Raw genomic sequence first — 230,002 nt, forward strand, 5'->3', positions numbered from 1 at the left:
CTTCTGGCAGCAGCACTTTCAACGCCAGGGGAACGACTTCCGCGCTAAATCGCTCGTAGCGCTTGGCTTCACCATCCAGCGTCAGCGGCCAGGGTTCATCATCGGGCTGAGTCGTGACGGTCAGTTGGCTAGCGGTAAAGTAGCGCACATAGCGCCCTTCTGCCGGAAACTGCTGAAGCTCGCCGAGCAGCGCTGGTAGTTCCGTCACCGAGTGAAAATCCTTCACCAGCAGCACGTCCAACCGACCATCATCGAGCTTGGCACGGGGAGCCAGGACCTGCCCACCCCCAGACTGCCGCCCGTTGCCCAGCGCCAGCAGCAACAGCGACGCTGCCTGCTCATGGTCGCTCCAGTGCAGCGTGCCGCGATAACTGCGATGTCGCCACGCCTTGAGCGCGCCCATCAACGAGTAGGCTCCGCCTCCCAACATGCGCTTCAACGTCTTGGGCGTGGACGACGTGATTTCCGCGCCGAAACCGCCGGTGGTCATGTTGACGTAATAGCACACCGACTGTTCACCACCAGCCTCTGCCGTCATGCGGATGACATCGATTGGCGCCGGTGATAACTCCAGGGCAGCCGTTAGCGCTTGATCCGGCTCCAAAGGCAGGCCCACCGATGTGGCAAAGTCATTAGCGCTGCCCAGCGGCACGACACCCAGGGCAGGACGATGGTCGTGGGGCAGGCGCATGAGGCCGTTGACCACTTCGTTGACTGTACCATCGCCACCGCAGGCGATGACGCGCGTTGCCCCCAAATCCGGGGCTTGCGCCGCAAACTCGGCGGCATCACCGCCCTCCCACGTCGCCCGCACGATAATGGGCGTCCCTGCCTTGCGCTGCGCCTCGACGGCGTCGCGTAGCGCCGGATTTCCGGCAGACTTACCGTTGATAATCAGTAAATAACACTGCTGTGAATCTGTCACCGGCGACGTCCCTCTCCATGGTTAATTCACTGGCTACACCTTATGCCAGCGCTTTTTCGACGACCTCGAACACATTGGACGATAGCGGCTCTCGTTTGATCCGTTCGAGTTCGGCCCGCATGAGCTGCTGGCGTGTTTCATCGAACCGCTGCCAACGGGTCAAGGGGGTAATCAACCGCGCCGCAATTTCAGGGTTGAGTCGGTTGAGTTCGATCACCGCATTCGCCAGTAGCGCATACCCTTTGCCATCCAGACGGTGGAAGTTGACCCGGTTTTGCGCAAAGGCGCCAATCAAAGCACGCACCTTGTTGGGGTTCTTCATAGAGAACGCGGGGTGTTGCATCAAGTACTCCACGCGCTCCAATACGTCGGGCTGCGGGCGCGATACCTGAATCGTGAACCACTGATCCATCACCAGCGGATCGTGGGCCCAGGTTTCCCCGAAGGCTTTCAAAGCTGGCGTCGACACGTCGTCACGATCACTGTGAACGAGCAGCGTCAGCGCGTGGCGCACATCGGTCATGTTGTGGTCAGCGGCAAACTGCGCTTCACACAGCGCTACGCTCTCTTCGTCTTCGATGGACATCAGATACGAGAGCGCCACGTTTTTGAGACTGCGCTGCGCGATTTGTTCAGGCGTCGGGGCGTAGGGGGCTTCACTACCGTTCGCTTTATAGACGGCAAGAAACTCATCGCGCAGCGCCAGCGCCAGGGATTGGCGCACGAACTCGCGGGCAGCGTGAATGGCATCTACGTCTACGATTGGCTGCTGTTCGGCGATATAGGCTTCCGAAGGCAGTGTCAGCATTTCGGCCAGTACCGCTTTATCGTCCATGCAAGAGGTCAAAAGCGTACGGAACGCGTCGACTACCCGGCCATCCATCACTTTTTCGACGCCGTTACGATGGGCCGCAATCAGATCATCCAATGCCAGCATCGCTAATCGTTGACCCGCATCCCAACGGTTAAAACCATCGCTATCGTGGGTCAACAGAAATGCCAAGTCTTCACGGGAGTACGGGTAGTGCAGCTTCACCGGTGCGGAAAAATCGCGCAGTAGCGACGGCACGGGCGCCTCGGCCACTTCCGTGAAGATGAAGGTCTGCTCATCGTCGGTCAGGTGAATGACCGCGTCTTTCCCGATCTTATTGCCGTCGAGCGTGAGCGTTAAGTCCTGACCGGATTTGGTGCCCACCAAGCCCATGCGTACCGGAATGTGCAGCGGCTGTTTGTCCGGCTGTCCGGGCGTGGCTGGCGTGCGCTGACGTAGCGTCAAATGGTACTCGGCATTGGCATAGTCGTACTCACCGTGGGCATCGATTTCCGGCGTGCCTCCCTGGGAGTACCAGCGCATGAACTGGCTTAAATCGATGTCCGATACCTCGGCCATGCAGCCCACGAAGTCTTCGATCGTCACGGCCTGCCCGTCAAAGCGCTCGAAATAGAGATCCGAGCCACGGCGGAAGGCCTCCCACCCCAGCAGGTTGCGGAGCATGCGCACCACTTCTGCCCCTTTTTCATAGATGGTCAGGGTGTAGAAGTTGGTGATTTCGATGTAGTGATCCGGACGAATCGGATGTGCCGTAGGCCCTGCGTCTTCGGCAAACTGGGCGGTGCGGAAAAACGACACGTCTTGGATACGTTTGACGGGCGCTGAATTGGTATCTGCAGAGAAACACTGATCGCGGAACACCGTGAAGCCCTCTTTTAGCGAGAGCTGGAACCAGTCGCGGCAGGTAACGCGATTCCCCGACCAGTTGTGGAAATACTCGTGGGCAACGATCCCCTCGACGTTTTGAAACGCCGCATCGGTGGCAGTCTTGGGATGCGTTAGCACAGCGGCAGAGTTGAAGATATTTAACCCTTTGTTCTCCATCGCGCCCATGTTGAAATCATTTACCGCCACGATCATGAACAGGTCCAGATCGTACTCACGGCCATACGTCTCTTCATCCCAGCGCATGGCTCGCTTGAGTGAGGCCATGGCATGGTCGGTTTTGTCGAGATTCTCTTCTTCTACCCAGAGCTGCAGCGTCACGTCGCGGCCACTCATGGTCGTGAAGTGGTCTTCGACTTTCTTCAAGTCGCCTGCCACCAGCGCAAACAGGTAGCAGGGCTTGGGATGCGGATCTTCCCAGGTCACGAAGTGCCGACCGCCCTCTAGCTGGCCCTGCGCGATGGGGTTGCCGTTGGCAAGCAGTACCGGCTCTTTGTGTGCATCACCGATGACCGTGACCTTGAACGTGGCCATGACATCGGGGCGATCCGGGTAATAGGTGATGCGGCGAAAACCCTCCGCTTCACACTGGGTGCAGTACATGCCGTTCGACTGGTAAAGCCCTTCCAGGGCCGTATTGCTGCTGGGCGATATCGCAACGTCGCTTTCTAGCGTAAAGGTCGCCGGTACGCGGGCAATCGTTAGCGACTCATCGGTGAGCTGGTAATTGGTGTCGCTCAATGCCTGCCCATCGATGGCAAGCGCGCGCAGCGATAGGTGCTCGCCATTGAGCACCAGCGGTGCAGAGGCGTCGGCGCTTGGGTGGCGCTGCATGGTCAGGCGTGCTTTCACACGGGTCTCGGTGGGGTCAAGATCAAACGTCAGCTCGGTATGGGTCACGTGGTAGGCGGGCGGCTGGTAGTCGCTTAAATAAACCGGCTGCGGATCAGACATAGTGCGAAACTCCTGTAAGCTTTTCAGTAATCGAGTAGCGCAAACGCTGCGCTACTCAGTGAACATTTCTTATGATCGTCAATCGCGGAAGTTGTCGAACTGCAGCGGCAAGTCGGGCCCCTCTTCACCGCGCAGCAGCGCCATAACGCTCTGCAGGTCATCGCGCTTTTTGCCCGTTACGCGCACTTTTTCACCCTGAATCTGAGCCTGCACCTTCAACTTGCTGGCTTTGATGCGCTTGACCACGTCTTTGGCTTCAGCTTGGTCGAGCCCCTGCTTCAACACCACCTCTTGACGCGCCTTGACGCCCGACAGCACAGCCTCTTTGACATCCATGCAACGCGCATCGATACCGCGAGCAATCAGGCGGTTACGCAATACGTCCAGCATTTGCTTGAGCTGAAAATCCACCTCGGCCTCGAGCTGTACTTTATCGCCTTCCAACGTGAAGCTGGCATCGACGCCTTTGAAGTCGAAGCGTGACTGCACTTCACGATTGGCTTGGTCCACCGCATTGGCGGCTTCGTGCTGGTCGAACTCTGACACAATATCAAATGAGGGCATGACAATGTTCCTGACAAGACATGACCCACCATTCTAGAGCAGCAAGCACCCAACCGGCCAATTCTCTTGGCAAAAGCTGCACATAAACTCTGCAAGGCCGCTGCAGAGCGCCTAAAAAGTTATACAAATACGTTTTAGGGCGATGTTAAATTGTGCATCTCTGGCGTAACCTGCTGACTTACCCCTGACGCCTTTCAACGAGGAGAGACAATGAGTGATCGCGATGCCCGCCATAAAGCGTCCATGGAAAAGCTCAAAGCAAGAGTGGACGAAAAAGTCGCCAACGCCACCGAACAGCGCGGTCTGCTGCTGATCAACACGGGGAACGGCAAAGGCAAAACCACCGCCGCGTGGGGCACTGTCACCCGCGCGCTGGGCTATGGATACAAAGTGGGCGTGGTGCAGTTCATCAAAGGGCTGTGGGAGTGTGGTGAGCGCAATCGGCTAGAAGACGATCCCCATTTGAGCGTCGCCATCATGGCAACCGGCTTTACCTGGGATACCCAAAACCGCGAAGCCGATACCGCAGCCTGCCAGGAGGTTTGGCAAGAGGCGCAACGAATGTTGGCAGATCCAGAGACCTATTTGGTGGTACTAGACGAGATTACCTACATGCTGAAATTTGGCTATCTCGACATCGCCACCGTCAAACAGGCGTTGCTGGATCGACCTCGGGAACAAACGGTCATCATCACTGGACGCAATGCCCACCGCGAACTGGTCGCCATGGCAGACACGGTGACCGACATGCAGGAGGTCCGCCACGCCTTCAACAACGGGCTTCAAGCTCGACGCGGCATCGATTTCTAGCCACGAAAAAGGGCGGCCAAGCCGCCCTTTGGATATCGCATGAAGGGATGACTTACCCTTCGAACGGGTTGCGCAGTACGATCGTTTCGACGCGGTCTGGGCCGGTCGAAATGATGTCGATGCTGGTACCCACCTGCTCTTCGAGGAAGCTGATATACGCACGGGCATTGGCGGGCAGGTCTTCCACCTTCTTCGCCCCCAGCGTGGACTCTTTCCAGCCCGGCAGGTCGTGATAGAGAGGCTCTACGGCTTCGTAGCCTTCTGAGTCCACCGGATTATCCAGCACGTCGCCATCTTTGCTGCGGTAGCCAACGCAGACACGGATGTTTTCCAAACCGTCTAGCACGTCCAGTTTGGTCAGGCAGATACCGGAGACAGAGTTGATTTGTACCGCATGACGTAGTGCAACTGCATCGAACCAGCCACAGCGACGCGGACGCCCCGTGGTCGCGCCAAACTCGTGCCCACGTTCGGCCAGATGACGTCCGTGGTCGTCAAACAGCTCGGTGGGGAACGGGCCAGAGCCAACACGGGTGGTATAGGCTTTGGTAATACCCAGCACGTAGTCCAGGTAGAGCGGACCGACACCAGAACCAGTCGCCGTACCACCCGCGGTGGTGTTCGAACTGGTCACATAGGGGTAGGTACCGTGATCGATATCCAGCAGCGAGCCTTGGGCACCTTCGAATAGAATGTTCTCGCCCGCTTTACGCAGATCGTGCACCATGCTCACCGTATCGCTGACCATGGGGCGCAGCTCTTCGGCCATCTGCATGGCGCTGTCCAGCACTTCCTGGAAATCGACCGCCTGCTCGCCGTGGTAATTCACCAGCACGAAGTTGTGGTAATCGAGCACTTCGCCCAGTTTGGACGCGAAACGCTCACGGTGGAGCATATCCCCCAACCGCAGACCACGACGTGCGACCTTGTCCTCGTACGCCGGGCCAATGCCGCGACCAGTGGTGCCGATCTTGGCCACGCCACGCGCCTTCTCACGGGCTTGGTCGAGACGCACGTGATAAGGCAAGATCAGCGGACACGCTGGCGAGAGACGCAGACGCTCACGTACGGGAACGCCCTTCGCTTCCAGCTCGCGAATCTCTTTGATCAGCGCTTCCGGTGACAGCACCACACCGTTACCAATCACGCAGGTTTTTCCCGGGCGCAATACACCCGAGGGGATCAGGTGAAGAACGGTTTTCTCACCGTCGATGACCAGCGTGTGACCCGCATTGTGACCGCCTTGGAAGCGCACGACGGCAGACGCGGATTCGGTGAGCAGGTCAACGATCTTGCCTTTGCCTTCATCGCCCCATTGGGTACCCAGGACTACGACATTCTTACCCATTATGCACTCGTCTCTTGTGTCAGGGCCGTTGTCTGCCAACGACCATCGATAAACTCAAGACGGCGGTCACAGCTGTGCTCCGCCGGCCCAGTACGCTGCCCAGGCAGCGCTTGAATTACGCGTTCACCCTGCTCACGCAGCGCCACAATGGCAGCGTTAAGCGACTCTTCTTCTTGGGCAGGCGCCCAAATTGCACCCCGGCTGGGTGACGCCAGCGCCAGCGATGCTAGTTGTTTCAGATCCATCGAGAAGCCGGTGGCTGGCCGCGCACGGCCAAACGCACGACCGGTATCATCATAGCGCCCGCCCTTGGCCAGCGCATGGCCGTAACCCGGCACGTAGGCCGCGAACATCATGCCCGTGTGATACTGATAACCACGCAGCTCCGCTAGATCAAAATAGAGCGAGACGTCGAAGCGTGCCAGGACGCCCTTATAAAGCGATTCGAGCTGATCTAGCGCAGCCGTGACAGGTGCAGGCGCCCCGGCAAAACGTTCGCGCGCTTCACTCAGCACGCTAGCATCACCGTGCAACTCGCCCAGTGCCATCAGCATATCCGCCAGCACGGGATCGCTGACACTGGCATTTACCTGCTCGGCCAGCTGCCCCGGTGATTTGAGCGCCAGCGCTTCGAACAGCGCGCGCTCTTGCTCGGCGTTGAGAGCCGCCGCTTCCACGAGACTGCGGTAAATACCGATATGACCCAGCGCCAAGTGGATCTCGTTGGCACCTGCTGCGTGGAGACTGGCCAGCGCCAAATGGATGATTTCACTGTCAGCTTCGAGCCCAGCATGACCAAACAGCTCTACCCCAACCTGCACGGGGCTTCGGCCACCCTGATGCTGATCGGCTTTTGCACGCAGCACGTTGGTGCAGTAACACAGACGCACGGGGCCTTGGCGTTTGAGGGAGTGAGCGTCCATACGTGCGACTTGGGGCGTCACATCGGCAGATGCGCCCATCATGCGGCCCGTCAGTTGGTCGGTCAGCTTGAACGTTTGAAGGTCGAGGTCCGTGCCGGTACCTGTCAGCAAGGAGTCCAGAAACTCCACCGGCGGCGGCATTACCTGGTCGTAGCCCCAGCAATGGTAAAGATCGAGCAGCGCACGGCGCAGCTCTTCCATGCGGCTTGCCTGAGGCGGCAGCACCTCATCCATGCCGTCGGGCAATAGCCAGCGGTCAGCGATGGTCATGTGAACAATCCTGCGAGACGATGAAGGCCCTTTCTAACGACACCACCCACCGCCTTACCGGGCGCTGTGTGGAACGTTCACGAAACGAGGGCCACAAAAAAACCGGGCGACGCCCGGTAGATAAAGTCTATCACGTTTATGCGCGAGGTGAACCCCGCCAAGCGCAGTGCTTGACGGGGTTGGCGCATTACTCGGCGCTGTCGGGAACGGCGCTGCGTAGATAGCGGAAGAAGTCGCTATCCGGCTCGAGCACCAGCAGGTTACCGTCGCCAGCGAAGCTTTCGCGGTAGGCGTTCAAGCTGCGCCAGAAGGCGAAGAACTCCTGATCCTGGCTATAAGCTTCCGAGAAGATCGCAGCCGCTTCGGCATCGCCTTCACCGCGCAGGGTTTCGGCACGCTCGTTCGCTTGGGCCAGCAGTACCTGACGGCGGCGATCGGCATTCGCCCGAATCCGCTCGGCCTCTTCCTGACCCTGAGCACGCCACTCACGGGCTTCACGCTCACGCTCTGAGCGCATACGCTCGAAGACTGCTGCCGATACGTCTTCGGGCAGGTCGATACGCTTGATACGAATATCGCGAATCGCCACGCCCAGCTCTTCACGCATCAGCTGGTCCAGCTCTTCGGTGGGTCCGGTCATCAAGTCATCACGGCGCTCGGCGATGATTTCCTGAAGGTTCAGACGACCGAATTCGTTACGCAGACTCTCATCCACTCGCGGCTGAATCAGGCGAATCGCCATCATTTCATCGCCAGCGGTGGCCTCGTAGTAGCGAGTCGGGTTGACGACCTGCCACTTGACGTAAGAGTCGACGATGACCGCCTTTTGCTCAAGGGTCAAATAACGGCTGGTATCCGTATCCAGCGTCAGAAGGCGAACGTCGAATTTGCGAATGGTCTGCGCAATCGGAATTTTCGCATGCAGGCCGGGCTGAATATTCTCTTCGATGACCTCACCAAAGCGCAGTTTCACCGCGCGCTCGGTTTCATCCACGACATACAGACTGTTACTCGCCAGCCACGCCACGGCGGCCAAACCACCTACGATAAGCAGGGATCGATTATTAATCATTTAGCGGCCCTCCCTGCGAATGGGGTTATTGCTCGATGACGACGATGAGGAAGCGTTGCTTTGGCTACCGCGCAGCGACTCCAGCACGCGCGGGTCGATCGCATCGCTGTTGCTGTCGCTACCGTCATCGCTCGTTGAGCGGCTGTCATTACCGCTGTTACCGCGCATCTGATCGAGCGGCAAATACATTAACGGCGCATTTTCACTCACGTCCAAAAGGACTTTTGGCGTTCCACCGAAGACTTCTTCGATGGCATCCAGGTACATACGCTCACGCATGATCTCAGGCGCGTTGCGATACTCGGTCAGCAGCGCGTTGAAGCGGTTGGCTTGACCCTGCGCTTCTGCCACGACCGACTCACGATACCCCTGCCCCTGCTCGACGATACGCTGCGCCTGACCCTGTGCGGCGGGGATGATCGCGTTGGCATACGCCATACCTTCGTTGATCGTCCGCTGACGATCTTCGCGGGCACGAATAACGTCATCGAAAGCATCGATGACGGGCGCAGGCGCCGACGTGGATTCGATGTTAATGGTTTGTAGACGAATACCGGCGCCGTAGGCATCCAGATACGTTTGCAGACGGCTCGCGACGGAGCTACCGAGTATCTCACGACCAGAGGTCAAGATATCGATCATGTCCGTACCACCAACCACGTGACGCAGCGCCGAGTCCAGGGCATTCTCGATGGAGAGCGCTGGATCACGAACGTTCAGCACGAAATCACGCGGATTGGCGACCTGGTACTGGGCAGAAATTTCCACTTCGACGATGTTTTCGTCACGCGTCAGCATGGACTGAGTCTGAGAAACAGAGCGTACGCGCGTCACGTTGACCATGCGCACGTCATCGATGAGCGGCGGATTCCACTGAAGGCCCGGCTCGACGATGCCCTGGTACTCGCCAAAACGCAGCACGACGCCACGCTCCGACTGGTCCACGAGGTAGAAGCCCGAGGCTCCCCAGATGGCTAGCGCCACGATGAGCAGAAGACCGGGCAGTGCAAAAGAGTTACGCGGCTTGCCGCCGCCACTCTTGCCGCTGCCACCGCCGCCGCTCTTCTTGCCGCTGCCACCCAGCATGCCGTTGAGCTTGTCTTGGAACTTTTTCAGCGCCTCATCCAAGTCAGGTGGCCCCTGGTTGTTGCCACCATTATTGCCGCCGTTGTTTCCACCATCATTGTTCCCACCGCGATCACCGCCGTTACCACGTCGGCCGCCACCGCTCCAGGGGTCGTGCTGGTTGCCACCACCGGGCTCATTCCAGGCCATACTTCGTCTCCACTAAGGTGTTCACCTGCACTTTGCCTTGATACTGAATGCAAGGCCGGGTGCTTTTGATATTGTTGCTATATCAATCTTGTACCATACCTTTACAGCCAATGACTACGGGTAGGTACTCGATGGGCTACCATTCGTCAGATTCGCGTAATGCTTCTGGTAAATAGGTATTGGCACGCTCACCCAGCTGAGCCATCAGCTGATTGAAGTCGCGCCTTGGCAAGCGCACATCCAATACGGAGCGCCCCTGCTCGTCGAAGCTCTCTTCGCGCACGGCATTGAGCTCGTGCAGACCGGCACGCAGCTTTCCCTGCTCTGGGGAAAGAGTAAGCGAAAAACCAATCACGTCGTTGGCGAGTCGCTCGGTGAGGGCTTCATGGAGCAGTTCTAGCCCCTGGCCCTGCTGAGCAGACAGCCAAACCACGTCGGGAACACCGTGGCCGTCGCGCTCGATACGCGGTGCGCTGTCCAGCTTGTCGATCTTGTTCATTACTTTGAGCACCGGCACGTTATCCGCCCCGATCTCTTTCAGCACGTTATCGACCTGCTCGACGTTGAGTTCGCGATCAGGGTCGGCAGCGTCGATCACATGCACGAGCAGCGTGGCTTCTGCCGCCTCTTGCAGCGTTGCCTGGAAAGCCTCGACCAGCTTGTGCGGCAAGTGACGAATGAAGCCGACGGTATCGGCCATGACGACCGGCCCTACGTCTTCGATTTCCAAACGTCGCAGCGTCGGGTCCAGGGTAGCAAAGAGCTGGTCCGCTGCATAAACTTCGGCACTGGTCAGCGCATTGAACAGGGTCGACTTGCCCGCGTTGGTATAGCCCACCAGCGATACGCTGTGGATTTCTGCACGGGCGCGGGCGCGCCGGTTCTGCTCCCGCTGGCTGCGCACTTTATCTAAGCGCTTATGAATCGACTTAATACGACCGCGTAGTAAACGACGGTCGGTTTCTAGCTGTGTTTCACCGGGACCGCGTAAGCCGATCCCGCCTTTTTGTCGCTCAAGGTGTGTCCAACCGCGAATGAGGCGCGTAGACATATACTCAAGCTGGGCAAGCTCTACTTGCAGCTTACCTTCGTGCGTTCGTGCCCGCTGCGCAAAAATATCGAGTATCAGACCCGTACGGTCCAATACGCGGCACTTGAGTTCTTGCTCAAGGTTGCGCTGCTGGGAGGGACTCAAACTGTGGTTGAAGATGACCAGTTCAGCGTGATGAGCTGCGAGCATTGCCCGCAGCTCCTCCAGCTTTCCTGACCCGATGAAGGTGCGGGAATCAGGGCGCTGTCGGCTGGCTGTGAGCAATGTCGCGGGCTCTGCGCCAGCAGAGCGCACGAGCTCCAAGAACTCACCCGGGTCTTCACGTGCCTGCTCATCATAGAAATCTACGTGAACAAGTACTGCCGTTTCACCGGCGTCTGGGCGTTCAAAAAACAATCAATACCTCATGGACTCTCTTGCTATCCAGCGGTGTTAGATTTCAGCATCGGGTGCTGAAGGGTCTTGTGCCGGCAAACGCACGTTGCGCGAAGGCACCACCGTGGAAATAGCGTGTTTATAAACCATCTGACTGACGGTATTGCGCAACAAGATGACAAACTGGTCAAACGATTCAATCTGGCCCTGCAGCTTAATGCCGTTTACCAGGAAAATAGAGACCGGAATGCGCTCCTTGCGCAAAATGTTCAGGTACGGGTCTTGAAGGGACTGCCCTTTGGACATGTTGCTCTCCCTAAAACTGTCGTTGGGGTTGGTTATCAAATGGCGTGCCCTACTGGTGCTACGCCGCAATCTTGTTGCCCGAAAGGCCTAGTGTGTCAAACGCGCTAGCCGGCCACTCGAAAACACTTGCTTACGAAATCACTATCTTACGCTAAGCACCGCTTTCACGCACGAATTTCAGAAGCTTATCCAGTGCGTCAGGCTGCTGCGAGTCGATCCATGTCAACGACGGCCAACTTCTCAGCCAGGTCAGCTGACGCTTGGCAAGCTGACGGGTGGCAATGACACCTCGCGACACGAGTTCGTCTCGATCATAAGCGCCGTTCAGATACTCCCATACTTGACGGTAGCCAACGCTCTTCATGGATGGCAAGTCAATATGTAGATCATCACGCTTTTTGAGGGCGGCGACCTCATCTATCAAGCCCTCTGCCAGCATGGATTCAAAACGCAGGGCAATGCGCTGGTGCAGCACCTTACGATCCTGCGGTGCTAGCGCTACTGACAGCACCCGCCATGGAAAGGTTTCCGGTCGCTGCTCCGCCCACAGCTCACTCATGGGGCGACCGCTGGCGTAAAACACTTCCAGCGCACGCATCAGCCGCTGAGGGTCATTCGGATGGATGCGCGCCGCAGAGGGCGGGTCGACCTCTGCAAGGGTGCGATGCAGCCCAATCAAGCCCTCCTGCTGCCGCTGGTTCTCCAGACGCTCACGGATGGCGGCGTCCGCTGCAGGCAAATTGGCCACTCCTTCCACCAAGCGCTTGTAGTAAAGCATCGTGCCGCCCACCAGCAGCGGCACTTGCCCCGCCGCGCTGATTTGACGCATCTCCCGCAGGGCATCTTCGCGAAAGTCGGCCGCTGAGTAGGGGTCGGCGGGATCGCGAATATCGATCAAACGGTGGGGTGCCCGCGCCAGCTCGGCCGCACTGGGCTTGGCGCTGCCCACGTCCATGCCTTGATACACCATCGCGGAATCCACGCTGATCAGCTCATGGCCTAGCCGTTCGTGAAGCGCTATCGCGGCATCGGTTTTCCCAGCGGCCGTAGGCCCCATCAAAAATATCGCCCAGGGGCGTGTATCAGCCATCTGCTAGCCGCACTCCGTTGGTTGTCTTCATCGTCACTGGCCGCGCAGAAATAGACGGTCGAGCGCTTTCATGCTCATTTGCGTCCAAGTGGGACGGCCATGATTACACTGGTCGCTACGCTCGGTGCGCTCCATATCTCGCAGCAGTGCATTCATCTCATCCAGCGTTAAGCGTCGATTGGCCCGCACACTACCATGGCATGCCATGGTAGACAGCAGCTCATGAATGCGCGCCTCGACTTGATGCGTACGGCCGTAGCGGGACAACTCTTCGAGCATTTCACGCACCAGCGCTTCGGGGTCGGCTTGGGCCAGCAGCGCAGGCAGCTGGCGAACCAGCAGCGTCTCGGGGCCCGCCACATCCAATTCGACCCCCAGCTGGGCAATGGCGTCACGCTCGCTCTCTGCCGTGGCGACTTCGCTACGACTGGCTGCCAGCGAGACGGGCACTAGCAAGGGTTGCGTATCGATTCCTTTTGCTGCCGCCAGCTGGTTTTTCATACGCTCGTAAACGATTCGCTCATGGGCGGCGTGCATATCCACCAGCACGAGCCCCTGGGCGTTCTGCGCCAAAATGTATACGCCATGGAGCTGGCCTAGCGCAAACCCCAGCGGCGGTGCTGACGTGGCGTCATGATCCGGCATGGTCAGGGGGGCTTCGCGTACTTCCGAGGCGACGGGACGTGAGCTTGGCGGGCTTGGTTGCGGCGTTAGCAGCGTCTCTTCGTGATCGGGATGCAGCGCCTGATACCCCTGCATGAAGCGGCGCACCCGCTCAGCGCCGGGGTGCCGCTCGGGCGCTTCCGACAAGGCCATACCCTGCTGCTGCCAGCGGGAAGCCTCTGGCGCAGTTGCCACGCTGGAAACGGATTCGCCCTCGCCCGTCGGAGCAGCCTCCTCGTTGGGCTCGTCCTCCTCGGTAGGCTTGGAGGCCGCCAAACAGTGGTGCAAACTGGAGTACAGGAAGTCATGCACCATGCGCCCATCACGGAAGCGCACTTCATGTTTAGTGGGGTGAACGTTGACATCCACCACGTCTGGATCGAGCTCCAGATAAAGCACGAACACCGGATGGCGCCCGTTGTAGAGCACGTCGCGATACGCCTGACGTACCGCATGCGCAACGAGGCGATCACGCACCACGCGGCCATTGACGAAGAAATACTGCTGGTCTGCTTGAGAGCGGGAGTGGGTCGGCAGCCCTACCCAGCCGCTCAGACGCAAGCCGCCTGCCTCACGTTCGATATAGCGGGCGTGTTCGATAAAATTCTTGCCCAACAGCGACGCAATCCGTCGCTCACGGGAGGCGGGCGAATTGCCCTGAGGCAGCTGATGCACCACCTTCTGGTTGTGCTTCAATACCCAGGCAATGTCATAACGCGACAGCGCCTGACGACGAAAAGCCTCTTCTACATGAGCAAATTCGGTCTTTTCGGTGCGTAAGAACTTACGCCGCGCGGGCGTATTGAAGAACAAGTCGCGCACCGAGACACTAGTGCCACGTGGGTGCGGCGCGGGCGTTACCCGCGCTTCCATACCTCGCCCCTCGGCCACGACGCGCCACCCCTGACGGGGGTCTTCCTCCGCGTTGGACACCAGCTCCAAACGCGATACGGAGCTGATCGAGGCCAACGCTTCGCCGCGAAAGCCCAGCGAACTGACCCCCTCCAGGTCCTCGAGACTGCTGATCTTACTGGTGGCATGACGTGCCAGCGCTAACGGGAGATCCTCCTCGCCGATGCCAATACCATCATCACGTACTTTGATCAGCCGAGCACCGCCCTGCTCGATCTCCACTTCGATACGCTGACTGCCCGCATCGATGGCGTTCTCGATCAGCTCTTTCGTGACTGACGAGGGGCGCTCGACCACCTCACCCGCCGCAATCTGGTTAGCTAGGCGGGGGTCGAGCACATGGATACGGCCAGACAGCGAGTTCAATTCAGTCAACCAACACCTCAGAAGCTCATCATCTAAGCGGTCTATTAAAAAACGCGCGTCAAAAACTAGGAACTAGGAATACGCAGCACTTGGCCCACCCGGATCACGTCACCATTCAAATCGTTGGCCTGCTTCAACTGATTCACTGGAACACCGTGGCGAACGGCAATCGACGAGAGCGTATCCCCCGATTGGATGCGATATTCGTCGCCAGTGGGGCTACGCTGGTGATCACGCTGCCACGCCAATAGGCTCGCGGGCGGGGGGTTACGCTGAAAATGATCGCGCAACCCGCTGAAAATGGCCGTCGATAGGCCCTGCTGATGCACCGGGTCACGCAGGCGGCGCTCTTCGTCCGGGTTGGAGATAAACCCCACCTCAATCAGCAGCGACGGAATATCAGGCGATTTCAGTACCATGAAGCCCGCCTGCTCGACCCGCGACTTATGCAGCCGATTCACTCGACCAAGCTGCTCGAGCACCTGCCCGCCGATCGACAGCGAGTCGTTGAGCGTGGCGGTCATGGTGAGGTCCAACAGCACGCCGCGCAGCACTTGGTCTTTATCACGCAGCGATAGACTGCCATCGACCCCACCGATCAAATCCGAGCGATTCTCGCTATCTGCGAGCCACTGCGCCGTTTCTGACGTCGCCCCACGCTGGGAAAGGGCATACACGGAGCTGCCCTGCGGGCGTGGGCTGGTGAAGGCATCGGCGTGAATCGAGACAAAGAAGTCGGCCTTCTGCTCTCGGGCCAGCTGTGTGCGCTGACGCAGACCCAAGTAGTAGTCGCCATCGCGGATCAGCACGGCTTTAAACCCCCGGGTACGATTGACATCGGAGGCAAGCCGTCTGGCGATCTCCAACACGACGTCCTTTTCGCGGGTGCCTGCAGGCCCAATGGCGCCTGGGTCTTCGCCACCGTGACCGGCATCGATGGCGATGATGATATCCCGCTGCGGATGCGGCTGGGCAGGCTGCACTTCGGTGGGCGGCTGGTCTGGCGCGGCGGGGGGCACCGCAGCGTCGGCTCCAGGCAGCTGAGCCTGAGCCGAGCGCTGCGCCAGCATTTCCTGATCACGAATCATCGCTTCGATGGGGTCGATGGGATTTTCCACCGCGCTTTCGCCGGGGTACTCCAGATCGACCACCAGACGATGGCCATACTGATCGTTGGGCGGCAACGTAAAGTGGCGCGGCTCGATCTCGCGGTTCAGCTCCAGCACCACGCGCAGTCCGTTGCCGTCACGCACGCCCGTGCGCACGGCAGCAATCGCACTTCCCTCCAGCGGTAGGGTCGAGACGTCGGTATTGAGCTGGCTGTCGTCCAGATCGATCACCAGGCGCGACGGATTCTCCAACGAGAACACATTGGCCTGAGTAGCCGCTGTCAGGTCGAAGACCAAACGCGCGTGATCCGGAGCAGCCCAGAGCCGCATACTGTCGACGTTGGCGGCCTGCAGGCCAGAGACACCGGTCAACAGCATGGCGCAACCAAACGCGCACTGGCCAAGGAGACGACGGAGGGGTTGTTTCATTTCCATTGAATGACACCACCCTCCTGCGGGTGACCGTTGGTTTGCGCGTTCAGTTGCCCCAAAACATGCTGACCGAGCGCACTCTCGGCCGTCAACAGCGCCATTCGCCCTGGATCCGCAACGCGGAGCTGGATACGCACATCCGGCGCAGGCAGCCAGCCGTCGCCTCTACTGGGCCACTCGATGAGGCAAAGAGCATCGTCGGCTAGTACATCGCGCCCGCCCATGAATTCCAGCTCTTCCGGGTCTGCCAAACGGTATAAATCCAGATGATAGAGGCGCTGATCACCCAGTTCATAAGGCTCCACCAGGGTATAGGTCGGACTTTTCACGGCGCCTTGATAACCGTACGCCCTCAAAATGCCGCGCGTCAGGGTGGTCTTGCCCGCCCCCAAATCGCCCTCTAAATATACGCGCCCGCGACCGGTTAGCGCTTTGCCCAGCGCCTCGCCGAAGGCAACGTGGGCCTCTTCATCATTCAATTGCACCTGCATGTTGGCCGCCTTCACGGGTTAATGAGCACTCGTGCATAGGATGCCAGATCACTTGCTAACAGGCCACGTTCTCCACCGGCTTTAGCCGCCTCATCACCTGCCAGCGCATGTAGCATGACGCCCAACCAAGCGCTCTGCTCGAGACTGCCAGCTTGAGCCACCAAAGCGCCCAGCATACCGCTTAGTACGTCGCCCATGCCGCCACTGGCCATGCCCGGATTACCATAGGGACACACGACCAGCCCACTGGGTCCCGCCACCAAGCTGCCTGCACCTTTTAATATCACGACGCCTCCCCGGGCACGCTGTAGTGCGCGGGCGGCCGACGGACGATCCGACTGAACATCGGCCACGGAACAGCCTAGCAATCTGGCTGCCTCGCCAGGATGGGGGGTCAATATCCAGTCGTCGCGACGCAGCGTCGGCCAGCGGCTGGCCAGCAGATTGAGCGCATCGGCGTCCACCACTAGCGGCGTGTCTGCCTGTAGTGCACTTTGTAGCACCGCCTGCCCCCACGCTTCTTGCCCAAGTCCTGGCCCCACCACGAGCACGTCTGCGGTAGAAGGCAGTTCGGCCGCGTCGGCTCCGCTACGCACCGCGCGCGCCATGACTTCCGGGCAACGCACGAGGCTTGCGGTAACGTGTTCTTGAGCAGTGGCGAGGGTGACCTTGCCCGCTCCTAGTCGCGCAGCCGCTTGCGAGGCCAACAGCGCCGCCCCACCAAAGCCAGGCGCGCCTCCCATCACCAAGACGTGCCCCAAGCTTCCCTTGTGGCTAGTACGCGAACGGGGCGGAAAGGCCTCTCCCAGCAGCGTCTCATCCAGGCGCCATGCAGTGGGTGGAATATCGAAGAACGCCTGCGCCTTGACGCCCAACGGGCGAAAATCGATCTCACCGGTGTAGGCCGGTGCTTCCCCAGTGTGCAGGCCAATTTTGTCACCAATGAACGTGACCGTGCAGGCGGCTTCGACCGCCGTGCCTAGCCTCGCCCCGGTATCTGCCGAAATCCCCGACGGAATATCCAGCGCCAGCACGGGCTGAGACGCCGCATTCATGGCGTGGATGGCCTGCTTAGCGCGGCCCTCGACGTCGCCTGACAGCCCGGTGCCTAGCAGGGCATCGACGATGACCTCACCGGCGAGCGTCGTACTGGGCTGCCACTCCTCAAACCCGACCCCCGCTGCCGTTGCCAGTTCGGCAGCCCGGGCAACGTCGCCGGTCAGCGCGTCCAGTGGTGTCAGGGAAAGTCGCTGCACTTTGAGCCCCGACTGCATGGCCAGCGCCGCCAGCACATGACCGTCGCCGCCATTGTTGCCGCTGCCGCACACGACGGCCACGCTGCGCGCTTGAGGCCAGCGCGAGCGAAAGCTGTGCCAGGCGCTGGAGGCCGCCCGCTGCATCAAGGCAAAGCTTTCGATACCACCGGCAATGGTGCGCCGATCCAGCTCGCGCACTTGCGATGCCTTATAGAGAGGACGTAGCGAAGAGGTACTCAACGTAGACACGGTGTCTCCTTGATAGGGTGCTAAATCAACGCTCAGGTGCCGCCCGATCACGCAACGGCGTGCTCGACATGTCGTGCCAGCGGCTAATGCGTTAGCATAGCGCGCTTAACGCCTCACCGTTGACTGACCATGCCAAGTTCCACCACTTTTTCACCGTCTCACGAACCCATCTCCCGCGAGTCTCTGCATCAGCTTGCCGAGCAGATCAAGCAGTGGGGTCGCGAGCTGGGCTTTCAGCAGGTCGGCATCACCGATACGGATTTAGCGGCTCATGAGGCCCATCTGAACCGCTGGCTGGATAAAGGCTACCACGGCGAGATGGGCTTTATGGCGAAGCACGGCACCAAACGCACGCGACCTGACGAACTAGAACCCGGCACTCGCCGGGTCATCAGCGTGCGCATGGATTATCTGCCCGCCGAAGTAGAGAGTGCCAAGGTGCTGGGCCAACCCAGCCGTGCCTACGTCTCCCGCTACGCGCTGGGCCGGGACTATCATAAGCTGATGCGCAAACGCTTGGCACAGTTGGCAAAGCACATCGAGCAAGCAGTAGGAAAATTTGGTTTCCGCGCCTTCGTCGACTCCGCCCCGGTAATGGAGCGTGCGCTTGCCCAAAAGGCAGGCTTAGGATGGTTCGGTAAAAACGCTATGCTGTTAAACCCCAAAGCGGGCTCGCTGTTCTTTCTGGGAGAGCTGTATACCGACCTCCCGCTGCCCGTCGATGCACCTTTCGAACAGGAGCATTGCGGTAGCTGTAGCGCCTGTCGCACCGCTTGTCCCACCGGGGCCATCGTCGACGACAAGGTCGTCGATTCGCGCAAGTGCATCTCCTATCTCACCATCGAGCTGCACGGCGCGATTCCCGTAGAGTACCGTCGCGCCATGGGCAATCGCGTGTATGGCTGCGACGATTGTCAGCTCGTTTGCCCGTTCACACGCTTCACAAAAATCACCCAAGAAGAGGACTTCTCCCCGCGCCACGACCTTGACCGCGCATCGCTCATTGCGCTGTTTAGCTGGGGCGAAGAGGAGTTTTTGAACAAAACCGCAGGCAGCCCCATTCGCCGCATTGGCTATGAGCGCTGGCTGCGTAACCTTGCCGTTGGGCTGGGCAATGCCCCGTGGAGCGATGACGTCGAGGCAGCGTTGTGGGCACGCCGAGCTTACCCTAGCGCCCTGGTGCGAGAGCACGTCACCTGGGCGCTCGACGAGCAGCGCCACAAGCGCGATGCGCGCATCGCAACGCGGGCGTGAGGGCTACTCTTCTTCGTCGCTCCCTTCTTCGATACGCAAAAACGTGCGGCGGTAGTGGGCAAGCTCCGCGATCGACTCTTTGATGTCATCCATCGCCAAGTGGGCGTTTTGTTTCTTAAAGCCCACCAGTGCACCGGGATTCCAGCGTTTTGCCAGCTCTTTCACCGTGGACACATCCAAATTGCGGTAGTGGAAAAACGCCCACAAGTCGGGCATTTCCCGTTCCAAGAAGCGGCGGTCTTGATGAATACTGTTGCCGCACATGGGCGAAGAGCCCGCCACCACGTACTGGCGTAAAAAGTCGAGGGTTTGGCGCTCGGCTTCTTGCGTCTCGATGGTGCTTGCCTTCACCCGCGCCACTAGACCAGATTCACCGTGGGTTTTCTGGTTCCAATCGTCCATTCCGGCCAAGAGGCTATCGGGCTGTTTGACGGCAATCACGGGGCCCTCTGCCACGATATTCAACTGCGCGTCGGTGATGAGTGTCGCCACCTCGATAATGCGCTCTTTGTCCGGTTCAAGACCGGTCATTTCCAAATCAATCCACACCAATAGGTCGCTACGCGGTGCGCCGTTTTGCTCGCTCATTGCATTCATTCCTTGGTCAGGGTCGCCCTTGTATCGGCGCATCAAACAAAAGTGTCGCTTATATTGCGCTAACCCGCACCCCACACAGGACAGTGGACCGTCCAGGTGGGTACAATGCCCTCTATTGTAACGATCATCAGGTGGTCATGAGCAAACGTAAATTAAGCCGTCAGCAGCAGTGGCGAGTCGAGAAGATACAAGCCGAACGCGCCCAGCGTGCCGAAAAACGTGATGCCAAAGATGCCGAAAAGCTCTCTGCTGGCGAATACGGCCCCGAACAGCCAGGGCGAGTGATGGCCCACTTCGGTCGCACCCTAGAGGTGCGCGACGCCGACGGCACGCCCGTGCGCTGCCATCTACGCGCCAATCTGGAGGGCTTGGTGACCGGCGACCGCGTGATTTGGCGGGCGGGCCAGGATGGCTCGGGCGTGGTCGTGGCCCGTGAAGAGCGCGACAGCATTTTAAAGCGCCCCGACCCGCGCGGCCAGCTCAAGCCGGTAGCCGCCAATATCGACCAGCTGCTGATTGTATTCGCCGTCGAGCCTGCGCCTCATCCCAACCTGATCGACCGCTACCTCGTCGCCGCTGAAGCCACCGGCATCACGCCGGTACTGGTGCTCAACAAGACGGATCTGCTACCTGACGATGGAGGCGAGCTAGGGCAGTTACTAGAGCGCTATCGCGCGTTGGGCTACCCGGTGGTGCGCACCACCACCGCCAACCCCGAGGGGTTGAACGCCCTGCGCCTGCAGCTCGAGGGGCGCACGTCTGTCTTCGTCGGCCAGAGTGGCGTGGGAAAATCATCGCTCATAGATCTGCTGCTGCCCGACGAAACCCTGCGTATTGGCGCGCTATCGGAAGATTCGCGTAAAGGCACGCACACGACGACTACGGCACGTCTCTATGCCATGCGCAGCGACGAAGTCAGCAATGGCGAACTGATCGACTCGCCCGGCATACGTGAGTTTGGCCTGATCCATCTGGACGAGCAGGAAGTGACCGACGGCTTTATCGAGTTCCACCCCTATTTGGGCCTTTGCCGCTTCCGGGACTGCCGCCACCGCAATGAGCCGGGCTGCGCTTTACTGGACGCCGTCGAGGCAGGCAAGATTCATCCAGAGCGTTTTGCCAGCTATCGACGTATTCTCGATAGCTTGAATCCCCAGTGACAAACCCGCAATGATCGGAGTGACATCGCCGTTACCTCGTTGCGGTTGTCTTATTATCAAGGATAGGGAGCCGGATATGAGCACCGCCAGCCACTCATCAGAACACAATCTATTGCCACTCATCGTCGAGCCGGAACAGCTGCAAGAGCACTTGCAGGCACCTGAACTGCTGATTATCGATGTGCCCGCCAATGGTGACAGCTACCGTCAGGGCCACGTTCCTGGCGCCATTTATCTGGATTTTCGCTACTTGATGCGCGGCGAAGGCCCGGTGCCTAATGACGTACCGTCGGTAGAGTTTCTGTCTCGATTATTCAGCGCGCTGGGCTTGACCCGTGACACACACGTGGTGGCCTACGACGACGAAGGCGGCGGCTGGGCAGCTCGCCTGCTCTGGACGCTGGAGCTGATCGGCCACACCCGCTACTCCTATCTGAATGGCGGCATTCACGCTTGGCGCGACGCCGGTCTGGAAGAGAGCACCGAACTCACCGCGCCAACCCCCAGCGAATACCACGCCGAGATTCTTAACCCCAGTGCCGCCATCACGTGTGATGAGATCAAAGAGAAGCTCGGCAACAAACAGTTTGCCATCTGGGACGCTCGCTCCAAAGCGGAGTACGACGGCGAACGCGGCAACAATAAACACCTGGGGCACATCCCCGGTGCGGTGAACATGGATTGGCTAGACGCCATGGATCGCAGCCGGGCGCTGAGAATCCGCGACTACGCCGAGCTCATGACCGAACTCAATGCCCTAGGGCTCACTCCCGACATGGAAATTGCCACCCACTGCCAAAGCCACCACCGCAGCAGCTTTACCTGGTTGGTAGGCAAAGCGCTAGGCTTCACTATGCGCGGCTATGCGGGTTCCTGGGGTGAGTGGGGCAACCGCGACGATACACCCATCGAGAAATGAAGATATTACCGTGACCCTTTCCCAAAAAGCCTTTTCGCTGCTCCAATACCCACTGCCTCAGCACGCGCTGTCGCGCCTAACAGGTAAGTTCGCCCAGTGCGATAATCCCTGGGTGAAAAACACCCTCATCAAGGCATTCATCAAGCGCTTCAACGTGGACATGAGCCAGGCGCTAGAGCCAGACCCGACGGCCTATCCCACGTTCAACGACTTCTTTACTCGGGCGCTAAAAGCCGATGCGCGCCCACTGGGCGAAGGAGTGTTGAGCCCTGCCGATGGCACGCTCTCACAGTTTGGCCGCCTCACTACGGCGGGCACACTGGTACAGGCCAAGGGACATACGTTTTCCGCTCAAACGCTGTTAGGCGGCGACAAAGCGTTAGCCGACGAGTTTTTGAACGGCAGCTTCGCGACGGTTTATCTCTCGCCAAGGGATTACCACCGTGTGCATATGCCGGTGACCGGTACGCTGAGAGAGATGATCTACGTGCCAGGGCGGCTCTTTTCGGTCAACCAAGCCACCGCCAACTATGTGCCCGGTTTGTTCGCGCGCAACGAGCGCTTGGTCTGTATCTTCGACACCGAACACGGCCCCATGGCGATGGTACTGGTCGGCGCCATGATTGTGGCCGCCATCGAAACCGTCTGGTCTGGGCAGGTAACACCGCTATCGGGCCACCCTCAGCGTATGCGCTTCGGGCAGCCGATCGTGCTGGAGAAAGGTGCAGAGATGGGCCGTTTCAAACTCGGCTCCACCGTCGTGATGTGCTTCGCTAACCCCGTGGCGTTTGGCCATCATGCGCTCGGGGCGACAGTGCAAATGGGGCAGAGCCTCGCTACCCCAACGCCCTAAGGCAGGCTGGCCGCGTTCGTTAGCAGTTAGCCGTCGAAAACGCCAAGACCTCTTCCAGGCGCGCTTTACCCAGCGCTAATTGGATCAAACGATCCAGCCCCAGCGCCACGCCGGAAGAGGCTGGCAGCCCCTGCTCGAGCGCTGCCAGTAGATGAACATCGACATCCACCTCAGGGAGCCCCAACCGGCGACGCTCGGCATTATCGGCGTCGAAACGCTGGCGCTGCTCCTCGGCATCGGTCAGCTCGTCGTAGCCGTTGGCGAGCTCGATGCCGTTCAGATATAGCTCAAAGCGTGACGCCACCCATTCGCCGTCGGCATCCTGATGGCGTCGCGCCAGCGCCGCTTGGCTCGCTGGGTAGTCGACGACCACGCTAAGCTCCTGCTGCCCCAGCGTGGGCTCGATGACCATGCCCATCAGCAGATCCAAACAGGTATCTCGCCCCTCCTCGGCCAGCGCGTGGGCCGACATATTGCCTCGCTGTGCTGCTAGCGTTCGCAACGTGTCCAGCGACGTGGTGAACGGGTCCACTTCCAAGTGGCGATGAAAGAGCTCCCGATAGCGGTAGTGCACTACCGGGCCCGGTGGCTGCGGCAACACGTGCGCCACCAGCGCCGTTGTCTCCTCTATCAACTGCGCCAGCGTGAAACCAGGGCGGTACCACTCCAGCATGGTGAACTCGATATTGTGCCGCGCGCCCACTTCGCCATCACGAAAGCTTTTTGCCAGCTGAAAAATGGGACCGCTGTCCGCCGCCAGCAGTCGCTTCATATGAAACTCAGGCGAGGTTTGCAGCCATAGTTTGCGCTGACCTTTATCGGTGCGGGCAAGCGTCGCTAACGACACCAAATGCACATCGGTACTGCCTCCTTGGCCGAGCACTGGCGTCTCCACTTCCCATATGTCCCGCGCGGCAAAAAAAGCGCGCACCGTGGCGATCAAGCGGGCGCGCTCGCGCAGGGTGCCCACCGTTGCCGTTGGCTGCCAGTTCAGTGTCATTCCCTTCTCCCTAACGACATAAAGCCACGCAACAGTATCGCGTGGCTTTATGAATGAAATGCTTAAGCGACTGGATCGGTCGCTTTTATCATCGCGCGATTAAGCGCGTGATACGTACTCACCAGAACGGGTGTCGATTTTCAGCACTTCACCCTGGTTGATGAACAGCGGTACGCGAACCACGGCACCCGAAGAGAGCGTGGCAGGCTTGGAGCCGCCCTGCGCCGTGTCGCCCTTCAAACCGGGGTCGGTTTCGACCACTTCCAACTCGATGAAGTTGGGCGGCGTGACCGAGATCGCCTTGTCGTTCCAAAGCGTCAGCGTATACGGCACCTGCTCTTTGAGCCATTTTTCGGTGTCACCGAGAGCCTTTTTCTCTACCGCATACTGCTCGAAAGAGCCGTCGGTCTTCATGAAGTGCCACATATCACCGTCGGTGTAGAGGTACTCCATCTCGAGGTCCATGACGTCAGCGCCTTCCAAGGAGTCACCCGACTTGAACGTGCGCTCACCCACACGACCAGTCATCAGGTTACGCAGCTTGACGCGGTTGAACGCCTGGCCCTTGCCCGGCTTCACCAGCTCGTTCTCGACGATCGAACAAGGATCGCCGTCGAGCATTACTTTTAAACCTGCTTTGAATTCGTTGGTAGAATAGTTCGCCATAATGCCTCTCAATGGTCTGTTTCAATCGTCTATTTCAGTATGGGCCGTGAGACACCCTACTCGCCCATCACGCTGCCAATCGCAGCGTCGTCGCTAAGTGCGCGCATGATAACCCGAAGGAGGGCTTTTTGCAGGAGAACATCATTATCGCTGCTCAGCAGGCCGCTGCCCAGACTCAGAGCGCCTGGCAGCGCCAGCTTTCCCAAGCCGTTCGCGACCCCGCCGTACTCTGCCAACGCCTGGGGTTGAGCCAAGCGTGGGTGGCGGGCGCGCAGGCTGGGCATGGGCTCTTCGAGATTTGCGTCCCTGACGCTTATCTGGCGCGCATTGTACCAAACGACCCCAATGATCCACTGCTACGCCAAATCTTACCAACGGGTGACGAAGCCGCCGCGCCGCCTGGCTACGTGACCGACCCGCTAGAAGAGGCCGACCATCGCCCTGTCAAAGGACTGATCCATAAGTATGCGAATCGTGTACTCCTGATTGCCAGCCCAGCCTGCGCGATCAACTGCCGCTACTGTTTTCGCCGCCACTTTCCTTATCACGAGAACTCCCCTTCACGCGCTCAGTGGCAGGAAGCGCTGGACTACCTGCGTGCCGACACCACGATTCACGAGGCGATCCTATCCGGAGGCGACCCCCTTGCCGCCAGCGACCGGCAGTTGGCGTGGCTGGTCAAACAGTTAGAAAGCATTCCTCACCTGAAACGGCTGCGTATTCATACTCGCTTGCCCGTGGTCATTCCCGACCGCGTGGATGAAAGTTTGCTTGGCTGGCTGGGTAGCACCCGCTTACAAAAAGTCGTCGTGCTGCATATCAACCACGCCAACGAGATCGACCAAGCCGTGTTGGATGCCTGCACGCGCTTGAAACAGGCAGGCGTCACGCTGCTAAACCAGAGCGTTCTATTACGGGGCATCAACGACAGCGTCACCACCCTCGCGGCCCTCTCGGAACGGCTGTTTGAAGCAGGCGTACTGCCCTACTACCTGCACGTGCTCGACCCGGTCCAGGGCGCCGCGCACTTTGACGTGCCGGACAGTGAGGCGCAAGCGCTCATACAAGCGCTGCTGGAACACCTGCCCGGCTTTCTCATGCCGAGGCTGGTACGCGAAGTGCCAGGCAAGATGAGCAAAACACCTTTGTAGCCCGCTCAATGGTCTTGCAAGGCGTCGCGGCTAGACATGCAACATCGCCAAGTACTGTTATTGGCAGCGCTGGGCGATTTGCGTAAATTTTTATAAGCCAATCCAAGCTTAGAAGGCTCGGGTAGACGCTTTAACGCTCAGCCGCATAGCAGGCAAAAGCACCCAAAGCAGCGGCCTCAGTAGCCAGCGGTAAACGAACCGGGCAATAAACAAGACTGGCAACAGTACAATCAACCAGACCAGAAACTGCCCGAGCCACGTTGGCCAGCCTAGCCAGTGAGATAGATGGGTGCCCAGTGCGCTGACCAAGCTGGGGTGGCGAATGACCACATAAGCCGTGCCAGCGACCGCTGCAACTTTGGCCATGCGCGGCAGCGTTGCGAAGCGCCCGCTTGTGGCAACGATCCCTTGACGCACACCCGTGCGAGCAGCCTGCGCCTCGACGCCACCCACACGAGCCGTACGAGCGGCTCTTCCAGCGCGGAGTACCTTCACAGTACTGGCCATTACCAGCAGATCAACACCCGCCCAGCCCAGATCGCTTGCGCCTATTGCCTCGCCACGCCGCCACTGGCTTTCTAAGTCACGTAGGCCGCTGGTGAAAAAGTCGCCTACGCCGGAAACCAGACGCTCCCCTTGCAGCCACGCCACGTTGCCTTCGTCATCCACGACAAACTGGTTGAGCAGCCCATGGCCGTTGCTGTCGAGTAACGCAATTCCCATCTGACCACGCCGCAAAGGGGTTAGCTCGGCCATGGCCACCTCTACGTCTGCGTCACCCAGCTCATCGGAATCCGATGGCTCATCGCCCCACCAGCGGCTGACTTGCTGATAGCGCTCGCCTATCCAGTGCTGGGCACGCAGCGTCGTCACGTCGTGATCGCGGAAGTAGCTGATAGGCAGCACCGCATCCGCTCCGAAGCGCACCAACACCTGTTGGAATTGGGGCGATAACCCATAATCGAGAAGCGTGCTTCGAGCGATATCACCGTGGCGTAATATCGCCAACGCGGCGCTCATCCATAGCGCTTGATCCGACGCATAGTGAAGAAACAGTGCGTTGATCTCAGCAGAATCTTCTTGAAACGTGGGCTCAAGAGCGGGCAGTGCCCGCTCTACTTCCAAGCGTACCAACGTCTCTTCAAACGGATCATCGGAGGCCGTCAGCGAGAGCAGTCCCGCCAGGGCCATGGCGACTAATACGATGAACAGCCAAGGCCGTTTGAGCATTTACCCTAACGACTCCGCCGTCACATTGGCCGCCGCAGGCTGCGTCGAGTAGTGGCGATTGATTGCACTCAGCACGCCTTTCATGGAGGCGCTAGTGATGCTTTCATCGGTACCTACGCCAAATACGGCTTTGCCATCAATGCGTACTTCCACGTACGCGATCGCTTCGGCATCCGCCCCTTGGCCGCGGGAGTGTTCATGATAGTCAATGATTTCGACCTCTTGGCCGCTCGCCACCAGCGCTTTGATGAACGCTGCCAGCGGGCCGTTGCCTTCACCGGTCAGGGTTTGCCGCTGGCCGCCGTTTTCGACAATGGCCTCTAGCGCGACTTTGGGGCTATCTGGCTCGGAGGAAAGACGGTGATTCACCAGTGCCAGCGGTGACCGCTGCTCTAAATACTCATCGGCAAAGGCTTGGTAGATCATTTGTGAGGTGATCTCTTTACCGGTGCGGTCCGCCACTTCCTGCACCACTTGGCTGAACTCGATGGAGAGCCTGCGGGGCAGCTCGATACCGTGCTCCTGTTCTAACAGGTAAGAGATGCCGCCTTTGCCTGACTGGCTGTTCACGCGGATAACCGCTTCGTAGCTGCGGCCTACGTCCAGCGGGTCGATGGGGAGGTAGGGAACGTCCCACGGCGCTTCTGGATGGGCGCGACGGTCAGCCATGCCTTTTTTGATGGCATCCTGATGAGAGCCTGAGAACGCAGTAAAGACCAAATCGCCCACATACGGATGGCGCGGGTGAACGGGCAGCTGATTGCAGTACTCGGCTTCGCGCATGATCGGGGTGATATTGGAGAAATCGAGCTGAGGATTCACCCCTTGGGTATACATGTTCATCGCCAGCGTGACGATATCCACGTTGCCAGTACGCTCGCCGTTGCCAAATAGCGTGCCCTCGACGCGATCCGCCCCCGCCATTAGCGTCAGTTCGGCCGCCGCAACGCCGGTGCCGCGATCGTTGTGCGGATGAACGCTGACGATCAAGGTATCGCGCTTTTTGACATGGCGACAGAACCACTCGATCTGGTCGGCGTAGTTGTTGGGCGTGGCGACTTCGACCGTGGCGGGCAGATTGACGATCATTTTGTTGTCGACGCTGGGGCCAAAAGTGTCCATCACCGCTTCGACGATCTCGACCGCGAACTCCATCTCCGTGGTGGTGAATAGCTCAGGAGAGTACTGGAAGGTCCAGTTCGTTTCCGGGTTGGCCGCCATCAAATAGCGAATCTGCGCGGTAGCATCCACGGCAATTTGGATACACTCGGTTTTATCCACGTTGAACACCACCCGGCGGAACATCGGGTCGGTGGCGTTATAAACGTGCACGATGGCGTTCTTGACGCCTTTCAGCGCTTCGAAGGTGCGCTCAATCAGGTGCGGACGCGCTTGGGTCAGCACTTGAATGGTCACGTCTTCGGGAATCTTGTTTTGCTCGATCAGCGAGCGAACGAAATCAAAATCGGTCTGCGATGCAGAGGGAAAGCCCACCTCGATCTCTTTGAATCCGATCTTCAACAGCATGTCGAACAGGCGCTGTTTGCGCTCTTGATCCATCGGGTCAATCAGCGACTGGTTGCCGTCGCGCAGATCCACGCTGCACCAGATGGGCGGCGTGTCGATACGTTGGCTTGGCCACTGTCGATCAGGCAGATCCACGGCCACGAAGGGGCGATACTTCTTGGAGGGGTCGGACAGCATCATAGCGGCGCTCCTATCGTTAATCGGTTGTAGAAGAATCGGAAGGGCGATGAGAGGAAACAGAAGGCCTTTGTCGCTCCGCCAGGGCGGCTTCCATGCGATCGAGCTGTGCTTTCAACGCGTGGACATCGCCACGCAGCGCCTGCAGCTGCGCCGGTTCGCCCTCCTCGTCATCGGTATCGAGCTGTGCGCTCTCTTTTTGCATTACGTCCAACACGATGCCAATCATCATGTTAAGAAAAATGAATGCCGTGAGAAAAATGAACGTCAGGTAGTACACCCAGCTCCAGGCATACTCCTCTTGCGTGGCGTACATCACGTCCGTCCAGTCCTCGAACGTCGCGATACGAAACAGCGTCAACATGGCAATGGAGATGTTGCCCCACAAAAACTCATCCACGTTGTGGAAGAGAAAGCTGCCCAACGCCGCGTAGATATAAAAGATGATAAACATGAGCAGCACCACGTAGCCCATGCGGGGAATCGATTTGACCAACGCGCCCAGCAGCATCTGTAGTTCGGGAATCATCGACACCAAGCGCAGCACACGGAAAATTCGCAGCAGCCGCGCTAACAGCACCATCTCCGAGTCATCCATGGGAATCAGGCTGGCGGTGACGATCAAGAAGTCAAAAACGTTCCAGCCCTTCTTAAAAAAGCTGACTAAGTTGCGCTCTGCTGCCATTCTGATCAAAATCTCGACCAGGAAGAACACCGTGACGGCCACATCGAGGTAGAGCAACCACTGCTCGATACGAGTGGTTTCTTCGTAGGTTTTCGCGCCAATGACCAGCGCCGAGATCACGATGATGGAAATGACCAGCCCTTCGAACAGCTTGTTGCTACGCAGCTTTTCAAAACGGGCTTGCCAGGTATTGAAGGGTTCACTCATGGAACAAGGAGTCTCTCAACGGTTAACGTCAACACTTTATACTAAAATCACACACCTTCCATACAAGTGATATCCTGTTGTTTCACTTGATGTATCTTCGCCTCCAGGGCAACCTTCGTTGCTCTGGCGATTTTTTTGATTTTTTGCGCTGGATGACCTCATGACACTGCTGTGGATCGCCTTACTGCCATTACTGGGCGTACTGGTGCCGGCACTGACTGCCCAACGCGGCCGCACTTGGTGCTCGCTCGCCACGGGCATATTGCCAGCAACGGCACTGCTACTCACGCTACTGCAAATTCCTGCTTTGCTGGAGGGCGAGGCGCTGCGTTTTGCGGCCGACTGGATGCCCACCCTCGGCCTGGAGCTTGCGTTTCGTCTCGATGGCCTGTCACTGCTCTTCAACCTGCTCATTCTGGGCATTGGGCTATTGATCCTATTGTATGCCCATTTTTACTTGGCAAGCGATGAGCCTTTCGGACGTTTTTACGCTTTCCTGATGCTGTTCATGGCATCGATGGTGGGCATTTCCATGTCCGACAACCTCATCCTGCTCTGGCTGTTTTGGGAGCTGACCAGTCTCTCCTCCTTCCTGCTGATTGGCTTTTGGTCCTATCGCAGCGATGCCCGCAAAGGCGCGCGCATGGCGCTGACCGTAACCGGCGCGGGGGGGCTAGCGCTTCTTGCAGGCTTGCTGCTGCTGGGCGACATGGCCGGTAGCTATCGCATGGATGACGTGCTGGCCAGCGGCGCGACCATCGTGACGGATCCACGCTACCCACTGATGCTGGGGCTTGTGCTGCTGGGCGCGTTCACCAAATCCGCGCAGTTCCCCTTCCAGTTCTGGCTCCCCCACGCCATGGCAGCCCCTACGCCCGTTTCTGCCTACCTGCACTCGGCCACTATGGTGAAAGCGGGTATTTTCTTAATGGCGCGGTTGCACCCCGCCATTGCGGATAGCGCATTGTGGAGCGTGGTCGTGCCGCTGGTAGGTACCATCACGCTGCTTTACGGCGCGTGGTTTGCGCTGTTCAAAACCGACTTGAAAGGCATTCTGGCGTTTTCGACCGTCAGCCATTTGGGGTTGATCACCGTCCTGCTGGGCATTGGCAGCCCCATGGCCGTGTTGGCCGCGCTGTTCCATATCCTGAACCACGCCACCTTCAAAGCGGCGCTGTTCATGAGCGCGGGCATCATCGACCATGAAACCGGCACCCGAGAGCTGAAGCAGCTTGGCGGGCTCAGAAAAGCGATGCCGGTCACCGCGCTGCTCACCACCTTGGCCGCCGCCGCCATGGCGGGGGTGCCGCTGTTTAACGGCTTCCTCTCGAAAGAGATGTTCTTTACCGAAACGCTCGCCACTCCGGTACTCGGCGGTCTGAGCTGGGTGCTGCCCGCACTGGCAACGCTGGGCGGTATTCTCTCCGTCGCTTACTCGCTGCGGCTGGTTCATGCGGTGTTCTATAAGCCAGCCCGCGAGCAAACGCCTAAATCCCCCCACGAGCCGCCCCACCTGATGCGCTTGCCCGTGGAACTGCTGGTGACGCTCTGCGTGCTGGTGGGGCTATTCCCTGCCTTTTTCGCGACAGGCATTCTAGAGCTAGCCACCCAAGCCGTTTTGGGCGAACCGTTGTCGTTCCACCTCGCCATCTGGCACGGCGTAAATTTGCCGCTGATGATGAGCTTGCTGGCCTTTGCCGCAGGCATTGCCATGTACTGGCGTCATGCCGATCTGCGCCGTTTCGTGCAGCCCTTCGCCAGTGTGGATGCGCGCCGCGTGTTCGAACGGCTAATCATCACCGTGGGTTACCGCGCCGAGCAGATCATTACTAAGCTGGAAGGTAACTCCTTACAGCGCTATATGGGATGGTTACTGGGCGCCGCCCTGCTGATGGGACTGATCGGCCTTGCCGGTATTCAAGAATTGACCGGTAGCAAAGGCAATCAGCCCATCGACGGCGTGGTGCTGCTAGGCGCAGGCATGCTCATTTTTGGTGGGGTTGCCACCGCAGCGACTCACCGCTACCGCTTGATTTCACTGTTGATGCTGTCGGTGGTCGGTCTGTTCGTAGCGCTCACTTTTGCGCGTTTTTCGGCCCCGGATCTCGCCTTGACCCAGCTTTCGGTGGAAGTCGTCACGATGATTCTGCTGATGCTGGCATTGTTCTTCTTGCCGCAAAAAACCCCTACCGAATCGAGCCCGATGCGTAACGTGCGCGATATTCTGCTGGCCGGTGCGCTGGGGCTGGTGGTCGCTAGCTTGAACTACGCGGTGATGACCCGCGAAACGCTCTCGATCTCCAACTTCTTCGTCGAGAACAGCAAACCCGGTGGCGGCGGCTACAACGTGGTCAACGTGATTCTGGTCGACTTCCGTGGCTTCGATACCCTGGGCGAAATTACCGTCCTGGCCATTGCGGGTCTCGCGATCTTCAAGCTGCTCAACCGCTTGCGTCTGTTCATGCCCCACAGCGACGGCGAAGGCCGTGTTTGGTCACCGGATCGCTACCCGGCCATTCTGACCTCCATCTCGATGACGCTGCTGCCACTGGCGCTGCTGGTGTCCGCCTTCATCTTCCTACGCGGTCATAACCAGCCCGGCGGTGGCTTCATTGCCGGTTTGATTACCGCTGTTGCTTTGATTCTGCTGTACATGGCGCGGGGCGTTGAGTGGGCGCAAGAGCGCCTGAATTTCCCCTTCCAGCCGGTCGCCGTGGTGGGTGTGGCCATTGCCACGCTCACCGGCCTAGGCAGCTGGCTGTTGGGTTACCCCTTCCTGACCTCGTCGTTTGGGTATTTCAGCCTGCCGCTGATTGGCACCTTCGAGCTTGCCACGGCCCTGCTGTTTGACTTGGGTGTGTACCTCGCGGTGGTGGGAGCCACGCTGATGATTCTGGCCAACCTGGGTAAGGTGACGACACCGCACCGCCCGGTGACCGACCCGAAGACGTCAGACACCCACGACACGCCGAATGAAAAGGAATCCCACTAATGGAAATGCTCTATGCCATTACCACGGGTATCTTAACCTCTTGCGGCCTTTACCTGACGCTACGGGGACGAACGTTCCCGGTCGTCGTGGGCCTGACACTGCTCTCGTATGCGGTCAACCTGTTCCTGTTCTCCATGGGCGGGCTGACGACGGACGGTGCCGCGCTGGTGAACGAAGACTCACAGTTCGCCGACCCGCTGCCCCAGGCGCTGGTTCTCACCGCTATCGTCATCGGCTTTGCCATGACGGCGTTCGTCGTCATTCTTGCCATGCGGGCGCGCAGCGAAGTGGGTAACGACCACGTGGATGGTAAAAAGGAAGACCGCGAATGATTCAACATCTAATTGTGTTGCCCGTGGTACTACCGCTGGTCGCGGGTATTTTATTGCTCTACCAGCGCCAGGGGCTGGTGCACTACAAGCGAGCTGTGAGCGTTATTGCCACCCTGCTTCTGTTGCTGGTGTCGATTGCCCTGGTGCGCCAAGCCGCCAGCGGTGAGGTCACCTATTACGCCCTAGGCGACTGGCAGCCACCGTTTGGCGTCGTGCTGGTGCTCGACCGCCTCTCCGCGCTGATGGTGCTGCTCACGTCCCTTCTAGCCGTGGGCGCCGTGGTGTTTGCCTGCGGTGGAGACGACGAAAAAGGCAGCAACTTCCACGGCCTGTTTCAGTGGCAGTTGCTCGGTATCAACGGTGCGTTTTTGACCGGCGACTTGTTCAACCTGTTCGTCTTTTTCGAAGTGCTGTTGCTGGCCTCCTACGCGCTGCTGTTGCACGGTGGCGGCAAGGCGCGCATTCAGGCAAGCGTTCACTATGTGGTGCTTAACCTGGCAGGTTCGTCGCTATTTTTGATTGCAGTGGGCATTCTGTATGGGGCCACCGGCACGCTCAATATGGCGGATATGGGCGATAAGCTCGCTAGCCTGCCCGCCGAGCGTGAGGGCTTAGTGACCGCAGGTGCGCTGATGCTGCTGGTCGTCTTTGGCCTCAAAGCTGCCATTTTACCGCTCTATTTCTGGCTCCCCCGCGCTTATGCCGCGGCCCCTGCCCCGGTGGCGGCGCTGTTTGCGATCATGACCAAGGTGGGCATCTACGCTATTCTGCGGGTCTATTCGCTGATTTTTGGCGAGCAGGCTGGCGGACTTGTGGCGCTGGAGCAGCCTTGGGTGTGGTGGCTAGCGCTAGCCACCTTGGCCGCCGCTGGCGTGGGCGTGATGGCCGCTCGCGACCTGCGCCTGCTGGTGGCCTACTTGGTGCTGATTTCGGTGGGCACACTACTGGCGGGCGTCGGCATGCGCTCCGTAGAGGCCACCTCCGCTCTGCTTTACTATCTCATCCATACCACGCTAGTCACCGGTGGCCTGTTCCTGCTGGCTGAGATGATTGGTCTGCAGCGCGGCAAGCCAGGTACACGCATCGTCAAAGGGCGCCCGCTGGTTCAGGGTAATGCCCTGGCTATCACCTTTTTTATCGGTGCGATTGCCGTGGTGGGTATGCCGCCACTGTCAGGAGCGCTGGGTAAAGCGATGGTATTGGTGGCGGCAGAAGGCACTCAGCGCGTGTGGTTATGGCCACTGCTGCTGCTCGCCAGCCTAGCGTCACTGATCGCGCTCTCTCGCGCGGGCTCTACGCTGTTTTGGCGCAGCCACCGGGGTAGCCCAAGCGGTAGTCCGCTATCTCGTTACCAGTGGTTCGGCATGCTCTGGCTACTCAGCGCTGCGCCTTTACTGGTGGCGTTCGCCGGGCCGGTGAGCAGCTATACCCAAGCCACCGGCGAGCAGCTCGCTAACCCGCAACAACTGATCGAAACGCTGCTGCCCGATGCAGGAGAGACGCCATGATTACCCCTCGCAAATGGCTGCCCACCCCGGTGCTGTCGATACTGCTGCTATTGGTATGGCTGCTGCTGGTACGCAGCTACGCCTTTGGCCAGTTCGTGCTGGGCGGCGCGCTGGCTATCCTGATTCCTTTGCTGACCCACCGCTTTTGGGATGCTCGGCCACGCATCAGTAAGCCCATGATGCTGCTGCGTTTTGGCCTGCGGGTGTTGGGCGATATCGTCACCGCCAACTTCGAGGTGGCGTATCTGATCGCCAACCCATGGCGCAAGCTTAAGCCACACTTCATCGAGTATCCGCTGATGCTGGAGGAGCGGTTTACCATCACGCTGCTGGCCAGCACGATCAGCCTGACCCCCGGCACCGTTTCGGCCAACCTGCGGATGGATGGCAAATCCCTGCTGATTCATGCGTTGAACGTGGACGATGAAGAAGCGCTCATTGAGCAAATACGCGAACGCTACGAACGGCCGCTCAAGGAGATCTACGAATGCTGAGTATTGCGCTCTACATCACCTTAGCGCTGGTGGTGATGGCCCTGCTGATGAACCTCTACCGCCTGACGATTGGCCCTGATCTTCCTGATCGGGTTCTGGCGCTGGACACCATGTACGTCAACTCCATCGCGCTGATCGTACTGCTCGGCTTGTGGCTCAACAGCAAGACCTATTTCGAGTCGGCCCTGTTGATCGCCATGCTTGGCTTCATCAGTACGGTGGCCGTATGCAAATACATCCTGCGCGGAGATATTATCGAATGAACATGATCGATGAGGTGGCGTCATGCCCTTTCTAGTTGAAGCGCTAATCTCTTTATTGCTACTGGCAGGCGGAGTCTTCGTATTCATCGGCTCGCTTGGCATGGCGCACCTGCGTGACTTCTACATGCGCCTGCACGGCCCTACAAAAGCCACCACGCTGGGCATTGGCTGCATGTTGATTGCCTCCATGGGCTACTTCTGGAGCGTCGATGGCAAGCCGGATATCCAGGAGCTGCTGATTACGCTGTTCCTGTTTATCACCGCGCCCGTCAGCGCCCACCTGCTGGCCAAAACCGGCCTGCACCTGCAGTTGAAGCACACCCAAAAGACCCAGGGCAAACCAATCGAGTTACGCTCTGAAGAGGTCGGTGACAAACCGGTGCCTCACCCTGACAAAGGGCACGGTTAAACACCGTCAATCACGCCTCAAGCGCTGGCAACCGCCAGCGCTTTTTTTATGAGCGATCCATCTAAACCGCTGACCATACAGCGAACGCGCGGGCGAACGGTATGAAGCGCGCTCAACAGAAAGTAGTGGCAAATGCCACTTTCCGGTAAGCTCTTGCCGATTGATTTTACGAGGTGAGGTACATCATGTGGCGCCTACTCAGGCTATCTGCACTGTCATTATCTGCTCTGGTGCTGGCAGGCTGCTCCGATCCAACCGTCGACACCAGCTCCATGCCCGCTGCGGTGGTCTCGATCGAAGAAGTGCGTGAGTCGCTGCCCACCTATAAGCGCGACGAGTTCGATACCGCGCTCAAGATCATTGCCATGTCATCGTTTAGCGGTATCGATCTTTTCAACCCACAGCGCATGAACGCGGCGGAAATTGCCGAGTCGGCCAATGCCTACATGCATGGGTTGACGGGGGATGAAATCATCGAGCGTGCCGATAACATGCTTCGCGAACGGCGCGCACGTGAGCGCGAGCAGGCACTGCGCACACTTAACCGGCTAGAAGCCAAACAGGCCAGCGCCGAGCGTGACCAGGAGCGTTTAGCGCAAATTCGTATCGATAGCGCTCGCTACTATCTCAGTACCAGCCCCTACGGCGCACTAGAGCCGGTGATCGAGCTGACGGTCACGAACGGCGGGGACCAGCCCATTTCAGAACTCATGCTGCGCGGGCTACTGGAAAGCCCCGATAGGGAAGTCGCCTGGGTGGATGAAACCTTCTACTACGTGATTGCCGGTGGCCTTGCTCCTGGTGAGAGCGACACCTGGAGCCTGGCGCCCAATCGCTTTGGGCCTTGGGGCAACGATCAGATTCCCCGCAATGCCGAACTGTCGCTCACGCTGTTAGGCGTCAACGATGCCGACGGTGAGCCGTTGTGGAATGCGCCCCCGCTAACCGAGAGTGAGACCGCGCGGCTTGAGTCGCTGCGAACCGAGTACGGCGGCATACGCACCCAAGCCACGGACGACCAAGCCGCTGACAGCTAAGCGACGCGCAGGTGATCCACAAAAACGGCGGTGCTAACCAGCACCGCCGTTTTACGTTGACCCGCGTCGTCTGGCTTAGGTTAGCTCTGCGTCGCTATAGCCAAGCAGGTACAGCACGCCATCCAACCCCGCGACGGAGATCGCTTGGCGTGCTTCAGCACGCACCAACGGTTTAGCACGGAACGCCACGCCCAACCCCGCCGTTGCGAGCATTTTCAGATCGTTCGCACCATCGCCGACGGCAACGGTTTGCGCCAGCGGCACGCCTTCGCGCTCGGCAATCTGCGTCAATAGCGCCGCTTTACGCTCGGCATCGACGATGGGTTCCTGAACTGCGCCGGTCACTTTGCCTTGCTCGATGACCAGCTCGTTGGCATGAATTTCGTCAAACCCAAGCCGCTCTTGAAGGTAGCGGGCAAAGTAGGTGAAACCGCCGGACAGAATCACCGTCCGGTAACCCAAGCGTTTCAAATTCGCCATCAAGCGTTCGACACCTTCCATCAGCGGCAGCTCTGCAGCAATACTGGCCAGCACCGACTCCTCCAGGCCCTCCAGCTTGCTCATACGCTCTCGAAAGCTAGCCTTGAAGTCCAGCTCGCCGCGCATGGCCCGCTCGGTCACGTCTGCCACTTCTTGACCTACGCCATGGCGACGGGCCAACTCGTCGATCACTTCCGCTTGGATCAACGTTGAGTCCATGTCGAAGCAAACCAGGCGCGGCGCATCCGTTGGTCGGGGTGGTTGCACGACGAGATCCACACCGTGGGTGTCACCCAGCGCCAGCGCCGCTTGGCGCAGTGCCGTCAGCGATTCGGGCGCGCCACTCGCGTGAAGCTCTAGGCAATCCATCGCGCTACCCTGTGCCGTGTCCGCCAGCGTCTGGCGACGCTCCTCCTGTAAACCGAACTGCTCCATGAGCGACGCCACGGCAAGCTCTACCGTCGCCGTCAGGCGCGGCGCCAACAGCGTGACCACCACATTTCCGCGTGCCATCCATTACTCCCCTGCTTCTAAACGATCTACTTTTTGGAAACCACGCGGCAGCTTGCTGCCCCTTCTGCCACGCTCCCCGCGATAATACGCTAGGTCATCCGCTTTGAGGGTCAGTTTGCGCTTGCCCGCATGAATGATCAGCTCGCTGCCTTCGGCCACCACGGCAATATCCCGCACGAACTCTTCCCGCCGTGCGGCGCGGGGGCCGGGGATATCAAGCATTTTGTTGCCTTTACCTTTGGCCATCTCGGGCAACTGATCCAGAGGAAACAGCAGCAAACGACCTTCATTGGACACCGAGGCTACCCAGAGCCCTTCGCCTTCAGGCACCTCGATGGGGGGCATGACGCGACAGCCTTTGGGCACGCTGAGCACGGCTTTACCCGCTTTGTTCTTGCCGGTAAGGGCTTCGAGCTGAGCCACGAACCCGTAGCCCCCGTCGCTGGCAAGCAGGAAGCGTTTGGTGGGCGGCGCGAGCATCAAACCCGCCATCTGCGCCCCCGCTGCCACGTTCACACGACCGGTCACCGGCTCGCCCTGGCCACGGGCACTGGGCAAGTTGTGTGCTGCCAAGGTGTAGGCGCGGCCGGTATCGTCCAGCAGCACCAGCGGCTGATTGGTTTTACCTCGGGCTGCTAAGCGGAAACTATCCCCCGCTTTGTAGGAGAGCCCTTCGGGGTCGATATCGTGGCCTTTGGCAGCACGAATCCAGCCTTTATCGGACAGCACTACGGTAATCGGGTCGGCCCCCAGCAGTTCCACTTCGGAGAGCGCTTTGGCTTCGCTGCGCTCCACCAACGGCGAACGGCGTTCGTCGCCGTGCTCTTTACCCGCTGCGCGGATCTCTTTCTCGATCAGCGTGGTGAGCTTGGCTTCGCTACCCAGCAGCCCCTGCAGGGTTTTACGCTCTTTTTCCAGCTCATCCTGCTCGCCGCGAATCTTCATCTCTTCCAGCTTGGCAAGATGGCGCAGACGCAGTTCAAGGATCGCTTCGGCCTGGCGCTCGGTCAGGCCAAAGGCGCTCATCAGGGCAGGCTTGGGCTCATCCTCTTCGCGGATGATGCGGATCACCTCATCGATATTCAGGTAAGCGGTCAGTAGGCCTTCTAAAATATGCAGGCGATCTTCCACTTTGCCTAAACGGTGCTCCAGGCGGCGGCGCACCGTTGCACGGCGAAACCGCAGCCACTCACCCAGCATATCGGTCAGCGGCATCACCCGTGGGCGGCCATCTAGGCCAATCACGTTCATGTTCACCCGCACGTTCTTTTCCAGATCCGTGGTGGCAAACAGGTGCGCCATCAGCGCTTCGACATCCACACGGCTCGAACGTGGCTCAATCACCAAGCGGGTCGGCTCTTCATGAGTCGATTCATCGCGCAGGTCGGCCACCATAGGCAGCTTTTTCGCCTGCATTTGCGCGGCGATCTGCTCCAATACTTTGGCACCGCTTACCTGATAGGGCACGGCGGTAATGACGATGTTGGCGTCTTCACGTACGTAGCGGGCGCGTAATTTGACCGAGCCTCGGCCAGTCTCATAGAGCTTACGCAGATCCGCTTTCGGCGTGATGATTTCTGCATCCGTCGGGAAATCCGGTGCAGGCACAAACGCCATCAAATCCGCCGTAGTGGCCTCGGGATGACGCAGCAGGTGGCAAGTGGCTTCCACCACTTCTGAGACGTTATGGGGCGGAATATCGGTCGCCATGCCCACCGCAATACCGGTGCCGCCGTTGAGCAGCACGTGGGGCAACCGCGCAGGCAGTACTACAGGCTCTTGCATGGTGCCATCAAAGTTCGGCGCCCACTCCACGGTGCCTTGGCCCAGCTCGCTGAGCAGCACTTCGGCAAATTTGGAGAGCTTGGCCTCGGTGTAGCGCATGGCCGCGAAAGATTTCGGGTCGTCGGGGCTTCCCCAGTTACCCTGGCCATCCACCAGCGGGTAGCGGTAGCTGAACGACTGCGCCATCAGCACCATGGCTTCGTAACAGGCGCTGTCTCCGTGGGGGTGAAACTTACCCAGTACGTCACCGACGGTACGCGCCGACTTTTTGTACTTGGCATTGGCATGCAGCGCCAGCTCGCGCATGGCGTAGATGATCCGCCGCTGAACGGGCTTCATGCCATCGCCAATGTTGGGTAAGGCGCGGTCTAGAATGACGTACATCGAGTAGTCGAGGTACGCTTTTTCGGTGTAATCGCGTAGGGACAGACGCTCGACGTCGCCCTCCGCTACTTGAATATCCATGGTCATCGGGGGTTATATCTCTATGTCTGCGAGGTTGCCGTAATCTTCCAGCCACTTTTTGCGATCACTTGCGCGCTTCTTGGCCAGCAGCATGTCCATCATTTCCAGAGTGCCATCGCCTTCGTCCAGCGTGAGCTGAACGAGACGGCGGGTTTCTACGGCCATGGTGGTTTCGCGCAGCTGTAGCGGGCTCATTTCACCCAGGCCCTTGAAGCGCTGGACGTTGGGCGTGCCCCGCTTTTTCGCTAACTGTTTCAAAATGGCGGCTTTCTCGCTCTCATCCAGGGCGTAATGCACCTCTTTCCCCAGATCAATCCGGTACAGCGGCGGCATGGCAACGAAGACATGCCCTGCATCGACAAGGGCGGGGAAGTGTTTGACGAACAGCGCGCAGAGCAGCGTGGCGATATGCAGACCGTCGGAGTCGGCATCCGCGAGGATGCAGATCTTGTGATAGCGCAGCTTTTCGAGGTCGGCGCTGCCCGGGTCGGCACCAATCGCCACGGCAATATCGTGGACTTCCTGGGAGCCGTAAATATCGTGGGAGTCCACTTCCCAGGTATTGAGAATCTTACCCCGCAGCGGCAGGATGGCCTGGGTGTCGCGGTTACGCGCCTGCTTGGCGCTGCCGCCGGCCGAGTCGCCCTCCACCAGAAACAGCTCGCTCAGCGCCGGATCTTGCCCCGAACAGTCCGCCAGCTTGCCGGGGAGTGCGGGGCCCGACGTCACCTTTTTCCGCGCGACCTTCTTCGACTTCTTTTGGCGCTGCTGGGCCGCGCTGATCACCAGTTCGGCAAGCTGTTCGGCCTGCTCGACGTGATGGTTCAGCCACAGCGAAAAGGCGTCTTTGACCACGCCTGAGACAAACCCAGCAATGGTGCGCGACGAGAGGCGCTCCTTGGTCTGTCCCGCAAACTGTGGATCGAGCATTTTCACCGAGAGCACGAAAGAGGCGCGCTCCCACAAATCGTCGGCAGTGAGCTTGATGCCGCGGGGCAGCAGGCTGCGGTATTCACAGAACTCCCGCAGAGCGTCTAGCAGGCCGGACCGAAAACCATTGACGTGGGTGCCACCCTGGGGCGTGGGAATGAGGTTGACGTAACTTTCGAGGAGCGCCTCGCCACCTTCCGGCAGCCACTGAATGGCCCAGTCCACGCCGTGCTCGTCGTCACTGAAGTGGCCTACAAACGGCTCCTTGGGCAGCACCTCATAGCCATCGGTGGCTTCAGCCAGATAGTCGCGCAGGCCATCGGCGTAGGCCCACTCGGTTTTGGTGCCATCCGGCTCGACCAGGGTGACCGAGAGTCCTGGGCAAAGCACCGCTTTGGCGCGCAGCAGGTGCTTCAGTTTGGATAGCGCGAGCTTCGGGCTGTCGAAGTAGCTTTCGTCGGGCCAGAAGCGTACCAGGGTGCCGGTGGCACGTTTGGCGGCTTTGCCGATTTCATGCAGCTCTTCGACCTTTTCGCCGTGCTCGAAGGCAATGGCGTGGCGGGCACCGTCGCGGGTCACTTCGACTTCCAACCGTCGAGACAGCGCATTGACCACCGAGACGCCCACGCCGTGAAGGCCACCCGAGAACCGGTAGCTCGACGAGGAGAACTTACCGCCCGCGTGAAGCTTGGTCAGGATGAGTTCGACCCCGGAGACGCCGTGTTCCGGGTGCAGGTCGATCGGCATGCCGCGGCCGTTATCCTGGACTTCGATGGCTCCGTCGTTGTGAAGCACCACGCTGATGCTCGAAGCATGACCCGCCAGCGCCTCGTCGACACTGTTGTCGATGACCTCTTGGGCGAGGTGATTGGGACGTGAGGTATCGGTATACATACCGGGACGCTTTCGCACCGGCTCGAGGCCTGAGAGAACCTCGATCGAACTCGCGCCGTACTGGGAGGCATCAAACTGGGTCATGTAACGTCGGTTCCTGAAAAAACGTACTGAACAAAAGCGTACAGGCGGCCTGGTTGGGTGCCGTACAAAGGCAGTCACTAGCCCTCTTAACGCGAAAGGCACACCGGAAGAGACCGCGCATAAAGGTACACAGGATAGCGGAAAAGCAAAAAGCTGTATATCCAGCCATATAGATCGAGCTGCCTACGCCTGCTCTGCGGCCCAAAACGCCTCGATGAGACCGCGGCTAGAGGCGTCCATTCGGCCAATGTCGCCCTCTCCATCAATGATGGCCTGGGTATCGGTGGCAATCTGCTTGCCCAGCTCGACGCCCCACTGATCAAAGGGGTTGATGTCCCATATCACTGCCTGTACAAACACCTTGTGCTCGTAGAGCGCAATCAGCGCACCGAGGGTTGCAGGCGTGAGCTTGTCCAGCAGCACGGTGGTCGAGGGCTGGTTGCCACGATAGCGCTTGTGTTCGGGACGCGGGCCATCCTCCTCCAAAGCATCGTCCCCCAGCATCAGCACGCGGGATTGGGCAAAGCAGTTGGCCAGCGCCAGACGATGCTGAGCCTTCAAGTGGCGGCGGGTGTCTGGTTCTTCCACCTCATCGTAGCGCTTCAAAGGCGCGATAAAGTCGCAGACTACCGGCTGGGTGCCTTGGTGCAACAGCTGGTAAAAGGCGTGCTGGGCGTTGGGGCCCAACTGGCCCCACAGCACCGGACAGGTGGAGTAGTTCACCGCCTGGCCCTGGCGGGTCACGGACTTGCCGTTGGACTCCATCTCGAGCTGTTCGAGGTAAGCAGCAAAGTACTCAAGCCGCCCGTCATAAGGCAGAATCGAGTGGGCACGAATATCCAAGAAGTTGACGTTCCAAATACCTGCCAACCCTAACAACACCGGCAGATTGTCCTCTAGCGGCGCCTCGCGAAAATGGCGATCCATGGCATGGGCGCCCGCCAGCAGCTCGCGGAAGTTCTCCATGCCGATCACCAGCGCAATCGGCAGGCCAATGGTGCCCCACAGCGAGTAGCGTCCGCCAACCCACTCCCAGAACATCAACTGGTGGTCCGGAGTAATTCCCCAATCGCTCATCTTGTCGGGGCTGGCCGATACACCGATGAAGTGCTGGCGCAGGATGAGCGCCTCGCTAATCGGTTTGGCATGGGGGCTGGCGTCCGGTAGGTCGGCGTGCTGGGTGAGCCGACCAATCAGCCAGTCGCGAGCGGTGTTGGCGTTGGAGAGCGTATCGATGGTGGTGAACGACTTCGACGACAACACGAATAGCGTGGTTTCGGGGTTGAACCGGCTGAGATAATCCGCCAGTTGGGAACCATCCATCGTGGAGGCAAAATGCACCTCCACCGGGTGAATATCGCTGGGGCGATAGTCCGCGAGGGCATGAGTCACCATCAGCGGCCCTAAATCCGAGCCGCCCACGCCTAAATTCACCACGTGACGAATAGGCTTGCCGGTGGCCCCCCTCCACTGGCCCGCATGTAGCCGCTGCACCAGGCGCTCCATTTGCGCCAAGCTGTCATGCACGGCCCCGACGATATCTTCGCCTTCCACGTCCAGGCTCGCATCCGCAGGTAGGCGCAAGGCGGTATGCAGCGCTGGGCGGTTCTCACTGACGTTCACCCGTTTACCGCTCAGCAGCGCCTCGATGGCCGCTGGCACGCCCGCCTCTTGGGCCAGCGCCAGCAGGTGCTCCAGCGTATCGTCGTCCCACCGCTGCTTGGAAAGATCGAGAGTGAGCCCCGCCACCTGACGCGTAAAGTTCTGCCAACGGCTGGGGTCTTCCCCAAACAGGTTCTTCAAGTGGACATGTTTAAGCGCTTGCGCATGCTGCTGTAACGTTTGCCAAGCGGGAAGCGTATCGGGAGTTGCTGTTGCTGAAGCCATGTGCCCTCTCCTGTGGCGTCGTTCCGTGAGGCAGGAATCTGAATGGATCAGGCCTGTTCTGCGCTAACAAGGGCGCGTAAACTACGCAACCTCATTAACCATCCTGGCTTGCCCATGAGTGATGCATCTTACCGCGACGCTATCTTTTCAACACCCCTAGACAAGGTGGCTAGGTTCTCCTTCGATGAACAGGTCGTCGCGTGCTTCCCCGATATGATCCGCCGCTCGGTGCCCGGCTACGGCCAAATCCTGGGTATGCTGAGCCTGATTGCCAAACGCCATCTGCGCCACGGTGCCCATGTTTATGATCTGGGCTGCTCGCTAGGCGCATCCGGACTCGCCCTGGCAGGCGCTCTACCCGCCGATGCGTTCCGCTATACCGGTATCGACCTTTCCCCGGCCATGGCGGCCCGGGCGAAGCAGACCTTTCTCGATGAGTGCCCCGAGCACGCCATGCAGGTGGAAGAAGCCGATATTCGTACCTACGAGTATGCGCCTTCGGGGATGATCATTCTCAACTTTACGCTGCAGTTTTTGCCACCGGCCGATCGTGATGCGCTGCTCAAGCGGCTTTACGACACGCTCGAGCCCGGCGGCGTGCTGATCTTGTCGGAAAAGACCGTCGATGCCGACGAGCGTGATAACGCTTGGCGGGTCGAGCGCTACCACGATTTCAAGCGTGCTAACGGCTACAGCGATATGGAGATCAGCCAAAAGCGCACTGCCCTTGAGAACGTGCTGATTCCCGATACGCTGGATGCGCTGCACGAGCGCTTGTCGCTGGCAGGCTTTCCCCGCGCCATGACCTGGTTCCAGTACCTGAACTTCACTTCGCTGATCGCCTTTAAGGAGGGTTAACGTGGCGCTACTCCCCGACGATCATCGCGTGCTGTATCAAGCGTTTTTAAACCAGGCCACTCAAGATGCCTCGCTCACGCCCTGGCTTGCCAAACTCCCCGAGCAGCTCGCCAGCGGGTTGGACCGCCAGCGCCACGGCGATCTCTCCGCCTGGGAAAAAGCCGTAGCCAAACTGCCACCGCTGCCGGAAGAGCGCCGTGTGGATTTGAACAGCGACACGTTGACGGTGGAAATAGACCTCACCGACAGCCAGCAGCGCCAGTGCTTCAACCTGCTGCGCAAGCTGGCCCCGTGGCGTAAAGGGCCGTTCAACCTGGGTGGTATCGAGATCGATACCGAGTGGCGCTCCGACTGGAAATGGCAGCGTGTCGCGCCGCATCTCGCGCCGTTGAATTACCGCAAGGTGCTGGATGTAGGCGGCGGCAGCGGTTACCACGCCTGGCGGATGGCGGGTGCAGGCGCCGCTTTCGTGTTGGTGATTGACCCTTCCCCACGCTTTTACTGGCAGTTCCAGGCGGTGCGCCACTTCGTCGGCAATGCCGATGACGGCCGCACGCAGTTTCTGCCGGTAGGTATCGAGGACGTACCGGAGAACCTAGGTTTCTTCGACACGGTGTTCTCCATGGGCGTGCTGTACCACCGCCCCTCGCCCCTTGAGCATCTGCAACAGCTAAAAGGTGCACTGGCCCCTGGCGGTGAGCTAGTGCTGGAGACGCTAGTGGTAGAAGGCGATGAGCAGACCGTATTCGTACCCGGAGAGCGCTACGCCGCCATGCCTAACGTCTACTTTTTGCCCTCCTCCAAAGCGCTGTGCCACTGGCTAGAGCGCTGCGGATTTACCAACGTGCGAGTGGTGGATGAAGCGGTGACGACACTCAATGAGCAGCGCTCCACCGAGTGGATGACCTACCAGTCGCTGGCGGACTTCCTCGACCCGGATGACCGCAGCCGCACCATAGAAGGCTACCCCGCCCCACGCCGTGCGGTGATTCTGGCGAACAAGCCGGAGTAGTGAGTGATGGCCGCCCAGCACTTTTCAATCAGCGTCTTAAAATCACCAGCCAGCGGCCCAGGTTCATCACGCTGGCCAGTGACGCCGCCACATAGGTAAAGGCACAGGCGGTGAGTACGTGGCGGGCACCGGCCATATCGGCAGGCGGCACGTACTCTTTCAACAGCGGCAACGCGCGATTAAAGCTGGCATCGAACTCCACCGGCAGCGTGACGAGATGCACCAGCGCCGCCGTGCCGAAGCTAATCACCGCCATCACGATAATCATCGCAAGCCCGCCGGGTAGACGCGTCAGCAGGAACAGAAATGGCGCGGCCATCATCAAAATCGCCCCTAGCTTTTCAGCCTTTTGGGCCACCCGTACCAAACGGCTGCGGGCCAGCAGTGGCGCATAACCTTCGTGGTGCTGAATGGCATGACCCACTTCATGGGCGGCAACGGTCACCGCCGTCAGCGAACGGCCATCGTAGTGATCGGGCATTAAGCGTACACAGCGTGCCTCGGGGTCGTAATGGTCGCCCTGCTCAGTGCGCTCTACCCGTACGCCCTCCACACCCATACGGCGCAGCAGATGTTCGGCCAATTCCGCACCGGTACCTGGGTAATCATCACGCCCTCGGGTATGGCGCTTTAATACCCATTTTGCCCATAGGTTGGGCAGCACGAAAATGGCCAGCGCCAGCACGATTAAGAGGATGAGCATCACGACACCGGAACCCGCCAAGTAAGAGAGACATCAACGCTTAGTTTTACCACGAATGGCAGGGGAACACAGCTTAGGCGGGCTCGTGACGATGGGCTTCAACGTCGCGCTGTACAGACTGCAAGCCGCGCGCTGAAATATCCCCTTGGGCGTGAGCATGCTCGGCAATCAAAATGCTGTCTGCCGCCAAGACCAGCTCACACTCGGTGTGAGCCAATTCATCGCGCAAGCGCTGGATGGCGGCTTCACGCTGTGGGTCGCTATCCACACGGCGAATGTAGATCGCTTTGATCCGATCCGGGTAGGCTTTGACGACCTCCGTGTAGACCTCGGGATCATGCTGACCGCTATCGCCAATCAAAATACACGGCATGTCGTCATACAGCGCCAGCATGCGGTCGATGAGCTCACGCTTGTGCGCTTCTGCCCGGCGCGGCCAAGGCTTACGCCATGAGATGCCCCACTCCCGCAAAAACAGAATCGGCCCAACCGGGATCCGGTTCATTTGGAAAAAGGCTTCCAACATTTCATAAATGGCCCAGGGGCCACGGGAAACGTAAAGGATCGGTCGTTCGCCCTTTTCGGTCTGTCCACGGTAAAGCGCTTGATAGAGCGACGCGACGCCAGGGAAGGCCGTCCGCCGGTGTGGCTTGCGGACGAACAGTCGATAGAGCATCTTGAGCTTTTCCGCCACGCCGGTGAACATCACCGTATCGTCGATATCGCTGATCACCAGCAGATCCGCTTCGGGAGGCGGGACGTACACCTCGACGCTCGTGCGGATGGGCGGATGGCCCTGGGCGTGTACCAGGATATCGGCACGATGCCAGGAAACGTCGACCGGCAGCGGCGTCGTGACAGGCAGGTGAGCGTCGAAGTAACCGTCTCTGTCGGTGGTCAAGCAGAGCGCGTTATTCCCAACCCGGATATCGACTTTGGCACCGGCAAGTCCGCGACGGAAGACGCGGCGCGCCACGTCTGCGGTATCGCGCAGCATGCCGCGTCTAGGAATGGCGCGGCCGAGCGCCGCTTGGCGGAACACTCGGCCCATGACGAAGATTTCCCGCTGAGAACCGTAGCCGCGATAGGGGTGTACCATCATCCCACTGCGGCCACTGTCCCGCTTCATCGGTTTTGCAACAACGTGGGCAAGCCTTTTGGCAAAGCTTGCCCACTGGTGGTACCACGCCATTAAGCGTGCTGGCCTGAGTGACGCCCTTCCTGCAGCTCTTCCAGCAGTTTGGCGTTGAAAGCATCCAGGTCTTTAGGAGTACGGCTGGTCACGAGGCCGCTATCGACCACCACTGGCTCATCCACCCAATTTACACCGGCATTACGCAGGTCTTGGGCAACGCTTGGCACGGAGGTCATTTTGCGCCCGTCGACCACGCCTGCGTTGATCAAAATCCAGGGGGCATGGCAAATGGCGGCAACCGGCTTACCCGCTTGGAAAAACGCTTTGACGAAGCTCAAGGCGTCGTCATTTAGGCGCAGCTCGTCAGGATTGAACAAGCCGCCTGGGAGTACCAGCGCGTGATAATCCGACTCGTTGACGTCGGCCAAGGCTTTGTCGGCGTCGTAAGTATCGCCCCAGTCAGTTTCGGCCCAGGCGCGAATGCCCTTACCTTCCGGCGACACGATATGCACCTCGACCCCTTCTTTCTGAAGCGCCGCGCGAGGCACGCTCAGCTCGGACTCTTCGAAACCGTCGGTGGCTAAAATAGCAACACGCTTACCGTTCAGTGCTTGATTCATCATGCTCTCCTTTTCGTGATGATTTTTCAGTGACTTGATTACGTTTACAACGCCTCTCCCAGTGTGGCGCATCTTATACAATCGTCAAGCGCAGATACCAAAATCGTCCAGTCGCTAGGCGCTTAAGCGTTGTACAACACACGCCCTAGCTGGCCCACATCGTAACCGCTAAGGGTGCTGGCTCGCTGGGCAAAACGGGGCGTACGCGCAAAGGCAAAAAGCGCCTGAACGGCGGGCTCGAAATAGCTGCGTCGATGCATGACCATATCGAAGGACTCCTCCACCAGCGGAAGGAATTCCAACTGCTGGCGCTGGGCAGCGGCCTGCATGCCAAGCCCGACATCGGCGTCACCTTGGGCGATGGCCAGGGCCAAATCGTCTTCACTGAGCGCAGGGTGCGCCGCCCATCTCAGCGCTTCGTGCGCGACGCCAGCCTGTTGCAGCAAGCAGTTCATGAGCTGCGCGGCTCCTGCGCCCGGCTGACGATGGGCCAGCACGGCTTTGCGCTTGGCAATGTCGCCCACCGATTGAATGCCCAACGGATTGCCTGGGGCCAAAAGCAGCCCCTGGCGGCGCGTGGCCCAGTGCAGCACGATCAGATCGCGCACTCCACCCAGGCCCAACGCAGCAGGTTCGTTATAGCGCCCGGAAGCCGCGTCGAGCAGATGGATCCCCGCTAGCATCGCCCTGCCTTCCAGCAAGCGTCGGACGCCGTCGCCACTGCCCTGACACAGCGAGGCCAAGTCACTCCCGCTCTCGCGCACCGCCCACTCCAGCAGCGGGTCTTGGCTGCCCGCCAATACCGGCGGAGGCGGCTGCCGCTGCGCCTGGTCGCCTTCCAAGTGGCTAAGCACCCACATATCAATATGCTGTCGAGGAAACAGCAGCTTTCCCGTCGCACGGCTGCAGGGGATATGGCCCTGACGCACCAGGTCGTACACCTTGCGCTCTTTCAAACGCAGATAGTCCGCCACCTCAGCGGTGGTCAAATAGTCGTTTGGCATCGCTCACCCTGCATTTAGCTGCGTATGGCTGCATATATTTCAGTAACCAATGCATAACATCAAGTAAACGTACACTATGCAGCCTAACGAAAACGCTTAGCTCTCACGATTCTCCCGTGGCCACCGCACTGGCGTGTGCGCGACCCGACGCTTCTACATCAGGTACTTATGTCAGCAAGTGATAACCCTTTTTATACGGCGCTCGCGCTGATTCTGGGCATGGACTCCGATTTGATCGACATCGTGGTGCTCTCTTTGCAGGTGTCGCTGGTCGCCGTGCTGATCGCCAGCGCCTTGGCGTTGCCGGTGGGAGCGGCGCTCGCCCTATGGCGTTTCCCTGGACGTAACGGACTGATCGTCGTACTCAATGCACTGATGGGGCTACCTCCGGTCGTGGCTGGGCTATGTGTCTATTTGCTGCTCTCCCGGGCAGGACCATTAGGCTCGTTTGGGCTGCTGTTCACGCCCAGCGCCATGGTGATTGCTCAAGTCATCCTGGTATTTCCCATTATCGCCGCGCTGACGCGCCAGCAGGTGGAAGCCCTGCACCATGAGTACGCCGAGCAGCTACGTTCGCTGGGGCTGACCCAGCGACGCATGATGCCCACCCTACTGTGGGATGCGCGCTTTGGCCTGCTGACGGTGATTCTAGCGGGCTTTGGCCGGGCCAGCGCCGAAGTGGGCGCGGTGATGATCGTCGGCGGCAATATCGACGGCGTGACTCGGGTGATGACCACCAGCATCGTGCTGGAGACCAGCAAGGGGGACCTTCCCCTGGCGCTCGGGTTGGGCATCGTACTGCTGACGCTGGTCACCCTCATCAATGCGCTGGCCCATGCGATCAGTGAAGCGGCCAAGAGGCGGTTAGGATGAATGCACCGCTCACCTCCTCTTTCACCTCAATGGCCAATGTGCCAGCCCTGCACTTTCAGCAGGCGAGCTTCACCCATCGTGGTCACGCCTTGTTGGCGCCCACCACCCTCACGCTGTCTGGCTGTCAGCGCACGCTGATCATGGGGCCTAACGGGGCGGGTAAAAGTCTGTTCATGCGTTTGGCTCATGGACTACTCCGCCCTAGCAGCGGCCACGTTAGCTGGGAAGGCGCACCTCCCGTCCAGGCCATGGTGTTTCAGCGGCCGGTGCTGCTGCGTCGCTCGGTCATCGATAACCTGATCTACGCCCTGGCCGTCAAACGCGTGCCTCGCCGGGAGCGCAAAGCGCTCGCCTGGCAGGCACTGGAGAAGTTCGGCTTAGCAGCTCTGGCCAAGCGCCCCGCGCGGGTGCTGTCTGGCGGCGAGCAGCAGCGGCTCACCCTGGCCCGCGCTTGGCTGTTAACCCCTGCCGTGCTGTTTTTGGATGAACCCACCTCCGCCCTTGATCCCGCCGCCATTAAGGCGGTGGAAGATGCAGTGAATGAGTTTCACCAGAGCGGGACGCGCATCGTCATGACAACCCACGACCTACATCAGGCGAAGCGGCTCGCCGACGACGTGCTGTTTATGTACGGCGGCCAGGTGCTGGAGCACACCAGCGCCGAGCGATTTTTCGACACCCCGGCCTCCTCGCAGGCCAGGGCGTTTATCCGGGGCGAACTGGTTTGGTGACCCCCACTCAGCGTTGAACAACACCCAAAGGAGCAGACCGTGAAGACAACGACCACGCTTATCACCGCCAGCGTATGCACGACCGCCTTGGCCTGGAGTGCTTCGCTACTCGCGGATGACGACTTCATTACACTCGCCTCCACGACGTCCACCGAGAACTCAGGGCTGTTCGATGCCATTATCCCCACGTTCACCGAGGCCACCGGCATCGACGTGCGCGTGGTAGCCGTCGGCACCGGGCAAGCATTTGAGATCGGCCGCCGTGGTGATGCTGACAGCCTGCTGGTACACGATACGGCAGGCGAGGAGCAGTTCGTGGCGGACGGTTACGCCACGGAGCGTTTAGACGTCATGTATAACGACTTCGTGATCGTAGGCCCCAGCGACGACCCGGCAGGCATTAGCGACAGCGAGAGCGTGGCAGACGCCTTTGCGCGTATCGCCGAGAGCGGGTCACCGTTTGCCTCACGAGGCGATGACAGCGGCACGAACCGCGCCGAACTGCGGTTGTGGGAAGATGCGGGCGTGACGCCTCAAGGCGAGTGGTACCGCGAGCTGGGCAGTGGCATGGGCCCGACCCTAAACACCGCTGCGGGTATGGACGCCTACACCTTTACCGACCGCGCCACCTGGGTCGCGTTCGATAATCCGCAAAACCTCACGCTGCTGTTCGAAGGTGACGAAGCGCTGTTTAACCAGTACGGCAGCCTGCTGCTCTCGGAAGAGCGTCATCCGCACTTGAAGCACGATTTAGCCGCCCAGTGGCACCAGTGGCTCGTCTCTGAGGAAGGCCAGCAGGCGATTGCTGACTTCGAGGTAGGCGGCCAACAGCTGTTTTTTCCTAACGCTGAGTAAGCCGATCGCCAAAGCGCCAGCCCGCGTTCGACGGGCTGGCGCTCGGCTCGGGTCACCCTTGGCTCAACTGGCGATCCACATCTTCTCGACCGAGCGAGTCGCTACCTCACCCGGCACGTCGATATAGCCGCGTACGTCAGCACGATTGGCAGAGATCGAATCCATATAGAGCGGTGCCACGGTGCTGCCCTCCTGCTGATACAGCACCTGGATATCGTGGTACATCTGACGCCGCTTGGTCTCGTCCTGCTCACCACGTGCCGCAATGATCAACTGATCGAGCTGCTCGTTGGCCCAGCGCGCTTCGTTCCACGGCGCATTCGATAAATTGACCATGGAAAGGTAGGCATCCGCCGTTGGGCGGCTCGACCAGCCAGAGGCGCAAAACTCGTGCTGACGCCACACTTCCGACCAGTAGCCATCGGCGGGGACGCGATTGACCTCCAGCGGTATTCCGGCACGCTGGGCCGACTGCTGATACAGCTCCGCCGCCGAGACCGCGCCTTCAAAGGTCGCACCGTCTGCGGTGCTTAGCCGAATGGGCCTATCCATGCCGGATTGACGCCAGTGATGGAGCGCTTTGTCCGGATCGAAGGCATGGCTGGGGAGATCAGTGGTGAAGTAAGGATTGCTGGGGAATAGCGGTGAGTCGTTGCCCACCTGACCATAGCCTTGCACCAGCAGATTCAATAGTTGCTCTCGGTCGAGGGCGTACTTCATGGCCAAACGGACGTCTTTGTTATTGAAAGGCGCGCGGTCGGCCAAGCCGGGGAACGTTACCTGGAAACTGCCCACGTTACGGTTGATGGTGAGCGATGACGCGCTCTCCAAACGGCTGACGATACTGGATGTCACCCGGTTGACGAAGTGAACCGAGCCGCTCATCAGTGCCGCTACCCGTGCGGTGGCATCGTTGAAGGCACGGGTTTCGACGCTGTCGACGAAGGCACGATCCGACTTCCAGTAGTTCTCGTTGCGCTTGACCAGAGTACGTACTCCCGGCTCAAAGCTCTCCAGCACGAACGGCCCGGTGCCAATCCCGTCATCGAAATTCGCACCGGCAGGAGTGATGGCAAAGTTCACCTCTCCCAGCAAATACGGCAAGTCCATGTTGGGCGCCGACAACGTCATGACCACTTGATGTTGGCCACGGGCGGTCAGCTCGGTGATTTGCTCCATGTAACCTTTCACGGCCGAAGGCGAATCGTCGGCACGGTGATGGTTGAGCGAGTACACCACATCGTCGGCGGTGAGGGTTTTGCCGTTATGGAAGGTCACGCCTTGTCGCAGGGTAAAGACCCACTGCGTCGCATCGGTCGTCTCCCACGATTCGGCCAACCCGGGTGCCAACGTGCCATCATCGTGGAGTTCGGTCAGGGTATTAAATAGCTGACGCCCCACATGGTACATGTACTGCTCGAAGTAGTAGGCCGGGTCCAAACGATCACTGCTAGAGGCGTTATCGATCGCCAAAATGAGATGCCCACCGCGTTGTGGGGTAGCATCCGTTTGTGCGCTCGCCCAGCGTGGCAACAGTAGTCCGCCCAAGGCGCTGGCAGATACCGATAGCGCAGCGGAGTGTTGCAGAAACTGGCGACGGGTGACGCCAGCCATGCGCCCCGCATTGGGCAAGTTCGTTCCTTTCTTCATGGGGAGATTCATCCTATGCAATCAATAACAACACGCTGCTAGCTACGTACCGCGTCGGCCAGCTTGGCAATGTGCTCAGGGCCAATACCACAGCAGCCGCCGATCATAGTGGCGCCGGCGGCCTGCCAGCGCTGGGCGAAGTCAGCATAGGCATCGGGCCCTAAGTCATCGCGCATGTCACTCACACCGGCGTTGGCGGCGATGCGGTTACTCTGGGGGACGAAACTATTGGCGTACACGCCCAAACGCAGCGTGGCCCCTTTCTCCAGCACCACGGCGTGCGCTTGGCGAAGCGCCTCTTCCATCACCTCCGCTTGGCTGCAGTTGAACAGCAGCGCTTCCCCACCGGCTTCCAGCACGGCGTTCACTGCGGCGTCGACCCCCTCACCAGAGCGCAGCACGCAGGGCAGTTCGCCATTTTCATCAGCGTCTTGCAGGGTGAACGAGAACCAGCGTGGGCGGGTATCGTCACCCAGCGCAACGGCCACGGCTCGGGCCTCCTCCGTGGCGCTCAGCGTCTCTGCCAGCCACACGTCCACGTAGGGAGCTTGACCCTCGATCAGCGTGGCCAGCAGTTCCGGGGCGCGCTGGGCATCGAAGAGCGCCGGCTGATAAGAACCGAACAGCGGCGGCAGCGATCCCGCGACGGTCACCGCGTCTCCCGCCACGCTGTCACGCGCTAGCTTTCCCGCCAGCGTCGCCAGTGCCAAGCCGCGCTCGGCAAAGCACGCCTCGCCAATGTGAAAGGGCACGACGGCATAGGCATTGGTGGTAATCACCTCGGCGCCTGCCTGAATGAACGCGCGGTGCGCTTGGGTCACGCACTCGGAGGCTTCCATTAGCGCAAGCGCCGACCACTCCGGCTGGCGAAACGGGGCACCTAAGCGTTTCAACTCACGTCCTAAGCCACCGTCTAACAGGGTTAACATCGACTCTCGCTCCTTGGTGTCTCGATTCAGCATTACCTAAAAATTGACGCCGCAGAGCGGCGTCAACAGGGGTTCGATAAGGGGCGGCGTTAGCGTCCCAGCAGCGACCCGATATCTTTTGCTTCCCAGTGCGGGAAATGCTTGCGCACCAGCGCGTTCAGATCGCGTTCGAAGGCGGCCCAATCGGTAGTGGCAGCCTGCTGGCGCGCATTCGCCACGCCACGGATCATGCCCGCTCCCACCGTCACATTGGTCAGCCGATCGATCACGATAAAGCTACCGGTGCCTGGGCTAGTGCGATAATCGTCGACGGGAATAGCGGCGGTCAACTCTACCTCGCAGCGGGCAATGGCATTGAGCCCTAGCGAATCGGTGGCGTGCTTTTCCAGCGTGTTGACGTCGACCTGATACTCGATGGCGCTGACCTGCCCCGCTAAATCGCGGGTCGCCAGCTTGATATCGTAGAGCTTGCCGGGCGTGAGGGCCTCCTCATGCATCCACACGATGTCGGCGCTAAAGACGTTCGACAGCGGAATCTCGGCATCGGCGCTGACGATCCAATCACCGCGGGAAATGTCGATCTCGTCTTCCAGAGTAACGGTAATCGCTTGGCCGGGGTACGCCGCGTCCAAATCACCGTCGAAAGTGACCACGCGTGCCACGCGCGACGTCTTACCTGAAGGCAGCGCTTTGACCGCCTGGCCGGGACGCAGCACCCCCGCCGAGAGCGTGCCGCAGTAGCCGCGGAAGTCCAGGTTCGGGCGATTGACGTACTGCACCGGCAGACGCAAATCGGTGAGGTTCTGATCACGGGTGACTTCGACGTTCTCCAGCAGCTCGATCAGCGTTTTGCCCTCGTAGCGCTCGCCGTCCTCGAAGTACCAAGGCGTTTGCTCGCTGCGGTTGACCACGTTGTCGCCGTTGAGCGCCGACATCGGCACGAAACGGATGTCCGGGGCCTGCAGGTTGGTAGCGAACGCGCGGTACTCGTCGACGATCTCGTTGAAGCGTGCTTCCGAGAAGCCCACCAAATCCATCTTATTCACTGCAATGACCAGATGCTGGATGCCCAGCAGGTCGGCAATGAAGCTGTGGCGGCGCGTCTGGGTCTGCACGCCGTAACGTGCGTCGATCAGAATGATCGCTAGGCTTGCCGTGGAGGCACCGGTGGCCATATTGCGGGTGTACTGCTCATGCCCTGGGGTATCGGCAATGATGAACTTGCGCTTTTCGGTAGAGAAGAAGCGGTAGGCTACATCGATGGTGATGCCCTGTTCTCGCTCGGACTGTAGCCCGTCCACCAGGAGCGCCAGATCCACCGTATCGCCGGTCGTGCCACTGGTTTTCGAGGCCTTGGTAATGGCTGCCAACTGATCTTCGAAGATCATCTTGGAGTCGTGGAGCATCCGGCCGATGAGCGTCGATTTACCGTCATCGACACTGCCGCAGGTAATGAAGCGCAGCAGGTCTTTGTTTTCGTGCTCGTGCAGGTATTGCTCGATGTTATCGGCAATTAACGTTGATTGGTGTGCCATTAGAAGTACCCCTCACGCTTTTTCTTCTCCATGGAACCGGCCTGATCGTGGTCGATGGCACGGCCGCTGCGCTCGCTGGTCTTGGTCAGCAGCATCTCTTGGATGATTTCCGGCAGCGTGGCGGCTTTGGACTCCACCGCGCCAGTGAGCGGGTAGCAGCCCAACGTTCTGAAACGCACCCACTTCTCTTCCGGCACCTCACCAGGGGCCAGGGGCAGGCGGTCATCGTCCACCATGATCTGCATGCCGTCGCGCTCGACCACCGGGCGTTTGGCGGAGTAATAGAGCGGCACGATGGGAATCGACTCGAGGTAGATGTACTGCCAGATATCCAGCTCGGTCCAGTTGGAAAGCGGGAACACGCGAATCGATTCGCCTTTATTGACCTTGGCGTTGTACACGTTCCAAAGCTCGGGGCGCTGGTTTTTGGGGTCCCAGCGGTGGTACTTGTCGCGGAAGGAGTACACCCGCTCTTTGGCACGGGACGCCTCTTCGTCGCGGCGCGCACCGCCAAAGGCCGCATCGAACCCGTATTTATCCAGCGCCTGCTTGAGCGCCTGGGTCTTCATGATATCGGTGTACTTCGCGCTACCGTGATCGAAGGGGTTGATGTTGGCAGCCCGCCCCTCTTCGTTGGTGTGTACGATCAGCTCCATGCCCGCCTCTTCCGCCATGCGGTTGCGGAACGCGATCATTTCGCGGAACTTCCAGGTGGTATCGATGTGCATCAGCGGGAATGGCGGCGTGCCAGGGTAGAAGGCTTTGCGCGCCAAGTGCAGCATGACCGAGGAGTCTTTACCGATGGAGTACATCATCACCGGGTTACTGAACTCTGCCGCCACTTCTCGGATGATGTGGATCGACTCGGCTTCGAGCTGCTTCAGGTGGGTCAGCCGGGCAGCATCCGGTGCGCTTGGCACCTCTTGCGTTGCCGCCGACGGCGCAGAAAACTGGTTCATTACCTACTCCCTCACAAAACGGTGCTTGCTTGTATCGAGACGGCTTTTCAAGGAAGCCTTTGCAAACATGAACGGCCGTCCAGCGCACAGGGATCGCAAGACGGGCATTTGTGGGTAGGGTAACGCTAGGTCAATAATAACCCAAAAGAATTAATAACTATCTTTTTAGATCTATAACGCCTAAAAACATCACACGATCACGCGCTCCACCCAGGTCTCCCACGCCTGGCCGTGAAAGTCGACGATGCGGTAACCAGGGCGTGAAGCTTCGTCGATGGCAAATGCCTCAGCCCCTGGCAGAAATTGATCCGACAGGGCGGGGCAACCATAAACGCCGATATCGGTGCCTGCTGCCTGATGATGCTGGGCATAGGCCTGATGCGCGTGGCCAAACAGGATCACTTTTACCTGCGGATACGCGCTCAGGAGCTGCCAAAAAGCATCGCGGTCCTGTAGGCCGATCGCATCCATCCAGGCGGCTCCCACGTCCACCGGCGGGTGGTGCATGGCAATCAGTGTGGGACGGTCGTCGTGTTCGAGGCGCGCCGCCAGCGCGCCCAAGGCGTCGCTTCCTAATTCGCCGTGGGGCTTGCCAACGACCTGAGTATTGAGCAGTAGCAAGCGCCACTGCTCCAAATCCACTTCGTCGAGCAGCGGCTGCTCGGCACTCATCAGCTCTAGCTGATCATGGTTACCCGGTATCCAGAACCACGGGCAGGGCAACGCACAAAGCGCTTCCCGTGCATGGGCATAGGAGGCAGCGGTTTCATCCTGACTGACGTCGCCGGTGAACACGACGACATCGGGCCGCTCTGCGGCGACCGCTTCTAGCACGCGTTGAAACTGCTGCCACGGAATCCCTGCTCGGGAGCGCGCCTGTTTATCTGCATGTAAGTGTGAATCGGTAATTTGGACAAGCCGCATTCACCTAGCTCCCTTAACCTGAATCGTGTACGACGTGAATTAACGTAGCTCGGGCATGTCCACCGCATGACCATGGGCCAGCCCGTGGGCCAACCACTCGCCCAAGAAACAGTTGAGCTGTAGCTTTTCATCCGGTTGATGCATGCGGGCACCTGCTCGGGAGCGCGCCTGTTTATCTGCATGTAAGTGTGAATCGGTAATTTGGACAAGCCGCATTCACCTAGCTCCCTTAACCTGAATCGTGTACGACGTGAATTAACGTAGCTCGGGCATGTCCACCGCATGACCATGGGCCAGCCCGTGGGCCAACCACTCGCCCAAGAAACAGTTGAGCTGTAGCTTTTCATCCGGTTGATGCATGCGGGCATTGGGGTAGCGGTAGCGGCCGCTGAAGTGGCGCTCGCGCTGAAAATCGATCACCTCTGCCATGCGCACATCATGGTAGAGGTGTACGCGCATGCGCGGCCCTTCAATCACGGCATCCAGCGGCCCGCTCTGGGAGACCTCTACCAGCGTGGTATAGGGGGCTTCCTGCAGAATCACCAAGTGCAAGTCACCAAAGTGCTGGTGATCGCTGCGCAGGGCGATATCACGGCGCTGACCGCTCTCCATATCCCCCACTAGGCGCAGCAGACGCAGATAGTTCGCGCTGCATTCGCCCTGTAGGGTTTTCAAATCGGTAACGTAGGCGGCTCTTGCCATGATGACTCCTTACTGGGTTCGCTTGGCGTCAGTCGTCGAAAGGGCGGCACGTTGAGACGCGGCGCGCAGCGATGCCCGCTGCCCCGCCAGCCAATGCAGCCCAATCAACGACATGGCGTTGTCGAGTCTTCCCTGCTCTAGGAGTTCCCAAGCATGCGTAAACGTGACGATATGCACGCGAATGTCTTCGTGCTCATCGTCGACTCCATACACACCGCCGAGCCCTTGGGTATCCACCAGGCCGCAAAACAGCGTCACGCGCTCGTTGCAGGCACCGGGGCTGGGATAGTAGGTGTGCAATTTGGTCAGTTGCCCTACTTGGCAACCGGCCTCTTCCAGCGCTTCGCGGCGGGCAACGTCTTCCAACGACTCGTCTTTGTCCACGAGACCCGCGACGAATTCTAATTTCCACGGGGAGGTGGGGTCATCGATCGCCCCGGCGCGAAACTGCTCGATCAGTACCAGCGCATCACGATGGGGGTCGTAGAGGAGCACACCCACCGCATCGAAGCGGTGATGGACTTCGCGGCGCATGGCATCGCTCCAGCCGCCTTCGAACAGGCGGTGGCGCAGCTCCAGCGCTTCTAAGCGAAAGAATCCTTGATAGAGGGTGTCGCGTTGGATGAGTTCGACATCATCACGACCAAGCGTAGGACCCATACGGCACTCCCGGTGATCACAATCGTCCTATTATCAATGCTGCCCACCGGGAATGCCAATGCGGTGATTAACCGCGTGTCATCAGTGTCGAAAAGATGACGGGTACGTTACAACTGGCTGAGTAGCGCCTCGGCGTCACGGCGCAGCGCCTCATCGGATACTTGACGGTTCTCACGGGCCGTGCCGTTCACCGCACGCTGGGCATGCTCCCGCGCCGCCTGGGTGTTGCCCTCCTCTTTCAAGAACGCCGCGTAGTAATAATTCACGTCGATGCCGTCGGGGCGAAGCTCCAACGCGCGCTGGAACATGCGCTCGGCAGTATCGCTATTGCCAAAGCCTAATGGACGGCCCGGCGCCCGGTCGTAGAGTGCCCCCAGCGTCACGTAGGCCGAGCCATTGCCACCGGTGGGGTCGATCTCGATGGCACGCTCCAGCACGTCGCGGGCGTCTCCGGCCGTTCCCAACGCTCCCAACCCACCGCGTTCGCGGGCATAGGAGGCCAGCACGATCCCCTGCCAAATCAACACGTCGGCTTCGTTAGGATGCTGGCTGGCGAGCTGTTCGGCTTCACTGGCGAGCGCCTTTAGCGTCTCTTCCCGCTGGTTCGCGGGCATTTGCGTTACCGTATGCTCCCAGCGGTTTTTGAGTGAAAAGATCTCACCCTCGAACGCCGACGCACTCAAGGGGGCCAGCGCCAGCGTGCTGCCCAGGGCGGCGGCGATCAACAAGCGGGAAAAGGGAATAGCGTGCATAGAAACCTCCAGGTTTGTTGTTGTAGCGGCTTACTCAGATAATGTAACGAACGTTTGAATGATTCGCCAGACATTCACGACTTTGTTATAAAACGTCCGCGTAGCGTAAGCTAACCGCCCGGGTAGGAGCGCCCTACTAGGCATTGGAGGAGAAGATTGGCTCATGAAAGGTCGTAACATGACCCGCTGGCGGGACCCGGCGAAGGATCCTCGCCAAGCCCCTAAAAGCAATTTGATTACCGCCGAGGGGGCCGCCCGGCTGCGCGGCATACTGGATCATCTTTCGCGGGTAAAACGCCCTGAGCTATCCGCGAAGGTGGGCGAAGCCGCCGCCCTTGGCGACCGCAGCGAGAATGCGGATTACACCTACAACAAGAAAGAACTCAACCGAGTCATTGCCCGCATCCGCTATTTAACCAAACGGCTCGATGAGCTGCAGGTGGTGGATCGTCTGCCCGCCAATACCGACAAAATCTTTTTTGGCGCCTACGTGACGCTGGAGGACGAAGAGGGCGAAGAGTTGCACATTCGCATCGTGGGGCACGACGAGTTGGATACTCAAAAACGCTGGATTAGCATCGATGCCCCCATGGCGAAGGCGCTGCTGGGCAAAGAGGTCGATGACGACGTCACGGTGCTCACGCCCAATGGCGAGACGTTTTACACCGTGACGGCGATTCGCTACGACCATCTCTAACGGCTATTTGGTGGCGCGATACACCCGAAAACGACGATTGTCCGACAGTGTTTCGAACCCGCCCAATGCCCGTTGCAGGCGCTCTGGATACGGCAAAAACGCATTGGCCACCACCATGAGTTGCCCTTTGGCATTGAGATGCTCTGGCGCCTCGTCGATTAGCTTCGTGCTTGGGCCATAGCTGATATCCCGCTCTTGGTGAAATGGCGGGTTACTGACGATCACGTCGAATCGTTTACCCTCCAGCGCCGAGTACACGTCGCTCTCCAGTACCGTGCCGTCCAGCGCATTGTCATGGAGAGTACGGCGGCAGGCTTCGGCGGCGAAGGCGCTGACATCGACAGCCGTGACCGCATGGCCGCGTTTCGCCAGCCAGGCGCTGATAATGCCGTCGCCGCAGCCCATATCCAGCACTGTCAGCGGTTTTTTCGGCAGCGTGTCCTCCAAGGCTTGTATCAGTAGCTGCGTTCCCTCGTCGACTTTGCCATGGCCAAACACGCCAGGATGGCTCACCAAGCGCATATCCAAGGCATCAAAGGTTTGCCAGGCGCTATCGGGCGCTTCGCTTTTCACCGTATGGGTGGCAAACAGCGAGCAGCGGCGGGCGTTATCGAGCTTGTCGCAGCTCATGCCCAGCTCGTCCAGCATTTTGGGAACACGTTTGATGCCCCCTTGGTGCTCACCGACGATATCGAGCGGCGTATTGTCAGGCAGCACGTGGCAAAGCCACTCAAGCCACCACTTGCCTAGCTGGTGGGCTTTGGGCCAGAACAGCACCACCTGCCCCTCGGGTAAGTAGTCGAACGGCTCAAAAGGGCTAACGGCTAGGCGCTCACTGGCCTGCCACTGCTGCCGCAGGGCGACGTTGTCGCTCACCATGGCGATGGAGTGAGTCAGTAGCCATGTATCTTCCGCGGGCGCGATAGGGCATAACCGGGCGGCCTGTCCGTAATAACGTTCAAGCAGTTGACAGGCGGGCAGTTGGGCACTCATACATCAGCCTCAGGTTTGGTAACGGTATAAAGTAAATAGCGGCCTAAGCGCCAATGGGGGTCTTGCTGGCAGTACTGCTTCTCTAGCGCCAACAGTGTTGCTTGATCGCTTGCCTTCTCTGAGGCCTGGCGCACGTAATCCTGAAAAATACGGATGCCCGCGACGCTCTCGATATGTAAGCCGTTCTGCCCCACCCACTGGCAAATCTCATCATGGGTAACTGGGGAGATCGGCGTTAAGCGCTGGCGCTTGCCCTTGCCTTCTAACTGGTCGCTCAAAGCTTTTTGATAGTTGCCCTTCACCACGTTAGAAAAGCGCAGCGCGTCGCGGTTAAACACCATCAGGCTGAGTTGACCACCCGGCGCCAGCAGCGTTGCCAGGGTGTGCAGCGCTTGCTCGGGATGGCCTAGCCACTCCAATACCGCGTGGCAGGTGATCAGCGGCCAGGGGCCGGGGACTTGGCTCGGCAATGCCTGTAGAGGAGCTTCTACATAGCGAAGCTGCCCCGGTGACCATACCGCAGCGGCTTCCTGCTCTGCGTGCCACGCCTTAGCGTGGGCCAGCATATCGTGGGAAGGCTCTGCCATGCTGACAGTGTGACCGCGTGCCGCGAACCAACCGGAGAGCTGCCCCAACCCACCGCCGACATCCAGCACGGGCTGGGCCTTTAAGTGCAGCATTCGCGGCAGCAAATAATCCAACATCGCGAGGCGCAGCTCGCCCCGGGGGGCTTGGTAGAGAGAGCGGGAAAATTTATCGACCAGACCATCAAAGTAGCGGTCGCCCGCGTCGGTTAATTCGTAGGGGGGGTGCATGCATGTAGGCCTGAATGATCACAACGAGCGCAATATCAAAGCCGCGTAGTTTACCCTGCTTGTATCGTTAACGCTCGCCAAGCCATACCCATCAGGCAGCGAGGTGGCGGATCCTTCACTCGGTCTATTGCCTTTCTTGCCAGGAGTGATTAGTGTAAAAATAAAAATGGGAACGTTACCATTGTAAAAAGAGCTATCAAATCATCTATGCCGCCTACTACTCGCGCTACGCTAATCGAAGTCGCCAATGTAGCGAATACCTCAAAAACGAGCGTTTCCCGCTACTTTGGGCCGGAACGCCACAAGCTCTCGCCTGCCCTTCAAGCACGCATCAAGCAGGCCGCTGATGCTCTTCACTATCAGCCCAATTTAATGGCACGCGGCCTTAAAGGTGGCGGGTCCCGTCTTTTGGGTATGCTAGTAGCCGATATACGCAACCCGTTTTCCGTGGCCATCGTCCACGGTGTCGAGGTGGCGGCACGTAAACACGGCTACGCACTGATTGTCTGCAATACGGATAACGACCCCGACCTAGAGCAACGCCATTTGGCTTCTCTAGCGGCCTACCAGGTAGAGGGGCTGGTTGTAAACGCAGCGGGACAACCTCAACCACTACTGCAAACCATTATGCGCAGTGGTTTACCGCTGATATTGATCGACCGTGAAGTAGGCGAAATCAGCGCCCCGGTGATTGGCCTTGATAATGCGCTTGCCATTGATATGGCACTCAATCACCTATCCCATCAGGGCTATCGCTGCGTGCTTTACGTTAGTGAGGCCCCAGAGCAAGCCAGCGCCCGTCAAGAACGCCTGCAACGCTTCCAGCAGCAAAGCACCTCGTTAGGGCTGGGTAGCGCCATATTGACCAGCCTTGAAGAGCAAGAGGCAATCCCGGCACTCCGCGACTTTATCCAAAAAAACCGGGGGTTCTCCTGTGCCGTGCTGTGTGCCAATGGCAATGCCACGCTTGCCATGACGCGCTGCTTTCAACATTTAGAGGTCGCCATGGGAGAGGTAGGTTTGATAGGCATAGATGAGCTCGACTGGTGCGAACTTGTACCCCCAGGCATCACTACTCTCGCCCAGCCAACCGATGCCATCGGCAGCGCGGCAGTCACTTACCTACTCCATCAAACCCTCCCTTCCAAGGCCGCGAAGGAAGTGCAGCACCATCACCCGCCAGTACTTATTCCACGGGGCAGCACTCAGTTGATAGGCCCCTCTGCTCACTTGTCACCCTAATAACGACACCGCCACTATCAAACAAGTTTTGAGGCTACTAATGACACACTCTGTTTCTTCACCCAGCGTACTTACTTTTGGCGAAGCCATGGCAATGTTTGTGGCAGACACCACAGGAACCCTGGCGGATATTGAGCATTTTCAGCGCCGTTTGGCGGGTGCGGATAATAACGTCGCGATTGGCCTTGCTCGGCTGGGTTTCCATGTCAGTTGGTTAAGCCGGGTAGGCAACGACGGCTTTGGTCAGTTTATTCGCCAAGCACTGGAAGCCGAAGGTATCGATGGCCGACATATCCATACCGACTCCCAGCACCCTACTGGCCTGCTATTCAAAGAGCGCGCCAGCGGAGGAGCCGACCCTAAAGTCACCTATTTCAGGCGCGGCAGCGCCGCCAGCCATCTTTCTCCTAACGATGCCGACGGCGTAGATTTTGATGCACTCCGGCATGTCCATGCCACCGGTATCACACCCGCCCTTTCAGACAGCGCCTGCCAGCTAACCCGTCATATCATGGAACAGGCGCGCCTTCGGGGAGCCACGCTCTCCTTTGACCCGAATCTTCGCCCTTCCCTATGGCCCAGTGAAACGAAGATGCGCGACACGCTTAATGAACTTGCCTCACTAGCGGACTGGGTACTTCCCGGGTTATCGGAAGGCCAGCTACTCACTGGTCAGAAAACGCCTTACGACATAGCAGGCTACTACCTGGATAAAGGCGCTTCAGCGGTCATCATCAAGCTGGGGCCAGAAGGCAGCTACTACCGCGGTACCCTAGCTGGCCAGGAGGAAAGCTTTACCGTTGAGGGCTGCCATGTAGCGGAAGTGGTGGATACCGTAGGCGCAGGCGATGGCTTCGCGGTGGGTGTTATTAGTGCGCTGCTCGACGGCTGCTCGGCCCGCCAAGCCGCCCAACGAGGCAATCTGATTGGAGCGCAAGCCATTCAAGTGATTGGCGATATGGAAGGCCTCCCCCACCGCCCGCAACTTCAAGCGCTAGAGGCAGAACAGACCTTTTAATACCAGCGGCTTACATCACCCAAGGAGATAACAATGAAAAAACGCCTAATCGTGCAAGGCCAACTCAGTGACGCTCAGTTAGCCACCCTAGAGCATCTATTCGAAGTCACCCAGCTATCTAAAGCGATGTCGCTGGACGCTCCCGACAATCGCCACTACCTAGCAGAAGCCCATGGCATTATCGGTTCTGGCCTTGCGATTACCCCCGAATTACTGGATGCAGCGCCCAAGCTTGAAGTCATCTCGACTATATCGGTGGGTTACGACAACATCCCTGTCGATGAACTGACCCGTCGCGGCATCATGCTGTGCAACACACCCGATGTACTCACCGAAACCACCGCTGATACTGGCTTTACACTGATCATGGCCACCGCAAGGCGGGTCGTTGAGTTAGCAGAGTGGGTCAAGGCCGATCAGTGGCAGGCCAGTGTTGGCCCCGCGCTATATGGCAGCGATGTGCATGGCAAAACGCTGGGCATGGTGGGATTTGGCCGCATAGGGCAAGCCGTTGCCAAGCGCGGCGCTCTAGGTTTTGGCATGAAGGTACTCTACTCCAACGCTTCACCCAAGCCCGCAATAGAACAACAACTCGGAGCTACGCGCCGTGAACTGGATGAATTACTGGCCGAGTCTGATTTTGTCTGCGTTACCGTCCCCCTGACCGCCGAGACTGAACGACTAATCGGTGCCCAACAGTTCGCGCTGATGAAGCGCACCGCTATCTTTATCAATATTGCCCGTGGCAAGGTGGTTGATGAAAGCGCCTTGATCAATGCCCTAGAAAACGGGGTGATCAAAGCCGCAGGCCTGGATGTCTTTGAGCAGGAGCCGCTCTCTGCTTCATCGCCACTGCCTCACATGCCTAATGTGGTCGCCCTCCCTCACATCGGCTCTGCCACCCATGAAACCCGCGAGGCCATGGCCCAGCGTGCGGTCGATAACATCCGTTTGGCACTACAGGGTGAGCCGCCGATCAGCCTTGTGAACGAAGAGGTGAATCAATGAGTTCAGGCCAGAGCACACCCTCGCACTTCTGCCTTCTATTCGACTGCGACGGCACCCTAGTGGATAGCGAAATACTTCTTGCTGGCGTAATGGGTGAGATCTTCCCCGAGTTTGGCCTGCCCTTCTCGGCACAGCAGTATATGGAGGAGTTTCGTGGCGTGCGCTTCCATACCATCGTTCACACGTTGGAGCATCGTTTCCACACGTTAACAGAGGAAGCGCTTACCCAGCTTGAGGCAGGAATGCGGACTCGTATGGAAGCACGCATGCGCGCCGAGCTGGTGGCCATCCCAGGCATACCGGATGCGCTCGCGCAGTTAAAGAGCTACCCCAAAGCGGTGGTGTCCAACGGCCCTGAGCGCAAAATCCGCTGCGCGCTAGAAAGCACACAGCTGGAAGACCACTTTCAAGGCCAGTTATTCAGCGCTTACACCCTCAATGTCTGGAAGCCAGACCCAGAGTTGTACCGTAAAGCAGCGGCTGCCATGGGCTTCCCCCCACAGCACTGCATTGTCATTGATGATGCTGCGGTGGGCGTGGAAGCAGGCTTGGCAGCGGGTATGCAGGTTATCCACCTCAACCACTTTCCCAACGAGGAGAGCACGCCCGAGGGCGCGGTGGGTATCCACCACGCCAACGAGCTGCCAGTGGTCATTGCGGGGCTAATGACAACCATCAACACCTAGCGCATACATGGCGACCCGAATCGCGTTTAAAAGCAGGTCGCCAAGCGTTCTTTCACGTTCAAAGCATCATCAACTAATAACAGTTGCCGCCATTTATCGAACGTCAGACAGGGATGGGAGGCACCAAACGCCACGATGTCCCCCACCTCAACGTCCTGAGCATCGTTAGGCAGACGTACGAATGTGTGCTGATCCATGATTTTCGTCACCTCCCAGCCAGCGACCGATAGCGGTTGCGCGGGGGTACCGGCCTCACGATATCGACGCAGGGCAATCGGCAACTGATCATGGCCAATATCGCGCTTGCCTAGCGCAATAATGGCAAGGCCAGGCTCGGGAAGCGACTGCACCTGGGCAAAGACTTCAAGGGCGGGCTTGAGCCCCTGCTGCAAATCGGGCCGACGACTTAATACGGCGGACTGCGCCTCGCGATACAATCCATGGTCATGCACCACATAGCACCCCGGCCGCAATACAGGCGTGAAACGCTCCTGTAGCGGCGCACCGTCAAAGGCTTCGGCAATAATGTCATACCAAGCGGATCCTGAAGCAGTGACAATCGGGGCAGGTGCTGCAAAGCGTTGAGCAGCTTCAAGCGCTACCGCCACTTCCACAAGATAGTTAGCGTAAGCGCGGATGCCCTCCTCAGGATTATCCCCGTGCACGACACCTTCATAGCCCTCCAGCCCTGCCAACACCAGCGCTGGCTCATCAGTAATCGTCTCGGCAAGCGAAAGAATCTGCTCCTGAGTACGGCATCCACACCGCCCGCCAGCCACGCCTACTTCAATCAGCACTGGCAACGTCAAACCACGCTCGGCAAAAAAACGACCTAACTGGCGCACGTTCTCTTGGCTATCGACCACACAGTAAAAAGTCGCCCCTTGCTCGATTAGGCTGGCAATGATGGCCATATTGGCCTGACCAACCAACTGGTTAGCCATCAGCAGTCGAGTAATGCCATTGCTGAACGCGGCACGACACTGGGCAGCGGTTGCCAGAGTGATTCCCCACGCTCCGGCCTGAAGCTGGCGGTGGAAAAGCGCTGGGGTCATGGTGGTTTTACCGTGGGGGGCCAACTGAGCTCCATGGGATTCAGCAAAGCGCTGCATCCACGCCAGGTTATGTGTAAGGGGAGTCTCATGCACCACCGCTGCAGGCAGGCTAACACCAGCCAACAGATTGGAACTGATCTCCACCCCACCCTTATCTATCGTTAACGCTTCTTGCTGCATGACCCCATTTCCTCATTCACTGCGCGTAATGAAACATCCGGCTTACGGGCCGAAATGTTAGATACTTTCATACTTATTGACATCAAGATAGAAACTAACATACTTTTTAGGCAAGGCAACCTTCAGGAGTCCACGGTGAGCCAAGAAATAGATATTTTGTCCCGTATTACCACTGACTTTGCCGCTCTTCGCGATGCAGAAAAAAAAGTCGCCGAATTGATCTTCGCCGACATCGACTTTGTTACCGAGGCGAGTATCGGCGAGATTGCCCAACGTGCCGGGGTCAGCGATGCCAGCGTGACGCGTTTTGCACGTGCCATCGGTTGCGCCAATGTGCGCGACTTGAAAACGCGCCTGACCCGGGCGCTGGCAGCCGGAAGGCGTTTCATCCAGGAAGCAACACCCGAAGACAGTTCCAGCGTGGTTTACGACATCGCCACACAGACCCTTGCACTCAACCGTGACCTGCTGGCTCAGGCCGATGTAGCGGGGGCAGTTGAACAGCTGGATAACGCACGCCAGATACTAGTTTTCGGCTCTGGAGGTGGTTCAAGCACACTCTCTCAAGAGCTACAGTTTCGCCTTGTCCGCCTGGGCTATGCGATCAGCGCCTATCCTCAAGCGCTGTTGCCCCGCATGGTGGCTTCTACCCTTGATCCAGATGATGTCGTCGTTGTGCTCTCAGTCACCGGCTACACCCCGGAGATGGTGGAGTCGGCACAGATTGCCAAGCAGTACGGAGCCAAGGTGATTGCCATCACAGCATTGAACTCACCACTCGCCAACACTTCCGACATCGTGCTGCCCATCACCTCCCGGGAAACTGACTTCATCTACCATCCCTCTGCATCACGCTACGCCATGCTCGCCGTCATTGACGTGCTAGCCCTGGAGCTTGCCATGCGCCATCGCGAGCGCTCGCGGACTAAGCTGCGTCGGCTCAAGCTCAGCCTGGACGACCATCGTGGTGGTGATAACCGCCAGCCCTTAGGAGATTAATATGGTTTACGATCTGCTGATCCGTAACACCAACGTGCTTGATGGCTCCGGTGCCCCACCTTTCCTGGCCGATGTCGCTATCCAAGGTGAGCGTATCTGCGCCATTGGCAGGATGCCTTATGCCACCGCTACGACCACCATTGAAGCTGACGAGCGCTATCTGGCACCCGGTTTTATCGATGTCCACACCCATGACGATACCAACGTCATTCGCACTCCAGAGATGCTGCCAAAGCTGACCCAAGGCGTCACCACCGTGGTCGTCGGTAATTGCGGAATAAGCGCCAGCCCGGTCACTCTCACTGCTGACGTTCCCGACCCTATGAACTTACTGGGTAGCGCCGAAGACTTCCGCTATCCAAGCTTCGCTGACTACGCCTCGGCCGTCGATATCGCCCGGCCCAGTATCAATGTTGCTGCCCTGGTTGGGCATACCAGCCTGCGCAGCCAAATCATGGATAGCTTTGACCGCCCTGCCAGCAACGATGAAATCGCTGCCATGGAAGTGCTGCTTCGTCAGGCACTTGATGAAGGTGCTTTGGGTCTGAGCTCCGGGCTTGCCTATCGTAACGCGATACACGCGCCAACTTCGGAGATGGCCCCCTTGGTGGCTGCCGTTGGGTATTCGGGAGGCGTCTATACCACCCATCTTCGCGATGAATTTGCAGGCTTGCTGGACGCGATGGACGAAGCATTTGCCACCGCTCGCGCAGGCCAGGTACCACTCGTGATCTCGCATTTGAAATGTGCAGGCGCAGGTAACTGGGGAGGAGCAGGAAAGGCACTGAGCAAGTTGGAAATGGCCGCCCAGCACCAGCATGCTCACTGTGATTGTTACCCTTATACGGCTGGCTCTTCGACCCTGGACCTCGGGCAAGTGACGGATGAGATAGAGATCACCATTACTTGGTCGAAACCGCACCCGGAGCAGGCACGGCGTCCTTTAAAGGAAATCGCCGCTGAGTGGGAAGTATCGCTGCTGGAAGCAGCCAGACGGTTACAGCCAGCAGGGGCGGTTTACCACAACATGAGCGAAGCGGATATGCAGCAGGTGTTGGCGCATCCGCTTTCCATGGTGGGATCGGATGGCCTACCGAACGACCCGCACCCCCACCCTAGGCTCTGGGGAGCCTTCCCTCGGGTGCTTGCCCATTACAGCCGCGATTTAAATTTGATACCGCTGGCAGAAGCGGTACGCAAGATGACCAGCCTTTCAGCCGCCAATTTTGGACTGACGGATCGAGGTATCGTCCAGGTCGGTGCCTATGCCGACCTTACCCTTTTCGACCTTGCAGTCCTGGAAGATACAGCGAACTACGAAACCCCCATTGCGGCTGCAAAAGGCATCGAGTTGGTCGTGGTAAACGGCCAGCTCGCCTATTACCAGGGGTCTATCACCGATCAGCGTTCAGGGCGAATGCTGCGCCGCACTGAGCGTATTTCCCAAGTAATACCATCCAATCAGGAGTCAATATCATGAGCATCACACGTTATGGAACTGAAGGCGGTGTAGGTACTGGCGGTCAAAAACTGCCGTTTGCCCGCGCTGTCGAGGCCGGTGGTTGGCTATACGTATCAGGACAAACCCCTATGACCGATGGTGAAGTCGTGGAGGGCGGCATTGTTGAGCAGACCCGCCTCGCCTTCGATAACTGCTTGGCCATCATGCAAGAGGCAGGATATGGCGTCGAAGACGTTGTGCATGTCACTACGGTGTTGACCGATGCCCGCTATTTCACGTCTTTCAACAAGGTCTTCAAAGAAATCTTCGGCGACAACCCACCGGCTCGTATTTGCAGCGTTCAAGACTTAGTCGTGGATTGCAAAGTAGAAGTCGATGTGAAGTGTTACCGAGCTGATCGCGTCTAGGCACCGCTACAGCAGCACCTCAAAAAAGCGCCGCACCCCGGCAAGGGTGCGGCGCCAGATTGCCGCTTGATCACGATAAAAGTCCCGCGGCAATCGCTTCCATTGCCTACCTATCGGCCGCGGCAACGGCCGGATAAACAACGATAAGAGGTTACCATGAACAGTCAAATATTCCTTGCCGCCTTTGTGCTCTATATTATCGCCATGATCGTCTTTGGATGGTGGGTGTCACGACATAAACGTGGCAGCGGTGACGACTTTTTGCTTGGCGGGCGAAGTGTTCCCCTGTTTCTCACCGTCGGCACCACGGTCGCCACAATGGTGGGTACCGGTTCCAGCATGGGGGCCGTTGGCTTTGGTTATGCAAATGGCTGGGCAGGGGCGCTCTACGGTATCGGTGGTGCCATTGGGGTGCTTCTACTCGCCGTCTGCTTTGCCCCTGTGCGTAAACTTCGCTTCATGACGATGAGTGAAGAGCTGGCCTATTACGTTGGCGCGAATCGGTTAGTACGTAACATTGTTGCGCTTCTCATCTATATCGCCTGCATTGGCTGGCTCGGTGCCCATATTCTTGGCGGTGGCCTTTACCTCTCCTGGATGGCGGGTATCGACCTGACCACGGCGCGTATTCTGGTGGCACTGGGCTTTGGTATTTACTGCGTGGTGGGCGGCTACTTTGCGGTCATCTGGACCGACACCATTCAAGCCATCGTGCTCTTTGCAGGCTTTATTTTGATGGCCGCGCTGGCACTGGTGGAAGTGGGCGGTTTCTCAGGGCTTACTGCAGGTATGGACGCAGGTGCCATCAGTTTTCTAGGCATTGGTCAGATTAGTGCACTGCCAGCATTGTCTCTAGCCGCTGTCATTGCGATTGGCGTGCTGGCAACGCCTTCGTTTCGGCAGCGGATCTATTCCGGCGAATCCGTCGGTTCGGTACGTCGTTCGTTCTTGATCACGGGTGTTCTTTATCTCGGGTTCTCAATCATTCCTGCCATTATCGGTATGGCCACCCACGCTCTCAATCCAGGGCTTGAGAATAGCAACTACGCCTTTCCCTTCCTGGCGACGGAAATCATGCCATTAGGATTGGAGCTACTGCTGTTGGTAGCAGGCCTCTCTGCGACCATGTCGAGCGCAAGCTCCGACGCCATCGCCGGTGTGTCCACGCTGATCCGAGACCTCTATGTACTCGCCACGGGCCGCACCCCGTCCGCCCGCAACGTGGTGCGCTTCTCACGGATCGCCCTGGTAGCCACCATTGGTTTAGCACTGCTGTTCGCGCTTGCCTCGGACAGCGTAATTACCTACATCACCCGCATGATCTCGACGATTCTGTCAGGACTGTTTGTGAGCGCCATGCTGGGGCGCTTCTGGCCACGCTACAACTGGCAGGGTGCCATTGCCACACTGCTATGTGCCTCCGCCACTTCCTTGATCATTATCGCCAACAGCGATTGGACAGCTTTCTGGGGCAATCCCAGCATCCCTGCCGTTCTCGCTGCGCTGGTGGCCGGGATCGTTGTGAGCCTTCTGACACCGGCCTCGCAGGTATCCCCTGACCAGGCACTGGCAATTCTTGACCAAGAACGCCAGCGCATGGAGCAAGTGCCAGAGCCAACGCTCACCGGCGCTGAAGCGACCTCAACGACTCGCTAACCGCCAAAAAGCTGTAAAAAAAGCCCCACGATTGTGAACTGACACCTCAATCGTGGGGCTTTGCTTGGTACTAAAGAACTTATAGCGCCGCTAACGCCTCGCTAAGGCCCTTCTGGGTCAGAGCGTGATAGGCCGACGTCACCGCCTGTGCGAACTCGTCGTTTTTAGCCAGTTCGCTGGGCACGACATCGTCCATGGCTAAGAAAGCGGTTACCAGCGCCCCCGCGGCTGAACGGTTGCTGGCATCATGCCTCTGATGCAATTGCGCAAAGCGCTTAGCCAACGGGTCATCGACCGTGTAGCGATTACCCTGGAGATCTTCACCTGCGGTATAACGAATCCAGGCCGCCATGCCGAGTGCCACACAAGGCGAGGGTTGGCCAGTACCAGCACGCTCCAGCGTACCCGACAACCATCGCTGCGGAAGCTTCTGGCTGCCATCCATGGCAATTTGCTGCAGACGGTGACGCAAACTGTCATTGGCAAAGCGCGCCAATAGCGAGTCGGCATAAGCCACTAAGTCGATACCCTCGGGCATATCGAGTGTCGGTGCGGCTTCCTCAAGCATGTAACGACGCAACAGTGTGCGCAGTTCGGCTTGATGAATACCGTCAACAACCGTCTCAATGCCTGCCAGTGCACCAAGATAGGCAAGCAGTGAATGACTGCCGTTCAACATGCGCAGCTTCATGGTTTCAAAAGGGGCCACATCGGCCACCATTTCCACCCCTTCTGCTTCCCAGCCTGGCCGCCCCTGGGGAAAGTGGTCTTCAACCACCCACTGGGAGAAGGCTTCACACACTACGGCATTGGCATCGGGTATTCCCAGCGCCGCCAAACGCTCAAAGTCTGCATCCGTCATGGCTGGCACAATGCGATCTACCATACTGCAGGGAAAGGCCACCTCATCGGCAATCCAGCGGGCCAGCGTCGGATCGCGGTACTCGGCCAATTGCACTACCGCCTGCCGTGTACGCGTTCCGTTGTCGGGCATGTTGTCGCAAGAGAGCACTGTAAAGGGAGGAATCCCCGCCTCACGCCGCCGCGCTAACGCTTCCACCAACAATCCAGGCGCGGTTCGGGGCTGTTGTGGAGAGGCGATATCGTCGATGATCATCGAATCATCACTTCTTAACTCACCGCTCGCTGGGTTGAGAAAGTAGCCCTTTTCGGTAACCGTCAAAGTAACGATACGAATGTCTGCAGAGGCCAACCGTGCCAGTAACGCTTCCCTATCACGGCCCCAGTCGCCTGCGTGATCACAGCCAGAAAAGAGGGTCTCTTCGATCACCCCAATTTCACGCAGCGTCAGGTGTTGGCTGTTGGCGTACTCCGCGACATGATAGCGATACCCTGCCGCAGCAAGATCATCAACCAGCCCAATACTGGAACGCAAATTAGCGCTACACACGCCCCACCCAACATCACCGCTGCGCTGACGGTAACGCTCTAGGTACACCGCCTGATGGGCACGATGAAATGCACCAAGTCCGAGATGAACAATGGCCAGCTGGCTCGATGGTGGAGCTGCAGATATAGACTCAACGTTTGGCATCGTTAGCTCCTACCAGTGCCACAACGTACCATCTTCCAGGCGATTCACCGGAAGGCTGGCACGTTTATAGGGGTATTGTTTGGCCAGCGTTTCATCAATATCCACCCCGTGCCCCGGTGTTTCACCGACAATGAAGTGCCCATCGACAAACTGGTAGTCATGCGAGAAAACGGTATCTACCACTGCCTCGTGGGGCATATGTTCCTGAATACCGAAATTAGGCACCCACGTATCGAAATGAATAGCGGCACCCAGGCATACCGGTGATAGATCCGTGGCCCCATGAAAGCCCGTACGGACATGGTAAAGCGACGCAAGATCAGCGATTCTGCGCATGTGAGTAATGCCACCGCCATGACTCAGCGGCGTACGAATATAGTCAATCAGCTGTGCTTCCAACAGCTCGCGATAGTCATGAATTGAATTGAACACTTCCCCCACTGCTAACGGCGTGGTTGAGTGCTGGCGAATGAGCCTAAAGCTTTCCTGATTCTCTGCGGGCACACAATCTTCCAGCCAAAACAGGTGGTAGGGTTCTACTTCTTTCGCTAGGCGCGCGGCTTCAATGGGCGTCAAACGGTGGTGAACGTCGTGCAGGACATGGATGTCGGCACCGAACTGCTCCCGCACGGCCTCGAATAGCTTGGGCACGTGGTTCAAATACTTTTCGGTACTCCAGACATTCTCACTGGGCAATTCTGCATCGGCGGGCTCATAGCGCTCTCCGTCCTTCTTGGTCACGCCATACGTGGTAGGAATACCCGGGACACCTGCTTGCACTCTGACCGCGCGATAGCCCAGCTTCACATGTTTCTCTACCTCACTGAGACAAGCATCAATATCCTTGCCAGTACAGTGAGCATAGGTCATCACTCGCTCACGGCTTTTCCCACCCAGTAACTGATAGAGCGGCAACCCTGCCACCTTGGCCTTGATATCCCAAAGGGCCAAGTCCACCGCCGCGATAGCCGACATAGTGACAGGCCCACGCCGCCAGTAAGCACCGCGATAAAGAAAGTGCCATATATCTTCAATTCGGCTTGCATCACGGCCAATCAGTGCCGGTAGAACATGCTCTTCCAGGTAAGCCACCACTGCCAGCTCACGCCCATTTAGCGTCGCGTCACCAATACCGTAAACACCGGATTCAGTAATAATTTTGAGTGTTACAAAGTTACGTCCTGGCGACGTAACAATTAAATAAGCGTCACTTATAATCATCATTATTCCATTACGAAGAGTAAAAGGTAATCAACGCTCAAAGAGGTAGCGCTGCACATTGTCATAACAAACGGCGCGCACCATTTCCCCGACTCGATCCACGTCGCGAGGTAGCTCACCACGCATCATCTGAGCCCCCAGCATCTGGCAAAAAATACGCCGGAAATAGTCGTGCCTGGAAAAGGACAAAAGGCTGCGTGAGTCTGTCAGCATGCCAACGAAGTGACGCAACAAACCAAACTGCATCTGGGTCGTTAACTGCCGCTCCATGCCATCACGTTGGTCGTTAAACCACCAGGCAGCGCCAAATTGAACCTTGCCGGGAATGCCATCCCCCTGAAAAGAACCGGCAAGACCCGCCAACATCTCGTTGTCCCGTGGGTTGAGGTTATAAAGTACGGTGCGTGGAAGCTGATGTTCCCGGTCGAGCGCGTCCAACAGCGCCGCCAAGGGTTCGGCATAGGTAGTATCACCAATGGCATCGAAGCCGCTGTTCGCGCCTATCTCACGTCGCCCCCGCTGGCTTAAGTCACGCAAGGCACCAATGTGGAGCTGCATGACCCAGCCCCGACGGGCATACTCCTTGCCCAGCCATAACAGAACCGCCGTGGTAAAACCGTGGGCGTCATCACTGCTCAGCGCCTCCCCGCCCTTTCTTCGCTCCAGAATACGATCAAGCTCATGGACGGCAGGTGGTACGACAAACACTGGCTTTTCTAAACTGTGATCGGAAAGGCAGCACCCTGCCCCCTCAAAATGTTCCAATCGTTGGTAAAGAGCTGCCAATAAATCATCGAAGCGCTGAATATTCAGGCCGCTGGCCGCTTCGAGCTTTGCCAGATAATCGATAAAACCCGGTTGCTCAATCTTGAGTACCAAGTCGGCACGGAAAGTAGGCAGCATGGTTGGGCCAGCGCCACTGGTTGCATGCCGTTGGTGGTCGGCCAAGCTGTCGGTGGGGTCATCCGTGGTACAAATGGTACGCACGTTGAAGCGCTTTAAGATCCCTTGAGCACTGAGCTGAGGCGCTGCCAACCGCTGCTGCGAGGTCTGCCACACTTCCTCCGCCGTTTCTGCCGAAAGAAGCACATCGTTGATCCCCAGTGGCTCGCGCAATTCAAGGTGGGTCCAATGATAGAGAGGATTGCCCAAGCAATCCGGCACGGTTTCTGCCCATGCTTGAAAGCGCTCCCGATCACTAACGTTCCCGGTAATACGCTGCTCTGCGACACCCGCGCAACGCATGGCTCGCCACTTATAGTGATCCCCCTTGAGCCAAAGTTGGGTCAAGTTATCAAATTGAACGTCGTTAACTATTTCAAGTGGGTCCAGGTGCGAGTGATAGTCGCAAATCGGCATGACAGCAGCATGATCATGATAGAGCCGTCGGGCAGCTTCATTTTCCAATAAAAAGTCTGCACCTATGAACTCAATATGGTCGTTAAACTTCATCGTTACCCCTTGGTCATTGAGACATTCATAGGAACTTCTACCCAAGTAACAAGTTGGGCAAAAACAGAACAATATCCGGGAAGAAAAAAATACCCAGAACCACTACGAAGACCGCAAAAGCGAAAGGCAGTAGTTCACGGCTATACTCATAAAACGAGCAGCGTAAAATGCCGCATACGGTATACATCGAAATACCGACCGGGGGTGTCATGCCGCCGAAAGTGACCAGTGTCATCATAAGCAGCCCGAAATGAACAGGATCAATACCAGCCGCTTTAATAACCGGTACTAAAATGGGGGTCAGCAACATCACCACGACAGTAGCCTCAAGTAACATGCCTAAAAAGACCAGCAGCAACGACACGGTAAGCAGTAAGGTGATATGGCTGGAGAACACGCCAAGGGTTAATTCAGCGATTGTTTGCGGGACTCTTTCAAAAGAGACGACATAACCGATAATGCCCGAGAACATAATAATGAGCATAATCATGCCAATATCTCGCACGCTGGCACGCATGGCATTCAGGATTTCTTTCACCCCCATCACCCGGTGGATAACACACCCCACTAACAGCGCATAAGCAACGGCAAACGCACCTGCTTCGGAAGGCGTAAACAACCCATAACGGATACCTACCAACAGCCACACGGGGAAGAGTATGGCCCAGATACTACTTCGCAGTGCCTTCAAGACTTCTGAGCCAGTAGGCAAGTGCTCTGTGACGGGCTGATAGCCGCGTCGTTTGGCCATAATGTAAGTCGTCACCATTAACGCAACCATCAATAAAAAACCGGGGACCAACCCGGCGATGAATAGTCGCCCTATCGAGACTTCCCCAAGGTAGCCATACAGAATCAAACCGATGCTGGGTGGAATCGTCGCCGTAATTAAGCCACCGATAGACAGCACCGCCCCTGTAAATCCAGAAGAGTAGCCACCCTTGATCATGCTTTTCCCCAACACACGGGACTGCATAGCGGCATCGGCCACTGCGGAGCCTGACACCCCACCCATCAACGTGCTCAACACAATACTTGCCTGTGCCAAACCGCCACTCATCCACCCTGCCAATAGGGTAGAGAGATGAACTAAGCGAGGGGTAATGCCACTGGCATTCATTAAGTGGCCGATAAAAATAAACAACGGAACGGCTAAGAGCGGAAAGGACTGTGTCGAAGAGACGACTCGCTGCACAGCGATACTCGTTGGCAAGAATGTTTCAGGTAGCAAAAAGTAAGAAAAGCCCGCAATTCCAATAGCAAATGCGACAGGCATGCCAATGGCCATAAGAAACAGGCCAAAAACCAGTAATAGCGCGGCTGTCATAGCGACTCCTCCACCATGTCGTCATCGTCAGCCATCAAGCTACCAATAACACCATTAGCGGATATGCGACGTACCAATGAAACCATCATCAGCAAAGCACCAATAGGAAGCGCCAAAGTGATATAGCCATAACTTAGCCCCGCCACTCCCATTGGGCGCTGCCAGTTTGAGGTGGCTAAACCGAAGCCATACCAAGCAAGAAGAACTAAAAAGAGCAGCATCATCGCAATACACAAACTGGTAATCATGAATTGCAACTTAGCGGGTAGCCGAATAACCAGCGCGTCAATGCGCACCTGACCACCATGACGTAGCGTGATGTCGGCACCTAACACGGCAGTCCAGATAAACAGGAATTGCGCTAATTCAGCACCACCAGCGAAGGGACTTCCGACGGCTCTAGCGGTTGAGCTAATAAACATGGTGAGAGAGGTACCGCCGAGCAGCAAGATGGCTAACCACTCCTCACCTTTATCGTACCAATGCCACATACAGCATTCCTCGCCCCGTAGGGCATATGGATGGTGGGTTAATAGCAAAGAGAAAAGGGGAAAGCTCCTGCCCAGAGAACCAATACGGGCAGGAGCGGAGACTCACTCTCTAGAGAGCAGTTGCTCGCGATATTGGTCGTAGCCTAACTCTTTGTAGACGCTGCCAACGCGCTCACGGAATAGATCGATATCCACATCGGTAAATGTGACGCCTTCAGCTTCCATCCTCTCCTGCACAGCGGCCTGTGCTTCCATGGTGGCTTGACTCGCCGCGTCACCCGCCTTTAAGAACTCTTCATCGATAATAGTGCGTAGCTCTTCAGGCAAGGTTTGATACCACTGATCAGAAGTGGCGATACCCGTCATTAAATGAATATGGTTCGTTAACGCCACATTCGTAATCACTTCATGGAGGTTTTGGCCTTCGGCAGCAGTTAATTGTGCTTCTGCGCCATCAATCGAGCCTAATTGAAGCGCAGAGTAAACTTCCGACCAGGGCAAGGGAGTGGCGGTTGCCCCCATGGCTTCAATCGTTTTTACCCATACTGGGGAGTTGATTGTTCGTACACGTACGCCATTCAAGTCGTCAGGTGCCTTGACTTCATTCTGAGTCAGCATCTGCCGCGACCCCTGGAACCAGTTGTAATTAAGTAGACGCAGGCCACTCACGCCTGCCAACCCTTCCACCCACTCCTGATACAGCGGCGACGCGGTTATTTGAGCGTAATCACGCGGGTCCTCAACCAAGTAAGGGGCACTTAAGATGCCAAGCTCTGGTTGATATTCCGATAAACGGCCAGCATCAATGAGAATAGCGATATTGGCACCACTGCGGATTTGCTCCACGACATCTTCATCGGAGCCCAACTGGCTATTCGGGAAAATCTGGATCGTCAGCTCACCATCAGAACGCTCTTCAATACTTTGCTGAGCGCTCTGCAAAGCCTGTGCGATAGGATCTTGGGGGCTCAATGCGATAGAGACATTGAGCTGGTAAGCAGCGTGTGCAGTTTGACTTGCGACAACCAGCGCAATCGCTGGGAGTAACCGTGTGAGCTTCATCTTCAACTCCTCAAGATAATTATTGTTGGTCATTTGTCCGCCAGCATTACGGCTGGAACTACGTCATGCAGGACAATCATTCATCTGGTTGATATGGCTGTGTTGATGTGGCTGTGTTTATGTGGAACGTGCTGGAGCAGCCAATCCCACTCCTGCAAATAAATCGGGGAAACGACGCTCAAGTTCAGGCAACGAATTCAGGATTTCACGCTGATGAACACTCATCGCTTTCTCGGCGGCGTCACTATCTGAAGCCGCTATTGCATCGACGATTGCCTGATGCTGATCGGCTAACTTAGGGATCGGTGTAGAGTCAGGAATACTCAAATAACGTACCCGGTCCAATTGCGCCTTCACATCTTCGATGACGTTCCATGCCATGACCTGTCCCGTGGAAAAGGCCAATGTGCGATGAAACATCTCATCAAGAAAAAAGAAGCGGTCATGGTCCTGGCGCTCAATACAGCTGCGCTGGCGCTCAATCAGTTCGTTAAGCTCCATTAGCACACTTTCAGAAAGTGTGCCCTTGGCGGCTTCCAGCGTAATGGCGACCTCCAGTGACTCGCGGATGAAGCGTGCCTCCAGAACCGCCTGTCGGGAAATACCCACCACATACGTGCCTCGCTGAGGGCGCACTTCAACCAACCCTGCCTCTGAGAGGCGGATAAACGCCTCTCTCACGGGCTGGCGACTGACAGCGAATAAATCCGCAATCTCCTTTTCAGAAAGCGCCTGCCCCGGTGCCAGCACCATGCGAATAATCGCTTGCCGCAATACGTTATAGAGACGTTGGCGCACCGAAACATCACTACCTTCCCTCTGCCACATCGCTTGCAAATTTGTCTTCATGTCACCCCAGAAAGTACCTATACACGCCAGCTGATACAACTAGTATGGTAGTATGGATGAAATAAAAAAAGGCTAAATGAATTAGCCTTTAGTCGACGACACAAACTCTCACATAAAAAACTACTTATTTAGCTCTATGCTCCTCTCTTCAGGATTCAGAACTGCTCCCACTCATCGGCCGACGACTGCTTGGACGGCAGCACTTTGGCGGCGGGCTTATTGAGCCCAAGCGGCTGTGGGCGGCGTAGTGCTGGCAAGGGTTGCACGCCACCTTGGGAGGTTCTGAAGGCATTGACGCTGTTAGTCAGGGCGGCGGCTTCCCCGCTCAGTGTGTCTGCCACGCGGCGGTAGCTCTCCATGTCAGTCGCGCTTGCCTGGGTGGTACTATCGATCTCGGCAATGGCGAGGCCGATCTGGGCCACGCCATCGCTCTGTTCACTCGCGGCCCGACTGATCTCTTCCATCAGGTCGTTCACCCGCTGGCTCGCTTGGCGAATGCGCTGCGTGGCGGCCTGGGTTTCACGCGTGTGAGCAGCACTTTCCAGCACGCTTTGGTTGGTATCCACGATCATGCGCTGGACTTCTTTCGCCGCGTCGGCGGTTTGATTGGAGAGCTTGCGTACCTCCTGAGCGACCACGGCAAAGCCGCGTCCGTGCTCACCCGCGCGCGCCGCTTCCACCGACGCGTTTAGCGCTAAAATATTGGTTTGAAACGCGATGGCATCGATGGTTTGCACCATGTGCTTCATCCGTTCGGACTGTTTGGTCAACGCTTCCATGGCGTGCGCCAATTCATCGGTTAAGCGGGTGGCGGTGCCCACTTCCGCTAGGTTGGTATCTGCGGCTTTGCTCGCCAGCTGCGCATTCGAGGCACTCTGGCGCACGGTGCTGGAGATCTCCTCCATGCTGGCAGCCGTTTCCTGTACTGCCGAGGCTTGTTGCTCCAGACGATCCGCCATATTGGTGTTATTGTTGAGGATTTGATTGACCACCGGGCCGATGGCTTCCATATTGCGCTGAATATCGCTGGCCGTAGAGAGCAGCGAGCGGCGCATGAGTTGAAGCGCATCCAACGTTTGGCGTAGCGATTGGCGGCGGGTGGAAGGAATCGCCGTATTCAAGTTGCCCGCTGCCAGCTGTAGCGCAATGTCTTTTAGCGAGGCGACCGAACGATTCAAAGAGCCCAAGAGCAGCGCATTCACCGACCAGATCGAGCTTGCCAAGACCAAGGCCAGTACCCCTAGCGTCCACCCCGCCAGAGAGAAGCGTTGGGTAATCCACATACCGACCCCCAGTAGCGCCACGCTCGCCAAAGAGGACAGAATGACGCGCGCCTTCACCCCTTCCCACTGGAACGATGGCAGCTTGCCACGCAGCCCTTTACGCTTGAGTTTGCCTCGCTTCAAATAGTAGGGGCAGCTATTTTCTCGCATTTGACGGTATAGATGATCGAAATAGCGCGCCTTCTCTTCGCCTGCATAAGAGCGCAGCGACGCGTAGCCTTGCAGCTCGCCTTTGTCGATCACGGGCACGACATTGGCATGCACCCAGTAATGGTCGCCATTCTTGCGTCGATTTTTGACGTATCCCTGCCAAGAGAGTCCTTCCCGCAGCGTTGCCCACATATCGCGGTACACCTCGGGCGGCATGTCTGGATGACGAACCACGTTATGGGGTTCGTTCATCAACTCTTCGATGGAGAAACCGCTCACCTCGATAAAGCGCGGGTTGGCATAGGTAATATAGCCATTGATATCCGTGCGTGAGATCAGAAAGTCGTCGGGTTCGATCGGGTAATTCGTTTGTGATACGTAGCCGTTGTTACGCATAGCCCACCCCTTTATAAGAATACCTTTATACGCCAGCCAGCCCCATGGGCGTACTATGGCTCAGGCATTAACAAAAGTAACGGCGGCTCCCCACACTGTGACATTTATTGACATTCCACACGTGGCTCAGCACCGGCTATACAACGCTTTAAAAAGCAGCGTGGGCCTTTAAACAACATTAAACATCGCTGACTAGCAAGGCACGTAAACTCACCGTCGGCTAGCCTTACACCTCAACGCCCGGGAAGGGTGTTCTCACTCGTTGACTAAGGAGCTGACGATGAATTTTGGAGCCTTCAAGGAAAAAATCGAAGCCTGCCACATTTGCGCCGCTTATTGCGACAAATGCGCCACCCTGTGCCTGCAAGAGAAGGAGGTACAAGCCATGGCCGAGTGCATTCGTATGGATATTCAGTGTGCACAAATCTGCCGCTTGGCCGCGTCTTACATGGCACAAAATAGCGAATACGCCAACGATGTCTGTCAACTTTGCGCTGATATTTGCCAAAAATGCTCCGACGAATGCGCCAAGCACGACGTCGAACACTGCCAAGAGTGCGCCAATGCTTGTCAGCAGTGTGCCAATGCGTGTGCCAACATTGCCGCTTAACGGCAGTCATCTCGATAACCGTACCAAGCCGTGCTCTCGTAGCACGGCGTTAACGCTCTCTATTGTTTTCCCATGGACACCCCTTAATGTTAGATAATCATGGCAACGTGCTTAATCGCCATTTAAACAGTGAGATTTAAATCGTCGTGAAAAGACGCCTTTCTATATTTAAAAGCACGTTCTCTTACCCGCTATGTGTATGTATCGCCCTCTCTTTAACGTTAATGGGCTGCCGTTATCCTCAAAACGTAGAACGCAGCATGAGCGATATCGAGGAGGGGACGCTATTTATCGGTATTACGGAAAACCCTCCTTGGGTAATCGCTACTGCGGCAGGCCCTCAAGGGGTCGACATTGATCTTCTCGACCGTTTTGCAGAAAGCCTCGACGCTACCATCGAGTGGCATTGGGGCAGTGAGAACGAGCTGTTGCAGGCACTCCAACATCACCAGCTCGATATCGTCGCAGGGGGCCTCACCAGCAATACCCGCCTCGGTCAGTTAGCGGCCACGACGCGCCCGTATTACACCACGCACCATGTCATCGGCATGGCCACCCGCGGCACGCAAGCCAACACGCTCGAAAAGACGTCCGTGGCGGGGCAAAAGGTCGCCGCGCCGCGCCTCAATCGCGTCATGCAGCCCATTCGCGCACTGGGCGCGACGCCGGTCATCACCTCGCGTTTACATGACGCCCCCGGCTGGGTGGCTGCACCTCATTGGTGGCTGGACGCCCACGGCTTTCGCCCTACCACTCACCGGCTCGCAAGCGAGCACCATGTCATGGCACTGCCCAAAGGGGAAAACGCGCTCATGCTGGCCCTACAACGCCATCTGAACGATAGCCACTCCCTGCATGCGCAGCTACAACGCTTCGAGGCCGCTGAATGAAAATCCGCAAGCCCTATCGCATGCCCCCAGAGAAGCAGCGTCAGCTCGATTATCTCATCACGCTTGAGTGGTGGAATTTAGGGTTTCGCGCATCCATCGTGCTAGTACTAGGGCTGGTGTTAGGCAGCAGCCAGGCCATGAAAGCGGCCTGGATCGAAGACATTCTCTCGCTCATTCCACCCGTGGCTTTTTTAGTGGCTATGCACTTTCGCAACCGCCCGCCTAACGACACGTTTCCTTACGGCTACCAGCGCGCGACGGTGATTGCGTTTTTATGCGCCGCCACGGCGCTGAGCTTGATGGGTAGCCTGCTACTGCTGGATTCGATCATGAAGCTGATCAGCCAGGAGCATCCATCGGTCGGTGCCACCACACTATTCGGCCAAACGTTTTGGATGGGCTGGCTCATGATCGGCGCACTCGTCTACAGCGTGATTCCTCCGATGGTGATTGGCCACCTCCAGACCAAAGCCGCCGTAAAAGTCCATGAGAAAACCGTCTACGTCGACGGAAAAATGAGCAAAGCGGACTGGATGACCGGCTTGGCGGCGATCATTGGCATCATTGGGATTGGTGCCGGTATCTGGTGGGCAGATGCGCTGGCAGCAGCGCTCATCGCTATCGACGTGACCAAGGACGGCGTGGTGAACCTGAAAGAGGCCGTGGGTGATTTATTGGATCGTCGCCCACGGTTTACCTCGAAAGCCCAACCTGAAGCGTTAGCCGAGATACTCGAAACCGAGCTCAAACAGGTCGACTGGGTCGCCGATGCCGCCGTTCGTCTCCGGGAAGAGGGCCACGTATTTAGCGGCGAAGCCTTCATTACTCCCCGCGATTCGCATCGATTAATCGAGCGCATCGCCTCGGCAGAGGCCATGCTGAACCACTATGATTGGCGTATCTATGAGGTGGTGGTTAGCGTGACTCCCTACGACTCATCGACCTAAGGAGCAACAATGATCGGCAATCCCTGGCTCGGCGTGATCGGCATCCTGCTCATTGCCCTCGCCAATTACGATGCCATCAAAACCACCCTGTCTGCCTCCCACTCTGGGCCGATGACCAACCGCTCCATCAGCAGCGTATGGGCCGTGTTACTGGCGATCCATCAGCGTCATCGCTGCCACCGGCTACTGTCAGCCGCAGGCCCCTGGTTGACCGTGGGGTTGATCACCATTTGGCTACTGCTTGCCCTGGCTGGCTGGTGGCTGCTGTTTTGCAGTGCCGAAGACGCCGTGGTGAACGCAACGACGAAAGCCTCCGCCAATGGAATCGAGCGCCTGTACTACGCGGGCTATACGCTGACCACCCTCGGCTACGGCGACTTCGTGCCTGGAAGTGATGGCTGGCGGATGACCCCGCCGCTCGCAGCGGCCAACGGCTTCTTTCTCTTTACGCTCACCATTACCTACATGCTGAGCATCATTGCCAACGTGACGGAGAAACGCCATGTCGCGCTCACCATCCATGCGCTGGGAGAAAGCCCTTTAGACATCCTCAGCGCCACCCACGATAACGGGACGTATACGAGTCTGGGGCAACAGCTTCAGCCCCTCCAGCAGGCCATCAGCCGCTTAGGGCAGCAGCATCTGGCCTACCCTATCTTGCACTATTACCACGACCCAAGAAGCCAAAAATCGCTGCCCGTAGCGCTTGCACGCCTGTACCAAGCGCTATCCATCGCCCAGATCGCCTGTCCTACTATCGGCCACGCAACGCGACAGCAGCTCAATATGGGCATCGTCACGTTAGAGAATTTTCTTGCCACGCTGGATAGCGCCTTCATCGATGCCGTTCCCACGCCCCCCGAGCTTCCCTACTTAGAGGCGTATCACCGCCTGCCCGGTATCGCGACTTCCCCACACGCGATACGCCAGCAGCTCGCGGAACGACAGCAGCGATTGCTCGCTGCCTATGTGCAGAAAGATGGTTGGGCGTGGCAAACGGTATGGAATGAGCCCCTGTAGCAACGCCGACTACGGTTCGCTGGCAGACGTGACCCCTTCCCATACTTCACACCGGTCCCGCCCGTTGTTCTTGGCTTTGTACAACGCGGTATCCGCCAACCGCAGTAGCCTGGCGGGGTCCATCGTGTGCGTAGGGAACGTCGCCACCCCGCAGGAGAGGGTAATGCGCCCAAGCGGCTGATGGAGATAGCTCAACGATCGATGGCGCAGCGTTTCCAGCAGCGTTTCAGCGCGGGCTTGCGCTTCCGCCGTATCGGTGCCCGGCAGCAGCGCAACGAACTCCTCGCCGCCTAAGCGGCACACCACGTCCGAGCCACGAAAATGCTGCGTCAACAGCATCGCGACCTCGATCAGCACGGCATCCCCTGCATCGTGGCCAAAGTTGTCGTTCACTTTTTTGAAGTGGTCGATATCGATCATGAGCAACGACAGTAGACGCCCTTTCCGCTGCGCCAAGGCCATCTCCTGCTGAAGCAGCGTATCGAAGTGGCGGCGGTTATAGAGCCCCGTCAACGCATCCTGCAGAGAGAGCCCTTTGAGCTGTTCGACTAGGGTATCCAGCTCCGCCGTTCGCGCCGTCACCTGCGCTTCTAGTGTCAGGTTCGCTGCGGCCAGCTGCCGCTGGGTATGGCGGTAGTGCCATAAGGAAATGGCCACGATGGCCAAAGAGAAGCCCAGCGCGCCATAACTCAAAGGCACATCACGCCAAGGGATCAACTCGTGCGCCACCAACATATCCAGCAGCAACAGCGGTGCAAACAGCAAAAAGCTAAAGACGAACAGTCGCTGTTCCAAATTCAAGCGACGAACATGCAATAGCGCCAGCAAAAGCATGACGGGCAGCGTCATCAGCAGCAGGACATCGAACACCGGGAACGTCAGCGCCAAACTGACCGCTCCAAACGCCACCAGCCCAATCGACAACACCAAATAGACCAAGTGAAGCTGCCATAACCGGGCCATCCAGCGTTTAGGCGCCCCCTCCAACCAGTGGCTCAGCAGCAGGCCCATGGCAATGGGGAGCGTAAAGTAGCTGGCAGCTCTGAGGATGTCCCAGATGAGCGGGGCATCGGCCAATAGTTGCCGAACAGGCGTCTCTGCCAACAGCATCAACCCTGACGAGAAGGCAAACAGCGCGATGGCGAAAAATCCCCGGCGCTCAGGGCCGATCATGGCAAAAATCGCCGCCAGGGTCGCCAACAGTAGGCTAAAGGCGCTGACCGCAAGATCCTGCACCGACGCCTGGAGCATTCCCTGTAGCGCATCGATACGGTCCGTGATCTCCACATCGCCCCAAAGACCGATGCTGGTGTAATCCGAGTGAATGCGCAGCGCCAGGGTTTTACCCGCCGCCCCCTCAGGCAATGCCACCAGATGCCACGGCCAGCCGATGAAGCGAGGATTCGCCATATCGCCGTGCTCATAAATCAGCGTGCCATCCAGGTAAACCTGCCCCACCAAATTGATACTGGTAATGTGCAGAACGGGATCACGCCACTCCCCGGCGGGCACGACCGTCTTGAACCATACGGCCTGTTGCCCGTTTCGCCCTGGCGGGTTAGAGGGAAAGGCAATGGGCTGCCATGGCGCCTCGGCGTCCAGGGGCGCATCACCCCAGCGGTACTCCCAATCGGTTAACGGCGCAGGCGCGCTGGCGTACGCTAACGGTAGAGTCAGCAACAGCAAAAAGGCGGCCATTACCCCTACGCCGCAAACGCGCCACATGACGTTGAAAATGCCCATCAGATCCCCTACTGACGCTATGCCAGCCTACCCTACTTTTTATTCATTCATCTTATACGCTCAAATGTGCGTTGATGGCACGTTTGATGCGTTTGAAACGCTCATCTAGTTATGGCATCAATCGTTCTCTAAATGCTCTGTTCGATATAAATGCCACTCGTTTTCGACACGGCCATCCGGCAGTCGACAGTAACGTCCCGTTCCCAAAGCGCTTTCGCGTGTCATTCGCTCGCCCCCGACGCTTTCGCAATACTCGGCGGCCGCCGTTTGCATATTGACCCCCGACGCACCAGCACAGCCGCCTAACCCCAATGCGATTATCACGACGATATATTTCATTCGTTATGCTCCTCAGCCAGCTTTGTGACAAATACGTCGCGACCGGCGGCGCTCCACAATTTTTCACAGATGAAACGAAGCCTGCACGACGTCTCTCTCTACACCCCTTCGCAATAAGCCATTATGCTGTGGTAAACGCCTAACGGCTCGTTATAAGTTTAGCGATAACGGCGAGTGCTACGTGCGCCTTGCACACTTTCAGTAGGTCACCTGACGATGGTCACGCCATGACAACACCCCAGGGCTCAGACAACCGTGTTGCCCATTCCTCTGAGTGGAATGAGCGCCACTTGCTCAACTACGAGAACGACCCCCGCTTCGATCGTATTACACGCCTCGCACAACGGGTGTTTAGCGTCTCGACCGCGCTCGTTTCATTGATCCATCAAGATCGCCTACTGTTCAAATCGTGCCAGGGCCTGTTAGACGCTAACGAGGCGCCGCTTGAGCGCTCCTTTTGCAGCCACGCCATTCTGGAGAGCGACTATCTCATCGTCGAAGATGCCCTAAAAGATGCCCGCTTCATCGACCATCCCATGGTCACGGCCGAACCGTTCATTCGCTTTTATGCCGGGATGCCTCTGCACACGCCCTCGGGCCAACGGGTAGGCACGCTATGCCTGATCGACGACACTCCACGCTCACTGGACCAAGATCAAATCGCCCTGCTGCGTGACATGGGCGCCATGGTAGAAGAGCTGCTCAAAAGCGACATTGGCAACCACGCCTCACGCGAGGCGCTGGCCCAAGCGCTGCAAGAGAGCGAACGCCGCGCACGGCTTGTAATCGAAGGTACTCGCGTCGGCACCTGGCAGTGGAACGTACAGACCGGGGAAACCCTCTTCAACGAGCGCTGGGCGCAGATCGTGGGTTACACCCTCGATGAGCTGAGCCCAACCACGATCGATACATGGCTAGACCTAGCGCACCCCGACGACCTTGCCCACTCCGGGGCGCTGCTCAACGCCCACTTCCGTGGAGAGACAGAGAGCTATAGCTGCAAAGCGCGAATGCGCCACAAACAGGGGCACTGGGTATGGGTGCATGACCGTGGCCAAGTTTTCGACTGGACCCCAGATGGCCAGCCGCTGCTGATGTACGGCACGCACACCGACATTACCCACGAAGTCGAGGCGCAGCAGGCCCTTCAAGCCAGCCGAGACGAATTTGCTTCGCTGTTGAGCAACATGCCCGGTGTGACCTACCGCTGCTTGCCGGATGACAACTGGACGATGCTCTACATCAGTGGCCAAATCGACCGCGTCAGCGGCCACTCGGCAGAAGCGCTGATCAATAACGCGAGCCTTAGCTACGCCGACATCATTCACCCCGACGATGCCACGAGCGTCGGTGACGCCATCGAAGCAGCACGCGTTGCCAACGAAGGCTGGCACGTCGAGTACCGCATACGCCACCGTGATGGCCAATGGCGCTGGGTCGAAGAGCGCGGCAACTGGGTGACAGGAGATCCTCTGCACCCTGTCATCATGGAAGGCTTCATCGTCGACATTACCCGCGAACACGATGCGCGCGCCCAGCTTCGCAAACACCACGATGCGCTGCTGCTGCTCAACGATATCGCCTTCAACGCCCTCGACACGCTCGATGATAAAATTCAGTACGCGCTGTACAAGACGCGCCACTACCTCGGCCTGGATCTGGCCATTCTCAGCCAGATCGAGGGCGACGTTTACACCGCCCGTTGGGTAGACGCCACCTCCTCTTTTCCCCTCGATGCCGGAGAGCGCTTCGATTTAGGAAGCACCTGGTGCCACCTGCTCTTTACCGGGCACGGAAAAGAGCTCTTCGTTGCCAACGTACCCAAGAGCGACTTCCACGCCCATCCCTGCTATCAGGCCTTCCCGCTGGGTGCCTATGCCTCACTGGTGATCGACGTGGAGGGGCAGGTGTTCGGAACGCTCAACTTCTCCTCGGCCACCCCAAGAGCCACCGACTTCGACGAGAGCGAAAGGCTCTTCTTGCGCCTGCTGGCACGCTGGCTAGCCGATACGCTGACCAACAGTTTAAGCAACGAACGTATCACCAAGCTGATGGCCCAGCTACCTGGGGTGATTTATCAATACCGGCAGTTTCCAGACGGCCGAGCCACGTTCCCGTTCAGCTCGCCGCAAATTCAAACGCTCTATGGACTAACGCCCAAGCAAGCCGCCCAAGACGCGACCCCGGCGTTCGACCGCCTTCATCCCGACGACCTCGCTCCCGTAGCCGCCACCATTCAGCACTCGGCCAGCACGCTCGACGACTGGCACGCGACCTATCGCGTCAGAAATGCGCAAGGGAGCTACCGCTGGACGGCCGGTCAGGCCCGCCCGGAACGGCTCGCGGATGGCAGCGTGTTATGGCATGGCTACCTGCACGACATCCATGAACAGGAGCAAGCCCGCAAAGCCATGGAGCGCAACGAGAGCCGCCTAAGAGGCCTCTTTGAGTTTGCCCCTATCGGCATTGCCCTCAACGATTTTGAGAGCGGACAGTTCATCGACCTCAACGACGCTCTGACCCTGCCTTCCGGCTACACCCGAGAGGAGTTCGTCAACCTCAGTTACTGGGACCTAACCCCACAGGAGTATCAAGCCGTTGAAGAAGAGGCCTTGGTGAGCCTCAAAACCAACGGCCGTTATGGGCCCTTTGAAAAAGAGTACATCCGCAAGGATGGCACCCGCTACCCGGTGCGCTTGCAGGGCATGCTGAGCCACGACCCCGACGGACGCCCAGTGATCTGGTCACTCATCGAAGACATTACCGAGCGTCGCCGGTTGGATAAAATGAAAAACCAATTCATCGCCACCGTGAGCCATGAACTACGTACGCCACTCACATCGATCAATGGGTCACTGGGCCTGATGGCAGGCGGTGCCGTAGGCGTGCTTCCCGCCCCCGCCAATGCGCTTTTGGAAACCGCCCAACGGAACGTACAGCGGCTTGCCACACTGATCAACGATCTGCTGGACATGGAAAAATTGGTGGCGGGCAAAATGCCGATGAACTTGTCAGCGCAGCCGCTCACGCCGCTGGTGGCAGAGGCGGTCGAGTCCATGGCAGGCTATGGAGAGCAGCATGGTGTCCGCATTCACGCCACGGCACCGTGGCCAGACGTGATGGTTAACGTCGATGGCCCACGGTTGATTCAAGCGCTGACCAACTTGATGTCCAACGCCGTGAAATTCACGCCGAAGGGCGAGTCCGTCGACATCTCGGTGGCTTTCCAGAGTGGCAAAGCGGTCATTTCCGTTCGCGATTACGGCCCAGGCGTCGACCCTGCGTTTCAACCTCACCTCTTCAAGCGCTTCTCTCAAGCCGACGGCAGCGATACGCGAAAACTGCCCGGCACCGGCTTGGGCCTTGCCATTACCCGAGAGATTGCCCATCAGCTGGGCGGCGAAGTGAACTATCGAGATGCGCAAGGCGGTGGTGGCGAGTTCTATATCGAGCTACCGGGAGAACCGATTTGCTGATTTTCCTGATGGCAGCTAGGCTAATGACAGGATTTGTACAGCATCCCCCAAATCCCGTTAGCTTTTGCATAAGCATTGACGCTTGGCAAAAGACCGCTAGCCATTCATAAGGAGAGTGACACCATGTCTAGCCCAGAGCATAAGCAAAAAATCTGGAAGATGATCAAGGATATCAAAGTCGGCATGCTGGTCACGCTGGACCATGACACGCCCCGCGCCCGCCCAATGCATCTGGTACAAGACGAATACGACGGCACGCTCTGGTTCTTCACCCGTCGCAGTGCTGAGAAAGTGCTAGAGACCCAAAGCGACCACGATGTGTGCCTGAGCTTTTCGGATCAAGAAGACGGGGTGTATGTCTCGTTATCCGGCAAAGCCAACGTGATCGACAACCGCGAGCTGATCGACAAATACTGGAATCCCTTTGTGGCTGCCTGGTTCCCGGAAGGCAAAGACGACCCGGATGTCGCCCTACTGGAAGTGAAAGTAGAAATGGGCGAACACTGGAAAGCCAAAGAGAGCAAAACGTTCCAGCTTTACGAGATTGCCAAAGCCAATCTCAAAAAAGACGCCACGCCCGACTTGGGCGAAAATGAGAAATTCGGTGGATAAGCCACTCACAAAGCGCCCGCTTTTGCGGGCGCTTTTATCTACCTCGCTTACGGTGATGGTTGGGATAGACAGCCCGTTTACATGGGCAGCAAGCGACACAGACGCCACTTCCACCGCCTGCGCCCCTACCGAACAGCAGCAACAGATGCTGGCACGTGTTAACGAGGCCAGAAACCAAGCCCGCCAATGCGGCGAACAATCTTTCAACGCCGCCGGCCCCCTCACCTGGAGCTGCCCGCTCACCGCCGCCGCGCAAGCTCACGCCGACGACATGGCCGAGAATGACTACTTCAGCCACACCGGCCAAGACGGCAACAGCGTAGACGAACGCGCCACCCAACAAAGCTACGCCTGGCGCACCGTCGGCGAAAACATCGCCGCTGGCCACACCACTGCCGACGCGGCTATCGAAAGCTGGATCAACAGCCCCGGCCACTGCCATAATTTAATGAACGATGATTTTACAGAGATGGGTATGGCCCACGCGGAAAATGCCGACGCGCGGTTTACGCATTATTGGGTGCAGACGCTGGGCGCGCCGCGGTGACAGAAAAGTCACGAAGAGAGAGGTGTTTGGCGTCCCTGGCAGGAGTCGAACCTGCGACCTGCCGCTTAGGAGGCGGCTGCTCTATCCTACTGAGCTACAGGGACTTACGGGGCGAATAGTATAGCGTTTTGATTCGCCTCGGCCAACCAGGGGCTTGGAAAAGCCATGCTGGGCTATATCCAACCCAGCAAACGCAGAGCGAAAATGCCTAGGGTCACGGTGACGCTGGCCATGAGCGTGGTCATGGCGATGATGTTGGCAGCCAACGCGACGTTGCCATTGATCGCTTTGACCATCACGAAACTGGCGGCCGCCGTGGGGCTGGCGAAGAAAAGAAACAGCAACCCCAACTGGCTGCCTGAGAATCCCATCAGCCAAGCGGCCGCCGTGGAAAGCGCTGGAAGTATCACCATTTTGAGACTGCTGGCACTCAGTGCCACGTGGCTGCCCTGTCGCATACTCGACACCGAGAGCGTCGCGCCGATGCAAATGAGGGCGAGCGGTAACGTCAGCGAGGCGAAGTAGTTGCCCGACGTCATCACCCAACTAGGTAGCGGGATGGACAACGCAGTGAACGGTAATGCCGCCACCACCGATAGAATCAATGGGTTTTTGATGATGTGGCCCAGCAGGCTACGCCAGTCGGTCGCTTGGCCAGGTTGGTACGCCGCTAGGGCGATGACGGACAGGGCGTTGTACATCACGATCACCACGCCCAACAGCAAGCTGCCAGCGGACAACCCATAGTTGCCGTACATGCCCGCCGCCAACGCCAATCCCACGATCCCGCAGTTCCCGCGAAACGCCCCTTGTACGTACACGCCCCGATCCTCTCGAGGCACACGCAGATGCGCCCAGCCCCAGCTCAGCAAAAACTGGCCCAGCGTGGCGAAGGCAAAAAAGAGCAGTAACGGCACATCCAGGGCAACGCTTAAGTCAGCGTTGACGAGACTGAGAAAGATCAGCGTTGGTAGCGTGGCTTTGAACACCAGAGACGACGCCGTCGAAATGAACGCGCTATCGATCCAACCCAGGCGTTTCAGAGCGATCCCTATGAACACCATGGCAAAGACAGGTAGGGTGACATCTAGGGTGCGAGTAAAGAGTTCGAGTAGGTCCACGAAAGCGCTCTCAGTCGAATAAGCATCCTCTTATACTCTACCGTTGACTAAGATTTGTCGACTCGCTAGACAGCCACGCCACCATAAGGGAAAGTAAGCAAAAACGCGCACCGTCACTTATAGGTCACTTATGGTTCCGCCAGTCAGCCATGAAAAAGAAGAGCAGCGCCTTCTCACGCTCAAGCGCTATACCTTGGGCGACCTTTCGGCGGATGACCACTTCGACCGTATTACTCAACTGGCGGCGGCCTACTGCGATATGCCCATCGCACTGATCACGCTGGTCGATGACACCCATGTCTGGATCAAGAGCGGCGTAGGCAAACCCGCCGAGAGCATGCTCAGAGAGCGCTCCTTCTGCGGTACCGCGATCGAAGAGCGGACCCTCTATGAAGTGCCAGATGCCCGTGAACACGCGTCCCTGAGAGAGCTTCCGCTGGTGGCCTTGCCGCCGCATATCGTGTTTTATGCTGGCGTGCCCCTGGTGGCCGATAATGGCAGCGTGATCGGTACGCTGTGCGTGATGGACAAGCAGTCGCGCCAGCTCTCGAATAGCCAGAAAGAGCTGCTTCAGCAGCTGGCCAGTAGCACGGTGCTGCAATTCGAACACTACCTGTCTCAGCGGGCCTACCACGCCATCAGTAATGCGGCGATTGGCCTATGGGAGATGGACGTACCCAGCCGTGCCACCCACTGGAACGATGTCGTCAATGAGCTTTACGACGTAGGCAAACGCGATGCTCGCACGTTCGAGCAACGCATGGACGCTTACACGCCTGAAGACCGCCAGCGGCTCATGACCGCTATCGACACGGCCATCGAGCACCGCGTGGCGTTTAACGATACGTTTCAACTGACGACCGTCAGCGGTGAACCGCGCTGGGTCAGAATTACCGGCAACCCGCTGGTGGTGAGTGACCGTGTGGTGCAGCTCATCGGTACGATGCTGGACGTCACGCCACGCAAGCAGATCGAAACCCAGCTGTTGCGCCAGCAGGCGTTAGAGCAAGCCATCATGCGCGCGCAAGCGAGCTTCATCGACGGCCAGGGCGATGCCAAGGCGCTCAACCCACTACTGGAAGACCTGCTGGCCCTCACCAGCAGCGAGTATGGCTTCATTGGTGAAGTTCTTTACGACGACACGCAAGCACCCTATCTCGTCGCGCATGCGATCACCGACATCACTTGGGATCAAGCATCCAAACAGTTTTATGATCAAAATGCCCCCAACGGCATGGTATTCAGCAATCTCGACACCCTGTTTGGTCATGTAATGCGCCATGAGACGGTCGTCATTTCTAACGCGCCCGCTATGGATTCTCGCCGTGGCGGTCTGCCGGCCGGGCATCCGCCACTCAACGCGTTTTTGGGCGTGCCGATTCACTTTAACGGCCACTGCATTGGGATGATCGGCCTCGCCAACCGCCCTAACGGTTATGATGACACCTTGGTGGAGTTCTTGGCACCACTGCTGGGAAGCATCGGGCAGTTTATCAATAACCTTCGCAACCACCGCCAGCAGCGCCAAGACCAGCAGGCCATTGCCCGGCTGTCGATGGTGGCGAAAAACACCAGTAATGGAGTGGTGATCACCGACGCACAGGGCAACATCGAGTGGATCAACGACGGCTTTACGCGGCTCAGCGGCTACACGTTCGACGAAGCCATTGGCAAAAAGCCGGGAAAACTCGTTCAGGGAAGCGCCACCGATAGCGCTACCGTACGCCGCATTGCTCATGCGTTGCGATATCGCCAACGTTTTGAAGAGGAGCTGCTGAACTATCGCAAAGACGGCACGCCCTACTGGGTGCACATCAGCTGCAACCCGTTACCCGCAGGCGAACAGTCCGGTGGGGGCTTCATCGCCATCCAGTCCGACATTACCGACACCAAGCGTCATGAAGAGGCGCTGTATAAAGCCGCCAACATCGATGAGTTGACAGGCCTTCCTAATCAGCGTCTGGCGCGCACGCAATTAGAGGCGCTGACTCGGCAACGCGAGCCTCTGACGGTTTATGTGCTGAATATCGATGATTTCAAACGCCTCAATGATTTGTTTGGCTACGCCGTCGGCAATCGTATTTTGAAGCGTATCGCCGAACGTTTGGCGGCCTTGGTCGCTCCGCTACATCAACAGGGCATTGCCGCGCGGCTTAGCGGCGACGAGTTCGTGGTGGCGGCCCCCACCCAGCAGCTCAGCCCTTCAGCGTTGCACCAAGCCATTCAGGAGCCCATGCAGATACACGGTCATACGTTGAAGCTCACCACGTGTATTGGCATGACATGCTACCCAGAAGACGAAGTAGACTCGGACACGCTTTTTCGCCATGCATACCAAGCGCTGTATCAAGCCAAAACCCACGGTGTATCGCAGTGTGTGCGCTACAGTACCGATGAAGAGCACCTAACTCGGCTACGTCAGCAAGAGCGTACTGCCATTCAACGCGGGCTGAGCAACGAGGAGTTCCAACTTTTCTACCAGCCTCAGGTCGATTTGCAGACGAAGGAGGTCGTGGGGGCCGAAGCGCTGATCCGCTGGCAGCACCCCAAGCGGGGACTTTGTGCGCCAGGGGAGTTTCTCCCCCTCATCGAAGGTAGCGAACTGGAGTTTCGGCTAGGCGAATGGGTCATCGAAGCGGCTCTAAAACAGCTTCAACAGTGGGAGCGTGCCGGTATCACGCTTCAAGTCAGTGTGAATATCAGCCCACAACACTTGCTGCATCAGGGCTTCTTACCGCAGTTAGAACAGCTCTTGGCACGATATGCCGATGTTCCCACCCAACGATTGGCCATCGAGATTCTAGAATCTGCCACGCTGGATGATATGCAAGCGGCGCTGCACGTACTCGAAAACTGCCAACGGCTGGGCATCGATGTCGCGCTGGATGATTTCGGTACCGGTTACTCGTCGCTGGCTTACTTCCGCCGCCTACCGGTGCAGTTGATCAAGGTCGACCGTGACTTCGTTCGCGATATGCTGGATAGCGAGGATGACCGTGCGATCGTGGAAAGCATCGTCTTCTTGGCGAAGAAGTTTTCACGCCCCGTGCTAGCAGAGGGTGTCGAGACGCTGGAGCACGCCAAAGCGCTGCTGTCATTGGGGTGTTATTTGGCTCAAGGTTATGGTATTGCACGCCCCATGCCCGCCGACAAGCTGCCTCAGTGGCTGACCGAGTGGCAACGCGACGGCTTTCTCGATACCTTTTGATCGAAGCGCGCCTTAATCGAAGAGCGCCATGGGATCGAACTGATCCGGCAGCTTCACGATGACCCCATCGCGCCCCTGCCCTTTGGCTTCATAACTGGCGGCATCCGCACGGGAAAGCGCCATTTCGACCGTCTCGTCGTTCTCGTCGAAGGTCGTCACGCCGATACTCAGGGTCACGGTGTACTCTTTACCCTCATGGGTAACGGACACCTCGCTTACCGCCTGACGCAGAGACTCCGCAATACGCTCGGCTTGACTCAACGTGCAGCTAGGCAGCAGCACCCCAAACTCGTCTCCCCCCTGGCGTGCCACGTGGTCACTTCGGCGCACCTCCCACGCCACGATTTGGGCGATCCGGCGAAGCATTTCATCCCCCAAGGCATGACCACCCTCATCGTTGATGGGTTTGAAGTGATCCAAGTCGAACAGCAGCAGCGCAGAGGGGGTGCTGGTCTTCTGGAAGTCGGCAAACGCCTCCTCCAAACGGCGATCGAACCCACGTCGGTTGAGCAGCCCCGTCAGCGGGTCGTGCTCCGCTTCCCAGCGCTGCAACGCCTCCTGTTGGCGGCGCTCGGTGATATCTTTAACGACCCCCACCAAGCCCAACGAATGACCGCCTTTCGAGAGCATGACCACACGGGCGTGAATGTCTAGCCATAGCGTTTCCTGGTCGCTGCGTATGAACCGCAGCTGGCGAACGAAATCGCTGCCGGTTTTCAAGCTGTGCACCCACATGTCCCTGGCACCCTCTCGGTCATCAGGGTGAACCTGCTCCATCCATGCTTCCATGGGCGTATCGGGGGGAATGTCCAACATCTCCAAGAGCGACGGGTTCATATAAGTGATCTTGCCGCCAAAGTTGGCAACAAACATCCCTTGGGGCGTGGCACTCAACACGGAATCCAAAAAGGCCTGGCGCTCTTGCAAATGACCGACCAACTGCTGACGCTCGTGCTCGACACGGTTGAACGTCACCGCGACTTGCTGCAACTCTTGCATGCTCGTGGCTAGGTCCAGACTCGCGCGCTGCCCCATCCCCACTTCACCAATTTGCGCTTCGAGATGATCCAATGGCTTGAGAATCCGCGCCAACAGCCACCACAGTAGTGGCATCATGATGAGCGCCAGCGCAAACCAGATACCCAGCAGCTTATAAATGAATCCTGAGAGCGGTAACTGTGCTTGGTCAGCGGGCAAAAACAGGCCAATCACCCAATCCGCCGGCCAAACCTGGGCATACGCTTGCAGGCTCACGTTCCCATCGGCCAGCTCGGTTACTCCCTCCCCCTTCCACCCTGCCAGCGCCAGCTCCAACAGGGGGTTTAGCTGGTCACTGCGGAGGTCCGCATTGACCAGATCATTGTCAGGATGATAGAGAATCCTGCCCGATGCCGTGGCAACCGCTGCATACCCCTCCTCGCCGAGGCGAATGGTGCCCAGTCGGTTGAAGAGCCCACTGCTTTCCAGGCTGACGATACCGCCAATGAATCCTGCGAATTTGCCATCCTCATCAATGCGCGGAACGCTAATGAGCACCAGGGGCATACCGCTGGCTCGGCCGACGAACGGCTCACTCACATAGGGGCGACGAATGCCGCGCACCATCTTGAAATATTCCAACTCGCCGGTTTCCAAGCCCACCCGCCCGGTAACACTCGGCCAGTCACTGACGATGACTCCGTTTTCATCACTAATGACCAACCCCTCGAACCAAGCGAGCAGCGAGTCGTTCTTTTGCAGCTCATAGTTCAGCCACGTGGAATCATCGGACAGCCCTACGGCGCCATTGAGGCGCTCTAAGGCATTGATACGTTGATTGATCTGTTGAGTGATTTCATCAGACAGCAGGTTGGCTTGATAACGTAGGTGGGCGATGTTGGTCTCGTGCACCATGGTTTTACCCACCTGCCACGCCATGCCCAGCACGGCCCCCGCCAAGATGGCTAGAGCACAAGAAAGTCCCAGCAACAGCCGGCTTTTTATAGAACGAAATGTAATCAGTCGATGAATCAGGGGGGCTAGGCGCACCAGAGTTCCCTATTTCGTTAACTTTCCTTAAATTGAGCCCTCAGTTTCAGCCTCAATCATGGTTCGAAAAATAACTTACCAAAAACAAGTGAAAAGTGCGCGTTGATATAAGTCAACTTAGATAATTTTTTTCTAAACTGTTTCATCACGTAACGCAAGCTTCCGAACGATAAGCCAAGAGCGTGCGAATTGATAACCACGCTTATTTCACGTATGTTCGCCGCCTATCCAGCAAACCACCCGACACAACACTTCGGCACACTTCATGGCAAAACGTACGGCGGGTTTTATCTCTAAAGGCATTGGTAGCATCACTGCGCTCGCCGAATTTTTGAGAGAGTTTGACGACGCTACCCGGATTCGTCCGTTCAGCCCTCCACCGAGTGCCGTCATTGGCTGGGGACTCAAGCCTACCAGCCGCCGGGCCAGACGCTACGCTCAGCGACACCACCTTCCTTATGTGGCGCTAGAAGATGGCTTTTTGCGCTCATTGGGGCTCGGCGTTGCGGGTTATCAACCTCACAGTATGATCGTGGATTACAGCGGCATTTATTATGATGCCTCCCGGCCCAGTGATTTAGAGCAGTGGCTTTCCGCCAACGAGTTCTCTACCGAAGAATTATTACGGGCCGAGCACTGCATGGCGCTATTAAGGCGCTACCGCTTATCGAAATACAACCACGCTCCAGATCGCCCTTTGGCCGTTAACGACGCGACCGTCCTCGTCGTAGACCAAACGGCTGGTGACGCCTCCATCGAGTATGGCAACGCCAGCGCCGCCAGCTTTTCAGACATGCTGGACCAAGCGCTGGCCCGCCACCCCCATGGGAAGATACTGGTCAAAATCCATCCCGACGTGATCGCGGGGAAAAAACGTGGCCATCTCACGAGTGCCCTTCACCACCCTCGCTGCCAAGTGCTCAGCGAAGACATCAACCCGTGGGCTCTCTTCGATCAAGTAGACGATGTCTACGTGGTCACCAGCCAGCTTGGCTTCGAAGCATTGATGGCGGGCAAGCGTGTCCACTGCTTTGGTTTACCGTTTTATGCGGGTTGGGGCCTCACCCAGGATCGACTGCACTGCCCCCGTCGCCAGCGCTCTCGCACGCTCGCTGAAGTCTTTGCAGCCGCCTATTTACGCTACTGCCGCTACGTTAACCCCTATACGCGCCAGCCATCCACGCTGGAAGAGACGATTCACCTTATTGCTGACCAAAAACGCCAGCAAGAGCGACTTAGAGGCACCTGGCTGGCCTGCGGTTTCTCTTCATGGAAACGCCGCTTCATCGGCGATTTTCTAGGGCCAGCAGCTCACGTTCGCTATCAAAAGGCACTTCCCCAACACGCCGTCGACTCTCAACGGTTGTTGGTGTGGTCAAGCCGTATCGACGACGCCTTTAAAACACGGCACCGCGAACTCCTTCCGCACATATGGCGCATGGAAGACGGCTTTATCCGTTCGGTTGGGCTGGGTGTCGATCTCACTCAACCGCTCTCACTCGTCGTGGATCGCTCCGGCATTTATTACGATCCCAGCCAGCCAAGCGAACTCGAAACGCTGCTTAACGAGAGCGCCTTCAGCGATGATTTACTCGCCAGAGCGGCGGAGTTGCGCCAACGCCTCGTTGCTTTGAAGCTCTCGAAATACAATGTGCCAGGAGCGTCTGACGTCGTCTTTCCCGACAACCAAACGATCATTCTGGTACCCGGCCAAGTAGAGAGCGATGCCTCTATCGCCACCGGCTCACCAGACATCAGCACCAATAGCGCGCTACTCAAAGTCGTTCGAGAAGCCGAGCCCAACGCTTTCATCATCTACAAAGCGCATCCGGATGTGATGAGCGGCGCGCGCGTTGGCAAACTCGATACCGACGCTAAACGTCTGTATGATTTGGACGCCAGTCACATCGATATCACCGCGCTGTTAGAGCGCGTAGACGCCGTGCATACCATGAGTTCTCTGACCGGCTTCGAGGCGCTGCTTCGACATCGTCGAGTCACTACCTACGGTTTGCCGTTTTATGCGGGCTGGGGATTGACGCATGATGCCATGCACTGCCCAAGGCGTAACCGTACACTCACCTTGGATGCCTTGGTTGCTGGCACGCTATTGCTGTATCCAAGTTACGTCGACCCCGCCTCTGGCCAGCTCTGTAATGCCGAGACCGTCGTCAGCCTATTGGAGCGGGCAAAGTTACAACAATCGAGTGCACAAAAACCTCACCTTACATGGAAGCAGCGCCTTTATCGCTGCTATCGTAACTTATTGATTGGAAGCCATTGAGTTGAAGCAAAAGCGCGCATTCTTATTCCTACAAGGCGTTTGCTCGCCCTTTTATCAGCGCTTGGCTCGTCGCCTGACCGACGACGGCCACCGCGTCGTGAAAGTTCACTTCAACGCGGGAGACATTGCGTACTGGCAGCGCACCCATAGTCATCACCATCTCTTTCGCGGCCCCTTGAGCGAACTGCCTGCTTACATGACGTCTCTGTGGCAACGTTATGGCATTACCGATCAAATCGTTTTTGGCGACCGTCGCCCCATTCATCGTCCTGCAGTCGATCAAGCGCCTGCTGCTGGCATTCGTACCCACGTGTTCGAGGAGGGCTATTTTCGCCCTTTTTGGATAACGCTGGAGCGCGAAGGCGTCAATGGACACTCGCTATTGCCTCGCGATCCCCAATGGTTTTTCGAAACGGGTAAGGCACTCCCCGAACTGCCTCCTCCCGTGCGCTTTCGGTCATCCTTCAAAATTCGCGCGCTGCATGATGTCGCTTACCACCTAGCCGGGCTCGCCAACCCGCTGGTGGCGCCGCAGTATCGCAATCATGCTCCCATTACTGCGCCGGTGGAGTATGCCGGCTATATCAGGCGTTTTACGCTGCTCAAACAGTGGAAAAAACGCGATGCAGTGCGTATCAAAACGCTGATCGAAAGTGGCAAGCCCTATTTCATGCTGCCCCTTCAGCTCAATACCGATGCGCAAATTCGTGATCACTCCCCCTACGCCAATATGGAAGAGGTCATGGAGCACGTGATGGGATCGTTTGCCGAACATGCACCCAGCGATGCCATGTTATGTATCAAGAATCATCCGTTAGATATGGGGCTGGTGAATTATCCGCAAATCATCGATCGGCTCTCAGACGTTTATGGCCTAAATGGGCGCATCGTGTATTTGGAGTCAGGCGATCTCAATGCACTCATTAAACATGCGGTCGGTACGGTGACCGTCAACAGCACCGTGGGTATCGTATCGCTGGAAGCATCGTGCCCTACCTTTGCGCTAAGCGATCCGATCTACAACTTGGCAGGCCTCACTTACGAAGGCTCGCTCGAAACGTTTTGGCATCAGCCACCGCCACCCATCGCAGCGCTATTTGGCTATTTTCGGAACACCGTCATGCACGCGGTTCAGGTCAACGGCGGTTTTTACTGCCAGCCGAGTATTGATCTCGCCGTCAATAATGCCGCCCACATCCTGGAAGCCTGCCCATCACCGCTGGAGAAGCTGCTGTGAGTGTTGACGCCACAACCGATCCCACAACTTTGGAACAGACAAAACGTTCACGCTGCGTGCTAATCACCGGCGCGACGGGGGCCATCGGCGGAGCGCTCGCCAAGGAGTATGCCTCCCCACAGACGCATCTCATTCTCCATGGCCGTAACACCGCGGCACTGGAACAGGTGGCCAGCGCCTGCCAAGAGAAAGGTGCGCAAGTGACGCTCTCCTCCATCAACCTCACCGATGAGAATGAACTTGCACAGTGGCTGACGACGCTCAGCGCCGAGCAGCTGCCGGATATCGTCATCGCTAACGCGGGCAAGAACACACATCCCGAGCAGTTGGGTGAGCTCGAGCCCTGGACAGACGTTCAAGCCCTGCTGGATATCAACCTCACCACCCCCATTGCCATGGCGCACCACTTGGTGCCTGCTATGCGCGAACGAGGTAGTGGACAGCTGGTCTTTATTAGCTCACTGGCTGGTTGGCATGGGCTACCCAGCACGCCCACGTACAGCGCCAGCAAAGCAGGCATTAAGGCGTATGGCGAAGCCTTGCGGGGCTTGCTCGCCCCCTGCGGTATCGGGGTGACGGTGATCATGCCCGGCTACGTTACCTCCCCCATGTGCAATGCCATGCCCGGCCCTAAACCCTGGGAGTGGCCGCCAGAGCGCGCTGCAAAAGTGATTGCTCGCGGTATCGGTGCCAACCGTGCACGGGTTAGCTTTCCCTTTCCGTTGAATTTTGGCACTTGGTGGCTGGCCGTCTTGCCAGCGGGCGTGTCGCAGTGGCTCATCAAACGGCTGGGTTTTGATCATGTAGGGGGCCAGTAAGATGCTCTCCAGCCTATTAGTGTCGCTTAGCCTGCCATTATTGGTGGGGCTATTGGGCAGCTTAGCGTTTGAAGCGCTGCTATCTCCAAGGCCTACTCCCCTCTGGAAGCGCTCCATCGCCGCGAACACCATCCACTTAGGCAGCTGGTTACTGCTGTTTGGGATATTCACGCTGCTACTTCAGCGCCCTTGGTTTGCCGTGGTCTTTGTGCTTTCACTACAACTGGTAGTGATTCAATCGAGCAATACCAAGTCCAAAACGCTCAACGAACCGTTTATTTGCCACGACTTTGAGTACTTTTGGGACGCCATTCTGCACCCACGACTTTATGTCCCCTTTTTTGGCATTGGCCTCGCCATCGCTGCCAGCAGCGCGGGGGCTATCGCCATTGGCAGCTTCCTCTATTTGGAATCATCGCTGATTAGCCAATGGGGCGCTGGGCTCTTTTTGCAAAGCACCGTATTACTCATTGGGCTGGGCGCACTGCTGCTGGGGATTGGGTTACGCTCACTGGCAGCCGTTTCCCTCCAACCCGTGGATGACCTTCACCGTGTTGGGCTACATGCTAGCCTTTGGGCCTACGGTGTCGCGTTAATGCGTTCGTCACCACCTGATCCCTCGACATCGCCCTACACCGCTGCCAGCCAGCAGGCGGCGGCCGCCCCCCAGGACAGCGCCACGCTACCCAATGTGGTTTTGGTTCAGAGCGAATCATTTTTCGATCCGCGCCCCTGGTGCCCAGAGGTCGCCCCTTCGCTACTACAACACTTCGATATCACCTTTACCGAGGCCGTCGAAAAGGGTGAGTTGAGCGTACCTGCTTGGGGCGCCAATACCGTACGCACCGAGTGCGCGGTGCTCACAGGCCTGACACCCAACGATTGGGGCCCACGGCAATTCAACCCCTACCGCACGCTAAGCCGCCACCCGCTGCCCAGCGTGGCGAGCGCTTTTCGCGCGCAGGGTTACCGCACTATTTGCGTGCACCCTTACCCCGCTACCTTTTACATGCGCGATAAGGTCATTCCGCAGCTAGGCTTTGATACCTTTATCGATATCAGCGCGTTTAGCAGCAGCGATAAGCACGGGCAGTACATAGGCGACCGAGCGGTGGCACGAAAGGTTGGACGCCTGCTGAAAGATGACGATAATAGGCCGCTATTTATTTTTGTGATCACCATGGAAAACCACGGCCCGCTGCATCTGGAAGCGCCCCAACAGGCACGTTTGGCCGATACGCTGCCGAACGCCGCGTGGCCGCTTCCAGGCCATCTGCGGGAGCTCGCCGTTTACTTGCACCATTTAGGTGAAGCTGATCAAATGCTGGCAAGCGTTAAAACAGCGCTAAACGAGAGCACGAGGCCTGGAATACTGGGCTGGTATGGCGACCACGTCCCTATACTGCCCGATGCGTATGGGTACTTCATGCCCCCTACGGGCAGCACCCCATACATGATATGGTCAACGCAACCAACACCGCCTGACCAAATGCCTGCCGAGCAATCGCCGCAGGGAATAGCAGCCAACGAACTTGGCGTCCGGCTATTTAAACAAGTGTTTGGACGCGATATAAGTAACGATGTGATCAAGGCAGAACCAGAACCTCAGGAGCAAGAATGACTAAACGTGTGGCCATCATCGGCGCCGCCCATCGTTTCCCCGGCACCACCCCTGAAACGTTCTGGCAAGACCTGCAAGCCGAAAAAGACCTCGTCACCCAAGTGGCCCCAGATCGCTGGAGCCATGATGCCTTTTGGCACCCTGATAAACGCCATCCAGGCACCAGCGTTACCTTTGCTGCGGGCAGCCTGGGCGATATCAGCGGGTTCGACGCAGAGTTTTTCGGTATTTCCCCACGCGAAGCGGCCAATATGGATCCGCAGCAGCGCATGCTGCTGGAACTCGCCTGGGAAACCATGGAAAGCGCCGGCATTGTGCCCAGCACTCTGCGTGGCAGCCAGTGCGGCGTTTTCCTGGGCGTCGCCAGTCTTGACTACTCTTACCGTTTAGCCGATGACATGTCGGCTATTGATGCTTCGACCGCCACGGGCAACACCTCGAGCATCGCCTCCAACCGCCTCTCTTATGTGTTTGACTTGCATGGCCCCAGCATGTCGCTGGACACCGCGTGCTCGTCCTCCATGGTGGCGTTTCACCAGGCTTGCCAATCCATTCGCAGCGGTGAAACGACCATGGCACTGGCGGGCGGTATCAGCCTGCACTTGCATCCCTACGGCTTTATCATTTTCTCTAAAGCCAGCATGCTCTCGCCCACCGGCCGCTGCCAAGTGTTCGATGAAGCGGGCAACGGCTACGTGCGCTCTGAAGGGGCTGGCCTATTCCTGCTCAAGGACTACGACCTAGCCGTCGCCGATGGCGATAACATTCTGGCCGTGGTCGCAGGCTCAGCGGTGAATACCGATGGTCATAAATCGGGTCTGACGGTACCGAACCCCAGCGCCCAAACCGATCTTATGCGCCGTGCCTATGAACAAGCCGGTATCTCCCCCGATGAGATCGACTATTTAGAAGCACACGGCACAGGCACCGCCGTTGGCGACCCGATTGAAACCCGCGCCATTGGCGAAGCGATTGGCAAACATCGTCAAACGCCGCTGCTGATCGGCTCGGTGAAGAGTAACGTAGGCCACCTGGAAACCGCCTCAGGCGTCGCCGGGCTTGCGAAAGCACTGTACAGCCTACAGCACCGTGAAGTCCCCGCGACCATCGGCATTCGTAAGCTGAACCCACGCATCAAATTCGATGAGTGGAATTTAAGCGTGGTCACTAAAGCCCAGCCGCTAAAACCCGAAGGCCGCTTGGTGATTGGCATTAACTCGTTTGGCTTTGGTGGTGCTAACGCCCACGTGATTTTGGAAAGCGCACCGGAAAAAACCGCAGCGCCTCGCCAAACACCGGATGCCCCGCTGCCCATTCGTTTAAGCGCCCGTAGCGAAGCAGCGCTAACGGAAAACGCCCTTGCCCTGTCTAAGCACCTTCAGGAAGCTGGCCAAGGGTTTTACGATATCGCCCATACGCTGTTCCATCACCGTGAGCAGCACAGCCACGGCGCACTCTGCTTCGCCAGCAGTGCAGAAGAAGCAGCCACGGCACTGCGCCAGTTTGCTGAAGGCGAAGCCAGCCAGGTCATGACGCTGGAGTGCCTCGCCAACGCCAGGGGCCCGGTGTTCGTTTATGACGGTAACGGCTGCCAGTGGGAAACCATGGGCCACGACCTACTGGATACCGACGCCGACTTCACTGCTGCCATTGACCGCGTCGATGCCCTGTTCCAGCGCTACGGCAGCTTTTCACTGCGTGACGAATTAGCAGGCCGTAACCAGCTAAAAGGTGAAGAGAGCCGCTTTGTACGCACCGAAATCGCCCAGCCTGCGCTATTTGCCCTGCAAGTGGCGCTCACCGAGTGGCTAAAAGCCCAAGGCATTACCCCTGCTGCCGTGTTTGGTCACAGCGTGGGCGAAGTTGCCGCCGCTTGGGCCTCCGGCGCGCTCAGCCTGGAAGATGCGGTCAAAGTCATCTATTACCGCAGCGATTTCCAAGGCAAAACCCGTGGCTTGGGTGAGATGACCGCAGTGGCGATGAGCGCTGAAGAGATCGCCCCGTGGCTTGCTAAACCAGCATTTGACCGCGTAAGCCTAGCAGGCATTAATAGCCCCAAAGGCATTACCCTGGCAGGCGACCGAGACCAGCTCAGCGAGCTAGAGGCAGCGCTGAGCGCCGATGGCACCTTTGCCAAGCGGCTGCCGCTGGATTACGCCTTCCATAGCCCCGCCATGGATAGCATCCAGGCAGGCGTGGTTGATGCTCTCGCGGATATCAAGCCCCAAGCCACCCAGATCCCCTATTTCTCTACGGTGACAGGCGCGCTCAGTGAAGGGACGAAACTGGATGCCCACTACTGGTGGCTCAATATTCGCGAGCCGGTGCTGTTCGATAGCGCCGCCACCGCATTGATTGAGCAAGGCTACAACGTCTTCGTCGAAGTCGGCGCGCACCCGATCTTGCGCCGCTACCTCAACGAATCGCTGCGCCAGCAAGAGCGCAGCGGCCTAGTGTTCGGCACCATTGAGCGCCACAAGCCTGGGTTAGACGGCTTGAACCGCACGCTCAGCCAGCTGCTACTCAGCGGATTAAGCGTCAACAGCCAGCGCTTCTTCCCGGTAGAGGGCCAGCGCGTCCTGCTGCCCCGCTACTCATGGCAGCGCACTCACCTATGGGTTCAAGGCACCAACGACGGCCAAGGCCTGCTATCACGCTATTACCAGCACCCATTGCTGGGTTACCCATTAGCGCAGCAAGAGCACACCTGGGAAAGCCAGCTAGACACCAAGCGGCAGCCCTGGCTTGCCGACCACGTGGTAGGTGAAGGCGCGGTCTTCCCCGGCGCCGGGTTTGTAGAACTCGCGCTTGCCGCCGCGCTGCAGCAGAAAGAGACGCCAGTTCTGGATATCGAAGAGCTGGAAATTCGCGCCCCGCTGCTGCTGGACGGCCCTAACGGCCGCACCATGCGCCTTACCCTAGACCCCGATGATGGTTGCCTGGAGATTCTCTCCCGCGAGCCCGCCACGGGAAGCGAGTGGCAGCTCAATGCCGTGGCGCGCCGCATGCGCGAAAGCCGTGGCTTCCTGCTCAATCGCCAAGCGCCAGCGCTGCCTCAGCGAGACGCCGACTACACCCTGGATGAGCACCTGCACATGGCCGAACGTATCGGCCTGCACTATGGCCCTGCGTTCCAAGCCATTCAACGCGGCTGGATTGAGGGCGATAGCGTCATTGGTGAAATCAAACTCTCCGAGGCGGTGGCTGAACAGTTAGATACGCTGCATGTGCATCCCGGCATTCTGGATAGCGCCTTCCAGATGTTTATTCCGCTGCTGGCACAGCACAGTGAATTTGCCGCCCAGCTCGCCTTTGTACCGGTGCGCGTGGGTCGCATTCAGGTCAATGCCGAGGCAGGCGCGCCAGTGCTGGCCCGTGCGGTGATGGGCAAACGTGCCCCGCACTCCTTCACGGCCGATTTTGAGTTATTTGATGCCCAAGGCCGCGCCGTCGCCGTGCTAAGCCAGACACGCTTCAAGGCCATTCGTCTGAACCGTGCGCATCACCAGCATTTCAGCTATCTAGATGTGGAGCTTACTCCTGCCCCGTTGCAAGCCGCCGCGCTGCCGCTGCCTGCGGACGCCTTAACGCGCTTGATGGGGTTAAGCGATGCATATACCGCCAGCACCGGCCAGCGCTATGCGCAAGAAGTCGCGCCGCTGCTGGATAGCCTAAGCGAAGCCTTTACCCAACAGGGCACCAGCCCCGTTCAAGATGACGAAGCGTCATTGGCACCAGAAACCATTTGGCAGCTACTGGTACAAGATTACCCCGACTACTTCGCGCCCATTCACGCTGTGGGCCGTTTGGGCCTGCACCGTGAACCGCTGCTCAACGGCAGCGATACGCTGGAAAGCCTGGGCATTACTTCCGAGCACTTGGCTGGCATCAACCGGGTACTGATCGGTGAAAATGGCTGGCAAGTACTGGCGCGCGAGCTAGGCGCGCTGATGGACGCCTCGCTGGCTACTTTGCCGGATGGACAGCGCCTCAATCTGCTGGAAGCAGGCCCCTGTGCGCCCGCTCTAGGCCAGCGCCTGTTAGAGCAGCTTGCCCACGGCGAGCCAGGGGTGAGCGACCGCTATCGCTACCGCGCGCTCACCACCAGCGACACGGCGCGCCACCAAGCGGAACAGCTGCAAGAGCGCTACCCGCTAATGGATATTCAGCCGTTAGACGAAGCGCTACCGGCATTGGCAGCCGCGCAAAAAGCGCAGCTTGCCTTTGTAAGTGCGGATGTCACCCAGCCTGAGCGCACACGCCAGCTGATTGACGCCCTGCCCGCTCAACTGGCCCCAGGCGCGCAGATCATGGTGATTGGTCTTCATCCAAGCCGCTGGCTGGACGATCTGCTGGCAACGCCGGGCATTGATCAAGCCGCGCTGGAACAAAGCACACTCATCGAGTGGTTGAGCAGCCAGGGACTGAGCGTCTCCGCGCCTATCGAGTTAGAAGAGAGCGGCGCTTACCTGCTGCACGCGCAACAAACAGAGCACAACGATGCCAACGCTCAGGCATCCAGCACCCAAACGCTGCTGGTGGCCGCCACTCAGCAAGAAGCGCTCGCGGCAGCGTTGGCCGAACAGCTGAATAGTCATGCAGGCCACAGCGTATGGCTTCGCATCAGCGATGCAGCGCCGCAAACGCTACTCAACGAAGCGCTTGCCGACCTGCCCGAAACACCTGCGGCATTGAACGTGCTTGACCTGCGTGAACTGGGTAGCACGGCCACGACAGCCCAAACCCAACGCTGCTTTGGCGCACAGCAGTGGTCATTGGCGCTAGAAGCCAGCGGCCTGGAAGCGCAAGGCAGTGCCGTGACGCTATGGCTAGCCACTCAAGGCTATCAACGTGCCGATGACGCCGCGCTATGGGGCTTTGGCCGCTCTCTGGCCAACGAAGCCGTGGGCCACAGCGTCACCCTCATTGACCTGCCTGATACCCCCAGCGCCGCCGCGTTAGCCATCGCGGCAGCCTCTATCGCTGAACCGGATAGCGAAAACGAGCTGGTGATTACCCAGGAAGGCACCCGCTTCGCCACGCGTCTACGCACGCTGCCTGCGCCGCACCCGCAAACCGCTGACAGCGAAGCGCCACGCCAAGCCATGACGCTGGGCTTTACCCTGCCCGGCCAACTGCGCCAGCTACAGTGGCGGCCGCGCCAGCTACCGGAGTTAGGCGCGGATGACGTCGAAGTGCGCGTCAAAGCAACCGGCCTCAACTTCCGCGATGTAATGTACACCCTGGGCCTGCTCTCAGATGAAGCCATCGAAAACGGCTTTGCTGGCCCTACTCTAGGGCTTGAGTTCTCCGGCGAAGTCGTTGCCGTTGGCAGTAACGTGCACCACCTGACACCCGGCCAAGGCGTCGTGGGCTTTGGCCCCGCCAGTTTCAGCGACCGCTTGGTGGCTAGCCAGCACGCCGTGGCTCCGCTGCCCGACGGCGTCAGCTACGCCGCTGCGGCCACCATTCCGACCACGTTCTTTACCGTGTACTACGCGCTGAAGCATCTGGCGCGCCTAGAACCCGGCGAAAAAGTGCTGATTCACGGCGCTGCGGGCGGTGTAGGTATTGCCGCGCTGCAAATCGCCCAGTGGATGGGGGCTGAGATTTACGCCACAGTGGGGTCGGAAGAGAAGCGTGACTTCCTACGCCTGATGGGCGAAGAGCGCCTTTACGACTCACGCTCGCTCACCTTCGCGGAAGAGATCCTCGAAGATACCCAGGGTGAAGGCGTTGATATCGTCCTTAACTCCCTGGCCGGTGAAGCCATCAACCAGAACCTGCGCGCCCTGCGCCCGTTTGGTCGCTTCCTGGAGCTAGGCAAGCGCGACTTCTATGAAAACACCCATATCGGCCTGCGCCCGTTCCGCAACAATCTGAGCTACTTCGGTATTGATTCCGACCAGCTCATGAAGGTGCAGCCCGCCCTCACCCAGCGTCTGTTCGGCGAAATGATGGCGCTGTTTAACGACGGCACGCTCAGTCCGCTGCCGTTTACCGCCTTTAGCCACAGCCAAGTCATTGATGCCTTCCGCTACATGCAGCAGGCGCGCCAGATCGGCAAGGTGGTGGTGACTTACGAACAGCCCATTGCCCCGCCACGCCAGGAGCAGCTAGGCACCGCCCGCATGGCATTACCCAGCGATGCCAGCTACTTGGTGACCGGCGGCCTGGGCGGGTTTGGCCTGAAAACTGCGCAATGGCTGGTAGATAAAGGCGCGCGGGAGCTGATTCTACTCAGCCGCAGCGGTCCGGCCAGCGGTGAAGCCCAAGCGGCCGTGGCAGCCTTCGAAGCCCAAGGCGTGAAAGTGCTGGCAGCGGCTTGCGACATCACCGACCGCGATGCGCTGGCCAAGGTGTTGGAACGTGCGAAAAGCGAGCTAAGCCCGCTGCGTGGCATCGTGCATGCCGCCACGGTGATCGACGACGGTCTGATTCGCAACCTGGATGCCGAGCGCATTCAAAAAGTGCTCTCACCGAAGATCGACGGCGCCAAACACCTGGAAGCGCTGACAGCCAACGAAGCCCTCGACTTCTTCGTACTCTATTCATCGGCGACCACGCTGTTTGGTAACCCAGGCCAAGCCAACTATGTGGCCGCTAACCATTGGCTCGAAGCATTTGCGGCTCGCCGCCGTTCGCAAGGCCTACCAGCTACCTGCGTACGCTGGGGCGCGATTGACGACGTTGGCTTCTTGGCGCGTAACACTCGCACCCGTGACGCACTGCAAGAGCGCCTGGGCGGCTCGGCGCTGCGCTCCGACGATGCGCTCAATGTGCTCGAGCAAATGCTGCTGACGCCCGGGCCAAGCCTGGGCGTACTGGAACTGGAGTGGGGAGCCCTTGCGCGCTTCCTGCCCACCTCCAGCGCACCACGCTTCGATGAGATTGCCCGCGCCAGCGACGACGACGGCAACCTGGATAGCGATGACGATATCAGCGCGCTGCTGGCGGATCTCTCGCCAGAAGAGCTGCACAGCACGATTACCGAACTACTGCGCGCCGAGCTTGCCAGCATTCTGCTGATCGACGAAGAGAAGATCGACGTGAACCGCTCGGTTTATGACATGGGCTTCGACTCGCTCATGGGGGTCGAGCTGATGACCGCGATCGAGAACCGTCTAGGCGTTCAGGTACCGGTGATGGTGCTCAGCGAAGCGTCGACGCTTGATAAGCTCGCGGGCGTGCTGATTCAAAAACTGCACCAGCACGATGAGGATGTTGAAGAGTCGCCACAAGATGCGTTAGCCTCTCTGGCCGCCCGCCACGGTGCGGATGGCCTTAACAGTGAGCCAGCATCATCCCCTGCGACCGAGACACCATGACCGCCAAGCGTTCTGAGTTAAAACGCCAACTTCTGGAGCAAGCGCGCAAGCGTCCAACCGCCAGAGCCGCCAGTCCCTCTGCCTCCAGCGCCCAAAGCGCGGGGGCAGCCCGCTCTGTTCCTGAGCGCTTTACACGCTTTGATGCCCACCCGGGCTATCAACAGCTCATGCTGCTGCGCGAAGGCGCTAAACAGCTTGGCCTGAAAGTGCCCTTCTTCAAGGTACACGACGGCCTTGCCGGGGCGACAAGCGTGATGGATGGCCGCACCTGCATCAACTTCGCCAGCTACAACTACTTGGGCTACTCCGGAGATCCGCGTGTCGTTCAAGCCGCCAGTGATGCAGCCGCCCACTATGGCACCTCCGTCTCGGCCAGCCGTGTGGTCTCAGGGGAGCGCCCTATTCATGGTGAGCTAGAGCGTGCCATTGCCAAGGCCTACGCCGTTGAAGACGCCGTAGCGTTCGTCAGCGGCCACGCAACCAATGTGTCTACCCTTGGCTACCTGCTCGGCCCAAAAGATCTCATCCTGCACGACGAGTATATTCACAACAGCTCGTTAGTGGGCGCACAGCTCTCTGGTGCCAAGCGCATGTCGTTTAGCCACAACGACCCGGATGCCCTGGAAGCACTGCTCACCCAGCACCGCCACCAGTTCGAGCGTGTGCTGGTCGTGATCGAGGGGCTCTACAGCATGGACGGCGACATCCCCGATCTGCCGCGCTTTATCGCCCTCAAACAGCGCCATCAAGCCTGGCTAATGGTCGATGAAGCCCACTCTTTCGGCGTGATGGGAAAAACCGGCTTGGGCCTGCGGGAACACTTTGACATTGACCCCAGCGATGTCGATATCTGGATGGGCACTATGAGCAAAACGCTTTCCGGCTGCGGCGGCTACATTGCTGGCAACACGGCGCTGGTGGAAACGCTGCGTTACTTCGCACCGGGCTTTCTGTACAGCGTCGGCATGCCCGCGCAAGTAGCCGCCCCCTCGCTCAAAGTGCTGGAGCTCATGCCCCAGGAACCCGAGCGCGTCGCCAAACTGCAGGAAATCTCCCGCTACTTCCTAGAGCAAGCCCAAGCCCGTGGCATGGATACCGGCCACAGCATCGGCTCCGCCGTGGTGCCCATCATCGTCGGCAGCTCGCCCCTGGCCGCGCACCTCTCCAACGCGCTGCTGGAGCAAGACATCAATGTTCAGCCCATCCTGTACCCCGCCGTACCGGAAAAAAGCGCCCGCCTGCGCTTCTTCCTCTCCTGCGAACATACCCAAGCACACATCGACGAGACGTTGGACGTGCTTGAAAAGTTGATGGCGAAAGGGATGTGAGTGGTGAGTGGTGAGTGGTGAGTGGTGAGTGGTGAGTGGTGAGTGGTGAGTGGTGAGTGGTGAGTGGTGAGTGGTGAGTGGTGAGTGGTGAGTGGTGAGTGGTGAGTGGTGAGTGGTGAGTGGTGCAGTATTCGAGACGGGTGAACGCTCTTGCAACGCTTTTATATGCTATTGGGCAATTAAGAAGGTAGTGACATGGCAGTAGAAGTAACAGAGACCAGCACTGCCCACTGGTACGTTATTCAGTGCAAAGGCAGCGAATCCTTTCGCGCGGCGGAGCATCTTTCGAACCAAGGTTACGAGGTGTTTCATCCAGTGTTGGATGTAAAACGCAAACGCCAAGGGAAGCTCACCACCGTCACCGAGCCGCTGTTTCCCTATTACCTGTTTATTCGATTAGACCAGGTCGTCAGCAACTGGCGTCCCATTCGCTCTACCCGGGGCGTACTGCGCCTACTCACCTTTGGCAACACCCCCATCGCCGTGCCCGACGCACTCGTAGAGACCTTACGCGCCCAACCCCACCGCCAAGAAGGTAGCCACAGCTACTTCGCTGCCGGAGAAAAAGTCACCATCACCGACGGCCCCTTCAAAGACCTAGAAGCCATCTTCACCCGCTGTAAGGGTGAAGAGCGCGCCATCGTGTTGCTGAACGTCCTCCAACGGCCGCAACACGTTGAGCTTTCCGTAGAGAGTTTGGAGAAACGGTGAGTGGTGAGTGGTGAGTGGTGAGTGGTGAGTGGTGAGTGGTGAGTGGTGAGTGGTGAGTGGTGAGTGGTGAGTGGTGAGTGGGCAGCATTTTAGCGCGGCGTAGGCACCCGCGGGGGCAGTGCTAGCCGCCTGACCAAGCCGCCGTGAATCATCAACTCCCAGCGCCACCTTCGGCACCGCTAGCGGGTGGATGCAAAATAGCGCAGCACCATCTTTCGATACCAAAACAGCCGTAAGATGTTGATCACGCCGAGTACCACAGGCACTGCATAAATAATGAACACCCACTCCTGGGCTTGCGGCATTAATCGCACGATGCCGAACACGAGCAACACCAGTAAAAAAACCACCATATTGAATGCCAGTGATAAGCGCTCATAGCCGCAAAAATTAATCAGTACTGACTCGATCACACCGAGCTGCCCGGTCGCCACGTTAAATGCAAACGCTGCAACGAAAAATAGCACCAAGCCAATATCGTTGACTGCGCCAAAAAGATAAAAATACGCGATGATCGTCAGCGACAGCGCAGGCACCAAAGCGGCGACCAAGGCATGGATTTTTTGACGAAGCGGCACCACGACCAAACGCGCATAATCACGCGCCATGACCATTCTAGAAAGCGCAGCGGCACGATTGTTGATCAACCCTCTCGGTAAAGCCGACATGGCACTGAAGACCGCCGCACACAGCGATGCCACAATGGCGACATCGTTTCCACCGAGCGCGATAAACAGCGAGGGCAAAATGAAACCGACGCCACTACTCGCCGCGTTGGAAAAACCAACCACCAAACTCGACACTAAATCGCTGGGCGCGATGAACAGCGTGTCACCAGAGACACGCGTGTTGCCCTCTTTGAAAACCAATACACCCACAAACATGACGAAGGCCAACGCGTATGAGATCGATAATACGTTCAACAACTGATCTGCATGGAGCGGCCCTTCAATAAAGAACATCAGCAGCATCATGGCGATAAACAGGCACCCAATGACGCCATCGTAAAAAAACAGCCCCCAAAATTGGCGCTTAAAGACTAAATAATTACGAAAAACCTGATATACCGACGTCATAAGGATCAGTGTAAATACGTCTAGCCAATGCGGGACAGGAACGGCCAGAGACGCCATCAGTAACGCAAAGGCCGACACTCCCCCGCCTACCACCACACACGATGCCACGTACCGCAGCAGTATCGCCAAGCGCTCATCCTCTGCCATACGCTTCATCAAAATAGTGGAAAACCCCACCCCCGACACCATGACAAAAAAGGCTGCCAAGGTGTACTGAGTGGAAAAAAACACCACACTGTCAGGGACTAAAAAGAAACCAGCCACACCCAGTACAAAAATACGAAAACCACCGGGCGTTGCCGCCGTCATAAAGGGCAGCAGTCTTTCTAATGAACGACGAAAGGGCATCATCAATCGTCCTTCCTAGATTGAAGGTGGCGGAAGCATCCTCGCAATACGCGCGCCATGAAAAAGATCTTACGACGCGAAGGTGTTTGGCGGTCTCCCTCTAACGAACTTTCGATATTGATGAAATCCTCCCACACCAATAACGGTCTTACTTCTTTAACCTTAACGCCCTTACTTTCAAAATGCGGCCAGTCATCCAACACACAGCGGATCGTGGTAGAAGCCTCTAACAATCTAGTTGCCCCAGCAGGTGTCACAACGTACCCCACCGCACCAGAGGGCCACGTTTTGAAGCCGCGCCCGAGCTTAAAGGCCCCTATTGGACTCCAACGCTTTAAGGGTTCAAGAAAGTGATACAGCGTTTTCCGGCGGTGATCTTTTTTAGAGTGGCCTAACAACACCACATCGAACGGGGCTTTCGCGTCTGACAAACGATCTAAAAATACTGGGAGTTCTCGTTCGATAAGCGCATCGTCCTCAAAAATGACGCAAGGCTTCCCGGCATCCACCACTTGCTGCCAGATTCTTCGATGGCTTACAAAGCAGCTCACCTCGCCTTTCGTGAGCATCCGGCCGTATCGCCCTTGAATCGCATCGCTATCGATGGGCAGATCGGCATGCTCGCTTTTCTCCAGGACCGTGGCATCGATGTACTGAAACGACATCCCCAACTGAGACATTTGGCGCTCGATAGAGGCAATCCTTGTCTCGTCTCTCATGGTCAACACATAAACGCCAAACTGCTCAATGCTCACACGTCTGCTCCTTGGATCAATAAGGCTCCCATCATATGAGGGAATGTCATGCCATATTGTCCCTTACCCTACGCCAGCATGGCTACTCAGCATTGGCAGCGTGGCTTTAAAGATGCATCGTCTTCTCATCGACGGTAGGCTATTGGCATCAATCACTGCAAGGAAGCAGCCATGGCGACCTACCGACGCGCCCATATCCCAGGCGGCACCTACTTTTTCACCGTGGTGACTTATGGTCGTCAACCGCTGTTATCGGAACGTTTAAATATAGATGCACTTGGCCGAGCATTTCGTCGAGTGCGTGACGAACAACCGTTTCAAATGGATGCCTTTGTTCTCCTTCCCGACCACCTGCACTGTATTTGGACACTCCCCGAAGGAGATGCGGATTACTCTTCCCGATGGAGAGACGTCAAAAAATATGCGTCTCAAGAATTTTTGTTTCCCCCCGGCAGCCAACATGCCTGGCAGCGCGGTTTTTGGGAACACGTGATTCGCGACGAAAACGACTGGCAGCGCCACATGGATTACATCCACTACAACCCGGTAAAGCACGGCTGGGTGCAGTCCCCCCGCGAATGGCAATGGTCCAGCTTTCACCAATGCGTTAAAAAAGGATGGTACGCGCCAGACTGGGGCACGCAAGACATACCCGAAGTGGCCGACATGAACTGGGAGTAATCCTCCGCCCTCCTGGCTATCGCATGCGCGATAATGGTGCCCCTCTCGAGCGCCGTAATGCCACGTAGCGCGGCGTAACGAATGAGCGAGAGCAACGAGCGAATGAGGCACCCGCGAGGGCGGCGGGCAGCCGCCTGATCAAGCCACCGTGAATCATCACACCACCGTGCCACCTTCGGCACTCCTAGCGGAGTGCTTCGCGGGTGCGCTCCGCTTACACCGCGCTACGGGTTCTCACCTCAAGTGCCGTAAAACCTATCAAAACGGGGCAACTGCACATACCCGTAGCGCGGCGTAACGAATCTTGCGAGGGACGAGCAAATGAGGCACCCGCGAAGGCGGCGGGCAGCCGCCTGGATGAAGCCGCCAAGAGTGATCACACATGGGTGCCAAAACCGGCACTCCTAACGGAGTGCTTCGCGGGTGCCTGCCTCAAGTGCCGTAAAACCTATCAAAACGGTGCAACTGCACATACCCGTAGCGCGGCGTAACGAATGAGCGAGAGCAACGAGCGAATGAGGCACCCGCGAAGGCGGCGAGTAGCCGCCTGATCAAGCCACCGTGAATCATCATGTCACAGTGTCACCATCGGCACTCCTAGCGGAGTGCTTCGCGGGTGCGCTCCGCTAGGAGTGCCCCCACACAACAAAGGACGGGTTTAAGGTTTCGGAGGGGTTTGCGTAGCTGAGCGGCTGCCCCTCTAATGTTTCCACTCGGCCTCCGGCGTATCGCACTACCGCATGGGCGGCTGCGGTGTCCCAGAGGCTGGTGGGGCCTAAACGCGGGTACACGTCGGCTTTGCCTTCGGCAATCAGGCAGCTTTTTAGTGAGCTACCCAAGGGCCGGATATCGTAGGCACCCAGCTTATCCAGCCAGGCTGATAAAGCAGGGTTTGAATGGGATCGGCTACCCAGTACACGCCATACCGCTCCTGGTGAGGGTTTACCCGCCACTTGAATCGCATGGCGTTGGCCTTCTGCGTTGATGCTGAAAGCGCCAACGTCTTCTGCGGCGATATAAGCCGTTCCCAACGCAGGCGCTGTGACGACACCGAGAATGGGTACACCGTGTTCAATCAGGGCAATATTTACCGTGAATTCATCATTACGCTTGATGAACTCTTTGGTGCCGTCCAACGGGTCCACCAGCCAATAACGGCCATTTTGACCCACACCTGAAAAGCCTTCTACGTCCTCTTCGGATAGGATCGGGTAATTGAGTGGCAGTGCCTGCAGTCCATGCAGTATTACTTTATGAGCTGCCTGATCAGCTTCTGTCAGCGGGCTGTTGTCCGCTTTTACCGTGACGTCAAACTCACGGCCATACACGGCCATAATGGCACGATCGGCCTGCTTGGCGATGGACAAGACCTGTTCCAGTAATTCCCGCATAGCCCCTCCAGAAAATAAAAAAACCGCCCACATAGGACGGTTTTCAAACACTCAACATTGAATACGCAACATTTAACCGGCAGTTATACGTCGTAGCCCGCTTCACGGGCGAGCGTGGTGTTGGCTTGCAGCCAACCTTCGATGTGCCCGCAATCGAAGGTGCGGCCATGCATGCGAAACGCCTGCACGGTTTGCCCTTCCTGCATCAAGCGATCGATGGCATCGGTTAGCTGAATTTCGTTGCCCGCGCCCGGCGGCTGGTCGCGTAGCAGCTCCATGATGCGGTACGGCAGTACATAACGGCCAATCACCGAAAGGCGTGAAGGCGCTTCTTCCGGTTTGGGCTTTTCCACTACGCCACGCATGGTGGCGCTCTCGCCTGCGGCGGGCTCGTCGCAATCCACAATGCCGTAACGGTAAACGTCTTCTTCCGGCACCGCTTCTACCATGATTTGCGACGCATCGGAGGCTTCCCAGCGCTCGACCATGCTGCCCAAATCACACGCGCTGCTGCCTACCTGCGGCTTTACCAGCACGTCCGGCAGGATCACCGCGAACGGCTCGTCTTTGTCTAACAGGTGAGAAGCACAGTAAATGGCGTGGCCTAGCCCTTTCGCATTGGGCTGACGAACGCTGGTCACTTTCAACTTTTTAGGAGAAATGGCTGAGAGCGTTTCCAACAGCGCATTTTTACCCTTGCTGGCCAGGGAGTGTTCGAGTTCGAAATGGGCATCGAAGTGGTCTTCAATTGCCGACTTTCCCGCACGTGTGACCAAAATGATTTCGTTGATGCCCGCGGCCAGCGCTTCTTCCACTACGTGTTGAATCAACGGGCGATCCACCACCGGCACCATCTCTTTAGGAATCGCCTTGCTGATCGGCAGCAGGCGGGTGCCAAAACCCGCCACCGGAATAATCGCTTTGCGTACTTGAGTCATCATTACGTCCTTTTACGAAACATGCTTTCCAGCGTGAAGTATCCACCATCGAACCACGCTAAACGGCATGCAATAGATATGCCGAACAATATAGCAGGAACGCAACTACCGGCGCGAGCCTGGGTACCACCACCGGCACTCCTGGCGGAGTGCTTCGCGGGTGCGCTCCGCTTACGCCGCGCTACGGGGGTCTGCCTTGCATATTGAGGAGCCGCGGGACACATAGTGCTCCATTTTGGCACCCCGCAGCGCGGCGTAACGAATAAGCGAGAGCAACGAGCAAATGAGGCACCCGCGCAGGCGGCGAGTAGCCGCCTGGATAAAGCCGCCGTGAATGATCACAACTCAGTGACAAGATCGGCACTCCTACCGGAGTGCTTCGCGGGTGCGCTCCGCTTACGTCGCGCTACGTGAATTACTTACCCTTTCAATACGCCTGATAAAAGCGCGGTGGCGCTTTCGATCAACTCATCCAAATGCTGAGGGCCTTTGAAGCTTTCGGCGTACACTTTGTAGAGCGATTCCGTGCCGCTGGGGCGGGCGGCGAACCAGCCGTTTTCGGTGGTGACTTTTAAACCACCAATGGCGGCTTGGTTCCCCGGCGCTTTGACCAATACGGCGGTGATGGGGTCGCCTGCCAACGTGGTGTCGGTGATGCTATCAGCGGTGAGGTTTTTGAACGCGGCTTTCTCTTCTGCGCTGCAGGCGGTATCGACCCGTTTATAGAACGGTTCGCCAAAGCGTTCGGTGAGGGTTTGGTAATACTCACTGGGCGTTTTGCCGGTCACGGCCATAATCTCAGCGGCTAGCAGGCACAGCGCGATACCGTCTTTATCGGTGGACCACGCCTCGCCTGCTTGGGTGAGTAAGCTCGCGCCAGCGCTCTCCTCGCCGCCGAAGGCGAGCCAGCCTTCGTGCAGGCCATCCACGAACCATTTGAAACCGACCGGCACTTCAAACAGCTCACGGTTGTGCGAGGCCACTACGCGGTCGATCATCGAAGAAGAGACCAGCGTTTTACCGATTTTCAGCGAATCGCTCCACTGCGGGCGATGGCTGATCAGGTAATCCACACACACCGCCAAGAAGTGGTTCGGGTTCATCAACCCGTTGGCATCTACAATGCCGTGGCGATCGGCGTCTGGGTCGTTGCCAAAGGCGATATCGAAACGGTCTTTGATTTTTAGCAGGTTCGCCATGGCATCTGCGCTGGAGCAATCCATGCGGATCTTGCCGTCGTGATCGGGTTGCATAAAGCGGAAGCTGACATCAATGGCGGTATTCACGACTTCCAGTTTTAGGCCGAAATGCTCACCAATCGCCTGCCACACGGGCAGCGCCGTGCCGCCCATGGGATCTACGCCCAGCGTTAAGTTGGCTTTTTGAATCGCAGCCATGTCCACCACGTGACCCAACTGCGCCACATAATGCGCGGTGTAGTCATACTCCTGGGCGTGGGCGAGCGCTTCTTCCAGCGGCACCAGCGTGATATCGCTGAGCTGACGAAGCAGGTACGCATTGGCGCGCAGCTCGATCCATTGGGTCGCTTCGGTATCTGCTGGGCCGCCGTGGTGGAGGTTGTACTTAATACCGCCATCTTCTGGCGGGTTATGGGATGGCGTAATAATCAAGCCATCGGCTTTCGCGGCGGGCATTGCGTGGCGCTGCTGCGCGTTATGCTGCAAAATCGCGTGGCTGATCAAAGGCGTGGCCGTATAGCCATGGCCCTTTTCGATCATCACCGGCACTTTATTAGCTGCCAGCACTCGCAGCGCGCACTCCCAGGCGGGGCGTGAAAGCGCATGGGTATCCAAGCCTAGAAACAGCGGGCCTTGGTAATCTTCTTCTTGGCGGTAATCCACTACCGCCTGGGTGATGGCAATAATGTGCGCTTCGTTGAACGTGCGCTCGGTAGCGCGGCCACGGTGGCCCGAGGTGCCAAAGGCCACGCGTTCGCTAGCAATGCTGGCATCCGGTATCTGATCAAAAAATGCCGCTACGATGGCTTCCATTTGCGTCTCCTTGCTAGATTCGCCACGCGCACCGCGACTCCCGCCGCGCACAATATAACCATGACGATAATAGTAATAAGCAAAATGCTAAGGCTAACATACCCTTAGCGTAAAACTGCCCAGTAAAAACTCAACGCTGCCAGTGTAAAACTGTCTTCTAACTTGCCCTGTGCTAACTGACGTGGCAACTGTTCCAGCGGTATTTTAACAATGCGCTCAGCTTCCTGATCCGGCATGTGTGTCTGGCTATCCACCGGTAGCTCAGCCAAATAGATATCGATACAAGAAGTCAGTATGGCCGTATTTGGGCGCATTTTACCCAGCCAGGTGAGTTGCGCAGGCTCTGCGACCAACCCGGTTTCCTCACGCAGCTCGCGCAGTGCGCACTGTTGTGATGTTTCGTGAGCCTCACCGTATCCACGTGGAATTTCCCAGGTGGCTACCCCTTGCTGAGCTGGCCTACGCATCTCTAAGAGCCACACCGTATCACCCACCAGCGGCAGTACCGCCGCCCCGGCATGCGCCCCTGGCTCATCCACGTAGTGGAAGGCACCATTACGCAACACACGAAACCAGGGGTTCTGATATTCAATATGCTCATTTGAGGAGTGTGTAGGCACTATTTCAACTCCACGCCCATAAAGCGCGTTAGCTTAGGGTAAAGGCCAAACCAGTTGCGCCGCTCACACCAGGAAACCCCGTGCGCCTTGGCTTTCTCTTCCGCGTATTCCAAAGCTTTATCGGCCAGAACGCTCGCCAGCTCTTCGCTGCCTAAGGTAGAGATAAAGCTAAACAGATCATAGCCTGCTTTCAGCGTGGCCAACTCTTCCCGTCGGCTACCTATCGAAATACCCGTATCCAACAGCCATAGCGGCAAACGCGAAAGCACCTGGATGCGATCCATCACGAAGGCCTCCCCTTCCCCCACGAACAGGCCGTTGTAACTTGCATCCACGACTTCCAAACGGAACTGATCACGCTGAAGAGCGGGTATTTCCAGCGTGCCAAGTGCCGAATACCAATCAGAACGCGACCCCAGCGGTTTACCACTTTGTTCAACAAGCGCCAGCGTTTGTTGGTGAACGCTGCGCTGCTGTTCCGCCTCTACAGCAACCTCAGTGGTGGAAGTAGCAGCCCCTGCTAACCGCAAGCGTATTTGCTCGCTCAATGCCCCGGGTTTCTTCTCAAGCGACACAATAGAGGGCTGATAGCAGGTTAAAACATCGCTGGCTTTTTCTAACTGCTTTTTGAGCTGGGTAGCCTGCGCAGCAGTCAGCTCCCCCTTACGCACGCCGCCCAACTGAGACACCACATAGTTGGCATCTAAGTGTTCAAAATAGTCGACCAGGGAAAAGCCATTCTCCAGGCCGAAGCCGCGAATCATCAGCTTGCTCTCATTATGCTCATCGCGCTTGAACCAACGCTGAACATGCTTGGATGCCAGCAACGAAATAATCGCCGGGTTATCGATCAGTAAATTAGGCGAAAGCACCACGCCATCAGCAAACAGCACGCCCGCCATAAAACGAGCGCGCACTTCATCTGGGTTTAACTGGCGCACAGAGTCGCAATTAGCCAGAAACAGCTTCTCTTTTAGAATCATTGACCTGTTACCTAGCCACAAAAAAGTGCCACAAAAAAGCCAGCCGAAAGGCTGGCTGGCTTTTGTACATAGTCACGGCCGGATTACGCCAGCGATGCGGCGATTTTCTCCGCGCAAGAGGTCGCCTGCTCGGCATCCACTGCCTCAACCATCACACGAATTAGCGGCTCGGTGCCAGATTTACGCAACAGCACACGGCCACTATCACCAAGCTCCGTTTCTACGTTGGCGACCGCCGCTTTCACCTGCTCGCTTTCTAGCGGGTCGATGCCTTCTACGGCAGTGTAGCGAACGTTAATCAGCGTTTGCGGTAGCTTGTGCATGCCCTGCTTCGCCACAAACAGCGTTGCCTCTTGCTGCAATAAGCAGGTGAGTACGCGCAGTGAGGCAATGATGGCATCGCCTGTAGAGGCGTGGTCTAGGCTCAATAAGTGACCAGAACCCTCGCCGCCCAAGCGCCAGCCGGTGGCCTTGAGTTGCTCCATCACGTAGCGGTCGCCTACTTTGGCACGCTTAAAAGGCACATCCATGGCTGCCAGCGCTTGTTCCAGGCCCAGGTTGCTCATTTGCGTACCGACGACACCGCCGGTATAACCCGATGCTTTGGCATCTTTCGCCAGCAGGAACAGCAGCTCATCGCCATCTACCACCGTACCGGTGTGATCCACCATCATTAGGCGGTCGGCATCGCCATCCAGCGCAATCCCCAGGTCGGCTTCATGCTGTAGCACGGCCGCCCGTAGGCTTTCCATCGCAGTGGCACCGCACCCCGCGTTGATGTTCACGCCGTTGGGCTGGTCGTGAATACTCACCACATTGGCCCCCAGCTCGCGGTACACGGCCGGGGCAACTTTATAGGCAGCGCCGTTGGCGCTATCCACCACCACTTTCAGGCCGCTTAAGCTCAAGTTGCCGGGCAGGTTCGCTTTACAGTATTCGATATAACGCCCAGCGGCATCGTCTACTCGGCGGGCTTTACCCAACAGCTCCGAACTCACACACGTCATGCCGCCTTCAATGGCGGTATGCAGCAAACGCTCGATCTCTTGCTCTTGTGCGTCTGAGAGTTTGAAACCGCCCTGACCAAAAATCTTAATGCCGTTATCGTGAAACGGGTTATGCGAGGCACTGATCACCACCCCGGCATCCGCGCGGAAGGTGGAGGTTAAATACGCCACCGCCGGAGTAGGAAGCGGCCCGACCAACGCCACGTTCACGCCTGCCGCTGAAAAGCCCGCCTCTAACGCCGACTCCAGCATATAGCCACTGGCACGGGTATCTTTACCGATGATGACCTCTTTAATGCCTTCTGCGCCCAGCACCTGCCCTGCGGCCCAGCCCAGCTTCATGGCAAAATCAGGGGTCATGGGGAATTCACCCACTAACCCGCGAACCCCATCGGTACCAAAATACTTTCGCATTCTCCAAACCCACCAAACGTATTATGTTAATGGCTGGCGAGCGCCTTAACGCGCTTCACCTAGCAATGTGTTGATATCCGCTTCAGGCACCGCAATTGCATCGGGTGCCGGAAACGCCCGCTGACCGCTTATCGGTGCCAAGCAGAGTGGCTCACCGCTGCGTAACCGTTGAAGGTGCCACTCGCTCCAGCTTTCCCAGTAGGCCAGCCGTGCTGGGGAGACCGCATTTTCTTGATGCCCGGTATCTTTAGCGGTCATCAATGAATCGTCTCGGTGCGCGCCAAACGCAAGCGGCTCAATCAAGCGTTTTACGGCACTCTTACCAAAATACAGCTTCATGCGTGCCAAGAATTCACTATCTGCCCCGGTACGCACCAAGTCCCAACTGCCCATGCGCTCAATCACCGCACGACGAAACAGTGGCGAAGACGGGTTCAAGCGCGTAAACGGTGCTGCCTGGCGTACAAAAAACTTCCCTTCATCACTTAAACGAACCCACTGAGACGTGGTCGCCATGATGGCCGGGTGTTTTAGCATGGGAGCCAGTTGGCGGTAAATTTTTTCAGGGTGCGACCAATCATCTGAATCATGGCAGGTAATGAACTCACCATGCGCCTGCTGGTAACCGTAGGTTTTAGCAACGTACGTACCCGCGTTTTTCGGCAACTGATAACACCGAACCCGCGCATCTTGTTTAGCGCACTCCAAGAGCTGCTCAAAGGTGTTATCAGGGCTAGCGTCATCCACCACGACAATTTCGAGGTGACGGTACTGCTGAGCCAATAACGAATCAATTGCACGAACGGCACGCTCTCCCGAGCAGTACGTCGTCATCAGTACACTGACCAGCGGCCCTTGGCTGGCAGACGCGCTTTCATCATCCGCGTGGGCGGGCCTATCCACCGCTGCAAGATTCATGACGCCCAACGGGGCGTGCTCATCAACGGGCCTAACAGCGGAAAGCCCATGGCGGGCCAAAAATTGATTGATGAAGTCGCACTGCTGAAGCGCCGTGGTGGCAGTGAGGTTACTTTCCACCAGTAGCGCTTCAGGATTGGGGGTTTTAGCCGCCTGCTGGTAAGCCTGTAGCCTCTGCTTGGCTAAGGGATAATCCCCCAACCGCATGGCTAAGCCTAAGGGTAGAAAAGACGAAGCAGGTAGCACCGCTTCATGGCAGAGCTGTTCCGCCAAGGGGGGCGAAAAGGCAGCGATGGCTTGAATGAACGCAGGCACACGGGCACCTAGTTGGCCGCTTTTCAATAGTGAACGCGCCACTGCCTCGGCTTGCTGTGCTTCCCCCAGAGCCGTTAACGAGGCCGCTCTAGCGAACTGAGCATTCACGTTATCTGGGAAGGCAGGCTGGTTCACCACTGTTTGGTACATTCCCAAGCGATAGTAAGACCACACCCCCGCCGCTGATTGTGCGAATGATGAACCACCCGCCGCCAAGGCCAGCGCGTGCTGCCCCACCCACTGGCGCAGCAGTGCTTTTCCTGCCCTAAACACCTGCATCCTTACTCCTGCATTACCACCTACCTAACTAGCTTACGGGCTGATCAGGTAATGAAAAATCAAAGGTGAGCGCATGGCCGCTAGATTCCTGCGACTGCCCCAACGTTACACCCGCAGAGTGTTCCAACTGCTTCACCTGACGCTTTAAGCGGTCATTCTCTTCCAGCAACTGGCTCAGCTGCTCGGCCATTTCACCACGCTCTACCGCATAGTGTTCCACCAGCGCTCGCAAACGTGCTTCCAGGCTCGCGATTGTTTCCTGTGCATCCGACATGGTGCCCCCACTCAGGTGTTATTTGTTATATCGCTCCCTGCACAACGATGCGGCAAAAACACTGCCCCAGGCGGTTCACTCCTGAACATTCGCCTACAAAAAAAAGGGCCTTAAGGCCCCTGCTTGATTATCTTATCAGAAGTTAACTCCCGCCCCCCAATGGCACCACCAACGCATTGCTTCGCGGGTACGCTCCGCTTACCACGCGCTACAAGTGCATTCACTGAACCCCGTAGCGCGGCGTAACGAAAGAGCGAGAGTAACGAGCGAAGGAGGCACCCGCGAGGGCGGCGAACAGCCGCCTGGATGAAGCCACCGTGCGCCCTTTAACCCCCGCGCTACCATCGGCACTCCTAATGGAGTGCTTCGCGGGTGCGCTCCGCTTACCACGCGCTACAGGTGTATGCACTGAACCCCGTAGCGCGGCGTAACGAATCTTGCGAGGCACGAGCAAATGAGGCACCCGCGTGGGCGGCGCTTAGCCGCCCCGATACAGCCACCCAAACCGCCTCACTCCACCGTCACACTCTTCGCCAAATTGCGCGGCTTATCAACATCGGTACCTTTCACCAACGCCACATGGTAAGAGAGCAACTGAAGCGCTACCACGTGTAACACCGGTGAAAGCAACCCGTAGTGCTCAGGCATCAACAATACATTCACACCGTCAGACGACTTAACCGCACTGCCACCATCGGCAAATACATAAAGCTGCCCGCCACGGGCACTTACTTCCTGCATGTTGGCTTTCAGCTTTTCCAACATTTCATCGTTGGGCGCTACCACCACCACAGGCATTTCGGAATCGACCAGAGCCAGCGGACCATGCTTCAGCTCACCCGCCGGGTAGGCTTCCGCATGAATGTAAGAGATCTCTTTGAGCTTAAGCGCGCCTTCCAAAGCAATCGGGTAATGCCGACCACGGCCTAAAAACAGCGCATGGTGCTTATTGGCAAAATGCTGAGACCACGCCTCAATGCTTGGCTCCAACGCCAGCACTTTATCAACAGCAATGGGCAAGTGACGAAGCTCGTCTAGATATGCTTTTTCAGCGTCATCACTCAAGCGCTGGCTCGCCTTGGCAAGCAGCAGCGTGAGTAAGAACAGCGCACTAAGCTGAGTGGTAAACGCTTTGGTAGAGGCCACACCAATTTCCGGGCCAGCGCGGGTAATAAAGCGCAGCGCGGTTTCACGCACAATGGCAGATTCCGGAACGTTACAGATCGCCAGGGTGAAGGTATGCCCCTGCGCCTTTGCGTGGTGCAGCGCCGCCAGGGTATCCGCGGTTTCACCGGACTGAGAAATCACCACGACCAACTGCTTTGGGTTAGGCACGCTATGGCGATAGCGATACTCGCTGGCAATTTCTACGTTGCAAGGAATGCCCGCCACTTGCTCAATCCAGTACTTCGCCGTCATGCCTGCGTAGCTAGAGGTACCACACGCTAGAATCAGTACCGAATCCACCTGCTGAAAAATCTCAGCGGCTTCCGCACCAAAAATGCCGGGCTGCAACTGCCCTGCCCCGCTAATCATTTCCAGCGTGTTGCTAAGCGCCTGGGGCTGCTCGAAGATTTCCTTCTGCATGTAGTGGTTGTAATCGCCCAACTCGACCGCGTTGGCGTTCAAGCTAGACGTGACGATGGCGCGTTCAACCATCTGGCCAATACCATCGACCACTACCACCGCATCGCGGCTTAAACGGGCTACATCGCCGTTTTCCAGGTACATCATGCGCTTGGTAACAGAGAGCAGCGCAGAGGCATCAGATGCGGCATAGTAGCCATCTTCTGCAACGCCCAGCATCAGCGGGGAGCCTTCACGTGCAACCACCAGGCAATCCGGCTCTTCCTCACTAATGACGGCTAACGCAAACGCCCCCTTCAGGTGGGCAACGGCACACTGCACGGCAGAAAATAGGTTTTCGGCGGGTTCGCCAATTTGGCCCTTAAAACAGGCTTGAATCAGGTGAGCAATGGTTTCTGTGTCAGTATCCGAGGTGAACACATACCCCAGGCCTTGAAGCTGCTCACGGAGAGACTCGTAGTTTTCGATGATGCCGTTATGCACCACCGCCAAGCCAGAGGAGATGTGCGGGTGAGCATTGCGCTCGGCGGGAACGCCATGAGTAGCCCAGCGTGTGTGAGCGATACCCACATGCCCATTAATACCCGCTTCCGCCACTTTGCTGGCTAGCTCCGCCACACGCCCTTTGGCACGGGCGCGCTGCAACCCATTATTGAGTACCGCCAAGCCTGCCGAATCGTAGCCGCGATACTCCAGGGTGGATAACCCTGCGAGTAGAAAATCGGTGCTTTCCTTTGCGCTAATCGCGCCAACAATGCCGCACATAGTATTTCCGCTAATTCAGAGTGATTTTTTTAAAGCACAGCCCTCAGTTAACAACTATATGCATTTGCATAGATGTACCAAGTGCTAATTAAGCTCGTGAAAGAATGCCGAGTCCCTTTTCAAGAGGGTAGTATTCCAAATTAAACCCATAATCATCAGCCCAACGCTGGCAAATGTCTTTTTCTTCTTGGCGCACGGTGTCATCCATCCACACTTGCGCTCCAGGATTTAACTTTTCAAAAAGGGCGGGCAATGCTGGGTAGCGAGCAAACTCACAGGTGGCACCCGGTGGGCCATCGACAATCAATAAGTCGATACCCTCTATACCTTTCAATAAGTGCTCGGGATACCAAAAAGGTGACTTTACCGCATCGGAAGGGCAAAGGTGTTGCTTATTCCAAGCCTCTAATTCGCCAATACGTAAATCTACCCAAGGCTGTAAGTTTTCAGCAACCAGCTTAGCGAGTGTTTGCTTACCATAGTGGCTACTATGCTCAATAGAGATCAATTGACCATAACCATTTTGGCGCAGCGCATCTGCAGCAACGATTGATGATGACCCACTACCCAATTCAACTACTATCTTAGGTGCGGATAGCATGATGTGAGTATGTAACCTTAATAATACATCAGGTGACGTGGCCCACCCTCTCAACGGAGGGAGACTACCTTTGATGTTTAACCTTTTTTGAAGCCATATAAGGCTTTCTAATTGAGAGTATATTCTGTTTTGAACAGTTACTAAATCACGAGTGAGCTTGATTGACACCTCATGCGAGTAATTAGAAATAATTTTTTCCAAAGCTTCTACATCAGACTTATCTAAAAAACTCATAAAGCCACCATTCAAAAAAAATTTAGCTAAAGTCGTAAGAGACTAAATTATTTCGATTATACCCAGTAAAAACAAATTTTTCTGAAATGGGAATTGATGCTTCGCTGAGCCTGCTTTTCAATAGATCTAATAAGGTGTGATTATCATCACCTCCAAACTCCTGCAAATCTTTTTCAAACGCACGCAACCAAAAAGCATCGTAATCTGTAAAGCTGAAATTTTTAAAAGGCTCAATTATTTTTATTAAATTAACAAAGGCATCTGGATATTTCTTATGCCATAGGATTTTTCTTGCGTAGTTTAAATCTATATCGTGAGAAATTTGCACTGTTGAACACAAATGTGTTGGATATGCAAACTTATAAACATAATTAATTTGATCAAAGCCTTCTGAATAGGCTTCATCAACATCCTTCATCAACTCTTTAATATAAGATGAATTCTGGAAAAAATATCCGAGATTAAAGTCAGCATCAACCTTGTAAGCCAAGCAAGACAGTGCATAAAGGAAACATTTCCTACATTTTATGCACCATTTCCCTGAAAGCCTTTCGCACATATAAATATTAGGCAAATACTCTGAGTAAGATTTAGCTAGAAACTTAAATGCTACACCAGCATTGAAGCCATAGTTTATATTTCTAAATGAAACCTTACTACCAACCAACTCAGTTAAAGCGAATTGTAATATCTTTAAATTTTCTGGCCGGACCAGCTTAAATGGAACTGATCTTTTAACATTGATAGGTTCATGAAAATGAGCCACATCATAACCATGTGAAAGTTGCTCAAACTTTCGCTTTGCAATCAGAGGAGCCATTAAGCCTGGATAAAGAGCGATATTTGGTATTTTACCAATAGAACGGTCTTTTACAATTGAATGAAAATTGCTCTCTACGTACTCAATTTTAAAACCTTTATTGAGCATAAACTGCATCGGTTCATCAATTATCTCTCGTTTCTTTTGAAAATTATTTTCATCCTGATCCCAAACAAGGCGTAACAAGGTCACGTTTGAAGCGCCATAAGCATCTTGCAAAACAGCAGCCGATAAAAGAGAGTCTTTTCCACCACCATAAAACAAAGCATAACTATCCGTGCTATCCGTGCTATATTCAATATGTGAGCTTAACTTAAACTCTTGAGATAAGGAGGAAGAAAATATGCATTCAACGCGATTAAGGTCATGATACTCCAAGAGAAATTGAATCATATTATTTGATACAGATTCAGGAAGACAGACTTCTATTTTTTCAACATTGAGACATGTGTGATGATAACAAGGAACAACAACATTAAAAAATATAAATACAGCCACATTAAGATCGAAATAAATTTCAGACTCAAAATTAATTATCAATTTTTCTTTTTCGAAAACACCATCTAATCCGCGCGACGCATCCCAAGCAATAATAACTTGATTGCCATGACTGGAAAGCTGGTTAATAGCTAATTTTTCCATTATCAATCCTTATTTAAAATTTGCGAATCTGAATATCTTTTCAAAGACAGCTAAAGTATCTTCTTTATTTGGAGGCGTATGTTTCAACACATCATCTTTATACGTCAATAGATTCAAATTTGTTCTAACTTCCTCATTCCCAACTGAGTCAATTTCCAGAGGCATCAATTTCCTTTTATTAGCCAAAGGCATGAAATGCTTCTTATAGTGTTTATCGTCAGATATATTTTGAAGAATAAAGACTGGATTTTTTCTTTTAAATGACGAAGGAGTGTAAACAAGCCTTTCATAAAAATTTTTCTTTACAAAGCTTGCAGCGCGACCTTCATAACAACATCTAAGCATATTTTCATAATGACTGATAGAGTAATTAAACAAATATATTTGAGGATTTATCGCTAATACAAGTGCATTCTTAAAATACTCGGATAATTTCAAAGCAACATATCCGCCACCAGAAGAACCAAAAATAAATAATTCTTTCTGCGTATAACCAGTCTTTTTCAGTAGCGCAACAATCACTTCCTTTAGCGAATCAATCCCATATGAGCTTTCTTCATTTTGAAACCATCCCAATGTTAGATTATTGCTATCCTTAACACTAGGGTCTGAAAAAAACACACAATCAAAATCAGCTAAATCCTGGCCCCAAGAGTGCCTCTGAAAATCAAATTCACCGTACTTTCTTGAAGTTGCACCGGGTAAAAAAACAGCAAGTTTACTAGCATTTTTTTTAAATGATGAATAAAAAGAAAGCAGGACACCCCGTGCTTTCACTTGAGTTGTCTTTTCGCCTTCGTAACTAATATCAGCTTTAGCAAGCTGGCGACTGCTAGAAAAAGATAAGTTCTCTACTCCCTTTAATATATTATTCTTAAAAAACACCTCTTCCTTGCGATTATCTATAAGTAATGACTGTTCAAAAATAAATGTTTTTGCATTTTCCTGAGCACTTCTACTAACTGACAAAGATGTGACAATATTATTTTTTTGACCATAGCCTTCAAAAGCTAATGCATATGCTGGGGAAAATTGGTAATCTTTTTCACATATGAAGCCCTGCATATTCTCCTCATCACCTTTATGCAAGTTCAGCTTCAAATCTTTATTTAAGCAATCAACATATAAGCTTATGTTATCGTCATTTTTAAAAACACCAGAGTTACCAGTAAAGCTTTCTAAGCGAAAATCTCGCTCAAGATGAAACCATTGTTTGTAAGTTCGTTCTCTTACAAAATCTAAATCATCCATTACGATCAACCAGCTTCCGGGCTTATAATAAATAGTTCTATAATGCTTAATTGCAGGAAAGTCTAACTTTCCATCAAGCTTAAAAATACCGGGATATACTTCTACTGGATTATTTATTGATGAGCCATAAGGCTTCACCTTCAGGATATCGAAATCTTCAATTTCAACAGAATTATGAGCACGGTTAGAGAGGAAGAAATTTCTATAAATATCGCTCTTATAACCATATTTTCCGCTATCGCAAATTAGGCGATGGCCGCTTTCAAACCAGTCAAAACTTAAACAATCACGATGCTTATGACTCTTATGGTGATATGCTCCCGTCATAAAGAGCATTGAGCTATTCTTACCCTCTACTCCCCAAGGGCTTCTAACAATAGAATAGCCGGATTTTGCTATATCACTGCACAAATAATCCCCTGAATCTTCAGAAGGGAATGTTATATTTTTTTGTACGGTTAATATTGAATCACCTACGCAAATTGGACGTTTGAGAGGATCAACCAACCATTTACTATTTGCATCTGCCTTAGATGCAATCTCTTTTATATATGCTGATTCGTCATACCACCCTGAGTCAATCTTAGCTTTCAGTGTATTAAGTGCATAAAAATGATAATGAGGGCTATGTTCAAGATGCACCCCCTCCTCTCCAAATTGATTAACCACTAAAGATTCTACCAATTTCAGCCCATAAGCCAGTTTATCTTTAGGATTATCTACTACATCGGGAAATTTTTTCAGCAGCCCCACTAAACCATGGCTTTGAAACAAGCCATGGTTATTCATGCTAAAAACCTTAGGATTACTTAAATGCCTTATGTGCTTAGCAGCTAATTCTTGAAGTAAAAAAGAATCTTCACTATTTAGCTTTATTTTATAATAGTCCAATCGATCAGCAAAAAACGTAATTACTAAGGCACGAAAACCCACAGACATATCATACCAGGCGTAACTTTTAGGCATTCTAGTAGTTACGATATCATCTGGATCAGAACCATATTTATCCCACCAATCCCTTGCAACATCTAAAAAATAATTTACAACCTTATTTTTTTCATCAAAACTATCAAAAAAATTCATAATGGGATGAAAAAAGGTCCAACCTTGTAATTGCATCCTCCAATTCCGATCTACATTCCTAACACTTGCCTCCCAATCAAGAGGAAAGTCAATGTAAAACTCTAAGCTATCTTTACGTGGCTTGAAAATTTTTTTATCAACTATTTCCTCTGCATTATTATAATATTCCACTGGAAAAATTCTATGCAAAAAACAATGAACTGGTATTAAATTCGTATTAGTCAAAACGCACACCTGTTATCAATGAATTATAAACATATACAAGCTTGGCTGCAGAATTACTCCAATCTCTTTCTTTTATAACCCAATCACGACCACTTTTAGCCAACTTTAACCTTAATTCCTTATCGACAATCAGCTCTTTGAGCTTCTCTTTGAGAGATTCAATATCACCTTTCACAAACACTAATCCTGTTTTATTGTGCTCAATAATTTCAGTCAGTGCTGCACAGCTTGAAACAACAACAGCCTTCTCGGATGCCATAGCTTCAAAGGGCTTTAACGGTGAAACTGCTTCACATACTAAATATGGCTTTCTTGGAAAAGGAGTTATGTCTACTAAAGAATAATACTCTTGCACTTTATCATGAGGAACTCTACCTGTTATCACAACATGACTTGTGAGACCAAGCTGTACTACAAGATCTTTCAATTCATCTAGTACTGCCCCATCCCCTACTAATAGAAATTTAAAATTGACAATACCTTCTTTAACAAGCAAAGCTAGAGCTTGTAACAAATCATCTAACCCCTCATAATTTACAATAGAACCTATATAGCCAATAACCACATCATCACTATTAATGTTAAGGCTACTTGCTAACTCATTGTTTTTTTCTAATGGTTTAAAAAGATCTGTATGAACACAGTTCGGCACTACTGTTATTTTATTTTCTTCAACTCCCCTTTCTACCATCAAGTCTTTTAGAGCTTGAGTAATAGTTAAAACTTCGTCTGCTGCTTTACAAGCTTCTGCCTCCATTTTTGCCATGTAATTAAATTGATCAGTCTTATCCCACCCCTCTTGGCGGGACAATCTAGTGATTTCCCAAAGGCCTCGCACTTCGTATACCGACTTAATTCCTAATCGGCTTGCAGCCAAACTAGCAGCCAATCCATTAGGAAAATTTGCAGCAGCGTGTATTACACAAGCTTTTTGATCTCTTGCAACTGCCTCAACTTCTCGTGCATAACCCTCAATATACTCACTAATTGTTAAGCTTGATCTTCTAACTCTTTGATCAAGAGAAAAATACTCTATTTTATCAATTACATCTTTTTTTGGAATTGGAGAGGGGAGTTTAAAGCTAATATGTTGTGCATGATCGGTAGGATAACCAGGTCTTGAAACTCCAGACATCTTGAAGTCACTTATTTTTTCAACTCCTGTCAATAGGCCATGTGTCCTAGTCGCGTAACCACCAGAATTGTACGGCAAGCGGTTATGAAGTAAGTAAAGTACACTTTTATCAGGCTGATATTCACAGGCACCTTTATCTAAAACTTCAAAACCTTGTTCAAGATAAGCTATTTCATCACTAACTCTCCTAGACAATACCCCTGTATTATTTGGAGTATAAATATTTTCCCATGAGTCTAGAAGTTTCTTTGTATCATACATCCTACCTTGATAAACCAGTGCTCTGTTTGCAGCTCCAAACATAATTGGATCTTTAGTAACTACCCATACAGCCCAATATATATCTGCAACTAGCAACTCATGACCAGGAAGAGTTTTAATGTAATTTATAATACTATCAAGTGAACAGCCAGGCTGTTTAACAACATTAATAGCATCTTCTAGTTTATAACTTTCTTTTTTGTCTGCCCACGCAATAACTTGATTAAGAGAAGTATAGTCAAACTCATCAGATGAGGATATCAAATCCCCCCGCATATTTAGCTTAACATATTTTCTCGAACTTATTACAACTTCACATGAGCTTGCTTCAGGCGGTACATCCAGTTTAACACAGTAATTTATATATGAATCACAAACTGGCAAATACTTATACCTACCATATGCTGCCGACCAGGAATAACCTTGTGTGTCCAAAGTAGCTGGTTCTAAAGCCTCACCTTCAAAATTTCTAAAAGTCAAAGCTAAAATAGCACCAGTCTTATCATAGCTCTTATCACTTTTTATCGAAAAACCAAAGCTAAGTAAATCACTTAACTCTGTAAAACAAAATTTATATCTACCCTTGGTCTTATTCGATTGCAATGGAACAGTCGCATTATTTTTAATAGAATCAGCAGAGGCGTTAAAAATGGTTGTTTTTATGGATTTTGAAAAAAGCAAATCTTCAAGCTTCTTTTTATTAGGACTTTCTTGGCCGCTTAACACCATTAGTATCAAATTAGATAGTTCAACAGCTCCCTTATTATTATCAAACAGCTTAACTGGGTATATTTTGCTAAAATCCTTCATAGCCAAAACATTAGAAGCTATCAAAGGTTTCCCATATGATATAGCTTCAAATGCCTTCATTGGAGGCACAAGCTCACTAACGCTGAAGGGTTTCCTTGGAATCACCACTACATCTATTATAGAATAGAATTTAGCTACTTCTTCATGTGGCACTCTCCCAGTTTGAATTAACCAGGATTGCTTAACGTTTGCCTTGTCGGCTTTGTGCGCCTGAGTAATCGGCTGATGGTCACCCACTAAAAGCAGCTTGATTTTTTGCCCCTGCTGCACCAATGCCTCACAGGCTGCTATCAAGGTATCCAAGCCTTCATAAACACTGTGGCTACCAATGTAGCCCACTACTTTGTCACCTTCCTGAATTCCCAACCGCTTCTTAAGTGCAGGGTCGGCAGGAGCAATTTTCGGTAGCTCGCTAACGCCATTAGGTACTAGCTGAATGCTTTCGCGCTTGACGCCACGCTTCACCAGCTCTTCTTGCATAGGAGCATTTAACGTGAAAGTAGTTATCCCCTGCTTTGCCACAAAGGTATCGCGCTCTGCTTCAATTTGGCAGGTTTTGCTACTTTCAAAAGCGGGATCTTGTGCAGCGCGTGATAGCTCCCAGAAACCGCGTACTTCATTATAAAACGGTAAACCTAGCCGCTTAGCCGCCACCCAAGCGGGTAAGCCTACTATCCAATTAGAGGCAGCTAGCACCACCTCTGGGCGGTAAACGCTGAACAGCGTCATGAATTGCTGAACGCTCGCTTCTAAGTGTTCGCGCTCATTGGACGGCACAACATCGTTAGGCCAGCGGCTATGAATATAACGCACCCCCTGAATGGTCACTTCAGGAGGGGTAGGTTGGATATTTTGCTTTAACTCCCACGGTCTACCCGGCCGAACAAAACATAGAGTTTCAAAGCCATGCTGATTAAGGGCTTTAGCCACACCTTGTGTGCGAATCGCATAGCCGTTGCTCGCATAACTTTGACCATGACTAACCACATAAGCCACACGGCCTTTGATAGGCATTGAAAGTGCATGGCTGGTTTGATTCGCTAAATGTGTGGCGTGTTGAAGAAGCTCGTCCATGGGTTTCCGTGAGAGATGAATGGTGAATGGTGAATGGTGAGTGGCGGCTTGGGCTGAGGAACGCCTTGCCTTATCACTCACCTGGTTTAGCGACAGTTATGGGTGGATATTTAGCCTAGTAGGCCCACAGCGTCGATGACTGTTTCCTTACCGCTCACGGCCTTCTTATGAACAATAAACGGCTTGTGCTTCACTAACACACAGACCACATCGGCTTGTGCCATGGCTTCATCAAAGGTCGCCAATGTTACGTTATCGCCTTCCAAGCCTTTGGGCAGTGTTTCAATATTGGGTTCCACCACTTGCAGTTTGCAGCCCAACTTGCCAATTTCTTTGGCAATACCCAGGGCGGGGCTTTCACGCAGGTCATCAATATCCGGTTTAAAGGCAACCCCCAAGCAAGCTACCGTTAAATCGCTTCGCTTGGCATCCGGGTGCTGCTGGTGGTAGTACTCCAGCGCTTCTTTCACACGGCCTAGCACCCACTGCGGTTTGGCATCGTTCACTTCGCGCGCTGCGCGAATGATTTTGGCCTGTTCTGGGCAAGCATCTACGATAAACCAAGGGTCTACAGCGATACAGTGACCGCCTACCCCCGCACCGGGGGTCAAGATATTTACTCGTGGGTGACGGTTTGCTAAAGCAATCAGTTCCCACACGTTGATATCTAGCTCGTGGCAGATGGTGGAAAGCTCATTCGCGAAAGCAATATTGACATCGCGGAAGCTATTTTCGGTTAGCTTGGCCATCTCGGCAGTGCGAGCAGTGGTAGCAACACACTCACCTTCCACCACGATTTGATAGAGCGCGCAGGCCGCTTCAGCACATTTCGGGGTCATACCACCAATAACGCGGTCGTTCTCAACCAGCTCGCGAATGACATGGCCCGGTAATACACGCTCGGGGCAGTGAGCAATACGAATATCGGATGCTTCACCGTGGGTTTGCGGGAACGTGAGATCTGGCCGTGCTTCTGCCAGCCACTCTGCCATCTGCTCGGTGGCACCTACGGGGCTAGTGGATTCTAGAACCACCAAGTTGCCTGGCTGCAATACCGCTGCCACGGATTTGGCTGCTGCTTCTATATAACTCAAATCTGCTTTATGGTTCTGGCCGTTTTCATCTGTATGGAACGGTGTGGGTACGGCTACCAAAAAGGCATCAGCGGGTTCAGGGGTGGTGGTTGCTCGTAGGTAGCCCTGTTTCACCGCAGCGTTCACTACAATATCCAGCTCAGGCTCTACAATATGAATGTCGCCCTTGTTAATGGTATCTACGGCGTGCTGGTTGACATCAACACCAATCACTTTCTTCTTCCGTGAAGCAAATACCGCTGCAGTCGGCAGACCAATGTAGCCCAGGCCAATCATAGAGATAGTTTCAAATTTCATGTGTTTATCCGTGAGTAGTGGATGTTGAATATTAAATGGTGAGTCGTGAATAGTTAGTGACGAGTATTTGATACTCGCCTATTACTGTTTCCACTCACTTAAAACGTTGCGAATACGTTCGCAGGCGGTGCCATCGCCGTAGGGGTTATGGGCATAACTCATGGCGTTGTAGGCTGCCTCATCTGTTAGCAGACGGGTCAGTTCCTCAGTGATGGTAGAAGCATTGGTGCCCACCAGCTTTACGGTACCAGCGGAAACAGCTTCTGGGCGTTCGGTGGTATCGCGCATTACCAACACGGGCTTACCTAAAGATGGCGCCTCTTCTTGAATACCACCGGAATCCGTCAGAATGATGTGGGCGCGATTCATCAAGTAGACGAACGGTAGGTAGTCTTGAGGTTCGATAAGGTGGACGTTATCAATACCTGCCAATAACCGATTCACTGGCTCGCGTACATTCGGGTTTAAGTGAACCGGGTAGAGAATCTGCGTATCGGGGTGTGCTTTGGCGGTATCTACCAGTGCTTGGCAAATACGCTCAAAACCGCCGCCAAAGCTTTCGCGGCGGTGGCCAGTGACCAGTATTAAGCGCTTGTCTGCCTGCAACATGGGAAAGCGTGCGGCCTGCTCTTGCGCCAATGCCTGGTTCGTATCCAGCTTGTGGGCAACATCCAACAGTGCGTCGATCACTGTATTGCCTGTTACGTGAATATCCGCTGGTGCGATGCCTTCGTTCAACAGGTTTTGTTGAGAGGTTTCGGTGGGTGCAAAGTGCAATTTTGCCAATGCCCCAGTGAGTTTACGGTTGCCCTCTTCCGGCCAAGGCGAGTATAGGTTACCGGTACGCAGACCTGCTTCTACGTGACCAACAGGAATTTGCTGGTAGTAAGCCGCTAGGGTGGTGGCAAAGGTGGTCGCGGTGTCGCCATGAACCAGCACGATATCAGGCTTAAACTCTTCAAAAACGCCCTTGAGACCTTGCAGAATCCCACAGGTGACATCGTTTAGGTCTTGGCCCGGTTTCATGATATTCAGGTCAAAATCGGGTACTAGCTCGAATAGAGATAACACCTGATCCAGCATTTCTCGGTGCTGTGCCGTCACGCATACTTTAGCGTTAAAACGCTCATCGGCGGCTAATTGAAGTGCCAGCGGTGCCATTTTAATCGCTTCGGGGCGGGTGCCAAATACGGTCAATACTTTCATTCTGTTACCTTAGCTGTTAATCAACGCTCTAATCGTTGGTACTCAAGTTCTTGGCAGCGCTGGTAATAGTGCTCAAGAAGTTGCTGAGTTTCCTGTAGCTGACTCTGGGTTTGTTCCACTTGACCTGCCGTAGTCTCAGGCATTGTGGTTAGCCCTTTTGAACCGCTGCCAGCGTATTTATCACACAGATAGAGATTGGCTTTAAATAAATGTGCGCCGTACTGTTTGGCAGCTTTTTGGTAAAGCACTTTGGCGGCGGCGTAATTCCCTTGCCGAAATGCTTGCATGGCCTGCTTGACCATAAGAGGCTGTGCGCTCATAGGTTATCCTTTTCCTCATTTTCGGTCTGCACATTGGAAGGTTGAAGCATTTGTGTAATATGTTTTCCTAATGCATTTGTTGACTGTTGACGCTGCTCGCTTTGAATCGTAAACCCTTGCGTCATTTTCTGGGACAATTGATCGACTGACTCTCTTAGCAATTTTATTTGCGCCATTTGCTGCCGCGCTTGAGACAGCTCTTCTTTAGTTGATTTTAATTCGTCTTCCATAACAGCCAGTTGCTTTTCGCACTCTAACGCCTGCTTCTTACGGCTCATGAACAAATCATAAGTATTTTCAAGCTTCTCTTTTACCTGTTCAAACTCCGCTTTTACCTGAGCAAGCTCCACTTTATCGGCAGAGGATTCAATACTGAGTCCCTTAACACACAGCCAGCGTTCAATACTTGGATGACGCTCACTCTCACGGCTAATTATGCGAAAACCAGCTTGCTTCAATGCAGGTTCCCATTCAGCTGCAGTTATAGCTTTGGGTACTGATTCTTCAGTACTTACACGCAACCTAAGTACGTCTACTTTATCAAACTCAGCGACCTGATTAGTTAACAAGCTTGCTTCACAAAAATAGTTAATAAAGAGCCACTGCCCTGAGCTTCGCCAGTGTGTACTTGCCCACTCAGTCAAACTGACAGGTTCACATGGCTGGCTCTCTTTTTCTGTGATGTTCGGCCATAGAGGGGTAAGTGTTATAGGTGCCAGCAAGCCGCTTTCGGTGGAGTTGCTGGCTAAATAAAACGTATCAGCTTTATCCACCCCAGCATCTATCACCACATTGTGCAACTTCCATTCCGGCTGCGCTGCCTGCCATTTAGCGCTTAGTTGGTTAAATAGCTGCTGGCTAGCCTCTACCAAGCTCACGTTTTCTATAGCGTGCTCAGCTGCCCAGGTGAGTACTTCGCTATAGCCATTGCCTACCCCTAACAGCGTTAATTGTGACAAAGGCTTTATGCTGTGGAGGGCACTTAACCATTGCACCAGCATCAGCGTATGTGGGCCAAGCGCGGGTTGTGAAAAGTTGGTTTGAAAGGAATGAGGCGCATCCGTCATAGAGTGCTCGCTAAGGTATTGGTGTTATTGGCAAAATGGCATAGATGGTTAACGCTGACGTTCTTTACGGAAGGCCTTAGTTTCTTGGTTTAACGCCATCGGCAGCTTTAACCACCCCATAGGGGAACCTGCATTATCCATAATCACTTGTCCCAAGCGATAAGAAAGGTGCCGCTTCACCTGTTCTGCTTTGTGAGCATCTGCATACTGAGAAATAGGTGGCAACTTTTCGCTTTTGTGGGCCTTCAGATCTTTCTGATAAGCAGCATATTCGCGCTTTAGCGTCAGTGGTAGACAGACAAAGTCTTTAACACTGTGGCTATTCACTACCACTGCGCCTAACCGATAGGTGAGTTGGCGCTTGATACGCTGATCGGCACCGTAATAAGGTCCACTTTCTGAAATAGCTGCGGCTTTTTTTCCACCTTGACTGTACAGCTTTTCTAACTCTTCTTGAACTACATGCAACTGCTCTAGCAGCATGCTGTTTTCTTGCTGTAGCTCAGTAGTATCGACAGCAGCAACGGCTGGAGTAGGAGATGTTTTTTTCAATTCCTCGTTTTCGCGCTTTAAAGCAGTGTTCTTAGCGCTTTCTTTTTCCAGTGTCTGCTTCAATTTCGTTAGCGTATTCAGCAAAGCAGCTCGCTGTTGCTTAAAGTGTTGCCAAGCATCCCCACTTGCAACTTCACCGTTAATTTCACTTGGCTGAGTCGCACTCGCCTGTAACTCTTCAAATAGGGAGAGTGCTGGATGCTTTTCAACCACCTGCTCGCTTAGGAAGCGTGCTAGAGGCTTTGCTTCTAAGTATGCAATCTCCGTCTCTTCCAGAGAGTCAAGCAAAGCCGTTAATGAGCTGATTTCAGTGGTTGTCGCTACGCCTTCTGCTGGTTTAGCTGAAAGCCCAGGTAACGCTTTGAGTACCTCTTGAGGATGGCTAAGGAATTGCTGAGTATTAATCAGAAAGCTGCGCTCTGGATAGCGTAAGTAAAAAGCTAACAAGGCTCCATGGTAGGCTGCCCAGTTATTGAGAACTTCAGTCGCTGATATGCTCTCTTTGCGATCTAATGCATTTTGCAATGCAATGATAGGGTGCTGGTACACCAACAGAAAAGCTGTTTGATCATCTACCTCATGCCACATATTAAGTAAGGGAAGTGTATTAGATGAGGCCCAGCCCCATACGCTCTTCTGATCTATATTGCCAAGAAGCAAATCAAGAGCCAGCCCTTGCCATGTTTGACTGGGGGTTAATTGATTTAACTCAGCCTCAGTTTGCGCCTGTTCAACGCTAATGGCATTTAGAGCTTTAAGAAGCGTGGATTGTATGTCATGAATGCTCATGCCCTCTTTTCTAGAAGGAACTGCCTCTGCCATACCATATTGCTTTAGCAGTGACTCCACTTCCATGTAACCCGAGGATGGATGGCCGACAATCGCAATTCTGTTCACTTAAACCTTCCGTCAATTAAATGTTTATCTTAATCAAAGCCATCAAGAGCTTCCAGCTTAGCTTTTACTTTAACCTTATCATCATATGCCATTTCAATAGCTTTATAAACTACAGCTTTTTCTTCGTCACTTAAGCTATCGCCCTTCTTCTCAATAACTTGAGTATAAAATTTAACTTTATGCTCAGCTTGCCGAAGGTCACCTTCCAGTTTCTGCAGAGCTCCTTCGGGGGTTTTATACAGAAGCTCTGAATAGCGATTTAGCTTCTCTAATTCCTCATTGTACAAAGCAGCTATAAAGTTAATTTCAGCCACAGGCCACGACTCGCTTTTAGCAACTCTTAAGAGCTGCCCAATGCCAGAAAAGCTATTTTTAACGTACTTTAAAGACCTTCTTACTTCTTTTACAGGAAGAGTCTCATAATCGAAGCCATTATCGCCGACTCCTTCATCAACCCTTGAAAGAAGATCATTATCATTTTTTTCTAAATCAACATCTTTATGGTATGCCGCGATTGCATCTTCTATATCATCATACCAATAGGCACTACCTTCCTTGATATAAACACCTACTTTACACAAATCACGCAATATTCCTTCCCCATGAGACACCATAATCAAGGACGCTTGACCAATTTTATTTTTAAATAACTTTTGCGCTTTAGCCTTGAAAACTCTGTCACCTACTGCTGTTGCCTCGTCCGATATATAAACATCAAAATCAAAAGAGAGTGACAATCCAAATGAAAGACGTGACCTCATACCGGATGAGTAAGTACGTACAGGTTCATCGAAAGCTTCACCGATTTCCGCAAAGTCCTGAACGAACTCAATCACACGTTTGACTTCTTTGGGGCCACAGCCTTGAGCACGTGCAACGAATTTGACGTTTTGGCGGCCAGTCATGTTGTTTTGCATGCCGCCGGCTAACCCTACTGGCCACGAAACGCGGCTGTGGCGTATTACCTCGCCCTTATCAGGAGTGTCCATACCTGCAATAAGGCGCAGCAGTGTTGATTTACCGGCACCGTTGCGGCCAATCAGGCCTACACTCACCCCGGTAGGTATGGTGAGGTTGATGTCTTTGAGCACCCAGTCGCTACCGTGGTGGTTGTGGTAGCGCTTGTAGAGGTTCTTTATCTCGATCATTTGGTATTTGGTTGCCGATGGTGTTCTGTGGTGGCGTTTTAGCATTTAGTGGCGTGTTCGGGGCGGCTATCGCCGCCTCCGCAGGTGCCTCTTTCGCTCGTTACTCTCGCTCTTTCGTTACGCCGCGCTACGGGGTGGTTGCCGCCATTTGAGGTGTTGCCACGATTGATGGTTATGTCGCGAAACGGGGCTGGTGCTACTCACCATTCACTACTTTCACCACCTTTCCTTTACGGGTGTACATCGCTTCCAGCTCACATTTGAGCGCGCTGCGCGCGGTTTGTTCGCCGTGTACTAAATGGATGGTATGGGGCCAGCGGCGCATGCGTTTGACGAAGTTGAGCAGCCCTTTTTGGTCGGCGTGGGCGGAGTAGCCGCTGATGGAGGTAACGCCTGCTTTGATATCAATTCGCTGGCCGTCTATTTCTACCCAACCGCCTTGGGGGCCGTACTGCTGTATGGCGCGGCCTGGGGTGCCTGCGCCTTGGTAGCCTACGAATAGTACTTGGTGACGCTCATCGCCTAGCATGGCTTTTAGGTAGTTCATGATGCGCCCACCTGCACACATGCCGCTGGCGGCGATCACCAGGGCGGGGCGGCCTGTGTTGGCTAAATACGCTACCGTTTGCTCGTGGGCTTCGTGGCTTTCTACGGTGTAGAGGTTATCGAAGTTGAGCGGGTGGCGGCCGCTGCGTAGGCGGCGTTGGGCTTCTTTGTCCCAGTAGGGTTTTAGCTGGCGGTATACCTGGGTGAAGCGGGCGGCGAGCGGTGAATCGACAATGATTTCTAGCGCTTGCCACTGGCTTTTGGGTAAGCCGCGTTTGGCGTTGCGCTCGGCTTCATAAATGATGCCTTCCAGCTCGTAGAGTAGCTCTTGGGTGCGGCCTATGCTGAAGGCGGGCACCATAACCGTGCCGCCGTTAGTGAGTGCTTGCTCGATGGCATGTTTCAGTGTGGCGCGGCGCTGGCGGCGGTCGGGGTGTTGTTGGTCGCCGTAGGTGCTTTCGAGTATTAGCTGTTCACAGCCGTAGGGGGATTTAGGTGCGGGGAGTAGCGGTGCGTAGGGGGCGCCTAAATCGCCGCTGAATATCACCCGTTCCTTTTCACCATTGGGGTACTGGTGGGCGACTTCTATGTAGCTGGAACCCAGAATGTGCCCCGCCCGCTTGAGCTTTACCCGTGTGGTGATGCTGCCTTGTTCGGTTTTTTCTACCACGGTGTGCCATTTGCCGTAGGGCACGCTGACGATTTGGCTTTCTAGCTGTTGCTGGAAACGCTCGATGAGTTGCGCGTTGCGGGTGAAGCCGATTTTTAGGGCGTCTTCAATCACCAGGGGCAACAGTTTGGCCGAGGGAATGGAGCAGATGATTGGCCCTTTGAACCCGGCTGCCAGTAGGTAAGGCAAGCGGCCTACGTGGTCAATGTGTACGTGGGTGATGACCAACGCTTTGACGGTGCTGATATCGAATTCGATTTGTAGCTGCTTAAAGGCGTCGTCTTCTGTTGCGTCTTCGCCTTGGAATAGCCCGCAGTCGATCAGCAGTGAGTGTTCGCTATCAAGGGTGAGCTGGTGGCAGCTTCCAGTGACGCCTTTGGCTCCGCCGTGGTGGGTGATATTAAGCATTGAATTCCTTTTCGTGCTTTCTCTTAGCGGTATGGCATTTTGGCGTTTGGTGGCGTGATCGGGGCGGCTAGCGCCGCCCTTCGCGGGTGCCTCTTTCGCTCGCTGCTCTCGCTCTTTCGTTACGCCGCGCTACGGGGTTCCTGCTGCGCTTCTATGTGCTAGGTATTCGTAGTGCGGCGTAAGCGGAGCGCACTCGCGAAGCATCCCGCTTGGGGTGCCGAATATGCCAACGAGGTTTGATGAATCACCGTGGCTCAATCGGGGCGGCTAGCGCCGCCCTCCGCGGGTGCCTCTTTCGCTCGTTGCTCTCGCTCTTTCGTTACGCCGCGCTACGGGGTTTCTGCCGCGCTTTTAAGTATGCTATTTATTCGTAGCGCGGTGTAAGCGGAGCGCACCCGCGAAGCACCTCGCTAGGGGTGCCGAATATGCCAACGAGGTTTGATGAATCACCGTGGCTCAATCGGGGCGGCATCATTCGCCATTCGCCATTCGCCATTCGCCATTCGCCATTCGCCAGCCATCTTAATCGCGGTGGTCTTTGACGATCATGATGAGCATGCTGAGGATGAACGCTAGGAAGATGGTGATGATGGCGAAGACGCTGCTGTTGTAGAGGCGGTTGGGCTCTGTTGGGTATTCCGGCATGAGCGGGCTTTGTAGCACGCTGACCTGCTTGAGCTGGCGGGCGGCTTCTAAGCGGGTGTTTTCAAGTGCGGCCAGGGCGCTGGAGTAGGTTTCCTGGGCGAACTGGGCTTGTAGCTCTAGGGTTTCGTACTCGGCAGAGACGCGGTTGAGCGAGTTGCCGGTGGCTTGGGCCAAGCGGTCACGCTGTTCTACGATTTGGTCGCGTAAGGCTTCAATGCTGCGCTCTACTTGGCGTAGCTCGGCCGATTGTGAGCTTTGGAAGCTGGCCAGGGCGTTGCGCTGGGCCTGCAAACGGGCTAAGTCGCCTTCTAGCGTTGCCACCACTTGGTTAATGCTTTCTACCGTGGCGGTGGGCGATACCAAGCCGTACTCATTTTGGAATGCAAGCAGTTCGGCGCGGGTTTCTTCAAAGCGCTCTTCTAAACGCACCATTTGCCGCTCTAAGAAGCGCACTTGCTCATCGGCTAAGCGGTGGCCCATTTCGTTCATGTGGTTTTCGCCGGCTTCTAGCAGCAGCGATGCCATATCGTGGGCGAATTCAGGAGTGTAGCCTTGCACACGGATATTCAGTACACCTGCATACTCATCTAGCTCTACCTCTACCCGACGCAGGTAGTATTCATGTAGGTCTTCGATGGGTACGTTAGGGTCGCGGAGCTTGGCAAAGAAATCACCATGCTCGCTGTAGTGTTGGCGAATGCCTAGCTGCTCGTCTAGCAGGCGAAGCATATCTACCGAGAGCAAGTGCTCACGCAGTAGCAGCAAATCGGCGGTATTGCCTGCCCCGCCCCCCATTAACGATGAAAGACTAAATTCTGGTGTGGCGACCTGGGGGCTTTCTAGAACTACGGTGGCACGAGAAACATAGCGTTCTTCAGCGATTAAAAACCAATAAAAACTTACCAACATAATGGCAATAAAGGCTAACGCCCAGTGCGGCGACTGCTTTATAAAACGGGTCAACGATACGTACATGGGTTATTTAGCCTTTAACCGATCAACAAAACGAAGGTGCATCATTAGCCCTAATGCATTTAGAGTTAACGTTACCAGCCAGAAATAGAGCATGCTAGTACCATGGATAGTTTTATAGTCTTCAAAAAAACCCAAGCGCAAAGTTTCTAAACCGTGAGGTATCGGATTGAGCATCAAATATTCCAAGAGCCAATGTGGGAGTTGATTAAGTGGAAATATAACGCCGGAGATAATTAGAAGTGGTAGTGACAACATACGAAGAACCCGTCCTACCTCAGGAACAAGAGTCGCTGCGACTGATGTTACTAATCCCAACCCAATGCCTAAACACCACAGCGACAGCCATGCCCCAACTGCGCTGATAGCATTATCTGGAAATATATCAATACTTAATAAAGAGCCACCCACAATAAAAATGATAAAAACAAACGCACGAATCATACCTTCTAGAAAATTTCTTACCAGCACTGGGTCTATTGGTTGAACTTGTCGATAAGTAAACAAAGAGCTATTTGCATCAATAGCTCCCATCCCTCTTAACATCCCCTCTCTTACCAAAAAAAAACCCATCATACCCACTATCATCCAAGGTATAAAATCTGCATTAGCAATTAGCCTTTCACTGTTAGCAAAACTTCTGATGCCAACCATTATGATAACAATGGCCACAGGTTCAAAAATCATCCAGAACCAGCCCATGCGATCACTCATGGTTCGGGAAATGGCTTCCCGCATAAACATGGCGTACCATACGCTGCGGGTGACTTGCCAAGAGGAGCGCGCCCCTTTCGGGGCGCTGTGTGTGTTATTCATGATGCCGTTTCTTTTGAAAAGAGCGTGATGAAATCAGTTGGATGGCGTTATCGCACTGGTCAGTGATATCGCATTTAGCGGCGGCGTTAGGGCGGCTGGCGCCGCCCTTCGGGCCAGGCCGCCGCTGCGGTGCCTCTTTCGCTCGTTGCTCTCGCTCAGTCGTTACGCCGCGCTACGAGATACAGCCTTCACTACTCACCACTTACTATTCACTATTTACCAACCACCAATCACAGATCCACTGCCACGCGGGTGGCTACAGCCACTTGGTAGAGGATTTGCGTGAGCGTGGCGGCTAGCTGCAAGTTGTGGGTGGGCGCTTCTGGCATCACGAGGATTTCATCACCTGCGCGTAGCGGGGTGTTGCGGGCGTTTTCCACCGCGCCGTTTTGGCGAACCAGCAGGATGTGGTCATCGTCGGCGCGCTGGGTAAAGCCACCTGCGCTTTCAATGTAGTCGATCACGCTCATGCCGGGGCGATACACCGCTGCTTGCGGTACCAGTACTTCCCCGCTGATCAGGATGGAATCGCTGATTTCAGGAATGGTGATCACATCGCCATCTTGCAGGCGAACATCGGCAATGCGGTCGTTGTAGGCCACTACCAACCGGCCGCTAGGCTCTAGCTCGCGGGCGCGCTGAACGAAGTTTTGGATCAGCTCGGCTTCTTGGGCACGCACCTGCGCTTCTTCGTTGGTGCTGGATTCTGCGCTTAGGTAGGTGGTTTCCAGGCGGCGCAGGCTGTCTTCCATCGATTGCTGTTGCTGCTGTTTCACACTTTCACGCTGTAACGAAATGCTTTCCACCGCGGTCATGTTTTCCGGCACGGGAATGGCATCCAGCAGTTCACTCAAGCGCGCATCGCGGGGTAACGCGAAGCGTGACGGACCGTAGTAGCTGCCCTCTACTTCGACCACGATGGTTTCACTGCGCTGGTCGGCGCTAAACGCCACTTCATCGCCGCTGCGAATGGTTTGAGCGAGAAATTCGTTCAGCGGGAAATACTGGGCCATGGGGCCATCGGAACGGTCGCCGCGCAGCAGTACGTGAGAGACGCCACTTCTTAAGCGGGCAAGCTCTACCAGTTCCGCACCGCTTAGCTGGTTGCCGATAAGCTCGTAGCGGTGTTCACGGTGAACATCGCCTACTACGGCAATGGCCGGGCCGCGTTCTTCTACCACAATGGTGTCGCCATCTTGGAACTGCGGGCGGGCAATGCTGCCGTTGATTAGAAAGTCGTAGAGATCCACCGTGGCGACGGTTTGGTCGTTGCGAATCACGCGGATTTGGCGATAGCTGCCCAGGTCTTGATCAATACCGCCTGCTTGGTCCAGGAAGTAGAGCACGGAGTCGTTGGGAGTGCCTGCGTAGCGGCCGGGGTTTTCCACGTAGCCGGTGACGAACACGGCCACGGGCTGCACGCCCTGTACGTTGGTGTATACCTGTACGTTTTCGGGGTACACCGAGGTAATCGCACCCCGCACGCGGCTATCGACCTGCTGGCTGTTTTGGCCTTCTACATTGAGCGGGCCTGAGCCGGGAATAAAGATATTGCCTTGGGCATCAACCGGCAGCACGCGATCAAACTCGAACGCGCCCCAGGCACGCACAGTGATCTGGTCGCCGGGTTTAACTTGGTAGTCGGCGTTTAGGCCATCGCCCATCGCCCCGCGAAAGCCGCCGGTAAACAGGTTGGCACCAAAGGGCGGCAACGCATCGGGATTTTGCTGGGGCTGGTTTGCTACCGGGCCATAGGTGCCGCTACGCCAATCGGCACGGGGGGTGTCGTTCACTTGCTCGACGGGCTGCTGGCTGGCTTGATCTTCCGGCAGAATGGTATTGGGCAGGCTAATGCTTTGTGCCCAGGTTGCGCTGCTGGCGGCGGTGCCCAACAAGGCTAAGGATAACACCGCTACCGGGCGCGTGAGAGAAAGCCGTTTCATTACGCGTTGTAAACTCATTAATAGCGCCCTTGAGAGGTCCCTTGAGACATAGAGGATGGCGTTGTCAACGACATCGCCCCTTGCTGGCTTTCTGGCAGCAGCATGCGCTGGTTCACCCAGCCGTTAGGCGTTGCACAGGTAAGCGCTGTACGAGCGGCACCGCTGCTCTGCTCGATGACGCGCAGCTTACGACACTCTCTACCGCTGGCGGCCAAATAGGGCGCATCTGCCACAATTTCGACGTTATCGCCCCAGGGGCTTTGCACCAGGTTAAGCACGGCACCGGCAGGCGCTTGGGCAAGAAAGCCGTTGAGGTTTTCATCTTGCAGCGGCTTGGCAGAGTCGTTGCCTAGCACGTACTGCACCTGCTGCTGGTTGCCGCTTGGGTACGTAGCGCAGCCGCTAACCACGGCAACGCTTAACGCTGCCAACAGCATGCGAGCTGGCCGCGCTATAAAAAATGGGGAGTTTGACATAGTGATTTCCAATAAAAAGGCACGCTACCGCCCAGGGATTGTAACGGGCGCATTCCCTTGCCCTACGCTGTGCGGATGAAATGTAATGAACCTGCGCTATTAAAAAGCACCCGGCATTGTAAGGGATTAACTGCTAAGGCTCTACGTTGACAAGGCTTGTACAGATAATTAATTCCATTTAGCCGTCAAGCAATCAACGGCTTACATAAAAAAATCGGCCCTCTGGCCGATTTTTCATCTATCGATAAAACGATTAGTTAATGGTATCCGCCGGTTGGGCCGAGTAAATTCCCCAAAGCACCGCCAGCATGAAGGCATACATCATCACGCCGCTGTTGTGCTCCAAGAACACTTGAGTCAAACCAAAGTCCATGAACGTCACGGGAAGCAGCACCCCGGCGGTGGCTACGGCTCGCGTGGCTAGGTGGTTAGCCTGCAAGTGGCGTGCAAAGAGACGCATGGGCACGATATAAAGCACCAGCAGCACGGCCAGCCCCATTACCCCCCGCTTGGCGAACGCATCGATGAACTCGTTATGGGCATGCCCATACTGGGCGGCTTCGGCGCTGATGCCCCCCGCCTCGCCGAAGTCGGCCATTGCTTGGGCGTAACCATTGCTCCCCCAGCCGGTGAGGGGTTTTTCTTGAATGAGCTGGGAAGCACCGCGCCACATTTCGAACCGTGAGCCTACCGAGGTCGAGCGGTTTTCGCCGGAAACGTACAGTGCCACATCGCTAAAGGCTTGATGAACACGCTCTTGCACACCGATTTGCGGTACGGCATACACCGTTACCCCACCCAACACGACAGCCGCTAACGCGGCCGCCTTCAGTTTGGTCGAAAGCTGGGTACCATAAGCCCGGTAGAGCACCAGTAGCACGATAGGAAACCCTACCCAACCGCCACGGCTACCTGAGAAAAGCGACCCCAACACACCGCCTGCCGCCCCCGCGAGTAGTAGCACTACCCAAACACCACGATGGCGCTGAATGACGGCCCATCCCAAGCCCGCCATGCACAACACGCCTAACAGCATGCTGAGATTGCCAAACTGGATGACATGGGTATGGCCCTGGGCGCGCCCAACGCCTTCGACGAGCTTTTGCCAGCCACCCCAAGCACCCGCACTGATGCCACCCAGCGCTATGCCACTCCACAAATAGGCGAGCTTGGGTGGGTACCGCAGCACCCATAGCAGGGCGGGAATGGCCAGGATGAAACGGCTGGGCTTATCGAACCCTCGGCTGCCTTGGCCATCCCACCAGGCCTCCAGCATGCTGACCAACGCGTAGGCCACCAGCGCGGCGATGACCCAAAAATCGTGCTTGGTCAGCGCTGGCAGGCGACGGTTGATAAGTAGCCCGCAACCAGCCAGAAATAGGATGACTGCACCGATGGAGTAGCCACTAGGAAGGATGAGACAGACGGCCGTCAGAAGAAAAACCGCCATACTCGAGAGCTGACTGGGCAGCTCGGCGGTTTTGTTCGTGGCAGCGTGGGAAGGGTACGTCATTGAAATGCGGATCCTGGCAACAGTGAAGCACGTTAGTCAGGCAAGCGCCTGAAAAGTGCCATACTATCACACCCCTGACACACCCCACTCACGTGCTGATTCGCTACCACGAACGCGGATTCGTTTCATTTTCAACGACGTTGCAACTCCGTCTAATAAGCGTTTTTGTTGATAAAACCTTTGAAGACGGTGAGTACGATGATTTTCAAATCCAGCCAAAGCGACCAGTTGTCGATGTACCACAAATCGTACTCGACCCGCCGCTGCATCTTTTGCAGCGTATCGGTTTCTCCGCGCAGACCGTTGACCTGAGCCCAGCCGGTAATACCTGGCTTCACCTTATGACGGCGCATGTAAGACTCCACCAGTTCTTTGTACTGCTCGTTATGGGCCAGTGCGTGTGGACGTGGTCCGACGATGGACATGCGCCCTTGCAGCACGTTGTAAAACTGCGGCAGCTCATCCAGTGAAGTACGTCTTAAAAAGGCTCCGATCGGCGTGATGCGGCTATCGTTCTTTTTGGCTTGGGTCACTTGGCCAGCCTCTTCTTGGTGAACACGCATCGAGCGAAATTTATACACCTTGAAGCGACGCCCGTTGGAGCCCTCACGGTGCTGTTTGAAGAGTATCGGTCCTGGTGAGGTGAGCTTGATAGCCAGCGCAATTCCCAGACACACCGGCAGAATCATGATCGAGATGAGGGTGCCAATGATGATGTCTTCACCACGTTTGACAAAGCGCGACATACCGCTCATGGGCGACACGCTCAGGTCGATCGCATAATGCCCGGCCACTTCGCTCATGCGGTGGTTGAGCAGATGCATTTCTTCGAACGCTGGAATAAAGCGCACTTCGGCGGTGTGGTTACGCAGCGCAAAAAATAGCGACCGCACGACGTGCCCCATTTCGAAGGGTACGCAAATCCACACCTCGCGGGCATTCGAACGGCTGATGCGCCGGACGATGCGCTCGATGCACTCCTCGTTGACCTGATCTTTGATGCGCTCGACGCCGGCAATGGTATGCCCTTCCCAAGCGGCACTACGAATGCCCTCCGCCACGTCCAATACATTGGTTGCCGGGCCTATCAGGAAGACCGGGCGCCGGGCACCGCCTCTCAGGCGCACGTGCTGTAAGGCAAGCTGTACCAGTAAACGCGCGCCGCCTGCGACGAGAAACGAAACTGCGAGCGTCAAACCAATCCAGAGTCGAGAGTAACGGTTGGCAACGTGAGCAAAGTAGATGAGTGACGCAGCCGTGATGCCGACAGCCACCCACACCAGCAGCAGTTTGCCTAACATCTGCCCGACGGGCGTAATACGCCAACGACGGTAGCTACCGGACATGCTGTTAATCACTAGCACCAGTAAGCCGATGCAAATAAGCGCAAGCACGTAGCGCTCGTGCAAGTGAAGTGAGCCAAACCGCATCCAGTGCGCTAACCAGCCACCCGCAAAAATCGCCAGTACATCAAAAAAGGGGAACACCACCTGAGGCGGGAAACGTTCTGAAAACGTCATGGTTTTTGGCTTACCCATTGCAGCCACCCGTTATGCGTCCATTCACCAACATGTTCATTCGCTTTGCTGCTGACTCAAAATATCGTTCACCCCTTGGGTGAACACCTGCTGGTCGCTAAATCGATGGCGTACGCTTTTGGCTTGCGCGCTCAACGCTGCCCGCTCGGCTGCGGACAGCGTATGGAATGTTTCGATGGCCGCGACCAAACCATCGACGCCACCTTCATAAAAGTACCCGTTCTTGCCCTCTTGAAGATACTCCTGGGCGGCGTGCAACTGCGCGTTGGCAATGACCGGGACACCACAGGCCAAGGCCTCGACAGCTACCAACCCAAAGCTCTCTCGTAACGAGGGAAATACGAAGACGGAAAAATCGGACAGCACCTCCGGCAGCTGCTCTCTAGGTAATGCGCCTTTGAACGTGGTGATATCGGCTACGCCGAGCTGCTGCGCCAACTGCTCTAGGGCTGCTCGCTGAGAGCCATCTCCCACTAGCACCAAACGCTTGTTGGGGATGTCTAGCTTAGCGAAGGCTTCCAGCAGCGTTTGGCAGTTCTTGCCTGGCTCTAAGCGAGATACACAGCCCACGATGAAGGCATCATCGGGGGCTGGTTCGTAGGCGTGCAGCGGAGCTGCAAATAGCTCGCCGACGCTGTCTGGATAGACTTTGATAATGCGCGCCAATGGCACCTTCAACTGCGCATGGATTTCATGACGAAAATGCTCCGAAGGCGCAACGCACAGGTCGACGCTACTTTTTAGCCGATCGAACAGCCCACGAAACACGCTAGAACCAGCAATTTGCACCAGATCCGTCCCGTGGAAACGCAGCACCAGATAAAAGTGCTTGGGTTTCATTAGGGCCAGTAGGTAGAGCAGCGGCAAAAAATAGACCGGATAGTGAACCTCTAGCAGCGTCCCTGCAGGCTTGTTGCGTAGCGAAAGCGCACAGCGTACCAGTAAGTCGGTATACAGCCTGATTTTGCTGAGCTTACTGGTGGGTTTTTCGCGGATGGCCACCCGCTCTACGTTTTCGCTGCCCAACGCTTGCCGCCACGCCTGCTCGGTCGATTTGACGAAGGTGCCATAATGCGGGGCCGCATGGGTGGGGTACAGGTTCGTCCATAACAATAGACGCTTCATGAGGTGCGCCCTTTCAATCCAAGATGCTCGGCAATACGCCGACCTAGCGCGTTGTCTTGGCTTGTTCGTTTGAGTGGTTCGGCACCAACAGGCGCGTGGACCAACGTATCCAGCGCATTGAAAAGAGCCTGCTTATCCTCACAAAACGCCAGTGACGGGTATTGGCCGGCAAATGCCTGAGCCGTATCGCGCTGGTGGTCGTTACGATGCTCGCCTAACGCGTATTGACGGGGCATGAACACGCCACGTTTGCCGTGGTCGAGGCAGGACAGAATACTGCCCATCCCAGCGTGCGAGACGATGCCCTGCGCTTGGCAAAACCAATGATAGTACTCATCGCTCGAGAGCGTTTTGAAAAGCTGCATGTCAGGGTGAACAAAACGGCTATCTTCGCCTACTTGCGCAACGACTTTGCCTGAGTAGCCGCGCTGGTCGCGCCACTCTGCGAAGTGTTCCAGTAAGCGGTCGAAAGGTAGCTGGGTGCCGACGGTAATGAAGATCATAGGACTTTCCCCCAGTAGCGCACGCGCTTGTCCTTGGCCGCCAGATGTTCCCACTGGGTCAGGCAAACATCGCAAAAAAAGCGCGCTATTTTGCCTGAAAAAGAGAGCTGCTGATAATTGGCCATGCTGTCGACCCAAATGACCTGCTTACCCATCACTTTGGCGAGAAAGCAGAGCAGCAGGCCTGGCAGTGCTCCAGTGGAGATCACCACATCTGGCTTGACCGCTCTCAACACTCTGACGGATTGCCACAGCGCCGAGCACAGCGCCTTGATGCCGCTACCCCTGTGTATGTTTGGGCAACAATGCGCCGGGGTATCCTCCACGACGAGTCCGGGCTCCGTACTGGCAAAACTAAACGCCACGTTATGTTGCTCGGCTTCTTGCGCAAGCTGGGCGTACAGCCGCTTGAGCTGTATGAAATGGCCTCCAAAAGAGCCTACTAACAGAATGTTCACGCTTCCTCCTTGAAGGTCGGCAGCCGGGTTTTGAGTTGATAGAGGTAGCCGATCAGTAGCGCTGTTGCGCTTGAGGCAATACCTGAATTGACGACGTGTCCCGCCGCAAGACTCACCCCAATGACCGTGATGATGAGCAGCCAAAAGCTCATGCCGTACCTTGGCTGCCGCTTGAGTAGCTGTGTAGCCCAGACGCCCCCTAGCAGCCAAGGCAGGTAAAAGAGTAAGCCACCCATGACGCCAAAGCTGATGAAGACATCGATCAGATCTATCTCTACCAGAGAGCCTCGCACTGCCAGCAGGTGATCGACGCCTACACCAAACAGCACATCCCAAAACCCAAAGGGTACGACGACCAGCTCGACGGCTTCACCTAAAAATGAGAGTCGTCCGCTCAGCAAAGCTCCCCAAAAGCCGCCATGCAGCTTGTAGAGAAAAAGCATTCGATCCAACAGCCCGGCGGCTTGAATGAACTGGTAGCCGAAGACGATGACTGCCGCGCCACCCACCAACGTGATCAGGTACACGGTGGGGATGCGCCTTACTTTGAAGTAACCATTGTGGATCAGTGCCAATACGAACACCATGCAGATCCCCAGCATGGCTACTTTGGTGGCTTTCATCAGGAAAAACAGCAGGAATAGACCAAACACCAACGCCAGGCTTCCAGCGCCACGCGTTTCGGCCAAGCGAAACAACACGATACTGGCCGACGCGAGCATCAAATAGCTCATTTCATTACCTGCGATGATGAAACCTTTTCCACCGATCCCACCGGCATACTGCGATTCGCCAACGCCTAACACGCCCAACGAGACGTTCACAGACATGACGATGAAGTAAAACAGCATCAGCCCTGCCAGTTTTTGCAGGCTCCAAAAACCCTCTGACTGCTTGGCCTCTCCCACCAGATAGAACAGCAGTGCTAAGGTCAGCAACCCCCGCACCGCCCAAGTAACGCTTTCTATCGCGTGCCCATAGTTCATTACCTGATAGAACAAACACAGGGCCATGAGCGCTGCGCAAAGCAGTAGATATAAAAACTGCTTCACGTGATAGATCATCAGCACGACCAATAGCACAACGAACCCCAGCGTTTTGTATGGCGCGGAGATGCTGGGCAGCGATACGCTTTGGTAATAGAGGTAGCCGTTGAGTGTATCGACCAACGGCCATGCCATGAGAAAACATAGCAACAGCAAGTCGATACACCGCTTTAGTTTCATATCCATCGCTGGCTCCGGCGGCAATGAGTGCGTTAACGCCCTCTCATTACTGGGCGCGCCGATAAGCAGCTGCCACTTGCGTGACGAATACGCTGAAGACGGCGGCTAAAGGTGCCAATAGCAGTGCCACGAGCACACCGAATGCCAGAATAAAGGGTTTGCCGATTCCCACCGGTTCGAGACTTTGCACGGCGAGTTGGGTGGAGTCGCCAGGATTGATACTTTCGATACGACGTTCGAGCTGCAGCGTTTTCTCGAAGAAAGAGGCTTCCAGCTCGCGTGCGCTTTCGCTGCTGGCGGCCCGAGCAACCTCTAGTGCTTGCGAGTACGCTTGCTGTTGGGCCTCGAGCCCCGCCATTAATTCTTCTACCAGTTGCTGCTGATCTTGCTTGATGGCGTTTACCAGCCCTTCGTGAAACTGTTCGATCATGGGCTGGTGGACCTCTTCCGATTCGCTGAGGATACGCAGCAACAACGTATTACTGGGGTTCGTCACGTCGATATCGAATGGAATCCCTTCTACGCTTTCATTTTCCAGTAGTTGTCTACGTTGCTGCTCGATGAAGACGTTTTCTAATTTGGCGATGACTTCTTCAGGCGTTTCGAGCCCTTCTCGCTCGCCCTCCAACGTTTCATAAGACGCCACCGCATACATGGTGGCAAAACCATATTTGACCGGTTTTAACCAAAGAGCGGCCAGCGTCAGCAGCATGACGCATGCCATGCAGGCCAGCATGATCCTCCACTGTTTCAGCAATAACGTCACTAAGCTTACCAGCGTCATCTCCTCCGGCACTTGCTCTTGGATTTTGCTAGATTCCATTCCATTGCTTTCTTTCATTATAGCCCTCCATTTACCGCCATGCGGTTATGTCCCTGGCTGAATTAACCCCCTCTCCCTAACTTTAAATATTTATCTTTTATTATTTATCGTCCTACACCGTAATACGTAATGCCTCGTTTCAACATACGCTTTGGATCGAACAAATTGCGACCATCGACAATCACCGGTTGAGATAGCGTTGCTTTGATTAACTCAAAATCTGGCGCTTTGAAAGATTGCCAGTCGGTCACGATCACTAGAATATCGGCATTTTTTAGCGCGCCTTCTTTCGTTCCACACAGGGTTAAATCATCACGATGGCCATAAATCCGCTGCGCTTCTTCCATGGCTTCAGGATCGTACGCTTGTACTTTAGCGCCCGCCTGCCATAAAGATTCCATGACTACACGACTGGGGGCTTCTCGCATATCGTCGGTATTCGGCTTGAAGGCCAGCCCCCACAACGCCACGACTTTACCTTCCAGCGAGCCGTCGAAGTGGCGGTTAATTTTTTCGAACAGGGTGTTTTTTTGCAGCTGGTTGCGCTCTTCGACCGCTTTTAGCACTTTGGCATCGAAGGCGATACTTTCAGCCGTGCGTATCAGCGCCTGCACGTCTTTTGGAAAACAGGAGCCCCCGTAGCCCGCGCCAGGATATATAAAGTGGTAGCCAATACGAGGGTCACTGCCAATGCCTTGGCGCACCATTTCAATGTCGGCGTCCAAGCGCTCGGCAAGATTCGCCATCTCGTTCATGAAGCTGATCTTCGTAGCCAGCATGCAGTTAGCCGCGTACTTCGTTAGCTCGGCGCTACGCACGTCCATGGTGATGATTTTGTCATGGTTACGGTTAAACGGTGCGTAGAGCTCACGCATGATATCGATGGTTGCATCGTTCTTAGTGCCAATGATGATACGGTCAGGCTTCTTGCAATCGGCTACCGCACTTCCTTCTTTCAAAAACTCGGGGTTGGATACCACGTCGAACGACAGATTTGTTTGCCGTTTGGCTAACACTTCTTCTACCACGGCAGTCACTTCATCCGCCGTGCCGACGGGCACCGTGGACTTGTTGACGATGACCACCGGTTTTTCAATATGCGTCGCGATGGTCTCGGCTACCTTCAGAACGTATTTCAAATCGGCGCTGCCATCTTCGTCTGGTGGCGTGCCAACCGCGATGAACTGTACCTCTCCGTGCTTGACGCCTTCTTCAGCCTGGGTGGTAAACGTCAGCCTACCTGCTGCGTAGTTCTCTTTGACGAGGGCTTCGAGCCCTGGCTCATAAATAGGAATGACACCCTGCTCTAAACGCGCGACTTTTTCAGCATCGACATCGACACACACGACGTTGTGACCCACATCCGCCAGAACGGCACCTTGCACCAGCCCTACATAGCCTGTTCCAAACACGGTTACGTTCATACTTTCCCTATCAACTCACATAGTTCGTTAATGAACACAGCCGGACGCGGTGTTTTCAAACATCGGCTGGCAGCGATAAACGTTGGCTATCATACCGTTTATCAGCAACGCTGTAATGCTATGCCAAACCAGTCAACGGTGTCGTTTGATTCTGGTACAGCAGCGTGGGGCTGACCAGATGAAAAACCTCATGTTGGTACATAAAAAAACGCCCCCTTGCTCTGCAAAGGGGCGCTTTCACCACAGTGATGGGCGACGATACCGACAGACTCAATTAAAAGTGGTAGCGCGCACCGGTAAGCCAGTACATGTCTTTCAAACCACTTTTCCGACTGAGACCTGGCGCGTCGCTATCTGCCAGCTCTACGAATACGTCAAAAGCGGTAGAAAGTTTGTAGTAAGTGCCTGCCGCCCAGGCATTGCTACTGTCTTTTTCATCGCGATCGATACGATACAGATCGGCAGTGAGTGCCCAGGGGCCGGTGGCGTAGGTAGCCCCCAGGCCGACGGTGTTATAACCACCTCCATATAATTCGCTTTGGCTTTGCCATTCTGCCCCCACACGAACACTCACACTATCGTTCGCCTGGTAGTTACCCGTGACACCGTAAAGCATTTCTCCATTGCCATTGCCCCGCACGACGTCCTCAGCGGCGCCTACACCGATACTTAGCGGGCCATGCTGGTACTGAACCCCACCTTGTGCTGCCAGCACACTCCCCTCACGATGCTGTTCCGCCGCTTTCAAGCCTCGCTCACTGTAATGCTTCACTTGCACGAACGTGGTGAAACCATTGAGCGTTGGCGTGTAGTAGCCGATGGAATCGCCACGGGACTGCAATCCTGTGGCGCTCAACTGCATTCCACGATCCAAGTAAACGTCAAACGGTGCGGAGACGAACTGATAATAGAGACTATCGAAGCTGCCTGCCTGCAGCGTTCCGTAGCGCTCGCTCGCCAGACCAAGATAGCTTTGACGAATTTCATTGAATCCTTGCGCTGTATTTCGTTCATCCCCTGTGAAGCGCTACTCTAGTCGGCCAAACGCACGGATATCATCGTTGACTTGCTGGCTCATGCGAAAGCCGAGCCGCGAATAAACGTCTACAAACTCGATGCTGTCATCGATCTGTTGACCCGATGAAGGAATCTCTGGTCCTCCACCAGTGACACCCATGGCAATACGCCCATATATATCTAACTGTGTTCCGTCTTCGTTATAGAGCGTAGCTGCATTTGCGCTTGAACTCGCGAGTGCCACTACCGCGACTATTGTTTGAACAGACCGTTTCATCGACATCCCTTGCAGTCAATCATTACGTTTTAGTGCCTTACATTGCTCATACGAATCAATGCGATGCAATATTGTAACAAAAATTCACGTAATGAGAAGTCATCTCAACACGAACGCACGAGAGCTTTTACGCTTTTACATAGCAATAAAAAACCGACCCCATAAGGGGTCGGTTCATTGGCTACTGCAGGGGTTACAACTTTAAGCTTGGTTTAACCAAGGCTTAGAAGTGGTAACGAGCGCCTGTCAGGTAGTAAACGTCATCGCCTTCAGCTTGTTCAACGTCAACCAGGTTGTTGCTGCCGTCGAATACGTCAACGCTGATAGACTGCTGGTCAGCTTGGTTCAGCTCCAGGAACACGTCAAAGTTGCTGGAAACTTTGTAGTAAGTGCCCAGGGCCCATGCAGTGCGGTCGTCTTCGCTGCTGCTGTCATTGCTGATGTCATAGATATCAGCAGTGAATGCCCACGGACCAGTCGCGTAAGTACCACCCAGACCTACTTTGTCGAAGCCGCCGCCCAGAGTATCGTTCTGCTCACGACCTTCGTAACCCAGACGTACAGAGAACTGATCGTTCACGTCGTAAGAACCGATCAGGCCGCCCAGCATTTCGCCGTTACCGCCGCCACGTACGACGTCTTCAACGAAGCCCAGACCTACAGTGAACGGGCCTTGCTGGTAACGAACACCACCTTGCGGTGCAATTACGTTGCCTTCTTCACGAACCGGCTCAAGCGCGCCACGCTCGCTGTAGTGCTTCAGCTGCAGGAACGCAGTGAAACCTTGCAGGTCAGGCGTGTAGTAACCGATAGAGTCGCCGCGAGACTGGATCGGGTGACCAGCGAACTCTAGGCCACGGTCGATGTACACGTCGAACGGCAGAGATACGAACTGGTTGTAGAAGCTGTCGAAGTTACCAGCTTGGAACGTACCGTACTGCTTGCTTTGCAGACCCAGGTAGCTCTGACGAACTTCGTTGAAGCCAGAGTCAGAAGCATCGCTCAGGTCAGTGCGGTCGTCGCCACGGAAACGCCACTCAACGCGACCGAAAGCGGTCAGGTCAGAGGTCACTTCCTGGCTCATGCGCAGGCCCAGACGAGAGTATACGTCTACGAACTCTTCGCTGTTGTCGATGCGCTGGTTGTCATCGTTGTACTCAGCGCCGCCACCAGCAACGCCCATGGCGATACGGCCATAAACGTCCAGTTTGGTGCCGTCTTGGTCATAAACGGTCGCTGCTTGAGCGGCAGCGGAGGCGCCCAGGGCACCAACAATAGCAGTCGCTAAAAGTGTCTTTTTCATGATGTAGGTTCCTTAACTAGCTTACTGTTTCGATCGTTATTACTGGCCTTCAAAGAAGCCAGTAAGTGGCTTGCGGGCCATGCTCTTTTTCTCATCCACCGGTTTTTCCCGGTGGTATGCGACATGTCCTCAACAAAGCCTTGTTATAGTCCAATGCTCGCAGGTCAAACTCTATACCGGGATTCCAGGGAACGCAATAGAAAAAAACAGTGTTTTTTTACGATTTGTGTTTTTTTATGGAACCCACAGCACGGCCTCGGGTCTCAGCGGCCTTCGAATTTTTGCTGCAAGCCTTTTAGTTTCTCTTCCATGCTAAGCGGCTTTTTCTGCTCGCTTTTTTCGGACGTTACTGGTTTTGAAGCAGGCTGTTGGTCGTATCGATGTGACTTGTCAGCCCTGGCCTTCGTTTTATTAGTGCTGCTTTTTGCAGGGGTGGCCGAGCGGTCAGACGCATTTTTCGTGGGCGACTCGTGTCGACGCTCACTGGCATGTTGCGCAGCTTCTTTATCCACTTTACCCGCAGGCTGCCCGTCTAAATCGACACGTTCGGCCCCTTCGCGCATGGATTTGATATAGCGCGGTAAATTGACGTAGTTGGCCAGCGCGCGGCGAATCAACTTGCCAGACCAAGGTTCGCGTTCGGCCAAATCTTGGTGAATGCCTACCTTCAATGGCTTGGTATGCCCTTTAAAGAAAGCATTCGGGTAGCGCTGATACCACTGTTTCAACAGCGCTTGCGGCGAAGGTGGTGTGGTGGGCGTGTCAGGCGCATCTGGCTCTGCCGAGCTGGTAACGCTCGGCGCTGGCTCAGGCAGTGATTGGGAAGCATGACTATCCGCTGCCGAGCGCTCTGTTTCAGCGGCGGGCATAGGGGCAGGCGTTTCTGGAGCGTGAGCCGTCAGTGCCGCGAGTTGTTGCTTTAACTGCTGATTCTCCTCGCGCAGCGCAGTGAGTTCGGCATTTTTTTGTTCGAGCCGTGTTTCTAACGTTTCTAATAGATGCAGTACGCTGGCGGCCATAACCCCCTCCTTTGACCTGATCAGTCGCTGACGCGCTCGTACACAACGAAGTCGTAGTTCGGCTGCCCTTCCGCTGGCTGGCCGGGTACACGCTGGACTTCTTGCCACTCGTCCATGGAAAACTCGGGGAAGTGGGCGTCGCCCTCGACCTCGATATCGACTTCCGTGATGTAGAGACGTTGTGCAAACGGTAAAGCTTGACGATAAATCTCGCCGCCACCCATGACCATGACTTCTTCCGCCGCTTCGATGGTCGCCTGCTGATCGGCCAGCGCTAACGCAGCGGGCAGTTCGTGGCACACGCGCGTGCCTTCGGCGCTAAAATGGGTATCCCGAGTGACCACGATATTGAGTCGGTTAGGCAGCGGCTTACCGATGGAGGCATAGGTTTTGCGTCCCATAACCAGCGGCTTGGCTTGTGTCATGCGTTTGAAAAACTTCAAATCTTCGGGCAAGTACCAGGGTAGCTTGCCATCGACGCCGATGACGCGATTCTTGGCCATGGCGACGATCATCGCGACGGGCACCAGCGATTCATAAGCGGTGGCTTGCTGACTCATACGGCTACCTTTGCTTTGATATGCGGATGTGACTCATAGCCTTCGATCTGAATATCATCGAAAGTGAAGTCGAAGAGGTTTTTGATATCGGGATTGAGCGCCAGCGTAGGTGGCGCCATGGGCGTACGGCTGAGCTGCTCTTGAGCCTGTTCGAGATGATTGCTGTACAGGTGCGCATCCCCTAGCGTGTGCACGAATTCACCCGGTTTTAGCCCTGTGACCTGGGCCACCATGCTAAGAAGCAGCGCATAACTGGCGATATTGAAGGGCACGCCCAAGAAGATATCGGCACTGCGCTGGTATAGCTGGCACGAGAGCCGACCGTTGGCGACGTAGAACTGAAACAGGCAGTGGCACGGCGGTAGCTTCATTTCATCGACTTGGCCGGGGTTCCATGCGGATACGATCAACCGACGCGACTGCGGATTCGTGCGAATCTGTTCGAGCAAATTGGTAATTTGATCGACACTGCCGCCGTTGGGATTTGGCCAGCTACGCCACTGATAGCCATACACGGGCCCCAGATTGCCATTTTCGTCGGCCCACTCGTCCCAAATACGCACACCGTTCTCTTTGAGATACCCAATGTTGGTATCCCCTTTCAGAAACCACAAAAGCTCGTGGATGATGGAGCGCAAATGCAGCTTTTTCGTCGTCAGCAGCGGGAAGCCACGTGAAAGGTCAAAGCGCATTTGATGCCCAAACACCGAGCGAGTCCCCGTGCCGGTGCGGTCGCCACGGTCAACGCCCTGCTCCAGCACGGTACGCATCAGATCTAGGTAAGGCTGTTCAAGCGCAGGTAACGTTGATGTCATGGCAGGCGTGGGCGTTGTTGCAGTCACAGAAATTCCAGATTAACAGCGAATGTGGGGCTGTATTCTAGGCCGCTCGCCGCTGATTGGCTACCAACGAGAGCGCGTACCCACCATTCACCATTTACCAATTACCAATTACCACTTCGCATCCACAGGCTGATGACGCGACCACGCCATGAACACCACCCCCAATGCAATCATGGGTAACGTAAGCAGCATGCCCATGGTGACCCAGCCGAAGGCGATGAAGCCGATATGGGCATCAGGCATGCGAACGAACTCGACCAAGAAGCGGAACACACCGTACCCCAGCAGGAAGAGGCCGGAGATGAAGCCACGCGAGCGCGGCTTGGCGGAAACCCACCAGAGAATGGCGAATAGCACTGCCCCCTCTAACAACGCTTCATAGAGGGCCGAGGGGTGTCGCGGTTCTGGCCCCATGCCCGGAAAGGGCATACCCCAGGGTAGCGAGGTGATGCGCCCCGGCAGCTCATGGTTGATGAAGTTACCGATACGTCCCGCCCCCAGGCCAATGGGCACAAGCGGCGCAATAAAATCGGTCAGCGCCATGAATGCCAACTGTTTGCGACGTGCGAAGAGCCAGGCAGCCAGCAATACGCCCATCAAGCCACCGTGGAAACTCATACCACCGTCCCAAACGCGGAAGATCCAGAGCGGGTCGGCCAGCCACTGCTCTAAGCCGTAGAACAGGGCATACCCTAAGCGCCCACCGGCGACCACGCCAATGGCACAGTAGAAAAGCAGATCGCCGATATCGTCTTTGGTCAGCCCAAGCCGTGGGGCGCGTTTGCACCCTAGCCACCAAGCGGCCACGAAGCCGACGACGTACATGAGGCCGTACCAATGCACCTGCAACGGGCCGAGGGAAATCGCGACAGGATCTATCGTTGGGTAGTTGATCATTCACTTTCTCTATTCGAATAAAAGAAATGCCACCACTTGCCACAGCGGGTTACGCCAGTATGAAGCGTAACCCCACCACGGCGAGCAGTGCAGCAAAGCAGTAACGAAGCACATGGGCGGGCAGCACGTGCGCCAAACGTACGCCGAGGCGGGCGAAGGGTACACTGGTGACGACGATGCCAATGAACGCAGGCCACATCACGAACCCGGTAGCCCAGGGCGGCAATAAGGGGTTGCCCCAACCCACCACGACGAACGTGACGGCCCCCACCGCCGCTATTGGTAAGCCACAGGCGGCAGAGGTTCCCACCGCTTGTGTCATGGTGGCACCACAGCGTGAAAGCCAGGGCACGGTCATCGCGCCACCGCCGATACCAAATAGCGCAGAAATGGCTCCCACCACGCCTCCCGCCACGGTCATGGCGACCTTGCCAGGGGCCAATGTGCCCGGTTTGGGCGTCAGCCCCATGAGCATCTTAGTGGCGAGCAGGAGCACGAACACGCCGAATAAGGTGCCTAGCACGGTGCCCGACAAATTACCGGCGATGAAGACGCCCGCAATGGCCCCCAACATCAACCCGGGTAGCAGCGCTAAAAACCACGCACGATGTACGCTGCCTTTACGAAAGTGGCCTAGCGCAGAGGACGCCCCCGTCACGACGATCGTGGCCAGCGAGGTGCCCACCGCTAGGTGCATGGTGATCTCGGGGGAAATGCCCTGTAAGCCGAAAGCAAAGACCAAGACGGGCACAATGATGATGCCGCCCCCCACACCGAACAAACCGGCCATGGTGCCAGCCGCGGCACCTAGCAATAAGTAACTGGCCAAAATGGCTGCAAAGGTCATTCGTTGGGCTTCTCCAGGGCGTTAGGCAGCCATTTTTTGATCATGCCGTGCAGGGTATCGGGCTGATAAGGTTTGGCGAGGATATCGTCGAGCCCGGCGTTCGCACAGGTGTCTTTGCCCGCGTTATCGGCATTGGCCGTCAGGGCGATCATGACGCTGCGCTTGGAGGAGTGCTGCGCTTCGTACTGTCGCCAGCGGCGGGTGGTTTCCAACCCATCCAGGGTGGGCATGAAGATATCCATGAACACCAAGTCATAGAAAGCCGACTGCTGACGCTCCAGTGCCTGCTCGCCGCTACTGACTCCCTCTACCTGAAGCCCTTGCGACTCCAGCATTTGCCGCGCCAGCATCAGGTTTACGGGGCCATCATCGACCACCAACACCCGCGGACTTTGCTCATCGGAAATGGGTAGGTCGTAGGTATTGGCCTCGTTCACGCTCTGTTGCACGAAGTTTGCCAGCAGCGAGCGAATATCCGCCAGCCGCTCGCGAACGTGGGTGACGTTCTGTCGACAGGCATCGGACGCCTCGTCGGTCAGCATGGTGCCCAGATGATCGAACAGGCTGTCGGCTTCACGCTGCATGAGCGTCAGGTAGCCAGACTTTAGACGCGACTCCTCTCGGGCGCGCTCTCTTCCCGCCATGAGGTGCTTTAGCTGCTTTTGCTGGTGGTGCAAGTCTTCCAAGAGGGCCTGATCGGACTTGGGCTGTTCAGTGGCTTCCCCAGCCACGTGGCCATTTTTCTCTAACGCGCTCACCAAGCTCGCCAATTGATCGTTGGCGCGAGTCAGCCGTTTGAGCGGGCGCTCGTGGCTCTCTTCGTTCAACAACAGCGGGGCATGGAGCATCATCCCCTGTTGAAGCGTATCGATATGGCGCTCCAGCTCGTTGAGACCTTGCACGAACAGCGCGTCTTTAAACTTGGCGCGCGCTTTGATTAACATTAAAAACGCGCCCACGTTGAGGCAGCTACCCAATAGCAGCGTCAGCGTGAGCCACAGCGTGGTGGTCCATGACGCTTGACCCGGTGACATCAGCCAAATCACGGCCCCCACCGTCACGCACAGCAACACCAATGCGGCTTGAACAAGAAGCAGGGGCCATAACACCGGCCAAATGACGGCATTCCAGAAGTGCTCTCGCTGATAGCGTTGCATCATTCTCGACTTCCTAGTTGGCAGAAGGCAGCATGCCCCTTACGTGTAGGTGGTTCACGTGGATGACCCGCGTTTCACTGCTAAGTGTACGTCGACACCGCACCCCTGTCATGCCACGCGCTCCCACCACTTCAACCAGGCGGCACGACGACTGCCGATCAAGGGCTATGTATGTGTTTAATGACCTTTCATTGGGCGCCCGGTAGCGCGACTCCGCTCCGCTTAGCAGGCAATCGCGATGAGTTTCATGCGCGCGCCACGGCTCCGCTAAGCGCTTGGCAGGACCTCCCTCTATGCGGAGGCCGCGATTTGGAGGCGGGGGGTACGTGGCTGGCAGCCAATCGGCGTGGCGTGATAGCAGCGCTCACCAACGTCCGCGACACGCGCTTGAAGACGCCCGACAGCGCTCCCAGCCGGGGCGAATTAGTTGCGGGCGTGCTCACCGCCGACGATCCGGCAGAGTGGCTCAAGGCGCTGGCTGGTCACCATGCCGAGCGCTACGCAGGCTTCAATTTACTGGTCGCCACGACCCGCCACTGCTGGCACCTGCATCGAGGTTACGAGGGCGTATCGCTGTCGCAAGTTGCCTCTGGGGTTCATGGGCTTTCGAATGCTAGCTTGAACACGCCATGGCCCAAACTCGAGGCCGTGCGGCAGGCACTTGCAGGGAACGAGGCGCGTCACTGGCGGCGTCACACCGGTCGCGCACTACACGATCCTGCCTTGGCCGAGCCAGCTCTCTTACCGGATACCGGCGTTGGGCTAGCACTCGAACACCAGCTGTCGGCGGCGTTCATCGTGGGCGAGCAGTATGGTACGCGCGCCACTACATGGCTGACGCTGAACGCCCTGGGCAATGCCACTCTCACCGAGCAGCGCTTTGGGCCGCTCGGCCGCTTTCTAGGCGATACCACATTGACGGCCTTGAACGAGCGAGCCGTGCCCTAATCCCGAGGAGGCAACAGATGCGACAGCTGCCACTCATCCAGTCGTTTATTCAGATGCTCGTGGACTCGGGCAGGCGTATCTAGCTGCATGATCTCTTTCAGCAGCGTTTGCGCATCCGCCAGGGAGACCCGACGAATTGCGGCACGCACTTTTGGCAGGCTGGGGGCGTTCATGGAGAGGCTGGTGAAGCCCATGGCCATCAAGAGCAGTGCACCCGCCGGGTCACCCGCTAGTTCACCACACAGCGATATGGGTTTGTCGAGCCGTTTGGCATCTTGGGCGAGTTCTTGCAGCGCCCCCAGCAGCGCCGGGTGAAGCGCATCGTACAAGCTGGAGACGCGTGGGTTGTTACGGTCGACCGCCAGCAGGTACTGCGTTAAATCGTTACTCCCCACCGAGAAGAAATCGACACGCTTGGCCAGCGCGTCCATCTGGTAGATGGTGGCCGGGACCTCGATCATCACGCCCACTTTGGGACGCTCGACGCTAATGCCCTCCTCGCCCAACTCCAAGATAGCTCGGTCGAGGAGACGAATGGCTTCATCCACTTCCTCGACGTTGGTGATCATGGGGAACAGGACATAGAGATTGCCCAAATCGTGAGACGCTTTGAGCATGGCGCGTAGCTGCACCATCAGTACTTCGGGGTGATCCAGGGTCACCCGCATGCCCCGCCAGCCCAAGAACGGGTTGGCTTCCTCGATGGGAAAGTAGGGCAAGTCTTTGTCGCCACCGATATCCAGCGTACGCATCACGACCGGCAGAGGCGCAAAGCCCTCCAACTGCTCGCGGTACATACGCATTTGCTCTTTCTCACCGGGGAAGCGCTCGGTGATCATGAACGGCACTTCGGTGCGGTAGAGCCCTACTCCGCCAATCCGGCTCTTGAGCAGTGCAGAGGCGTCCACTGCCAAACCGGTGTTCACCATCAGCGGCATCTCATGGCCGTCGGGGGTTTCGCTGGGGAGGTCTTGCTCGTGCTCCAGTACTTCGCTGAGCACTTTCTCTTCGGCAATCAAGCTGGCGTAGCGGGTTTGCAGCTCGGCAGCGGGGCGAACGAACAAGCGCCCCCGATGCCCATCGAGCACCACGGGCGCGCCATTAAGACGCGGCAGCGGCAAATCGACCATGCCCAACACGGTGGGAATGCCCATGGCACGGGCCACGATCGCCACGTGAGACGTACTAGAGCCGCGAACTGAGACGAGGCCTTTGAGCTTGTCGCGGGGTACTTCCCCCAGCATGGCCACACTGATTTCATCACCAACCAGGATGGCATTATCCGGATAGGTTTCCGGCGTGGAGGGCGTATCCTCCTGCAGGTGCGCCAGCACGCGACGGCCCAGGTCGCGGATATCTGCCGCCCGCTCGCGAAGGTAGTCGTCATCGACGCGTTCAAGATACTGCACATGGCGGCGGACGACATCGGCGAGCGCCCCCGGCGCCCACTGCCCTTCACGAATACGCTTCTCTACCTCTTCGGAGAGCGCGGCTTCGCCCAGCATTTGCTGGTATACGTCAAACAGCGCCAGCTCTTGAGAAGAGATCCGGTTAACCAAGCGCTCCGCTGCCGCACGAATTTCATCGCGGGTTTTGCCGATGGCCTCTTTTAGGCGGGCAATTTCGTACTCTTGATCGCTGGGAATCAGGTCAGGAACGCTGTTAAGGTCGGCAGGCGGTGTGATCACCACGGCTTCGCCCATGGCCATACCGGGTGACGCCGCGACGCCTTTGAACATGGCTTGCCCGCCGGGCAGCGCCGGGCGCGACAGGTTGCCCGTGGCTAACGCATGTGCCAGCACACCCGCCAGTTGGGCGGCCATGGTCACCAAAAAGGCTTCGTCTTCATCGTCGTAGCGACGCTTTTCCGCCTGCTGCACCACCAGCACGCCGAGCATGTGGCGCTGGTGGATGATGGGCACGCCTAGAAAGCTGGAGTAGCGCTCTTCACCGGTGGCTTCGAAGTAACGGAAATGGGAGTGCGATTGGGCATCTTCCAGGTTGAGCGGTTCGCTTCGCTTGGCAACCAGGCCCACCAAACCCTCGCCCAAAGGAAGTACCACACGCCCAACCGCTTGGGTACGCAAGCCGATGGTTTCCATGAGCACGAGCGACTCCAGCTCTTTATCGTAGAGATAAAAGGAGCACACATCGGTCTGCATGGCTTTGCGTATGCGGCGAACCATGGTCGACAGCGCGGCGTCGAGGTTTCGTGCGCCATTCACTTCTTGAATAACGCGTCGCAGCACCTCAAGCATGGACGTTTTACTATTCACTATTATCTGCCTCGCTGAGGGATTGTCCGGCTGGCTACCACTGCACTTACCCTGCAGTGATACGCGCGTTATCCTTCGTCATCTTGTGCCAAGCGCTGCACGCGCGGAGAAAGCTCCCTGAGTGCGCGCCGATAAACCTCGCGTTTGAACGGCACTACTTGCCCAAGCGGGTACCAGTAGCTCACCCATCGCCAACCGTCGAATTCAGGCTTGGGCGTGGCCGTCATACAGATCCGGTTTTCTTGGCAACGAATTTTGAGTAAAAACCACTTCTGCTTCTGGCCGATACAGACCGGCCGTGAGTGGGTACGAATCATGCGTCGTGGCAGACGGTAGCGCAGCCAGCCCCGGGTGCAGGCGACAATATCAACATCGTCGGCGGTTAGGCCGATCTCTTCGTGAAGTTCACGAAAAAGCGCTTGTTGTGGAGTCTCGCTTGCTTTGATGCCTCCCTGGGGAAACTGCCACGCATTTTGCCCTACACGACGCGCCCAAAGCAGCTGCCCCTGGCTATTGGCAATGATGATGCCAACATTGGGGCGAAAGCCGTCAGCGTCGATCACGGACATCACCTTCATAAATTTTCAGTTGTCCCCATTTTTCCACAAGGGAGACAACCGTATCAATACAATATAACGCTAAGTGGTTAAACCTAGGTGACTCTGCGATAATCCGGCGCTTTGTGTCCCACGACCAACGTCCACTATTCACCACCAACCGTAACCATAAGGGGAGCGCCGTGAGTCTGGCCATTTTCGATTTGGACAATACGCTGCTATCCATCGACAGCGATCACGCCTGGGGAGAGTTCTTGCTTGAACAGGGGGCGGTGGACCCCGTGGCGTACCGCGAAGCCAACGAACGTTTCATGGCCGATTACAATGCGGGCACGCTGGACATGGCGGCGTTTTTGGAAATGGCGCTCAAGCCGTTGGCCGATAACAGCCCCGAACAGCTAGTGGCGTGGCACCAGCAGTTCATGGCCAGCAAGATCGAGCCGCACATTCTACCCAAAGCCGAAGAGCTGCTGGCTCGGCACCGTACCAAAGGCGATACGCTGCTGATCATTACCGCCACCAACCGTTTCATCACCGGCCCCATCGCCGAGCGCCTGGGCGTAGATGATTTAATCGCCGTAGAACCCGAAATGATCGACGGCCGCTATACCGGACGTGTCGATGGCGTACCCAGCTACCGCGAAGGCAAAGTCACTCGTTTACAAGCGTGGCTGGAAGCCCAAGACCTCACGATGGACGGCGCGTGGTTCTACAGCGACTCCCACAACGACCTCCCGCTGTTGGAAAAAGTCGAGCACCCCGTCGCCGTCGACCCCGACGACACCCTACGCCAAGTGGCTGAAGAGCGAAACTGGCGAATTATGAGCCTGCGGGATTAAGGTAAGTGTCACGCATTTCTTGAGATGGCGACAGCCGCCTCGATATTACCGCCGTAATTCATCCAACCTAATGCCACCATCGGCACCCCTAGCGGGGTGCTTCGCGGGTGCGCTCCGCTTACCACGCGCTACAAGGTGCCCACCGTCAGTACGTGACACTCCGTAGCGCGGCGTAACGAATCTTGCGAGGTAACGAGCAAATGAGGCACCCGCGAAGGCGGCGATTAGCCGCCCGGATGGAGCCACCATGAACCATCAAATCTTGGTGACTCCATCGTCCCCCCTAACGTGGTGCTTCGCGGGTGTGCTCCGCTTACGCCGCGCGACAGGATGAGTGAATAGATACAAAAAACCCCGCAAGACATCTTGCGGGGTTTTGCGTGACTAACCGCTTGTTAAAAGCGCTTAGCAGGCGCGCTTAGCCAAGCAGATGCTCGACGGCAGCACGCTCTTCGCGCAGTTCTTTCTCGGTGGCTTGCATCTTCTCTTTGCTGAATGCATCCAGCTCGAAACCTTGTACGATTTCGTATTTGCCACCCTGGCAACGAACCGGGTAGGAGTAGATGATGCCTTCGGCGATGCCGTAGCTGCCGTCGGAAGGAATCGCCATGCTGACGATGCCGTCGCAACCCAGCGCCCAATCGCGCATGTGGTCGATGGCAGAAGACGCAGCAGAAGCGGCAGAGGACGCACCGCGTGCTTTGATGATGGCAGCACCGCGCTGCTGAACGGTCGGGATGAAGTCGTTTTCGTACCAGTCACGCTCGACCAGATCGAAAGCGGCTTTGCCGTCGACTTTGCACTGGGCTAGATCCGGGTACTGGGTGGCACTGTGGTTGCCCCAGATGATCATGTTTTCGACGTCCGTGACGTGCTTGCCAGTTTTCTGAGCCAGCTGCGTCAGCGCGCGGTTGTGGTCCAGACGCGTCATGGCAGTGAACTGGCCTGCGTCCAGATCCGGCGCGTTGCAAGAAGCAATCAGCGCGTTGGTGTTGGCCGGGTTACCGACGACCAACACTTTGACGTCACGGCTAGCGTGGTCGTTCAGCGCTTTGCCTTGTACAGAGAAGATCGCGGCGTTGGCTTCCAGCAGATCCTTACGCTCCATACCCGGGCCACGCGGACGCGCACCTACCAGCAGGGCGAAATCGGCATCTTTGAAGGCAACGTTCGGGTCGTCGGTGGCAACGATGTCTTGTACCAGCGGGAACGCACAGTCGTTGACTTCCATCACGACGCCGTTCAGCGCGTCCATCGCTTGAGGAATTTCGAGAAGCTGGAGAATGACGGGCTGATCCGGCCCCAGCATGTCGCCAGCGGCAATACGGAAAATAAGAGAGTAGCTGATCTGGCCGGCACCGCCGGTAATCGCAATACGTACTGGATCTTTCATCATTGCTCCTTGATGGTTCGCCTAATGGAGGTTCGCCTGGTAAAGAATAGCGTCACGATGTTATGCCCAGATGCTCAAAAACTCAATCAGACATGAGACGACTACCCATTTGCCCGCGGGCTTGGTACTCGCTGAAAACGGCCAGTTACGCTATGGTGTGACGGGCTGCGGCACCTTCCTTACCGCGCTCTTTATCTTTTGTCATCCTATTTGGAACCGTGACTTCCCATGCGACGAATTCCCCCCTCTTACGCGCTGGCAAGCCTTCTGGTGCTGGCGTTAGTGGTATGGCTGGCCGTTGGCGATTTTCAGCAGTTTCAATCGTCACCTCCTGAAAGTGCAGCAGAGGAAGCCGAGCCCCTTCCCCGCGTCGAGGTAAACACTCAGCAGAGCATGCCCTATATTCCCCAGCAGGTGCTGCAAGGCCAGCTCACCGCTGAGCGTGAAACGGTGCTGCGTGCCAACGTCGCGGGTTACGTCGCAGAAAAGCCCATTGAACAAGGGGAGAGCGTGCGCCAGGGCGAAACGCTACTCGTGCTGGATAACGATGCCCTGCCCGAGCGCTTACAGCAGGCCAGAGATGAGCTAGCGCTGGCCGAAGCCGAGTACGCCGGCGCCCAGAACCTGCGCCGTCGCGAGCTAATTTCACAACCGGAACTGCTGCGCTTACAGAGTGCGCTCAGCGCCAGCGCGGCCCAAGTAGCTCAGCTCGAGAAACAGCTACAAGACACCCGCCCCACGGCCCCTTTCGAGGGCGTGCTTGACCGCGTACAGGTGGAGCTTGGCGATCTGCTCCAGCCAGGCGAAGAGTGGGCGCGCTTGATTGATGACCGTCGTTTAACCGGCACTGCCTGGGTGTCCCAGCAACAGGTGGGCGAGTTGGCCGTTGGCTTACCCGTGACGGCGCGCCTACTTAACGGTGGCTCGCTCACCGGCGAAGTCAGCTATATCAGCAGCCGAGCAGAAGAAGCTACCCGTACATTCTATATCGAAGTGGCCCTAGATAATCCCGAGCGCCTGCGTTTAGCAGGCGGTAGTGCGGAGTTCACCATCACCTTGCCCCCACGGCAGGTGCACACGCTCTCCCCTGCGCTGTTTAGCCTGGATGATCGGGGCCAGCTAGCCATCAAGCACTTGGATGACGAGGATCGTGTGGTGCAAACCGCCGTCGAGCTGGTGAGCGCCGACACCGAGCGCGCCTACGTCAGTGGACTCCCCAACCCGGTCACCCTCATTACGTTAGGAGCTGGTTTGGTGAGCCCCGGCGACGCGGTAACGCCTGTGCCTGCCCAGGAAGGTGGACATGCGACAGCTGATTAATGCCGCCCTCACCCATACGCGTACTACGCTGCTGCTGCTGGTAGGGCTTCTGCTGGCGGGCACTGCCGCATGGCAGATGATTCCCAAGGAGGCGAACCCGGACGTGACGATTCCGATCATCTACGTCTCCCTCGCCCTGGAAGGTGTCAGCCCCGAAGATGGCGAGCGGCTGCTGGTCCGTCCCATGGAGCAAGAACTGCGCGGCATCGAAGGGCTGCGTAAATTTACTGCGCAATCCAGCGAAGGGCATGGCTCGGTGACACTGGAGTTCGACCCCGGTTTTGACCCTGACACCGCGCTGGCCGATGTGCGCGAGCGCGTGGATATTGCCCGCAGCAGCCTGCCCGATGAAGCTGAAGAGCCTCGGGTGATGGAGGTGAATGTCTCGGAGTTCCCCGTTCTGAGCATCGGCCTCTCCGGCGACCTGGATACCCGCGAGCGTATGACCATCGCTCGGCGACTGAAAGAGGAAATCGAAGGCATCGCCGACGTGCTGGAAGTGGATATTGCGGGGGAGCGTGAGGACCTTTTAGAAATCGTCGTCGACCCACTGGTGCTAGAGAGCTACGGCGTCGATTTCGATACCCTATTCAACCAAGTTTCCCGCAATAACCGTTTGGTGGCAGCCGGTAGCCTGGATACCGGCGCGGGGCGGCTAGCACTCAAAGTGCCCGGCATTATCGAGTCGTTGAACGATGTAATGAACATGCCGGTGAAGGTCGAGGGTGATCAAGTGGTCACCTTTGGCGACGTGGCTTGGATTCACCCTACCTACAAAGAGGCCGAAGGGTTCGCCCGCATTGATGGTCAGCCCGCCGTGGTGCTGGAAATTTCCAAACGCGCGGGGGCCAATATCATCGCCACCATCGAGGCAGTGCGCGCGACCTTTGCCCAAGCCGAGGACCTTTTGCCCGAGCAGCTGCGCGTGACGACCATCTTGGACGAGTCCGTCACGGTCCAGAGCATGCTGTCTGAGCTGCTCAATAACGTGTTGACCGCCGTGGTACTGGTATTGATTGTGGTGGTCGCTGTGATGGGCTGGCGGATGGCGCTGCTGGTGGGGCTGACGATTCCGGGGGCATTTCTCACCGGTATTCTGCTGGTGTGGGCGTTTGGTTTTACGCTCAATATCGTGGTGCTGTTTGCGCTGATTCTCGTGGCAGGCATGCTGGTGGATGGGGCCATCGTGGTCAGCGAGCTGGCGGACCGCTACCTGCACGAAGGCCAAGCGCCGCATCAAGCATGGCTCAACGCGGCCTCGCGCATGAGCTGGCCGGTGATTGCTTCCACGGCAACGACACTCGCCGTATTCATCCCGCTGCTGTTCTGGCCCGGCGTGGTAGGCCAATTCATGAAGTACCTACCCGCCACGGTGATCTTGTGCTTGCTGGCCTCGCTGGCCATGGCGCTAGTGTTTCTGCCCACCCTTGGCCGCCTGTTCACCCGCACCTCGCAGGCGAGTGGCACCGGGCCGATAGATGAAAGTACAGCGCTGGGGCGTGGGTATCGTCGGATCTTGAGCCGCCTGCTTCAGCATCCTGCCTGGATATTGCTGTTTGCGGTACTGCTGATTGCCCTACTCTACACCGGCTATGCGCGCTTCAATCATGGCGTGGATTTCTTCCCTAACGTCGAGCCGGACAGCGCTCAGGTACTGGTGCGCGCCCGCGGTGATTTTTCGGCGGAAGAAACCGATGCCATTTTGCAGCGCGTGGAGCAGCGGCTGGGCGGCTTAGGAGAAGTAGAAGCACTCTATGCGCGCTCTTATGCCGTGCCCGATCAACAGATGGGCAGCGATGTGATTGGCATGCTGCAGTTTCAGTTCATCGATTGGTACCAGCGCCGCCCTGCCCGCACTATTCTGGCGGATATGGCCGAACGTACGCAGGATATCCCGGGTATTACCTTGGAGTTCCAAGAGCAGGAGATGGGCCCCGGCGGTGGTAAACCCATCGTGCTGGAGGTCAGTGCGACCGACCCAGAGGTTGCCGATGCGGGGGTCGACCAACTGACGGCCATGATGCGCCAACTGGGCGGTTTCACCGATATTCAGGATAACCGCAGCCTGCCGGGGGTCGAGTGGCAGGTGAACGTGGATCGTGAAGCCGCCGCCCGCATGGGAACCGACATCACCACGATTGGTAGCGCCGTGCAGCTGCTCACGACCGGTCTGCAAGTAGCGTCTTACCGCCCGCCCACGGTAAACGACGAGGTGGATATTCGGGTGCGACTGCCGGAGAACTGGCGCACGCTGAACCAGCTCGAGCGTTTGACGATTAATACCCCGCGCGGTCAGGTACCGATTTCACACTTTGTAGAGATCATCCCTGCGCCGAAAGTGGGCACGCTCAACCGTATCGATGGCCGCCGTGCCATTACGGTAGAGGCTGACTTAGCGCCAGGGTTCTTAGCCGATGAGCGGCTGCGCGCGCTATTAGACGCAGGCCAAGGCCAACTGCCCGACGGCTTGATGGTCAACGTCGCCGGTGAACAGGAGGATCAGCAGGAGTCGATGCAGTTTCTGGTCGGTGCTTTCTTGATTGCAATTGGCTTGATGGCACTGATTCTGGTGACGCAGTTCAATAGCTACTACCAAGCAGCGCTGGTGCTCTCGGCGATTGTGTTTTCTACAGCCGGGGTGTTGATGGGCTTGCTCATTACCGGGCAGGCTTTTGGCATCGTCATGGTGGGTATGGGGGTCATCGCGCTGGCAGGCATCGTGGTGAACAACAATATCGTGCTGATCGATACCTATAACGAGCTACGCGCCGATGGCATGCCACCTGCGCAGGCGGCGTTGGAAGCGGGTTGCTTACGCCTGCGGCCCGTGCTGCTCACGGCCATTACCACGGTGCTAGGTTTGATGCCGATGGTATTAGGGGTGAACGTGAACCTCTTCGCCCCGGCGCTTGGGTTCAACGCCCCTTCCGCCCAGTGGTGGACACAGATGTCCAGCGCGATCGCTGGCGGCCTCACCTTTGCCACCGCCCTTACCCTGCTGCTCACCCCCTGCATGCTGGTGATTGGCGGGGCGTTGAGGCGTAACAAGTAAAGGCTGGGCGGTGAACCGTTGTGATTCAGGCAGCGACGTGCGCTGCCTGAGGAGGAGGTGTCAAGCGGGAGACTTGGCCTGCTGAGGGCTGTGGGCAGCGTGTAGCCGGGCGATGAGCTGGTCTTCCAATGCAAAGCGCTCGGTCAGCCCTTTGGCGAGGCGGTCGATCCAAGCGGGAAGCCGCGCCAGGTTCTGCTGGCAACGCACCGGAGAGGCGAAATCCTCGTCGAACTCCAGCACCATGGCCGTGGACATCTCTAGCCGTTCGAGCAGTTTAGCGGCGATCTGGAGTGCGCTGTCGTCGTCGAACGCTTTGGCTTCTTCCGCTAGCTGCGGATACACCTCGAAGTGTCCGGCGCTGATGTAATCCATCAGCAGTTCGCTAAAGGTATCGATGCGCGCCTTGCTGACGGCCTCTAGCTCTACGTCGCAGGCATCTTTTAGCTCAATGAAGCTCACCAGCAGCGCACGGCGTTGGTCCAGCCAGCGGTCGATCAGGCTGTGCACGCCCCCCCAGCGCTCCAGGGCATTTTTGCAATCTTCGAGCATGGGGCTTTCTCCTTGCAGATAGCCGCCTTGAACAGGGCTAGACTCGCCTTTCCTTCTACCTCTGTCAATCGTGGCGGAGATGATTTCCTTGATACTGGATAGTGTGCCTTCGATAGTCAACGATTACGTCAGGCAGCCGCGACTAACTCGAACGCCTGACGCCTATCCTAGCGCTTAATGGCCAGCCATAGAATACGCAGTGGCACCAGCGCGAGCACTAAAAAGCCAATCAGCGTCCAGGCGGGCAACGAGAGGCCTAACAGCATGAAGTCGATCTCGGCGCACTCGCCTGACCCTGTCAGCACCATCGCCACGACCTCCTGCATGGGCAGAATGTCCATCATGTAATCGAGCCCCGGGCCGCAGCTCGGCACTTCATCGGCAGGCAGACCTTGTAGCCATACGTGGCGACCGGCAATGAACGCGCCAGTGCCCACGGCCGCAAGCCCTAATACGCCGTAGATGCCTTTGCCTACACCGCCTTTGGGGTTATGAATGGCCGCTACCGCCAACACCAACCCTGCCGCAATGACCGCAACGCGCTGAAAGATACACAGCGGGCAAGGTTCCAAACCGACGATGTGTTCGAGGCTCAAGGCGACGGCCATCATCAGTACGCAAAAGGCAACACCGGCGAGCGCTGCCGGACGAATGGCGGGTGTAATCATTGAGCGTCCTCGGAGGGGAGTGCAGACAGTGCCCGTGACTCACGCGCTTTGGCAAAATAGCTTTCAAGAAACGCGCTAAAGCTCTCTTGATCGGCCTCTTCGATATCCCGCTGCTGCTGATGCGAGGTATCGATCAACTGCGCCAACAGCGCTTCGCGTGAGCGCAGCATCGGCGTAGCTTTCAGCTTATCCGCCTGTGCCTGGGCCATCTCAAGCAGCGTGTCGCTAAGCGAGCCATTACCTTCCTGTAAACGCGCCAGCATCTTTCCTGACGGCGTTAGCGATGGGTCTTCGAGACGCGGTGCCAGGTCGTCGAGCGCAGCGGCATGAGGCGCACCCTCTTCGACCGCATCGAGCAATCGCGCCACTTCCCTCATTTCAGCAAAGATTTGCTCACTCCACTCAGGCAGCGTGACCGACTCACCATCCCGCATTAGGCGCAGGTCCGGGTCGCGCCCCCGCTCCACCACCAAACGGCGGTTATCGTCTAAACGATCACACTCTTCGTCGGAGATCCAAGGGCTGTCGCTGAGCAAACACCACATCAAGAACGTATCGACAAAGCGCATCTGGGTTTCGGTCACGCCCAGCGGGTCGAACGGGTTGAGGTCCAGGCAGCGCACTTCGATGTACTCGACGCCCCGAGCTTCCAGCGCTTGGCTTGGCGTTTCGTTATGCTTGGCGACGCGCTTGGGCCGAATGTCGCTGTAGTACTCGTTTTCGATCTGCAGGATATTGGCGTTGAGCTGCTGCCACTCATCGCCGTTTCTAACGCCCAGCGCCTCGTAATCGGGCCAGGGCGTGGAGATGGCGTGACGCAGCGTATTGACGTAATTCGACAGCGAGTTGAAGCAAATTTTGAGCTGCGACTGCACCTTGTTTTGGTAGCCGAGATCCGACATGCGTAGCGTCGTGGCATAAGGCGCGTAGTAAGTGTCGTCACTCAGCGGCTGGAGCTTATCCGGCACTTGGCCATGGGGCAGGAAGCTCTTGTCGATGGCCGGAGAGGCACCAAACAAATAGAGCAACAGCCAGCTATGGCGGCGGAAGTGACGAATCATTCCGAAATAACGAGTCGAGCGGTAGTCGTTGAAGGGAATATTGGTGGCTTTTTCCATTTCCCGCAGGGCGTGCCACATATCCTCCGGCAACGATACGTTGTAATGCACGCCGGCGATGGCCTGCATGATACGCCCGTAGCGCACATCCAGTCCCTTGCGATAGACATGCTTCATGGTGCCCACGTTGGAGCTGCCGTAATCCGCAATGGGAACGCTATCGTTACCTGACAGCCTTGAGGGCATGCTACCCGGCCAAATCCACTCGTTTTCCAAGTGGTGATAGGTAAAGGTGTGCAGGTCGGATAAAAAGGCCAGCGCCTCTTTCGGCTCGGAGTACACCGGGGTGATGTACTCTAGTAGCGCCTCGGAGTAATCGGTGGTGATATGCGGGTGAGTCAGCTTCGACCCGAGCGCATGGGGATGCGCCGTTTGCGCAATATGGCCGTTGGCATCGACACGCAGCCCCTCTTTCTCTAGCCCGCGACGCAAGCGCCCTAAACGCCCTAGCCGTGCACTCGGCAGCAGCCGCTCTACCTGGGCGGTGAGCGAAGGTGGCACAGTGAGTGGTTCAGACAAGGTGAACACTCCTTGTTAGTAAGGCCTGCATCGAGCAGGCCTTGTTGACGTCAGCTGGCATTGCCATAACCATTACCCTGCTTTCTAATCGAGAATAGACAGCAGGATATGGCGGCAATGGTTAAATATTCAAGACACGCGACTATTTGCCCCGCTTGGCCTTGAGTAACGCAGCCCCCAGCGCGCCCATGGCGGCTGGGGCTTCATTGGCTTGACCTCCCTGACGCTGACCACCTTGGCGCTGGCTGCGAGCAGGTTTACGCGGCGCTGCCGAGGCCGTGGTGCCCGGCGCATCGGGCTGTTCCGGTTCGTCATCCAGGCGCATGGATAGCCCTACCCGTTTCCGCGGAATGTCCACGCTCATCACTTTGACCGTGACGATATCGCCCGCTTTGACGACGCTGCGCGGGTCATCGATGAAGCGGTCTGACAGCGCCGAGATATGCACCAAGCCATCTTGATGAACGCCAATATCCACAAACGCCCCGAAGTGGGTCACGTTGGTGACGGTGCCTTCCAGCACCATGCCCAGCTTGAGGTCTTTGAGGGTTTCGACGCCCTCACGGAATTCGGCAGCTTTGAATTCGGGGCGCGGGTCGCGACCGGGTTTGTCCAGCTCTTTGAGAATATCGCTCACCGTGGGCACACCAAAACGCTCGTCGGCGAAGTCGGCGGGCTTGAGCGCTTTCAGAGTCGCGCTGTCGCCAATCAGGCCTTTCACATCACGGCTATTCTGCTTGGCGATACGCTCCACCAGCGTATAGGCCTCCGGGTGAACGGCACTGGCATCCAGCGGGTTCTCGGCATTGCTAATGCGTAGAAAGCCTGCGCACTGCTCGAAGGTTTTCGGGCCTAGACGGCTCACTTCCAGCAGCTCTTTACGGCTCTTGAATGCCCCCTGCACGTTACGCTGGGCCACGATATTTTCGGCGATGGCGGCGCTTAGCCCTGCGACACGAGACAGCAGCGCGCTGGAGGCGGTGTTGAGATCCACGCCCACGGCGTTCACACAGTCTTCGATGACCGCTTCCAAGCTACGCGAGAGCTGCACTTGGGAAACGTCGTGCTGATATTGGCCAACGCCGATGGATTTGGGTTCGATCTTCACCAGCTCGGCTAAGGGGTCTTGCAAACGCCGGGCAATCGAGACGGCACCGCGAATGGTCACGTCGAGATCCGGCAGTTCGCGCGCAGCGTACTCGGATGCCGAGTACACCGATGCGCCCGCCTCGGACACCATCACCTTGCTCAGCCGGTGGGCAGGCGCCAGCGCTTTTACTAGCTCACCCGCTAGTTTGTCGGTTTCTCGGCTGGCGGTGCCGTTGCCCACGGCGATCAACTCAACGCCATGCTGCTTGACCAGCTTAGCGAGCACGTTGAGCGACTCGTCCCAACGGTTTTGCGGCGCATGGGGATAAATGGTGGCTTGGTCGACGAACTGGCCGGTGGCATCGATCACCGCCACTTTACAGCCGGTACGCAGGCCGGGGTCGAGTGCCAGAGTCACTTTCTGCCCGGCAGGCGCTGCCAGGAGCAGGTCTTTGAGGTTGGCGGCAAACACGTCGATGGCAGTCTGTTCGGCCTGCTCACGCAGGCGGCCCAGCAGCTCGGTTTCCAGCGCAGTATAAAGTTTCACACGCCAGGTCCAGCGCACCACTTCGCTCAGCCACTTATCCGCCGCGCGCCCCTCATCGCTAATGCCCACCTGCTTGGCAATCGCCACTTGCGCAGGATGAATCGGCGCGTCGTCTTCACCCGGCAAGCGGATTGCCAAGCTCAGGATACCTTCGTTGCGACCACGGAACATGGCCAGCGCCCGGTGCGAGGGCACTTTCGCCAGCTTTTCATCGTGCTCGAAGTAGTCGGAGAACTTCGCGCCGTCCTGCTGTTTGCCCTCCAGCACACGGGCACTGAGTTCGCCCTCTTGCCATAGCCGCTCGCGCAGTTGACCAATCAGCTCGGGGTCTTCTGCAAAGCGCTCCATCAGAATCTGCTTGGCACCATCCAGCGCCGCTTTGGCATCGTCGATGGCGGGGATATCCCCCTCGGCTTCCCGCAGGTAGTGGGCGGCTTCGCTTTCGGGGTCAAGCGTTGGATTTGCCAACAGTGCATCCGCCAGCGGCTCCAGCCCCGCTTCACGGGCAATTTGCGCTTTGGTGCGGCGCTTTTTCTTGAAGGGGAGGTATAAATCTTCCAAACGCTGCTTGGTATCGGCGGCTTGAATGGTCGCTTTGAGGGTCGAATCCAGTTTGCCCTGTTCATCGATGGCGGCGAGTACCGCCTCACGACGCTCTTCCAGCTCGCGCAGGTAGCGCAGGCGTTCGTCCAACTGGCGAAGCTGCGTATCATCCAGCGCGCCGGTGACTTCTTTACGGTAACGGGCAATAAAAGGCACGGTAGCGCCCCCATCCAGAAGCTCTACCGTGGCGGCGACCTGTTCAGGCCGGACGCTTAGCTCTTCGGCCAAGCGTGCAGTAATGCGTTGTTTGACATCCATAACGTGCAACTAACTCATGCAGCATTCGAGGTGCCGACAAGGTACCACAAACCACCTGGGGTGGCATGGCTTGGGTCGCATGGACTGAGTGGCCGACACCCCATACCGCTAGGCGGGCACGAAACGCAGCGCTACGCCGTTGTTGCACCAGCGCAGGCCGGTAGGCTCGGGACCATCTTCGAAGACGTGGCCTTGGTGCCCACCGCAGCGTGCGCAGTGGTACTCGGTGCGCGGCCAAACCAGTTTGAAGTCCAGCTTGGTCAGCAAGTGACCTTCGACATGTTCGAAGAAACTCGGCCAACCCGTGCCCGAGTCGTACTTCATAGCACTGGTGAACAGCAGCAAATCACAGCCTGCACAACGGTACTCGCCCTCACCGTACTGTTTATCCAAAGGGCTCGAGAACGCCGCTTCGGTGCCCTCTTCACGTAGTACGTAAAAGGCGTCGTCCGAGAGGCGCTCCCGCCACGCCTCTTCACTCAGTTCCAGTTTTTCCAACCCAGGCGCGGCTTCGAGATCGAGACGAGGAAAACCGAACGAGACCCCTGGCAGCACACCGGCTAAACCGGTCAACCCTGCCAAGCCTAAAAAGTGGCGACGTTTCATTGGCGTGACTCCCATCGACAACGGTCGAATAGCAAAGAGAAACAAGCAGATATGAAAAAGGGACAGTGCCGTGGCACCGTCCCTTTCTGACTACTTAGTTGTCCGTACGTTCGACAACTTACAGCGAGGCGTAAAAAATTACGTCAACTGCGGGCCCGCTTGAATGATCGCTTCGTTAACGCCCTCAAATTTCTTGAAGTTATCGACGAATTTCGTGGCCAGCTCTTGCAAGTGGCGGTCATAGGCGTCGCGGTCTGCCCATGTTTCACGCGGGTCGAGCAGGCTGGAATCAACACCCGGTACGGCGACCGGCACATCCAAGTTCAGGCCATCGATGTGCTTGGTGTCCACATCACGAAGAATGCCCGACTGGATGGCGCTAATGATCGCGCGGGTGGTTGGAATGGAGAAACGCGAGCCGCCTTCACCATACGCACCGCCGGTCCAGCCAGTATTGACCAAGTAAACCTGAGCGTCTTTTTTCTCGACGCGCTTGATGAGCAGGTCCGCGTACTCACGGGCCGGGCGCGGGAAGAATGGTGCCCCGAAGCAGGTGGAGAACGTCGCCGCCAAGCCTTCGGACGAGCCCATTTCGGTGGAGCCGACTTTGGCCGTGTAGCCTGACAGGAAGTGGTAAGCCGCTGCTTCTTTGGACAGCACGGAAACCGGCGGCAGCACACCGGACATATCGCAGGTCAGGAAGACGATGGCGTTCGGCTCGCCTGCCAGATTTTCCGCGACACGCTTTTCGACGTGCTCCAGCGGGTAAGCCGCGCGGGAGTTCTGAGTCAGGCTGTCGTCGGCGTAATCCGGCTCGCGGCGGTCGTCGAGTACGACGTTTTCCAGCACGGTGCCGAACTTGATCGCGTTCCAGATGACCGGCTCGTTCTTCTCAGACAGGTCGATGCACTTGGCGTAGCAGCCGCCCTCCATGTTGAAGACGATACCGTCGCCCCAGGCGTGTTCGTCATCACCAATCAAGAAGCGCGCCTGGTCGGCAGACAGCGTGGTTTTACCGGTGCCAGAGAGACCGAAGAACAAGCAGGTCTCACCATCTTCGCCCACGTTGGCCGAGCAGTGCATCGGCAGCACGTCGGAAGCGGGCAACAGGAAGTTTTGAACGGAGAACATGGCTTTCTTCATTTCGCCTGCGTAGCGCATACCAGCGATCAGCACTTTACGCTCGGCGAAATTGATGATGACGCAGCCATCGGAATTGGTGCCGTCGCGGTTCGGGTCACACTCGAAGCCAGCGGCGTTAAGAATCGTCCACTCCTCTTTGGCCGCCTGGTTGTAGGCCTGCGGGCGGACGAACATGGTGCGACCAAACAGGTTCTGCCAGGCGGTTTCCGTGGTCACGCGTACCGGCAGGTAGTGAGTGGCATCGCTGCCGACATGCAATTCAGAGACGAAATGCTCGACGCCGCCCAGGTGCTCTTCCACGCGCGCCCACAGGGCTGAAAACTTTTCCGCGTCGAAGGGGCGGTTGACGCTACCCCAGTCGATGCTGTCGCGGGTCGTGGGTTCATCGACAATATAACGATCTTTCGGCGAACGCCCAGTGCGCAGGCCGGTGTTTACTACCAGAGCACCATTGGCGGACAGGCGGCCTTCACCACGGGCCACGGCGCGCTCGATCAGTTCGGCGCTGCTGAGATTGACGTGGGCTTGGGGAGCGGCTTGAGTCGTGGTCATGTCGATTCCTGGGTCTCTATGTTTACCGGGCGTCGCCGACGCCTTGAGAAATCATCCTAGCCGCTGGCATGGCGGTCACAGCCGGCTAGGTGCGCTGAAGTCCGGCGCATTATGGCAAAAAGAAAACCCCCGGGAAACGGGGGCTTTGACCAAATATCTTGTAGTTAAACTACTACAATGACACTACATTTTGTGTTGCAGCGCAGTATGTTTTCAAACACTCGTTTGCCATTCGGCCGCTAGGCGGGGCGACATGGGGGATGCAGCCCAGGGGCCAAACAGCCTGCGTGCTAAGGGCCGACTACACAATTAGTGAATCACCGGCGGCGGCGCGCCTGGGTCTTCCAATAAAATTTCAATATCGGCGGCGGTGTAGTGATATTTCGTGTGACAAAAGTGGCATTGCGTATCAATAGCCCCTTGTTCGCGCAGAATATCGCGGAGTTCCTCTTTGCCCAGCGTGTAAAGGGCGTGGCTCATACGCTCCCGAGAGCAGGTGCAGCCAAAACGCAGTGCTTTCGGTTCGAAGACCCGCACGGTCTCTTCATGGTAGAGACGATAGAGCACCTCTCGCTGCTCCAACCCCAACAGTTCCTCGGGCTTGATGGTATCCGCCAGATGTACGCTGCGCTCCCAGGCATCGACATCCTGGTTCTGCGAGGCATCCGGCAATCGCTGAAGCAGCAAACCGCCAGCTCGCTCGCCATCGGCCGCCAGCCATAACCGAGTCGGCAACTGCTCGGATTGGCCGAAATAGGCTTCCAAACACCCGCCCAGAGTATCGTGGTCCAGCGCGACGATCCCTTGGTAGCGGTGCCCTTCGCGCGGGTCGAGGGTAATCACGATTTGGCCCTCGCCTACCAGCTCGCGGAAGCTGGCGTGCTCGCTGGGCAACGCGGCGTCTTCGGCAATACGGGCAATGGCTCGCAGCTCGCCACCAGGGTTGGATTCGGCCATGAGCAGGGCGAGCGCCCCTTGGCCGCGGACCTCGATGCTCAGCGTGCCATCGAGCTTTACGGTATCGGTCAGTAGCGCCACCGCCGCCAGCAGCTCACCTAGCAGCTGGTTGACCGCAGGTGGGTAGGCGTGACGGTCGAGCACCTCATGGTAAGCGGTGCCGAGCGTGACGATTTCGCCCCGCACGTTGGTTTGGTCGAACAGAAAACGTTGGATTTGATCGGACATAACGAGACCATAAGAAGAAGGAGTCATGGGAGAGCGTAGGGGTAAGCGACGGCTTACTCCCCTTGCTGACGCTGAAAACGCTGGATATCGCGCCGCTGCTTTTTATCGGGACGCTTGAGAGGATGCTGCATGGCTTCATTGGTCAAACGGCGCGCCTCGGCTTCTTTGGCACGGCGTTTCGCGCTCTCTTCGGTTTCTGCATAGAGCTTACGTGCTTCTGGGGCGCCACGACGCTGATCCGAAAGCGCAGTGACCTCCACCTCGAAAATATCCCAGCCTTGAGGTACGCGAATCAGGGCACCCAGCTCAACGTTCTTGCTGGTTTTGACACGGGCACCGTCGTAGTGGACCTTTCCGCCCTCAATGGCTTTTTTGGCTAGGGCACGGGTTTTGAAAAACCGCGCTGCCCACAGCCACTTATCCAAGCGAACGCTGTCACTCATACGCTCTCCTCAGGTAGGTGAGTGCTGCCCCGGCAGGTCAGCGGGCAGCAGTTGGGCAAATCGGTCAAGGGCAATGAATTCCTGTAGCTCTTTTTCAGGGCGCTGGCTATCGGGCTGCTTGATACCCAGCAGATGTCGGATGCCAAACTCGCGGGCGCTCTCCAACACGCGGGGGTTATCATCGATGAAGAGCGTGCGGGCAGGGTCGAACGGCTCGCGTTCTTGAAGTGCAAACCAGAAGGCTTGCTCCTCTTTGGCCGCGCCCACATCTTCTGATGAGATGATGGCGTCTAGGTAGTTTTCCAACCCCGTGAGCGGGAGTTTTAATGCGAGGCTTGCGCGGTCGGCATTCGTAGCAAGCACCACTCTGAGGTGAGCTTGCTTGAGCCATGTAAGGAAATCCAAAGCATCGCTGCGTAGCCCAATCAAGTGCTGCACTTCGCGCTTGAGGGCAACGATATCCACGTTCAGCTCGCGGCTCCAGTAGGCTAGGCTGTACCAGTTCAGCGTGCCCTGCTCACCCATAATGCGTGCTTTGAGTGCATCCTGACTGGCTTGGTCGAGCTGATGCAGCTCTACGTAGCGACGTGGCAGATGTTCGAGCCAAAAGTGGCTGTCGAAGTGAAGGTCTAGCAGCGTGCCGTCCATGTCGAGCAGGACGGTATCGATCTCGCGCCAATCAATCATTGCCGCTCCAGTCTGAAAGAGTAAGCGTGCTATTGTAGCGTAACCCGTTTTTTGCAGCCACGGAGGCAGAATGTCACGCGACGATACAGCCAACGACCATACGCCGAGCGGCTATCCACGCAAGCCGCAAATACTGGGGCGACAGCGCGTTGCCCAAAGCCGCCTGTTCCAAATCGAGTCGTTGGATTTACGTTTCTCCAACGGCGAGGAGCGACAGTTCGAGCGACTCACGGGCGCTGACCGCGGCGCGGTGATGATTATTGCCATGCCCGACCCGGACCATGTACTGCTCATTCGGGAGTATGCTGCGGGGTTCGAGGATTATGTGCTGACGCTTCCCAAAGGTTTGGTCGACCCCGGCGAAGACATCATCACCGCCGCCAATCGCGAGCTGATGGAGGAGTGCGGCTTCGGTGCGCACCGCATTGAGCCGTTGGTGGAGCTGTCACTAGCACCCAACTATATGCGCCACCGCATGCAGGTGTTAATGGCAACGGATCTCTACCCCAAGCGCTTACCGGGTGACGAGCCAGAGCCGCTGATTGTAGAGACCCATGCCATCGAAGAGCTGCCTGCCCTACTCATGCGCGAGGACTTCCACGAAGCGCGCGCCATCGCGGCGCTCTATATTGCGCGGGATAAGTTGCGCGAAGAGCGGCGCAGTAGCGACATGGATTTGCTGTAACTGTTTGGCTTCACAGTCAGAACGCGCTAGGCGTTCTGGCTGCGGTATATTACAGATGATGCTTGAGCGAGATCCAGCGACGCTGGCGGTGGCTATCTAGGCCAGCTTCCAGCAGGGCCATGCTACGCAGGGCGTCATCGATATCCACGGGCAGCGGCGCTTTATCACGAATCGCCGCACTCACGCCTTGGTAATACGCTAGGTAATCACCCGGTAGCGTGGGGTGCTCGTGACGGACGAGCGGTGCGTCTTCGCCGTCTCCCTCGCGCAGGGTAAGCGTTCCAGGGCTATCCTCTCCCCAGAATGGGGACGGCACCTCTCCGGCTTTCAAGCGATCTTCCTGCGGATCTAGGCCATATTTGATATAGCTACCTTTCGTGCCGTGGAGACGGTAACGCGGCGTCGGCTCGGCAACCAGCGTGCCCGCACTCAAGCTGACGCGTCGACCGTCGTACTCTAGCAGGGCGAGAAAGTCATCATCGGCTTTGGCGCCATCACGCCGTACGCCCAGCTCTAGGAATATGGCATGGGGCAGACCGAACAGTTCGCACGCTTGATCCAGCAGGTGAGGCCCCAAGTCGTACCAGATCCCGCCCCCTGGCGTGGCCTTTTCTCGCCAGCGATCCCGTACTTCTGGGCGGAAACGGTCAAAGCGCGATTCGAATCCCGTTATCCGCCCCAGCGTCCCTGCTTCCAAGAGCGCTTTCAGTGTCAGGAAATCGCTATCCCAACGGCGGTTATGAAAGACCGATATCAGCCGCTCTTTATCAACCGCCAGGGCTTTAAGCTGTTTGGCCTCGGAGAGCGTAACGGTAAACGGCTTATCGACCACCACGTGTTTCCCTGCCGTGAGGGCCGCTTTGGCCAACGGGAAGTGTGTGTCGTTCGGCGTGGGAATGACGATGAGATCGATATCCGGTCGCTTACATAGCGCCAGCGCTTGGCTTTCTACCTCGACATTGGGCAGATCCGCTTTCACCTTGGCCGCATCGCTCGACGAGACGGCCACTAAATCCAGCCCTTCGGTCGCTTGAATCAAAGGGGCGTGAAACGTCTTGCTCGCAAACCCATAGCCAACGAGGCCAACGTTGATGATCGCCTTCATTACAATCCTTAGTCGATGTGACGGTTCAGGTTGGCAAAAAAACAGCCCGCACGAGACGGGCTGTGATGTCGCTTAATCCAGCTTGGAGAGGTCGCGTACCGCGCCTTTGTCAGCGGAGGTAGCGAGTAGCGCATAGGCCTTGAGCGCTGGAGTGACCTTACGCGGACGCTGCTCGACTGGTTTCCAGGCGTCTTTGCCTTTGGCGTCCATCGCTTCACGGCGTTTGGCCAGCTCGGCGTCGCTTAGCTGCACGTTGATCGAGCGGTTGGGAATGTCGATCAGGATGGTATCTCCTTGCTCGACCAAACCAATGGCGCCCCCTGCTGCTGCTTCCGGAGAGACATGACCGATCGACAGGCCCGAGGTACCGCCAGAGAAACGGCCATCGGTGAGCAGTGCACAAGCCTTGCCCAGCCCTTTCGATTTCAGATACGAGGTCGGATACAGCATCTCCTGCATACCGGGGCCACCTTTGGGGCCTTCGTAGCGGATGACGACCACATCGCCCTCTTTCACTTTGCCTTCCAACACGTTGGCCACCGCTTGGTCTTGAGACTCCACCACGTGGGCTTTGCCTTCAAACACCAGAATGGAGTCGTCGACGCCGGCGGTTTTCACCACGCAGCCATCCAGCGCGATGTTGCCGTACAGCACGGCCAAACCGCCCTCGCGGGAGAACGCATGTTCCAAATCACGGATACAGCCGGTGGCGCGGTCGCCATCCAGGCTTGGCCAGCGGGCGCTTTGAGAGAAAGCGGTTTGTGTCGGAACACCGCCCGGGCCTGCTTTGAAGAACTCCACCACGTCAGGGCTTGGCGAGCGCATGATGTCCCACTCGTCCAACGCTGCTTTTAGGCTGTCGCCGTAGACGGTCGGCACCGAGGTATCGAGTACGCCTGCCCGATCCAGCTCACCGAGAATGGCCATGATCCCACCGGCACGGTGGACGTCCTCGATGTGGTACTTCTGGGTATTGGGGGCCACCTTGCACAGCTGCGGCACTTCCCGAGAGAGACGGTCGATATCCGCCATGGTGAAGTCAACTTCCGCTTCTTGGGCGGCGGCCAGCAGGTGAAGAATGGTGTTGGTCGAGCCGCCCATGGCGATATCCAGCGTCATGGCGTTCTTGAAGGCGGCTTTGCTACCAATCGCGCGGGGGAGCAGGTGCACCTCTTCGCCCTCGTAATAGCGTTTGGCCAGCTCGACGATACGATGACCGGCGGTCTCGAACAGACGGCGACGATCGGCGTGGGTCGCCAGGACGGTGCCGTTACCCGGCAAGGCCAACCCCAATGCTTCGGTGAGACAGTTCATGGAGTTGGCGGTGAACATACCCGAGCAGCTTCCGCAGGTAGGGCACGCACTGCGCTCGACTTCAGCCAGGGTTTCGTCATCGACACTGTCGTCGGCCGCCATAACCATGGCATCGACGAGGTCGAGGCCGTGATCCAGGAGTTTGGTCTTACCGGCTTCCATCGGGCCGCCGGAGACGAAAATGACCGGAATATTGAGGCGCATCGCGGCCATCAGCATGCCAGGGGTGATCTTGTCGCAGTTGGAGATACACACCAGCGCATCGGCACAGTGGGCGTTGCACATGTACTCGACGCTATCGGCAATGATGTCGCGACTCGGCAGCGAATAGAGCATACCGTCGTGGCCCATGGCGATCCCATCGTCCACGGCGATGGTGTTGAACTCTTTGGCCACGCCACCCGCTTTTTCGATTTCACGCGCCACCAGTTGGCCCATGTCTTTTAGGTGAACATGGCCCGGGACGAACTGGGTAAACGAGTTGGCGACCGCAATGATCGGTTTATGAAAGTCGTCGTCTTTCATACCGGTGGCACGCCAAAGGGCACGAGCGCCAGCCATATTGCGGCCAGCGGTGGTGGTACGGGAGCGGTACTCGGGCATGGTGTCCTCTACATCTTTATCGTGGCCTGCCGCATACGTGGCGGCAGGCAATTGAATCCAGCGGCCTTAGATTGTGGCATGAGCGCACCGCAGAGACTAGATGTAGAGGGCAACCAAACGCGTGTGATGCCTATGGACGGTTAAAAGGTCTCCCATTCCTCTTCGGCGGGGGCGGTTTCAGGCCGGTTGAGCGCCGGACGGGATGGCGCTTCTGCCTGCGCCTCGTCTTGGCGCTGCGACGGCAGGCTGGAAGTAGAGGCATCACGCCGAGACAGTCGCATCCGCGCGGCTTCGCAGCTCTCCTCCTCTGCGCCTTCTAAACGGAAGGCGGCAATCACGTTCGCTAGGTCGAGCGCTTCGTTGGTCAACCGCTGGGCGGCGCCGGAGATCGATTGTACTTTGCTCGCGTTCTGCTGGGTGACATGATCCATCTCAGAGACCGCCGTATTGATCTGGGCGATACCGCTGCTCTGCTCGTCCGAGGCGGTGCTGATCTCTTCCATGATATCGCTGACACGCATCACTTGGTTGACGACCTGGTCGATGGCCCGTTCGGCCTCTTTGACGGCATCCGCGCCACCGGCAATCTCTTGAGAGGAGGTATCGATCAACCGACGAATCTCACCCGCCGCATCGGCACTGCGCCCGGCCAAGTTGCGTACCTCGTTGGCGACCACGGCAAAGCCGCGCCCCTGCTCCCCTGCCCTGGCGGCTTCGACCGACGCGTTCAAGGCCAGAATATTGGTCTGGAAGGCGATGCCATCGATGACGGTGATGATGTCGTTCATTTTGTCGGCACTGGCCGCGATGCGCTCCATTCGCTCCACCAGCGCCTGCATGCGCTCCCCCGTTTCACGGCTGGTGGTGGCATTTTGCATGGCCAGTTGATTGGCCTGGCGTGCGTTCTCGGTGTTCTGCTGCACCGTGGCCGTCATTTGATCCATGCTGGACGCCGTTTGTTGCAGCGAAGAGGCCTGCTGCTCGGTGCGCGACGCCAACTCCTCGTTTTGCTGCTGGATGTGCTCCGAGGCAGGCGTGACGATCTCCACTTTGTTACCGACTTCGGTAATCAAGCCAGAGAGACTGGCGCGCATGGTTTCCAGGGAAGCCAGCAGCTCCCCCAACTCATCGTCGCGTTTGAGAGTGACACGGTTGGCCAAGTTGCCCGCCGCAATTTGAAACGTCACACGGCGCGCCTCGTTGAGAGAGCGGATCAGTGAACGCAGCACGGCCACGCTGAGCCCCACCATCATTAAAATACCGAACAGGAGAACGCCCAACTGCCCCCACAGTAACCACTGCTGCTGACGCTCGGCATTGGCCATGAGCGTTTGCGCTGCGCTACGCTCGTTATCGACCAGTAAATTGATGGTGGCGCTGATGCTATCGGAGGTCGGCTTCACGACATCATTGAACGCCTCGAACGCGGCGAACCCATTGCCATCGCGTATCGCGGTGAACGCCGTATCAGCGCCGCTCAAGAACGTCGCCAAATGCGCCGTTAGCCCCTGCTGCACGCCGCTGGCTTCCGTGCGCTGGGCAGTGAACGCTTGCCATGTTTGGTTGATGTCCCCCTGGAGTGCGTTCAACTGCTCTTCGAGCAGATCCAGGTCGGCCCGGCGCGGATTGCGCACGGCGGGTTCTAGCGCCTGCAAAAGCTGCCCGGTGCCCTGCTCGATTTGTTGGAGGTCGGCGACGCCTTCAAGGCCCGTTTGATTCAGCGTGCGTAACCGGTCAGCGGAGCTGGTGATCCCGTAGACGCCTGCCGCCCCCGCGACGGCCAGCAGCGCAATGGCGACAATGACCATTCCCATCAGCTTGGCCTGCATACTGCTGAAACTAAAGCGCTGCACCCAACCACGCACGCCGGTGCGTCGTAATGCACCATAATGGAGCTTGAACCGTCGGCTCCGCCCCTGTTGCATGGCGCTATACGCCTTGGCGGCACGAGCGATGGCTTTTTGCCCGGCTTTACGACGAATCGCCGTGTAACCTGCCACTCGGTTGCCGTCGAGCAGCGGCGCTACCGTGGTATGCACCCAATACGTATCGCCATTCTTACAGCGGTTTTTGACGACCCCTTGCCACGTTCTACCTTTTTCGATGGTGGCCCACATGTTGCTGAAGACCAACGCGGGCATGTCTGGATCACGAAAGATGCTGTGGGGTTCGCCCATCAGCGCCGTCTGTGAGTAACCACTGACATCGATGAATGTCTGGTTGACGTAGGTGATCTTTCCCTGCCGGTCAGAGCGTGAAATCAACACCTGATCGTCTGACAATTCGAATGCTGCCTGGCTGGATATGCTCATCAAGAACCCCACCTGTTATTTTTGAGAAAGGCCTGTTTTGCCTATGACCCAGCGACGTCCTTTTTACCAAGCCGTGACCTGACGTCGAGCCGCTTTCCGACCAACGCCTCACACCAAAAGATGCAGCAAAAAATATGCCACCCGGCGGGTGGCATATTCAAATGATCGATCATGCGATACATCAATGGTGATTAAACGCAGCGCTGCGCCTCACCTCATTCAAAACGCATCCCACTCCTCGTTCTCATTGTGAGCCGGCGTATGCGCGCGCTGGCGAGCGCTCGATTCTTGCGTCGGCGCGTCACTCGGCAGGGCTGCTACGTTCTGCTTGACGGCTTTCTGAGCCCGCGCCAGCTTTTCACGGGCCGTGCTGGTGCTCTCGGCCTGAGCGCCTTCGAGGCGGAAGGCATCGACGACGTTGGCAAGCTCGAAGGCTTCCAGCGCCAGGTTGTCTGCCGAGGCCGCGATCGACTGCACTTTGGTGGCGTTTTGCTGGGTCACCCCATCCATTTCGGCAATGGCGGCATTGATCTGGCCAATTCCGCTGCTCTGCTCGCTCGACGCAGTACTAATCGAGGCCATGAGGTCGCTCACGCGGCTCACCTGCTCCACCACGTTTTCGATCGCGCGCTCGGCTTGCTCGACAGCGCTTCGACCGCCGCTCACCTCTTGGGTGGTGCTATCGATCATTTTGCGAATTTCTTGGGCGGCGTCGGCACTGCGGCTTGCCAACGTGCGTACCTCGCTGGCGACCACGGCAAAGCCTCGCCCATGCTCGCCCGCCCGGGCTGCTTCGACCGACGCATTGAGCGCCAGAATGTTGGTTTGGAAAGCAATGCTGTCGATGACACCGATCATCTCGGTCATCTTCTCCGCGCTTTTGGCAATGCGCTGCATGCGCTCGACGAGCTGCTCCATCTGCTGGCGGGTATCCCGCGTGCTGGCGGCATTTTGTTGAGCCAATTCCGTGGCTTGGCGGGCATTGTCGTTGTTTTGCTGAACGGTCGATGTCATCTCCTCCATGCTCGACGCCGTTTGCTGCAACGAAGACGCCTGCTGCTCCGTCCGCGAGGCAAGCTCCTCGTTCTCGGCGGCAATTTGCTGAATCGCGGGGGTTACCACGGAAACACGGTTCTCCACGTCGCCGACGATGCTCGAAAGACTGAAGCGCATCGTATCCAGGGAGTAGAGCAGCTCTCCCAACTCGTCATTGCTCTGGCGGCGCTCTCGAGCCGCCAAATTACCGGCGGCGATTTGAAACGTCATGTAGCGCGCGCCCGCCAGACTGCGAAACACCGATTTCAAAATGAATACGCTGAGCGCCACTAGGACGCAGATACCAATGAGTAGGAGTACCGACTGAGCAAGAAACATCTGATGGCGGCCTTGACGCGCATCGTCCATCAAATCGGCGGCGCCCGCTCGCTCCTCATCCACTAGCTGACTGTTGAGCTCGCGGATACTGGCCGTGGCGGGCAGCACCTCGCTATTGAGCGCCTCGAACGCTGCGAAGCCGTTGGCTTGGTCGATCGCATCGACGGCCCCCGTCACGCCAGCGCGCCAAGCAGCGAAGGCCTCATCGAACCCCTGAAGCACCGTTTGCGACGCGCTACTGGTTTGGCGATACGTCTCCCATAGTGTTTGGGCACTTTGCGTGTTGGCCGCTAATTGCGTCGAGACGGCCTCCATATCCACACGACGCGGATTTCTGACCGCAGGTTCCAACTCCTCCACGGCCAACCCAATGTGGCGCTCGATGAGCTGCAGGTCGGCAACGGACTCTAGTCCGGCGCGATTGAGCGTTTCCAGGCGCTCGCCGGAAACGTTCAAACCGTACAGACCCAGCCCGCCCGACAGCCCCAACAGCACGACCGCCGCGATGACCATTCCCGTCAGCTTGGCTTTGAGGCTAGTAAATTGAAAGCGCGCGACAATGCCGCCCAAACCGCGACGCTTCAACGCCCCTTGGTGCAGCGCATAGCGGCGTGACTTGCCTTTTTCACGTATGTCGGCATAAACCTGTTCGGCCAGTGCGATACGCTTGGCCGACGCTTTACGGCGCAGCGAGGTATAGCCCACGATGCGGTCGCCATCTCGCAAGGGAGCAACCGTGGCGTTGACCCAATAGTAATCACCATTTTTGCGTCGATTCTTGACCGTCCCCTGCCAAGTACCGCCCGCTTGAATGGTTTTCCAAAAATCGGCGTACGCCGCTTCGGGCATATCGGGGTGGCGGATCAGATTGTGCGGTGCGCCCAGCAGCTCATCCCGCGAGTAGCCGCTGACCTCCACGAAGGCAGCGTTGGCATAGGTCACGTTACCTTTCAAATCAGAACGTGAAATGAGTACGGTCTCTTCATCGAGCACGTATTCACGTTGAGTAACGGGCTGGTTATTGCGCATAGAAGCTCCCTGACGCTTTATTTTTAATAATTGATTTTGCACCATTATCACGAATTTCCGGGGAACTTAACCAGTAAACAGATGTAAAAAAGCGCCGCTCTCTTCAGAGCGGCGCTGGGGTGAACGAAAAGGCTTAGGGCGTCACACGCTATTTGAAGACCACGTTCGCCACGTCTTTATAGCGATTGGCGAAATGAACGGTCATGCCCTCTTTGAGGTAGTCGGGCAGCTCCTCGTAATCTCGACGGTTGGCCTCGGGGAGAATCACCTCGAAGATCTCGCTGCGCCGCGCAGCGATGACTTTCTCACGAATGCCTCCCACCGGTAGAACTTGCCCTGTCAGGGTCAGCTCACCGGTCATGGCCAGCGGACGATCGATGGCTTGGTGCTTCGCCAGCGATAGCAGCGCCGTCGTCATGGTCACCCCGGCGGAAGGGCCATCTTTGGGCGTAGCGCCTTCAGGCACGTGCAGGTGGACGAACGCGGAGTCGAAGAAGTCGGCATCCGCGCCATACTCGGCCAAATGGCCAAGGGTATAGCTATAGGCGATGTTGGCAGACTCCTTCATGACATCGCCCAGCTTGCCGGTCAGCTTGAAACCGCGATCCAGCGAGTGCACTTTTCCGGCTTCGATGGGGAGCGTGGCGCCACCCATGGAGGTCCAGGCCAGCCCGGTCACCACCCCTTCACCTTTGAGCACTTTCTCTTTACGGAAGAGCGGCGCACCGAGAAACTCTTCGAGGTTTTTCACCGAAATCTTGACGGTATCGACCTCCTCTTCGAGCAATTTCACCGCCGCTTTGCGTACGATACGGTGGAGCTGTTTTTCCAGTTGGCGAACACCGGCCTCGCGGGCATACCCATCGATGACCTGCTTTAACGCCGCGTCGCTGAGATTGATACGCTTCTTCGGCAGATTGTCGCGTTTGAGCAGCTTCGGCCAGAGGTGATGCTTGGCGATTTGCAGCTTCTCTTCAGCGATATAGCCTGAGAGACGAATCTGCTCCATGCGGTCCAAGAGCGGGCCGGGAATGCTATCCAGTGTGTTGGCGGTACATACGAAGAGCACCTTGGAGAGATCCATGCGCACGTCGAGGTAGTGATCCAGAAAATCGACGTTCTGCTCAGGATCGAGGACTTCGAGCAGTGCCGACGCAGGGTCGCCCTGGAAGGATTGCCCCAGCTTATCGATCTCATCGAGCATGATGACCGGGTTCTCGACCTCCACCTCTTTGAAGGCCTGGACCAGCTTACCGGGCATTGCCCCCACGTAGGTGCGACGATGGCCTTTGATCTCGGCCTCGTCTCGCATGCCCCCCACGGAAAAGCGGTAGAACTCACGGCCCAGCGCCTCGGCGATGGAGCGCCCAATAGAGGTTTTACCCACCCCTGGCGGGCCTACCAACAGCACGATGGAACCGCCTACATCACCTTTGAAGGTACCTTCGGCCAGAAACTCGATGATGCGCTCTTTGACATCTTTCAAACCGTCGTGGTCGCGGTCGAGGACTTGCCGGGCATGGGCAAGATCCAACTTATCCTGGCTGGTGACGCCCCAAGGCAGCGAGGTCAGCCAGTCGAGGTAGTTACGCGTGGTGCCGTATTCCGGGGAGCCGGTTTCCAACACGCTGAGCTTATTCAACTCGTCATCGATGCGCGCCTGCACCCGCTCGGGCACCACCAGCGATTCCAGGCGGTTTCTGAACGTATCGACGTCGTTTTCACGATCATCTTTGGAGATACCCAGTTCGCGCTGAATGACCTTGAGCTGTTCGCGTAGGAAGAATTCCCGCTGACGCTCCTGCATCTGCGCGTTGACCTGCTCGCTGATTTCGCTTTGGAGTTGGGCGACATCGATCTCTTTACGCAGCAGCGGCAGCACTTTGTGCATGCGCTCAGCAACAGGCAGCGTGGCCAGCACGTCCTGCAGCTCCGGGCCTTTGGCCGACGTGATGGCCGCCGCGAAATCGGTCAGTGGGCCGGGCTGATGCGGACTGAAACGGTTCAGGTAGTGCTTCAGCTCTTCCCCATACAGCGGGTTGATCGGCAGCAGTTCTTTGATGCCGTTGATGATCGCCATGGCATAGGCACGGGTCTCTTCGTCTTCGGCATTGACCGGCTCTTTGGGGTAGGTCACTTCGACCAAATACGGCGGCTCTTTGGAGAGCCAGCGCTGAATTTTGAAGCGCTGAAGACCCTGAGCGATGAACTGAATCTGCTGATCTTCGCTCTTGAGTTTATGAACCTTGACCGCTGTACCGATCTCGGGAAAGCCCTCATGGTCCAGCGATTCGACGCCCTGCTCGCCCACGAAGGCCACGCCAATCGTGTGGTGCGGCGTATTGCCAACGCGACGCATGGTCTCTTCCCAGCGTTCGCGGTTGATCACCAGCGGCTGCACCTGGGCAGGGAAAAAGGGGCGATTGTGGATCGGTAGGAGATAAATGCGCTCGGGCAGCATGTCGCTGGCGGGTACTAACGAGCTTACCCGTTCGCCGTCCGAACGGTAGTCATCGCTGTGCGCACTCTCTGCGTGAGCATCCTGTTCCTGGGAATCTGGAGACTCAGCATCGGTGAGCCAGTCGTGGTGTTCGTGATCGCGGTCGTAATCCTGGTCGCTCATGCGCCCTCCCATCAACAGTGACCCGCGGCTTTCGCCGCTTAGCATGCTTCAAGGAATGTGGGCACAGAGTGAAAACTTCAACCCTAAAGACGATTTACCTAGCCGCCCACTGACCTCTATCAGGAGCACTCACGGCTGCCATAGCGGCGGCATCGGCCGCCCGTTGACACGCCATACCCCTCGAATCACATCGAACTGTAGCTCGCGAGTGCCCAACGGTAGGCCGAGCCAGAGTGCCGCCACGGTTGGGGCGTCGTGCCAAATGAAGTCCCCATCGATGCGCTCGATCCAGCGTGCGCGTTCGACCGGTTTGTCAAGCGCGGTAATGCTCAGCTCTTCGAGGCGCCGCGCATCGAAGAATAGCGCGCCCTCTGCGTCCACTTGCAGCCCCAACAGCGGGCTATCCAAAGCAATGGTGGTGACATCGAGCCGTGGTGAATCGCTCAAGACCTGGCGCAGATCAGGCTCCAAACGCGCCAACAGGCCCTCCGCCATGGGCAAGCTCGCGTCGCCCCAGGCAGCCTCTTGGCGCAGACGACGAATCGTCTGCCGAACGGCGTCGCCATTCAAACGCGACAGCTCTGCCTCGATGCGACCGCTGAGAAGCGGGGTGTCGGGCGCTTCACTGGGCACGCGCACCTCGCCTACGATCAGCTCGCCTTTCAGGCGTAGCTCGCTCTCGTCCAGCTCCATATGGCTATGGAGCTCCAGGGGAGCGACGTGAATGTCGTAAGCCGGATAATGCAGCGCCAGCTGCTCGATATGCAGGTGATCCCGCTGGGCAAAATGGTAGGCATCGTCGATGTAGGTGTAGCGACTTTCCAGGGTGACTGGGCCAAGCGTGAGCTGCGACAGACCGTCGGTCAGCGTGAGTTGATCCAGCAGCCCGCGTAAGCGCCAGTCACCAAACACTCCCTCCAGGCGAACCCGTGCGCCACGTACGTCCAGCTCGCGTCCATTTTGCTGAATGACGAAGGGGGCCAGTGCCAAGCGAAGTTCGGTATGACCGCTCAAGGTCTGATAGCGGCCCTGCCAGCGCGGCACGGAGGGCGCGGAGACCTCCCCCACCGCTTTTTGCAGCACGCTATCCAAACGCGGCAGCAGCGTGCCTTCGACATCGGTGCTCAATACCCCGTGTCGGGCTCGGTAGGAGAGTTCCAAACGCCAGGGACGGCCCAACAGTGGCGAGAGAATGAGCCGCCCCCGGGACGTGAGCCACCCTTGGCGACTCTCCACTCGGCTGACTCGCCATTCGCCTCGGGCCTCTAAGTCCTCCAGCGCCTGACGAAGGCTGCGCTCGAAAAGTACGCTGGATAGCAGTTGCGCGACCATCCACACGACGGCTATCGTCGCGAGAATAGGCACGATCAAACGTTCCTTGCGCATGCTATCTCCTTGAACGGTCTCTCAACGAGACCCGACTCCATGCCACCGATCGCTCAATGCAGCCAAAACCATAGGTGCATGGTGCTCCAGGCGTAGATCCCTGCCATGACATCGTCGATCATGATGCCAAATCCGCCCGCGACCCGGCGGTCGGCCCAGCGAATGGGCCAAGGTTTGAAAACATCGAAAATGCGGAACACCACGAATCCCCATAGCGCCGCTTCCCAGGAGAATGGCACGGCTGCCATGGTAATCCAATAGCCAACGAACTCATCCCACACGATCCCCGAGTGGTCATGCACGCCCAGGTCGTGGGAGGTCTTGTCACATAGCCAAACCCCGACGACAAACGCGGCCAACACGATTCCCAGGTACCAACCCAGGCTTAAGTCGGCCATCATCCAGTAAAAGGGAATGGCGGCCAGCGTGCCGAAGGTACCCGGAGCCCACGGCACCGTGCCGCTGCCCAGGCCAAACGCAAAAAAGTGAGTGGGGCGTCGCCAAACGCTCGCCGGTGCACGATTCATCGGGCACCCCCACGGAAGTGCTGCCAGCCCATCGCCCCTTCGGCAGGCACCCCCGTCACGCCGAGCGCTTGCGTGCAATAGCCGATCACGCTTAGCGCAAGGCCACTCTCGGCAAGCTGCGCGGCAGCCTCTTCGAGCCGGTCAGGCGGCAGCGTCACCAGAAGTTCGTAATCATCTCCGCCGGAGAGCGCTGCAGTCAGCGCCTGCTCATGACCGAGCGTCTCGACCAGCCCCTCGACCAGCGGCAGCGCGTCGGGGATGAGGTCGACTCCCACGCCGGATGCGGCACGCAAATGAGCCAAATCCGCCAGCAGACCGTCGGAAACATCCATGGCCGCCGACGCCAACCCGCGAAGCACGATGCCCGCGCCAAGCCTCGGCTGCGGCAAAAGATAGCGCTGAAGCAACGGGTGCCCGAGGTCTCGCTCACCCTGTTGCCACAGCGCTAGCCCGCCTGCACCGCCACCTAGGGCGCCGGTCACCGCGACGACATCGCCTGGCCGTGCACCTGACCGAGTCATCGCTAACCCCGTCGGCACCTCGCCCATGACCGTCACCCCGATACTCAGCTCGCCAGAAGTCACATCGCCGCCCACCAGCGCTGTGTCGTACTGCTGACAAAGCGCATGAAAGCCACTGGCATAGCGAGATAGCCACCGCTCAGCAGCGGCATCATCGTTGAATGCCCGCTGGTCGAGGGTCAGCGCCATGAGGCACCAGCGCGGAGCTGCGCCCATGGCCGCCAAATCGCTCAGCGCGACTGCCAACGCACGATGCCCCACCGCATGGGCAGGGGCATCGTGGGGGAAGTGGACGTTCACCACTGACGTATCCACGCTAACAGCCAGCTGCTGGCCAGACTGGGGAATCAATAACGTGGCGTCATCGCCGCATCCTAGGGCAACGCCATCTGTCGCTTGCGCCTCCTGCGGCGACATGAAGTAACGTCGAATCAGATCGAATTCGGCAAGCACAAAGGCCCCTTAAACGCTTGATCAGCCCTGCCGCTTACAGGCGGCGGGCGCTGACTTCGGCACTTCGTAAGCGGTTCGCCAGCTTATCGAGAATGCCATTCACGTATTTATGGCCGTCGGTGGCGCCAAATGATTTTGCCAGCTCAACGCCTTCGTTAATCACCACGCGGTAAGGCACTTCCATCCGCCGGGAAAGCTCGTACGCCCCCAGGCGAAGAATGGCCAGTTCTACCGCGTCCAAATCTTCCAGACGACGATCCAGCAACGGGGCAATTTCACGGTCCAGCTCGGCTTTGAAGCGTACCGTGTTGTGCAGCAGCTCATGGAACAGCGCTTTGTCCGCGATCTCCATGACCTTCACCCAGTTCTCATGATCTTCGAGATCGTCGTCGGCCACCTGGCTGCGAAATTCCGCCTCGATGGTGGTAATGGACTTACCGGTCATCTGCCACTGGTAAAGCCCTTGTACCGCTAATTCCCTTGCGGCGTGACGCCCCTGCTGTGCGGCTGAGGGCTTGCGCTCACGACGCTCACTCATTGGGAATCTCCGACCGGCAGCGCGCGCAGCAGTGAGACCATTTCCATCGCCGCCATGGCAGCTTCGGTGCCTTTGTTGCCGGCTTTGGTGCCTGCACGCTCGATGGCCTGCTCGATGGACTCAACGGTCAGTACGCCGTTGGCAACTGGCGTATTGAACTCCAACTGGAGATGATTGATGGCCGTGTTACAGCCACCGGCCACGTACTCGAAGTGCGGCGTGCCGCCACGAATGACCGCGCCAAGGGCGATCACTGCATCGGGCTTCATCACGTTGAGCACTCGCTTGACGGCCAGGGGCAATTCCCAGGCGCCAGGAACGTGAACGATATGGATATTCTCCATGTCCACACCGTGACGCGTCAGGCTGTCGACAGCGCCTTCTACCAAGCTATCCACAACGTGGTGATTAAAGCGGCCCACCACGATGACGTAGCGCCCATCGACGTCTACAAAAGTGCCTTCGATTTGCGAAAGGGATTGCATCAATTTATACCTGCTGAAAAGTTGGCTCGTCGGCCGTGTCATTCGGACCCAAGCGCTCGACGACTTCCAGGTCGAACCCAGAGAGCGCGGAGAACTTCCACGGTGAGCTGAGTAACCGCATCTTACCCACGCCGAGATGGCGCAGAATCTGCGAACCCGTACCAATCGTTAAATAATTGCCAGAGCCATCGGAATCGCTGTTGCGCGGCTGACGCACCCGATCCAGATAGATATCTAGCTGGTCTTTCAAATCTTGATTCGGCCGTCCGTCGTCGATCAAAACGAACACGCCTGCAGACGCTTGGGCAATTTGATCAATGGCACGATGCGCATCCCAACGGCACTGCTCGCCTTTCATCAACCCCATTACATCGCGCAGCGTATCGGCCAAATGCACGCGAACGGTGGTCGCCTGCTCGGGCGTTGGCTGCCCCTTCACGAGGGCCAGATGGTGAGCGCCCTGGATACGATCACGGAAGACGTGAAGCGCTAGTTCGCCATGCACGGTGGTGACCTGGGTCGTTTCGACGTGATCCACCGTCTGCTCATTCACGATACGATAGTGGATCAAATCGGCAATGGTGCCCATCTTGATACCGTGCGCCTTGGCAAAGGCCTCCAGCTCCGGGCGGCGGGCCATACTGCCATCATCGTTCATGATCTCGCAAATGACGCCGCTGGGGTCCAAACCCGCCAGCGCTGCCAGATCGCAGGCGGCTTCGGTATGCCCTGCGCGGCGCAGTACGCCGCCTGGCTCGGCCATCAGCGGGAAAATGTGGCCCGGCTGAACGATATCCGAGGGCTTGGCATTCGGAGCAACGGCGGCCTGCACCGTCCGAGCACGATCGGCAGCGGAAATACCGGTGGTGACCCCTTCGGTCGCCTCGATGGAGAGCGTGAACTTGGTACCAAAACCGGAGCCATTGTCCCGCACCATCAGCGGCAGGTTGAGCTGCTCGCAGCGCTCGCGGGTCATCGGCATACAAATTAGACCGCAGGCATACCGCGCCATGAAGTTGATATGCTCAGGCTTCACCATTTCGGCGGCCATGATGATATCACCTTCGTTCTCGCGATCCTCATCGTCCATGAGAATCACCATTTTGCCCTGGCGAATGTCATCTACCAGCTCAGCGATGGGGGATAAACCCTCTGAAGAGGAGTGCGCCATGGAATCTCCAAAAAATAGGCTCGCATCGTATGCGAATTCGGGCGTCAGGGTACCTTGCAATGACGGCTTGCGCTAGTCAGCCTGCGGGGTGGCAATGATCCACCAGTCGCTCCCAACGGTTCGCGATGCCGTCACCGTCAAACGTTTCTGATCGGCCATCTGGGTAATCCCCGGCAGAGCAAATAGCGGCCTGGCCTCGCCGCCCAACAGCGTGGGCGCGACAAAAAGCTGCAGCTCATCGATCAAATCCGCCTCTAGCAGTGCGCCCGCCAGCGTGGCACCCGTTTCCACCAACAGTTCGTTAACCTGCTCATTATCCGCTAGCCAGCGCAGCATGTCAGCCAGCGCAATACGCCCGTTTTCGGCAGGTACTACCTGAATCTCGGCCCCGGCTTCTGCCAGTTTACGCCGTTTCTCTTCGCTGTGTTGATCCGTCGTGATGATGAGCGTGCGCCCCGGCTCGCGCAGGCAGGCAGCTGCTAGTGGAAGACGAAGGCGCGAATCGAGGATCACCCGTAGCGGTTGGCGCTGGACGATGTCATCGGCGTTGTCCAGCGCTAACTGGTCGGCCCTGAGGGTGAGGCGGGAGTCATCCATGATCAGAGACTCCACGCCGCTCAGTATGGCGCTTGACCGGGCACGCAGACGCTGCACCTGCGTGCGCGCCTGGGGCCCGGTGATCCACTGCGACTCACCTGACCCCATCGCGGTACGACCATCCAGACTCATGGCCATTTTCAACCGCACGTAGGGGCGGCCGCGCTCCATCCGGGAGATGAACCCTGGGTTGAGCGCCTTGGCGTCGGTCTCGAGCAGCCCCACCTGCACCTGGATGCCCCCCGCCTCTAAATGGGCGATGCCACCCCCACTAACCCGAGGGTTCGGGTCCTGCATCGCCACGACGACACGGGCAACACCGGCATCGGCCAGTGCTACGGCGCAGGGGCCGGTCCGTCCGGTATGGGAGCAGGGCTCGAGCGTGACATAGGCGGTAGCGCCTCGAGCCTCGCTGCCCGCTGCCTGCAGCGCATGGATTTCTGCGTGGGGTTCTCCGGCACGCACGTGGTACCCCTCCCCCACGATATGACCCTCTTCGCTGTCCGCGAAGGACACGATCACGCACCCCACTCTCGGATTGGGGTCGGTGGTATACACCCCCCGCTTGGCCAATTGAATCGCGCGGGCCATATAGCGATGGTCGGCAGTGGAGAACTCACCCATCATGATGCTCCGTTCGATGAACCCTGTCCGGCCGACTCCTCGGAGGGCTCCTGGGAGAGCCGGTCGATTTCAGCGCGGAATTCGTCGAGATCCTGAAACTTGCGGTATACCGAGGCAAAGCGAATGTAGGCAACTTGATCGAGACTACGAAGCGCTTTCATCACGGCCTCACCGATCTCGCGGGCGTTCACTTCACGGTCGCCGCGGGCGCGCAGCGTTTGCCGTATACGCTCGACCGAGGCCTCTATGGCTTCGGCGCTGACCGGACGCTTTTCCAGCGCGCGCAGCATGCCGTCGCGTAACTTCGCTTCATTGAAGCTTTCACGAGAGCCGTCGGATTTCACCACCCGCGGCATAATCAGCTCGGCGGTTTCGTAAGTCGTAAAGCGTTCATGGCAGTTGGCGCACTGGCGACGACGGCGCACCTGGTCCCCCTCTGCCACCAGCCTGGAATCTGTCACTCTCGTATCGTTTGCACCACAAAAAGGGCAATGCATGGCAGTCAACCTATTATCAGTACGCACTAGAACCAGTGCGTGCAGCGTGTCAGCCTGGGCGAACGAGCAGCATCAAGGCGTCGGCCCTAGCGCGCTTCGCCATTTTATAAACTGTTTTATCGCCAACGGGTCGGCGGCAGCGTCAGCCACGACCTGATGGCATAGCGGTGTTATACGACGCGTATCTCATCGTATTGTAACGATTTGGCACACAAGCTGCAGCGTTTGTCGAAGTTGATTGATAGGACGCCCGCTATGACCGCTTTCGAACAGACCGTTCACCGCTACCTCACCCATCTATATGGCCCGCGCGCCGGGGAGGTTCAGCGGCGAATAGGACAGCACCTTGCGCATTTTCGCGCGATGCCGACGACCGCCCCAACGACGAGCGAGACGCCTCACGATGCACCAACATGGAGCGAACAAGATCAGTGGGTCATCTGTTACGGCGACTCCATTGTGGAGGAGGGAACGCCGCCGTTAGCGGTGCTGGATACCTTTCTGCAGCGCTACCTGGGGGATGCCATCAGCGGGATCCACGTGCTGCCCTTTTTCCCCTGGAGCAGTGACGACGGTTTTTCGGTGATTCATTACCGCGAGGTCAATAGCGAGCTGGGCGAGTGGGCGCATATTCAAAACTTGGCCAGCCACTATGATTTGATGGCCGATTTAGTGCTCAATCATGTCTCGCGGGAGTCGCTCTGGTTCGTCGATTACCTGACCGGCAGCCTGCCCGGTCGCGACTACTTTATTGAAGTCGATCCGGATACCGATGTTTCCCAGGTCACCCGACCACGCAGTAGCCCACTCCTAGTGCCGATCTCTACGCGCCGGGGGACGCGCCACGTGTGGGCGACTTTCTCGGAAGACCAAATAGATCTCAACTTCGAAAACCCGGATGTGTTGCTCGAGTTCGTGGGTATTTTGCTGTTCTACCTACAGCAAGGAGTGCGCATTATTCGCTTGGACGCGGTGGCATTTTTGTGGAAGCGCCTGGGCACCTCCTGCATTCACCTGCCCGAAACCCATACGGTGGTGCGCTTACTTCGCGCCATCGTGGATGAAATAGCCCCCGGTACGCTGCTGATCACCGAAACCAACGTGCCCCATGCCGAAAACATCAGCTACTTTGGCTTGGAGCGATTAGCGGAAGGCGCGCCCGATGAAGCCCACATGGTGTACCAGTTCGCCCTGCCCCCGCTGCTACTGCACACCTTGACTCGCGGCGAAGCGACGACGCTGCAAACGTGGCTGAACAGCCTGCCAGTACTACCGAAGCAGTGCACCTACCTAAATTTCACCGCCAGCCACGACGGTATCGGCATACGACCGCTAGAAGGCCTGCTGCCCGACCATGAGCGCGACGCGCTGCTGGAGCTGATGCACCGCTTTGGTGGGTTTGTCAGTATGCGCAGCAACCCTGACGGTAGCGACACGCCCTACGAGATCAACATTACCTGGTTTGAAGCCATGCGCGGCACCCGCCGCGGGCCAGACCCGTGGCAAATTGCGCGCTTTTTATGCAGCCAGGCGATCATGCTGAGCCTGCAAGGGATACCCGCGCTCTATATCCATACGCTCACCGGCACGCTGAACGATGTCGAAGGCGTGGAACGCAGCGGCCGCTTACGCTCGATCAACCGTCGCCGCTGGCAGCTCGATGAGCTAGCTCTGCTATTAGAGAGCCCTTCCACCCCGACCCACGACGTGTTCCACGCCCTGCATCGGCTGCTAACACAGCGCCGTCAAGAGTCCTGCTTTCACCCCAACGCACCGCAGCGCGTCATAGAAACGCCCCCTGAACTGCTGGCGATCGAGCGCGGCCCGCTCGCCAGCGGCCGACGCCTACTCGCCCTGTACAACGTCACCGATGGCAAGGTTGACCTCGCCCACGCAGGCGATGCTCTGAACCAAGCGCTCACTCAGCACCACTGGCAGCCGCTAGACACGCTGACCGCTCACCACGAGGAAACACTGCCGCCCTATGCCGTCCGCTGGCTGGTGGCCGATGCGTAAGACTTGCGACAAAACGCCTCAGCCGTGCACGAACGTCGTTCTGACCTCGTCATCACCTGCGATACTGGTAGTCGATCACCTGACGGGGCATAGTGCCCCGTTTCGTTTTGCAAAAAGGATGATGCAATGTCATGCGTTTCGTTAAAGCGTTTCTGTCGTTTCAGCCTACTGGCCGCTGTAACCTGTGGCACCGTCACCAGCCACGCCGATGAGCTACCCGCCCCCGTGCAGGCGCTCGCCAACCAAGGATTGACGGTTCATGGCGAATTTGAAGCGCCGGGTGGAATGCGCGGCTTCGGGGCCAGCGTACAAGGCCAGGATATGGCGATTTATCTCACGCCTGATGGAGAACACGCGATCATTGGTACGCTGGTCGATAGTGAAGGCAGCGACCTGACTGAGGCTCAGCTCGATGAGCACGTACGTGCGCCACTGGAAGCCGATACCTGGGCACTGCTCGAAGAGAGCCACTGGATTCAAGATGGCGACCCAGACGCCCCACGCCTCATCTATACCTTCACCGACGCCAACTGCCCTTACTGCCGTCAGCTGTGGCAACAAACGCGCCCCTGGGTAGAGGCGGGTGAGGTCCAGTTTCGCCATATCATGGTCGGTATTCTCGCCCCCAATAGCCCTGCGTTAGCCGCTACGCTACTCGGTGCAGACGACCCTTCCGCCGCCTTGCACCGCCACAGTGAAGGCGATGAGTTCGCCCCCAGCGCGCAGCCACGGGATATCGAAGAGCAGGTCTACGCCAACAATCAACTTTTTGAAGAGCTGGGTCTCTATGCCACGCCCACCAGCGCTTTCCAGCGTGAGACGGAAGGCGGCACGGTGCGTATCGAGCGTATCCAAGGCTTACCCAGCCAAGAGCGCCTTATCGAGATGATGGGTAGCGAAGCACCTTAATGCTCGATCAGCTCTTAGCGTTCAACGAAAGGGCGGCCTCATAGCCGCCCTTTTGTGTTATTTGCTACGCCTGAGGCATCAGCGCCTTGTTCGATTCGTGGCATGCCGGCACCCCTGCACTGACTTTAGTCGCTGAATGACGATGCTCCACTGAGCCCGGCCGAGCGCTATCCGCAACGCTGATCAACTATCGGGAGAGTCGCTGAGCGATCCACCAACCCACTACCATCGCCGCCAGTAGCGCCAGCAGTGGCAACGTTAGCCCACCAATAGAGGCAATCGCAGGCCCAGGGCAGTAACCTGAGAGGCCCCACCCCACTCCAAACAGCGCCGCGCCGCCTAACAGTTTGGCATCTAGCTCTTGCTTGGTCGGCAGTTGGAATTGGGTGCTAAAAAGTGGCGTACCGCGGGCAAAGACTAACCGGTAGCCCACAAAGGTGGTGCCCACTGCGGCTCCCAGTACAAATATCAGCGTTGGGTCCCAGACACCGGCAATATCCAAAAAGCCGAGTACCCGCGCGGGGTCGGTCATCCCAGAAATCGCGAGCCCCAAACCAAACAGCAGGCCAGCGAGGTATCCCGCTGCGGTTTTGACGGCCGGTGTGCTCATACCCCACCTCCGATGACATGCCGAACCACATAGACCGTCGCGATGGCCGCGACCAGGAAGGTTCCAGTAGCCGCCATAGACCGGGGCGCTAACCGCGCCAAGCCACATACGCCATGGCCGCTGGTGCAGCCACTGCCAAGCCCCGTGCCTATCCCCACCAGCAGGCCTGCTAACAACATAAGCGGCACGCCGCCTGCAGGTTCACCAATCACCGCACCGGGCACACCTGCCACGTTCCCAAGTCCACCCCCAACAGCCATGACCAGTAGCGGGCCACTAATTAGCCCCGCTAAAAACGCCACCCGCCAAGCACTGTCTCCTTTAGGCCGCTGAGTAATTAAGCCGCCAATAATGCCGCTAATACCGGCAATACGCCCTAGCGCGCCCATCAGCCACACCGCTGAAAGCCCAATCAGCACGCCACCTACCAGCCCTTGCAGGCTCGCCATCGCATTCACAAATAACTCCTTGTACGATCTAACGCTTGGTTTTGCATGTTGAAATCCCCAGCAGCGGGTAGAGTGGGCAGAAACTAAATAGCCCCGTCGCCAGCGGAATCACGCCGACCCAGCCCCATGCGCCAATCGTGCCTGTTAGCGCTAGCACAATGAGCAGTGCGCCCACTGCAATACGCGCCATTTTGTCAAAGCCACCTACATTCGTTTTCATTGCTGGATACCTGCCGATTTAAAGTTGCGCCACCCACCGCTCAAAACCGATTGAGCGGTACTTTTAAGTACACCTGGCCGTCATCTTCGGCAGGCGGTAGCTCACCAGCCCGCATATTGACCTGCACAGAAGGAATAATCAGGCGCGGCATGCCTAACGTGGCATCTCGCTCGGTACGCATCTTGACGAACTCTTCCTCGCTAATGCCGTCGTGCACATGGACATTGGCCTGGCGCTGTTCGGCAACGGTGGTTTCATGCTGATAGGCGTCTCGACCCGGCGCTTTGTAGTCGTGGCATAAGAACAGCCGCGTTTGCTCGGGCAGTGCCAGTACTTTCTGAATGGAGCGGTAAAGCGTGCGGGCGTCGCCGCCTGGGAAATCACAGCGCGCCGTGCCGTAGTCCGGCATGAATAAGGTATCACCCACAAAGGCGGCATCGCCCACCACATAGGTTAAGCAGGCTGGCGTATGACCCGGCGTATGCAGCACCCGCCCTTCAAGCCCACCGATATTGAAGGTGTCGCCTTCTTTAAAGAGCGCATCGAACTGGCTGCCGTCCCGCGCAAACTCAGTGCCTGCATTAAAGGCTTTCCCAAAAATTTCCTGCACGTCGACGATGTGGGCGCCAATGCCGGTGCTGCCGCCCAGCTTGGTATGTAGGTACGGTGCGGCGGACAGATGATCCGCGTGGACATGGGTCTCTAGTATCCACTCCACCTTCAGCCCTTTGCCACGCACATACACAATGATCTGCTCCGCCGAACGAACGTCGGTGCGACCGGCGGCGTAATCGAAGTCGAGTACCGAGTCGATGATGGCGCATGCATCGCTGTTGGGGTCTTCCACCACATAGCTGAACGTATTGGTCGGTTCGTCGAAAAAGTGGGTGACGATGGGTCGTTGCATCAAGGGCCTCCCATTGATAGCTGACGTGCATTAAGTCCGTGCACTGAGCATAGCGCAATTTTAAGTTATATATTTATATCTTTTAGAATTAAAGATAAGACTATATCGTCACCTTTTTCTTAATTCGACTAAGGTATGAGCAATGTTGGCCGATAACAGTAAGGGCTTACTTACTGATTGGATTTTTCACAGGGACACCATGAACCGTTTGACAACGACACAGAAACTTTGGAGCACCCTCGGCATCATCTGGGTGGCGATGCTACTCCTCGTGGGCTGGCTGGCGTGGGAGAACCGCCAAACCATCGAAAGTGAACGTCGCGATAGCATTCAGCATATTGTGAGCAGCATCCATGGACAGTTGGAAGCGCTACAGGCGCGCGCCGAGAGCGGCGAATTGACGGAAGACGAAGCGCAGCAGCGAGCCATCGATAACATTGCCAGCGTGCGCTTTGGCGAAGGCGAGTATGTGTTTGCCTTCGATAACGACTTGGCGATCGTGTCGCACCCTAATCGCCCACGAGGCGAGGATATGAGCGCTTATCAAGATGCCAGCGGCATGCGACTGTACGCTGCCTTCTTGGACGTTGCCCAAGCCGGTGGCGGTCATGTGGACTATTACTCGCGCCGCATCAGCGGGGATGACCAAGTGCCCAAAGTGAGCTATGTCGCACACCTGCCAGAGTGGGGTTGGTCATTGGCCGCCGGCGTCTATGTCGACGACATCAATGCCGCCTTCATTACCGGCCTGATTCGCTCAGCGATCATTTTATTAGTGATTGGCGTGCCGGTGACGCTGCTAATGGGCTGGGTCATTCGTGACGTTGCCCGTCGTCTAGGCGGCGACCCGCGCTATGCAGCCACGGTGGTACGCCATATTGCCGATGGTGACCTTACCCAAGCCGCCACGCTCTCCGCCAAGGATCAGCACAGCTTGCTGTATGACATTAACCGCATGCGCGAGACGTTGGCAGGCACCATCAGCGACATTCACCACGGTGCCGATCAGGTGAATCATGGCGTGGAGCAGATCGTCGGTGTCAACGAAGAGCTCTCCACCCGAACTGAAGAGCAGGCGGCCTCCTTGGCAGAAACCGCCTCCAGCATGGAGCAATTAACGGCCACGGTGAAACAGAACGCCGACCACGCTGACCATGCCCGCACCCTGGCCACCAAAACCGCTGAAAGCGCCCAACGCGGTAGCGACGCTATGGCGTCAGTGATTCACACAATGGAGAACATCAACAACAGCGCGACGCAAATGAGCAGCATCGTGAATACCATTGATGCCATCGCTTTTCAGACCAATATTCTGGCGCTGAACGCCTCGGTGGAAGCGGCCCGCGCAGGCGAGCAAGGCCGTGGTTTTGCCGTCGTCGCCAATGAAGTGCGCCAGCTGGCCAGCCGCTCGGCGTCCGCCGCCCAAGAGATCAAAGGATTGATCGAAAACGCGGATGCGCAGGTGGTCGAAGGCAGCCGCCAAGTCAAAAACACGGGTGAGATGATTACCGGTGTGGTCGCCGATATTCAGCAGCTCAGTACGCTGGTACAGGAAATCTCGGCAGCCACCATCGAGCAGAGCAGCGGTATCGAGCAGGTCAACCAGGCCGTGACGCAGATGGATCAAATGACCCAGCAAAACGCGGGACTGGTACAGCAGAGCAACCACGCGACCCAGCAGCTAGCGCAGCTAAGCACCCAGCTTCGCCACTTGGTGACTAACTTCAAGTTGAACAAAGAAACCCACCAGCCTGCCATTGCCGCGCCCGCAGCCCAACCCTCTTCCTTCAGCGACTTCTAACTAGGCATTGCCCCCGCCCGACTAGGCGGGGGCTTGCTCACCTTACTTCCCAGCTACACTTCCCAGCTACACCTTGCCCTGGTTATCCAACTCTACCGCTTCGTGCATTCGCGCCAGTATATCGGGTACGGCGGCCTGTACCCGGTTCCAGCTAGGAATGAACGGCCGTTCGCGGGGGTTATCCAAGAATAAATTGCCTGCTTCCAGCAGATTGCTGGCAAACAGCTCCACCGCCTGCTCTTCACAGTGGCGATCCAAACTCAGGCCATTCATGGTGGCGTCGTGGTCGTAGGCTTCGATCAAATCGAGTGCTAAACGGTAGTACGTCGCTTTTAGCGTGCGGAAATCTTCACTGCTGAAGCTCACGCCTTGGGTGGCCAGCTTACGGTACAGTGCTTTGGCGATATCCAGGCTCATGCGATTCAGGCCGCCGTTGGCATCATCCTCGCTAACGGGCTGATGCTTGTGGTCGTAGGCATCGGCAATATCGACCTGACAGAGCTGGCGATGGGAGTAGTTACGCTGCAGCTCAGACAACACCCCAATCTCCAGGCCCCAGTCAGCGGGGATACGAATGCCTTCCAGCACATCGCTGCGCATCGCAAACTCCCCCGAGAGCGGATAACGGAAGCTATCCAAGTAGTCCAAATAGGGCAGCGGCCCGCATACGGTTTTGAGCGCTCGCAGTAGCGGCGTCACCATCAGCCGAGACACCCGACCGTTGAGCTTTCCTTCGGCAATGCGGGGGTAATAGCCTTTGCAGAAACTGTAATTGAACCGTGGGTGAGCCACGGGATACATGAGCCGCGCCAGCAGGCTACGGTCATAGGTCAGAATATCGCAGTCATGCAGGCCAACCACCGACGAGCGGCCAGAGGCCAGCACGTATCCTGCGCAATACCACACGTTGCGCCCTTTGCCGGGCTCTAAGGCTCCTAAACCGTGGCTTTCCAGCTCGGCGTCTAGCTCACGCAGGCGTGGCCCGTCGTTCCACAGAATGCGGGTGTGCTGGGGAAGACGAGAGAAGAATTCGCGGGCATATAGGAATTGCTCACGGTCTGCCCGGTCCAGGCCGATCACAATCTCATTGAGATAAGGCACTTTCACCAGCTCATCGACAATGGCCGAAAGCGCTGGGCCTTCCAACTCGGAAAATAGCGACGGGAGTATCAGCCCCATCGGACGACGCTTGGCAAACTGGCCTAGCTCCTGCTCGAGCGCCTCCACCGGACGGCGAGTGAGGTTGTGGAAATCGGTAATGACGCCATTCTGATGAAAATCACTCATACGCTGATCCCTCGTTGATTATGCCGTAACGGACGCTTGGGTAGGTGCCGCCGCTAATCGGCGGTCGTCTCGCCCCCACCAGTGGGCCACCCCCTCGGCCCAGCCTGTCGGCCCGGTTTCCTGAGTGCGATATAGCGCTGTATTCGTCGGCGTGACGGTCAAGTCGTGGCACCCTTTGATCACGACGGCCTGATCGACGGCATCGAGCATGGATATATCGTTCGGGCCGTCACCTAGTCCTAATGAGAGCGGCTCACGGCCACGCAACGCGGTAAAGCGCTTGATGAGCCAATCAACGGCGCTGCCCTTATCCGAGGCTTTCCCCATCACATGCCAAAAGCGTCCGCCTTGGGTGAGCATCAAGCCATCGCCTTCCAGCGCTAACCGGAAATTGGCCAGCGCAGCCTCGTCGTCTTCCCAAATAAGCGGCTCGCTGCCTTCACGCTGCCGGGCCGCTTTGGCGCGGGTTTCGTCTAAACCGGTGAGCGACATCACAGCCGCCATATCCAGTTCGCTCATCCGGGTAAAGCGCACGCCCAAACGCTTGCGCCAGACGTTCAGCCGTGCACGGATAAACCCCACGTCCACACCGGTGTGTTTCACGACCACGCCGTCCAGCCCGCTGCCAGGGCGATCTAACCGGGCGTGACACCAGCCCGGCGGCAGGCCAATCACAGCGCCGTTTTCCGCCACGAACGGCGTCGCCGTTAGGCCTAGCGCTTCACGCAGGGAGATCAGTTCGGCACGGGTTTTACTGGTGACTGGGATCACGGGCACGCCCAGCTGTTTTAGGCGAGCCAACCAAGGCGCGGCAGGAGAGAAGTCGTAACTGTGGTGATCGAGCAGCGACCCATCTAAGTCGGTGACCACCAAGCGCGGCTGAAGGGCCGGGTCGGGGCTTCCTGGCGGCTGCTGGGTAAGGCTCGCCCCCTCAGAGTGGGCGACTGTCGTGTGGGTGTGTTCGGTCATGACACCACCTTATTGCGTTCTTGAAAGCCGTTACGCGGACGTCGTTCTTAGATAAGCAATAAAGCAGAATGCATGCCAATAGCATTTAGACAATAAAAATCAAACGCTTGAAAAAAATCACGGTGCCATAACGACGGCAAGCACCAAAACAGGGCACCTAAAGTGCACCAGTACAGTGCGGGAAGAGGCCCGTAATAAAACGGCGCCGGAAGACATCTGCAAAAAAATTGCACAAAGCCTTGGCAAACGCTCACAAATAGCTATACTCGAATTGTACCCACTGACAACCTTGTACACCCCCTCACCTGATGTCAGTGGGCTGCAGTGAGCCAAGCCCTTTCGTGCCCGCCTCCCCCGGCGGGCTTTTTTTGACCACACTGCTACTCCACGTGAATCACTACCTCGACGCGGCGATTGCGTGCCCGCCCTTCTGCCGTGCTGTTATCTTCCAACGGCTGCGTCGCCGCTAGCCCCACGGCCCGCAGCCGCTCTGGCGCAACACCGGCCGCTTCCAAGGCTTCGACAATGGCAATCGCACGGGCGCTAGAGAGCGCCCAGTTCGAGGAGAACTCTGGGGTATTAATGGTCTGGCTATCGGAGTGGCCCTCAACCCACACTTCACCGTCATAGCGCTGAATCGTCTCCAGCAGGCTACCTACCAGCGATGAGCCGCCTTGTGTCAGCTCTGCCGTCGCCGAGGGGAAAAGCAGCCTGTCCTGCACGCGTAGGCTGATCCCTTCGGCCACCCGGGAGACTTCGACACCCTCCAAGTTGGGCAAATAGGGGGACGCCTCTACCCGCTCGGCCAAGTTTTCCGTGAGTGCTAGAGCGCTACTGATGGCCTCGTCGCTGATCTCTTGTACATTCACGGGGGGGCGATCCGTGAGAAGTACCATGTAATCCGCCAAGGGAAGCGGCGCTGGCGGATCCTCTTTCTGCACCAGAGGCGTGGGCAGCCTCGGCGTTGACGACGAAGGTGCAGACGCCAACGCGGCTTGCAGGGTGTCGGTGAGCGACGCTACCCGCGCAGGCTCTGATGGTGATGCAGAGTTCACCACCTTTTCCGGCAGCGCCAGTAACGGCGGCACGCTGGGCACCACCTCGGCCCGCGGGGGCAGCCCTGCCACGCCCAAGGCGGCGCTGATCGCCATGGGGCTGAGCTCACCTGGCACCACCACTGGCATTGGGGAGCGCGGTGGACGACGCTCATCCAGTAAGGCAGGCAGCGGCACTTCCAGCGGTGTCGCCAGGCCTGTGCTCGTGTCCACTTCCGCGTCATCGGGGGTCCAGTCGGGGCTTGTGACCCCGGCAGCCGCAATAATGATGACGAATAGGGCGACCAGCAGCGTCATAATGTCGATATAGCTGATCATCCAGCCGCTGTTGCTATCGTCCTCAGGATACGTCGACATCAGGGAGTCATGACGTGGGCCGCTGCGGTGGTCCTCAAGCATGGGAGTGATTACTCATTCAAGTTTCTAACCTCGTGGCCGATCTATGCTAAGCATGGCAAACTAGTCTATCAAAAAGCCGATTAGTAGCGATAAGGAACTACCAGGTGCGCACTCGTCCTATGTCACACCCCATTGTCGATTTTTTACGCCCCGTTGGCCTGGGACTTGCGAGCCTGATGCTCAGCGGCTGTTTTTACGCCAGCACTTCTCAGGCCCCCATTGCCACAACATACCCCTATACGGAACAGCAAAAAATGCAGGCCGCCCAGCACTGGGAAGTGCTTGCTCAGCATGAAGCCGCCGGCATCCTATCCAGCGAGCGGGTGCGCTTTCGTGACCTACACATTGCGGCGCCGGAACATGAGCAGTACGGCTCATATTACAGCGGCGGGGAATTCGAGCGTGGTTTTAGAACACTGTTGACCAGCGAGCTAGTATCCGGTGGTGGCAGCGTGACGACTCAGCCTCGCGCTAACGGCGCCACCATCCAAATCGACGTGGAAGTGGTCGAACACCGGGATCGCGGCTATACGCGCCCCCCCTTCGGCGCTTACACCGCCTTGGCGAGTGGCATCGCGGTGGCCAGTATCCCGTTGGGCAACTGGAGCGAGCCAGCATTGGCACTCATTCCGGCGGCCATGGTGGCCGACACTACCAACGGTAGCTGGACAGCCAAGGGTAATGAAGAAATCATCATCACCACTCAGATAGTGGAACAGGATCAAATCCTCTACTCTTCCTCCAATATCTATTACATTAATTCGGGTGATCGTCGCCAATATGCCCCGCACCGGGTCCCTAGAACTCCCACGACCCCGACCGTTTCTATCACTGATACTTGGTAATGTTTATGTCTTTACGTTCGATTTTTGCATTAACGTCGGTGCGCCTGTTTCGCGCTGACGTTTTGGCTGCACTTTGCATGACGTTACTGCTGACGGGCTGCGCTAACTTGGGCAACAACGCTCAGCCTCAAGAACCAGAACCTGACCTGTCAGAGCTCGCCCATGAAGCGGCAGAGCAGATGGTGATGAACAACCCCGACTTGACCCGCTACAGCCCGATGATTGCGGCCACCTTTGTCAGTATCGACAACCTCAGCCAATCCTCGACCTTTGGTCGGATCAGTTCTGAGATCATGGCCTCGGCCCTGGCCCAACAGGGGATGCAGGTTCGCGAAGTCAAAATGCGCGATAGCATGTTTATCGAAGAGAGCGTGGGGGAGTTGATTCTATCCCGCCAAGTTCAGCGGCTAAGCTCTCAGCACAATGCACGTTCTATCCTGATGGGTACCTATGCCCAAGGTCAGGACTATTTATACGTGAGCGCTCGTGTCGTTCGCGCTGGCGATGCCATGGTATTGGGAAGTGCAGACTTCCAATTGCCATTGGATAATAATATGCGCAGCCTGTTAGAGGCTCAGGGCGGCTGGTAATACCCCGCTCTTACACCACTGACGTACTGAAAGCCTAGCCAACACGCTAGGCTTTTCATTTGCTCATCGAAAGGACGACCATGTCTTCACGTCGCCGTACCCGCCAGCCCCATATCGTGGCCGTCAGCCGGGTGATCAAACTGTTGGCCAACATTACGAAAGTATTGAGCTATGGATTTCACGCCCTCTTTCCCAACAAGCGTTTTACGCTGCCAGAACGCGCAGCCCCCTGGCTGCCCGCCAAGCAAGAGACCGTCATCCCTCGTATTATTTGGCAAACCAACTTTACCAATAAGGTGACGCTGCCGGTTTATCTCAATTATCTTTTCAATCGTCTGATGGCACCGCGCTTTGAGTATCGTTTCATGATCACCCAAGCGCGCCAGGACTTCATTAAACAAAACTTCGACCCTGCGTGGCTCGAGAGCTACGATAAATTGCAGATTGGTGCCGCTCAGGCCGATTTTTGGCGACTATTGGCACTTTATCAACATGGCGGCGTTTACCTGGACATCGACGCCCATGCCATATGGCCATTAGGCCGGGTAGTACCCGCAGATATCAACGAGTTGTATGTGACGACCCGCAAAGGAGAACTAAGCAACTACTTTATTGCCAGTCGTCCCGGTAACCCCAACCTGCTTAAATTGATTGAGCAGGTGCATCACAACATCGTAGAGAATCAGCTTACTAACGTGTTTGAGCTGACGGGGCCGGGCGTTTTCATCAAGCTATTGGATCAAGCTCACGTGCCCACGGTCTCCTACCGTCATGCTTGTAACCAAGGCAGCTTTACCAATGAACACTTCCAATATATTGATAAGAAAGCGGGCAAGTGGACCAAGGAACAGCAAAAGGTGAGCATCATTCGCCAAGACTCGCCCAAGCCCTAATTAACTCCCCTCAAATAAAAAGCGCTAGCCCTGAGGGCTAGCGCTTTTTGCACACTATGTGGCAAAGCGGTATTTATTTATAAACCGGGAAGCGGCCACAAACTTCAGCAACTTTATCCAACACTTGGGCTTCAACGCTGCTGGTGTCTTCGCCTTTGGCCAGTACATCGAGGATATCGCAAATCCAGCCTGCCAGCTGCGCACACTCTTCTTCACCAAAGCCGCGCGTGGTGACGGCCGGGGTGCCGATACGCAGGCCTGAGGTGACAAACGGGCTTTGCGGGTCGTTCGGTACAGCGTTTTTGTTGACGGTGATGTGGGCGCGGCCAAGGGCAGCATCCGCATCTTTACCGGTCACGCCCTGCTTGATCAGTGACAGCAGGAACAGGTGGTCTTCCGTACCACCGGATACGATGTCGTAACCGCGGTCGATAAAGACTTTCGCCATGGCTTGGGCGTTCTTAACCACCTGTTGCTGGTAAGTTTTGAACTCGGGCTCCATCGCTTCTTTGAAGCAGATCGCTTTGGCAGCAATGACGTGCATCAGCGGGCCGCCCTGACCACCGGGGAAGACCGCCGACTGCAGCTTCTTCTCGATGTCCGGATTGTTCTCTGCCGAGAGAATCACGCCGCTACGCGGGCCGCGCAGGGTTTTGTGCGTTGTGGAGGTCACCACATGGGCGTGGGGCAGCGGGCTGGGGTAAACGCCAGCAGCAACCAAGCCAGAAACGTGCGCCATATCCACCAGCAAGTAAGCGCCTACTTCGTCGGCAATTTCACGGAATTTCGCCCAGTCCACGATTTGTGAGTAGGCAGAGAAACCGGCGATGATCATCTTAGGCTTGTGCTCACGGGCCAGCTCAGCGACTTGGTCGTAATCGATCAGGCCTTGCTCGTTCAGGCCGTACTGAATGGCGTTGTAGTGCTTGCCAGAGAAGTTAGGCTTGGCCCCGTGAGTCAGGTGGCCGCCCGCGTCCAGGCTCATACCGAGGATGGTGTCGCCCGGCGTGACCAGCGCTTGGAAAACGGCGCTGTTGGCTTGCGAGCCAGAGTGCGGCTGCACGTTGACGTAGGTTGCACCGAACAGCTGCTTGGCGTAGTCGATGGCCAGGTTTTCAGCGATATCGACAAACTCACAGCCGCCGTAGTAGCGCTTGCCTGGGTAGCCTTCGGCGTATTTGTTGGTCAGCTGGCTGCCTTGCGCTTCGAGTACGCGGGGGCTGCCGTAGTTTTCGGAAGCAATCAATTCGATGTGGGCTTCTTGGCGTGCCACTTCTTTTTGCATGGCATCAAACAGCGCATCATCGAATCCGGCAATTGTCATATCGCGGCTGAACATCGGCGGGAACCTCGTTACGAAAGGATCATCATGGAGAAGCGAGGCGGCTATCATACCGCAGGCGGACGCGACTTTCATCGCATCCGCGTCAGGTCTTACATGAGCATGTTTCATGTTGCCAGCCGCCCCTCAAACCTGACCGACCGGACAACCACGCTATTTCAACTCAACAGTGAAGGTGAGCCGCTCGCTGCTGCCCATGGGGTTGAGTATGAATTGATTGAGCATAAACGGATTGGGTAGCTCGACATCGACGGTGAGGGATTGGGCGTGGCCTGCCATGATATCCACCATACCGACCATCAGCTTCGTGATTTGCGGGCCAAGTAACGGCCCCAACTGCTGCGCCTGCGCCCAGGCTTGAGAGATCGCCTGCTCTTCGCTGATCCCCTCTTGAGCAGCCAGTTCAGTGGCCATGCGCGGTAGCATACCTTCATCGCGATATGCCACGGACACATGACCGCCGTACAGCGTCGCCGCTTCAAACAGGGCGGGGTTTTGTGTGGCCTGTTCTAAGCTGGCCCCTTTGGGCAAGCTGATGGGCACATCCATGGAGAACTCAAGGCCACCGACTCCGTCAAGCTGCAAATACCCTTCCGAGGTAAGGCGGTTGCGGTTGCTCGGTTCATTAGGGGTTGATTCCTGCCACTGGGAGGCACTTTGCCCCTCGGCACTTAAACGCCCGGTCCCGCCCGTCAGCACACGGTTCAAGGCTTGCAGCTCTTCACGCTCGGAGGGAGGCACTAGATGGATTAACTCGCCCAGATCAAATTCCGCACCGCTAAAGCCCGCTTCGCCTACGTAGCTATTGCCTTTTACCCAAGCGTTATCCAGTAATACGCTCCACTGCTCGCCGGTTAAACTGAAACCGTTCAATTCGGCATGCTCAAGGCGCTCTTCTCCGGGGCGGTCGAGCCCTTCTAACGCTTCAATGCGCATATCCCCTAATGCCAACGTCGCGGAAATGCCGGTAGCGAAGTCGTTCAGCTCACCGCTAACTCCTTGTAACGCGATGAGACCAACGGCACTGCTGCTCGCGTCTTCTAGCTCTAGGGAATCGATGGAGAGGAAACCGGCTAGTGCTTGGCTCTCAAGCTCAGCGGCTAGCTCATCTGCCAGGCTGCCCTCTAGCCGGAAGGTAATATCGCTCAGGCTGAGTGCGTTGATGATGCTACCTTCCGCTTCGAAGGTTTCTAACATGGGAACGGCAGCGCCAGGCTCTCGTAGTACCAGCTCGCCCACGGTCAACACCGGCGAGTCGAACCCCAATTCAGTCATACTGATGCCATCTAGAGTAATTGACGCTGGCCGTGCGTAACGACCATCCACGCGGTAACGATCAATCGAGAGCAAATCACCGTTGGTATAGGTAATCGCCACATCTTCCGCCACGTAGCTGTTGGCTTCTTCCACAAGCTGCCCGATAACCATACTAGCGCCATCGCCTGCCAGCTCTGCTTGTAAATCGGCCTCTAGCTGTTGCAGCGACGCCTGCGCGGCTCCCGCCACTAGCCAAAGCGATACCCCTGCAGCGCCCCACTTCACCACCTTCGCCTGCATGACACGACCTCCCTGTTGAAAGGTTTTAGCATATCACCAAGCTGCAGCACCGCCATCTCGATTTGAGGTGTAGATGGGTGAGGGTTAGGCCATACGAGTTATGCTATTCTCACCAAATTAGTGATGTGCGAACAATGAATCTTAACTTGAGCATCTAGGTATGTTTTGCAGACGTTTTGAACGCCAAGTACATATCACTCGCCACGCGCGAGAACGAATGCTTGAGCGCAACATTAGCGAAGAACAATTGATCGAGTTACTCGAAACGGGCGATACCCGCTTTAAAGATGACACTCGACTCTGGATTGCGAAAGCATTTCCTAAGCGCACCGATAATCTCGTGTGTGCGGCGGTCGTGTTAGAAGATTTATTAGTGGTAAAGACGTAATGCATCATTTTGACTGGGAGGCCATGCCATGAGAACCACTTACGATGAGGCTGATGATATCCTGGTGCTCCACCTTTCTGAGAAACCGATTGCTAGAGAGGCCTCTCAAGATTGGAACACCCACATTAGCTACGCTGATGACAATACCATCGTCGAAATTGTGGTTCTTGAAGCCTCAAAACAAGGCGCTTGGCCGCTATTGAAAAGCTATGCTGCATGATAATAAAGGGTGGCTCTTGCATAGGAAAGGCGGCTACAGATAGCCGCCTTTTTTATTGCTGGTAGGTTTATGCTTCGCCTAATAATCCTAAGCTAGCCGCCGGGGCTTGGCGGCGTAGGCTGTAGGAGAGCGCATGACCGATGAGACCTATCAGCAGCGCGCCGCCGATGGGGAGCGTTAGCCATAGGCCGATATGCAGGCGCGGGGTTAAGTCGAGCCAGTAGAGGTAGAGCGCGGCGGTGGCGAGCTCTGCAAGCACCGCCCCTAGCAGGCCGCTGGCGAACCCGAGCAAGGCATATTCGGCCCCTTGCACGCGGGAGATCATCCGGTTGCCAGCACCAAATACCCGCAGCAGGCCACTTTCATGGGCGCGTACCGGGCGGCTGGCGGTGAGCGCGGCGTAAAGCACACTCACGCCCGCCAACAGCACCAGGATTAGCACAAGCTCCACCGCACGAGTCACTTGAGTCAATACATCGCGCACCTGCCCTAGAATGGCATCTACGTTGAGCAGCGAGACGCCGGGGAAGTCGCTGACCAGCTCACGAACCAAGCCCTGCTCTTCGTCTGGCAGATGGAAAGCGGTGATGAAGCTATGGCCGAACGATTCCAGCACGCCGGGCGGGAAGATCACGAAGAAGTTCGGGTTAAAGCTGTCCCAATTCAGGCTGCGCAGGCTTTCAATGCGTGTTGTGATGCTGTCGCTGCCCACGGCGAACGTGATTTCGTCTCCCAATCCCAAGCCAAGACGCTCAGCCAAACCATCCTCCACCGAAATGGGAACAGTTTCTGAGTCGCTAGGAGGCGTCGCGTCCACTTCGCTCATCCAGCCTTCTGGCTCACTGGCAGGCGTAAACCACTGCCCTGCCACCACTTGGTTGCCTTCGGGCAGTTCGGATTGCCACGTCAAGTTAAGTTCACGGCGCAGCGAGTTATCGCCTCGGGCATCAGCGGGAACAGCATCTCTGGGCGCTTGTCCGTTAATCTCGGTAATACGCCCACGCACCATGGGATAAAGGGTGCTTTGGGTATCGACCCGAGGCGCAACCGCTTGCTCGAACGCATCACGCTCGCCGGGCTGAATGTTGATGGCAAAGTAGTTGGGCGTATCTTCTGGGAGCTGGTCTTGCCAAGTAGTGAGCAGATCCCCACGCACCAGGACAATCATCGCCATAGCAAAAAACGTCACCGAGAAGGCTAATAGTTGACCAAGCCCCGCCTGCTTGCGGCGGGCCAGCTGACGCCCGCCCAAGCGAAATGCCTGAACCCACTCGCCGCCGCCCTTAAGGCGCTGCACAGCGCGAAGCAAACCATTCAGCAATAAAGAACTCACGCCCCAAAGCAGCGCCAGTAAAGCCGAGCCACCCACCAGAAGCGCCAAGGCTAGAGGGAAGCTGCCTGAATAGAGCCACAGCAGGCCGCCAAATACGATGCTGGCCACCCCCACCACCAGCCAAGCGGCGGGCGGCAGCGGGTCCAGCTCTCGGCGCAGGACTTTCAGCGCGCTCACCTGCTTGATACGCAGCAGCGTTGGCCCTGCAAACCCCACCAGCACCGCCAGCGCGGTGAAGATGCCGAGCCACAGCGGCATAATGCCAGGGGGTGGCAGCGTCATGGGCAGAAAGCTAGTCAATAGCCACAGCAGTACGGCTTGGCCGACCAAGCCCAGCAGTGCGCCAATGAGGGAGGCCATTAACGCCAGCCCAATGAGTTGCAGGCTGAAAATCGTCACAAGCTGATACTGGCTGGCCCCAAAGCAGCGCAGCAGCGCAGCGGTATCCAGGTGACGCTCTACGTAGCGGCGGGTCGACATAGCAACCGCCACCCCAGCCAACAGCACCGCTGCTAACCCGGCCAGGCCTAAGTAGCTTTCCGCACGTTGCAGGGCGTTACCCAACTGCGGGCGGTCTACCCGCACATCACGCACTTCTACCCCATCACGCCTTAGCTGTGCCAACAAGCCTTGCACCTGATCTAACGCGGCGGGCGGCCCGGCAGCCAGCAGTTCAAACTCAATGCGTGACCCTGGCTGTACTAGGCCAGTGGCTTCAAGGTCAGCGGTATTGAGCATCAAGCGCGGGTTGAAGTTACCAAAGCCAGAGGACTGGTCCGCTTCGCGCTCGATAATCCCGCTAATGGTCAGCTCCGTTTGCCCCACCTGCACGCGGTCGCCAATCTCTATCTCAATCAGCTCGGCTAACCGTGGGTCTGCCCAGGCTTCGCCTGCAGGTGGGCCAGAGGCGATTTGCTCGACGCCGCTGCCCCTATCTACGTGAGAAACACCGTAATGCGGGTACACGTCATCCACCGCTTTGAGGCTGGCGGGCTGGAAGCGCTCCCCCTGGCTGATCATGGAGACCAAGTCCACCTGATCGCTCAGCGTAAAACCTGCCTGCTCTAGCGTATTGCGCAGCTCTTCTGGGAAAGGGTCGCGCTGTTCGAGCACTAAATCGCCCCCCAGCATCTGCCCGGCTTGGCGCTCAAGGCCGCGCTCCAAGCGATCAAGAAAAAAGGCAATCATGGTGGAAGCGGCCACCGCCAGTACTAGCGCGACAAACAGCGCCCGCACATCCGCCGCGCGAAGGTCGCGCTTTAAGCTCCGAGCGGCCAAACGCCAGTTGATATCACTCATCGCCTTCCCCGCTGTTGGCTGGGGCTGGCTCGAACGGGACTAGCTGGCCGTTAGTGAGGCGCAGGCAGCGGTCGCATCGGCGCGCTAAGGCGTGGTCGTGGGTGACGAGAATCAGCGTTGTGCCCGCTTCTTTATTCAGCGTGAAAAGCAGGTCGATGATCTGCGCACCGGTATCCGGATCCAGATTGCCAGTCGGCTCGTCGGCAAACACCAGCTCAGGGTCCGTCACGAAGGCACGCGCAATGGCGACGCGCTGCTGCTCGCCGCCAGAGAGCTGTTTGGGCTGGTGGGAAGTACGTTCGCCAAGCCCTACACGCTCCAACCACTGCTGGGCGGTGCGTGTTTCTCCGGCGCGGGGCGAAAGCTCCAACGGCAGCAGCACGTTTTCCAGCGCACTGAGCGTCGGCAGCAGTTGAAAGTTCTGGAACACAAACCCTACTCGCCCTGCCCGCAATGCGGCACGGCCGTCTTCATCCAAGCGGCTCAGCGCATGGCCAAAGAGTGTCAACTCACCGTCGCTGGGCGTATCCAACCCTGCTAACAAGCCCAGCAGCGTGGATTTACCCGCGCCGCTTTTACCCAAAATGGCAACGCTCTCTCCCGCCGCTACGCTTAACGACAGGTCGTGTAAGATGGTCAGCGTGCGTTCACCGCTGGTCACTCGTTTGGCCAGCTTTTCCGCATGCAGCACTGGCTGGCTCACAGCTTCTTCGGGAACCTTCGGGATAGCAGAGGGGTCGGTGTTGGGCGAGCGCGATGGCGCATCTTCGGTCGAGGTATAGGATGTTGGGTCAGAGGAGTAAGACATGAAACGTGGATTCCCTGTAGCAATTCGAAAACGAGCGGTTCAACAATGTTTGGCTCAGGCGCTGACCTTTCGACGGGAGCAAACGACGGCCCGACTCGGCGTGGCGAGCGCCCTGATGCTGGTAATGTTGTTGGGTGCTGCTCCGATATATGCCAGCACCTCTGAAGAAAACTTGCTGACGCTCCTTGTGATGGGTGACAGCTTGAGCGCGGCATATGGTATTGAGCAAGAGCAGGGTTGGGTCGCGTTGCTAGCAGAGCGCCTTGAGGGTGAGGCGCAAGTGGTGAATGCCAGCATCAGCGGCGAAACCACCTCAGGCGGTGCTCAGCGATTTTCCGATATCATCGGACAGCGTGAGCCGGATATCGTTCTGTTAGAACTGGGCGGCAACGATGGCCTGCGCGGTTTACCACCCGCCCAAATGCGCGCCAATCTCGCCACCATGATCGAGCAAAGCCAGCAAGCAGGCGCAGAGGTGCTGCTGTTAGGTATCGATATTCCACCGAATTACGGTCAAGCCTACCGCGATGCCTTCACCGGGGTCTATCACTCTCTGGCGGAGGAGTACGACCTCTCGCTCGTGCCCTTCTTACTGGAAGATATCGCCCTCAACCAACAGTTGATGCAAAGCGATGGCATTCACCCCACGGCAGACGCTCAGCCGATCATTCTCGACAACGTTTGGCCAGCGCTTGAACCGCTGCTGGAAGAGACGTATCAGGCTTCTTCTCAGTAGTATACTTTGCGCACGGCACCGACTGGCTAAGCACCGTTTTTCATAGCTTGCACGCATGTAGTCTAAGAACTACAATATTTTTATGCTCGCTATCAAACAGACCGACACTTACCGACGGTGGGAACGTAAGCTCCGCGATTCGCGCGCCAAAGCACTGATTGCCGCCCGTATTTTCAGGCTGGCCAACGGATTAGCTGGCGATGTAAAACCCGTTGGCCAAGGCATCAGTGAACTGCGTATTCATCATGGCCCAGGATATCGTGTCTATTTTAAACAACGCGGTAATGAGCTTGTCATCCTGTTGTGTGGTGGCGATAAAAGCACGCAGCAAAACGATATCGATACAGCGCAGCGTCTGGCAGCACAATGGGAGGAATCATGAGCGATAAGATTTACGACTATGACCCGGCAGCAGCCTTAGAGAACGATGAAGCCATCGCTCTCTTTCTCGCTGATGCGCTGGAAACTGGAGATGCCACTTATGTTGCTAAAGCGATGGGTATCGTAGCGCGCGCTAAAGGAATGACAGAGCTTGCTCGCGAAACCGGCCTCTCCCGTGAGCAGCTCTATCGTTCGTTCAGCGAGCAAGGCAACCCAACGCTGAAGACGATGTTGGCCGTCATGCGTGCACTGGGTATGGACTTGACGGCAAAACCACACCAAGAAGAACCAGTCATATAAACGTTGATACTTTCTTCTGAGGAGATATAGCGCTTTTTTGCCTTAGCTTGTAGTCTTAAGCGATATTTGACCAACGCTAATGGCGTCCATGTCTACTTCCTCCTCCCGCCCGCCTTCCACCTTGTCGCGTCGGCAGTTTTTAGCCACTGCTGGCGCGTTGCTGTTAGGGGCCAAGCTGGGTATTTCGCCCTCCTCTGCCGTAGCCTTCAATCCCCAACAGCTGCGGCAAAGCATGCAGCAGTTGTATGGGCAAGGCGGTCTCAACGTTTTAGAAGAGTGGTTTGCATTGCTGGAGCGCTTACGTGGCCAGGACGTGCAAGCTCAGCTTCGCGATGTGAACGACTTTTTCAATCGCCGTGTGCGCTGGGTAGAAGATATCCGCGTGTGGGGAGAAGAGGACTTTTGGGCAACGCCCTTAGAAGCATTGGGTAAAAGGCAAGGCGACTGTGAGGATTACTCCATCGCTAAATACATCACCCTGAAGCAGTTGGGTGTGCCGGGGGAACGTTTGCGTATGATCTACGTTCGCGCCCGCATTGGGCGTAGCCAAATCACCCAGGCTCACATGGTGCTAGGCTACTACTCGACTCCCAATGCCGAACCGCTGGTACTGGACAACATTGCACCCTCCATTTCACCGGCTTCTCAGCGCAATGATTTAGACCCCGTCTTCAGCTTTAACAGCGACGGCCTTTGGGCAGGCGGTGGCTCGGAATCTCGTGCCGACCCGCTGGCACGGCTGTCGCGCTGGCGTAGCGTGATCGGGCGGATGCAATCACAAGGATTCATTTAAGAGGACTGGCGCTATGTCGCTGATTAAACAGCTTTGGCTGGCCATTATTGCGCTCTTGCTGTTGTCGTTTGTCGGCAGCTTGGCGATCAGTATTACCAGCAGCCGTGACTATATCGAGCAGGAAGTGCGCATCAAAAACGAAGACAATGCCACGACTCTGGCGCTCTCCATGAGCCAGCTCGACAAAGATTTAGTGATTTTAGAGCTGCTGATCTCGGCGCAGTTCGATACCGGTTACTACCGCTCAATCATTCTGCGCGATGCCGAAGGCGAAGTGTTGGTTGAGCGCCGCGCCGGTGAGTACAGCGGCGACGTTCCGGCTTGGTTCCGCAGCCTAGTGCAGTTCGATGTACCCACCGGCACCGCGACGATTCAAGATGGCTGGCGGCAGTTCGGCACGCTAGAGCTGGAGAGCCAGCACAGCTACGCCTATGCCTCTTTGTGGCGCAGTATGTTGGAACTCGCTGGTTGGTTTGTATTAGCTGGGGCGATTAGCTTAGCGATTGCCACCGTGATGGTGCGAGGCATCAAACATCCGCTGGTACGTGTCGTCGCTCAGGCAAAGGATATCAGCGCGCGACGTTTTACTACCATTCAGGAGCCCCGCACCTTAGAGCTGCGTGAAGTCGCTCAAGCGATGAACGTGCTGTCCGCTAACGTACGCCAAATGCTCAGCCAAGAGAGCCAAAAGCTCGACGAGCTGCGCCGACATTTGCAACACGACCGCGTCACAGGGGCTTTGAACCGTGAGGTGCTCATGGGCAGGCTGGCCTCGCTATTAGGTAGCGACGATGCCCGCGCCACAGGCCTGATGGTGATGGTACGCGTGCAAGCTCTAGAGAGCTTGAACGACCAGCTAGGCCACCAGGCCACTGACAAACTGCTTAGCACCCTGGTCACAGAGTTGGCCGCCCTGGAAACCAGCGCCGACGAAGCGATGATTGGGCGCTTAAACGGCAGCGACTTCCTGCTGATGTTGCCGTTGGAAGAGCAGCCAGATGCCCTACTACCCCGTTTGCAACAAGCACTGGAAAAGGTCGCTGCTAGTGCCCCTGAGGCTGACATACGCCTAGCGACGGCGCTAGTCGCTTACCACTCAGACGACGAGCGCGGTCCGCTGCTGGCCACGTTAGACGATGCCCTGGCCGAAGCTGAAAGTGATAGCAGCACGAGTAATATCGCTCTTCGCCAGCGAGAGCAAGGGTCGTTGTTCGGTAACCATACCGATTGGCGTAACGCGCTAACCGCGGCCATTGCCCAAGGCCCGCAGCTTGCTTATTTCCCTGTAGTCGATGCCCAGAACCGAGTACTGCACTATGAATGTCCTGCTCGACTGGAGCTTGCCAATGCTTGGCAAACGGCAGGCCTGTTCATTCCCTGGGTTACCCGTTTTGCGCTTGAGCCAGCGCTGGACATCGCCGTTGTGAAAAAGGCTCTCGTTCAGTTAGAAGCAAACCCAGGGCAGTTTATTGGCGTAAACCTCTCGATTGCGTCAATCAACAATGCACAATTCGTCAACGAGCTTCGTTTGCTGCTAGAGAAACAGCCTGCCCTCGCCAGCAAGCTCTGCTTCGAAGTGCCGGCTACGCTGACAGCGCACTCCATTGGAAGCCTACGCGGGCTGTGCAGCGCACTGCGGCCTCTGGGCTGCCAGTTTGGTATCGAGCATGTGGGCGCGGAATTCACTAAGTTGGCCGACTTACACGATGTAGGGCTTGCCTATCTCAAAATGGATAGCAGCTTGATTCGCGATATTCATGCCTCGAATGAGCAGCAAACCATCGTGCGCGGCATGGCCACGCTGTGCCACTCGCTAGGGATTCAGGTGATTGCCGAAGGAGTCTCAACTCCTGAAGAGTTAGAAAGCCTGTTCCGCACAGGTGTGGATGGGGCGACGGGACCAGGCGTACGCTTGAACTAATCGCTCAAGCTACCTTTAGTACTGTGATTCAGGTAAACCACGACGCGGCCTCTGCCGCGTCAAATAATACCGCCATCATCACTAATCAAATTCACATCGTTCTTAGCGCGCAGCGACTTACGCTCCATCACCTTACTCTGAGCGGCAGCGGGCAAATCGGTAAAGCTGAGCACGCCCTTCTCTAGCAGCACTTCCAGCATATCTTCTACGACCCGCACAAACGCTAGATCCGACGCGATCATTTGCGCCGACTGCCCCGTTTGCTGTGCCAGAAAGGCAAATACCTCTGGCGAATCCGCCGCGATGGTGTCATTACACTCAGGCGAGGGCTCTTTGCTGAGCATCACAATCTCCCCACGGGCATTTCGTTTGATGTAGAGCATAGCGGCTTCCTCTGTAAGTAAACGCGCTCATTGGTTGCGTAATGTAAAGCTGGGTGAGAGACGACAAGGCCGCCCGAAGGCGGCCTTTAGGCTGGGTGAGAGATTACTGGTCGATTTTGAGCTGTCCTGCCTCGATCATAGCTTTAATGACATCTTCATTCATATCTGCAAAATCACTCTGAGAAACGTCTTTCAAAGTGACGCTCTTACTGCTGCCATTTTCGCTATTTGACCTAATTTCAATTTCCAAGTCATCTTCTTGATCTGCTGCACTGATCAGATAATCGTCAACCGATCCCGAGCTGCCATCATCCAGCAGGTCAGAAAGGTCCAGCACATCATTGGCTACATCAAAATGCTCAATAGTGACGTCGTCTGAGCTGTCGTCCAACACGAACTGTTCGGCACTGTCGTCATCGCCGATAAGGATGCTACTAACATTTTCACCGCCTTGGATAGAGACATTATCGATATAGAGTGGACCATCGTACTCAGAATCCAAATTGTCAGCTTCAATACTGATGGTCAGCTTGCCGTTTTCATCCACCGTTGCCGACTTGTTAAACCAGCCACTCTGAGCTCCTCTATAACTATATTGATCATCGTTGATGGTGATATTGATCACATCACTTTCTTCCCAAAACTCATGTCCTTTCCAGTTAGCTGTCATTACATCGAATGACACCTCCACCGATTGGCCGGGGGTAAGATCTTCGTAGGTTTTCTCAACGGTTTGGCCCTCATGGACTTTCAGCATACCGTAACTAGTTGACGCTGCGCCTCCATGCTCTGTACTCCAGCCTTCATTACCCCGATCAAAGGTTTCTGAGATATCGGCTGTTGTATCACCCGCACTGGTAACGTCGAAGTCGAAAGTGACCTCATCGCCATCAGCGTCTTCGGCCATGACTTGCAGCGTGGTGGTACCCGCACCTGCGCCTTTCAACGAGTACTCGCCTGTCGCCAAGTTGACCGTCAGCGTACCGCCCAGCACGTTATTGACGATGACTTGGCCATTGGCATCAAGTTCGTCGTGAACCGTTCCTCCGACTTTCAGCGACTTCAAGCCACCATTTGCGCCCTGGCCATCAGAGCCAAAGTCCACATTATCCAGCAGGTTGCCTTCCAGGGTTCCATCTGTGGTGAGCGCCTGCTCGTCGCTGGCGGTTGGTATGAGCTGAACCTCAGCCGTATCGGTCGCCTCTGCATGATCTTTGGCGACCGTATCGTCGCTTGTTCCAGGGTTACGCTCAGTGGCTACCGCTTTGGCCGTTAATGTGAAGTTATCCGCTGCCGCAGGCGCCGTAACGGTCACCTGTCCGTCAAATGTGTGTCCATCTACCGTCAGCGTCCAACTGCCATCATCATTTTCTTCACCCGGGTCGAGGGTCGCCCCCGCTGGTACGCCTTCGATGATCAAGTCTAACGATTCACTACCATCTTGATCCTGAAGGCTCGCGGTTAAATCGAAGGTGTGTGTGTAGGTCTCTACCACTGACTGCATCACTTGTTCACCGAGACCAACGCTCGAGAGATCGACCATTTTTCCGTCTAACAGCAAGCTCTGGGGGTCAACAAAGAAACCATTGTCACTGGCGCCTTTACCACCAGCACTGTGCCCTTCAAACGCTACATATTGGAATGCTGTATCACTTACAACGTTAAGCGTTTCATTACTATTGAGTGACAGCTCTATCGGCTTCCCAACTTGATCACCTTGAGAATTAAAAAGCGTATAGCTGCCACTAATAATGCCTGAGTCGGACGGCATATTTAGTGCAAACGTGGCACTGGTCGTGGGGGTTGCCAAGTTAAGGACGAGGGTCTCGTTATCATCAATCCCGGGTTCACTCTCGTTGTCGCTTTTCTGCACGCCTAG

At 56.8% G+C, this 230,002-nt stretch carries 191 protein-coding genes, 1 tRNA gene and 2 pseudogenes (1 of these 194 running past the window's edge); 61 read left to right on the forward strand and 133 right to left on the reverse strand.

Annotated elements, in window-relative coordinates; translation table 11 throughout:
- From yegS to QIT27_RS08080, 3 genes are all read right to left on the reverse strand, one after another.
- On the reverse strand, positions 1-925 hold the 5' portion of the coding sequence (gene yegS, locus QIT27_RS08070; RefSeq protein ID WP_253015945.1) for a lipid kinase YegS. The gene continues 35 nt to the left of window position 1, outside the view; only the first 925 of its 960 coding nucleotides appear in the window; the start codon lies at positions 923-925; the stop codon falls past the left edge of the window.
- 40 nt (positions 926-965) lie between these two features.
- A complete protein-coding gene (gene pepN / locus QIT27_RS08075) occupies positions 966-3,596 on the reverse strand; it encodes an aminopeptidase N (RefSeq protein WP_285263417.1) in 2,631 nt (876 codons plus the stop codon).
- A gap of 78 nt (positions 3,597-3,674) precedes the next feature.
- Positions 3,675-4,160 carry a YajQ family cyclic di-GMP-binding protein gene (locus tag QIT27_RS08080; protein WP_159342591.1) on the reverse strand — a complete coding sequence of 162 codons (486 nt, stop codon included), beginning with the start codon at positions 4,158-4,160 and terminating at the stop codon, positions 3,675-3,677.
- Positions 4,161-4,370: 210 nt separating this feature from the next.
- Between QIT27_RS08080 and cobO the strand changes: the two genes are divergently transcribed.
- Complete coding sequence (gene cobO, locus QIT27_RS08085; RefSeq protein WP_159342592.1) at positions 4,371-4,970, forward strand: cob(I)yrinic acid a,c-diamide adenosyltransferase; 600 nt, start codon at positions 4,371-4,373, stop codon at positions 4,968-4,970.
- 52 nt (positions 4,971-5,022) lie between these two features.
- Here the strand turns inward: cobO and QIT27_RS08090 are convergent, their stop codons facing one another.
- The 11 genes from QIT27_RS08090 to QIT27_RS08140 all read right to left on the reverse strand — a co-directional run bounded on the left by QIT27_RS08090 (position 5,023) and on the right by QIT27_RS08140 (position 18,158).
- On the reverse strand, positions 5,023-6,318 hold the full coding sequence (locus tag QIT27_RS08090; RefSeq protein ID WP_159342593.1) for an adenylosuccinate synthase: 1,296 nt from the start codon (positions 6,316-6,318) through the stop codon (positions 5,023-5,025).
- Positions 6,318-7,511, reverse strand: coding sequence for an ATP phosphoribosyltransferase regulatory subunit (locus QIT27_RS08095; RefSeq protein ID WP_159342594.1), 1,194 nt, complete (start codon positions 7,509-7,511; stop codon positions 6,318-6,320). The genes QIT27_RS08090 and QIT27_RS08095 overlap by 1 nt, the downstream gene beginning before the upstream one ends.
- 187 nt (positions 7,512-7,698) lie before the next feature.
- Positions 7,699-8,583, reverse strand: coding sequence for a protease modulator HflC (gene hflC, locus QIT27_RS08100; RefSeq protein ID WP_159342595.1), 885 nt, complete (start codon positions 8,581-8,583; stop codon positions 7,699-7,701).
- On the reverse strand, positions 8,584-9,858 hold the full coding sequence (gene hflK / locus QIT27_RS08105; protein ID WP_285263418.1) for an FtsH protease activity modulator HflK: 1,275 nt from the start codon (positions 9,856-9,858) through the stop codon (positions 8,584-8,586).
- 136 nt (positions 9,859-9,994) lie between these two features.
- The gene (gene hflX / locus QIT27_RS08110; RefSeq protein WP_253015942.1) at positions 9,995-11,305 is read right to left on the reverse strand and encodes a ribosome rescue GTPase HflX; all 1,311 of its coding nucleotides are present in this window, start codon (positions 11,303-11,305) and stop codon (positions 9,995-9,997) included.
- Between the two features lie 36 nt (positions 11,306-11,341).
- A complete protein-coding gene (hfq, locus tag QIT27_RS08115; protein ID WP_159342598.1) occupies positions 11,342-11,590 on the reverse strand; it encodes an RNA chaperone Hfq in 249 nt (82 codons plus the stop codon).
- A 151-nt stretch (positions 11,591-11,741) separates the two neighbouring features.
- Positions 11,742-12,680 carry a tRNA (adenosine(37)-N6)-dimethylallyltransferase MiaA gene (gene miaA, locus QIT27_RS08120; protein ID WP_285263419.1) on the reverse strand — a complete coding sequence of 313 codons (939 nt, stop codon included), beginning with the start codon at positions 12,678-12,680 and terminating at the stop codon, positions 11,742-11,744.
- Between the two features lie 33 nt (positions 12,681-12,713).
- Positions 12,714-14,630, reverse strand: coding sequence for a DNA mismatch repair endonuclease MutL (mutL, locus tag QIT27_RS08125; protein ID WP_285263420.1), 1,917 nt, complete (start codon positions 14,628-14,630; stop codon positions 12,714-12,716).
- A gap of 56 nt (positions 14,631-14,686) precedes the next feature.
- On the reverse strand, positions 14,687-16,108 hold the full coding sequence (locus QIT27_RS08130) for an N-acetylmuramoyl-L-alanine amidase (RefSeq protein ID WP_285263552.1): 1,422 nt from the start codon (positions 16,106-16,108) through the stop codon (positions 14,687-14,689).
- A gap of 47 nt (positions 16,109-16,155) precedes the next feature.
- On the reverse strand, positions 16,156-16,653 hold the full coding sequence (gene tsaE / locus QIT27_RS08135; protein WP_159342600.1) for a tRNA (adenosine(37)-N6)-threonylcarbamoyltransferase complex ATPase subunit type 1 TsaE: 498 nt from the start codon (positions 16,651-16,653) through the stop codon (positions 16,156-16,158).
- Between the two features lie 11 nt (positions 16,654-16,664).
- Entirely contained in the window at positions 16,665-18,158 is a 1,494-nt protein-coding gene (locus tag QIT27_RS08140; protein ID WP_285263421.1) for an NAD(P)H-hydrate dehydratase, read from the reverse strand.
- 129 nt (positions 18,159-18,287) lie between these two features.
- On the opposite strand from QIT27_RS08140, the gene queG reads away from it, so the two are divergent.
- Positions 18,288-19,412 carry a tRNA epoxyqueuosine(34) reductase QueG gene (queG, locus tag QIT27_RS08145; RefSeq protein ID WP_285263422.1) on the forward strand — a complete coding sequence of 375 codons (1,125 nt, stop codon included), beginning with the start codon at positions 18,288-18,290 and terminating at the stop codon, positions 19,410-19,412.
- A 3-nt stretch (positions 19,413-19,415) separates the two neighbouring features.
- Here queG and orn read toward each other — a convergent pair whose 3' ends face one another.
- Complete coding sequence (gene orn / locus QIT27_RS08150) at positions 19,416-20,000, reverse strand: oligoribonuclease (protein ID WP_159342603.1); 585 nt, start codon at positions 19,998-20,000, stop codon at positions 19,416-19,418.
- Between the two features lie 146 nt (positions 20,001-20,146).
- Between orn and rsgA the strand changes: the two genes are divergently transcribed.
- The 3 genes from rsgA (at position 20,147) to asd (ending at position 22,941) form a co-directional block, all read left to right on the forward strand.
- A complete protein-coding gene (gene rsgA, locus QIT27_RS08155; RefSeq protein ID WP_285263423.1) occupies positions 20,147-21,169 on the forward strand; it encodes a small ribosomal subunit biogenesis GTPase RsgA in 1,023 nt (340 codons plus the stop codon).
- Between the two features lie 76 nt (positions 21,170-21,245).
- Positions 21,246-22,088, forward strand: coding sequence for a sulfurtransferase (locus QIT27_RS08160; RefSeq protein ID WP_285263424.1), 843 nt, complete (start codon positions 21,246-21,248; stop codon positions 22,086-22,088).
- A 10-nt stretch (positions 22,089-22,098) separates the two neighbouring features.
- Entirely contained in the window at positions 22,099-22,941 is an 843-nt protein-coding gene (asd, locus tag QIT27_RS08165; protein WP_159342606.1) for an archaetidylserine decarboxylase, read from the forward strand.
- Between the two features lie 19 nt (positions 22,942-22,960).
- Here asd and epmA read toward each other — a convergent pair whose 3' ends face one another.
- Together epmA and efp are read right to left on the reverse strand one after the other, a co-directional pair.
- On the reverse strand, positions 22,961-23,941 hold the full coding sequence (epmA, locus tag QIT27_RS08170) for an EF-P lysine aminoacylase EpmA (protein ID WP_253015930.1): 981 nt from the start codon (positions 23,939-23,941) through the stop codon (positions 22,961-22,963).
- A 99-nt stretch (positions 23,942-24,040) separates the two neighbouring features.
- Positions 24,041-24,607: an elongation factor P gene (efp, locus tag QIT27_RS08175; protein WP_139527117.1), complete on the reverse strand. Its 567-nt coding sequence runs from the start codon at positions 24,605-24,607 to the stop codon at positions 24,041-24,043.
- A gap of 128 nt (positions 24,608-24,735) precedes the next feature.
- On the opposite strand from efp, the gene epmB reads away from it, so the two are divergent.
- Positions 24,736-25,758, forward strand: a complete 1,023-nt coding sequence (gene epmB, locus QIT27_RS08180) for an EF-P beta-lysylation protein EpmB (RefSeq protein ID WP_285263425.1) — start codon at positions 24,736-24,738, stop codon at positions 25,756-25,758.
- 108 nt (positions 25,759-25,866) lie between these two features.
- Here epmB and QIT27_RS08185 read toward each other — a convergent pair whose 3' ends face one another.
- Genes QIT27_RS08185 through QIT27_RS08195 form a run of 3 tightly spaced genes read right to left on the reverse strand, consistent with a single transcriptional unit; the run spans position 25,867 to position 29,584 of the window.
- Positions 25,867-26,988 (reverse strand): hypothetical protein, encoded by a 1,122-nt coding sequence (locus tag QIT27_RS08185; RefSeq protein WP_285263426.1) that lies wholly within the window; start codon positions 26,986-26,988, stop codon positions 25,867-25,869.
- The gene (gene leuA / locus QIT27_RS08190; RefSeq protein WP_285263427.1) at positions 26,989-28,695 is read right to left on the reverse strand and encodes a 2-isopropylmalate synthase; all 1,707 of its coding nucleotides are present in this window, start codon (positions 28,693-28,695) and stop codon (positions 26,989-26,991) included.
- Between the two features lie 16 nt (positions 28,696-28,711).
- Positions 28,712-29,584 (reverse strand): ion transporter, encoded by an 873-nt coding sequence (locus tag QIT27_RS08195; protein ID WP_285263428.1) that lies wholly within the window; start codon positions 29,582-29,584, stop codon positions 28,712-28,714.
- Between the two features lie 160 nt (positions 29,585-29,744).
- On the opposite strand from QIT27_RS08195, the gene QIT27_RS08200 reads away from it, so the two are divergent.
- From QIT27_RS08200 to QIT27_RS08230, 7 genes are all read left to right on the forward strand, one after another.
- On the forward strand, positions 29,745-32,576 hold the full coding sequence (locus QIT27_RS08200) for a monovalent cation/H+ antiporter subunit A (RefSeq protein WP_285263429.1): 2,832 nt from the start codon (positions 29,745-29,747) through the stop codon (positions 32,574-32,576).
- Positions 32,576-32,908 carry a Na+/H+ antiporter subunit C gene (locus tag QIT27_RS08205; RefSeq protein ID WP_253015902.1) on the forward strand — a complete coding sequence of 111 codons (333 nt, stop codon included), beginning with the start codon at positions 32,576-32,578 and terminating at the stop codon, positions 32,906-32,908. The genes QIT27_RS08200 and QIT27_RS08205 overlap by 1 nt, the downstream gene beginning before the upstream one ends.
- Positions 32,905-34,416: a monovalent cation/H+ antiporter subunit D gene (locus QIT27_RS08210; protein WP_285263430.1), complete on the forward strand. Its 1,512-nt coding sequence runs from the start codon at positions 32,905-32,907 to the stop codon at positions 34,414-34,416. Before QIT27_RS08205 ends, QIT27_RS08210 begins: the two co-directional genes overlap by 4 nt.
- A complete protein-coding gene (locus QIT27_RS08215; RefSeq protein ID WP_159342614.1) occupies positions 34,413-34,910 on the forward strand; it encodes a Na+/H+ antiporter subunit E in 498 nt (165 codons plus the stop codon). The genes QIT27_RS08210 and QIT27_RS08215 overlap by 4 nt, the downstream gene beginning before the upstream one ends.
- Positions 34,904-35,173, forward strand: a complete 270-nt coding sequence (locus QIT27_RS08220; RefSeq protein ID WP_066317677.1) for a K+/H+ antiporter subunit F — start codon at positions 34,904-34,906, stop codon at positions 35,171-35,173. Before QIT27_RS08215 ends, QIT27_RS08220 begins: the two co-directional genes overlap by 7 nt.
- A 22-nt stretch (positions 35,174-35,195) precedes the next feature.
- The gene (locus tag QIT27_RS08225) at positions 35,196-35,582 is read left to right on the forward strand and encodes a Na+/H+ antiporter subunit G (protein ID WP_159342615.1); all 387 of its coding nucleotides are present in this window, start codon (positions 35,196-35,198) and stop codon (positions 35,580-35,582) included.
- A 185-nt stretch (positions 35,583-35,767) separates the two neighbouring features.
- Positions 35,768-36,619, forward strand: coding sequence for a DUF6694 family lipoprotein (locus QIT27_RS08230; protein ID WP_350338766.1), 852 nt, complete (start codon positions 35,768-35,770; stop codon positions 36,617-36,619).
- A 75-nt stretch (positions 36,620-36,694) separates the two neighbouring features.
- Here QIT27_RS08230 and serB read toward each other — a convergent pair whose 3' ends face one another.
- From serB to pgi, 4 genes are all read right to left on the reverse strand, one after another.
- On the reverse strand, positions 36,695-37,612 hold the full coding sequence (gene serB / locus QIT27_RS08235) for a phosphoserine phosphatase SerB (RefSeq protein ID WP_285263431.1): 918 nt from the start codon (positions 37,610-37,612) through the stop codon (positions 36,695-36,697).
- Between the two features lie 3 nt (positions 37,613-37,615).
- Positions 37,616-39,868, reverse strand: a complete 2,253-nt coding sequence (parC, locus tag QIT27_RS08240; protein WP_285263432.1) for a DNA topoisomerase IV subunit A — start codon at positions 39,866-39,868, stop codon at positions 37,616-37,618.
- Positions 39,869-39,874: 6 nt separating this feature from the next.
- Entirely contained in the window at positions 39,875-41,770 is a 1,896-nt protein-coding gene (gene parE / locus QIT27_RS08245) for a DNA topoisomerase IV subunit B (protein ID WP_285263433.1), read from the reverse strand.
- 183 nt (positions 41,771-41,953) lie between these two features.
- Positions 41,954-43,657 (reverse strand): glucose-6-phosphate isomerase, encoded by a 1,704-nt coding sequence (pgi, locus tag QIT27_RS08250; protein ID WP_285263434.1) that lies wholly within the window; start codon positions 43,655-43,657, stop codon positions 41,954-41,956.
- 114 nt (positions 43,658-43,771) lie between these two features.
- Between pgi and cmoA the strand changes: the two genes are divergently transcribed.
- Both cmoA and cmoB read left to right on the forward strand, forming a co-directional pair.
- On the forward strand, positions 43,772-44,515 hold the full coding sequence (gene cmoA / locus QIT27_RS08255; protein ID WP_253015888.1) for a carboxy-S-adenosyl-L-methionine synthase CmoA: 744 nt from the start codon (positions 43,772-43,774) through the stop codon (positions 44,513-44,515).
- Position 44,516: 1 nt separating this feature from the next.
- Positions 44,517-45,527: a tRNA 5-methoxyuridine(34)/uridine 5-oxyacetic acid(34) synthase CmoB gene (gene cmoB, locus QIT27_RS08260; protein ID WP_285263435.1), complete on the forward strand. Its 1,011-nt coding sequence runs from the start codon at positions 44,517-44,519 to the stop codon at positions 45,525-45,527.
- Positions 45,528-45,555: 28 nt separating this feature from the next.
- Here the strand turns inward: cmoB and QIT27_RS08265 are convergent, their stop codons facing one another.
- From QIT27_RS08265 to QIT27_RS08280, 4 genes are all read right to left on the reverse strand, one after another.
- Positions 45,556-46,230, reverse strand: coding sequence for a zinc metallopeptidase (locus QIT27_RS08265; protein WP_285263436.1), 675 nt, complete (start codon positions 46,228-46,230; stop codon positions 45,556-45,558).
- Between the two features lie 73 nt (positions 46,231-46,303).
- Positions 46,304-47,422: an App1 family protein phosphatidate phosphatase gene (locus QIT27_RS08270; protein WP_285263437.1), complete on the reverse strand. Its 1,119-nt coding sequence runs from the start codon at positions 47,420-47,422 to the stop codon at positions 46,304-46,306.
- Positions 47,422-47,985: a type 1 glutamine amidotransferase domain-containing protein gene (locus tag QIT27_RS08275; protein ID WP_285263438.1), complete on the reverse strand. Its 564-nt coding sequence runs from the start codon at positions 47,983-47,985 to the stop codon at positions 47,422-47,424. The genes QIT27_RS08270 and QIT27_RS08275 overlap by 1 nt, the downstream gene beginning before the upstream one ends.
- A gap of 122 nt (positions 47,986-48,107) precedes the next feature.
- On the reverse strand, positions 48,108-48,989 hold the full coding sequence (locus tag QIT27_RS08280) for a substrate-binding domain-containing protein (RefSeq protein ID WP_253015880.1): 882 nt from the start codon (positions 48,987-48,989) through the stop codon (positions 48,108-48,110).
- A gap of 168 nt (positions 48,990-49,157) precedes the next feature.
- Here QIT27_RS08280 and QIT27_RS08285 point away from each other — a divergent pair, with 168 nt between their 5' ends.
- The 3 genes from QIT27_RS08285 to QIT27_RS08295 are packed head-to-tail and all read left to right on the forward strand — an operon-like array spanning position 49,158 to position 51,448.
- Complete coding sequence (locus tag QIT27_RS08285; protein ID WP_285263439.1) at positions 49,158-49,862, forward strand: ABC transporter permease; 705 nt, start codon at positions 49,158-49,160, stop codon at positions 49,860-49,862.
- The gene (locus tag QIT27_RS08290) at positions 49,859-50,593 is read left to right on the forward strand and encodes an ATP-binding cassette domain-containing protein (RefSeq protein ID WP_285263440.1); all 735 of its coding nucleotides are present in this window, start codon (positions 49,859-49,861) and stop codon (positions 50,591-50,593) included. Before QIT27_RS08285 ends, QIT27_RS08290 begins: the two co-directional genes overlap by 4 nt.
- 39 nt (positions 50,594-50,632) lie before the next feature.
- Positions 50,633-51,448: an ABC transporter substrate-binding protein gene (locus QIT27_RS08295; protein WP_285263441.1), complete on the forward strand. Its 816-nt coding sequence runs from the start codon at positions 50,633-50,635 to the stop codon at positions 51,446-51,448.
- A 63-nt stretch (positions 51,449-51,511) separates the two neighbouring features.
- Here QIT27_RS08295 and QIT27_RS08300 read toward each other — a convergent pair whose 3' ends face one another.
- The 9 genes and pseudogenes from QIT27_RS08300 to QIT27_RS08340 form a co-directional block, all read right to left on the reverse strand.
- Positions 51,512-53,098, reverse strand: coding sequence for an ABC transporter substrate-binding protein (locus QIT27_RS08300; protein ID WP_285263442.1), 1,587 nt, complete (start codon positions 53,096-53,098; stop codon positions 51,512-51,514).
- 38 nt (positions 53,099-53,136) lie between these two features.
- Complete coding sequence (locus QIT27_RS08305) at positions 53,137-54,027, reverse strand: homocysteine S-methyltransferase family protein (protein WP_285263443.1); 891 nt, start codon at positions 54,025-54,027, stop codon at positions 53,137-53,139.
- An 89-nt stretch (positions 54,028-54,116) separates the two neighbouring features.
- Positions 54,117-55,562 carry a sulfate adenylyltransferase subunit CysN gene (gene cysN, locus QIT27_RS08310; RefSeq protein WP_285263444.1) on the reverse strand — a complete coding sequence of 482 codons (1,446 nt, stop codon included), beginning with the start codon at positions 55,560-55,562 and terminating at the stop codon, positions 54,117-54,119.
- A complete protein-coding gene (cysD, locus tag QIT27_RS08315; protein ID WP_159342628.1) occupies positions 55,562-56,521 on the reverse strand; it encodes a sulfate adenylyltransferase subunit CysD in 960 nt (319 codons plus the stop codon). Before cysD ends, cysN begins: the two co-directional genes overlap by 1 nt.
- A gap of 189 nt (positions 56,522-56,710) precedes the next feature.
- Entirely contained in the window at positions 56,711-57,445 is a 735-nt protein-coding gene (locus tag QIT27_RS08320; RefSeq protein WP_253015864.1) for a phosphodiesterase, read from the reverse strand.
- Between the two features lie 39 nt (positions 57,446-57,484).
- A pseudogene (locus QIT27_RS08325) lies at positions 57,485-57,658 on the reverse strand (DUF1249 domain-containing protein); the annotation flags it as partial.
- A 42-nt stretch (positions 57,659-57,700) separates the two neighbouring features.
- Entirely contained in the window at positions 57,701-58,147 is a 447-nt protein-coding gene (locus tag QIT27_RS08330; protein ID WP_159342630.1) for a DUF1249 domain-containing protein, read from the reverse strand.
- Between the two features lie 9 nt (positions 58,148-58,156).
- Positions 58,157-58,807, reverse strand: coding sequence for an NUDIX domain-containing protein (locus tag QIT27_RS08335; RefSeq protein ID WP_159342631.1), 651 nt, complete (start codon positions 58,805-58,807; stop codon positions 58,157-58,159).
- A gap of 107 nt (positions 58,808-58,914) precedes the next feature.
- Positions 58,915-59,559 (reverse strand): TRAP transporter TatT component family protein, encoded by a 645-nt coding sequence (locus QIT27_RS08340; protein WP_159342632.1) that lies wholly within the window; start codon positions 59,557-59,559, stop codon positions 58,915-58,917.
- 163 nt (positions 59,560-59,722) lie between these two features.
- Between QIT27_RS08340 and greB the strand changes: the two genes are divergently transcribed.
- Positions 59,723-60,256, forward strand: a complete 534-nt coding sequence (greB, locus tag QIT27_RS08345; protein ID WP_159342633.1) for a transcription elongation factor GreB — start codon at positions 59,723-59,725, stop codon at positions 60,254-60,256.
- A 3-nt stretch (positions 60,257-60,259) separates the two neighbouring features.
- On the opposite strand, the gene QIT27_RS08350 is transcribed toward greB, so the two are convergent.
- Both QIT27_RS08350 and QIT27_RS08355 read right to left on the reverse strand, forming a co-directional pair.
- Positions 60,260-61,249, reverse strand: a complete 990-nt coding sequence (locus QIT27_RS08350) for a methyltransferase (protein ID WP_285263446.1) — start codon at positions 61,247-61,249, stop codon at positions 60,260-60,262.
- Complete coding sequence (locus tag QIT27_RS08355; protein ID WP_285263447.1) at positions 61,246-62,064, reverse strand: methyltransferase domain-containing protein; 819 nt, start codon at positions 62,062-62,064, stop codon at positions 61,246-61,248. The genes QIT27_RS08350 and QIT27_RS08355 overlap by 4 nt, the downstream gene beginning before the upstream one ends.
- A gap of 207 nt (positions 62,065-62,271) precedes the next feature.
- On the opposite strand from QIT27_RS08355, the gene QIT27_RS08360 reads away from it, so the two are divergent.
- From QIT27_RS08360 to QIT27_RS08375, 4 genes are read left to right on the forward strand one after another with little or no spacing between them, the layout of a single operon-like run.
- A complete protein-coding gene (locus tag QIT27_RS08360; RefSeq protein WP_285263448.1) occupies positions 62,272-63,306 on the forward strand; it encodes a LacI family DNA-binding transcriptional regulator in 1,035 nt (344 codons plus the stop codon).
- Positions 63,307-63,346: 40 nt separating this feature from the next.
- Positions 63,347-64,324 carry a sugar kinase gene (locus QIT27_RS08365; RefSeq protein WP_285263449.1) on the forward strand — a complete coding sequence of 326 codons (978 nt, stop codon included), beginning with the start codon at positions 63,347-63,349 and terminating at the stop codon, positions 64,322-64,324.
- Between the two features lie 33 nt (positions 64,325-64,357).
- Positions 64,358-65,332: a 2-hydroxyacid dehydrogenase gene (locus QIT27_RS08370; protein WP_285263450.1), complete on the forward strand. Its 975-nt coding sequence runs from the start codon at positions 64,358-64,360 to the stop codon at positions 65,330-65,332.
- Complete coding sequence (locus tag QIT27_RS08375; protein WP_285263451.1) at positions 65,329-66,018, forward strand: HAD family hydrolase; 690 nt, start codon at positions 65,329-65,331, stop codon at positions 66,016-66,018. Before QIT27_RS08370 ends, QIT27_RS08375 begins: the two co-directional genes overlap by 4 nt.
- Before the next feature lie 26 nt (positions 66,019-66,044).
- On the opposite strand, the gene QIT27_RS08380 is transcribed toward QIT27_RS08375, so the two are convergent.
- The gene (locus tag QIT27_RS08380; protein ID WP_285263452.1) at positions 66,045-67,253 is read right to left on the reverse strand and encodes an amino acid deaminase; all 1,209 of its coding nucleotides are present in this window, start codon (positions 67,251-67,253) and stop codon (positions 66,045-66,047) included.
- A 135-nt stretch (positions 67,254-67,388) separates the two neighbouring features.
- On the opposite strand from QIT27_RS08380, the gene QIT27_RS08385 reads away from it, so the two are divergent.
- The 4 genes from QIT27_RS08385 (at position 67,389) to QIT27_RS08400 (ending at position 71,777) form a co-directional block, all read left to right on the forward strand.
- Positions 67,389-68,252, forward strand: coding sequence for a MurR/RpiR family transcriptional regulator (locus QIT27_RS08385; protein WP_139527254.1), 864 nt, complete (start codon positions 67,389-67,391; stop codon positions 68,250-68,252).
- Position 68,253: 1 nt separating this feature from the next.
- Positions 68,254-69,732 (forward strand): N-acyl-D-amino-acid deacylase family protein, encoded by a 1,479-nt coding sequence (locus QIT27_RS08390; protein ID WP_285263453.1) that lies wholly within the window; start codon positions 68,254-68,256, stop codon positions 69,730-69,732.
- Positions 69,729-70,121 carry a RidA family protein gene (locus tag QIT27_RS08395; RefSeq protein ID WP_139527064.1) on the forward strand — a complete coding sequence of 131 codons (393 nt, stop codon included), beginning with the start codon at positions 69,729-69,731 and terminating at the stop codon, positions 70,119-70,121. The genes QIT27_RS08390 and QIT27_RS08395 overlap by 4 nt, the downstream gene beginning before the upstream one ends.
- Positions 70,122-70,277: 156 nt before the next feature.
- The gene (locus QIT27_RS08400) at positions 70,278-71,777 is read left to right on the forward strand and encodes a sodium:solute symporter family protein (RefSeq protein ID WP_285263454.1); all 1,500 of its coding nucleotides are present in this window, start codon (positions 70,278-70,280) and stop codon (positions 71,775-71,777) included.
- Between the two features lie 79 nt (positions 71,778-71,856).
- On the opposite strand, the gene QIT27_RS08405 is transcribed toward QIT27_RS08400, so the two are convergent.
- From QIT27_RS08405 to QIT27_RS08440, 8 genes are all read right to left on the reverse strand, one after another.
- The gene (locus tag QIT27_RS08405; RefSeq protein ID WP_285263455.1) at positions 71,857-73,332 is read right to left on the reverse strand and encodes a mannitol dehydrogenase family protein; all 1,476 of its coding nucleotides are present in this window, start codon (positions 73,330-73,332) and stop codon (positions 71,857-71,859) included.
- 9 nt (positions 73,333-73,341) lie between these two features.
- Complete coding sequence (manD, locus tag QIT27_RS08410; RefSeq protein ID WP_139527061.1) at positions 73,342-74,553, reverse strand: D-mannonate dehydratase ManD; 1,212 nt, start codon at positions 74,551-74,553, stop codon at positions 73,342-73,344.
- 30 nt (positions 74,554-74,583) lie between these two features.
- A complete protein-coding gene (gene uxaC, locus QIT27_RS08415) occupies positions 74,584-76,005 on the reverse strand; it encodes a glucuronate isomerase (protein ID WP_285263457.1) in 1,422 nt (473 codons plus the stop codon).
- 37 nt (positions 76,006-76,042) lie between these two features.
- Positions 76,043-77,332: a TRAP transporter large permease gene (locus tag QIT27_RS08420; protein WP_285263458.1), complete on the reverse strand. Its 1,290-nt coding sequence runs from the start codon at positions 77,330-77,332 to the stop codon at positions 76,043-76,045.
- Positions 77,329-77,823 (reverse strand): TRAP transporter small permease, encoded by a 495-nt coding sequence (locus tag QIT27_RS08425; RefSeq protein ID WP_285263459.1) that lies wholly within the window; start codon positions 77,821-77,823, stop codon positions 77,329-77,331. The genes QIT27_RS08420 and QIT27_RS08425 overlap by 4 nt, the downstream gene beginning before the upstream one ends.
- Before the next feature lie 102 nt (positions 77,824-77,925).
- The gene (locus QIT27_RS08430) at positions 77,926-78,918 is read right to left on the reverse strand and encodes a C4-dicarboxylate TRAP transporter substrate-binding protein (protein WP_285263460.1); all 993 of its coding nucleotides are present in this window, start codon (positions 78,916-78,918) and stop codon (positions 77,926-77,928) included.
- Between the two features lie 84 nt (positions 78,919-79,002).
- On the reverse strand, positions 79,003-79,734 hold the full coding sequence (locus tag QIT27_RS08435; protein WP_285263461.1) for a GntR family transcriptional regulator: 732 nt from the start codon (positions 79,732-79,734) through the stop codon (positions 79,003-79,005).
- 155 nt (positions 79,735-79,889) lie between these two features.
- Positions 79,890-81,563 (reverse strand): methyl-accepting chemotaxis protein, encoded by a 1,674-nt coding sequence (locus QIT27_RS08440; RefSeq protein WP_159342636.1) that lies wholly within the window; start codon positions 81,561-81,563, stop codon positions 79,890-79,892.
- Between the two features lie 280 nt (positions 81,564-81,843).
- Here QIT27_RS08440 and QIT27_RS08445 point away from each other — a divergent pair, with 280 nt between their 5' ends.
- The 4 genes from QIT27_RS08445 (at position 81,844) to QIT27_RS08460 (ending at position 85,030) form a co-directional block, all read left to right on the forward strand.
- Positions 81,844-82,173 carry a four-helix bundle copper-binding protein gene (locus QIT27_RS08445; RefSeq protein ID WP_285263462.1) on the forward strand — a complete coding sequence of 110 codons (330 nt, stop codon included), beginning with the start codon at positions 81,844-81,846 and terminating at the stop codon, positions 82,171-82,173.
- 260 nt (positions 82,174-82,433) lie between these two features.
- Positions 82,434-83,063: a substrate-binding periplasmic protein gene (locus QIT27_RS08450; RefSeq protein ID WP_285263463.1), complete on the forward strand. Its 630-nt coding sequence runs from the start codon at positions 82,434-82,436 to the stop codon at positions 83,061-83,063.
- Entirely contained in the window at positions 83,060-84,010 is a 951-nt protein-coding gene (locus QIT27_RS08455; protein ID WP_285263464.1) for a cation efflux transmembrane domain-containing protein, read from the forward strand. Before QIT27_RS08450 ends, QIT27_RS08455 begins: the two co-directional genes overlap by 4 nt.
- A gap of 9 nt (positions 84,011-84,019) precedes the next feature.
- A complete protein-coding gene (locus QIT27_RS08460) occupies positions 84,020-85,030 on the forward strand; it encodes a potassium channel family protein (protein ID WP_285263465.1) in 1,011 nt (336 codons plus the stop codon).
- Between the two features lie 9 nt (positions 85,031-85,039).
- On the opposite strand, the gene QIT27_RS08465 is transcribed toward QIT27_RS08460, so the two are convergent.
- Entirely contained in the window at positions 85,040-86,773 is a 1,734-nt protein-coding gene (locus QIT27_RS08465; RefSeq protein ID WP_285263466.1) for a GGDEF domain-containing protein, read from the reverse strand.
- Positions 86,774-86,890: 117 nt separating this feature from the next.
- Positions 86,891-87,112, reverse strand: coding sequence for a putative hemolysin (locus tag QIT27_RS08470; RefSeq protein WP_159342642.1), 222 nt, complete (start codon positions 87,110-87,112; stop codon positions 86,891-86,893).
- 227 nt (positions 87,113-87,339) lie between these two features.
- Between QIT27_RS08470 and QIT27_RS08475 the strand changes: the two genes are divergently transcribed.
- The 3 genes from QIT27_RS08475 (at position 87,340) to QIT27_RS08485 (ending at position 91,747) form a co-directional block, all read left to right on the forward strand.
- A complete protein-coding gene (locus tag QIT27_RS08475; RefSeq protein ID WP_285263467.1) occupies positions 87,340-90,588 on the forward strand; it encodes a PAS domain-containing protein in 3,249 nt (1,082 codons plus the stop codon).
- Positions 90,589-90,711: 123 nt separating this feature from the next.
- Complete coding sequence (locus QIT27_RS08480) at positions 90,712-91,200, forward strand: pyridoxamine 5'-phosphate oxidase family protein (RefSeq protein ID WP_253015840.1); 489 nt, start codon at positions 90,712-90,714, stop codon at positions 91,198-91,200.
- Positions 91,193-91,747: a CAP domain-containing protein gene (locus QIT27_RS08485; RefSeq protein WP_285263468.1), complete on the forward strand. Its 555-nt coding sequence runs from the start codon at positions 91,193-91,195 to the stop codon at positions 91,745-91,747. The genes QIT27_RS08480 and QIT27_RS08485 overlap by 8 nt, the downstream gene beginning before the upstream one ends.
- Positions 91,748-91,774: 27 nt before the next feature.
- On the opposite strand, the gene QIT27_RS08490 is transcribed toward QIT27_RS08485, so the two are convergent.
- Together QIT27_RS08490 and QIT27_RS08495 are read right to left on the reverse strand one after the other, a co-directional pair.
- A tRNA-Arg gene (locus tag QIT27_RS08490) sits at positions 91,775-91,851 on the reverse strand.
- 69 nt (positions 91,852-91,920) lie between these two features.
- Positions 91,921-92,868, reverse strand: coding sequence for an AEC family transporter (locus QIT27_RS08495; RefSeq protein ID WP_285263469.1), 948 nt, complete (start codon positions 92,866-92,868; stop codon positions 91,921-91,923).
- A 130-nt stretch (positions 92,869-92,998) separates the two neighbouring features.
- Here QIT27_RS08495 and QIT27_RS08500 point away from each other — a divergent pair, with 130 nt between their 5' ends.
- Positions 92,999-96,076, forward strand: a complete 3,078-nt coding sequence (locus QIT27_RS08500) for a sensor domain-containing phosphodiesterase (protein ID WP_285263470.1) — start codon at positions 92,999-93,001, stop codon at positions 96,074-96,076.
- A 12-nt stretch (positions 96,077-96,088) separates the two neighbouring features.
- Here QIT27_RS08500 and QIT27_RS08505 read toward each other — a convergent pair whose 3' ends face one another.
- Complete coding sequence (locus QIT27_RS08505) at positions 96,089-98,104, reverse strand: sensor domain-containing diguanylate cyclase (protein WP_253015800.1); 2,016 nt, start codon at positions 98,102-98,104, stop codon at positions 96,089-96,091.
- Positions 98,105-98,369: 265 nt separating this feature from the next.
- On the opposite strand from QIT27_RS08505, the gene QIT27_RS08510 reads away from it, so the two are divergent.
- The 7 genes from QIT27_RS08510 (at position 98,370) to rfaH (ending at position 113,431) form a co-directional block, all read left to right on the forward strand.
- Positions 98,370-100,388 carry a capsule polysaccharide biogenesis protein gene (locus tag QIT27_RS08510; protein ID WP_285263471.1) on the forward strand — a complete coding sequence of 673 codons (2,019 nt, stop codon included), beginning with the start codon at positions 98,370-98,372 and terminating at the stop codon, positions 100,386-100,388.
- A gap of 1 nt (position 100,389) precedes the next feature.
- Positions 100,390-101,625 carry a capsule polysaccharide biogenesis protein gene (locus QIT27_RS08515; RefSeq protein WP_285263472.1) on the forward strand — a complete coding sequence of 412 codons (1,236 nt, stop codon included), beginning with the start codon at positions 100,390-100,392 and terminating at the stop codon, positions 101,623-101,625.
- Between the two features lie 29 nt (positions 101,626-101,654).
- On the forward strand, positions 101,655-102,443 hold the full coding sequence (locus QIT27_RS08520) for an SDR family NAD(P)-dependent oxidoreductase (protein WP_285263473.1): 789 nt from the start codon (positions 101,655-101,657) through the stop codon (positions 102,441-102,443).
- Position 102,444: 1 nt separating this feature from the next.
- On the forward strand, positions 102,445-104,064 hold the full coding sequence (locus QIT27_RS08525) for an LTA synthase family protein (protein WP_285263474.1): 1,620 nt from the start codon (positions 102,445-102,447) through the stop codon (positions 104,062-104,064).
- Positions 104,061-111,392 carry a type I polyketide synthase gene (locus QIT27_RS08530; protein WP_285263475.1) on the forward strand — a complete coding sequence of 2,444 codons (7,332 nt, stop codon included), beginning with the start codon at positions 104,061-104,063 and terminating at the stop codon, positions 111,390-111,392. The genes QIT27_RS08525 and QIT27_RS08530 overlap by 4 nt, the downstream gene beginning before the upstream one ends.
- Positions 111,389-112,720: an aminotransferase class I/II-fold pyridoxal phosphate-dependent enzyme gene (locus tag QIT27_RS08535; RefSeq protein WP_285263476.1), complete on the forward strand. Its 1,332-nt coding sequence runs from the start codon at positions 111,389-111,391 to the stop codon at positions 112,718-112,720. The genes QIT27_RS08530 and QIT27_RS08535 overlap by 4 nt, the downstream gene beginning before the upstream one ends.
- Before the next feature lie 195 nt (positions 112,721-112,915).
- On the forward strand, positions 112,916-113,431 hold the full coding sequence (gene rfaH / locus QIT27_RS08540) for a transcription/translation regulatory transformer protein RfaH (RefSeq protein ID WP_285263477.1): 516 nt from the start codon (positions 112,916-112,918) through the stop codon (positions 113,429-113,431).
- Positions 113,432-113,610: 179 nt separating this feature from the next.
- On the opposite strand, the gene QIT27_RS08545 is transcribed toward rfaH, so the two are convergent.
- Positions 113,611-114,858, reverse strand: coding sequence for a hypothetical protein (locus QIT27_RS08545; RefSeq protein WP_285263478.1), 1,248 nt, complete (start codon positions 114,856-114,858; stop codon positions 113,611-113,613).
- Positions 114,858-115,610, reverse strand: a complete 753-nt coding sequence (locus QIT27_RS08550) for a glycosyltransferase family 25 protein (RefSeq protein WP_285263479.1) — start codon at positions 115,608-115,610, stop codon at positions 114,858-114,860. The genes QIT27_RS08545 and QIT27_RS08550 overlap by 1 nt, the downstream gene beginning before the upstream one ends.
- Positions 115,611-115,781: 171 nt before the next feature.
- Here QIT27_RS08550 and QIT27_RS08555 point away from each other — a divergent pair, with 171 nt between their 5' ends.
- Positions 115,782-116,291 carry an REP-associated tyrosine transposase gene (locus tag QIT27_RS08555; RefSeq protein WP_285263480.1) on the forward strand — a complete coding sequence of 170 codons (510 nt, stop codon included), beginning with the start codon at positions 115,782-115,784 and terminating at the stop codon, positions 116,289-116,291.
- A gap of 626 nt (positions 116,292-116,917) precedes the next feature.
- Here QIT27_RS08555 and cysQ read toward each other — a convergent pair.
- From cysQ to QIT27_RS08755, 40 genes and pseudogenes are all read right to left on the reverse strand, one after another.
- Positions 116,918-117,682 (reverse strand): 3'(2'),5'-bisphosphate nucleotidase CysQ, encoded by a 765-nt coding sequence (gene cysQ, locus QIT27_RS08560; RefSeq protein WP_285263481.1) that lies wholly within the window; start codon positions 117,680-117,682, stop codon positions 116,918-116,920.
- A gap of 83 nt (positions 117,683-117,765) precedes the next feature.
- On the reverse strand, positions 117,766-118,620 hold the full coding sequence (locus QIT27_RS08565) for a UTP--glucose-1-phosphate uridylyltransferase (protein ID WP_285263554.1): 855 nt from the start codon (positions 118,618-118,620) through the stop codon (positions 117,766-117,768).
- Positions 118,621-119,039: 419 nt separating this feature from the next.
- Positions 119,040-120,683 carry a phosphoglucomutase (alpha-D-glucose-1,6-bisphosphate-dependent) gene (gene pgm, locus QIT27_RS08570; RefSeq protein ID WP_285263482.1) on the reverse strand — a complete coding sequence of 548 codons (1,644 nt, stop codon included), beginning with the start codon at positions 120,681-120,683 and terminating at the stop codon, positions 119,040-119,042.
- Between the two features lie 53 nt (positions 120,684-120,736).
- Positions 120,737-121,252 (reverse strand): NUDIX hydrolase, encoded by a 516-nt coding sequence (locus tag QIT27_RS08575; RefSeq protein WP_285263483.1) that lies wholly within the window; start codon positions 121,250-121,252, stop codon positions 120,737-120,739.
- Positions 121,252-122,235 (reverse strand): hypothetical protein, encoded by a 984-nt coding sequence (locus QIT27_RS08580; RefSeq protein WP_285263484.1) that lies wholly within the window; start codon positions 122,233-122,235, stop codon positions 121,252-121,254. Before QIT27_RS08580 ends, QIT27_RS08575 begins: the two co-directional genes overlap by 1 nt.
- Positions 122,236-122,318: 83 nt before the next feature.
- Positions 122,319-123,656 carry a phosphoglucosamine mutase gene (gene glmM / locus QIT27_RS08585; RefSeq protein ID WP_285263485.1) on the reverse strand — a complete coding sequence of 446 codons (1,338 nt, stop codon included), beginning with the start codon at positions 123,654-123,656 and terminating at the stop codon, positions 122,319-122,321.
- Positions 123,657-123,701: 45 nt separating this feature from the next.
- Positions 123,702-125,168 carry a glycosyltransferase family 2 protein gene (locus tag QIT27_RS08590; RefSeq protein WP_285263486.1) on the reverse strand — a complete coding sequence of 489 codons (1,467 nt, stop codon included), beginning with the start codon at positions 125,166-125,168 and terminating at the stop codon, positions 123,702-123,704.
- A gap of 28 nt (positions 125,169-125,196) precedes the next feature.
- On the reverse strand, positions 125,197-125,442 hold the full coding sequence (locus tag QIT27_RS08595; protein ID WP_285263487.1) for a hypothetical protein: 246 nt from the start codon (positions 125,440-125,442) through the stop codon (positions 125,197-125,199).
- 510 nt (positions 125,443-125,952) lie between these two features.
- A complete protein-coding gene (gene glmS / locus QIT27_RS08600; protein ID WP_285263488.1) occupies positions 125,953-127,794 on the reverse strand; it encodes a glutamine--fructose-6-phosphate transaminase (isomerizing) in 1,842 nt (613 codons plus the stop codon).
- An 88-nt stretch (positions 127,795-127,882) separates the two neighbouring features.
- Entirely contained in the window at positions 127,883-128,629 is a 747-nt protein-coding gene (locus tag QIT27_RS08605; protein WP_285263489.1) for a class I SAM-dependent methyltransferase, read from the reverse strand.
- Positions 128,630-128,651: 22 nt separating this feature from the next.
- Positions 128,652-130,091, reverse strand: coding sequence for a hypothetical protein (locus QIT27_RS08610; RefSeq protein WP_285263490.1), 1,440 nt, complete (start codon positions 130,089-130,091; stop codon positions 128,652-128,654).
- Between the two features lie 9 nt (positions 130,092-130,100).
- On the reverse strand, positions 130,101-132,650 hold the full coding sequence (locus tag QIT27_RS08615) for a heparinase II/III domain-containing protein (protein WP_285263491.1): 2,550 nt from the start codon (positions 132,648-132,650) through the stop codon (positions 130,101-130,103).
- The gene (locus tag QIT27_RS08620) at positions 132,643-135,930 is read right to left on the reverse strand and encodes a glycosyltransferase (RefSeq protein ID WP_285263492.1); all 3,288 of its coding nucleotides are present in this window, start codon (positions 135,928-135,930) and stop codon (positions 132,643-132,645) included. Before QIT27_RS08620 ends, QIT27_RS08615 begins: the two co-directional genes overlap by 8 nt.
- Positions 135,931-136,040: 110 nt before the next feature.
- A complete protein-coding gene (gene wecC / locus QIT27_RS08625; RefSeq protein ID WP_074210392.1) occupies positions 136,041-137,321 on the reverse strand; it encodes a UDP-N-acetyl-D-mannosamine dehydrogenase in 1,281 nt (426 codons plus the stop codon).
- A gap of 81 nt (positions 137,322-137,402) precedes the next feature.
- Complete coding sequence (gene wecB, locus QIT27_RS08630; RefSeq protein ID WP_285263493.1) at positions 137,403-138,527, reverse strand: non-hydrolyzing UDP-N-acetylglucosamine 2-epimerase; 1,125 nt, start codon at positions 138,525-138,527, stop codon at positions 137,403-137,405.
- Between the two features lie 20 nt (positions 138,528-138,547).
- The gene (locus QIT27_RS08635; protein WP_285263494.1) at positions 138,548-138,847 is read right to left on the reverse strand and encodes a hypothetical protein; all 300 of its coding nucleotides are present in this window, start codon (positions 138,845-138,847) and stop codon (positions 138,548-138,550) included.
- On the reverse strand, positions 138,844-139,914 hold the full coding sequence (locus QIT27_RS08640; protein ID WP_285263495.1) for a Rossmann-fold NAD(P)-binding domain-containing protein: 1,071 nt from the start codon (positions 139,912-139,914) through the stop codon (positions 138,844-138,846). Before QIT27_RS08640 ends, QIT27_RS08635 begins: the two co-directional genes overlap by 4 nt.
- A 48-nt stretch (positions 139,915-139,962) precedes the next feature.
- A complete protein-coding gene (locus tag QIT27_RS08645; protein WP_285263496.1) occupies positions 139,963-141,363 on the reverse strand; it encodes a DUF8374 domain-containing protein in 1,401 nt (466 codons plus the stop codon).
- Between the two features lie 29 nt (positions 141,364-141,392).
- Positions 141,393-142,556, reverse strand: coding sequence for an ABC transporter ATP-binding protein (locus QIT27_RS08650; RefSeq protein WP_285263497.1), 1,164 nt, complete (start codon positions 142,554-142,556; stop codon positions 141,393-141,395).
- Positions 142,557-142,707: 151 nt separating this feature from the next.
- The gene (locus tag QIT27_RS08655; RefSeq protein WP_285263498.1) at positions 142,708-144,135 is read right to left on the reverse strand and encodes an MBL fold metallo-hydrolase RNA specificity domain-containing protein; all 1,428 of its coding nucleotides are present in this window, start codon (positions 144,133-144,135) and stop codon (positions 142,708-142,710) included.
- Positions 144,136-144,657: 522 nt separating this feature from the next.
- Complete coding sequence (locus tag QIT27_RS08660; protein ID WP_285263499.1) at positions 144,658-145,755, reverse strand: KpsE/RkpR family capsule polysaccharide export protein; 1,098 nt, start codon at positions 145,753-145,755, stop codon at positions 144,658-144,660.
- Positions 145,756-145,758: 3 nt separating this feature from the next.
- Positions 145,759-146,568: an ABC transporter permease gene (locus QIT27_RS08665; protein ID WP_285263500.1), complete on the reverse strand. Its 810-nt coding sequence runs from the start codon at positions 146,566-146,568 to the stop codon at positions 145,759-145,761.
- A gap of 230 nt (positions 146,569-146,798) precedes the next feature.
- Entirely contained in the window at positions 146,799-148,529 is a 1,731-nt protein-coding gene (locus QIT27_RS08670; protein WP_285263501.1) for a polysaccharide biosynthesis/export family protein, read from the reverse strand.
- Entirely contained in the window at positions 148,529-148,987 is a 459-nt protein-coding gene (locus QIT27_RS08675; RefSeq protein ID WP_285263502.1) for an RT0821/Lpp0805 family surface protein, read from the reverse strand. Before QIT27_RS08675 ends, QIT27_RS08670 begins: the two co-directional genes overlap by 1 nt.
- Positions 148,988-149,240: 253 nt before the next feature.
- Complete coding sequence (locus tag QIT27_RS08680) at positions 149,241-150,500, reverse strand: O-antigen ligase family protein (RefSeq protein WP_285263503.1); 1,260 nt, start codon at positions 150,498-150,500, stop codon at positions 149,241-149,243.
- A 152-nt stretch (positions 150,501-150,652) separates the two neighbouring features.
- A complete protein-coding gene (locus tag QIT27_RS08685; RefSeq protein WP_285263504.1) occupies positions 150,653-152,038 on the reverse strand; it encodes an undecaprenyl-phosphate glucose phosphotransferase in 1,386 nt (461 codons plus the stop codon).
- 36 nt (positions 152,039-152,074) lie between these two features.
- Entirely contained in the window at positions 152,075-153,163 is a 1,089-nt protein-coding gene (locus tag QIT27_RS08690; RefSeq protein ID WP_285263505.1) for a glycosyltransferase family 4 protein, read from the reverse strand.
- Positions 153,160-153,666 carry a glycosyltransferase gene (locus QIT27_RS08695; RefSeq protein WP_285263506.1) on the reverse strand — a complete coding sequence of 169 codons (507 nt, stop codon included), beginning with the start codon at positions 153,664-153,666 and terminating at the stop codon, positions 153,160-153,162. Before QIT27_RS08695 ends, QIT27_RS08690 begins: the two co-directional genes overlap by 4 nt.
- Positions 153,663-154,124 carry a glycosyltransferase family protein gene (locus QIT27_RS08700; protein WP_285263507.1) on the reverse strand — a complete coding sequence of 154 codons (462 nt, stop codon included), beginning with the start codon at positions 154,122-154,124 and terminating at the stop codon, positions 153,663-153,665. Before QIT27_RS08700 ends, QIT27_RS08695 begins: the two co-directional genes overlap by 4 nt.
- Positions 154,121-155,356, reverse strand: a complete 1,236-nt coding sequence (locus tag QIT27_RS08705) for a hypothetical protein (protein ID WP_285263508.1) — start codon at positions 155,354-155,356, stop codon at positions 154,121-154,123. Before QIT27_RS08705 ends, QIT27_RS08700 begins: the two co-directional genes overlap by 4 nt.
- Before the next feature lie 40 nt (positions 155,357-155,396).
- A complete protein-coding gene (locus tag QIT27_RS08710; RefSeq protein ID WP_285263509.1) occupies positions 155,397-156,191 on the reverse strand; it encodes a lipopolysaccharide biosynthesis protein in 795 nt (264 codons plus the stop codon).
- Positions 156,192-156,277: 86 nt separating this feature from the next.
- Positions 156,278-157,597, reverse strand: coding sequence for a UDP-glucose dehydrogenase family protein (locus QIT27_RS08715; protein WP_285263510.1), 1,320 nt, complete (start codon positions 157,595-157,597; stop codon positions 156,278-156,280).
- A 274-nt stretch (positions 157,598-157,871) separates the two neighbouring features.
- A pseudogene (locus QIT27_RS08720) lies at positions 157,872-158,891 on the reverse strand (porin).
- A 223-nt stretch (positions 158,892-159,114) separates the two neighbouring features.
- Positions 159,115-160,194: a porin gene (locus QIT27_RS08725; protein ID WP_285263511.1), complete on the reverse strand. Its 1,080-nt coding sequence runs from the start codon at positions 160,192-160,194 to the stop codon at positions 159,115-159,117.
- A gap of 263 nt (positions 160,195-160,457) precedes the next feature.
- Positions 160,458-161,213: a ProQ/FINO family protein gene (locus QIT27_RS08730; protein ID WP_285263512.1), complete on the reverse strand. Its 756-nt coding sequence runs from the start codon at positions 161,211-161,213 to the stop codon at positions 160,458-160,460.
- 20 nt (positions 161,214-161,233) lie between these two features.
- Complete coding sequence (locus tag QIT27_RS08735) at positions 161,234-161,773, reverse strand: dihydrofolate reductase (protein ID WP_159342689.1); 540 nt, start codon at positions 161,771-161,773, stop codon at positions 161,234-161,236.
- A complete protein-coding gene (locus tag QIT27_RS08740; protein WP_285263555.1) occupies positions 161,770-162,588 on the reverse strand; it encodes a thymidylate synthase in 819 nt (272 codons plus the stop codon). The genes QIT27_RS08735 and QIT27_RS08740 overlap by 4 nt, the downstream gene beginning before the upstream one ends.
- A gap of 135 nt (positions 162,589-162,723) precedes the next feature.
- Positions 162,724-163,512 (reverse strand): prolipoprotein diacylglyceryl transferase, encoded by a 789-nt coding sequence (lgt, locus tag QIT27_RS08745; protein WP_285263513.1) that lies wholly within the window; start codon positions 163,510-163,512, stop codon positions 162,724-162,726.
- 49 nt (positions 163,513-163,561) lie between these two features.
- Entirely contained in the window at positions 163,562-164,359 is a 798-nt protein-coding gene (locus QIT27_RS08750) for a sulfite exporter TauE/SafE family protein (RefSeq protein WP_159342692.1), read from the reverse strand.
- Positions 164,356-165,519: a response regulator gene (locus tag QIT27_RS08755; RefSeq protein ID WP_350338768.1), complete on the reverse strand. Its 1,164-nt coding sequence runs from the start codon at positions 165,517-165,519 to the stop codon at positions 164,356-164,358. The genes QIT27_RS08750 and QIT27_RS08755 overlap by 4 nt, the downstream gene beginning before the upstream one ends.
- 168 nt (positions 165,520-165,687) lie before the next feature.
- Between QIT27_RS08755 and QIT27_RS08760 the strand changes: the two genes are divergently transcribed.
- The gene (locus QIT27_RS08760) at positions 165,688-166,464 is read left to right on the forward strand and encodes an NRDE family protein (RefSeq protein WP_285263514.1); all 777 of its coding nucleotides are present in this window, start codon (positions 165,688-165,690) and stop codon (positions 166,462-166,464) included.
- Here the strand turns inward: QIT27_RS08760 and ptsP are convergent.
- The gene (gene ptsP / locus QIT27_RS08765; RefSeq protein WP_285263557.1) at positions 166,461-168,722 is read right to left on the reverse strand and encodes a phosphoenolpyruvate--protein phosphotransferase; all 2,262 of its coding nucleotides are present in this window, start codon (positions 168,720-168,722) and stop codon (positions 166,461-166,463) included. The genes QIT27_RS08760 and ptsP overlap by 4 nt on opposite strands.
- An 86-nt stretch (positions 168,723-168,808) precedes the next feature.
- Positions 168,809-169,303 (reverse strand): RNA pyrophosphohydrolase, encoded by a 495-nt coding sequence (locus QIT27_RS08770; RefSeq protein WP_139527002.1) that lies wholly within the window; start codon positions 169,301-169,303, stop codon positions 168,809-168,811.
- 176 nt (positions 169,304-169,479) lie between these two features.
- Here QIT27_RS08770 and QIT27_RS08775 point away from each other — a divergent pair, with 176 nt between their 5' ends.
- Positions 169,480-170,136 (forward strand): histidinol-phosphatase, encoded by a 657-nt coding sequence (locus QIT27_RS08775; protein WP_159342694.1) that lies wholly within the window; start codon positions 169,480-169,482, stop codon positions 170,134-170,136.
- A 418-nt stretch (positions 170,137-170,554) separates the two neighbouring features.
- Here the strand turns inward: QIT27_RS08775 and QIT27_RS08780 are convergent, their stop codons facing one another.
- Positions 170,555-171,529 (reverse strand): malate dehydrogenase, encoded by a 975-nt coding sequence (locus QIT27_RS08780; RefSeq protein WP_016913321.1) that lies wholly within the window; start codon positions 171,527-171,529, stop codon positions 170,555-170,557.
- 228 nt (positions 171,530-171,757) lie between these two features.
- Here QIT27_RS08780 and QIT27_RS08785 point away from each other — a divergent pair, with 228 nt between their 5' ends.
- Entirely contained in the window at positions 171,758-172,849 is a 1,092-nt protein-coding gene (locus QIT27_RS08785) for an efflux RND transporter periplasmic adaptor subunit (RefSeq protein ID WP_285263515.1), read from the forward strand.
- Positions 172,833-175,901, forward strand: a complete 3,069-nt coding sequence (locus QIT27_RS08790; RefSeq protein WP_285263516.1) for an efflux RND transporter permease subunit — start codon at positions 172,833-172,835, stop codon at positions 175,899-175,901. Before QIT27_RS08785 ends, QIT27_RS08790 begins: the two co-directional genes overlap by 17 nt.
- A 60-nt stretch (positions 175,902-175,961) precedes the next feature.
- On the opposite strand, the gene rsd is transcribed toward QIT27_RS08790, so the two are convergent.
- From rsd to yrfG, 9 genes are all read right to left on the reverse strand, one after another.
- Complete coding sequence (rsd, locus tag QIT27_RS08795) at positions 175,962-176,450, reverse strand: sigma D regulator (protein ID WP_159342697.1); 489 nt, start codon at positions 176,448-176,450, stop codon at positions 175,962-175,964.
- A gap of 167 nt (positions 176,451-176,617) precedes the next feature.
- The gene (locus QIT27_RS08800; RefSeq protein WP_285263517.1) at positions 176,618-177,118 is read right to left on the reverse strand and encodes a disulfide bond formation protein B; all 501 of its coding nucleotides are present in this window, start codon (positions 177,116-177,118) and stop codon (positions 176,618-176,620) included.
- Entirely contained in the window at positions 177,115-178,755 is a 1,641-nt protein-coding gene (gene gshA, locus QIT27_RS08805) for a glutamate--cysteine ligase (RefSeq protein ID WP_285263518.1), read from the reverse strand. Before gshA ends, QIT27_RS08800 begins: the two co-directional genes overlap by 4 nt.
- A 142-nt stretch (positions 178,756-178,897) precedes the next feature.
- Positions 178,898-181,252 carry a Tex family protein gene (locus QIT27_RS08810; RefSeq protein ID WP_285263519.1) on the reverse strand — a complete coding sequence of 785 codons (2,355 nt, stop codon included), beginning with the start codon at positions 181,250-181,252 and terminating at the stop codon, positions 178,898-178,900.
- 108 nt (positions 181,253-181,360) lie between these two features.
- On the reverse strand, positions 181,361-181,858 hold the full coding sequence (gene msrB, locus QIT27_RS08815; protein WP_159342701.1) for a peptide-methionine (R)-S-oxide reductase MsrB: 498 nt from the start codon (positions 181,856-181,858) through the stop codon (positions 181,361-181,363).
- A 138-nt stretch (positions 181,859-181,996) separates the two neighbouring features.
- Positions 181,997-183,553, reverse strand: coding sequence for a phosphoenolpyruvate carboxykinase (locus QIT27_RS08820; protein ID WP_253015680.1), 1,557 nt, complete (start codon positions 183,551-183,553; stop codon positions 181,997-181,999).
- A gap of 309 nt (positions 183,554-183,862) precedes the next feature.
- On the reverse strand, positions 183,863-184,738 hold the full coding sequence (gene hslO / locus QIT27_RS08825) for an Hsp33 family molecular chaperone HslO (protein WP_253015678.1): 876 nt from the start codon (positions 184,736-184,738) through the stop codon (positions 183,863-183,865).
- Positions 184,739-184,791: 53 nt separating this feature from the next.
- On the reverse strand, positions 184,792-185,181 hold the full coding sequence (hslR, locus tag QIT27_RS08830) for a ribosome-associated heat shock protein Hsp15 (RefSeq protein ID WP_062361748.1): 390 nt from the start codon (positions 185,179-185,181) through the stop codon (positions 184,792-184,794).
- Positions 185,182-185,190: 9 nt separating this feature from the next.
- Entirely contained in the window at positions 185,191-185,868 is a 678-nt protein-coding gene (yrfG, locus tag QIT27_RS08835) for a GMP/IMP nucleotidase (RefSeq protein ID WP_285263520.1), read from the reverse strand.
- A 70-nt stretch (positions 185,869-185,938) separates the two neighbouring features.
- On the opposite strand from yrfG, the gene nudE reads away from it, so the two are divergent.
- Entirely contained in the window at positions 185,939-186,553 is a 615-nt protein-coding gene (nudE, locus tag QIT27_RS08840; RefSeq protein ID WP_159342706.1) for an ADP compounds hydrolase NudE, read from the forward strand.
- Positions 186,554-186,602: 49 nt separating this feature from the next.
- Here the strand turns inward: nudE and QIT27_RS08845 are convergent, their stop codons facing one another.
- The 13 genes from QIT27_RS08845 to nrdR all read right to left on the reverse strand — a co-directional run bounded on the left by QIT27_RS08845 (position 186,603) and on the right by nrdR (position 203,712).
- A complete protein-coding gene (locus tag QIT27_RS08845; RefSeq protein ID WP_253015677.1) occupies positions 186,603-187,658 on the reverse strand; it encodes an oxidoreductase in 1,056 nt (351 codons plus the stop codon).
- 72 nt (positions 187,659-187,730) lie between these two features.
- Positions 187,731-189,575 (reverse strand): dihydroxy-acid dehydratase, encoded by a 1,845-nt coding sequence (ilvD, locus tag QIT27_RS08850; protein WP_285263558.1) that lies wholly within the window; start codon positions 189,573-189,575, stop codon positions 187,731-187,733.
- A gap of 140 nt (positions 189,576-189,715) precedes the next feature.
- A complete protein-coding gene (locus QIT27_RS08855) occupies positions 189,716-191,887 on the reverse strand; it encodes a methyl-accepting chemotaxis protein (protein WP_285263521.1) in 2,172 nt (723 codons plus the stop codon).
- 219 nt (positions 191,888-192,106) lie between these two features.
- Complete coding sequence (locus QIT27_RS08860; RefSeq protein ID WP_285263522.1) at positions 192,107-194,290, reverse strand: methyl-accepting chemotaxis protein; 2,184 nt, start codon at positions 194,288-194,290, stop codon at positions 192,107-192,109.
- 148 nt (positions 194,291-194,438) lie between these two features.
- Positions 194,439-196,913, reverse strand: a complete 2,475-nt coding sequence (gene lon / locus QIT27_RS08865) for an endopeptidase La (protein WP_159342710.1) — start codon at positions 196,911-196,913, stop codon at positions 194,439-194,441.
- Between the two features lie 129 nt (positions 196,914-197,042).
- Positions 197,043-198,299, reverse strand: coding sequence for a DUF945 family protein (locus QIT27_RS08870; protein WP_285263523.1), 1,257 nt, complete (start codon positions 198,297-198,299; stop codon positions 197,043-197,045).
- 53 nt (positions 198,300-198,352) lie between these two features.
- A complete protein-coding gene (locus QIT27_RS08875) occupies positions 198,353-198,826 on the reverse strand; it encodes a phosphatidylglycerophosphatase A family protein (RefSeq protein WP_159342712.1) in 474 nt (157 codons plus the stop codon).
- On the reverse strand, positions 198,823-199,800 hold the full coding sequence (thiL, locus tag QIT27_RS08880) for a thiamine-phosphate kinase (protein ID WP_285263524.1): 978 nt from the start codon (positions 199,798-199,800) through the stop codon (positions 198,823-198,825). The genes QIT27_RS08875 and thiL overlap by 4 nt, the downstream gene beginning before the upstream one ends.
- A 34-nt stretch (positions 199,801-199,834) precedes the next feature.
- Positions 199,835-200,338, reverse strand: a complete 504-nt coding sequence (gene nusB, locus QIT27_RS08885; RefSeq protein WP_159342714.1) for a transcription antitermination factor NusB — start codon at positions 200,336-200,338, stop codon at positions 199,835-199,837.
- Positions 200,335-200,823, reverse strand: a complete 489-nt coding sequence (gene ribH / locus QIT27_RS08890) for a 6,7-dimethyl-8-ribityllumazine synthase (protein WP_285263525.1) — start codon at positions 200,821-200,823, stop codon at positions 200,335-200,337. The genes nusB and ribH overlap by 4 nt, the downstream gene beginning before the upstream one ends.
- Positions 200,824-200,827: 4 nt before the next feature.
- Positions 200,828-201,994 (reverse strand): bifunctional 3,4-dihydroxy-2-butanone-4-phosphate synthase/GTP cyclohydrolase II, encoded by a 1,167-nt coding sequence (gene ribBA / locus QIT27_RS08895; RefSeq protein ID WP_285263526.1) that lies wholly within the window; start codon positions 201,992-201,994, stop codon positions 200,828-200,830.
- Positions 201,995-202,066: 72 nt separating this feature from the next.
- Positions 202,067-203,215 (reverse strand): bifunctional diaminohydroxyphosphoribosylaminopyrimidine deaminase/5-amino-6-(5-phosphoribosylamino)uracil reductase RibD, encoded by a 1,149-nt coding sequence (gene ribD / locus QIT27_RS08900; protein ID WP_285263559.1) that lies wholly within the window; start codon positions 203,213-203,215, stop codon positions 202,067-202,069.
- Positions 203,215-203,712, reverse strand: a complete 498-nt coding sequence (nrdR, locus tag QIT27_RS08905) for a transcriptional regulator NrdR (RefSeq protein ID WP_285263527.1) — start codon at positions 203,710-203,712, stop codon at positions 203,215-203,217. The genes ribD and nrdR overlap by 1 nt, the downstream gene beginning before the upstream one ends.
- 255 nt (positions 203,713-203,967) lie before the next feature.
- Here nrdR and QIT27_RS08910 point away from each other — a divergent pair, with 255 nt between their 5' ends.
- Together QIT27_RS08910 and dsbG are read left to right on the forward strand one after the other, a co-directional pair.
- Entirely contained in the window at positions 203,968-205,728 is a 1,761-nt protein-coding gene (locus QIT27_RS08910) for a sugar phosphorylase (protein ID WP_285263528.1), read from the forward strand.
- Between the two features lie 126 nt (positions 205,729-205,854).
- Positions 205,855-206,637 carry a thiol:disulfide interchange protein DsbG gene (gene dsbG, locus QIT27_RS08915; protein ID WP_285263529.1) on the forward strand — a complete coding sequence of 261 codons (783 nt, stop codon included), beginning with the start codon at positions 205,855-205,857 and terminating at the stop codon, positions 206,635-206,637.
- A 187-nt stretch (positions 206,638-206,824) separates the two neighbouring features.
- On the opposite strand, the gene QIT27_RS08920 is transcribed toward dsbG, so the two are convergent.
- Genes QIT27_RS08920 through QIT27_RS08935 form a run of 4 tightly spaced genes read right to left on the reverse strand, consistent with a single transcriptional unit; the run spans position 206,825 to position 208,823 of the window.
- A complete protein-coding gene (locus QIT27_RS08920; protein ID WP_285263530.1) occupies positions 206,825-207,247 on the reverse strand; it encodes a DUF6691 family protein in 423 nt (140 codons plus the stop codon).
- Positions 207,244-207,696 carry a YeeE/YedE family protein gene (locus QIT27_RS08925; RefSeq protein WP_371825106.1) on the reverse strand — a complete coding sequence of 151 codons (453 nt, stop codon included), beginning with the start codon at positions 207,694-207,696 and terminating at the stop codon, positions 207,244-207,246. The genes QIT27_RS08920 and QIT27_RS08925 overlap by 4 nt, the downstream gene beginning before the upstream one ends.
- A gap of 28 nt (positions 207,697-207,724) precedes the next feature.
- The gene (locus QIT27_RS08930) at positions 207,725-207,916 is read right to left on the reverse strand and encodes a YgaP family membrane protein (RefSeq protein WP_285263532.1); all 192 of its coding nucleotides are present in this window, start codon (positions 207,914-207,916) and stop codon (positions 207,725-207,727) included.
- A 40-nt stretch (positions 207,917-207,956) separates the two neighbouring features.
- A complete protein-coding gene (locus tag QIT27_RS08935) occupies positions 207,957-208,823 on the reverse strand; it encodes an MBL fold metallo-hydrolase (RefSeq protein ID WP_285263533.1) in 867 nt (288 codons plus the stop codon).
- Between the two features lie 199 nt (positions 208,824-209,022).
- Between QIT27_RS08935 and QIT27_RS08940 the strand changes: the two genes are divergently transcribed.
- The gene (locus tag QIT27_RS08940; protein WP_285263534.1) at positions 209,023-210,624 is read left to right on the forward strand and encodes a methyl-accepting chemotaxis protein; all 1,602 of its coding nucleotides are present in this window, start codon (positions 209,023-209,025) and stop codon (positions 210,622-210,624) included.
- Between the two features lie 66 nt (positions 210,625-210,690).
- Here the strand turns inward: QIT27_RS08940 and QIT27_RS08945 are convergent, their stop codons facing one another.
- From QIT27_RS08945 to QIT27_RS08955, 3 genes are all read right to left on the reverse strand, one after another.
- The gene (locus tag QIT27_RS08945) at positions 210,691-211,911 is read right to left on the reverse strand and encodes a glycosyltransferase family protein (protein WP_159342722.1); all 1,221 of its coding nucleotides are present in this window, start codon (positions 211,909-211,911) and stop codon (positions 210,691-210,693) included.
- 18 nt (positions 211,912-211,929) lie between these two features.
- Entirely contained in the window at positions 211,930-212,880 is a 951-nt protein-coding gene (locus QIT27_RS08950) for an HAD-IIB family hydrolase (RefSeq protein WP_285263535.1), read from the reverse strand.
- A gap of 380 nt (positions 212,881-213,260) precedes the next feature.
- Complete coding sequence (locus QIT27_RS08955) at positions 213,261-214,334, reverse strand: OmpA family protein (RefSeq protein WP_285263536.1); 1,074 nt, start codon at positions 214,332-214,334, stop codon at positions 213,261-213,263.
- A 119-nt stretch (positions 214,335-214,453) separates the two neighbouring features.
- Here QIT27_RS08955 and QIT27_RS08960 point away from each other — a divergent pair, with 119 nt between their 5' ends.
- From QIT27_RS08960 to QIT27_RS08970, 3 genes are all read left to right on the forward strand, one after another.
- On the forward strand, positions 214,454-215,179 hold the full coding sequence (locus QIT27_RS08960) for a hypothetical protein (protein ID WP_253015649.1): 726 nt from the start codon (positions 214,454-214,456) through the stop codon (positions 215,177-215,179).
- 5 nt (positions 215,180-215,184) lie between these two features.
- Entirely contained in the window at positions 215,185-215,769 is a 585-nt protein-coding gene (locus tag QIT27_RS08965) for a FlgO family outer membrane protein (RefSeq protein WP_285263537.1), read from the forward strand.
- An 80-nt stretch (positions 215,770-215,849) separates the two neighbouring features.
- Positions 215,850-216,662: a glycosyltransferase family 32 protein gene (locus tag QIT27_RS08970; RefSeq protein WP_285263538.1), complete on the forward strand. Its 813-nt coding sequence runs from the start codon at positions 215,850-215,852 to the stop codon at positions 216,660-216,662.
- Between the two features lie 73 nt (positions 216,663-216,735).
- Here the strand turns inward: QIT27_RS08970 and glyA are convergent, their stop codons facing one another.
- Together glyA and QIT27_RS08980 are read right to left on the reverse strand one after the other, a co-directional pair.
- The gene (gene glyA, locus QIT27_RS08975; protein ID WP_285263539.1) at positions 216,736-218,001 is read right to left on the reverse strand and encodes a serine hydroxymethyltransferase; all 1,266 of its coding nucleotides are present in this window, start codon (positions 217,999-218,001) and stop codon (positions 216,736-216,738) included.
- 156 nt (positions 218,002-218,157) lie between these two features.
- A complete protein-coding gene (locus QIT27_RS08980) occupies positions 218,158-219,561 on the reverse strand; it encodes an aq_1923 C-terminal domain (protein WP_285263540.1) in 1,404 nt (467 codons plus the stop codon).
- A gap of 160 nt (positions 219,562-219,721) precedes the next feature.
- Between QIT27_RS08980 and QIT27_RS08985 the strand changes: the two genes are divergently transcribed.
- The gene (locus tag QIT27_RS08985) at positions 219,722-219,949 is read left to right on the forward strand and encodes a DUF4258 domain-containing protein (protein ID WP_502875194.1); all 228 of its coding nucleotides are present in this window, start codon (positions 219,722-219,724) and stop codon (positions 219,947-219,949) included.
- A 28-nt stretch (positions 219,950-219,977) separates the two neighbouring features.
- Complete coding sequence (locus QIT27_RS08990) at positions 219,978-220,169, forward strand: DUF2283 domain-containing protein (protein ID WP_285263542.1); 192 nt, start codon at positions 219,978-219,980, stop codon at positions 220,167-220,169.
- Between the two features lie 67 nt (positions 220,170-220,236).
- Here QIT27_RS08990 and QIT27_RS08995 read toward each other — a convergent pair whose 3' ends face one another.
- Together QIT27_RS08995 and QIT27_RS09000 are read right to left on the reverse strand one after the other, a co-directional pair.
- Entirely contained in the window at positions 220,237-222,801 is a 2,565-nt protein-coding gene (locus QIT27_RS08995) for an ABC transporter permease (protein WP_285263543.1), read from the reverse strand.
- Positions 222,794-223,609, reverse strand: coding sequence for an ABC transporter ATP-binding protein (locus QIT27_RS09000; RefSeq protein ID WP_285263544.1), 816 nt, complete (start codon positions 223,607-223,609; stop codon positions 222,794-222,796). The genes QIT27_RS08995 and QIT27_RS09000 overlap by 8 nt, the downstream gene beginning before the upstream one ends.
- Positions 223,610-223,733: 124 nt before the next feature.
- Here QIT27_RS09000 and QIT27_RS09005 point away from each other — a divergent pair, with 124 nt between their 5' ends.
- The 5 genes from QIT27_RS09005 to QIT27_RS09025 all read left to right on the forward strand — a co-directional run bounded on the left by QIT27_RS09005 (position 223,734) and on the right by QIT27_RS09025 (position 227,740).
- Entirely contained in the window at positions 223,734-224,345 is a 612-nt protein-coding gene (locus QIT27_RS09005) for an arylesterase (protein WP_285263560.1), read from the forward strand.
- A gap of 82 nt (positions 224,346-224,427) precedes the next feature.
- Positions 224,428-224,727, forward strand: a complete 300-nt coding sequence (locus QIT27_RS09010; protein ID WP_285263545.1) for a type II toxin-antitoxin system RelE/ParE family toxin — start codon at positions 224,428-224,430, stop codon at positions 224,725-224,727.
- Positions 224,724-225,026 (forward strand): addiction module antidote protein, encoded by a 303-nt coding sequence (locus QIT27_RS09015; RefSeq protein WP_285263546.1) that lies wholly within the window; start codon positions 224,724-224,726, stop codon positions 225,024-225,026. Before QIT27_RS09010 ends, QIT27_RS09015 begins: the two co-directional genes overlap by 4 nt.
- A 79-nt stretch (positions 225,027-225,105) precedes the next feature.
- Entirely contained in the window at positions 225,106-225,819 is a 714-nt protein-coding gene (locus QIT27_RS09020; RefSeq protein WP_502875195.1) for a transglutaminase-like cysteine peptidase, read from the forward strand.
- A gap of 13 nt (positions 225,820-225,832) precedes the next feature.
- Positions 225,833-227,740 (forward strand): EAL domain-containing protein, encoded by a 1,908-nt coding sequence (locus QIT27_RS09025; protein ID WP_285263548.1) that lies wholly within the window; start codon positions 225,833-225,835, stop codon positions 227,738-227,740.
- Between the two features lie 59 nt (positions 227,741-227,799).
- Here the strand turns inward: QIT27_RS09025 and QIT27_RS09030 are convergent, their stop codons facing one another.
- Positions 227,800-228,123, reverse strand: coding sequence for a hypothetical protein (locus QIT27_RS09030; RefSeq protein ID WP_044630740.1), 324 nt, complete (start codon positions 228,121-228,123; stop codon positions 227,800-227,802).
- Between the two features lie 103 nt (positions 228,124-228,226).
- The coding region (locus QIT27_RS09035) for a hypothetical protein (protein WP_285263549.1) at positions 228,227-230,002 on the reverse strand (1,776 nt) is incomplete at its 5' end.

The organism is Halomonas sp. LC1, assembly GCF_030247125.1.
Lineage (GTDB): Bacteria > Pseudomonadota > Gammaproteobacteria > Pseudomonadales > Halomonadaceae > Vreelandella.

What these genes read in the sequence shown, in the direction of transcription:
- pepN (WP_285263417.1), bottom strand. Translation starts at nt 3,596, where the DNA reads ATGTCTGATCCGCAGCCGGTTTATTTAAGCGACTACCAGCCGCCCGCC.
- QIT27_RS08080 (WP_159342591.1), bottom strand. Translation starts at nt 4,160, where the DNA reads ATGCCCTCATTTGATATTGTGTCAGAGTTCGACCAGCACGAAGCCGCC.
- cobO (WP_159342592.1), top strand. Translation starts at nt 4,371, where the DNA reads ATGAGTGATCGCGATGCCCGCCATAAAGCGTCCATGGAAAAGCTCAAA.
- QIT27_RS08090 (WP_159342593.1), bottom strand. Translation starts at nt 6,318, where the DNA reads ATGGGTAAGAATGTCGTAGTCCTGGGTACCCAATGGGGCGATGAAGGC.
- QIT27_RS08095 (WP_159342594.1), bottom strand. Translation starts at nt 7,511, where the DNA reads ATGACCATCGCTGACCGCTGGCTATTGCCCGACGGCATGGATGAGGTG.
- hflC (WP_159342595.1), bottom strand. Translation starts at nt 8,583, where the DNA reads ATGATTAATAATCGATCCCTGCTTATCGTAGGTGGTTTGGCCGCCGTG.
- hflK (WP_285263418.1), bottom strand. Translation starts at nt 9,858, where the DNA reads ATGGCCTGGAATGAGCCCGGTGGTGGCAACCAGCACGACCCCTGGAGC.
- hfq (WP_159342598.1), bottom strand. Translation starts at nt 11,590, where the DNA reads ATGTCCAAAGGGCAGTCCCTTCAAGACCCGTACCTGAACATTTTGCGC.
- miaA (WP_285263419.1), bottom strand. Translation starts at nt 12,680, where the DNA reads ATGGCTGATACACGCCCCTGGGCGATATTTTTGATGGGGCCTACGGCC.
- QIT27_RS08130 (WP_285263552.1), bottom strand. Translation starts at nt 16,108, where the DNA reads ATGCTGTTGACCGGTGTCTCTGGCCTGCAGGCCGCCAACGTCGACAGT.
- tsaE (WP_159342600.1), bottom strand. Translation starts at nt 16,653, where the DNA reads ATGCAGGTGCAATTGAATGATGAAGAGGCCCACGTTGCCTTCGGCGAG.
- queG (WP_285263422.1), top strand. Translation starts at nt 18,288, where the DNA reads ATGCCAAGTTCCACCACTTTTTCACCGTCTCACGAACCCATCTCCCGC.
- orn (WP_159342603.1), bottom strand. Translation starts at nt 20,000, where the DNA reads ATGAGCGAGCAAAACGGCGCACCGCGTAGCGACCTATTGGTGTGGATT.
- rsgA (WP_285263423.1), top strand. Translation starts at nt 20,147, where the DNA reads ATGAGCAAACGTAAATTAAGCCGTCAGCAGCAGTGGCGAGTCGAGAAG.
- QIT27_RS08160 (WP_285263424.1), top strand. Translation starts at nt 21,246, where the DNA reads ATGAGCACCGCCAGCCACTCATCAGAACACAATCTATTGCCACTCATC.
- epmA (WP_253015930.1), bottom strand. Translation starts at nt 23,941, where the DNA reads ATGACACTGAACTGGCAGCCAACGGCAACGGTGGGCACCCTGCGCGAG.
- efp (WP_139527117.1), bottom strand. Translation starts at nt 24,607, where the DNA reads ATGGCGAACTATTCTACCAACGAATTCAAAGCAGGTTTAAAAGTAATG.
- QIT27_RS08185 (WP_285263426.1), bottom strand. Translation starts at nt 26,988, where the DNA reads ATGCTCAAACGGCCTTGGCTGTTCATCGTATTAGTCGCCATGGCCCTG.
- leuA (WP_285263427.1), bottom strand. Translation starts at nt 28,695, where the DNA reads ATGATGCTGTCCGACCCCTCCAAGAAGTATCGCCCCTTCGTGGCCGTG.
- QIT27_RS08195 (WP_285263428.1), bottom strand. Translation starts at nt 29,584, where the DNA reads ATGAGTGAACCCTTCAATACCTGGCAAGCCCGTTTTGAAAAGCTGCGT.
- QIT27_RS08200 (WP_285263429.1), top strand. Translation starts at nt 29,745, where the DNA reads ATGACACTGCTGTGGATCGCCTTACTGCCATTACTGGGCGTACTGGTG.
- QIT27_RS08205 (WP_253015902.1), top strand. Translation starts at nt 32,576, where the DNA reads ATGGAAATGCTCTATGCCATTACCACGGGTATCTTAACCTCTTGCGGC.
- QIT27_RS08210 (WP_285263430.1), top strand. Translation starts at nt 32,905, where the DNA reads ATGATTCAACATCTAATTGTGTTGCCCGTGGTACTACCGCTGGTCGCG.
- QIT27_RS08215 (WP_159342614.1), top strand. Translation starts at nt 34,413, where the DNA reads ATGATTACCCCTCGCAAATGGCTGCCCACCCCGGTGCTGTCGATACTG.
- QIT27_RS08220 (WP_066317677.1), top strand. Translation starts at nt 34,904, where the DNA reads ATGCTGAGTATTGCGCTCTACATCACCTTAGCGCTGGTGGTGATGGCC.
- QIT27_RS08225 (WP_159342615.1), top strand. Translation starts at nt 35,196, where the DNA reads ATGCCCTTTCTAGTTGAAGCGCTAATCTCTTTATTGCTACTGGCAGGC.
- QIT27_RS08230 (WP_350338766.1), top strand. Translation starts at nt 35,768, where the DNA reads ATGTGGCGCCTACTCAGGCTATCTGCACTGTCATTATCTGCTCTGGTG.
- serB (WP_285263431.1), bottom strand. Translation starts at nt 37,612, where the DNA reads ATGGCACGCGGAAATGTGGTGGTCACGCTGTTGGCGCCGCGCCTGACG.
- parC (WP_285263432.1), bottom strand. Translation starts at nt 39,868, where the DNA reads ATGACCATGGATATTCAAGTAGCGGAGGGCGACGTCGAGCGTCTGTCC.
- parE (WP_285263433.1), bottom strand. Translation starts at nt 41,770, where the DNA reads ATGACCCAGTTTGATGCCTCCCAGTACGGCGCGAGTTCGATCGAGGTT.
- pgi (WP_285263434.1), bottom strand. Translation starts at nt 43,657, where the DNA reads ATGGCTTCAGCAACAGCAACTCCCGATACGCTTCCCGCTTGGCAAACG.
- cmoA (WP_253015888.1), top strand. Translation starts at nt 43,772, where the DNA reads ATGAGTGATGCATCTTACCGCGACGCTATCTTTTCAACACCCCTAGAC.
- QIT27_RS08265 (WP_285263436.1), bottom strand. Translation starts at nt 46,230, where the DNA reads ATGCTCATCCTCTTAATCGTGCTGGCGCTGGCCATTTTCGTGCTGCCC.
- QIT27_RS08270 (WP_285263437.1), bottom strand. Translation starts at nt 47,422, where the DNA reads ATGGCGTGGTACCACCAGTGGGCAAGCTTTGCCAAAAGGCTTGCCCAC.
- QIT27_RS08275 (WP_285263438.1), bottom strand. Translation starts at nt 47,985, where the DNA reads ATGAATCAAGCACTGAACGGTAAGCGTGTTGCTATTTTAGCCACCGAC.
- QIT27_RS08280 (WP_253015880.1), bottom strand. Translation starts at nt 48,989, where the DNA reads ATGCCAAACGACTATTTGACCACCGCTGAGGTGGCGGACTATCTGCGT.
- QIT27_RS08285 (WP_285263439.1), top strand. Translation starts at nt 49,158, where the DNA reads ATGTCAGCAAGTGATAACCCTTTTTATACGGCGCTCGCGCTGATTCTG.
- QIT27_RS08290 (WP_285263440.1), top strand. Translation starts at nt 49,859, where the DNA reads ATGAATGCACCGCTCACCTCCTCTTTCACCTCAATGGCCAATGTGCCA.
- QIT27_RS08300 (WP_285263442.1), bottom strand. Translation starts at nt 53,098, where the DNA reads ATGAAGAAAGGAACGAACTTGCCCAATGCGGGGCGCATGGCTGGCGTC.
- QIT27_RS08305 (WP_285263443.1), bottom strand. Translation starts at nt 54,027, where the DNA reads ATGTTAACCCTGTTAGACGGTGGCTTAGGACGTGAGTTGAAACGCTTA.
- cysN (WP_285263444.1), bottom strand. Translation starts at nt 55,562, where the DNA reads ATGGCACACCAATCAACGTTAATTGCCGATAACATCGAGCAATACCTG.
- cysD (WP_159342628.1), bottom strand. Translation starts at nt 56,521, where the DNA reads ATGAACCAGTTTTCTGCGCCGTCGGCGGCAACGCAAGAGGTGCCAAGC.
- QIT27_RS08320 (WP_253015864.1), bottom strand. Translation starts at nt 57,445, where the DNA reads ATGCGGCTTGTCCAAATTACCGATTCACACTTACATGCAGATAAACAG.
- QIT27_RS08330 (WP_159342630.1), bottom strand. Translation starts at nt 58,147, where the DNA reads ATGGCAAGAGCCGCCTACGTTACCGATTTGAAAACCCTACAGGGCGAA.
- QIT27_RS08335 (WP_159342631.1), bottom strand. Translation starts at nt 58,807, where the DNA reads ATGGGTCCTACGCTTGGTCGTGATGATGTCGAACTCATCCAACGCGAC.
- QIT27_RS08340 (WP_159342632.1), bottom strand. Translation starts at nt 59,559, where the DNA reads ATGCACGCTATTCCCTTTTCCCGCTTGTTGATCGCCGCCGCCCTGGGC.
- greB (WP_159342633.1), top strand. Translation starts at nt 59,723, where the DNA reads ATGAAAGGTCGTAACATGACCCGCTGGCGGGACCCGGCGAAGGATCCT.
- QIT27_RS08350 (WP_285263446.1), bottom strand. Translation starts at nt 61,249, where the DNA reads ATGAGTGCCCAACTGCCCGCCTGTCAACTGCTTGAACGTTATTACGGA.
- QIT27_RS08355 (WP_285263447.1), bottom strand. Translation starts at nt 62,064, where the DNA reads ATGCACCCCCCCTACGAATTAACCGACGCGGGCGACCGCTACTTTGAT.
- QIT27_RS08360 (WP_285263448.1), top strand. Translation starts at nt 62,272, where the DNA reads ATGCCGCCTACTACTCGCGCTACGCTAATCGAAGTCGCCAATGTAGCG.
- QIT27_RS08365 (WP_285263449.1), top strand. Translation starts at nt 63,347, where the DNA reads ATGACACACTCTGTTTCTTCACCCAGCGTACTTACTTTTGGCGAAGCC.
- QIT27_RS08370 (WP_285263450.1), top strand. Translation starts at nt 64,358, where the DNA reads ATGAAAAAACGCCTAATCGTGCAAGGCCAACTCAGTGACGCTCAGTTA.
- QIT27_RS08375 (WP_285263451.1), top strand. Translation starts at nt 65,329, where the DNA reads ATGAGTTCAGGCCAGAGCACACCCTCGCACTTCTGCCTTCTATTCGAC.
- QIT27_RS08380 (WP_285263452.1), bottom strand. Translation starts at nt 67,253, where the DNA reads ATGCAGCAAGAAGCGTTAACGATAGATAAGGGTGGGGTGGAGATCAGT.
- QIT27_RS08390 (WP_285263453.1), top strand. Translation starts at nt 68,254, where the DNA reads ATGGTTTACGATCTGCTGATCCGTAACACCAACGTGCTTGATGGCTCC.
- QIT27_RS08395 (WP_139527064.1), top strand. Translation starts at nt 69,729, where the DNA reads ATGAGCATCACACGTTATGGAACTGAAGGCGGTGTAGGTACTGGCGGT.
- QIT27_RS08400 (WP_285263454.1), top strand. Translation starts at nt 70,278, where the DNA reads ATGAACAGTCAAATATTCCTTGCCGCCTTTGTGCTCTATATTATCGCC.
- QIT27_RS08405 (WP_285263455.1), bottom strand. Translation starts at nt 73,332, where the DNA reads ATGCCAAACGTTGAGTCTATATCTGCAGCTCCACCATCGAGCCAGCTG.
- manD (WP_139527061.1), bottom strand. Translation starts at nt 74,553, where the DNA reads ATGATTATAAGTGACGCTTATTTAATTGTTACGTCGCCAGGACGTAAC.
- uxaC (WP_285263457.1), bottom strand. Translation starts at nt 76,005, where the DNA reads ATGAAGTTTAACGACCATATTGAGTTCATAGGTGCAGACTTTTTATTG.
- QIT27_RS08420 (WP_285263458.1), bottom strand. Translation starts at nt 77,332, where the DNA reads ATGACAGCCGCGCTATTACTGGTTTTTGGCCTGTTTCTTATGGCCATT.
- QIT27_RS08425 (WP_285263459.1), bottom strand. Translation starts at nt 77,823, where the DNA reads ATGTGGCATTGGTACGATAAAGGTGAGGAGTGGTTAGCCATCTTGCTG.
- QIT27_RS08430 (WP_285263460.1), bottom strand. Translation starts at nt 78,918, where the DNA reads ATGACCAACAATAATTATCTTGAGGAGTTGAAGATGAAGCTCACACGG.
- QIT27_RS08435 (WP_285263461.1), bottom strand. Translation starts at nt 79,734, where the DNA reads ATGAAGACAAATTTGCAAGCGATGTGGCAGAGGGAAGGTAGTGATGTT.
- QIT27_RS08440 (WP_159342636.1), bottom strand. Translation starts at nt 81,563, where the DNA reads ATGCGTAACAACGGCTACGTATCACAAACGAATTACCCGATCGAACCC.
- QIT27_RS08445 (WP_285263462.1), top strand. Translation starts at nt 81,844, where the DNA reads ATGAATTTTGGAGCCTTCAAGGAAAAAATCGAAGCCTGCCACATTTGC.
- QIT27_RS08450 (WP_285263463.1), top strand. Translation starts at nt 82,434, where the DNA reads ATGAGCGATATCGAGGAGGGGACGCTATTTATCGGTATTACGGAAAAC.
- QIT27_RS08455 (WP_285263464.1), top strand. Translation starts at nt 83,060, where the DNA reads ATGAAAATCCGCAAGCCCTATCGCATGCCCCCAGAGAAGCAGCGTCAG.
- QIT27_RS08460 (WP_285263465.1), top strand. Translation starts at nt 84,020, where the DNA reads ATGATCGGCAATCCCTGGCTCGGCGTGATCGGCATCCTGCTCATTGCC.
- QIT27_RS08465 (WP_285263466.1), bottom strand. Translation starts at nt 86,773, where the DNA reads ATGGGCATTTTCAACGTCATGTGGCGCGTTTGCGGCGTAGGGGTAATG.
- QIT27_RS08470 (WP_159342642.1), bottom strand. Translation starts at nt 87,112, where the DNA reads ATGAAATATATCGTCGTGATAATCGCATTGGGGTTAGGCGGCTGTGCT.
- QIT27_RS08475 (WP_285263467.1), top strand. Translation starts at nt 87,340, where the DNA reads ATGACAACACCCCAGGGCTCAGACAACCGTGTTGCCCATTCCTCTGAG.
- QIT27_RS08480 (WP_253015840.1), top strand. Translation starts at nt 90,712, where the DNA reads ATGTCTAGCCCAGAGCATAAGCAAAAAATCTGGAAGATGATCAAGGAT.
- QIT27_RS08500 (WP_285263470.1), top strand. Translation starts at nt 92,999, where the DNA reads ATGGTTCCGCCAGTCAGCCATGAAAAAGAAGAGCAGCGCCTTCTCACG.
- QIT27_RS08510 (WP_285263471.1), top strand. Translation starts at nt 98,370, where the DNA reads ATGGCAAAACGTACGGCGGGTTTTATCTCTAAAGGCATTGGTAGCATC.
- QIT27_RS08525 (WP_285263474.1), top strand. Translation starts at nt 102,445, where the DNA reads ATGCTCTCCAGCCTATTAGTGTCGCTTAGCCTGCCATTATTGGTGGGG.
- QIT27_RS08530 (WP_285263475.1), top strand. Translation starts at nt 104,061, where the DNA reads ATGACTAAACGTGTGGCCATCATCGGCGCCGCCCATCGTTTCCCCGGC.
- QIT27_RS08535 (WP_285263476.1), top strand. Translation starts at nt 111,389, where the DNA reads ATGACCGCCAAGCGTTCTGAGTTAAAACGCCAACTTCTGGAGCAAGCG.
- rfaH (WP_285263477.1), top strand. Translation starts at nt 112,916, where the DNA reads ATGGCAGTAGAAGTAACAGAGACCAGCACTGCCCACTGGTACGTTATT.
- QIT27_RS08545 (WP_285263478.1), bottom strand. Translation starts at nt 114,858, where the DNA reads ATGATGCCCTTTCGTCGTTCATTAGAAAGACTGCTGCCCTTTATGACG.
- QIT27_RS08555 (WP_285263480.1), top strand. Translation starts at nt 115,782, where the DNA reads ATGGCGACCTACCGACGCGCCCATATCCCAGGCGGCACCTACTTTTTC.
- cysQ (WP_285263481.1), bottom strand. Translation starts at nt 117,682, where the DNA reads ATGCGGGAATTACTGGAACAGGTCTTGTCCATCGCCAAGCAGGCCGAT.
- QIT27_RS08565 (WP_285263554.1), bottom strand. Translation starts at nt 118,620, where the DNA reads ATGACTCAAGTACGCAAAGCGATTATTCCGGTGGCGGGTTTTGGCACC.
- QIT27_RS08580 (WP_285263484.1), bottom strand. Translation starts at nt 122,235, where the DNA reads ATGATTCTAAAAGAGAAGCTGTTTCTGGCTAATTGCGACTCTGTGCGC.
- glmM (WP_285263485.1), bottom strand. Translation starts at nt 123,656, where the DNA reads ATGCGAAAGTATTTTGGTACCGATGGGGTTCGCGGGTTAGTGGGTGAA.
- QIT27_RS08590 (WP_285263486.1), bottom strand. Translation starts at nt 125,168, where the DNA reads ATGCAGGTGTTTAGGGCAGGAAAAGCACTGCTGCGCCAGTGGGTGGGG.
- QIT27_RS08595 (WP_285263487.1), bottom strand. Translation starts at nt 125,442, where the DNA reads ATGTCGGATGCACAGGAAACAATCGCGAGCCTGGAAGCACGTTTGCGA.
- glmS (WP_285263488.1), bottom strand. Translation starts at nt 127,794, where the DNA reads ATGTGCGGCATTGTTGGCGCGATTAGCGCAAAGGAAAGCACCGATTTT.
- QIT27_RS08605 (WP_285263489.1), bottom strand. Translation starts at nt 128,629, where the DNA reads ATGAGTTTTTTAGATAAGTCTGATGTAGAAGCTTTGGAAAAAATTATT.
- QIT27_RS08610 (WP_285263490.1), bottom strand. Translation starts at nt 130,091, where the DNA reads ATGGAAAAATTAGCTATTAACCAGCTTTCCAGTCATGGCAATCAAGTT.
- QIT27_RS08620 (WP_285263492.1), bottom strand. Translation starts at nt 135,930, where the DNA reads ATGGACGAGCTTCTTCAACACGCCACACATTTAGCGAATCAAACCAGC.
- wecC (WP_074210392.1), bottom strand. Translation starts at nt 137,321, where the DNA reads ATGAAATTTGAAACTATCTCTATGATTGGCCTGGGCTACATTGGTCTG.
- wecB (WP_285263493.1), bottom strand. Translation starts at nt 138,527, where the DNA reads ATGAAAGTATTGACCGTATTTGGCACCCGCCCCGAAGCGATTAAAATG.
- QIT27_RS08635 (WP_285263494.1), bottom strand. Translation starts at nt 138,847, where the DNA reads ATGAGCGCACAGCCTCTTATGGTCAAGCAGGCCATGCAAGCATTTCGG.
- QIT27_RS08640 (WP_285263495.1), bottom strand. Translation starts at nt 139,914, where the DNA reads ATGACGGATGCGCCTCATTCCTTTCAAACCAACTTTTCACAACCCGCG.
- QIT27_RS08650 (WP_285263497.1), bottom strand. Translation starts at nt 142,556, where the DNA reads ATGCTAAAACGCCACCACAGAACACCATCGGCAACCAAATACCAAATG.
- QIT27_RS08655 (WP_285263498.1), bottom strand. Translation starts at nt 144,135, where the DNA reads ATGCTTAATATCACCCACCACGGCGGAGCCAAAGGCGTCACTGGAAGC.
- QIT27_RS08660 (WP_285263499.1), bottom strand. Translation starts at nt 145,755, where the DNA reads ATGTACGTATCGTTGACCCGTTTTATAAAGCAGTCGCCGCACTGGGCG.
- QIT27_RS08665 (WP_285263500.1), bottom strand. Translation starts at nt 146,568, where the DNA reads ATGAATAACACACACAGCGCCCCGAAAGGGGCGCGCTCCTCTTGGCAA.
- QIT27_RS08670 (WP_285263501.1), bottom strand. Translation starts at nt 148,529, where the DNA reads ATGAGTTTACAACGCGTAATGAAACGGCTTTCTCTCACGCGCCCGGTA.
- QIT27_RS08675 (WP_285263502.1), bottom strand. Translation starts at nt 148,987, where the DNA reads ATGTCAAACTCCCCATTTTTTATAGCGCGGCCAGCTCGCATGCTGTTG.
- QIT27_RS08680 (WP_285263503.1), bottom strand. Translation starts at nt 150,500, where the DNA reads ATGACGTACCCTTCCCACGCTGCCACGAACAAAACCGCCGAGCTGCCC.
- QIT27_RS08685 (WP_285263504.1), bottom strand. Translation starts at nt 152,038, where the DNA reads ATGGGTAAGCCAAAAACCATGACGTTTTCAGAACGTTTCCCGCCTCAG.
- QIT27_RS08690 (WP_285263505.1), bottom strand. Translation starts at nt 153,163, where the DNA reads ATGAAGCGTCTATTGTTATGGACGAACCTGTACCCCACCCATGCGGCC.
- QIT27_RS08695 (WP_285263506.1), bottom strand. Translation starts at nt 153,666, where the DNA reads ATGATCTTCATTACCGTCGGCACCCAGCTACCTTTCGACCGCTTACTG.
- QIT27_RS08705 (WP_285263508.1), bottom strand. Translation starts at nt 155,356, where the DNA reads ATGGATATGAAACTAAAGCGGTGTATCGACTTGCTGTTGCTATGTTTT.
- QIT27_RS08710 (WP_285263509.1), bottom strand. Translation starts at nt 156,191, where the DNA reads ATGAAAGAAAGCAATGGAATGGAATCTAGCAAAATCCAAGAGCAAGTG.
- QIT27_RS08715 (WP_285263510.1), bottom strand. Translation starts at nt 157,597, where the DNA reads ATGAACGTAACCGTGTTTGGAACAGGCTATGTAGGGCTGGTGCAAGGT.
- QIT27_RS08725 (WP_285263511.1), bottom strand. Translation starts at nt 160,194, where the DNA reads ATGAAAAAGACACTTTTAGCGACTGCTATTGTTGGTGCCCTGGGCGCC.
- QIT27_RS08730 (WP_285263512.1), bottom strand. Translation starts at nt 161,213, where the DNA reads ATGGCCGCCAGCGTACTGCATCTATTAGAAACGTTAGAAACACGGCTC.
- QIT27_RS08735 (WP_159342689.1), bottom strand. Translation starts at nt 161,773, where the DNA reads ATGAGTCAGCAAGCCACCGCTTATGAATCGCTGGTGCCCGTCGCGATG.
- QIT27_RS08740 (WP_285263555.1), bottom strand. Translation starts at nt 162,588, where the DNA reads ATGACATCAACGTTACCTGCGCTTGAACAGCCTTACCTAGATCTGATG.
- lgt (WP_285263513.1), bottom strand. Translation starts at nt 163,512, where the DNA reads ATGATCAACTACCCAACGATAGATCCTGTCGCGATTTCCCTCGGCCCG.
- QIT27_RS08750 (WP_159342692.1), bottom strand. Translation starts at nt 164,359, where the DNA reads ATGACCTTTGCAGCCATTTTGGCCAGTTACTTATTGCTAGGTGCCGCG.
- QIT27_RS08755 (WP_350338768.1), bottom strand. Translation starts at nt 165,519, where the DNA reads ATGATGCAACGCTATCAGCGAGAGCACTTCTGGAATGCCGTCATTTGG.
- QIT27_RS08760 (WP_285263514.1), top strand. Translation starts at nt 165,688, where the DNA reads ATGTGTTTAATGACCTTTCATTGGGCGCCCGGTAGCGCGACTCCGCTC.
- ptsP (WP_285263557.1), bottom strand. Translation starts at nt 168,722, where the DNA reads ATGCTTGAGGTGCTGCGACGCGTTATTCAAGAAGTGAATGGCGCACGA.
- QIT27_RS08780 (WP_016913321.1), bottom strand. Translation starts at nt 171,529, where the DNA reads ATGAAAGATCCAGTACGTATTGCGATTACCGGCGGTGCCGGCCAGATC.
- QIT27_RS08785 (WP_285263515.1), top strand. Translation starts at nt 171,758, where the DNA reads ATGCGACGAATTCCCCCCTCTTACGCGCTGGCAAGCCTTCTGGTGCTG.
- QIT27_RS08790 (WP_285263516.1), top strand. Translation starts at nt 172,833, where the DNA reads ATGCGACAGCTGATTAATGCCGCCCTCACCCATACGCGTACTACGCTG.
- rsd (WP_159342697.1), bottom strand. Translation starts at nt 176,450, where the DNA reads ATGCTCGAAGATTGCAAAAATGCCCTGGAGCGCTGGGGGGGCGTGCAC.
- QIT27_RS08800 (WP_285263517.1), bottom strand. Translation starts at nt 177,118, where the DNA reads ATGATTACACCCGCCATTCGTCCGGCAGCGCTCGCCGGTGTTGCCTTT.
- QIT27_RS08810 (WP_285263519.1), bottom strand. Translation starts at nt 181,252, where the DNA reads ATGGATGTCAAACAACGCATTACTGCACGCTTGGCCGAAGAGCTAAGC.
- msrB (WP_159342701.1), bottom strand. Translation starts at nt 181,858, where the DNA reads ATGAAACGTCGCCACTTTTTAGGCTTGGCAGGGTTGACCGGTTTAGCC.
- QIT27_RS08820 (WP_253015680.1), bottom strand. Translation starts at nt 183,553, where the DNA reads ATGACCACGACTCAAGCCGCTCCCCAAGCCCACGTCAATCTCAGCAGC.
- hslO (WP_253015678.1), bottom strand. Translation starts at nt 184,738, where the DNA reads ATGTCCGATCAAATCCAACGTTTTCTGTTCGACCAAACCAACGTGCGG.
- hslR (WP_062361748.1), bottom strand. Translation starts at nt 185,181, where the DNA reads ATGAGTGACAGCGTTCGCTTGGATAAGTGGCTGTGGGCAGCGCGGTTT.
- yrfG (WP_285263520.1), bottom strand. Translation starts at nt 185,868, where the DNA reads ATGATTGATTGGCGCGAGATCGATACCGTCCTGCTCGACATGGACGGC.
- nudE (WP_159342706.1), top strand. Translation starts at nt 185,939, where the DNA reads ATGTCACGCGACGATACAGCCAACGACCATACGCCGAGCGGCTATCCA.
- QIT27_RS08845 (WP_253015677.1), bottom strand. Translation starts at nt 187,658, where the DNA reads ATGAAGGCGATCATCAACGTTGGCCTCGTTGGCTATGGGTTTGCGAGC.
- ilvD (WP_285263558.1), bottom strand. Translation starts at nt 189,575, where the DNA reads ATGCCCGAGTACCGCTCCCGTACCACCACCGCTGGCCGCAATATGGCT.
- QIT27_RS08855 (WP_285263521.1), bottom strand. Translation starts at nt 191,887, where the DNA reads ATGAGCATATCCAGCCAGGCAGCATTCGAATTGTCAGACGATCAGGTG.
- QIT27_RS08860 (WP_285263522.1), bottom strand. Translation starts at nt 194,290, where the DNA reads ATGCGCAATAACCAGCCCGTTACTCAACGTGAATACGTGCTCGATGAA.
- lon (WP_159342710.1), bottom strand. Translation starts at nt 196,913, where the DNA reads ATGAGCGACCAGGATTACGACCGCGATCACGAACACCACGACTGGCTC.
- QIT27_RS08870 (WP_285263523.1), bottom strand. Translation starts at nt 198,299, where the DNA reads ATGCGCAAGGAACGTTTGATCGTGCCTATTCTCGCGACGATAGCCGTC.
- QIT27_RS08875 (WP_159342712.1), bottom strand. Translation starts at nt 198,826, where the DNA reads ATGAATCGTGCACCGGCGAGCGTTTGGCGACGCCCCACTCACTTTTTT.
- nusB (WP_159342714.1), bottom strand. Translation starts at nt 200,338, where the DNA reads ATGAGTGAGCGTCGTGAGCGCAAGCCCTCAGCCGCACAGCAGGGGCGT.
- ribH (WP_285263525.1), bottom strand. Translation starts at nt 200,823, where the DNA reads ATGCAATCCCTTTCGCAAATCGAAGGCACTTTTGTAGACGTCGATGGG.
- ribBA (WP_285263526.1), bottom strand. Translation starts at nt 201,994, where the DNA reads ATGGCGCACTCCTCTTCAGAGGGTTTATCCCCCATCGCTGAGCTGGTA.
- ribD (WP_285263559.1), bottom strand. Translation starts at nt 203,215, where the DNA reads ATGGGTGAGTTCTCCACTGCCGACCATCGCTATATGGCCCGCGCGATT.
- nrdR (WP_285263527.1), bottom strand. Translation starts at nt 203,712, where the DNA reads ATGCATTGCCCTTTTTGTGGTGCAAACGATACGAGAGTGACAGATTCC.
- QIT27_RS08910 (WP_285263528.1), top strand. Translation starts at nt 203,968, where the DNA reads ATGACCGCTTTCGAACAGACCGTTCACCGCTACCTCACCCATCTATAT.
- dsbG (WP_285263529.1), top strand. Translation starts at nt 205,855, where the DNA reads ATGTCATGCGTTTCGTTAAAGCGTTTCTGTCGTTTCAGCCTACTGGCC.
- QIT27_RS08920 (WP_285263530.1), bottom strand. Translation starts at nt 207,247, where the DNA reads ATGAGCACACCGGCCGTCAAAACCGCAGCGGGATACCTCGCTGGCCTG.
- QIT27_RS08925 (WP_371825106.1), bottom strand. Translation starts at nt 207,696, where the DNA reads ATGGCGAGCCTGCAAGGGCTGGTAGGTGGCGTGCTGATTGGGCTTTCA.
- QIT27_RS08930 (WP_285263532.1), bottom strand. Translation starts at nt 207,916, where the DNA reads ATGAAAACGAATGTAGGTGGCTTTGACAAAATGGCGCGTATTGCAGTG.
- QIT27_RS08935 (WP_285263533.1), bottom strand. Translation starts at nt 208,823, where the DNA reads ATGCAACGACCCATCGTCACCCACTTTTTCGACGAACCGACCAATACG.
- QIT27_RS08940 (WP_285263534.1), top strand. Translation starts at nt 209,023, where the DNA reads ATGAACCGTTTGACAACGACACAGAAACTTTGGAGCACCCTCGGCATC.
- QIT27_RS08945 (WP_159342722.1), bottom strand. Translation starts at nt 211,911, where the DNA reads ATGAGTGATTTTCATCAGAATGGCGTCATTACCGATTTCCACAACCTC.
- QIT27_RS08950 (WP_285263535.1), bottom strand. Translation starts at nt 212,880, where the DNA reads ATGACCGAACACACCCACACGACAGTCGCCCACTCTGAGGGGGCGAGC.
- QIT27_RS08955 (WP_285263536.1), bottom strand. Translation starts at nt 214,334, where the DNA reads ATGCTTGAGGACCACCGCAGCGGCCCACGTCATGACTCCCTGATGTCG.
- QIT27_RS08960 (WP_253015649.1), top strand. Translation starts at nt 214,454, where the DNA reads ATGTCACACCCCATTGTCGATTTTTTACGCCCCGTTGGCCTGGGACTT.
- QIT27_RS08965 (WP_285263537.1), top strand. Translation starts at nt 215,185, where the DNA reads ATGTCTTTACGTTCGATTTTTGCATTAACGTCGGTGCGCCTGTTTCGC.
- QIT27_RS08970 (WP_285263538.1), top strand. Translation starts at nt 215,850, where the DNA reads ATGTCTTCACGTCGCCGTACCCGCCAGCCCCATATCGTGGCCGTCAGC.
- glyA (WP_285263539.1), bottom strand. Translation starts at nt 218,001, where the DNA reads ATGTTCAGCCGCGATATGACAATTGCCGGATTCGATGATGCGCTGTTT.
- QIT27_RS08980 (WP_285263540.1), bottom strand. Translation starts at nt 219,561, where the DNA reads ATGCAGGCGAAGGTGGTGAAGTGGGGCGCTGCAGGGGTATCGCTTTGG.
- QIT27_RS08985 (WP_502875194.1), top strand. Translation starts at nt 219,722, where the DNA reads ATGTTTTGCAGACGTTTTGAACGCCAAGTACATATCACTCGCCACGCG.
- QIT27_RS08990 (WP_285263542.1), top strand. Translation starts at nt 219,978, where the DNA reads ATGAGAACCACTTACGATGAGGCTGATGATATCCTGGTGCTCCACCTT.
- QIT27_RS08995 (WP_285263543.1), bottom strand. Translation starts at nt 222,801, where the DNA reads ATGAGTGATATCAACTGGCGTTTGGCCGCTCGGAGCTTAAAGCGCGAC.
- QIT27_RS09000 (WP_285263544.1), bottom strand. Translation starts at nt 223,609, where the DNA reads ATGTCTTACTCCTCTGACCCAACATCCTATACCTCGACCGAAGATGCG.
- QIT27_RS09005 (WP_285263560.1), top strand. Translation starts at nt 223,734, where the DNA reads ATGTTGTTGGGTGCTGCTCCGATATATGCCAGCACCTCTGAAGAAAAC.
- QIT27_RS09010 (WP_285263545.1), top strand. Translation starts at nt 224,428, where the DNA reads ATGCTCGCTATCAAACAGACCGACACTTACCGACGGTGGGAACGTAAG.
- QIT27_RS09015 (WP_285263546.1), top strand. Translation starts at nt 224,724, where the DNA reads ATGAGCGATAAGATTTACGACTATGACCCGGCAGCAGCCTTAGAGAAC.
- QIT27_RS09020 (WP_502875195.1), top strand. Translation starts at nt 225,106, where the DNA reads ATGGCGTCCATGTCTACTTCCTCCTCCCGCCCGCCTTCCACCTTGTCG.
- QIT27_RS09025 (WP_285263548.1), top strand. Translation starts at nt 225,833, where the DNA reads ATGTCGCTGATTAAACAGCTTTGGCTGGCCATTATTGCGCTCTTGCTG.
- QIT27_RS09030 (WP_044630740.1), bottom strand. Translation starts at nt 228,123, where the DNA reads ATGCTCTACATCAAACGAAATGCCCGTGGGGAGATTGTGATGCTCAGC.